Genomic DNA, 230,686 nt, shown 5'->3' on the forward strand with positions numbered 1-230,686 from the left:
ACCAATCCCATATTTAACATTGCCGCTTTTAATGTAAGCATTTACATCATTCTCTTCCCCATCTCTTCTTGCTGAGACCGCCACCCCGGCAACTCCAGCAACAGCCGTAGAAACAATCACCAGGGGTTTGCCTACCCGAAAGAACGACAAGCCAACAGCAGTGACAGCAGCTGTGGCAACACCTACGGCAATGGCAGCAGTATGGCGTGGCATCGAGGTCATTCTCCTATTGACTCAGCCTAGACAAAAGGTGCCACCCTCCCAAGAGTGAAGCCGTTTTTTGGCATCAAGATTAAAAAGGACACCCTCAACCGACGTTCTTAAACCCGAGACTAATTTTCGGGCATCTACGACCTCAGACTGATAAGCAATTTCAAGCCTGGCGAAATCCAAGCTTCAGCAAACAAAGCGACCCCTCCCTCAGGTGCCACCATTGCAGAAACGAACTGCTGCAGAGACGCTCATTCCACTGTTCCTTGTCTCTTCAATACAGGCATTAAAAAACTTTGCTTCCTGCTTAAGCGGATACAACTTGATCGCAATTGCCAAAAGAGCAAATGCCGCTATCCACCTTGCGGCTAAACCTCCAGCCCCAAATGCATACCAAAGGATCCGCCTACTACCGGAGGAGCTCGCACATTTCTTAGACTTCTTGGATTTCTTGCCCTTGCCGTTGTCCTTTGCCATTGAATCAGTGATGATTCAACAAACACTAGGCTGTTCAAGCTCCAAGCAGCTTTAGGTCTTCCAAAAGAGCGCCAGGGTGCTAGAGCAAGACCAAATCAATAGTCCAAGCAGCACTTCATTCACTCCACAACAGCGTTGGATTTATCTTGCTGAAATTGGATTGCTTGGTCCAGACTGATCAGGTGGAAGTGGGCAGCTCACCAATCCCAACGAGAACCCAGGAGGAAGGGCCTGATGCTTTGCAGGAATAAACAAAGATCATGGATCGAGCTCTACCCCCCTTCAGATCACCATGCAATCAAAGACACACCTGCAATCAAGAGTGTTGTAACGACAAAACCAAGGCCAAAGATAATTGCCCCTATTCCTGTATTCCAATAAATAGACATGCTTAGCAACTCATCTCCTTCCTTTAAAGATTGATCTGGCGATGAGCCCAGCTGAAAAGACACATAGTCATTGATCCATACCTGTGTTGCTGATCGATAGGGTGATTCGGTTGTCACAAAATCGACAACCTCTATAACTCTCTCTTTAATTGTCGCTCGTGTCACTTATACAACCGCCCTTGCAATCAAGGTGATAGCAGCAAACAGAACTGCTGAGACAAGGAATCCAACCGCAAAAATACCTGCAACTATGCCTGTATTCAAATAAACGGAGACAGTCGCTAACTCCTGTCCTTTTTTTTCTGCCACTGATTTTTTCTCTGCCACTGGATGAAGCTGAAGGAATCAATATCCTATAGCCCCACCTCTTTAGATTACTTGTGACCTGCTCTGCAGAACCTTCGCTTGAGGACGGCAGGACTGGCAAGGTCTGTTCAGGCTCATCAAGAGCTCATCACCCTCCACCTGTATGTCTGATCCCCTCATATGGCAACAATCGCCCCATGAGCCAATGTTCTGACCCTCCAAAAAGCAAGCAGGCCCACAAAAGAAGAAACGACAATCCACTCGCCAAGTTTTTTTACCTCAATGATCATGACCACCTCATTGGTGACAAGAGAGCTCAACCCGCGTTGAAGGCTGTCTCTTGCACCGCGACAGGTTCTCTCACCCATAAAGATAAAGAGCCTTAGGGTCAAGCCTGCAATAGAGCACCGCGTCGGATGCCCTCAAGTACAGGCCTTATTTTCTGAGTATCTGCGTCATAGGACTCCTAAATCAATCTTGAGCATTCGGAATCAAAGCATCAGCAGATAAAGCCGGTCCCTTTGATTGACATTCAAGCGCTTAGGCAAAGGCCCCCAGCGAGCACTTCATGTCAGACCGCCGATCATCAAGCTGAGGCATTAAATGAAGCAGGCTGCTGTCTTAACTGTCACCAGGCCATCAGCACTAGGCTGAAAGAAGTGGGCAGACCACAACTGCAAACTGCTTTAGCAGCAATCGATGAAGGTGATGAATTGGTAGTCGTGAAGTCGAACCGACTAGAAAGAAACCAAGTGGAAGCGATTGCAAGGCTACAAGATCTTTAGAAGAAAAGCATCCATATCAGAACAGCGGATGATCTGATCAACACAAGAGCAATAGGTAAATTGATGCCAGTCCTTCTTGGATTTTTTCTGGTCTTGCTGAAGTAGAGCCTTCGCTGACCAGTGAAAAAACAATTGAACACATTTAGCACCTCTTGAAAACAGGAGGAAAATTTGGAGGACGATCCAAGAGAAATGCTGCAAAGGAGAGTTTGGCGCTGTGGTTGAGGGATGAAGGTTGCTCTTGTCGATCCATCAGAAAACAAATAGGTCTTGCACTCTCAACAATCCTCAGGATTATTATGAAAAAGGAAGCATTAGCCGCATGAACCTGATCGAAGCACACAAAAGATCTATTGAACGTGAAAAAAAGAAGCTTGGGGTGTCTGACTATGGGTTGCTCTGGATTTCCTTCCTAAGAGGAGCATTTGTCGCCCTGATAATTGAGAGGTTAATCATCCATTAATGAAAACAATCTTACTTGGCCTCATCGTTGCCCTTCTCTGGTCTTCACCTCAAGCAAGAACCACGACAGCCAATGGTCTCAGGATGGCGGCAAACTGGTTGGATCCAAAGGAGGAACCTACGAAGAACCCCAAACACATAAAAATCCCCAACCCTTTATATGTTGAGCAAGAATAAAAATAGAGCTCATTTCTAATTAAGAGATCAACAAGCTTCAAAAAAGGCGGCAGAGCAAAGAACACCCAGAACAGCCTCCTCCTACGCTATTGAAATGGCAGTTGTACTTCAACCATTTCCATATTTGCTCTTATTTCCTGCCCATTGAGTAAATAAGATCATGAGCGATGTTAGCTTAAGTAAAGCTGGTTGATTGCCCTCATATGAAAGACGCTCATGAGCAAGTTTTAAGCGAAGATAGCAAAGAGGTATGGCGAGATCATGTTCTTCAAGAAATAGTTGATTTTCTTGGATCCCGCAAAGACGAAATTTATGAGAACTACGCCAAACAGAGCGAAGGAAGACTCTCTAAAGAAGTCATTGAGGATGAAGGCTTGATGGACTTTGAACTCGCGATTACTTTCCTACGAGACAAGAAAAAATGGTTTGGACTTGGCTCCGGTTTCTTCAAGGCTAATCTCATTCGTTAAGTTCATGGAATCGTGACAACGTTAATTGAGAAGTAGCCCAACTCCCCTTCCGCTCCCCTTCCTCTTTTGCAGAGAACTAAGACGAGAACACGCCAGTTACTGCGACTTGTTTGGAGGACATTGTCGAAGGCGGCACCCAGATTCGAACTGGGGATAAAGGATTTGCAATCCTCTGCCTTACCACTTGGCCATGCCGCCGCCAGGGAGACTCAATTCCCTGCAGCGGATCGTATCAGCCACTCTGCTAGCTCTCTGCTCGTGATTTGCAACGGGCATGGCGAGGATCTGATTGCACTACGGGTGTTGGAGGCACTACATCGCAAATGTCCAAGTCTGCCCATTGAAGTGCTTCCCCTCGTAGGGGTAGGACAAGCTTTTGAACATGCCTTAGCCGCTGGATGGCTTAAGCGCCTGGGCCCTTCAGCGCCCTTGCCAAGTGGTGGCTTCAGCAATCAAAGCTTGCGGGGCCTGATTGCTGATCTTGCTGCCGGACTCACTCTGCTCAGCTGGCGACAGTGGCGATGTGTGCGCCGCTCAGCCAAAGCTGGCAAAGCCATTCTGGCAGTAGGAGACCTGTTGCCCCTGCTCATGGCATGGAGCAGTGGTGGAACCTATGGCTTCATCGGCACACCGAAAAGTGATTACACCTGGCGAAGTGGACCAGGCCGAGCCTTGAGCGACCACTACCACCGCCTCAAAGGCAGTGAATGGGATCCCTGGGAATGGGCCCTAATGCGATCTTCGCGATGCCGAGTGGTTGCCGTTCGTGATCAGCTCACCGCCAGCGGACTACGACGCCACGGGGTAGCCGCAACGGCGCCTGGAAACCCAATGATGGATGGATTCAAGGTCGAAGCAATTCCTGCCGCCCTCAACCGATACCGGCGACTGTTATTGCTCTGTGGAAGTCGAATGCCCGAAGCAGGCACGAATTTCAAGCGACTGCTTGAAGGCCTAGGCCAGCTCGAAAGCGATTTACCGCTAGCACTACTTGTAGCCCTTGGCTCCCAACCCAGCCTCAACCAGATCGAAGCGATTCTCAGAACCGATGGCTATCTACCATCCATCCCCCCCATCGACACCCTGGAAGCCAAGGCCTGCTGGGTCAAAGGTACACAGCTCGTGCTGCTCGGGCCTGGTCAATTCAGCCGCTGGGCGGCCTGGACCGAAGTGGGCCTTGTCACCGCTGGAACCGCCACAGAACAACTTGTAGGTCTAGGCATTCCAGCCTTATCCATGCCTGGGCCAGGACCACAATTCAAACGACAATTCGCCATGCGGCAAAGTCGCCTCTTGGGAGGAGCCGTACTGCCCTGTCAAAGCAAAGAAGAACTGGCAGACAGGCTGCAGAGACTGTTAAAAGACGACTCCCTTCGACAGCGATTAGGCAGGGTTGGCAACAGACGAATGGGAACAGCTGGCGGAAGTGCTGCACTCGCAGCACTGATCTCACAGCTTTTATTAGGACATACGAGAGCACCTAGACAACGCTCTGTTTGACCCGCCATAGCGGATACTGAACGCTTGCAGCACCACTGCCATGGCGGCCATGCAGGACCATGCCTTAGTGAAAATCTGCGCCGAACTGGCCAGCTGCCTCAGCATTAGCCTTGCCTCGGCCCGAAGGAAGGTTGACCTGACAGCAAGTCGAGAGGAGGTTAGGAATCTTGAAGGCCGCAAGGCCATTGCCGAACGTCTACTTGAGGAGGCTCGCTCACGCCCAACAGAGGGAGAAAACACCTCAGGTTCTCAACTCGACCTACTTCTGGAAGCTGTGGCCAGTGAAGAGAACTTCATGGTTGAGGACTAAAGCCCACGACACTGGTCAATGTTCAAAGATCTGGGTAAATCGCAAACGATCCAGTTCCGCGATAACAGGAATGCAGCTGAAACAACGCTGAGCAATCTCCCAGCGCCCCTCACGTCGCAACATCATTTCTAGACGTTGCCTAGCCGGAAGCAGATATCGAGCATCGTTGGCTGCATAGGCCAACTGAACATCGCTGAGTTCCTCAACCCTTCCCCAATCACTGCTCTGGGCCTGCTTATCCAGTTCAACTCCAACCAACTCCATCACCACCTCCTTCAACCCATGGCGAGGGCTATAGGTACGTGCAAGGCGACTGGCCACCTTCGTACAGAAAATGGGCAAAACGGAGATGCCCAATCCGCTAGCAAGTGCGGCCACATCAAAGCGAGCAAAGTGGAACACCTTTTCAACAGAAGTGGCCTCCATGAGCTTCTGCAAGCGAGGGGCAGAGGTCTGACCCAAACCGATCCGCACGCATGCCACATTGTCGGCAGGGTCACAAATCTGCACAAGACAGAGGCGGTCGCGGCCATGAATAAGTCCCATAGCCTCAGTGTCTACCGCAATGGCAGATGCTCTGAGATATCGATTCGCCCAGTCTGAGTCGAGATCCCCATCGAAAACGACAAAACTTGCAGGAGCTTGAGAAAAGTCGGCCATTAAGCAAATGGCGCAGGGCCAGGACAGATCCTCACCACTCTGAAGGGCCACAGCGCCGGCTTGCTCATTTTGCTGATTTGAAAACGGTGGCGAGACTGGGTTGAATCAGGCATTGTCACTCGCTCGCCTTGAGCATCCGAAGCATGCCCTCGCTGAACTGTCTGGCCGATATCAAGCAAGATTTTTTCAACCACCGCAACAGTGTCTCGATCTGGGAGCAACCGACTACAGATTGCTGATCTCCTTGCTCAAAACAGTCAACTATCAAGCAAGCATCTTGCATCAACTAGCTCTGAGGCTGCCACGCCATCGGCTTTCGAAAGGCATGCTGCAAAAAGTCCTGAATTTTCTAAAGAGCTAAGCAAGGCTCATACAACAACACCAACCACCGCTGCCCAAAACCTGATCCGACCGAATCGCATGCTTCAGCTCCTCGCTACAGCAAAGGCTGATGCAAAGCGACTGATAGAGCCCTGCCATGGCATCGTAAAGACCTAGAACAGATGGGTACATCAGCACCCATGCACGAACGCGATGCCGGCGGTCTTCTCCTCGACCCTGCTACTCACAGTGCTACTGGCCATCGGCCTGGTGTTCTTTCTGCGGGCAGCAAGTAAAGACCGAACCACGGTTGTAGATGTTCACTCACCGCGTCCCCCACTAGAGGTCCTCAATGGAATGATCCACTGGCTGGAGGAACGAGGCTGGAAGCAAGATAGTGGCGATGCTGATAGACAAGTCCTTCGCTTCCGTGGAAGCGTTGCCTCCAGCCAATCGCTGGCAATCCTGTTATCCCTATACGCTGCCGTTGGTTCAGGCTGCCTTGGACTGGTTGTCCGCCAGCTTTATCCCCTCCTGGACTGGTGGCCACTTCTGCTTATTGGTCTGGGCCCACTCGCAGGATTGATCTACAGCAATCGCGCCAACCGCATTGAAGCCGTTGAACTTCGCTTGATCAGCTCCAGCGACGACGAAGGCAGCAGCCTGCGGCTGAGGGCCCATCGCGACGAACTGATTGCCATGGAATTGGAACTCTCCCAGCCCCTTGAGCTTGCTAGCGATGGCTCTCTTCTATCCTCTCCAATCTGAGTGATTTCAAATCTCAGCGAGAAAGGCAGGAACCTATTGGTTCTGAGCACAGCTTTCAGCTTGGGGATCAGCTTGCTTTGCCCGGCCACTTCCGCAGAAGCACCATCTGCGCCACCTATTGAATCTCCTTCAAGAACAGCACCGTCTCAATCGCCGATTGCAGAGCTAAACACCGGTCCCCGCACGCGCTTAAGGGGCAATTGGGTAGGTCGCCAACCTGTGTCTCCCTCTTTAAAGATTGTTGTCATGGCAGGACATGCAGACTCACAGGGGATGCATGGCTCAGGAACCCCAGGTGCTGCAGTTGATCAAAGGGGAGAAGCACCGATGGATCCCCGCATGCGGGATGAACTCTTTTGGAACCGGAAAGTACGCGATGCAGTCGTTGCCCTCAGTAAGCAAAAAGGGCTCAATATCATCGGCTACGACCCAGGAGCACTCTCAATTGCTAAAGCGAGCGATCCACGTACCAACTGGTCAGTAGCCCGCCGCCTTTCCAGGCAACGCGACTACATCCTAGAGATTCACTTCGATGCATACAGCCCGCATGGATATGGATCTGGACTGATCCCGGCCCTCAATCGCAACCTCAACCGAGTGGATGAAAGTCTTGCTCAGAGCTTCGGTCGATTTCCCAGATTCTTTCGGGGAGGCCTTGGTGGACCACGACGAGGGATCAGCATCCTTGAGATCGGAATGCTGGAAGGGAGTCTGGAGGCAAATCTCCGCAACCCCAAAACCAGAGAAGCAACCATTCAAGCCATCGCCCTTAAAGTCACCGATGCTTTGATGCTGGGAGTACGTGGGAAGACGTCTTCTAATCCACCGCCTGGTGTGGTCGACAACGCTCCTCCAACGTCGAATCCTCAAACCAATTCTGAGGTCGAGTAAACAAATCAGTGAGCAAAGCCTCCCTTGAATCAGCTGGTGCGACATATCCATACTCCCAACGAGCCAGTGGTGGCAAAGACATCAAGATCGACTCAGTTCGACCATTGGTTTGCAATCCGAAAATCGTGCCCCGATCCCAGACCAGATTGAACTCCGCATATCGCCCACGGCGATACAACTGGAATTGACGTTCTCGATCGCCATAGGCCTGCTCCTGACGTTTCTCCACAATCGGCACATAAGCCGGTAAGAAAGCCTTCCCGCAAGCTTTGGCCAGCTCAAATAACTGTTCCCAGCTCTTCGGATGAGGCCCTAACTCCCGTGAGACCTGTGCAGCGGGCCCCTCAGAGTTTTGACCTTTGTAAAGCACTCCAGATCCATCCTGGTAGTCGTAAAAAATTCCACCCACACCACGTGTCTCACCACGGTGCTTCAGATAGAAATATTCGTCACACCAAGGTTTAAAGACCTTATGGAGCTCAGGTCCAACCGTGTCACAAGCCTGCTTGTGAACGCGATGGAAATGGCGGGCATCTTCCAGGTAGGGATAAAACGGCGTGAGGTCAGCGCCACCACCAAACCACCAAACCGGCCCCGCCTCGAAATAGCGGTAATTAAGGTGGATCGTAGGTACATAGGGATTGCGAGGGTGTAGCACCATCGAAGTGCCGGTAGCAAACCAGGGATGCCCCTTTGCCTCAGGCCGCTGATTCAAAATCGACGGAGGCAACTCCTCGCCGTGCACCTCAGAGAAATTAACGCCGCCCTGTTCGAAAACTCGGCCCTCACGCATCACCTTGGATCGCCCACCACCCCCTTCAGGCCGCTCCCAACTGTCAGTTCTAAAAGATTGGCCACCATCCAGACTCTCCAGTTCATTACAGATCTCATCTTGCAAGCCGAGTACCAATTCACGTGCACGTTTGCGCGAGTGAGGAGGAGGAGGACCTTGGCCAACATTCTCAGAAGCACCCATAAGCTTGCCAATTAAAGTAGGAACAATGCAGACAACAGTAATAGTATTGCGTTGTATTTTGTGCCAGGACAGCTCTGTTTTTGTGTCTTTTCAGATATCGCCCTTGAGAACTGTCACGAGAGTCCACACATAGGATCCTCTCACCTGAAGGAAAGGCATGGCCACGGCCGAGCAAGCACACAATGCGCTTGATCAAGTCAAGGATTCAGGCAGCGGCCGCTCGGCTCTTGAAATGGGCTGGATTGACCACGTCCGTGTCATTCCTCCTCGCGCCGTCATCCGCCTCACCTTGCCTGGATTTGCCCAAAGCCAAAGGGATCGATTGGCACAAGAAGCTCGACAAGTCTTACTAGAGCTCAACGGCATCAGTGAGGTGCAGATTGAAATTGGGGAGACTGCCAGCCAGGGGCCTATAGGCCAGGCTGGCCATGGCCAATCTGCCGAGCCCCAGTCCATCCAAGGGGTTCAGCAGATTGTCGCCGTAAGCAGTGGTAAAGGGGGTGTTGGCAAAAGCACCGTGGCCGTCAATCTGGCCTGCGCACTAGCCCAGGAGGGTCTAAGCGTGGGACTGCTCGATGCCGATATCTATGGACCAAATACTCCAACCATGCTTGGAGTCGCTGATCAAACCCCTGAGGTGAGCGGCAACGGTGCTGAGCAATGCATCATCCCGATCGAAAGTCATGGGATAGCCATGGTGTCGATGGGTCTGCTAATCGAGGAGAACCAACCAGTGATCTGGCGCGGCCCGATGCTGAACGGGATTATCCGCCAATTCCTGTATCAGGCCTACTGGGGGGAGCGAGATGTTTTGGTGGTCGATCTACCTCCAGGCACTGGCGATGCACAGTTGTCACTAGCGCAGGCAGTTCCCATTGCGGGGGTGGTGATTGTCACCACCCCCCAGAAAGTTTCACTGCAGGATGCTCGCCGAGGACTGGCAATGTTCAAGCAAATGGGCATCAACGTGCTGGGCGTGGTCGAAAACATGACCGCCTTCGTACCTCCCGATCAACCAGAGCGTCGTTACGCCCTATTCGGCTCTGGAGGGGGAGAGCAGCTGGCGATGGAAAACAATGTCCCTCTGCTGGCACAAATCCCTATGGAAATGCCTGTGCAAGAGGGGGGTAATGAAGGTAGCCCCATCGTTCATAGCCGACCCGAATCAGTGAGTGCCAAAGCCTTCAAGCAATTAGCCAAACAAGTTCTGGATTGCGCCTCCAAGGCCAGCTGACCATGCTTTCAAGCCAGAGGCGGCGACGCAATGGTGGCAAGTCCTTCCATTCTAAAGGGCATCTACGCAGATGGTGGAAAGAACTGGATCGAGTGCTCTGGGGGGTGCCAGTGGCCATGGTGATCCTTGCGGGCGTCCTGATCGCCAGCACTCAAAGACAGGCTGATTACGCCGACTGGTATCACCACTGGATCACCGCTGGATTGGGATGCTTGGTCGCTCTGTTGCTGGCCCGATTGCCAGTCCAGAGACTGCGGCCGCTATTAATTCCCCTCTACGCACTCACTGTTCTGAGCCTGGTAGCCGTTCGCCTAATCGGCACCTCCGCCCTAGGCGCTCAGCGGTGGATCAGCATCGCTGGGGTGAATGTTCAGCCATCTGAATTCGCCAAACTGACAGCAATACTCCTTTTGGCAGCAGTACTCGACCGCCACCCGATAGAACGCCCCATCGACCTGATGAGGCCTTTGGCCGTGATTTCTGTGCCCTGGACACTGGTCTTCCTGCAACCGGATCTCGGCAGTTCACTCGTGTTCGGAGCCCTGCTAGTGACAATGCTCTATTGGGCTGACATGCCCTGGGAATGGGTCCTGTTGCTCCTATCACCTCTAGCCACAGCACTCCTTGCAGGGCTATGGCCTTGGACTCTCTGCGCATGGCTCCCTCTGATGGGTTTGCTGGCCTATCGCTCACTGCCATGGAAACGCCTGGCCGCTTCGCTCACTTTGGCGCTGCAAGGAGTCGTGGCTGTTACCACCCCTTGGCTTTGGTTGCATGGCCTCAAGGACTATCAAAGAGAAAGGCTGGTGCTGTTTCTCGATCCCACCAAAGACCCCCTAGGTGGTGGCTACCACCTCCTGCAAAGCACTGTGGGCATTGGCTCTGGCGGGCTATTTGGCACAGGGCTGCTGCAAGGTCAACTCACCAAGCTACGTTTCATCCCCGAGCAGCACACCGATTTCATCTTCAGTGCCCTAGGGGAAGAAACTGGCTTCATCGGGACCATCCTTGTCGTAACAGGCTTCGCGCTACTCATGGGACGCCTACTACAAGTTGCCAGAGAAGCCCGCACTGACTTCGAATCACTGGTTGTCATAGGCGTCGCCACGATGGTGATGTTCCAAGTGGTCGTGAACATCTTTATGACCATTGGCCTTGGCCCTGTAACTGGTATCCCCTTACCATTTATGAGCTATGGCCGCTCAGCAATGGTGGTGAACTTCGTAGCACTTGGACTCTGCCTTTCGGTGGCACGCCGAGGCCACACAAGACTCAACAACTGGTGAGAGATTCCATCTCGCTCACCACGATCCAACAACGGCTTGCAGAAGGTGTCACTCCTGGCCGAGTCGATGAAGCCACCGTTCGACGCCTGTGGTGGGCAGCTCTGGACACCTTGCAAGACGACATCCTGCTGCCCATGGATCCTGAAAAGGGGCTTTGGCTGGCAGCACCCCTACCTGCGCTCTATGAGCCAAGACTGCTCGAACGCTTAAAAGGATGGGTCTGGGCACCAGACGAGCTCGAAACACTCCATTCTCCTCAAGGCGGCCTCTTGCCCCCCAGTCGCGTGAGGTCATCAATCCATGAGAGAAGCAATTCAGCTGTCGGGGGCTATCAACGGTTACCACTGCGCCAAAACGATGGTCATGAGCCCCTTCTGCTGATCATTACCCCGGATGTTCAAATTGCCCTGGCCCTGCATGGCAAACCCGCAGAGCGCCATCTGTTAATGCGCAGTGATCCCGAAACCCTCAGTGATCTCTTGAAGATGCTGGACCTGAGACTGAACAGCGAAGACCCTGGCCATGCCATTGAGCTTCGTCAGGCTTTGGCAAACCTAGGACCTTTACAAAGCAACCCTGAACTAGAAAAAATCTTCTGGCCTCGGCTTGCGGAACGGTTGGCCGGCATGGCCCCAAGTCTCACACTGCAACCGACTCCTGAAAGATCACACCCGGCCAAGTCCATAGGAGAAACAAATCAAGAAACGAGTGCTGAACTCATTCTGCTGGAGGCACTCACTCACGAGGTGCGAACCCCACTAGCCACCATACGAACCCTGATCCACTCCCTGCTGCGGCGAAGTGACCTTCCTGGTGTCGTAGTCAAACGTCTCAAACAGATCGATGCTGAGTGCACTGAGCAAATTGATCGATTCGGTCTCATTTTTCATGCCGCAGAACTTCAGCGGCAGCCGCCAGAAGCGTCCATGCTCGCCCATACCGACCTCGGCGCCATGCTGGCCATGCTTCATCCAGCCTGGCGTCAGCAGCTCGAACGCCGCGGGGTAGGACTCCAGATCGATATCACCCCTGATTTGCCAGAAGTTCTTAGTGATCCAAGACGTCTTGAACCGATGCTGGGTGGATTAATTGATCGCACGAGCCGCGGCCTGCCAGCAGGTGGCAGCCTATCGCTCACACTTCGCCCTGCGGGCCCCCGCCTAAAGCTTCAAATCCTCAGCCAAATACCAAATCATGAAGATCAAGGAGCCAGCAGTAGGGATCAAAAGGCTGCTCTAGGCCCAGTGCTGAGCTGGGACCCCAAAACCGGCAGCCTGCAACTCAGCCAAGCTGCAACCCAACGAATGCTGGCTAGCTTGGGTGGGTGGCTAACACAGCGTCGGGACAAAGGGCTCACAGTATTTTTTCCCATCGCTGAGGAAAAACTTTGAACTCCAAAACAAGCCACAATGTTGACGGGTGTGAAGCTTGCAGCCAAGCAGTGCCATAGGGCACAAAACGCAGTGCTACTTTTCACCTGTAACGGTATGCCGATTCTCGAGGTTACTCATGACAGCAACGGCGTTAACAGGTCAGTATCCCAAGTATCTAGGGAGCACCGGGGGCCTTCTAAATTCCGCTGAAACCGAAGAGAAGTACGCCATCACTTGGAGCAGCTCAACAGCTCAGGCGTTCGAACTACCCACTGGCGGCGCAGCTGAAATGAATGAGGGCGAGAACCTCATGTATTTCGCTCGCAAAGAACAATGCCTCGCGTTAGGCACTCAACTGCGTACCTTCAAACCCAAGATTGAAGACTACAAAATTTATCGCGTCTTCCCAGGTGGTGACACCGAATTCCTGCATCCAAAAGACGGCGTATTCCCCGAGAAAGTCAATGAAGGGAGGGTTATGGTGAACGTCAACAATCGCCGGATCGGAGAAAACGCCAATCCAGCGAAATTAAAATTCAGCGGGCGCAACACCTACGACGCCTGAGTCCCTTTCGCCTGAAGGGTACGGGGATCTTCAACCAATCGGCACCTGCTGCGAAGATTCCCTCATGCTCAGCTCTGATCGTGACCATTTCTTTGAGATGGCTGCTAGTGGTGCCAATTTCATTCCTTTGGCCCGCAGTTGGCCAGCGGATCTGGAGACCCCTCTAACAACTTGGTTAAAAGTTGGGGCAGATCATCCCCCTGGGGTCTTACTCGAATCGGTCGAAGGGGGTGAAACTCTTGGGCGCTGGAGTGTGGTGGCCTGCAATCCACTTTGGACAGCCACCTGCCGAGGGAAACACCTCACACGTCGTTGGCGAGAAGGACGAACCGATGAAGCCATCGGCAACCCTTTTGAAGGCCTCAGGCAATGGCTTGCTCCTTATCGCACCGCAACCCTGCCAGGCCTACCCCCCCTTGGCCAGCTCTATGGAATGTGGGGTTTTGAACTGATCAAGTGGGTTGAACCCACAGTGCCCGTTCACTTAAGGGACAACAATGATCCGCCTGATGGTATCTGGATGCTGATGGACAGCATCTTGATCATTGATCAAGTTAAACGCCTCATCACTGCCGTGGCATACGCAGACCTGAGTGTCGAGCAAACGGCTAACGAAGCTTGGGACAAGGCACAAGCACGCATTCAAGACCTAGAAAAGTGCATGGCGGAACCACTTGCGCCGATTCAGCCACTGCAATGGCAACCAAAAAATCAATCTCCACCTTCCACCATCAGTAACTACAGCCAACAAGGCTTTGAGGAGGCAGTTCAAACCGCCAAGCAACACATCGCCGCAGGTGATGTGTTCCAGCTTGTAATCAGTCAACGGCTGGAGACCAGAGTTCCTCAACAGCCACTTGAGCTCTACCGAAGTCTGCGGATGGTGAATCCTTCTCCATATATGGCTTTCTTTGACTTCGGCGACTGGCAGCTGATTGGCTCAAGCCCGGAGGTCATGGTCAAGGCGGAGCCTGTCGCCGATGGCATTAAGGCCAGCCTTCGGCCTATTGCCGGCACGCGTCAGCGTGGCGGCAACGAGCTTGAGGACCACAATCTTGAAGCAGAGTTGATGGCAGATCCCAAGGAACGTGCCGAGCATGTGATGTTGGTTGATCTTGGCCGCAATGACCTTGGACGCGTTTGCAGGCCGGGCAGTGTGATGGTGAAAGAGCTGATGGTGATCGAGAAATATTCCCACGTCATGCACATCGTCAGTGCAGTGGAAGGTGTGCTTGACAAAGGCAAGGATGTTTGGGATCTACTCATGGCCTCATTCCCAGCAGGCACGGTCAGTGGCGCCCCAAAAATCAGAGCCATGCAGCTCATTCATGAGCTCGAACCCGACTCAAGAGGACCTTATTCAGGTGTGTATGGGTCCATCGATCTCAACGGTGCTCTGAATACAGCTATAACCATTCGCACAATGATTGTGCGGCCCCATCCTGAAGGCGGCTGGCAAGTCAAGGTTCAAGCAGGTGCTGGTGTGGTGGCCGATTCCATCCCCACCAAGGAATACGAAGAGACCCTCAACAAGGCAAGGGGAATGCTCACAGCCCTGGCCTGCCTCGAGTCCCACAAGTCATGAATACCCGGCTGCTACTTAAGGGGTTCGAAGTGGAGCTGTTCACAGGACGCTTCAGCGGTGAGCACGTCGGCGTAGCTACTGCCGTAGCAAGCGATCTTGCTGATTTCGTCACAGAACCAGACCACCGAAATCTGGAATACATCACTGAGCCAAATCAACACTACGGCCCATTGAGGGAAGCCCTGCTGACTCCTAGGCGAAGACTGCGCCAATGGTTGGTTCCACGGCAGCTCACATTGATTCCTGGTAGCACCCTCAGCCTGGGCGACAGTCATCACTTTGAACGATCTGATCCGCTCAACCCCTATCACGATTTAATTGAGGCCAACTACGGCACCAGGGTGGTCACCACCAGTGTTCACATCAACCTAGGGCTTGAAGATCTACCGCTGCTGTTTGCTGCGCTGCGCTTGGTGCGTTGTGAAGCAGCCCTCTTTCTTGCCCTGAGTGCAAGCTCCCCCTTCCTCGATGGCCAGCCCACGGGAAGCCACTCTCAGCGATGGCTGCAATTTCCACTCACTCCAGAGCGGGTACCACTCTTCCAAAACCATCCTGACTATGTCGCTTGGGTTGAAGCACAACTGGCCACTGGCACGATGCAAAATGAGCGTCATCTATGGACCTCCGTACGGCCAAACGGACCTCGCCGCCCCTATCAACTCAATCGTCTAGAGCTGCGCATCTGCGACTTAATCACCGATCCCGATGTTCTGCTTGCAGTGACTGCCCTAATCGAACTGCGCGTGCTCAGCCTTCTTCAGAACCCAAGCCAACTGGATCCACTCAAAGTGAGTCGACTAACCACCGATGAACTTGCTGATCTTTGTGATGCAAATGATTCTGCTGTCGCTCAAATGAGCCTGGACGCAACCCTGCACCACTGGCGAGATGGGAGCCCCATCCTGTGCCGCTCCTGGATCGAGACAATGCTCGAGGGAATCATTCCGATCAGTAGAGATCTAGGTCTGGAGCAACAACTTGCACCGCTGCATACAGTCCTAAATAAGGGCAATCAAGCCATGCAATGGCTACAGAGCTATGCCGATGGCAAGTCTGTGGAGGCTGTCATTCAAGACAGCATTGCCGAAATGAACGCCGAAGAGCTCAACGCAAGCAAGGCCGAGGCCATTTTGGGATGATCATGGCCAAACCTGAGTCCACTAGCGCATCGATGCAGCAGTCTTCCGCCCAAAAAACTGATTGCGAACAGCCCAGAGCAATCGGAGAAGGGCAGCAGGCAGGACGCTTACTGCAGAACCGCCTTGAACTGGTGGAAGACCTTTGGCAAACGGTGCTACGCAGCGAATGTCCACCGGAGCAGGCAGAACGACTACTTCGACTGAAGCAACTCAGTGAACCTTTGGCCCTTGAAGGTGCAGATGAGAACAGTGCCAGCAGAGCAATTGTGCTGTTGATCCAAGAGATGGACCTGGCAGAAGCGATCACCGCAGCACGCGCATTCTCCCTCTATTTCCAACTGGTGAATATCCTCGAGCAACGGATCGAGGAAGACAGCTACCTCGCAAGTATGTCCTCTGGCAAAGGAAACAACCGCCAAGACAAACCCTATGACCCCTTTGCTCCACCGCTCGCCACGCAGACAGACCCAGCCACATTCAGGGAGCTGTTCGAACGACTTCGCCGTCTCAACGTGCCACCAGCTCAGCTGGAGACCCTTCTACAGGAGATGGATATCCGCCTAGTTTTCACTGCTCATCCCACTGAAATCGTCCGTCATACCGTTCGCCATAAGCAACGCAAGGTTGCAAGCCTGTTGCAGCAGTTTCAATCAGATCCAACAAAATCGACATCTGAGAAAGAAAGCCTGAGACTGCAGCTTGAGGAGGAAATCAGGCTCTGGTGGCGGACCGATGAGCTTCATCAGTTCAAGCCCTCCGTTCTGGATGAGGTGGATTACGCCCTCCACTATTTCCAACAGGTGCTTTTTGATGCCATGCCCCAGCTACGGCGTCGCCTGATCACTGCAATGGCCGAGAGCTATCCGGACGTACACATTCCACAAGCTGCCTTCTGCACGTTTGGATCTTGGGTTGGATCAGACCGAGACGGCAATCCTTCCGTTACACCAGAAATTACCTGGCGCACCGCCTGTTATCAACGTCAGCTGATGCTGGAGCGCTATGTCAATGCCGTTCAAAAACTCCGTGATCAACTCAGCATCTCCATGCAATGGAGCCAGGTAAGCGCTCCACTGTTGGAGGCACTGGAAATGGACCGGCTTCGATTCCCCGAGGTTTACGAGGAACGCGCAGCCCGCTATCGACTGGAGCCTTATCGCCTCAAACTCAGCTACACCCTGGAGAGGTTGAAACTCACTCAACAACGCAACCAACAATTGGCCGAAGCAGGCTGGCAAACCCCACCAGAAGGCCTAAACCCCAGCCCCAATTTCATTAATGCGGGAGAAGCCCTTCACTACAAATCAGTAGCAGAATTCCGCAGCGACCTAGAACTGATCCGCAACAGCCTGGTCAGCACAGATCTGAGCTGTGAGCCTCTGGATACCCTCTTAAATCAGGTCCACATTTTCGCTTTCTCACTAGCCAGCCTTGACATCCGCCAGGAGAGCAATCGCCATAGCGATGCTCTCGACGAATTAACCCGCTACCTAAACCTCCCTAAGGCCTATGGCGACATGGCCGAAAATGAGCGAGTGCAATGGTTAATGGAGGAACTACAGACTCGCCGCCCCCTGATCCCCTCTGCCGTTATCTGGTCGCCCAGTACAGCAGAAACGGTGGCCGTGTTTCGCATGCTGCACCGACTGCAGGAGGAATTCGGCAGCCGAATCTGCCGCACATATGTGATCTCAATGAGTCACACAGTTTCCGATCTACTCGAGGTGCTGCTGCTAGCCAAAGAAGCCGGCCTCGTGGATCCGGCTGCTGGCCATGCCGAACTGCTTGTGGTGCCCCTCTTCGAAACCGTAGAGGATCTCCAGCGGGCTCCAGCAGTAATGGAGGCACTTTTGAGTTCACCTGTCTACCGCAATTTGCTCCCTCGTGTCAGCGAACAGGTCCAACCTCTGCAGGAGCTGATGCTTGGCTATTCGGACAGCAACAAAGACTCCGGATTTCTATCCAGCAATTGGGAGATCCATCAAGCCCAAATTGCCCTGCAAGATCTAGCTAACCGCCAGGGTGTGGCTCTGCGCCTTTTCCATGGACGCGGTGGATCTGTTGGCAGAGGAGGTGGCCCTGCCTACCAAGCAATCCTTGCCCAACCAAGCGGAACCGTGCGCGGCCGAATCAAGATCACTGAGCAGGGAGAAGTGCTGGCATCGAAATACAGCCTGCCCGAGCTAGCCCTTTACAACCTAGAAACATTCACAACGGCCGTCCTGCAAAACAGTCTGGTAACCAACCAGCTAGATGCCACCCCAAGTTGGAATCAACTGATGACCAGACTGGCTGGCCGTTCACGTGAGCACTATCGGGCCCTCGTCCACAACAACCCTGATCTGGTGGCCTTCTTCCAACAGGTCACGCCGATCGAAGAAATCAGCAAATTGCAAATCTCCAGCCGTCCTGCTCGACGCAAAAGCGGCGCCAAGGACCTCTCTAGTCTGAGAGCGATCCCCTGGGTATTTGGCTGGACGCAAAGTCGATTCCTGCTACCGAGCTGGTTTGGCGTTGGAACAGCCTTAGCCGCTGAAGTCGAATCAGACGCTGACCAGCTTGACCTTCTACGCAGACTGCACCAACGCTGGCCATTCTTCCGAATGCTGATCTCCAAGGTGGAGATGACCCTTTCAAAAGTAGACCTAGACCTGGCTCATCACTACATGACTAGCCTTGGCCGCGAAGATTACCGTGAAGCCTTTAACCGTATCTTCGAGATCATCGAAACGGAGTACAGCCTCACCCGCCGGTTGGTCTTAAACATCACAGGACAACCCAGGTTGCTCGCGGCCGATCCCGCCCTACAGCTATCAGTCGATCTTCGCAATCGCACGATCGTGCCCCTTGGGTTTCTGCAAGTGGCCCTGCTTCGCAAGCTGCGTGATCAGAACCGGCAGCCACCCATGAACGATGCTGGCGATGGTCGCACTTACAGCCGCAGCGAACTGCTAAGAGGCGCACTGCTCACCATTAACGGCATTGCTGCAGGCATGCGCAACACCGGTTGAAACCACCTTGCTTGCCTTTCTTCAACAGCCCGAACTCCCCCCCGGCTTCCGGCTAGACCTTGAACAGCCACCCAATCCTCAAGCACTCAACAAACTTCTTGCTCGTTGCAGAGAAACCACTCACACTTCAGAGCAATGGGCCCTGGCCTTTGAGCGAAGCGTTTGGCATCTAAGCATTATTGAACAAGAAAAAGGAACCCTGGTTGGTTTTGTGCGCGCCACAAGCGACCATGGCCTCAATGTCAACCTCTGGAATCTCGTCGCCCAACCCGGCTCATTACAAGCACAATTGCTTGCAGTTCTCGTACATCAAGCGCTTGACAATTTGCGCCGAATCATGCCTGGTTGCAGCATCTCAATATTGGCACCTGCCATCTCCCTCAAAGCATTGAAGGATCAAGGCTTCATTATTGATCCAGATGGCATAAGAGCGATGAGTTATCGACTCCGCTAAGTCGTCGAGTCAACATCGTTATTGGATCCTTCCTGCAGCGATCTAAACCGCGCTTGTGAGCCAAGTATGGCGAGAGAACTGCAGCACTCTGGCCATCTTTGCTTGACCGACTACAACCTGAATTGAGATCAGCTCCTCAACTGAACGATGCCACTGAAAGCTCTAGAAGAGTATGGGAGCTAAAGCAAATACGAGCATGGAGGGACTCGAACCCCCGACCCTCAGAACCGGAATCTGATGCTCTATCCAACTGAGCTACATGCCCACAAATATCGGCTGGATGCCGCTATATGAGAGCAACTCTCAAGCCCCCTCAATCAAGGTACCTTAACCTCATGCCGCTCCAAGACCGATTCGGCTTCACCAGCTCGAACTGCAGGGGTATCGCAATTACAGCAGGCTTCAGCTGGAGTTGACGGAAAATCGGCTGCTGGTTATTGGCCCCAACGGCATCGGCAAATCCAACCTTCTCGAAGCCGTAGAGCTACTCGGCAGCCTGCGCTCGCATCGCGCAAGCAGCGATCAAGACTTGATCCACTGGGAAGAACAGCGGGCCCTACTTCGCGCCATCGCTGATGACACTGAGAAGCTCGAACTGGAATTGCGGCGACAAGGAGGTCGACAAGCCCGCCGCAACGGCAAAACGCTCACCCGCCAATTGGATCTAATCGGTCCACTGCGTTGCGTGGGGTTTAGCGCTCTCGATCTCAATCTCGTTCGAGGCGAGCCTGCCCTGCGGCGCCAATGGCTTGATCGCGTCGTACAACAACTTGAACCGATCTATTCAGATCTAATTAGTCGCTTCAACAAGCTGCTGCGTCAGCGAAGCCAGCTGTGGCGTCAGTGGCGCCACATCCCGATTCAGGAGCGTGATTCCCTCTTAGATGCCTTCGATGTACAGATGGCTTTAGTCAGCACACGCATTCATCGACGTCGCAGTCGAGCTCTCGCCCGCCTTGAACCACTTGCAGCCCGATGGCAGGAAACCCTCAGCAAACACAAGGAACGGTTGCGACTCGACTATCAGCCAGGCAGCCAACTCGAAGGTGAGGAAGCGGAAGAACCTTGGAGGTTGGCGATCGAAACGCAACTCCTCGGCCAACGCAGTGAGGAGGAACGGTTAGGAAGTTGCCGGATCGGTCCTCACCGCGACGAGGTGAGATTGCTACTCAACGATTCAGAAGCGCGCCGCTTTGGCTCAGCAGGACAACAACGAACCGTGGTGCTGGCGCTCAAGCTTGCCGAACTAGAGCTCGTAGGCGAACTCTGCGGTGAACCCCCTCTGCTGTTATTGGATGACGTTCTTGCGGAACTGGATCCCGGCAGACAGTTGCTGCTGCTCGAGGCTGTAGGAGAGAAACATCAGTGCCTCGTTAGCGCAACCCATTTGGAAGGCTTCCAGGATGAATGGCAACAACAATCACAGATCATCGAAGCAGGATCTTTAAATCGATCGGAAGAGGTCCGCTAAGGTGGCGAGCTGATTTTTATTGCCTTGATGGAGAGAACCCTGTCTTGCTTGCATCCCAATCCAGGATGGGAAGACACCAATTGCCAAGACAACACAAGCTCAATCAATCACAGCGCCACCGACATGGTGGGCAAGCACTGCATCCTAGAGCTTTATGACTGCGATCACGCCAAGCTCAATGACGAAGCCTTTCTGAGAACCACGATCACAACAGCAGCCAAGCGTGCTGGTGCCACTCTTCTCAATCTGATCACCCACCGATTTGAACCTCAGGGGGTCACAGGGCTTGCCCTTCTAGCTGAATCGCATCTCTCCATCCACACATGGCCTGAGAATGGTTATGCCGCGGTGGATGTCTTCACTTGCGGCGATCAAACGATGCCGGAACAAGCTTGTGAGCTCTTACGCCAGGAACTTGGCGCTAAAAGCCATGCATTAAAGAGCTTCCAACGGGAAACACCAGCAGCTCTAGCAACCGCAGTACGCCATCCAAAGGCTTAATCAGCTAGCTACAGCGACCTGCTGAAACCAATACTGAAGCATTTGAGTGATCGCTACAGGCACTTCTAAAAGGCAAGGGGTATCTAAACACCTACTCACATTGCCCCATTCATCCACCTTCCGGTTCGTAGTGGCTTGAGATTCAGAGGCTGGTGACTAGTCAAGCCTCCTGTCATGCTCAAACTTATCCAAATGCTCTTCTTCTAACCTCAACCTTTGCGCTTCCCTTTTGCGATCATCCTCTCTCTTTCTCTCTTCTAAAGGAAGAACTTGCCCCAACCCAATCACCATTCCATTCAGTTCATCAAACCTTTTGTTCATTTACCCTAGCATTCTTTCTAGGTCTTGGATAGCCAATTCTGTTTGACTGAGCTGTTCTTGAGACTCCTTCAGCTGTTCCGATGTAGGCTTCATAGCAAGTATTGAAAAGTATTTGAATACAGAGAAATTTCCTAGCGAAAGAGTGACCACAACGCTCTAAAGATTTGGCTAAGTCGTTCCAACCACTTATCTACAACCACAACTAACACTGGATATTTAGAGGGGGAAAATAAGAGCCTAGTAAATATAAACCCCGGAGCGAGAGAATGATTCAACATGAACACAGGTTCGGCTTACTCTCCATCTTTCAGCCATAAGCAATGTATATGGATGCAGACAAAAGGAGATGAAAGCCAGACCAAAGATGAAGAAGGGTTAGCCATCATCTCTATTGTCTGATTAAAAGCATTGAAAGCTTCGTTTCACCTAAATGTTGTTAGTTCCACCAGCCCTTGCCAAAACAAGCCAAACCTCTTCCTGTCAGGGAACTTCAACAACTAAGCATCAAAAAGCCCCGCCAATAGGTGGGGCTTTTGCTTATTTATTTTCTCCCCCTAGAGCGGTGGCGACTTTTTGTTTTCATCCTTCACCGCTATCCATAGATTCACCCAACCTCTTTAAAAACGCAGTGTCCTGGCTCAATGCCAGCGGTGAGTTTGAGCACAAGCATCTAGAACCTATGCATTGGCTCTGTAAGGAGAGCAAACAACTGACGTAAACAAGGGCACCCGCGTTGGATGCCCTCAAGTCCAGGACAGGTTTTCAGGGTTTCGACGTCCTCGGACTCCTGATCTAGGTCTAAGCAAGCAGGAATCAGTCGTCAGTTAGGCAAAAACTGCTAAATCTCCGACCTAGGTGGCTCCCAAGCGGCCTCTCTAGCAGGTTGAATTTGATGTGCAGAAATGCTCATGGTTGATTCTGCAAAAGTCTGTATTGTTTGCGAGCTGGAAGTGCAGCCGAAGGTTTGCCACCAGCACACCCAAACAGCATTGAGTACTTGGATAAGAACACAGCCATTCGTGAAGCAGAGGTCCTGCGGATTGAGGCATCCCTCGCCGCAAAGCCTCATAGCCAAAAAGCCTTGGCCAACCTCCCAGCTACCAAGAAGACGACTGGTGTTCGCTCTGCTCGCCCTGAATCAAGCTCCAATCGCAACTGAAGCTGTTCTCCGTACTGAAGAAATTCTCCATTTTGCCTGTGTTGTCAAGATCCAGACCGACAAAGGGATAGGGCATCTCAACAGCCTCCCTTATGCGACACCCTTGTGAGCCAGCGTGGCTCAACAATCGGCAGAGATAGCTCTAACGAGCTGATTGCCCCTAAAGCCCCAGACAAGCTGTTGTTGCCCTACTCGCCCAGCTGTAAAAGCAGCGAGAAAGTCCTTCCAGGCTTTGCCCTATCGCATCAGAGAGAGCACCAAGCTCAATCTCCCGCCGATGGCAACGCAGTGGAACAGGAGTCGCGAAAGGAATAAAGCCGTAAGCCATTCCACGCCTTCAATGTTCTTGGCCAGTGCGATTGAGCTTGCCACTGACCAAACCTTCCAGATCAAGGCTGATGGAGGTGAAACCCAGCGCAAGGAAATGCGCGACGACCTGCTCACGATCCAACTCAAGCACCACATCCTCAATCCGATCCGCGGGAACTTCAATACGCGCAGCTAAGCCCTGACTGCGCACTCGCACCTCAGTAAAACCAAGCGTTTTTAACCAGGCTTCAGCCAGACCAACCTGACGCAATCGCTGAGCCGTGATGCTATTGCCATAGGGGAAACGAGAAGCCAGGCAGGGCTGCGCGGGCTTATCCCACCAAGGGAAGCCAAGAGCTCGTGAGATCTGACGTACACCCGCTTTGTCAATCTCCAGTTCAGCCAAAGGAGAACGCACACCTGCCTGACGACCCGCCTCAATGCCAGGTCGATGCTCTCCCAAGTCGTCGTGATTCACGCCATCCACCACCTGAGCTCCACCGGCTGACTGAGCAATCGGGCCCAGATGGCGATGTAATTCACGCTTACAAGCAAAACAACGGTCTATAGGGTTGCTGCTATAGGCCGGATCATCCAATTCCTCAGTCACGCATTCCTGGTGACGAATCTCAAGCCAGGCAGCCTGTTGACGAGCCTCATCGAGAAGATCAGGGGCAAGTGCAGGAGAAACCCCTGTCACCGCAAAGGCTTGAGGTCCAAGTTGTTCTTGTGCGATCGCTGCCACTAGTGCACTATCAACTCCACCGGAATAGGCCACACACACGCGCCTAAAACTGGCAAGACACTTGCGCAACCTCTGCAACTGGGCATACTCACGATCTGGCAGCGGTTCCAACTGCCGAAACACCGCTGCACCAGCCGTCCCAGCAACCACCTTCTCAGCCCATCGATCTCGTTAGGCTTCAACCGTAGAGGACCCGTCAATGGCTTCGCAGACGGCAGCATCCAAGACACCCAGCAATCGCCAAACATCAAGCGGCAGAAGAGGACGTGGGATTGGCATCGCGACCGCAGCCGAAAGCAATGAACGCAGTCATGGCCAACTGCACATCTATGACGGCGAGGGAAAAGGCAAAAGTCAGGCCGCTCTTGGTGTTGTCCTACGCACCATCGGGCTCGGGATCTGCGAGCAACGACGAACCAGGGTGCTGTTGCTTCGATTCCTCAAAGGCCCAGGCCGCGCCTACGACGAAGATGCTGCCATTGAGGCACTGCAACAGGGCTTCCCTCACCTGATCGACCAAGTACGCACTGGTCGAGGTGAATTTTTCATCGCCGAGGACGCTACCCGCTTTGATCGTCAAGAAGCCCAACGCGGCTGGGATATCGCCAAGGGAGCCATCGCCAGCGCCCTCTATTCAGTCGTTGTGCTTGATGAACTCAATCCCGTGCTGGATCTAGGCCTGCTGGCTGTTGAAGATGTAGTCAAAACACTCACCGACCGACCTGACGGCATGGAGATCATCGTCACCGGACGAGCCGCTCCAAGAGCCCTAGTTGAGGTAGCCGATCTGCATTCCGAAATGCGCGCCCATCGTCGTATGGAGCCTCAAGCTGATGGCGTTATTCCCTTCATGACCACCGGTGGCATTGAGATCTACACCGGTGAGGGCAAAGGCAAGTCCACCAGTGCCCTAGGCAAGGCCCTCCAGGCCATTGGCCGCGGCATCAGCCAAGACAAAAGCCATCGCGTGTTGATCTTGCAGTGGCTGAAAGGTGGCAATGGCTACACGGAAGATGCTGCCATTGCAGCCCTAAGAGAAAGCTACCCCCATCTTGTTGATCATCTGCGTTCCGGCCGTGATGCCATCGTGTGGCGAGGTCAACAACAACCGATCGATTATGTGGAAGCAGAGCGCGCATGGGAAATTGCCAGAGCCGCCATCGCCAGTGGGCTCTATAAAACTGTCATCCTCGATGAACTCAATCCCAGCGTGGATCTTGAACTGATTCCTGTGGAGCCGATTGTTCAAACCCTGCTGCGTAAGCCTGCCGAAACCGAAGTGATCATCACCGGCCGCTGCAAAAACCAACCTGCCTACTTCGACCTGGCCGGCGTCCACTCAGAAATGGTATGCCACAAGCACTACGCCGAGCAGGGCGTAGACCTCAAGCGAGGCGTGGATTACTGAATAAACAACTTGTTAATAACACCTTCAACTGATTCCTGTCGCATCAAAGCCAACCTCGAGTCTTAATCATTTAGGAATTAAAACGATTCAAGCTCTTATTTCTGGAAGCCCAGCAGATAAAACAGCTTGATCAAGGCGACTTGCATGACACGGCCACGAGCGGGCAGATAGAAGCAAGCCGCGACAGGGTTGCTCGCGACCCAGCGAGTTAGAGGTGCAATCAATCACCAACTTTCAACTGGAATAGGTTGCCCTGCATGAGCATGGGGGACGAACTAGAGCGCTACAGGATGATCTCAGTAACTCTCAGTAACGCTGCACCGAGGGGTCAACCTCCTGGCTCCAAGCGTCGATTCCACCTGCCACATTGATGCCCTCAATGCCAGCACGCTTGAGAGCAATGAGAGCCTTGGCGCTTCGCCCCCCCAGCTTGCAGTGAACATAAAGTCGCTTCCCCTTAAGCAAATGGCGCAATTGCTCGAGAGCACTCCCGCTCTCAATCTGATCAAGGGGTATCAGCACAGAGCCGGCAATCGTGGCAATTTCTGCTTCCTTGGGAGTGCGCACATCAAGGAGCAAGATGTCATCTGCAGCGCTGTCTAACAGCGCTTTGAACTCGCTGACAGTAATACTCGCCACCGCGCCTGCCTCCGGGGCAATGTCGCCCATTCCACAAAAATCCTGATAGTCAATCAGCCTATCGATGACAGGGCGCTCGGGGCTAGTGCGCAACTTAAGCTCGCGGAAGCCCATCTTGAGAGCATCGAATAACAGAAGCCTGCCGCTGAGGCTGGTCCCGACCCCGATGATGATCTTCACCGTTTCGATGGCCTGAATCAGGCCGATGATCCCAGGCAACACGCCAACGACACCACCTTCTGCGCAGGAAGGAACCATCTCTGCAGGTGGCGGTTCTGGGAACAGATCGCGGTAGTTAGGGCTGTCTCGAGTGAGATTAAAAACAGAAGCCTGCCCTTCAAACCTGAAGACTGCACCGTAGATATTGGGTTTACCCAGTATCACGCAAGCGTCGTTGACCAAATAGCGAGTGGGGAAGTTGTCAGTGCCATCGCAAACGATGTCATAAGGGCGAATGATCTCGAGCGCGTTCTCGCTAGTGAGGGCGATCTCGTAGAGATCCACCTGGCAATGAGGATTGATCTCATGGATGCGAGCCTTTGCCGACTCGATCTTCGGTTTGCCAAGCCAACTTGTGCCGTGAATCACCTGACGCTGCAGGTTGCTGTGATCTACCACATCAAAATCAACGATACCCAGACGCCCTACACCAGCAGCTGCTAGGTAGAGCAACATCGGAGAACCAAGACCACCGACGCCGACACAGAGCACCGAAGCAGCCTTGAGGCGCTTTTGTCCTACTAGGCCCACCTCAGGAAGAGTCAGGTGCCTTGAAAAGCGTGCGATCTCATCGGGTAAGAGCTCAACAGCACTGATATCAAGAGGAAGCATGGCGGCTGGCGCGTTGGACTAAGCGAATCGGGCTTCCTACTCTCCCAAAGCTTCGAAGCAAACCAAAGCCCATTACTGCTGGTTGATGAACTCAACCACAACCTGAATCATCAACTGCCAGCTCTAGAGACAGTTGTGCAAATTTTGCAAGAGAAACCTACCGAAATCGAGCCAATCATCAAAGGCCGATGCAAAACCAACCTAGTTATTTCGATCTCGCCTACGCTCAACTCGAAATGGTTTTCCATAACCACTATGCCAAGCAGGGCGTAGATCTCAAGCGCGGCGTGAACTTCTGATCAGCCACTCAAATGGATCAAGCAATAACTAGTACAACACGAAGGCCCCAAAAGCGACCATGCCAGAAAGAGGTGAGATCGTTTGAAAACTCAATCCAACTCGTCAACCAATCATCCAATCAGTGTATGCGTTGGTATTTCTGTTTTTGACACTCCCCTAATTTGGCTACAGGAAGCCATTGATTCCGTAAGAGCACAAGACTTTCAAGACTGGGAGCTGTTAATTCGCCCAGATGGGCCCGAGGCGATCACAATACAATGCCAAGAATGGCTCAACAAAATTGCCAAAGAAGAACCAAGACTGAGATTACTAGCTAATAATCAACAGCTAGGAATCTATGGCAGCTACCAGCTTCTATTTAGCAAAAGCTCTTCTAACTATTTCGTACAACTGGATGCTGACGATAAACTTGACCCTTTGGCATTGGGTAAGGCTATTGCATTGCTAGACAAGAGTCCAAAAAGCCCATTTCTCTATAGTCAGTGCTGGTTGATGGAGCCAAATGGATCAAAATATGCTCTCGACCAACGTGCTCTTCGACCATGGAGGCAGAACAATGATCTTGTTCAGTTTATTCCTTTCCATATGCGAATGATCAGGCGATCAGCATATTTAAAAGTGGGCGGATATCTAAGCTCTTCATTTGTAGGAGATTACGATTTATGCCTAAAGCTTTCAGAACTCGGACCTCCTATCTATCTCCCAGAACCTCTCTATAGTTATCGAGTTCATCGTAATAGCGCCTCGCAGACAAAGCGTAGACACCAACATAGTCAAACTGTTAACGCCGCAAGAAATGCCATCAAAAGACGAGGAATGGCTCCAACATATAATTTAATCCACTCACCATGTTCAGGCATAATCACCCTGACTAATGTCCATGATGGGCCGTGGGTCATTGCAGGAATGCATCGCAGTGGAACCTCTTTGCTGGCGCGAATGCTTAGCAAGTTGGGCATCATTATGGGGAAGTCTTTAATTCCTAAAGACGCTGAAAATCCTGAGGGATATGAAGAAGATGCAAACTTTGTACAACTGCACCGCGAATGGTTTCATTCAAGTTTAATAGATAGTTCTTATGGATTTGCTGATTGGGGTTGGACACCAGAGAGATGTATTGACGGCTCTGAAAAAGCTTACTGGAGGGAAAAGGCTTCAAAGCTTTTAGCTGAGCGCGAATCGGACGCGAAAAATCAACAATGGGGATGGAAAGATCCACGCACCACATTACTACTCCCATTCTGGCATCAACTAAAACCAAATATGAGAACGATAGGGATCTATCGTTCACCATGGGACCTTAGTGATGCGCTACAGCGCCGCCAAAATTCGTTACTGAGAATGCAACCAGAAATGATACTATCCCTCTGGTCACTTTACAACGAAAGACTTGTCACACACATAGAAAAATTTAGTACTGAATGCATACTTTTAAATGCCCAATCACTAAAGAAGCATACAAATAAACTAGTCGAACTTCTGATTGAACGATGGGATTGGAAGCCAGACCACCAAACCATCCAAGCAGATCTCAACGAACTCGTCGATCCCAATAGGATGCCAAGCATTCCATTAGGTGATCCAATTGAAGATCTTTATCGATTAGCGTTCCCTGAACTGATGAAGATCTGGGACAGACTACAGACCATCGCCGATTTACCAGCATTAAGCGAAAATAACACCAATATTGCTGCAGAAAAAAAGCACAAGCAAACAAATAAAAAGCCAGACATCAGCGTGATCATTCCTACATTCAATCCCTGCCATTTTCTTCTTGAAGCAATCGCCAGCGTTAAGAGATATCAATCCGAAGATAGTGAAGTAGAAGTTATTGTTGTTGACGATGGATCTACGAAGTCGTCTTCACGGCAGATCCTGCAAAGACTTAAACAAAGTGGCTACAGAATACTTAGCATAGAACATTCTGGGCTTGCTGCCGCACGTAACCATGGCATTAATGCTGCAAATTCCGAATTAATTATTCCACTAGATGATGACAACCGTTTGCTATCCCCTTACCTGCAAGATTGCCTATCTATCATCCGACAGAATCCTGACATGGAGATGATCTTTGGAGACAGGCTCGATTTTGGTGCTCGCACTCAACATTTCAAACCAGGCATTCTTAATGCCAAGCAATTAGTAAAAGCCAATCGCATTGATGCTTGCACATTAATGAAACGCTCTTTATGGAAAAAATGTGGCGGTTATGACGAGAACCTCAAAGCCTTAGAAGACTGGGACCTGTGGTTAACAGGTATGCAAATAGGCATGAGAGCGATATATCACCCCAAACCCTGCTTTGAATATCGAGTTAGAGAGAATTCAATGCTGCAATGCCATCTAGCTAATAAAAATGAGCATCACAAAACAATTCACTATTTGCGAACCAAGCATGGCCTACCCATTGAGGCTCTTATCCAATAAATATTATGGCTTATTGGCATAAATCTGTTCATTCATGCAGAACATCATCCCTCCTAGCAAGATCAACTCGGCAATTAAACCATCTAATTCTGCTCTCTCCATCACGGTCAGCGAAGTTGGCGTGGCTAGAGCATCGATAAACCAAACGCTGTTATCACCAACAGCAATCGATAGGGAAGCACCAATGCCGGCTTGATAGGTGTGCCTGCTCCTTGCAGTGCGCCTTGCAAATCCCAGTTGAACTGCACTGCCTGTTTGAAGTTGATCTCGATCACGTCTAGATCTGCTGCACTGCGAAATCATTTACTGTTGCTTCTTCTACAGTAAAAAGCCCCGCCAAGTTGCGGGGCTTTTTACTTATATGTTTTCTTCCCCTGGGGCGGTGACGACTTTTTTGTTCTCATCCTTCACCGCTACCCATAGATTCACTCAACTTCCTGGCAAGCGCATTGAGCTAGCTCAATGCCATCAGTGAGCTTGAGCACGCGCTCATAGAAAAGATGGGTTTGCTCTGTAAGACAAGCAAGCAAAAGGCATGAACAAGGGCACGCCTGTTGGATACCCTCAAATCCACGACGTATTTTCAGGGTTTTGATGACCTCAAACTGATGGAATGCAACAAGGCAATCAACAGCCAAATCAGACGCAGATCTGTTGTTAACGATCACTTGCGGCAACGTCTTGACGCAGGCCTAGCTGTAGCAACTATTTGATGATTAAGGGCAACGTTGCTTCAAGGCCCCAATCAAACGGGGCACAGCATCCTTTTGGCCTTGAATAAAAAACGCTTCCTGCTCCAGGGCCCGGTTTCCATGGTGATAATTGCGTATCAAAATTGCGCTGATTTCCCTTTCTACCACTGGATTCAAGCTCACAGTCCAGCCCAGAGGCGTGAGCATCCCGGAAGGACAGCTCTGGATGGCATGCACCGCTTCATGCAAAAAGGTTGGACGAGAAATCTCTAGAGGAAAGGTGAGTGGTGAGATCCAGAGAGTTTTGCTCTTGCTTTGATACAGCCCATAGCTCGAACGCACTGGTGGAAGGGCAATGCGAATGGTGAAGCCTTTGGCCTGGAGAGCACTCACCAAAGGATGCAGATCCGCCGGCAGGGTGGAAAGCGGTTTAGGTGCCAGCGTTGATGCAACGATCAGACCTAGCAGGAGGCTTGATCGATACTCGTGATTCAGCTTTTGCATTGGCTAAAGCTCCAATCCATTGATCATCTCGCTGAAAAGCTAAAACCATGGCAAAGAACATTCGCAAAGCTGCTGATCAGCGCAGAAGTGCAATGGTCAGTGGCACTGGCCTATCAATGCATACGAAAAGGCAACGTAGAGCCAAAGACCAAAGAACAGATCTTGACACTCACAAGCCATTCCTCTGTTGATGGTGTGGTTGATGCCAGTGTGGCTAGTGCTGTTGATGCCAACTCTGATCACCAGATCTCAATAGCAGATTTGGCAGTATTGGATGCCAATTAGTCAAAACTCTGCTCCAACAGCTAAGCGATGGGGCCAATCACAGGCACCAATAGCACAGAATCAAGCTTTAACAAAGCCAATCAAGTGTGGTGGCAGGAACCTTGGTCATCAGGGCAGAACAGGCAATGTAGCCTTGGCTAAAAGGCGGTGTAAAGATCAAAAGACTTTAGAAGCAGGCAATGAAGTCGGTCAATCAGTTAAATCACCAGGGGCTATTGATGTGATCGGCGCTGATGGCAATAGCGACAGGCGCGATAACGACATTACTGGCGGAAATTCCAAGAATGCTAATCACTAACGAGTTTAACCTCTCTTGGAATGAGTGAAATCCATATACTTCTAATGCTTATACTCGTGCAAATCTTAATAAATACTCCAAGTGATTTTCCAAGACAGTCATAAGAGTATTCAACAAAAAGTCACCTCCCTGCCTATTAGCCACAAGGTGCAAGTCTCTGTAACATAAATACTGCCCATATAAGTCAGGGCCTTAATAAAATGCTTTTACTGGAATAGTGCATGCATTTTGGTGCAGTCGGTATCACCTTGAGCTCAATATTCAAATCAAAGCCAGTAGATTTTACAGATACTATTTATAAGCCTTGGATTCCAATTAACTCGATTCACGTATACAAAAACCAACTCATACCTTGCATTGATGAGTTTTTATGGCAGCATCTATGACTTAGGAGCTTACTAAAGCTAAAAGTTTTAAAGACTTACTGCTCTTATTTTTGCGAGTTAAACCATTTTTAGAAAGCAGAGGGATTATGTCTCACTTGTATTTAAGCCTAAGGGGCCCTCCTTCGCAAAGGGAGCGGTCTGCCATTGAGCCGAAAAGCGATGTGGCAATATGTTTGATTGGAAATTCTTAAAACCATTGCGCTGCAATGCAGATGCCTATCAATAGGGCGTTTGACGCTTGTGCTGATTGCTGAGCGGCTAAGCAAATTTCCTCTGAGAGACTGAAGACAGGTCGCGTATTTAGCTGAACATCATCCAATCACTACAGAGTGCTGCTGAATCGACTCAAGCGAGCACTAGGCAATCGACATGCCGCTTACCTAGTAATATATTACTGTAAAGAAGAGCGCGAGTCTGGTAACTGTCTAGGAGGAGGCAAAAAGCCTATAGAGACAAGTATTTTGAGCAGTAAAAAGCTCTGCGCATCAGCTGGTGAATGGAGTAGGATTGTGAATAGGAAGATCTGTGGGGAAGGGGAATGATTGATTTGAATCAACAACTCAACTCTTCTACTTCCTTGTCTTTGAGGGATCCATGCTCTAGTCAGTGGCTATTCGGCTTGTTCGTCGTAGCAGATGGATCGATCAATTTTCAGCCAAGCTCAGGTTTGACTAATTTCTCTTGGCTTGAAGTTGTTTTCACTAGAGCTTCATTCATGCTGATTGTTCAAGTCCCACAGTTTGGGGGGCTTAGCATATGGCAGTAGACACACTTAATGCTGAAATTACCAATAGAAACTTAGCGGGAAATAGCGATGAGGTAAGCAACAGAGACAGGTTGTCACTGGCATTGGCATTGGCATATAACCCCTCTGACTGGCAAATACTTAATTCAGATACAACATGGGATGACGATCCCAATACTACAAAGGCTGATAATCCCTATATATCAGGCCTTATGCATGGCGTGAAGTGGGCGACAACATCTGATCCAAGCGTTGATAGTGACACACATCAATTCAAATACTATTTCGCACAAGAAGGTGATCAAATTAAATACACTTCTATAAAAGATGGGAGTCCGACAGAAGATACGATACTCGCCTTAAACCCAAATAACGCAGAAAAGAATGCAGCTATCAGTGCAATGAACACCTATGCAAGTATTGGTAATATACATTTTAGCAAAACGCAAAATCTTGAAGAGTCAGATATTAGCTGGATTTTTGTTACCGACGAGGAAGCCACAAAAGTTACTGGTCTAGAAAATACATTGGGATTTGCGTGGATGCCTGGCGGGTTAAATTCTGGTCAAACATCGATCAACAGTGAAATAAATCTAGGCAGCAATGCAGATGCACAACAACCTGGAAGCTATTACTACCTGACATACATACACGAACTAGGCCATACACTTGGCCTAAAGCACCCGCACGAAGAGTTTACTTATAACGAAACCACTTACCCTACCTTCCCAGGAGTTGAACATGACTCTCCAAACCAAGGAGGAGACAATGGCCTAAATGCAACTCCTTGGACAGTAATGACATATAACACGCTTAATGCCAACGATTACTCTCCATCATATAACGTACGATATACATCATCCAATGACGCTGTCTATGACGGCTTCATGACCGGGTTAGGCGCATTTGACATTGCAGCAATCCAATACCTTTACGGGCCAAATGATACGCATTCTCCAGGAGATGACACTTATCCACTCGACCATGAACTCAATGGATTTAAGTCAATTTGGGATTCATCAGGCATCGATACAATTGATGGCTCAGGCTCTTCTAGCTCAGTAACAATTGATTTACGCAATGCAACGCTCGCTAATTCCGACGGAGGCGGTGGCTTTATATCTCAAGTCAACGGAGAATTCAAAGGTTATACGATTGCTTATAACTCGATTCAGGATGATTTAAACGCTGATGTAATCATTGAAAATGCAACAGGGTCTGACCATTCAGATTCGCTCAGAGGTAATAGTAGCAATAACAAGCTTGATGGCCTAGCAGGGTTTGACACGGCACGCTTCAGTGGGCCAAAAGATGAATACCAGCTATCACTTAATAGCAATACAGAAGGTTTTGAAGTTGCTGATAATATTTTATCCCGTGATGGAACAGATCAACTCTTCAATATTGAGAGAATAAATTTCAATGGTGCAACCTATGATTTTCCAACAGATATCTCCATCTCATCGACAAGCTTTGCCGAAAAGTTAGCACCTGGCACTACAATCGCGACCTTTTCAGCAACCGATCCAGATTCAACCAATGGATTTCTTTTCTCTCTAGCACCTGGCGCAGGCAGTGAAGACAATTCATTCTTTGGCATCAACGAAGACCAATTAATTATTAATGATTCAGCTGATTATCAGCAAAAAAACCTTTATTCATTAAGACTTAAAGCGGCTGATAATGATGGCCTCGAGATTGCAAAGTCGTTTGCGCTAAATGTTATCGATATCAAAGAAGCTCCTACAGATATCACACTATCAGCCACAAGCTTTAATGAAAACCTAGCTCCAGGTACAGCAATTGCTGACATCTCAGCAATTGATCCAGATTCTAGTAATGGCCACATTTTTTCTCTAATCCCAGGAGCAGGTAGCGACGATAATTCATTCTTTAGCATCAATGAAAAGCAACTGATTAGCAATTACTCAGCAGATTACGAAAATAAAACCAATTACTCAATCACCCTAGAAGCGGCAGACACAGATGGCATGACATTTGCTAAATCGTTTACGCTGAATGTCAATGATGTTGAAGAGACATACCTCACCAACTCGGTCGAACAAATTGAAGAGGGTAATCTTCTTACCACAACAGCCCATACCAAGCATATTGATACAGGCACCGAACTTTACTGGGCTCTCTATGGTGAAGGAATCAATAAACTAGACTTCCTTAATAACAAGATTACCGGGTCAGGAATAACTGATGCAGAAGGAAAATTTTCGTTCACTTCAGAGATCAGAAATGATCAAACCAAAGAAGGCCCGGAGACTTTAGAGATCAAGCTGTTCTCTGATGATTTACGCAGCGATCAAGTTGGCAATACAGCCTCTGTAGAAATCAAAGACACCTCCAGGTCAAGGGAATACGTTAGCCGTGGAGATTCGGCCTATGTGATTGTTGATGGGCCAACTTGGGAAGAAGCAGAAGCTAATGCTCAAAGTATTGGTGGGCATCTGGCTTCTATAAACTCTGAAGAGGAAAACGACTTAATCACAGCGCTGCTAGGAAACTACAATATTTACAACAGTGCTTTTATAGGTTTTAAAGATGGACAATGGGTTGATGGAAGTGATATCACATTCAACAATTTCCATCCTGCAATAAAAGCTGACCCAACCTCCTATTTCCAACAATATAAATATGCGGAGATTTGGGCGCCAAGTGCAGAAGGAATAGCCGAAGATTGGCAAGTTAACGTAAAGGCAGGAGTATGGAATACAGCACTTGACAAACAAGGTGAAAGAAACCAAAAGGGCATAGCTGAAATATCCCTAACCAGAAGCAATCAGAATATTGCCAATCAATGGGCTCCTAATCCACAAGCCACAGCAGATAGCGACCTTGAACTTGGCTATAGCCTTCACTCAATCAATGGCACTGATACTCAAACTGATCTCAAGCAACTGGCAGTGCTTGGTGATTCGGTTGATTGGCAAGACACCTATCGCCTGGACATCACAGCAAAGAGCCTTGCAGAAGGCTATGACTTAGAAACAGCTGATATCACGATCAACTTTGATCCCTATCTCTTTAATGAGATCAAAGCCTCTGATATCACCATTGGCGGGCAGCTACCCATCGCCAATGCGGTACGCATCGATAATGATGTGGGAACAATCCGGATTGCTGCTGCAAGTCTTGGAGATCTAGATCCAGGAGATCTCTATGGAAACCATATAGCCGATGCCGGATCGCGTATTGGCGCGGATGGTGCTGTTTTGGCATCGATTGACCTGGACTTCAATGAGTTCCGCCTCGATACGCTCACGCAAAATTCAGATGGCAGTATCGATGATCCAAGCACGCCGCTGTTCTTTGGCTTGAGTGCCAATCAAGATGAAACAGTATTTTCTAAGGATCTCACCGATGCTGCAGGGTTAAGCAATCGCGAGATCAAGAGCTTGCGGGATCTCGGTGGTGATTTAGCTGTAGAAGGAACCAAAGTCACCCTGTATGAGGCAACAATCAATCTAGAAGAACAAGGCGATGGCTTGATCTTAAGTAGTGATCTTGATATTGGATCTTATAATTCAAAACAAACAAATTTGGTACGATCAGGTGACACGATTACAGCCACAAGCGAATGGACAAACGTCGGTAATATCAAAGCCACAGATATAGCGATTACGGGAGTTGCCAATGACAATGCAAGTTTAACGAGCTCTGGTTTCTATATCAGTTCACCTGACGACAGTCAAACATCAACAAACCTCGAGAGTGGCAGCTTTGTTGATGGCGCATTTGTACAAGCAGGTCAAGAAACAGCGCAACTGGTTGCCGATATCGAGATCACAGGTGCAGCAGGCAATGTTGTTGATCTCAGCCAAGGCATCCTCAGCCTTAAAGCAACAGGCTCAGACGTCTTTGAAAATCAAAAGGGCTCCAAAAACCTAATCACCTTCCAAGGCGATCTCAATTACGACGGCCGCGTTTCAATGAAAGATCTGGCCTATCTCAATGCTGGTGCTGCAAGACAACAACAAGCCAGTGAGGATCCCGATGCAGTGGATGCCAATAATGATGGCTTTGTTGATGCCAGTGTGGCGCGAGGAGTGGATGCCAACTTTGATGGCCAGATCTCGATGGCAGATTTAGCTGTCTTGGATGCCGATTGGGGCCAAAGCCTGCATCAAGCAGCGAATGGAACAGAATCAAGCTTTACCGGTTCTGATCAAATCTCCTGGGATCAACTCGATAGTCAGGGCCTAACAGGCGAAGCGACCTGGGATAACCAAGCCTTTAAAGATCAAAACGCTGTAGAAGCTGGCAATGACTTTGTTGAATCACTCGAATCACCAGCGGCTGTGGGTGTAATCGGCGCTGATGGCAATGAAACAGCCAATGACGGCGGCATTAACGGCGACTACTTCCAGGACCCTCCGCTCTCAGCCTGAGTAGTACAAATACCCTAAAAGGCAGGCTTTTGATTTGACCAGCAGCCTGGGCACAAGCCTGTCAGGACAAGGGCTCTAGCGACATTAAAATTAGTAAACCTATGGGGATATGGGATCAAACTAGGACTTGCGAGCTATATTAGATATAGATATAAGACTAAGCGGGAGAACTGGTATGCCACATGACGAACCCGGAGAAGCTCCCCAGTACGACCAGAACGGCGTCCTGATTCCGCCTGGCTGGGATGCAACTAGTGGTACTGGGTATGGCAGCCCTACTGGTACTGGGTATGGCAGCCCTAGCATGGGAGATGGATCAGGTGGATATGGCACGGGAAGTGGAGAAGGTGGACATGGCAGCCCTACCATGGGAGATGGATCAGGTGGATATGGCACGGGAAGTGGAGAAGGTGGAGGGAATTCAGGAGCATTTGGCTGGGGCTATCAAGGAGTAAATAACAACTGGGTAGACTTACAGAGTCAGATAGACACATCAAGCTCAGTAACAAAAACCGTTAAAAGTGTTAGCGAATTACATGATATTATACGAGATACAAAATTTGAAGCAGTAGGAAATTTTGCCGATCAGGGCATAACTGAGATTGATGCAAAGGCAAGATGGAGTCTTTACTACAGCCCTCTAGACGCGGACAAAGACCCAACATTTACCGTTTTAAATAACTGGTCATCCGTGGGGGTAAATGGGCGCTGGAATGCAAATGATGGAGATACCTTTACTACGAACGAAGCAGGTGAGTCGGTTGCTGAAATCAATATCTCAAGCAGCAGCCTTGTAAGAAAAATAAGTGATTTCGTGTCAGATAATTCTGACAAGAATTTTCCTTCAAATAGCATCTTATATAACAGCCATTTCTTTGATGGCAATGGGGACTTTGCCCGTGCTGAAGAAGGTGAGATTTGTCTTACTTTATCGCCTACGGAGTTCAGGTACAGAGAATCGAAAAGCTTTGACCCCAATAATCCATACAGTTCTGATGAGATAAGAATCCTCAATAATCCTTCACTCGATCCATATCGTAGCTCCATCAGTTCTGAAGAAGCGAGAACTCTAACCCCAGATATAAAGATTTCATTTGACAGCGCATTTTGGAAAGACCTTAAAGACATTGCCCTTGAGAGCAATCCAGACTCTGGTGGGCAGATCGTGGGCCCAGAGGACCTCTCAGCTAATTGGGCAGATGCATCTCTAGAAGCAACAGGAATTAGCACTGATGATCAGGGGGTCAGAGTAATTGATATAGGAGCCATTCATAATGGCGCTGAAACGCTAAAGGATTTCAGCCAAAGCCTAGAAACTGCACTTGCCTTCGATCTTAATCTTGATAACGTCAGGAGGCGAGGAGACGCAATCTTTACCGCTGATTTTACATCTCAATATGGTGATGATGTAACACTTTCTATTGGAAACCATGAAAAATCATGGACAACGACCCCAGGCTGGCCGACTAGAGAGACTGCCGTTAATTCAATATTGACTGACGGTCAATGGACCGGAACTAGCTTCGAATTTGAACTGAATGACAGTAGTAAAACCTCATGGTTCATAAAAAATGTTGGCGACGCGCATAAAGATCTTCCGACCAGTAACAACACAGGCGAAATACTATGGACTCTAAAAGATATCGAATTCCGAGGAACTGAGTTATGGCCCCGAACAGGCTTGAATGAAGACTACGATAATATGCTTGATACTAGCAGTTTAAATTTTCAGTTTAAAACAAAGCTTGATTCCAGCTTATTTGATAGTGACGAGAGTTTTAATGAAGCATCCGGCATCTCCCAGGCTGAAGGAGTTCTAGATACGAGTGCAGCAAAAGGTATTGACTTCGACTTACTCAAGACTGAAGATTTCCTAGACAAACTCAGTTTAAATATTGACAAAGGCTATGCAGGCAGCAAATTACTCGGTCTCAACAAATCTATCTCTTCGACAATATCTTTCGATGTATATGACGAAGACAACAAGTTAGAAGGTGTTGAATTACGATTAGGGTATGACAGAGAAGATGGCCGATTCGAACTTCAGAGTACTGATTTCAAAAATATCAAGAGAAAAATCTATGAATACAATCCCGAACTCAGATCCAACGACACCTCTATTGAGGATCTTAATGCAAGGGATATCACTCTTAAATTAAAGGAAGATGACGCCGTTTCTATTTATATGAGCCAAGCCACCTATGACCCCAATGGTGTTTTTTCAGAGGTCAGGCTTTCTAGGGATGGAAATGAACTGACAGATGCTAAGGAATACACTAATTATTGGACGGAGGCAGTAACTTCGACGCCAGATTTTGATTACTGGGGATACTCAACTAGTGGTGGGTGGGGATACGATCAGAACTGGAATTGGGTAGAACTAACTGAAACAACTTATGAACAGCGTTCCGAGACATACCTTGATAAAACCAGCACCGGTGAATTTGAAGCTTTCTCCGACAATGGAGGCAGTTGGGCTCCAGAAATATATGACAACATTGGTGAAATTAAACTTACAAATCTTTGGTCAGCTCCCGAAGCTTTGCAAATTTCCTCTATCCAGGCGAAGAGTTCAGCTATCTCTGGAGAAGGTGGAGAATGGTCAGGATCTACAAACGGAGAAGCCGTAAAATTTGGTTACAACGTATTCGCCAAAGATGTATCAACTGATTATGACCCTCAAGCCTATATCGACCCAACTAAAGCTCTGAAGCAAATCGGTGTTCTAGGGCAAGATACAGACTTTCAAAATGATATCTATGGTAAAGAATACACACTACAGATTACAGCTCAAGCATTAGGAGGCTTCGATTTAGAAGGAGCAGATATCACGATCGGCTATGACTCGAGAATATTTAATGATATCCAGGCCAGTGACATCACTATTGGCGCAGAAATGCCAATAGCAAATGCTGTTCTTATTGATAAAGGAACAAATGGAGAGGGAACAATCCGAATAGCAGCAAGTAGTCTGTCGGAAATGCTGACAGGAGGAGATGGCATCCCTTCTACTATTGCTGATGGTGTTCTCGCCACGATTAATCTAAACTTTGACGAAACGCAAATTGAGACCTTAGGGAGAGACAATGCAACAGGTCAGCTGGTAGCTAATCCACTTGAGTTTACGATTAGTGCAAATAGTGACGAAACGATCCTCTCAAAATCTGCTGTAGATTCAAACGGCTTTGTTAATAAGAATATTCAGAGCTTGAGAGATCTTGGTGATGTAGCAGGAAGCAAAGTTGCAGTAAGCGGTGATGCCGTCACACTCTTTGAAGCTGCAGTGAATCTGGGCCAGACTTCTGGGATCGTTATGGGAACTCAGCGAACAATAGGTTCGGATGCAGCATTCACAAACCTCGTTCGTTCAGGCGATACTATTGAAACCGTAAATGAGTGGAAGAATGTAGGCAATATGACCGCCAATAACATAATCATTAGTGGAATTAAGGATTCAGATAATAACCAGACAAATGCATATGCTGAGTTGGTTGAGGATGCAACAAGAAGTTATTTTATCAATGATGATGCAACTAAGCTGAACAACATGGTTGGTGGATCATTCATTGATGGAGAATATATTGCCACTGCTGCTGAAAGTGGCAAAGTTCATGCTGCTATCAAAATTACCGGCGCTGCAGGAAATGTTGTTGATCTCAGTGATGGTATTTATCAGATTAAGGCCGATGGCGGTGCAGCACAATTTAATACTGGCCAAGGTTCTAAAAACCTAATTACTTTTGCAGGCGATCTCAATTACGACGGTCGCGTGTCAATGAAAGATATAGCCTATCTCAATGCTGGCGCAGCGCGTCAAACAAGTGGAACCACTGAGACATTAGTAACAGATAGTGATGGAGTCGCAACAACTGTTTCGACAGTTAATGAAGGCGCACGAGCTCTCGATGTGGACGCCAATTTTGATGGCACAATCAGCATGCTTGATCTGGAGGCCATTGATGCTGATTGGGGTAAATCACTGCATGATGCTTCCGAGTCGTTTACTGGGAAAAGCAGTGATTTCACCTGGGCTGATCTTGATCAACAGTTTTATGATCATGATGGCGATGCCGGAACCGATGGCCTAGCCGCAGGTGAATGGGACAACAAAGCATTCAAGGATGCCAATACTCTTGAATTCGCTGCCGATTCAGATTACGTAGCACCTCTAGATGTAGGAGCAGGCGCCGCAGGCGATGCAGTCGGAGGCAATGGGCCAACAGAGGTTCAAGGTGGTCTAGCAGCAACCTCAACAACAGATGATATTGCAGGTGATTTCTTCCAAGACCCTAGCTCCACCTAGCTGAGTTTATTTTCCCCAGACAAAACCTTAAAAGCCATCAATTCACTCATATTTAACATTAAACCAAATGGAACCTTTGATATGCAAACCTCAAAACAAAACCAAGATTTTTCCATTACTCCTTCTTGGATATTGTCTTTATATAAGCTAGAAATTACTTCTAAGTCTTTCTATCTTTTACCGCTAAATAACAAGTCCGGCTAATGGCTCGATGGATGAACAGCTCGCATCAGTAAACTGGACCGACGATGCAACTAATACGGAGCATGATGCTGTTCAATATTCTTTTTCTGCTCCAGAGATTATTTATGATTCTCCCTCAGATTCACTCAATCAAGAGACTGCTTCAGTTAATCTAGACCTGGATGATCAGAAGGTTTCACCTGCATGGCAAAATGGTGAATCTATTTCCTTGGAGCAGCAGGAACTAGATAGCTCAATCCAGAAATTAGCGGGCGATGTACCTGGTCTTGATGTTGATAACCTCTATGAACCTTCTCCGTGGGATTCTCAATTAGTACTGCATGGATCAGCCTATCCAGCTCCATCTCTTGAGCAGGATTTGCATTCTGCCGATTTGGATCAATCCACTCCAGATCCAACTCTTTTGGGTGCCAATATTGACTTGTATTTTGAGGCTACAAGTTCTGACCAGATTGATACTCCAGAACCAACTCATACAGCTCCGGATTCTCTTTCTGGTCTCTACATAAGCCTTGAGTCAGATTCTTTACCTCTAATTTCAAACAATCTTTCTCCTCTTTTAGGCAATGAATTTGCTAGTGATCCTTTTCTTGTTTATCAGAATACTGATCAACTGGCTGACGTTCTGTTAGAAAAAAATCCAGATTCAGACTTGGATGATCAATTTTTAAAAGAGGCAAAGGCTCTTGCTGTTCCTTCGTTAGAAGGAGAAGAGGTTCCTTTTAACCCTTTGCACGACTATCAAAATGGAGGCATAGAGGAGCAAGGCAAACAATCAGTGCACGTTAATTTGCAGCGCCAAGTCCAAGTCCAGGCACGTGTGGCTGATAGTGAAGACAATAAATTAGAGGCAACACAAATCGAACCAGTCATTGATTTCTACTCAATAGATGGGCAAGCAACGTTCTCTTCAGTTGGAAAGTTCCCAGACGTAAAAGATCATCTTAATCTTGATGCTATTAATTGGCGTCCTCTTGATCAAGATGGAGCTCCACAGCTCAATGAGCAGGACTTGCCACTCAATATTCCCTTCAAGGTTGAAGAGTGGTTTGAAGATCAGACCACGCTCATGCCATTGGGAGAGTATCCACCAATGGCTGAGGCCAACGGCCCATGGAGCCTTCGTGCTTTTTCGTTGCCTGGTGTCTCGCCACCGCCTTTGCCTAATTGGCTAGAGGTGATGCAGATGTCTCCCACCCCAGAACTAGTGGGAGACGGACGTCTTGTGATTAGTCAAACCTTTGAATCTGATCCTCAGGATCCAAAGAAGCTTTGGGTAGAGATTCATGTTCAAGATCGTCGACCCGATGGTCTCGGTCTGATTGGCCTTGAACTGGTTCTCAATTGGAATGCCTCAGCATTGGATTTGATTGTTGATCAAAACCGTTCAAATCAGGTGTTTGAGCGTAATCATTTGCCACTTTTTCAGAAAACAGGCAAGCTCACAACACTTCAGCCAGAAAGCGCTAGTGATCTACCCCGCGAAACACTTGTGGGCATAGGCGCTGCTGCGCTCCCTAATGCAGGACTTGGTGAGGCACTCGGGAATTTAAGTGCGGCAGATCCGCAAACGCTCTTCGCCCGCTTAGCTTTTCAGGTTGAAGATCCTTCTCTGGCTCCTGATCTGCAAATGCAGGTCACCATGTCACCAACGAATGGAGGTATCGCTTTAAATGATCAACAAATTCTTGTTCTTGATGGCCAGAGCCCTAATGCTTGGGTTCTAAAAGCTCAGCCTACGCAAGAGCAAGTTGGCAGTTATGCCTTTACTCTCCAGCAGGGGGAACTAGATAGCGGCCTAACCACTCATTTGGCTGTAGCTGTAAGTGAGGTTAATGATGCACCAATAGCTTTAACAGAAAAAGAGATTCCTTCAGAAAGCTTTACTCCTGAATTACTACAGGGGCAATCACTAAGCCACGATCTTGGCCGTCTATTTAGAGATCAGGATGATTCTAGTCTTCATTACAAACTGGTTTCAGCCCCGAGTTGGCTAGAGGTTGATAGTCAAACGGGCCGACTGATCGGTGTCCCCAATAATTCTGATGTAGGTAGTTATAGTGTTACTGTTGTCGCAGATGATGGTAGAGGAGGCACGGCTAAACAACAGCTTTTAATTGACGTTAAAAACGTTAATGACAGGCCTCAGGTTGATTCATCAGTATCAATTGTTCCTCCGCACCTGATTCAAGGAGAGAGCTTTACTTATAGGTTGCCAAAAGGTGCTTTTGTTGACCCAGATTTGTCTGTAGATAGAGATGAACAACTTCACTATCAACTTGTTGCAGCAGAAGGTGATCAGTCTCCACCGGCATGGATCCAGATTGATCACGCCAATGGAACCCTGACTGGTACAGCAGGAAGCAGGGATGTTGGCATTAATAGGTTTGTTATCAGAGCTGTAGACGCGTCAGGTCTTTTTGTTGATCAATCTATCAGCCTTAACGTTGAAAATGTTAATGATACGCCTCACCGCACTAAATTGCTTTCTGAATTCATATCTGCTCAGCTTCCTATTGCCTCTGGAGAGGCTCCCCTAAGTGAAACTGATCCTAATGCATTATTTACTGGCTTAGAACGCATCATTGATTTAAAGACTTGGTTCAATGATCCTGACCTGAATATCGTGCCTGGCGAGAAATTAGAACTTCATGTTGAACTTGATATCGGAACTGGCAAAGTGATTGATTTAGCAGATCATAATCTGTCGCAAGATCAGCGTCCAGCATGGCTCAGTTGGGATGAGAATTCTGGCCTGCTGAAAATTAATCCAAGTGTTGAAGAGATTGGTCAGCATATCCTGCGAGTGAGCTCTACAGATTCGGCAGGCTTGAGTGCATCAGCAATAGTTCCTCTACTTGTTCGCCATCGCAATAGTTCACCTATTGTCAGCTTTGCTAGTGCAGATGATCTACTTGAATCTTTGAGGACAGAAGGCATCAATAGTGCAACAGTAATCAACTCCTCTGAAAGTAGTAATCAATCGAATAAACTCAGTGGTTTGGAAATAACATTAGCTGAAGAGGACGATGTATTGCTGGAGCTTCCTCGCTCTCTTTTCTCTGATCCAGATTTAATTATGAGTGGCTCTGAACAACTCACTCTTGAGTTGCAAGGCGCAACAAATTTATTTAGGCAATCAAAGGACAATCATCCCCCTCCCTTTGAATTTGATCCTAAGACATTGACGATAAAAGGAAATACTACTGGCCTTGGGCTTGATGCGTATGGCGGATTGAGCCAGTGGCAGGTTAGATTAATTGCTACTGATACTTCTGGTGAATCAGCCAGTTTTGATCTTTCACTTAAACTACAGCGCACTTGCACCACCCCTGAGCTTGTAGCTCTAGATGATGTTCATAAGAAACCAGAAGGGTCCCTCGTTCAACTAAATGATCTCGTTCAATTCACTCTTAGGCCACGAGATGGTGAATTGGTCCACCTCACAATTAAACAGCCGCTAGGAAAACAACAACCATTAAATCTTGTAGAAATAGATGGAGTTGACGTGGTCAATTCAACTTATTCTAGCACTCAACGTCAATGGCAAATCACTGGATCAGCAGAACAAGTTCAAGCTATTATGGATGATTTACAATTCAAAGTTGCTGATGATGAGCACGCAATCGGTGATTTCAAGTTAGATGTTTCCATTCGAAGTGAACTTGGCGATACCGGCCTTGTCTCTGAGACAATCACTCAGGCTGTTACATTCACTCTTGAGCCAACTGCCAATTCGCCCCTTTGGGTAGATAGTATTAGAAGTGAATTGCACAGCAGTGATTCACTAAGGCTTGAAACTCTCGCAAGTCGGCTCATAGCAAATAGTGTCGATCCACGCGAACAACTTAGTTATCGTGTTGAATTACCAGGCAATCGCCCCGATCTCTTGATCACTGATCAAAGCGGTGTAGAGCTCGGAGAGCGTCAAGGTGATTTACTTTTACTGACTACAGATGAGTGGCAATCTGCATATCTTCGCAGCACAGATGCAGCCCATCAAGATACTTCTCTGATTGTTGAAGCGATCAGTACTGAAGCCAGCAATGGCACGCAAGCTTTCTCCACAGCAAAAACTCTCAGCACAAATCCCTGTCCGTTATTAAAACAGGCCCCTGAATTGCTATTGAGACCTCCAGTGAGCATCCAGCGCTCTGGCGAAGAAGCAATGCTTCAACTTGAGCTCGACCTACCTGATGCAGCTAAGAGTCTGCAATTGCAACTCGACTTACCTGCAGATAGCTCGATCAACATCAAGGGAGCTCAAATCAGTTCAAAACTTTTACCAAATCAATTAGGAGAAGCTGTCAATAGGCGCTTCATTATCACTTTCGATAGTGAGCAACAGCCTTTGCCAGATAAACTTGATATGGGGATCACTAGTCCTGCTAGTTTTAAAGGTAGTTTTGAAGGTCGTTTAAGTGTATTGGCGTCCGCACGTTCTGTACTTAGAGAGCATTTAGATCCACTTGAATTGGCAATTGATATCACAAATGGCCTTGCATGTGAAGTTGAGGATCGTCCTTTCGCCTGGGATGTTGCTCAAGTTGCTCTGGCTCCTAAGTTTATAACTGAACCATTTAAAGACGAGCCCTGTCTAAATTTCAACCCTGAGACAGGTGCGCTGACAATCTCTGTACAACGCGGGATTGGTGCATCTGGTAAGCAGAATATAAATGAAGATCTTACTCTGGCTGTAATTAACATTCCAGCTGGCTATGTATTAGCGGAGAAGGTGAACGACACGTTTCAAGCTGTAGGTGCAACAGACGCATTTGGCACGATGACATTATTCACCTTAAATTCTAAAGACAAACAAGAAGCTGCTAGTTCAATTGGGTATACAACGGTTAATGACGGCAATCTGTTCCTTGTTGCTACTGATAAGAATGCGGTCAGCCTTAATGGTGCTTATCTGAATTTAGCACTCACTGCTCGAATTAGTAACCAACCTGGTGGCGATTCCAGATCTGAGATTATTAAGCATAAACTTAATCTTGAGGCCATGAATGGCGGATTTAATTCTGTACAAAGCTTGTCTGCAGCTACACGATTTGTCGATCCTCTGATTCTTGATTTGACCGAAAAGCAAGGCCTCCCACTTACTTCGTTAGCGAGTGATGGTAGTGGTGTGAGCTTTGAAATGCTACCTGAGAGTCCTGAAGTCCCCACGGCCTGGCTTAAGCCGGATGCGAATGCAAATGGACAATTTAATGCCGGTTTTGTTGTGCTCAACGATGTCAGTAATGACTCTGCTAATGCTGACATAAAGATAAGCTCTATTAGCGAACTGCTTTCGGAATATTTTCAGACAGAAAGTCGTCAACGTAGTTTTCTATCTGGTAGTTCGGCTCTAGCCAGCCTGGATGCCAACAATGATGGGCTGCTCAATAGCCTTGACTCATCATGGAGTCAATTGCAACTTTGGTTTGATGATGGCGATGCAATCAGCGAATTTGATGAGCTACAACCCATCAATAATTTTCTAGAATCGATTAATTTAGACACGCTAATAACGCTCGCCGAACAACCTGAGTGGGCTGCGGACAATGCAGTGTTGCGTCGTCTCAGTGGAGCCAGTCTTGGCAAACCCGCAGACATCTACGAACTTTATGACGTCGGCCTTCGGGTCGCACCAGCATTTACAGCACAATTAGACCTTCAGTTAGAAGGGATAGATGTTCAGCAAGTTGGCGAATCTGGAATGATTTCAAATCAAACAGATCATGGAGTGAATAAAGTTTCGGCAATGGGATCAAGTACTGAGCTAGTTACTGATAAATTAGTTACAGGGCTTCAATCACGTTTAAGTCGTCTGCAGTTACAGGAGAATGGTAATCCTGTTCCACTCAAATTGAAGAGTCAGGGCAGTGCTAAGTGGTCAGAGAATGGCTTGGATGACTTCACCTTGGTTCGGATGTCAGGTTTGCCAGCTGAGATTGTTCCTTCTGTAGGTGTTCGTGATTCTCGTGGTGATTGGTTATTTACATGGTCTGAACTGAATGCTAATGACGGCCAAGTCGAACTGATCCCTGGTCAAAACTGGAGTGGAAATGCAAATTTGCAGGTGTTGATCAGTCAGCTACAGCCTGATGGCTCATTACTTAGTTCTGCACTTACAAGTATGGCTTTGGATGTTGTAGCAGTTGCTGATGAGCCTCTGTTGCAATTGAATAACGTAACCATCAATGAAGACCAGTCTCTTGCATTAAATCAAATTCTCAAGCGAGCAGAACTTATTGACGATGATGGTTCAGAAATCATGCATTACGAGTTGAGTGCAATCCCAGATGGAGTTGTGTTGCAACGCTTAGTGACTGGGGATAAGCATGTTGTTTTAGATTCCGAAGAGGGTGTCTATAGGTTTAGTTCTGAAGAGCTCGAAGGAGTGGAATTGCATGCTGCAGAAGACTTCTCTGGCATATTGCAATTTAAATGGCATGCTGTGGCAACAGAAGCTTCCAACGGTAATATCGGCCGCACGAGCCAGGATGCACTCATAACTATTCGGGCGATTGCAGATACACCCTCTGATGTTGTTTATAACGAGTCTCCTCCTGCTCTTTTGGAGGGAGGCTCTGTTTCCCTATCTAGCTTGATCAAGCAACAGACTCCTACGTCGGGTCTTAAAGACACAGATGGTTCCGAGGAATTACGACTTGAGTTCAAGTTACCCCAAGGCCTTTCCTTGAAACATCAAACTGATGCTAATTGGCAACCGATTAGCCATGTCAATTCTGATGGTGAGCAGATTGTAATGATAAGTGCTAAAGATTTATCAGAGGTGAAGCTGGTAGACAAAGGGATAGAGCAAGTTGACAGTTTCAGCGTCTCTGTCTCAAGTGTCAGTCGAGAAATTAGCAATGGCCAGCTTGCTCGGAGTGAGTCTAAAGAGCTGACACTTGGTTTTATCCGCAATGCAAGAGCTGCTAAGATTACTCTTCTAGATGCTCCCACTATATTAGAAGACTCTAATGGAGTAGACATTAGCGATTTCATTCAGGTTGTAGCAGCTAATAAAAAGGATATTCTTAGTTACCGTATTTCTGAAATAACAGAGGGCATCAAACTTATAGATCCTGATGGTCAGATTTGCGTGCCAGACAAGGTCAATAAAACCTTTATTCTGTCGAGCCTAGATGGCTGGCAATTGCAACCAAATGAGCATCAAGCTGGTCAATTTGGCTTCGATATTGAAGTGATTAGTAGGGCACCTGTGGATGGTGGCAAGTCAGCGACAGCATTAAAACATATCAACTTTAGTGTCAAAGCAGTTGCCGATATGCCAACCCTCCTACTTGACCAATCTGAAGCTAAAAAATTACTAATCGAGAGCAATGGATGGTTGAATTTAGATAGCCTCAAACCAATCGTCAGCTCTCCTGATAGTGATCAATCGGAACGCCTTTCAATTGTGATCGGTGCTATTGGTGTTGATGGCAAGCCCGTTAGCCTGCCATCCCATAGCCGCTTTAATGTTCCCGCCACACAATTGACAGATGGTCGCTGGGAAATTCAAGATGATGATTTTGATAATCTTAGTCTCTACCTTGGGGAAATTGCAGATGATCTAACGATTACTTTTACTCCTACATCTCACGATGGTGATGATCAAATTCAAGCAGCAATGACAAAACTTACGGTTGCTGCCAACTCTGTTACCCAGATCCCACTACTTGAGGTGCGCGGAGTCATGGAAGGTCTAGAAGATTTACCGATCCCATTACTTGCTCAATTAGAAGGTGTCATTAATGCTCAGCTAAGAGGAAGAGGAGTCGGCCAAACATTAGAATTGGAAATTAGCGGCTTGCCTGCAGGCTCGAAGTTTGTTCGTCTGATTAATAGCAATAGTGATTCTTCATCTCCCTCATATAGCCAACCAGTCAATACCAATCAAGACAATGAATTAACATCAACTTTAAGGTTGCCTTATGTTCAATGGCAACAGATGCACTGGCTAGGCCCTGCGAACCAGTCTGGTGAATTTAGTTTTGATGTTCAAGCCTTTAGTGTTGGCAAAAATGGAGATGTCTTGAGTACAGATATCTCAACGGTAAGTATTTTCTTGACTCAATTCAATGATAAGCCTGAGATTATCGATGACAGTGACCTAAGCGCTATTCAAGAGGGAGAGAGTGGTCAATGGGATTTGTTATCTCGTTTTAAAGACGTAGATAATAACAGTAGCGAGCTGTCACTTAGCGTCAACACTCTGGACGAGAATGGAAGTATTGGGGCACTACCATCCTGGCTTAGTCTAAGTTCAGAAGGGATCTTGGCTGGAAGTCCAAGCAATGCTGACGTTGGCATGCTCAAATTCTTGATTACCGCTAGCGATCCGTTAGGCCAAGTTACAACGATGAAGCTAAGCTTGGACGTTGGAGATGTAAATGCAGAGCCAACCTTCAACAGGGAAGCCTTGAAAGACTGGGAAGTTATTAGCAATGAAGGCAATGAAATCTTTAGTCGCAATCTTGATCTAAGGCAGCGAATACAAATAGACCTTGAAACTGCATTCAGTGATGAGGATAAAATCAATGGTGATATTCTTACATACACTATCAGTGATGATGATAGCGGATGGAGCTCAAGTCTAGATGGTTTTGCCAGTGTGAAAGATGGTGAATTGGTTGTTCAGGCTATAGGTAAAGAAAATGTTGGCTCGCATGTGTTGCGTCTGCGAGCGACAGATCAAAGGGGAGCGAGTATGACAAAAGAGCTGAATATCAATGTGCTGAATATTAATGACGCTCCAATCGTTGTTCGTGATAATGCCATCCTTGTGCGTGAAGGAGTCTGGGAGGAAAGAGTCCGGGTTAATCAAGATCAAGAGTCTTGGCAGCTCAATCTTGAGGGGCTCTTTAGTGATGCTGATATCACTGATCGCATTGACCAGATTACTCCGTCTTTTCTTCCTGCTTGGCTTCAATACACACCTTCTACATCAAATACAGGAGGAGTGCTGAGTGGAAAACCTGGCAATCTAGATGTTGGCATCACTCCCTTGGAATGGCAGGCTGTGGATGATGTAGGCGAAGTTGCAACTTATCGCCTTAATCTCGAGGTCATCAATGTTAATGAAGCTCCGGAAGCCATTAGCAACCCAGATTTGTCTGAATTAGGTATCTTACGAAACGGAGTTGCCACGATTGATGAAGAAAGTTACTCCCGCCTAGACCTGTCGAAACTATTTACTGATAGCGACAGCATACATGGTGATTCACTTGCTTATGAAATTACAAAGGTTACTAAGGAAGGCAATCAGTTACCGCAGGTTGTTGATTGGTTGGGTATCGAGCATCGCAGCTCGATCACACCTAACGCAAGCGGTAAGCTTTTGATCGAGCCAGTATTCTATCGAGTCACTGAATCTGGCAGCCTAGGAGATGCTGTGCCACCTGATGATATAGATAAGCTGGAAAAGAATACACTGCTCAGAGTATTAGTTGAAGCTACAGATGATCGCAAAACAGATCTTAAAGGTGTAATTGGTGCTGATCTTGATGTGACATGGAGTCCAGCACTTACTCTTGTTAAAGATAGTGCTGCCATTACAGATTCGCTGCCTCTATTTCAATCAATTTACGAAACCACTAATGGTTTACGCATGAAAGCAGGCTCTGCTCCAGACGGGGGTTTGTCAATCGGTAAGGCTATAGGTAGTAAACCAAAAGAAAGTTTGTTGAGTTTCGATTTGCTTCTTAATGATCCAGATCAAAAAGTGCTTGTGAGCTTAAATAGAGGAAAGGGCCTTAACCGCGATGGCCTTAATGGACGACTTGGTGAACAGTTTGACTCAGAGAATAGTGTGGTTCATTCTTTCTCTAGTCAAGCAGGTGCTGATATTGAGATACTTGCACCAGGTAATGCTGATGTCGGCAATTATATCGTTACGATTACAGCAACAGATCAGGATGGCAAAAGTAGCAGCGCAGAGGTGCCATTGCTGATTTCAAATACAAATGATGCTCCAGAAGTAATAAAGAATGCAGAGAATATCCTTGCCAAATGGCTTGCTGAAAAGCCTCATCTAGAACACAATAATGACATGACTCCTTTGGTAAAGTTATTTAAGGACCAGGATCTGATACATGGAGATAAACTAGACATAAGACTTGTTGAAGCATCAGCACAAGATTCGCAGCAGAATTTTTCTGTAAATAGCATTGTAGAACTAGCACCGGGAATCAATGGCAATGTCAGCCTAAATCTGCGCCCTCCTAAAGGCATCACAAGTATTTATGAGCAAATGTTCCGCTTAGAGGCTACAGATTCTGATGGTTCTACAGCTAATACAGACTGGCTTACTGTCGCAATTACACCGTCTGCAGAGGCTACTGTTCTTAACAGAGGCTCTGATAAGAAGATATTAGACACTCAAGCTCTCGGTACTATCACTAAGAAGAATATAAATATTGATCTAGGCCAAGCCTTAAATATAAATGCACCTGAACTCGTTGACCCGACTGGAGACGAAGCCGAGTTGCGATTTCTTGTTAAGTCAGCAGATGCAAAGTTGGTTCTAGAAGGCAAGGATGATCACGATTTCTTTGAGGTTAATATTAATGATCAAGACCAATCAGTCTTTAGCGTCAACCTTAACAAGCTACAACAGATTTCAGGCAACACTTACGGCAACCTAGAGAATCTAAAGCTTATACTTGCTCCCAACCAAATAGAGCTTTTGCCTTCTGCCTTAAGTACAAAACAAGTTAGCGGAATTCCCTTGAAGCTATGGACATCAACTCATGTTAAAGGAGATACTTCTAAACAGTTTGGCGAGATTCAGAGCAATTACTCAGAAATTTGGATACCGGTAGATAATACTGCTCCAACCTTTAATTCAGTTAAGCCAGTAAAAATTAACCAAGATTTCTTTTCCCAGGATTACTTCTCTTCTGAGAAACCACTCTTCTCACTTACGAATCAGTTTACGGATATAGATGCAAGTGATACAGCTAATTGGCAAATCGAGGTCCCACGAGATTTGCAAGGATTACTCAAGCTAGACGAATCCACTGGAGATATAAGTTTTACGCACAAAGTCAATTCCTTAACAGATCTTCCGGTAGGCAACCATCGGATCATTGTTAGACAGATCGATAGCTCAGGAAGACTTGGAGATTCAACTGGTATTAGCAGTGGAACAGTTCGTTTGTTTGTTGCTTCAAGCAACGAGGACGAATCATTAGTTGGCGGCTTAGAGCTGTTAACAAGAGGAGATGGTGGAGAGCTTAAGCAAATATTCAGTAAGCTTTCAGCAGGTGAAGAGCTTCAGCAGCAGGAAGCAGAAGTTATTGATATATTTGAAAGACTTCAGGTAAAGAGTAACAAGAGGCAGGAATTTATTGAAGAGTTAGAGAAAGGTTCTTTAGCAATTCTTGGCAAGCCAGAGGATGGAGAGCCTCTTTTATTGCTCGATGCTTCCTATGATGATAATAGCTTGTTGATTAATTCTGAGCAGAAAGAGGCATCTGCAGAACTTTTGGACAAGGCTGAAGATCTGTTAGATAGCCAAACAATTGCAGAAACACCTATGGGTGAATTAGATTTTTCCATAGATATTCAAGGAGAAAAATCAAGTATCGTTCAGATTCGTCTCGAAAATGGTGGTATGGATATCGATGATCTTGTCAAGACAACATCAAGTGGAACTCCTTATTTATTTAATTCTCGCAAGCTAACCTATGACTCAAGCAAGGATGGAGAGATGTCAGAGTGGCTTTCTGGCCTTGCTTATGATGTCTATTTCTATGGCCACGCAGATGGTTCAAAGGCTAGCTCCTTATCAACTGGCATAAAACTCCGCAAAGAAGATGATTTTTCACAAGCGTTGTTAAGCAAAGGCTTTGGTAACGATTACCTGCCACGAATGGATGGGTCTGGACTACTGATTGATTTGGACGGAGATAGTACTACTGATCTCATTAGCATGCTGCTTATTGATCAGGGATTCTTTGATACTGATCAACGCTTTGGGATTATTGGTGATCCACTGATACCTGTAAAAACCTCTGATATTGCTGCAAAATCAGCAGTCGCGAGTGGTAATAGTAACTCCTTAGCTTTGGGAGGTGGTCAGACCTCTAATAACCATAACCCTCAAGATTCTGAATATCCAGACATACAAGATCCGATCGACACATCTCAAGATGCAACTAGCGATCCACAAAATCAGGATCCTTCCTCATCAGAAATAGATGATTCCTCTATTACTGATGAGGAAGTGATAAATGATGAAGCAAGGTCTTCTAATTCCAATCCTTCTCTACAGTCAGGCTCGCCGCAAGGCTATAAGCCCAATAATAGATCACCTTATAACAGCATTGGTAGTCCATCCATGCAGAGTTCAAATTCCTCAAACTCATTGAGCAGCTTGACCTCAGATAAACTCAACAGTAATAGAAGGCCTGAGTCTCTTACGTCTCAGCAGGAACCAGATGGTTCACTACAAACAAATGATGAATCACTAGCCTCTCAAAATCAATTAACAAAAGCACAACGTACCAATGCATTGTTCAACAATTCATTAGCATCTGTACAAGACTGGATGCAAGCCAGAAAGGAAGATGCTTTAGAGGCTATCAATTCATTGATAGCCTCTATTGAGGATTCCAATCAAGCTTCAATGGCAGGAGCTATCGCACTTCTATTAGCTCCGGTACTAGGGGAAAGACTACTAACAAATACTGCAAAAGCTATGGATACTAATATTACGTTGAAGTTACGACGACGAGGTGAAAACTTTAAAGGTGTTTGGGCTATGCCTACGCGTGATGGCCGATTCATTTCTATCAGTAAGGATTGCTCTGCTCTTGATTTTAAGCCTATAGATATTTCAGAAGCAGATACGAATCAGATGCAAATACTGCCTGGCTTTAATTCAAATGGAAAATCGCTATTAAGCCTTGCCATGCCTCTGATGCGAAGTCCAGGTAGATTTATACATTCAGTACATGCTTTGTCTCAAGAGCTGTTAAGTAATCCAACCCCAGATATTAATTGGGATGATTGGATCAATCGTTCATTTAACCAGCATAATAGGAATGGAGAGCATGCTCGCGAGGCTGTAAAGGCTTTGACTGAACTGCGACGACTTGTTGATCAAGCGATTCAGCAAGACCCTGCTTTGGCAGACGTTATCATGCTAAGCCAACTTCATGACTGCAATTCTCTGCTTGGATTAGCAACTAAACCTCATGCAGCTCCTGCTAGCAAAGCTTATTCCAACATTGCTCCTGATCAAGATGTGGGAACCGCTATTGCCTCATCTAACTCAGCAAAATGAGCTAGGATTGTTATTGGCTAAGTTTGTAAACTTAGCTATGCTCAACAAAGAGGTTCAGGCAGGAAGCTTTGGAGCAAACTCTGATGCAGCAAGTTGCCTTGCATGGACTACTACAATCCCTTATAAGAGCACAGGCTGAATTCGAATTTGTTAACCAGTTTGAATTGGATGATGAAGGGCAGCCAATAGATGATGAGCAAGCAGTCTCTACATTAATAAAAGACTTAAAAATACCCAATCATCAAGCACTTCAGAGCTGGAGAAACAGCCATCTGCTAAATAGTGACGACGATAATTTCATTAGTTATGCCCATAATCGACTTAAACGTAAGCGAGTAATCGACAAGCTAATCACAGGTAATGGTGAGTCTTTATTTCTTCGCTATAAGGATAGGCTAGACCGCGTTCTCTATAGCTTGATTCGAGTTGAATCTGAGGATCTTGCCTATAACCTTTATTATTCTATTGAATCTGGAGAAATAGAGTTCGGTTCTGCTGCTGAGTCCCACAGCTGTGGGCCAGAATCCAAAACTCAGGGGATCATTGGGCCTGTTGATCTGACAACACCTCATCCAGAGGTCGCAGCAAGGCTTCGTACTGCTTCTGCGAGGCAATTATTTTCACCTTTTCAAGCTGATGAATGGACTGTGATTGTTCGACTTGAGTATAGATTTGATAGTTCCTTTGACGAATCCACTAAAGAATTTTTAGGGGGACTTTTATTAGGGAGCAAGTGCAAAGAAATAGCTGAAAAAATTTCAAAAACTTATCTCGACAAGGAGGATTTGGAAGTTGCAGCTGTCTAATAAAAACTATCAAAGCTTGATCACTTCATTAGAGTTAGATCTTGAGTTAGAAGAAGTTGAGCCTGGGGCTCTAATCTATTCGACTAATAATTCTCCGGGAAAGATCGTGTTTATAGAGAAAGGGCAGCTAAGGTTAATAGATGAAAAGCGAACATTTGGTTCTCTCACTTTATTGAAATCAGATGCTCCTTTTGTTCTTGGCCTATCTCAACTCAACTCTCTGCCCATAGCAGAAGAGGCAAGAGCATCTTCTCTCTGTAGCTATGGAGTTATAAGTCTTGAAGACTTGCCTGAGAAATCTGTTTCTATTTTGAATGATCTGCTACGGAATTCGATAGATCCATTTGAATTGCCAACTGTAAAATCTCTTCTTCAGGATTCTAATAAATATTTTAATCCTAACCATGACAATCCTAATCTTTTGATGAATGATTTGAATATTGTTAAATCAGCTGAACAGATTAGAAGCACAGGAATTCTTTTCTATTTGGATCAGGAAAACGATGGTTTTCAATATGGACAATCCTTGACTCCGGAAATATTTCGTACCTATTTTAATTCTCAATCATTGCCGCGAATAGGCATCGTACATACGCAAGAAATATTGCAAACGAATAGGCATTTACCCAAAGCAGTAGAAAAAGTTATTGAACAAGAGCCCAATCAGCCCGAAGCTCCAATCAATGACTCAATGCCTACTACACTTGAACTAGATAATGATGTTCGCAAGCAGGAAGTTTTTGATTTTAATCTGATTAGAGCTAATAATCGCAGAGATGCATTCGTCGCTTGTCTAAGTATGTTGGTCGAGCATTTTGAGCTCCCTACACGTCGCGATACCATAAACAGAGCAGCTAATATATTGGATGAAGATGATATTCGCTGGGGCAGAAAACTTCTGTCAATCTTAGACAACTTTGGACTTGCAGTTCGCAACATTCGTATTCACCCTGATCGCCCTCTGCGCTTACCCGTGCCATGTATTTGGATCGACAGTCAGGGTTTATGTTCCATTATAGTAAACACAACTAATCGTGAAATAATTATACTGAACCCTCTTAAGGGAGTAGAGAAACTTCGAACATCAGAAGCAAGCGAAAGATTATCTGACAACCCAGAAGTCATATCAGTTGCTCTAGGTCTACATACTCCGAAGAAGAGATTTAATGTTTTGTGGTTGCTTCCGTATATGAAGCGTTATCGCCTGCAATTAATAGAAGTATTTGCTGCAAGCTTCTTAAATCAATTATTTGCACTCGCGACACCTTTACTTTTTCAACAAATTATAGATCGGGTTATTAGTAAAGGTGCCTTTGATGCCTTAACTCCACTTGTCGTTTTGATGATGATTTTTGTCATACTTGAAACAATTTTTTCAAGCCTGAGAACTTTTCAATTTGTTGAAGTTTCTAATCGTATTGATATTGGTGTAGGTTCAGCAATAGTTTCAAGGCTTTTACGAATTAATGCGCGTTTCTTCGATCGACGTCCAGTCGGAGAGCTTTCAAGTCGATTGGGAGAGCTAGACAATATACGCCGATTCCTTACTGGTACAGCCTTAACAGCAGTACTCGATGCAATTTTTTCTGTTCTCTATTTTGCGGTCATGTTCTTTTACAGCCCGCTCTTGACGCTAACAGTATTACTGACAATACCTTTCTTATTTATTGTTACTGTAGGGATCACTCCCATCACTCAAAGACTTATTAGGAGAAGAGCTGAGGCCGCCTCCCGTACACATTCTCTTTTAGTAGAGATCTTAAGTGGAATTCAAACTGTAAAATTACAAAATGCAGAGCTAACAGCCCGTCGCCAATGGGAAGACCGTCACCTTGAATCGATTAATCAAGGGTTCAAAGCTGTTTTGGCAAATACGACAAGCTCAAATGCCTTACAGCTCATAAGTAAGGTTAGCAACATTATTATTATCGGCCTTGGAGCTTGGCTGGTGCTTCGCAATGAACTTACCCTTGGTCAACTCATTGCCTTCCGTATTATTAGTGGTTATGTAACCCAACCAATGTTGAGGCTAGCATCAACCTGGCAGAGTTTCCAGGAGATGTCTCTCTCATTAGAAAGAGTTGGGGATGTTGTTAATCAACCACTAGAGATAAGTGAAAATGAAGAAGGTAATATAATTATCCCTCCTATTAAGGGTCGTATAGTTGCTGATGCCGTTGGTTTTGCCTATTCAAGTTCTTCAACTCCTGTCTTGTCTTCTGTAAGTCTCGAGATAGAAGCTGGCACCTTTGTAGGACTTGTTGGTCAAAGTGGCTGTGGTAAAAGCTCATTTTTAAAGATGGTACCTAGGCTATATATACCTACTCAAGGTAGGATACTTATTGATGGCTTTGATATTGCCAAAGTTGATCTTTATAGCCTACGTAAACAGCTTGGGTTTGTTCCACAAGATTGCATGCTTTTTGAAGGTACTGTTTTTTCAAATATTGCATTAGGTGATCCTCAAGCAGAAAGTGAACGGGTTTTAGCAATGTCAAAGATTGCTTGCGCCCATGAATTCATCATGACACTGCCTTATGGTTACAATACACCAATTGGCGAAAAAGGAGCGGGGCTATCTGGAGGACAAAGACAACGAATCTCTTTGGCAAGAATGTTGCTTGAGGATCCTAATATGGTTATTTTAGATGAGGCTACTTCTGCCCTTGATGTAGACACTGAAAAACAGGTTGTAAGCAACCTGCGCGCTCACTTTAAGAATAAAACAATGCTAATGATCACCCATCGGCTTTCGACTCTTGTCGATGCTGATCAAATCATTGTTATGCATGATGGCAGAATAGATTCCATCGGCAACCATAAAGAGTTAATGAAAAAGAAGGGTCGTTATTTTGCCCTTTATCAGTCTCAATTTGGAGAGCCAGAGTGATTCTGAAAAAGATAGCAGGTGTTTTGCGACCACCTAAATCCAAACCCAAAAACAATATCCCACAGGCAGACTTAGGTCTTTTACCTCCAACACCTCTTTGGTCCAGAGTAATGATTTGGACCATTGGTGCAGGTTCTGTCTCTCTAATCATTTGGTCTGTCTTCACAAAAGTAGAAGAAACTGTGATGCTTCAAGGGGAAATCACTACGGCAAAGCCTGCTGTACCAGTAAAAGCTTTAGATCCAGGAGTAATAGAATCCATTCTAATAGAGCCCCATCAACCAATAACAACAGAGCAACCACTTATTATTTATGGTGATGATGAAACAAAGCTCCGCCTGGAAAGTCTCAAAAAACGCCTAGCGCTGATTAAAATTCAAAATGTGAGTGAGGTCAATATGTATGATTTTCGTATAGAACAAAGTAAGCAGCAATTAGCCCTAGACAGGGACATGCTTAGACGTCTTACCTTTCTATTAAAAGAAGGTGCTATTCAAGAGACCCAAGTCATTGAAAAGAAAACACAGATCAGCAAAGCAGCGCTCTCTATAGAAAGTATACGAGAAGAAAAGCAACGTTCAATTCATCAAACAGAGCAAACATCAGAAGAAATTAAAGGCAGTATTCAAGAACTTGAAGCCAAGTCAAATAGATTCACGATCACTTCCCCCGTCAATGGTTTTATCCAAGATGTCAAATACCAGAGTCCAGGCACAAGAATTCAACAGGGCGACATTGTAGCCACAATCATTCCTGACCGAGAGTTAATTGCCAAAGTAAAGATTCCCTCAAAATTGAGTGCTCCTATCGAAGTCAAAAGCCTTGCAAATCTAGATGTCGATGCATTCCCTTCTTCAGAGTTTGGATCTATAGAAGCTGAGGTCATATCCCTGTCGCCCATGACAAGTGCACAGTCAGGAGATTCACCTCAGAAGCTTTATAGCGCTGACCTGAAACTGCTAAAACCAAGCGCACCTAAGTTATTTAGCTTAGACCAACTCAGGCCAGGAATGGCAATTACAGCACGAATCAGACTGCGTGAAAAGCCTGCAATCTCGACAGTCTTTGAATTCCTTTCAAACCTATTTGATCCTCTGACAGAACAGAGGTAAAAACATCTTTTAACAGCCAATATTCTTACTTTAAGCTACTGATTTTAATCATAAATCACACCGCCAAGACCGCCTCATAATGCCGTGGCTTTTCGATTCGAACAAAACCTTAATAGAAGGAGCATCGCACCCTTTAAGCAAACAAGTAATCCAACGTATAACTATCATTTAAAGTCCTATTCAACAGACTCTCCAATCTCAATTCTGCTAGGCAGAATCAACTCAATAGTAGCGACGCTAGCAAGCCAATCTTCATATCAATTGTGAACATCTAGAAACAACCTCTACGCAGTCTTCTTAGCAAACAGTTCCTTAATCCCCTCATCAGGATACTCTCCGAAGGAATATCATCAATGTCATCATTGGCGAACGGATGAATGATTGGGTGACACTGAAGTCAGTCAAATAATTGATCCTTGAGCATTGAGAACTTAGCCACAAAATACGCCCCTTACATTGAAGGGCAAAACATCAACAATCTATAGCGACCTCTCAACATCGTTCTAATTCCCGTGATGAGTGTGATCATCTCAATAGACTGGATTCAACCAATCAATCCCGGAAGGATCCCCATCCCACCGCCTTCGACGCAAGAAGGCACCAAGCCAGCGGGTGGCGGTTCGGACACCAGATCACGATAGTTGGGACTCTCAGCATCAAGGTTAAAATCGGTCGCCTGACCTTCAAAGCGATGAATCGATCAAAAATATACTGAGCTTACTTAAAAGCACACAAGCGTCATTCACCAGGTAACGGCTAGGGAAATTATCATTACAGTCACAAACAATTTCGTACGGCTGAATGATCTCAAAAGCGTTATCTCGCGTCAGCGCTTTCTCGTAGACATCAACTTAAACAATGGGAATTGATTTCAAGGATGCGAGCCCGAGCAGAATGCGTTTTTGCTTGACCCACCCAACTCGTGCCATGGATCACCTGGCGCTGCAAATTAGAGGGCTCAACAACATCTAAATCGACAATCCCGATATGGCCCTGCAGCGGCAGCAGCCAAATCAAGCAGCACCGGCAAACCGAGCCCGCCACTACCCACACACAACACAGAAGCCACTTTGAGTCGTTTCTGACCAGTCATCCCAACCTCTGGCAGGGTGAGATGACGAGAAAAACGCTCTAACTCATCGGGGCTCAGGTCAACATCAACGGTTTCGTGAAGACCCATAGGAGAAAGAGTGCCGATAGCTATTCCCTTACCACTGTCCCAAATGCGCAACCTCATGCTGCTGGCCAGGTTGCACTCCTGTCAGCCACCAAGCGCGCACATTGCCGGAACCTGCCACGATCACAACTAACGACGGCACAGTGGCCCAGCGATGATCCATAACGGAAGGCACAGCCTCACCGCCAGGATGAGAATGGGCACTGCCCAACACCTGCCAATTGCGCTCTCTGGCAAAGCGTTGAGCCTGCAACTGTTCACGAGGATCCAAAGCAAAGCGACACTTGCGTGATGGCAGCAGCTCAGCCCCAAGATTCGGATCATCCGAGTCTTCAGGGAGGCTTGACATTCCCGGCTCCCATACATTGCAGCAAGGCCAAATCAGCCGAACATTCCAGATACTGCCGCCTTGATAACTATTGGAATCATCTTGATAACCCAATAAGAGAGCACATCCCTCAAATGGCGCCACAGCCAATAAACTGCGACGAAGAACCATCAGGTAATTACGATCAAACTCCAACAGCCCTGGCATAACAAAGATCCTTTCGATACGCTCGGCAAAGATTTGCCATCGGTTTCGTGTTCATGAGCGACATCAACACCGTGACAAACGAACAATCCACCACAGAAAAGACCACCACAAGCAGCGTTGATAACGCAGATGAGGAGATTAAATTCTCAGAGCGTTACAGCGAAGCCGTTGGCAAGGTCAACGAAACCCTAAACAAGCTCGATTGGAGCCAGATGGGGCGCATCGGCAAGGTTTTGGGGATCTTCGCAGCTGTGATCGTTGCCCAGATCCTGATCAAGGGAGTGATGGATACAATCAATTTGCTACCAATCGTGCCTGGACTGCTCGAACTGCTTGGTGTGGTGATGGTGGGCCAATGGAGCTGGCAAAACCTCACCACCAGTGAGAAGCGCTCTGCCCTGTCTGAAAGGGTTCAGAATCTCCGCAAGGAATACTTAGGCTGAATACTGCAAATCCAAATGCAATTCAAGTCAGCAACCAACTTGCCAAACGATTCAGAATGGATTGGCTCTGACTTCGATATGAGCCTCCAAAGAGATTGGCATGATTGATGAGGTGATACAGGTTATAAACCTCGACCCTTTTGCTTGCATCAGCTGGGAGTGGCCATACGTTCTCATATCCGATATAGAAATCCTGCGAAAAACCACCGAATAATTGAGTCATCGCCAAATCAACTTCTCTATCGGCCCACCAGGTAGCAGGATCCAGCAGGACTCCCCGCCCATCTGAGAGAACATTGGCATTGCCACTCCAAAGATCCCCATGCACGAGACTTGGACTGGGTTGATGGCGATCCAACCAAGGGATTAACGCCGAGAGGATTGGCTCAACATCAACCAGATCCAAGCCCCATCGAGCCGCCTCTCTTAGCTGAGGACGCAAGCGCAGCGTCACGAATGCGTCGCCCCACTCCTCCCTCCACCCCCCTGGCTGAGAGCCAGCACCGATAAAACCATCCACGGGCCAACCAAAGCGTCCAGGGTTTTCGGCGGCAGATGCCCGATGCAACAGGGCCAGTCCACGACCCAGAGATGCCTGATTACCCGCCCAAAAATCCAACCAAGGCAGCAACAACACGGCTTCACCACAGACCTGATCAAAAGCCAAAGGCTCCGGCACCTCCAACACTCCCGGATCAGCCCATGCCTTAAGAACCTTTAGCCCCTCAGCTTCGACCTTGAGCATTGGCAAAGCATCTGCCCCACCTGTTTTGGCAAACAGTTGCCGACCACCCTTCAACTGCAAACACCAGGCCTGATGAATGCATCCGCCTGCGACGCACTCAACATCCTCAATGACTTCACCACTCAAGGGTCCCTCGGCTGCTACCAGGTCCTGCCTCAGACGCTCGTTCATACCCACACCTCTCTAAACCTTGTCAGCATGACCGGATGGCTGAGGACTCAATCATCGTGATCGGGGGCGGCATTGCCGGCCTAACGGCAACAGCCCTCTTAGCCAAGCAAGGATTACCCGTCACCTTGGTGGAAGCGCACCATCAACCTGGAGGGTGTGCCGGCACCTTCAGACGAGGTCCCTATATCTTCGATGTGGGTGCCACCCAGGTTGCCGGTCTAGAACCCAGTGGCAGCCATGAACGCATCTATAGGCATCTGAACCTGGTCATGCCACAAGCGGAGCTACTCAACCCCGCTTGTGCAGTGGATCTCGCCGACGGATCCCAACCCATTCAGCTCTGGCATGATCCAAAGCGCTGGGAACAAGAATGGCGATATCACTTCCCTGGCAGTGACTCCTTCTGGGCTCTGACTGCCAAGCTCCACCAAAGCAACTGGGGCTTTGCCAGCCATGATCCGGTCGTCACACCCCGCAACGCTTGGGACTTAGGCCAACTGCTTCAGGCTCTGCGTCCAGCAACAATCGCCTCAGGGCTATTGAGCAGCCTGACAGTGGCAGATCTCTTAAAGCTATGCGGCTGTGCGCAGGATCAGCGCCTTCGCAAATTCCTAGACCTCCAGATCAAGCTCTATTCGCAAGAACCGCTCGATCGCACAGCCGCCCTCTATGGAGCCACCGTGTTGCAAATGGCTCAAGCACCTCTTGGGCTCTGGCATCTGCAGGGATCGATGCAAAAACTCAGCGATGACCTAATGCATGCCCTGCAGCGGGATGGCGGCCAGGTATTGCTGCGCCATCGTGTGGTGGGCCTAAAACTAGCTGCGCGGGGCATGGCTTGGACAGTCAGCATCAAAACCCCCAATGGCAAGGCTTTAGAACTGACCACACCAGATGTGGTATGCAGTCTGCCTCCTCAATGCCTGAGATCGCTGATGCCACAAGGAGCAGGCATGCCCAAGGCCTATCGCCAAAGGCTAATGAAATTACCTCAACCCAGTGGAGCTTTGGTGTTCTACGGGGCCATCGATCGCAGCGCCCTGCCTAAGAACTGTCCTGTCCATCTGCAAAGAGCCTCCAAAACACCCGGCTCCCTGTTCGTATCAATCAGCCGTGAGGGAGATGGCCGTGCTCCCGCTGGTCAAGCCACAGTGATTGCAAGTGTGTTCACCGCCACAGCGGAGTGGTGGGGCCTAACTGAATCCACCTATCAAGAACGCAAGCAAACGGCCCTGTTAGCCATCCGCCAAACACTTGAAAGTTGGTTAGATCTCGCACCTGAAGCTTGGCAGCATCAAGAACTAGCCACACCCAGGAGCTTTGCACATTGGACTGGTCGGCCCAATGGAATTGTGGGTGGCCTTGGGCAGCACCCTTCACAATTTGGGCCCTTCGGACTAGCAAGCCGCACTCCCATGCGAGGGCTCTGGCTCTGTGGTGACTCAATTCACCCTGGTGAAGGTACTGCAGGGGTGAGCATCTCGGCACTCATGACCTGTCGCCAGCTCATGGCTCAGCGAGGTCATCAGTTGCGGGTGGCGAATTGAGGTCATTGTTGGCAGCAACAAGAAAGCTGGGTCGCAATGCCTGGGAACGTTCCAATTCAGCCTTTAACTGCGACCAGTGCCCATTCAAAACGGCCTCCTCAAGCTGCTCCAAGCTCCAGCGATAAGCAGCCAAACCACGCAAGATCGCTGCGGTGTTGTTCTCAGCCATAGATGTTCCCAACTGGGGATTACCACCACCCACCCTGGTGGTATCAGCAAAACCACTAGAAGACAGCACTCTGGCGAGTTCGCGAACAGCAGGATCACGCTCCTCACCCACTGTTCGTAGCAAGGCAGCACTCACCAGCACAGGCAGGTGGGAAATCAGCGCCACAGCTTGATCATGGTTAGCTGCATCCGCCGTAAACCATTGACTGCCCAAAGACACCGCAAATCGACGCACCAACTCGAGCGCCTCAAGGTCTGTTTGATTGTCAGGTGTCGCTACCCAAGGACGTTGCTGAAATAAGCCCCGCAGCCCTGCTTCCACTCCTGCTTCAGCGGTGCCTGCCATGGGATGGCTAGCCACAAAGCGGGGGTGTAGGTCGCTCCAGAGCTCTAAAACAGGCATCTTCACTGAACCCACATCAGTTACCACAGCAGCTGCAGGCAAAGCCTTTAGAAGATTCGGATCTGGATTGAGCAGCTGAGCCAAAGGCAGCGCCAGGATCACCAAATCACAATCCGCGAGAATGCCCGGATCGGTACTCACCAAGTGAGCCAAACCCCTAGCGCGAGCCCTATCAGCGGTAGTGGAACGATGCACCAGACCATTGACCTTCCAACCAAGCGCCTGCAGATCCAATCCCAAGGAGCCACCAATCAGCCCAAGCCCTACGACTCCAGCGCAAAGTGATGTGTTTTTGTTCTGCTCCATCCCTACGGTTCTGGCACTGCAGTCCATGTTGATCGACCAATCAACATGGAGCTTGCTCGGGTTTACAGCTTCCTAGGCTCTGGCAATGCTCGAAGCCCGCAGCCATCAGCAGCTCAAGCACCTGCTCCTGCAGAACTCCTCCCCCTGGCCTCATCACCTCACTTTGAGCCGTCTTGTTGCCCGCAGTCTCAGGCGCAAAGATCACACCCTGATCCAGCTCGACCCTCGTAGCAAAGACCTCTGGTGGCTTGGTCTGCTGGTTCCTCTCTGCCTGGAGGCCAAGGATGCTGTGATGATCCTTTCCGATCAGCAGCGACGGCGACTCCTCAAGGTAGAACTGCCACAACTGCTGACGAAAGGCATCAAACTCCCCTGCTGGGAAGGGCACCTTCCGCCCTCAGGGAATCAACTGTGGTTGATGAACCACAGTGAGTTGATTGAGGCACACCACCAGGGGCATCTCAAATCAAGGCAGTTGATCATTCCAGAAGCAGACCAACTAAGCCAGCGACTACGGGACAGCATGGCTTTGTCGATCACACCTCAAGACTGGGAGCGTTTGCGGCGGGCACATCCTTCTGCGGAGGCTTCCCTCATGCAACTGCACGAACGATTAAGCCGCAGCCTGTTTACTCACGCCACCCGAGCCAATGCCCAGGTTCGCCTTGATGGCAGCGAAATTCAGGCTCTCAAAGATCTCATGCGACTTCTAGGCCCCTCACCTTCCCCTTGGCCTGCAGTGCTGAAGGCCGATAGCCGTTTTTGGGCAAGCTGGGCCGAACTCGATCACCGACTACTGCAATGGCAATGGCATCTACAACCGCTCGAACCCCTTCAAAATCTTCCAGGTCTGTTACGAGACCAACCGTCTGTCCTGCTGAGCGGATCACGGGAGCACGAACTCGTCCGCACTGAGTTGGACGCTGCAGCATTTCCTGCCACCGTCATAGCCAGATTGAGTGAACCCAACCTGCAGGAACCAATACCTCTTTTTGCACCGCGCCGCCAACCACTACCGAATACCGAAATCTATGCAGAGCATCTGCTCGATCAATGCCGCCGTCTGATCCTGGGGCGTCCGGGCATCACTGTGGTGTTACTTGACGATCAGCAACTGCGCCGCCAACTCACAAGTGAGTTGGCGGCGGAATTTGGACGCAGAGTCGTTCATGAAACCACCGCTCCGGAATCCAACGGTGTTGTCTGTTGCCGCTGGGCTTGGTGGCTTCATCACCAGGAACAACTCCCTCTCCCAGAACAACTAATCGTGGCCTTGCTTCCCCTGGCGAGCGTAGAGTCACCACTCACAGCAGCAAGAGTAGAATCCCTCAAGAATCAAGGTCGTGACTGGTTCCGAGACCTTCTCTTGCCTGAAGCTCTCAGCCTGCTAACACCAGCGATTGCCCCGCTCCGAAAAAATCACGGACGACTAGCAATCCTGGACGGACGTCTACGAGGACGGAGCTGGGGGAAGCAAGTGCTGAGCACACTCGAACCCTGGACACCCCTGCAACGCCTATTACCGGATTAAGCCAACTACTCTTTAACAACCAAACAGCAACGAGGAAGGCCATGGGAGAAGCCAGACGACGATCCGAACAGGGCCTAGCACCACGCCAGAAACAATCCAAAAAAGATGACTCCCCCAGAATCGTCTCCTGGCTGCCCATTACCCAACGTGATAAAGAGCGTTTTTACGCCATCACAACCCGTGGCGCCTGGATTGGCATCGGCTTCATGGTGGCTTTGTGGGTCGTAGCGCGCTTCATAGGCCCAGCCGCTGGGTGGTGGACCCCCGCCGATGCCAGGTAAAAGAAACTACTGGGGAAAGAAAACATCAATCATCCCAAATCCCTCTCTTCAGTAACAAACCCAAGACCCTCAAAGAGCTCTTGGGTTGTCTCGTTCTTTTAGCCAGTCTTAAGCAGCTTCAGATGCCAAGCTGACGACAGGTTTTTTAGCCGCAGTACGCGCCGCAGCCGCCAACGGACGCATGGAATTAGCGGTCACCTCAGACCCTTCAGTGAGTTTCTGACGCACAAGAACTTCAATCTGCTCCTGGGCTTCAGAATTCTGCTCAAGCCAAGTAATCGTGTTGTCACGTCCCTGACCGATATTGTCGCCCTCATAGCTGTACCAGGCACCCTTACGGATAACAACACCAGTTTCTTCAGCTAGGTCAAGCAAGCAACCCAAGGTACTGATGCCACGACCAAAAAGAATGTCGAACTCAGCAATACGAAACGGAGGGGCTACCTTGTTTTTAGCCACCTTCACCTTGGCACGAATTCCATACTCCTCCGTGCCGCGCTTGAGCGTTTGAATACGACGGATATCGAGACGTACGGAGGCGTAAAACTTGAGAGCATTGCCACCAGTCGTCGTCTCCGGGTTGCCGTAAGTGACGCCTATCTTGAGACGCAACTGGTTGAGAAAAATGACAGTGCAGCCAGATTTGCCGATGTTGCCAGTGATCTTGCGCATCGCCTGACTCATCAGACGGGCCTGGCTACCCACAGCTAAATCGCCCATCTCACCTTCGATCTCAGACCGAGGAGTGAGCGCAGCAACGGAATCCACAACAACGATATCAACGGCGGCAGAGCGCACAAGCTGGTCGACTATCTCCAGAGCCATCTCCCCCGTGTCCGGCTGCGAGACCAGCAGGTTCTCAATATCCACTCCTAAAGAGGCTGCGTAGACCGGATCGAGCGCATGCTCGGCATCCACAAAAGCTGCGACGCCACCACGACGCTGTACCTCGGCGATGGCATGCAGGGTGAGGGTGGTTTTACCGGAACTCTCCGGGCCGTACACCTCCACGACTCGTCCTTTCGGGTACCCACCGCCAAGGGCAAGATCAAGGGTCAGTGCCCCTGTAGGGAAGGTCTCCACCCGCATCCGAGAAGCATCCCCCAAGCGCATGATCGAACCCTTGCCAAAATTGCGTTCAATCTGACCAAGCACCAAATTGAGAGCTTTGTCCCGCTCACCTGGACGGGGTTCAACCTGGAGGGAATCAGACTTAGAGGATTGGGCTGATTTCACGTCAACTGACATAGCAATGGTAAATAAAGGATTAAACGAGTACCGTCGACTGCTGACCTAGGCGAAGCAAAAAACACTGCGGCAAAGCTGACGGACACCGATCAAAGAGTCCAATACCACCACAACCGCGAACCGTCCCAGATAGTACAGACGTACCCTAACGGATCAGGGCCAACTCGCCAAGGGTGCCGCCAAAGCTTCTGGCTCCAACAGGCGAATACCCATGGGCAAGGTCCGAGAGTCTTCCGGCTTGAGGTAGCCCCAACTCGCCAGATAGCAAGGCAGAGAAGAGAGTCCGGGCGTCGCGAGCACCGTCTCGAGGGTGGCACGACGATCCTCCACGAAGCCCCGCAGTGGTCGCTCCGCCGCCAACCGCAGCAGCACCTCAGGCTTACTGCCCGACTGATGGCCGTACAACCCATGAGGAGCAAGTTGAAAGCACTTCAACAGTTCAGCGGTGAACTCGGCCCCCTTGGTGGTGAGCACCACCAAGTCGAAGCCTTCATCGTGGAGGCCACGAAGACGCTCAATCACACCAGGAAAAGGGCGGTGGCGGGCCAGCCAATTCAACCGATCGGCCTCCAGCGCACTCCGCCGCACCTGCTCCAAGGCCTCCTGCAACTGACCTGGCTGCCATCCCCAAGCCTCTAAAGCCTGCTGACATCGCAAGTGATAATCGACCGAAAAGGCCTTAGCTCCATGCCTCAGCAAGGGTCCATCAGAGCGCAGCAGCTCTGCCGCCAAAAGCACCATCTCCCAACCCTGATGGATCCAGGGCCGGAGCAAACGAAAAGCTTCAGGAGCAGCATCGGGCAAAGGGTCTGGACCAAAGTCAAGACCCACTAACTGCAGACAAGCGTGCCGGGCACTCCACCAGTACTCGCCCATCCCATCAACAATGACACCGTCAAAGTCGAAAACCAACAGGGAGCGAGACGTCAACTGAGGATTGAGAAACTGGGCCGCTAGGATTCGAACCTAGGAATGGCGAGACCAAAACCCGCTGCCTTACCACTTGGCGACGGCCCAATGATCCAGATCATTAGCCGCGCAGAGGAGACTTCACTGGAATCCAGATAGTTACCCACATTGAAGCCACCTTCGTCAATGCATGCTGTTCAAGCAGAGCCATTTCAAGGGGGATAAACCCGCAATCGCTGTTGTTCCGCCTGGCCGAAAACATCACTACTGAGGCGATAGCGCGTCACCAAATCAACCTGCATCTGACGAACCTGCTCGCTACGGGGTAAGAGCTCCACCGGTCGTCCATAGGGCAGCACTACCTTTTCCACAGCCAATCTGCACTCTTCAAGTGCAGCCAGGGCATCTTCCTGATCACCATCCTGAGACTCTGAATGTGAGATCTGATCTTGCGGCCCAGCGCGACGTGCTAGCAGCCGCTCCAGCGCACGCTCTACCTGAGGCAATGTGTCGGACTTAATCACAAGGACCGGCACACGTGATTCACGCGCCTGACGTCTCAGAGTTGGCTGATGGCCGAGTCCCTTACGGATGCTGAGCACAACGTCAGCCTCATGGAGGTCATCCACCCAACGAACAGGCCAGCCATGACGACGAATAGCCTCATCCACCAGTTGGGGCGTGATTCCACAACAGAGCACCTGAAGTGCTCTGTGATCTGCACGCTCAGCAGAGATCGCCTCAGCATGATCTTGGGCAGGTGGAGCCGCTCTAGGAGAAGGTGCGTTTGGATCCGGCAGTGGGACCGCTGCCAGAGCAGGACGTGGTGAAGATGATCGACTCGGCTGCGCATCCACGAGCCGCACCGATCCATCAGAGCCCAGCTCCCGCAACTGGGGGCGTGGCAACTGTCCGCGCAGCAACTGATCAACAGTGGCAGCCACGTCGGCATGAATCGACCAACGATTGCGAGTATTGATTTCAACTGCCACAGGGAAAGTGGGCTCAGCAGCCCTCTCAAGCACAGTCTTCTGCGTGCGTCGCCGCCTTGCCTCTTCATCTCCAAGAGTGACAGCCTGAATCCCGCCAACAAGATCACTAAGGGTTGGATTCTTGATCAAATTCGCCAAAGCATTGCCATGGGCCGTAGCCACAAGCTGCACCCCCCGTTCAGCGATCGTGCGCGCAGCCTGGGCCTCTAGCTCCGTACCGATTTCATCAATCACGATGACTTCCGGCATGTGGTTCTCCACCGCCTCAATCATGACCTGATGTTGTTGTTCTGGCAGTGACACTTGCATGCGCCTGGCCCGACCAATAGCTGGATGGGGAATATCCCCGTCACCAGCAATCTCGTTACTGGTGTCAATCACCACAACCCTGCGTTGCAGATCATCAGCAAGAACCCTGGCAATCTCACGCAGCGCGGTGGTCTTACCAACTCCTGGGCGCCCCATCAACAAGAGCGATTGACCACTATCCAGTAAATCTCTCACCATTGCCACGGTGCCAAAAACGGCCCTTCCCACACGGCAGGTGAGGCCCACCACCTCTCGCTGGCGATTACGAATAGCACTGATGCGATGCAGAGTTCGTTCAATACCAGCACGGTTGTCAGCACCAAACTGACCCAATCGATCAACAGTGGTTTGCAGGTCATCGCGCGTGAGGCACTGCTCTCCTAACGCAAGCGCTCGTCCCGGATAGCGTGCTTCAGGCACTCTGCCGAGATCCAAGACCACCTCAAGTAAATCCTCCCGGCTATTGGGTGTCGCCAAAGCCTGCTGAACCGCAAGAGGCAACAAATCCAACAATCGGTCTAGATCATCAGTAATACGCTTTGGCTTCATGGCCCTCAGCCCCAGCCATGCGGAGATGGCTCCAGTAATGGCCTTCTAGCAGGCTTACGACCCAGATTGACGGAACAGCCATGGACGAACAAGCTGCTCTGCCTGCGCAAGAGCAGCTTGCCAACCCTCAGGCCATTCTCTCAGGCTCACATGCCTGGCCTGTGCTTCAAGCAACCAGGGCTGAAGGAGACGACGAGCCATGCCGCCAAAAGCAATGCCTGCCGGCCCATGCTCAGTAGAGAGATAGGTGATCGTGTGGGCATTGGTGCCCCCCGCTAACTGGAGGGGGCCAGGCGGAGCCAATGGCCGCAGCTTCCGCCAGAGCGCTACAGCAACTCGAGCCGTTCCTGACCCGATATCGCCACTCATGGGTCGGCCATCAAGCTGCCAAAGAGGTCTTTGCCCAGAACGCCTTAAACAAACATATCTTTGCCACAACTCACTTGCTAAAGCCTCAACCGTGAGCCCATGCCCCTCAAGGCCACAGCTCACCCCAATCCGCTGCAGAGGCACCTGAGCCGACATCAGCTCTGCAACTGTGGATTCAAAGGCCTCAGCCCGCCCAGGTGCCGTGTGGATCTCGACTGCATCAGGATGCAATTCCGCCAACAGAGGTCCGAAATCTTTCAGTTCAAGTCGCCGGTCATGTTCATCGATCAAACCAAGCGGACAAGTCGGCAGACATCGTCCACAGCCATAACAACGGCTTAACTGAACCCCCCCTTGCTCACCAATAGCCTCAGCAGGACAAGCATGTTGACAAGGCCGCGAACAATCGCTTGGACAGCGAGCAGGATCAAACCAAGCTTTTCGAAAATGGGCATCCTTGCCATCACTGATGCTCACCATCAACCAAGGACGAAAACCACTCCGCGCTTGCACCCAATCAAGCCCCTGACGAGCTGCCCTGACAACGGCAGCATCGGCCGCCACATCCACACAATGAATACCAGCCGCGGCAAAAACCGCACAAAGGTCTGTAATGGCAAGCAAATCCTGATTGCTGGCACCACAGATCAACTTCACCCAAGACCCACTGGCCAGGGCGAGCTCACCGCGAAGAGCACTCTGCTGGAAAGGGTTAGAAGGAATAGTGTTCAGTCCGCGAGCAAAGTGGACATCGGCTGCCAATTCAAACTGCGAGCACCACCCATCTCAACAACGACCCGTAAACGCGACTCACGCTTACAAAGATCACAAAGCGCCAAGAGCTCAGATCTTGACAGCACCTGCCCCTCCAAAAGCCAGAGCACCACAGGAGCGTTGTCGACAAATAATTCAGCCAACTGGGGCATCACCTGCTGAACCTCACCGACAGCCCCATTGCGCCCAACGCTTTGATGCCCGAGATGAGGAGGCCGAATGCCGTGCAGCTCAAACAGAAACACCTCCGGATCGCCAAGCCCCCGAGCTGAGCTGAGCTGGGTGCGGTATCCAGCAGCCCGAAGCCTTCGCAGCAAACGGGTTTCACTGCCACCTTCAAGGGGAACATGCATGGCCAGACAGCCGCAAGCATCCAGGTCACGGCGAAACACCCGACCAGAAAGCAACAGCGGCATGACGACATCACTCAAGTAGCCATGAGTCTGCCAGCAGGTTCGGAAAATATTTAATTGGCGTAAGTAGTGGTGTAAGGTCTTAGTTTGGTTCCTATTTCTGTGCCCGTCCGCTAGCCGGGCCTCCAGAAGACGAATCAGATCCGACGATTGCGCCGGATCCTTAGGCCAGAGCAGAAAAGGGATTTATCCCTATAACTGCCGGGAAACTGATTGACTCAAAAGGTCGACCAAGTCCCAGCCAGCTGATTTGCTCGCTAGCCCTATCCGAAATTGCCTCAGCCGCCGTTTCTTACGGCACAAGGTCTTTCGGCGACGACTGCGCTCCATTGATCAGCACTGAATCACAACCCCCCGACCGGAAAACGGACGGCGGACATCCACGCTGGCGTTTTTACCCTCCATGTCAATCGGCATCCTTGGGAAGAAACTGGGCATGTCTCAGTTCTTCGACGATCAAGGCAGAGCCATCCCGGTCACCCTGATCGAGGCGGGTCCCTGCCGCATCACCCAACTCAAGACTTCTGAAATCGACGGTTATGCCGCCGTTCAGATCGGTTTCGGTGATACCCGCGAAAAATTGATCAACAAGCCTTCCAAAGGGCACCTCACCAAATCTGGCGAGGTTCTCTTGAAGCATCTACGCGAATATCGCGTCGAGGGCCTTGAAGGGCTAGAGCTAGGAGCGGCGATCACCGTCGGCAGCTTTGAAGCTGGCCAGAAGGTAGACGTCAGCGGCGACACGATGGGGCGTGGTTTCGCTGGTTATCAAAAGCGCCACGGCTTCAGCCGTGGTCCGATGAGCCACGGTTCCAAAAACCATCGAGAGCCAGGCTCCACAGGTGCTGGAACGACTCCAGGAAGGATTTATCCAGGCAAACGCATGGCTGGCCGCTACGGCGGCAAAAAGCGCACCACCCGTGGACTCACCATCCTCAAAGTGGACAGCAACCGCAATCTCCTGGTGGTGAAGGGGTCGGTGCCTGGCAAGCCAGGCGCCCTGCTCAACATCAGACCCGCAAAACGCGTAGGCAACAAGCCTGCTCAAGGAGGTAAGTGATGGCTGAATGTGTTGTTCACGACTGGCAGGGCAAGGAAGCCGGCAAGGCAAGCCTTGCACTCAAAGTTTCTAAAGAAACCACGGCTGTTGATCTCATGCACCGTGCAGTGCTCAGGCAGCAGGCCCATAGCCGTCAGGGAACGGCAAGCACCCTCACTCGTGCCGAGGTTCGTGGTGGTGGACGCAAGCCCTATAAGCAAAAGGGCACCGGCCGTGCCCGCCAGGGAACGATCCGCACCCCCTTACGCCCAGGCGGCGGCATCATCTTCGGACCAAAGCCAAGGACCTACAACCTGGCGATGAACCGAAAGGAACGTCGTCTGGCCCTACGCACCGCGCTGATGGCCCGTATTGAGGACGTCATTGTGGTCAAAGACTTTGGCAACAGCCTGAAGGTCCCCAAGACCAGAGAGATCTCAGACGCCCTTATAAGGCTCGGCCTTGCCGCAGATGCAAAGGTTTTGATCATTCTTTCCACACCCTCCGAGATCATCCGACGCTCCGTGCGCAATCTCGAAAAGGTGAAACTGATCGCCGCCGATCAACTCAACGTCTTCGATTTGCTCCACGCCAATTCTCTGGTGCTGAGCGAGGAGGCTCTCGCAAAGATCCAGGAGGTTTACGGAGATGACTGAACGTTTCAACGATCGGCTGGCGGATGTGATCCGCCGTCCACTGATCACAGAAAAGGCGACCAGCGCACTGGAACAAAACCAGTACACCTTTGAGGTTGACCATCGTGCCGCCAAGCCTGATATCAAGGCAGCCGTAGAACAACTCTTCGACGTCCGTGTGGTCGGCATCAGCACCATGAATCCTCCTCGACGCAGCCGTCGAGTGGGTCGTTTCACCGGCAAGCGAGCCCAGGTCAAAAAAGCCATCGTGCGGCTTGCCGAAGGCAACACGATCCAACTCTTCCCTGAGTCCTGAGGGGTCTGAAAACATCATGGCAATCCGTACCTTCCGCCCTTACACCCCAGGAACACGCACCAGGGTGGTCACAGACTTCAATGAGGTCACCGGCCGTAAACCCGAGCGTTCTCTTGTGGTGGCGAAACATCGCCGCAAGGGTCGCAACAACAGAGGTGTTATCACCTGCCGCCATCGCGGTGGCGGGCACAAGCGCCTATACCGCATTGTCGATTTCCGTCGCAATAAGCACGGCATTCCGGCCAAAGTGGCGGCGATCCATTACGACCCCCATCGCAATGCCCACCTAGCACTGCTTTTTTACACCGATGGAGAGAAGCGCTACATCCTTGCTCCAAACGGGATCACCATTGGTCAGCAGCTGATTTCAGGCCCGGAATCACCGATCGAGACAGGCAATGCCTTGCCACTCTCAGCCATCCCTCTTGGCTCCAGCGTCCACAACGTTGAGCTTTATGCCGGCCGTGGTGGCCAGATGGCGCGTACGGCCGGATCAAGTGCACAAGTCATGGCCAAGGAGGGTGATTACGTCGCTCTCAAGTTGCCCTCCACTGAGGTCCGCCTTGTGCGCCATGAGTGCTACGCCACTCTCGGAGAAGTAGGCAATTCGGAAGTGCGTAACACCAGCCTGGGCAAGGCTGGGCGTCGCCGTTGGCTAGGGCGACGCCCCCAAGTTCGCGGCAGTGTGATGAACCCCTGTGACCACCCTCATGGTGGTGGCGAAGGGCGTGCACCGATCGGCCGTTCAGGCCCGGTGACACCCTGGGGCAAACCTGCCCTTGGTCTCAAGACGCGTAAGCGGAACAAGCCCAGCAACCGGTTCGTTCTTCGGAAACGTCGCCGCACCTCCAAACGAAGCCGTGGAGGACGCGATTCCTGATGTCACTCACTGTTCTGCCGTTCGCTTAACCCGCCATGGGACGTTCATTAAAAAAAGGCCCATTCATTGCTGACAGCCTGCTTCGCAAGCTGGAAAAGCAAAATGCTGACGATGACAAGTCGGTGATCAAAACCTGGTCTCGAGCCTCCACCATCCTGCCCATGATGATCGGCCATACCATTGCCGTTCACAACGGCAGGAGCCATGTGCCGGTGTTCATCACCGAGCAGATGGTTGGACACAAGCTGGGTGAATTTGCTCCCACCCGCACCTTCAAAGGCCACATCAAAGACAAAAAAGGAGGCCGCTGAGACCATGACGACCTCATCACCCACTACGACAACTATCGCCAAGGCCCACGGCCGTTTCATCCGCGGCTCCGTATCAAAGGTACGGCGGGTGCTCGATCAAATCCGCGGTCGCACCTATCGCGACGCGCTGATCATGCTCGAGTTCATGCCCTACCGCTCCACTGGCCCGATCACAAAAGTTCTGAGGTCAGCTGTGGCCAATGCAGAGCACAACCTGGGTCTTGATCCAGCATCGCTTGTGATTGCCCAAGCCAGCGCCGACATGGGTCCATCCATGAAGCGCTATCGGCCCCGAGCTCAAGGTCGCGCTTTCGCGATCAAGAAGCAAACCTGCCACATCAGCATTGCTGTGGCAGCCCAGACCGACTCCTGACCCCCGAGGACACCGACCGATGGGAAACAAAATCCATCCAACCGGCTTACGCCTGGGGATCACCCAGGAGCACCGATCTCGTTGGTACGCCACCAGCAAGATGTACCCCATCCTCCTTCAGGAGGACGACAGGATCCGTCGATTCATCCATAAGAAGTACGGCGCAGCAGGCATCAGCGATGTGTTGATTGCCCGCAAGGCCGACCAACTCGAAGTGGAGCTGAAGACTGCACGACCAGGTGTGCTCGTTGGCCGCCAGGGCAGTGGCATCGAAGAGCTACGAACCGGCATCCAAAAAACCATCGGTGATCACAGTCGACAGGTTCGGATCAACGTCGTCGAAGTCGAGCGAGTCGATGCCGATGCCTTCCTGCTGGCCGAGTACATCGCCCAGCAGCTCGAGAAGCGAGTCGCTTTCCGCCGCACCATCCGCATGGCCGTACAACGGGCCCAGCGAGCGGGTGTACTGGGCTTAAAAATCCAGGTTGGTGGTCGGCTCAACGGCGCCGAAATCGCTCGCACCGAATGGACCCGCGAAGGCCGTGTGCCTCTACACACCCTTCGCGCCGAGATCGACTACGCCACAAAAGTAGCTAGCACTACCTACGGAGTACTAGGCATCAAGGTCTGGATCTTCAAAGGCGAAGTACTGGGAGACGAGGCCCAGTCATTGCCTGTGGGTGCAAGCCCACGGCGCAGGGGCAATCGTCGACCCCAACAATTCGAAGATCGCTCAAACGAGGGTTGATGAGGAGGCCTGAACCATGCTGAGTCCAAAACGCGTCAAATTCCGCAAACAACAACGAGGCCGTATGCGCGGCGTCGCAACCAGGGGCAACACCATTGCCTTTGGAGAGTTTGCCTTGCAAGCCCAGGAATGTGGCTGGATTACCTCACGCCAAATCGAGGCCAGCCGCCGAGCCATGACCCGCTACGTCAAACGGGGTGGAAAGATCTGGATCCGGATCTTTCCAGACAAGCCAGTCACTATGCGTCCCGCTGAAACACGCATGGGCTCTGGCAAGGGCAACCCTGAATTTTGGGTTGCCGTCATTAAGCCAGGTCGGATTCTGTTCGAAATGGGCGGTGAAGAGATCACGGAAGACATTGCTAAGGAAGCCATGCGCCTTGCCCAGTACAAACTACCCATCAAGACAAAGTTCATCGGCCTGGACGACCAAGAGAAGGTGACTGGTAGCGACAAGCCTGCCAGTGTGCCTGCCATCACCGCGGAGTCCTAACCCATGGCCCATCCCAAAGCCGCCGAGGTGCGCAAACTCACCGACGCCGACATCACAGAGCAGATCGATGGCATCCGCCGAGAGCTTTTCGATCTCCGCTTTCAGCAAGCCACCCGGCAGCTGAGCAATACGCACCGCTTCAAAGAGTCCCGCATCAAGCTGGCTCAGCTGTTAACGGTGCAGAAGGAGCGCAGCCGCTCCGCCGCCGCCTCCTGATTTTTTCCCTTAGAACCCATGGCACTCAAGGAAAGGCTCGGCACCGTCGTCAGCGACAAGATGGACAAAACAGTAGTGGTAGCGGTGGAAAACCGCTTCCCTCATCCCATCTACCAGAAGACGGTCAGCCGAACCACCCGTTATAAAGCCCACGACGCTGGTAACACCTGCCGCATCGGTGATCGCGTGCGAATCACTGAGACACGTCCTATCAGTCGATCAAAGCGTTGGACGGTTGCTGAAGTCCTCAGCCACAGTCCCAAAGCTCAAGAGGTCTCCACATGATTCAGCAGGAATCCTTCCTCACTGTTGCCGATAACAGTGGCGCCAAGCGAATCCAATGCATCCGTGTGCTGGGCTCAAACCGTCGCTATGCCCATGTAGGCGACATCATCGTGGCAGCTGTAAAAGACGCGATGCCGAATATGAGCGTCAAGAAATCCGAGGTCGTCAAAGCTGTGGTGGTTCGCACAAAAGCAACCCTGCGCCGAGATACTGGCAACTCGATTCGTTTCGACGACAACGCCGCAGTGCTCATTAACGAGGACAAAAACCCTAGAGGCACTCGTGTTTTTGGGCCGGTGGCTCGGGAACTTCGCGAGCGCAACTTCACCAAAATCGTATCCCTCGCTCCGGAGGTGATCTGAAATGCCTATCACAACCCCCAAACAAAAAACCACTCAGCGCATCAAGATGCGCATCCATAAAGGGGACACCGTCCAAGTCATCACAGGCAAGGACAAAGGAAAAACTGGCGAAGTGCTACGCACTCTGCCCATAGAGAACCGCGTGATTGTGCAGGGCGTCAACATTCGCACCCGTCACGTCAAACCCACCCAAGAGGGAGAAAGCGGCAGGATTGTCTCAGAGGAAGCGTCCGTACACGCCTCCAACGTGATGCTCTATTCCAATAACAAAAAGATCGCCAGTCGTGTGGCGCTGGTTGTCGAAAAAGACGGCAGCAAAAAACGCCGCCTCAAAAGGACCGGAGAGTTGATCGACTAATCACAGCTCCAACCACAGAACCTTGGGCCATCTAAATCACAATTTCCAGCCCACCAACGTCCCTTTCTTCCCAATCCCCGATCTTCTGACCACGTCCAGAAGAACCCTTCCACCAAGCCATGTCACTCAAACAGCGCTACCGGGAGACCATTCAGCCCAAACTGCTGAAGGATCTAAGCCTCTCGAATATTCACGAAGTCCCCAAGGTGCTAAAAATCACCGTCAACCGAGGGCTCGGTGAGGCCGCCCAAAACGCAAAGTCCTTGGAGGCCTCCATTACTGAACTGGCTACTATCACTGGCCAGAAAGTTGTCGTGACTAGGGCCAAGAAGGCCATCGCTGGCTTCAAAATCAGGCAGGGAATGCCCATAGGTTGCGCCGTCACACTCCGCGGAGAGCGGATGTATGCCTTCCTGGAGCGCCTGATCAATCTTGCACTGCCCAGAATCAGGGACTTCCGAGGTGTCAGCCCAAAGAGTTTTGACGGCCGTGGAAACTACACCCTTGGAGTGAGGGAGCAACTCATCTTCCCTGAAGTTTCCTTCGACAAGATCGATGCCATCAGGGGTATGGACATCACCATCGTGACCAGCGCCCGTACGGATGAAGAGGGCCAATCCCTCCTCCGAGAGATGGGAATGCCGTTCCGCAGCAACTAAGCCCTCTTCGGAGACGACTGAACTATGGCCAACCACGATCCAATCTCAGACATGCTCACACGCATTCGCAATGCGAGTGAAAAGCGTCACCAAACAACCCGCGTTCCTGCCTCCCGCATGTCACGCAGTATTGCCAAAGTCCTACAGCAAGAGGGCTTCATTTCTGAAATCAGTGAAGAAGGTGAAGGTGTACTTACCCATCTAGTCCTCGAATTGAAGTACAGCGGCAAACACCGCCATCCCACCATCCGCTCAATGCAGCGGGTGAGCAAGCCAGGCCTGCGCATCTACAAGAACACCCGTGCCCTACCCAAGGTCCTTGGTGGCCTTGGGATGGCAATCATCTCCACTTCCAAAGGCGTGATGAGCGACCGCGATGCCCGCAAACAGGGCGTTGGCGGAGAAGTGCTCTGTTACGTGTACTGACCAGGAACCTGAACCATGTCTCGTATCGGTAAAAATCCCATCCCCATCCCCGACAAGGTGGCTGTAACCCTTGATGGTCTTGCAGTCAGCGTCAAGGGCCCCAAGGGAGAACTGAGCCGCACCCTTCCCGAAGGCGTCAGCGTCAGTCAGGTGGAGAACACAATTGTGGTTACACCCACAAGTCAGAAACGTAAGTCGCGTGAGCGTCACGGTCTCTGTCGCTCGCTTGTCGCCAACATGGTTGAAGGGGTGAGCAAGGGCTACACGCGCAAACTAGAACTCATCGGTGTGGGCTCACGTGCACAAGTGAAAGGGAAAAAGCTTGTAGTGAGTGCCGGTTTCAGCCATCCGGTAGAAATGGACCCACCCGAAGGAGTCACATTTGCAGTAGAGAACAACACCAACGTCACCGTCTCAGGTGCAGACAAGGAGCTGGTGGGCAACGAAGCTGCAAAGATCCGAGCCATTCGTCCTCCTGAGCCCTACAAGGGCAAGGGGATCAGATACGAGGGCGAACGGATCCTGCGCAAAGCCGGCAAATCCGGCAAGAAATAGAGGTCAGCCTGACTTCCCTCCGCATTACCCACCATGTCTAACCTCTCCCGAAAGCAGCAGACCCAAAAGCGCCATCGGCGCCTGCGGCGCCATCTCAAGGGCACCGCCCAGCGTCCGCGCCTGGCTGTATTCCGCTCCAACAACCACATTTATGCCCAGGTTATTGATGACGAGGCCCAAAACACCCTTTGCGCCGCCTCGACTCTCGACAAGGACTTACGCACCAGCCTTAAAGCCGATGGCAGCAGCTGTGACGCCTCCAATGCCGTCGGGGACTTAGTCGCAAAACGCGCCCTCGCCAAGGGCATCCAACAGGTGGTCTTCGATCGCGGCGGCAACCTGTACCACGGCCGAGTGAAATCCCTCGCCGATGCCGCCCGTGAGGCGGGCCTTCAGTTCTGATCCCTGCTCTCACCATGACCCAACCCAACACCCAGACCACCCCAAATGACGTCCCCGCAGCTGCGGAAGGCCAACAAGAACAACAACAGCAACGCCGTGGCGGGGGACGAGAGCGCAGAGGTGGCGGACGCCGTGGCGACCGCCGTGGCCAAGAGCGTGATTCCGAATGGCAAGAACGAGTCGTTCAGATTCGCCGCGTCTCCAAGACCGTAAAAGGTGGGAAAAAGATGAGTTTCCGGGCCATTGTGGTTGTCGGCAACGAGCGTGGCCAAGTGGGTGTTGGAGTCGGTAAAGCCGGCGATGTGATCGGTGCTGTTCGCAAGGGTGTTGCTGATGGCAAGAAGCACCTGGTCAAGGTTCCTCTCACTCGTCACAACTCCATCCCCACCCTGTCCAACGGACGCGATGGTGCTGCCAACGTGCTAATCCGCCCCGCTGCCCCAGGAACAGGGGTCATCGCAGGCGGTTCAATTCGCACAGTTCTGGAATTAGCCGGAATCAAAAACGTTCTAGCCAAGCGTCTTGGCAGCAAAACCCCTCTAAACAATGCCCGAGCTGCCATGGTGGCTCTGGCAAGTCTCCGCACCCATAAGGAGACCGCAAAGGAACGGGGGATCTCCCTCGAGCAGATCTACTCCTGATTCCCCTATGACTACTCTTCGACTCAACTCTCTCAAAGCCAACGTAGGTGCAAGGCGCCGCAAAATGCGTAAAGGTCGTGGTATTGCCGCTGGCCAAGGAGCAAGCTGTGGTTTCGGCATGCGTGGCCAAAAGTCCCGATCTGGTCGCCCTACCCGCCCTGGCTTCGAAGGCGGCCAGATGCCTCTCTATAGGCGCGTACCCAAACTCAAACACTTCACCACAGTGAACTCAAAAGAGTTCACTGTGGTGAACGTAGCGGCCCTCAATGAGCTCAAGGCGGGTACCACCATTAATCTCGACAGCCTTGTGAAAAATGGTGTTGTCACTAGTCCCAAATACCCTTTAAAGGTACTTGGCAATGGAGAACTCAAAGTCAAGCTGACCATTCAGGCCGCTGCATTCACAGCTACAGCCCGCAGCAAGATCGAAGCCGCTGGCGGCACATGCGAAACCCTTGACTGAAACGATGCCAAGTCAATACACCTGCATGTCTATGGTCTGAGCAGTCCGACAAGTCTTCAGTCAACGGACTGCTCTATTGCTTCAAACCCTCCCAATCCCTTCTCTCAATGTTCGTCAGTCGGGGTCGCAACCCCAGTGCCGCTGAAGTCATCAGCCAATTGGTGCGCAATCCAGAGCTGCGCGGCAGAGTGCTGACCACCCTGGGATTACTGCTTTTTATTCGCCTCGGCATCTACATCCCAATGCCAGGTATTGATCGGGTGGCCTTTCAGAGCTTCCTGCAACAGGGCGGACAACTGATCGGCTTTCTAGATATTTTCACCGGTGGAGGCATCTCCACCCTGGGGATTTTCGCTCTTGGGATCCTCCCATTCATCAACGCCTCAATCATTCTCCAGTTACTCACCGCAGCCTTACCCCAACTCGAGGACCTGCAAAAAAACGAAGGCGAGGCTGGTCGTCGCAAGATCGCACAGATCACGCGCTATGTAGCTCTTGGCTGGGGTCTAGTTCAAAGTGTGATTTTTGCCCTGATCCTCCGCCAGTACGCCGTTGAAGGGCTCAGTGAGGTCGTCTTTGTCGTGCAGACATCCCTGGCATTAGTAACAGGCTCGATGATCGTGATGTGGATGAGCGAAATCATCACTGACCGAGGGATTGGTCAAGGGGCCTCCCTTGTGATCTTCCTGAACATCGTTGCCACCCTGCCAAAAGCACTTGCTTCAACGATTGAAAAAGCACAAACCGGCGATCGCGGCGATGTGGTCGGCATCATTGTGCTCGTGATGGTTTTCCTAATGACAATCGTTGGGATCATCTTCGTGCAGGAAGGATCACGCCGTCTGCCGATTGTGAGCGCAAAACGACAGATAGGTGGAACCAATTTGCTACCAAACCGCCAGAGCTATCTACCTCTGAAGCTGAATGCTGGTGGTGTGATGCCAATCATCTTTGCTTCTGCACTGATTTTTCTACCAATCACCATTGCAAACTTCACCAAAAACCCTTTACTCATCAGGGCTGCAAGCACTCTTAACCCAAGTGCCGCTAATCCATGGCCCTATGCCTTGGTGTTTTTCGCGCTGATTGTCGGCTTCTCTTACTTTTACGCCTCACTCACCATCAATCCAATAGACATCGCCACAAACCTCAAACGGGGAGGCGTGGCAATCCCAGGAGTGAGGCCAGGCAGTGCTACAGCGAACTACCTATCCGGGGTTCAGAACCGACTGACCCTACTGGGCGGATTGTTCCTCGGTGCAGTTGCGATCATTCCCGCTGCGGTGGAACGCGCTACCAACGTTCAGACCTTTCAAGGCCTCGGAGCTACGTCACTGCTGATCCTTGTAGGTGTTGCCATCGACACCGCAAAACAAGTTCAGACCTATGTGATTTCTCAACGCTACGAAGGCCTTGTACGCCAATGAACGATTCCCCACTTCGTCTGAAAGCCCTTTTTTGCCATCCATGAAGCAACGTCTCCTATTCCTAGGGCCCCCTGGCGCAGGCAAAGGGACCCAGGCTGAACGTCTCTGCGCAGCCCATGAATTAATGCACCTATCTACTGGTGATTTACTGCGTACTGAGGTCGGCGCCAAAACACCCCTTGGTCAGGAGGCTGCTGCTGTTATGAACCGAGGCGAGCTGGTCAGCGATGAGCTGGTGCTCGCCATCGTCGAGAATCAACTCAAGAACCAAAATGGTGGTTGGCTCTTGGATGGTTTTCCACGCACCTTGATCCAAGCCACAGCACTCGAACCCTTACTTGAGGAACTCAAGCAACCAATTGAGGCTGTTGTACTACTGGAACTCAACGATGCAGTGTTAATTGAACGGTTAATTTCCCGAGGCCGCAGTGATGACAACGAAAGCGTGATTCGTAATCGCCTTGAGGTCTACCGTGAGAAAACAGCCCCCCTCATCGACCATTACCGCCAACAAGGACTGCTGCAAACGGTGGAAGCCCACGGCAGTATCGAATCAATCGCTATCAGCATCGAAAAATCCTTATGTTGACCTACGTGGTATGGTTGCCGTTTGGAAATTTGGAGAGCCACACTCCATGAAGGTGCGTGCCTCGGTCAAGAAAATGTGTGACAAATGCCGGGTGATCCGCCGCCACGGCAGGGTCATGGTGATCTGCTCCACCCCTAAGCACAAGCAGCGTCAGGGATAACTCCCTGTTGCTCATTGTTGATTGAACACCCCTGAATTGGGCCTTCAATCATCACCAACCTTTCTCGCCACCATCGGCGACCCCTATCCCCCTCGATTAACTGCTAAGTGGCACGGATTGCTGGCGTAGACATACCCCGTGACAAGCGGGTTGAAGTTGCACTCACCTACATCTATGGAATTGGTCTAACCCGCGCCAAAACCATCCTGACGAAATCTGGCGTCAATCCGGACATCCGAGTCAAGGATCTGGAAGATGGAGATGTGCAGAAGCTGCGTACGGCCTTAGAAGCCTTCACGATTGAAGGAGACCTTCGCCGCCAAGAAGGCATGGCCCTCAAGCGACTGCAAGATATCGGTTGCCTTCGGGGACGTCGACACCGCATGAGCCTCCCAGTTCGCGGTCAACGCACCAGAACAAATGCACGTACCAGGCGCGGCGCACGCAAAACCGTGGCTGGCAAGAAAAAATAAGCAACATCTATTTGAGCTGCTCAGGCAGACCCTCCCAAAACCGTATCTACCAGGCCCCAGCCCATGGCCAAACCCACCAAAAAAACAGGTTCCAAAAAAACCAAGCGCAACGTCCCCAATGGGGTTGCACATATTCAGAGCACCTTCAACAACACGATCGTCTCAATCGCCGATACAGCTGGGGAAGTTATCGCCTGGTCATCTGCTGGAGCCAGTGGCTTCAAGGGTGCTCGTAAGGGCACACCCTTTGCCGCTCAAACTGCAGCTGAAGCTGCAGCTCGTAGGGCACTCGAACAGGGCATGCGTCAGATCGAGGTACTAGTCCGTGGACCCGGCTCCGGCCGTGAAACCGCCATCCGCGCCCTGCAGGTGGCAGGCCTCGAAATCACTCTTATTAGAGACGTCACCCCACTCCCCCATAACGGTTGCCGTCGGCCCAAACGCCGGCGCGTCTGAACCGCGTTTCAATCCCTAGCTCCTGCCCTCTCTCCCCGCTTCAGACCGTGCTGCAATACCAGATCGACCGGATCGAGCATCAAGTTGCCGATGATCGCGCCCAAACAGGCGTCTTCCTCATTGGACCGCTCGAACGCGGGCAAGCCACCACGCTTGGCAATTCCCTCCGCAGGGTGCTGATGGGGGGCCTTGAGGGCAGCGCAATCACAGCTGTGCGCATTGCCGGTGTCAACCACGAGTACGCGACCATCCCAGGAGTCCGAGAAGATGTGCTCGACATCCTGTTGAACTGCAAACAACTGTCGGTAAACAGTCGAACGAGTGAACTAGAGATTGGGCGACTTGTTGTTACCGGCCCTGCCCAGGTCAAAGCTAAAGACCTGCAGTTCTCCTCACAAGTCCAAGTAGTAGATGGAGACCGGCAAATTGCCACTGTGCATGAGGGTCACAGCCTTGAGTTAGAAGTTCATGTTGAGCGGGGTATCGGTTACCGGCCTGTTGATCGCCACCACGAAGACATAAGCGCCATTGATCTACTTCAGATCGATGCTGTGTTCATGCCCGTCCGTCGGGTGAACTTCACCATCGACGAGACTGCCGTCGCAGAAGGAGGATCGACCCGCGAGAGGCTGCGCATAGAAATTGTCACCGATGGTTCAACTACACCAGATGATGCCCTTGCAGAGGCAGCCAACCTACTGATCGAACTCTTTCAGCCCCTTGCCACCGTCACCATGGTGGAAGAACCAGGCCTGGAACCCGAGCCTTCCGCTGAATCACAGATCCCCCTTGAAGAGCTCAACCTCTCTGTAAGGGCTTACAACTGCCTCAAGCGAGCCCAGGTGAACTCAGTTTCTGATCTGATGGGCTTCAGCTACGAAGACCTGCTTGAGATCAAGAACTTCGGCTCAAAGTCTGCAGACGAGGTCATCGAAGCCCTAGAGCGCATCGGCATCTCAATTCCACAAAGCCGCACCAGCGCCTAGCCGTTTTTACATTCCCGCCCCAGCGCACAACCGAGAACCATGCGTCACCAATGTCGAGTCCCAAAGCTTGGGCGCCCAACTGATCAACGCAAAGCCATGCTTCGCGGTCTGACCACTCAACTCATCCGTGAAGGCCGTGTCACAACAACAAAAGCCAGAGCCAAGGCCCTTCGGGACGAAGCTGAACGAATGATCACTCTTGCGAAGAACGGAAGCCTGGCATCAAGACGCCGCGCCATCGGATACATCTACGACAAGCAACTGGTTCATGCGCTTTTCGACAAGGCCCAAGACCGTTATGGCGATCGTCAAGGGGGCTATACACGCATCATCCGTACGGTGCCTCGCCGCGGCGACAATGCTGAGATGGCAATCATAGAGTTGGTCTAAAGCCTGGGAACAGTGACAACATGCTGGACTGATCAGCAATGTTCCCTAACTCCAAAGTCGAACTGCCAAAAAGTACGCCAGTTCGACGTATTGGCCTCAGCTTGCAATATGAAGGCTCAAACTTTTGCGGTTGGCAGCGTCAACCGCAAGCGGTGAGCGTTCAACAAGTACTTGAAGAGGCAATCTCCCAGCTTGATCCTCACAGGCCTATTCAAGCCGTTGCAGCAGGTCGCACAGACGCTGGTGTCCATGCTGCGGGCCAAGTTGTGCACTTCGATTGCTGTGGGCCCATCCCAGCCGAACGCTGGGCACCTGCTCTAAACGGACGACTACCTAGCACGATTCGTGTGCGGGAAGCAGTAGCACGCCCAGCCTCCTGGCATGCATGTCATTCAGCCATATACAGAAGATATCGCTACACGATCTACAACGGTCGGCGACCCAATCTGTTCCTCACCCCCTGGAGCTGGCACCGCTACCACGTTCGTCTTGATGAAACCATGATGCAAATGGCTCTAGAGGGGCTCCTTGGGTTGCAAGACTTCAGCGCTTTTCAACGGACTGGTAGTCGACGAGCCCATGCCCGCACCACAATTCAGGAAGTAAAGATTGAGCGGCAGGGAGATTTAATAATGATTGAGATCCAAGCCAGCGGCTTCCTCTATGGCATGGTGCGGCTGTTGATGGGCCAATTGGTGGCCTTAGGCGAACACCGACTTAATCTTGAGACCTTTGAGCGGCGCTGGAAGGAGAAACGCCGTCAAGAAGTGAAAGAAGCGGCACCAGCTCAGGGTCTTTGCCTCCTGCGTGCAGGATACGAAGAAGACATTTTCTCTAAAGGCGGTTGGCATGACTGCCAACCGCGCTATTCCCTCGGAGCAAATGATCCTCCTTTGGATCCTCCATCTGCACCGGAGTCAAGCTGAACTCCCACTACAACGCCTCACCCCTAAGGCAAGCACAAGGGCTTCGCGAACCATTCCATGAGTGATCTTTTTGGATTTGCTCCCATGAAAGGCTAAAGTTAAAGATCGAGTTTGATCAGGCTCAGACCTAAATGTGCCTGATGCTCCCTGCCCAGCACTATCCCTTGAGATAAGTGCATCTCCGAACCGGCATGCCGGCGTGATGAACAAGACCTCCGTTCCCTCAATTGATTCGATCGAACGCCAGTGGTTTCTGGTGGATGCAGAGAATCAGACACTCGGCAGACTTGCTACTGAGGTGGCCTCCGTGCTGCGCGGCAAGAACAAGCCAAGCTTCACCCCTCACCTGGATACAGGTGACTTTGTTGTGGTGGTCAATGCGGACAAAATCAGAGTCAGCGGCAACAAGTCAAATCAAAAGCTCTACCGCCGTCACTCTGGTCGTCCCGGGGGGATGAAGGTTGAAACCTTCCAAGCGTTGCAGGATCGTCTACCTGAACGCATCGTCGAAAAAGCCATTAAAGGGATGCTTCCACACAACGCTCTTGGCAGACAGTTGTTCCGCAAACTCAAGGTCTACCGCGGCCCGGAACATCCCCATTCCGCACAGAGACCCCAAACCCTTCAGCTCAATCCCGCCGCTTCATCGCAATGAGCAGTTCCAATAACAGCGTTGTCTACTGGGGCACTGGCCGCCGCAAGACCTCAGTTGCCCGCGTTCGTCTTGTCCCTGGCACTGGCACCATCACCATCAATGGACGCCCCGGTGACCACTATCTGAACTTCAATCCCGCTTATCTCGCGGCAGTGAAAGCACCCCTGCAAACCCTTGGTCTAAACGAGCAATACGACGTCCTCGTCAACGTTCACGGTGGTGGACTCACCGGCCAAGCCGACGCCATCAAACAGGGTGCGGCACGAGCCCTGTGTGAGTTATCGGCAGACAACCGTAAACCGCTCAAAACTGAAGGCCATCTCAGCAGAGACCCCCGCGCCAAGGAACGTCGCAAGTACGGCCTCAAGAAAGCTCGCAAAGCTCCTCAGTTCTCCAAGCGCTGATCCTTCACCCCTCCTACTTTTCCCGGACTGCCATCTCCTGATCCTGATATGCCTAAACCTGATATTCATCCCAACTGGTATCCCGACGCAAAGGTGATCTGCAATGGAGAGGTGGTGATGACCACCGGGTCCACCCAACCAGAACTCCACGTTGATGTATGGAGTGGTAATCACCCCTTCTTTACCGGTACCCAGAAAATTCTTGATACTGAAGGACGCGTGGATCGCTTCATGCGCAAGTACGGCATGGGCAGTGCCGATGCTGCTGCGGATGAAAAAAAAACAGACCCCAAAAATAACAACAAGGACAACACCTCTAAAGAAGACTGAGCTGTTGTCCTCAAAGACTTCGCCGGGTGCCAATAACATCCGCTGTTGATGGGTATGGACTCTTCAACCCTCATCACTCGGCTGGAAACAGCCAAGACCAGTTTTCAAAGTCTGGAGCGCCAGCTAGCTGATCCCGATGTGGCAGCTGATCCCAAACTTCTTGAAAGTATTGCGCGAGAAAGAGCACGACTGGAACCCCTCGTACTCGATTTTGAAGCACTCCAGCATGTGGAGCAGGAATGGCAAGAGACCAAGCAGCTACTGCGAGAAAGTAGGGGTGATGACGCCATGGAGTCTTTAGCCCAGGAAGAGTTGCAACAACTAGAGGCACGCAAAACAGTCTTGGTGAGACGCCTCACCCTGGCCCTACTCCCAAGTGATCCTCGTGATCAACGCAGCGTCATGCTGGAGATCCGCGCCGGTGCAGGCGGAAACGAAGCCTGCCTATGGGCAGGTGATTTAGCCCGCATGTATGAGCGCTACGGTCAACGCATTGGCTGGTCAGTCCAACCGTTGAGTGCAACAGAGGCCGATTTGGGGGGATTCCGTGAACTCATCCTCTCAATCAAAGGCGATGCCGTCTTCAGCCAACTGAAATTCGAAGCCGGCGTGCATCGAGTTCAACGAGTTCCTGCTACAGAATCCCAAGGTCGAGTGCACACCTCCACAGCAACAGTGGCTGTGATGCCAGAAGCTGATGCAGTGGAAGTGCAGATCGATCCCAGCGAACTAGAAATCAGCACTGCTCGCTCAGGCGGGGCTGGCGGACAAAATGTCAACAAGGTTGAAACGGCAGTGGACCTGCTCCACAAGCCCACCGGTATCAGGGTGTTCTGCACCCAGCAACGCTCCCAACTGCAGAACCGAGAACGTGCCATGGAAATCCTGAGAGCGAAGTTGCTGGAAAGACAAATTGCAGAAGCCAACGCGCGTGAAAGCTCAACGAGAAGAGCCCAAGTGGGAACTGGCGACCGCAGCGAAAAGATCCGCACCTACAACTACAAAGACAATCGCACCACTGACCACCGATTAGGACGCAATTTCTCCCTCGAGCCAGTGCTGACTGGCCAGCTGGAAGAGCTGATCGGCGCCTGCATTGCCGAAGAGCAACGCCATCAACTGGAAGAACTCAGTCATCAAGAGGAAGACTGACATTGAGGCTGGTATCACCAGAGCCCCAGCCGATTACATACTTTTCCCACTCGCTGTGTCGGCCCGAGTGAATCTGTCGAGTCGCCTCAAAACTGAGACTGCTGAGTGGTCGCCGCGGCAACCGATGCAGAGGCATTTCAGCCTCCTGAGGAGTACGGCAGCCCTTGCGTACATTGCAAATCAAGCAAGCCGTGGTGACGTTTTCCCAGGTATCGCTACCGCCACGGCTGCGAGGGATCACATGATCTATGGAGAGTTTCTCTCCTTGGTAACCGCAGTATTGGCAACAATGACCATCGCGAAAAAACACATTTCGACGCGTCAGGGGCAATTGCCGAAAAGGCACCCGAACAAAATGCCGCAACCGAATCACCGTAGGGAGCATGGTGTCCTCGCGAACCATGCGTGAAGAATCCTGTTCCAGGCTCTCCGCCTTGCCCTTGAACATCATCACCAGGGCGCGTCGCCAGGTGGTGATATTCAGAGGCTCATAGGACGCGTTGAGGACGAGAACCTGGCTCATGCCAGCCCCCTGATTAAGCGCCATGCTACCGACACTCCAAGGGTGAGGTCATTCCCTTGTTTACCCTGCCAGCATGCGAGACCTGATCGCCCCACACGGTGATCTGCCTAGGGGCAAAAACCCTGAGCAGATGGCACAAGCCGATCCACGTCAGCGCGCCTGGGTGGAAGTTAATCCCGCAGCTGTGGAAGCCAATTGCCGCAGCCTTCGGAGACACCTGTGTGAAAGTTGTGCCCTGATGGCCGTGGTGAAAGCTGATGGCTATGGCCATGGCGCTTTAACCGTAGCCCGAGCCGCCTTGCAAGGAGGAGCAAAAAGCCTTGGAGTAGCAACCCTCCAAGAAGGGATTGAGCTTCGTCAAGCCGGCCACAATGCCCCAGTGCTTGTGCTAGGCAATCTCACCCATAGCGAAGACCTGAAAGCTTGCCTTCATTGGCAACTCATGCCCACCCTCAGCAGTATGCGAGAGGCTCTGCTCTGCCAAAACCTTGCAGATGGCAGCGGCCGGCAATTCAGGATTCAGCTCAAAATCGATACTGGGATGACCCGCCTCGGCTGCGAGCTAAAGGAAGCTCCCAGGCTGGTGGAGGCGATAGGCCACCTCAATCAACTGGAATTAAAGGGTATCTATAGCCATTTAGCCCTGGCAGATGGGGATCTCCAAGGGAAAGCCGCAATGGTGACGGATCAGCAGCAGCAACACTTTGAGACGGTGCTAAGAACGCTGCCAGAGCAACACAATGGATTTACGCGGCACCTTGCCAACTCCGCCGGCACCCTTCGCGATCGCGGACTCCACTACGACATGGTGCGCGTTGGTCTTGCTCTGTATGGCCACAGCCCCAACCTCCAACTACAAGGAAAAGTAGACCTTCAGCCAGCTCTCAGCGTCAAAGCAAGGGTGACATTGATAAGGGATGTGCCTGCAGGTGTGGGAGTGAGTTACGGCCATCGCTTCACCACACGACGCCCCAGTCGCCTAGCCGTCGTAGGAATCGGCTATGCCGACGGGGTTAGCCGATCCCTATCAGGCCAAATCTCTGCCATAGCCGATGGTCAGCTTCTCCCACAGGTTGGCGCCATCACCATGGATCAACTCGTGCTTGATGCCACAAATCATCCCGACCTAGAGGTGGGAAGCATCGTGACCCTCCTAGGCAAGGACGGTGACGCCTGTATTACACCACAACAATGGAGTGATCTGAGTGGATCAATTCCATGGGAGGTGCTCTGCAGCTTCAAACATCGACTACCCAGACTGGTGATTTAACACCAAACCCAGACAAGTAAAACAAAGCACTAGAGGTGGGTATTGGTAGGGTATGTAGGCCGCTGGAGAGGTGGCCGAGTGGTTGAAGGCGGCTCCCTGCTAAGGAGTTACAGGAGGCAACTCTTGTCGAGGGTTCGAATCCCTCCCTCTCCGTTGAAAGTCAGTTTCCGAGAGTGCCAGGCACTCCTCAAACGGCTTTAATCGACTGCCCTCAAACAGTTCCTGCGTGTCAAACGGATTTGCGCCGTTTAGACCAGCTGCAAGCTTGTGTTGTCCAAGAAGCTATCCAATAATCGGCAAGAATTTTTCTTCGTGGCATGGCAAATCGCTTTGACTGCAAAGGCATGCAAGGAATTCGTTATCCAATTCTGCGTAACGTTCAACGAAAGGCTCTCCAGCTCGACAAAAGCAGGCAATGAACACATCTAAAAAGCTTATTATTTTTTACTCAACTAACCAAGCTGGGACTGAAAAGCATTAAACATCTAACAAATTCTCTACCCTTTTACCCCTCTAAAGGCGATTTGCTAAACGGGGTATAACAGGAAATTTTGCCTTCTCTACTTAAGCAGAGAGCATCCAAAGCATGCGTTAGACTTTGACTTCAAGCATAATATATGTAGCTTTTCTCCAAACCAATTCTACTTTAACCGACTTAACTGAATCGATCCACTCAAGCCCCGCCAAACGAGAAAGGCGGGAGCACTTTTAAAAAGATAAAAGGATATAAATTTACCAGATCACTTACTATTAAAGGCTTTATCTGTATAGATAAATACTATTTAGGCATGTGCTGTCTGCTTTATACCGCTTTCACTCAAATTCAACTTTTTCTCGTTTGATTTACTTAGAGGTCTCAATTCTTTTAGCCCTATAGCTTGCTGAGTTCGCGAGCTATTGCCGGCAAGAGGGTTGTGTCATTAGCTCGCTCCCTTCCTTGAGTGAAGACCACCAAAAGCATCGGCCTGCCTCCTTGTAAAGACCACCAAGCCGCATCATGACGAGCCTGACTCATCCAGCCAGCCTTACTCCACAAACGGGATCCTACCGGCAAACCTTCTCCAAGAAATCCATCCACCTGATTCTCTGGATCAGCCTTGCGCTGCATGAGATCAATAGACCTTGAAAGAAGTTGACGCAAGCGCTTGCAGGCCAACGGAGACACCAAAGCATCAGTCATCACTGACTCAAGCAGGCGAGCTGTAGCTGCAGTGGTTAACGCATTGCGATTCCCGAGACCTACACCATAAAAATCTCGCTCTCGACCATAAGGTCCATCACCCCAGGTCTTCTGGCAACAGTTCACCTTTTCCAACTCTTCCCAGCCCAACCCTTGCAGCCAGTCATTCACCAGGTGCCGCTGCTGCTGCCAAGTCTGCCAGGATTCTCCCAGCAGCGATGGGCCGCTTGTCGTCCCGGTAAGCAAATCCAACACAAGGCTGGTGGCGTCATTACTCGAATCAGCAATCATGTCTCGCATCGCCCGACGAAGCTCATCGGCCTCTGGCAACAGGTCCCGCTGGAGCCATGCCTCAGCAGCAAGGGCATAGACAAGCTTGACCACACTGGCAGGGAAAAGAATGCGCTGATCCGACCAACCGGCCCCCGAGCCACTGCCGGGAGTTGGATCAGAACAGTCATAACGAACCCAACTGATCGCCACGCTGTTATGAAGGCCAGGACGCCTCTCTGCCGCCAATCGATCTAACAGCCCCTTTAGCTGAGCCTGCATAGCACTATCGGGGCGGTAGAACGCCATTGCTAATCACTTCAGGCAATGCCGACCCTAGGCACCCCAATCACCACTGACCTTCTTGCTCCAGGCAGCTGCTGGCAACTGCAAAAGGGAGTCAACGGTTATGCCGGTGTCGAGGGAGCAGGACTGGCCACCCAGGCGGCCGCAGGCCGAAGCTTTGAAGTGCTCGATGCAGCGAAGCCCAACAAATATCAACAGCCAGTAACACGGCTACGGGTGCGGCTACTGGAAGACGGATACCCCTGCTGGATTGATCTGCGCGAAGTGAACGGCCAGATCATTCAACGGGGACGCTGGCGACCTCAACTGCTTGCCATCAGAGAGATCCGGCAACGACTAGTGGCTGTGATGAACTGGGTGGAGGCAGCAGCCAATCAGCCAAACACTTACCTATGGGGCGGCAGCATCGGGCCAGATTTTGACTGCTCTGGCCTTGTACAGACCGCCTTTGCTAGTCAAGGCATCTGGCTGCCGCGCGACGCCTATCAACAGGAAAGGTTCTGTACGCCAATAACTGTGCAACCTGACAACACCAAACAACTCCGCCCTGGAGATCTGATTTTCTTCGGCAGTCGAAAACACTGCAGCCACGTTGGCGTATATGGAGGCAACGGAAGCTACTGGCATAGCTCCGGTAAAGAGCATGGACGCAACGGCATCGGCTGCGATCGGCTGCCTGCCAACGACACCCATCCAGTGGCCTGCTACTACCGAGCTGAGCTGCGCGGGGCGGGGCGAGTGGAACGCTGCCATGACGGAACCACCCTCCCCTGAAGGGCAGCGCCTAAGTTGCTCTCTACTGCGGAAGGCCTCCGGCATGCCCTCGCCCATGGACCTCTCAGTCGTAGTACCCCTCTTCAACGAAGAGGAAAGCCTGCCAAAGTTGATCGATCAACTCCTTGCAGCCTTACGCCCTACTGGTGAAATCTTCGAGCTGGTGCTGGTGAATGATGGCTCCACCGACGGCACCGCCAAGGTGCTGGAGCAGCTAAGTATTAAAACGCCAGAACTGGTAGGCGTACTTCTACGCAAAAACTATGGCCAAACGGCTGCCATGGCTGCAGGGTTCGACGTATCCCAAGGTGAAGTGATTGTCAGCATCGATGGCGATCTCCAAAACGATCCCGCCGATATCCCGCTACTCCTATCGAAGTTGCGTGAGGGATACGACCTCGTGAGCGGCTGGCGTCATCAACGCCAGGATGCTGCCCTAAAGCGCAAACTGCCCTCAAAAATTGCCAATCGCCTGATCGGCCGAGTTACCGGTGTAAGGCTGCATGACTACGGCTGCTCACTGAAAGCCTATCGGAAAGAAATCCTGACGGATATGCGTCTCTATGGCGAGCTGCACCGCTTCCTGCCGGCTTTGGCCTTTATCGAAGGGGCTCTGATCACAGAAGTGAAAGTCAACCACCGTGCACGCCAATACGGCAATAGCAAGTACGGGATCGATCGCACCTTCCGCGTGTTGATGGACCTATTCACGGTGTGGTTTATGAAGCGCTTTCTGACCAGACCGATGTACGTCTTCGGCTTCGGCGGGTTGCTCGCCATGGGCGGGAGCCTGCTGACGAGTATCTATTTACTGGCGATCAAGCTGATGGGAGAAGACATTGGCAACCGCCCACTACTCACCATGGCTGTGGTACTCGGCCTGACTGGAGTCCAATTGTTCTGCTTTGGTCTACTAGGCGAGTTGGTCATGCGCACCTACCACGAAAGCCAAGGGCGACCGATCTACCGCATACGGGCGACGTTGCGCGGCGGCGGTACATCCTGAATTAGCTCTGCACGCGGTTTACCTCGATAGCCTTCAAGTGCTGCCGCTGCAGCAGCCACAACACGGCCATCGGAGTCGTGCAGCCCCTGCCGCAGCAATGACATAACTGAAACATGACCCCACAGGCCTGCCAGGGTCACAGCCTCTAATCGTTGCTCAGGGCCGGCAGCCATGGCCTCACGTAACTGCCTTTGCAGAGCAATGCGTTCAAGAGATGTAGCCGGCGAATTCCATGTGACCGGACTCTCAAGGGCTAACGAAGTGGAATCCTCAGATCCCTGCGATTGAGGCTTGGCTAGCGTTAGCTGAACACGATTCAAAGCAGCCACGCTGCTGGCGTCGGTACTGCTCAGCAGGAGCTTGCGAGGGCGTCTACCCAAACCCAAGAGCACCAGCGTGAGAGCTAAAACAGCAGCACCAGCAAACAGTTGATTCATTGAAAGATGGCTCGTGGAAACAGCGGTAACCGATGATGAGCCCGATAGTGATGGATTGAACTTTTATGTCGCCAACAGGGCCTGAATAGGCCCTATTCAAAGGCGATCTATACAGTAGCTATGGAACCTTTGGCTGACGCCATGACAAGTGATTTTGCTGCCACCTGGCTGCCTGCGGTGTTTGTACCCCTGATCGTGCTAGTGACACCGGCAATTTTCATTGTCCTAGTGGGTCGCCATATCACAGCTACCGACTGAGCTGTAGACGCTTAACCCCAGCCAACCGACTCCCCTAATGCCGAATGACTGACGAGAACCTGCCCCTAGGCCCCAAGACGCTCAACGAAAAGTACCGTGACCGAGGGCACGTAGAAGAGTGGGCTGTGCAGCCTGCTGCTGACCCCTGCGTCGGAAACCTGGCCACTCCAGTCAATAGTGGCTACTTCGTGAAAGCCTTAGTCAACAATCTTCCCCTCTATCGCGAGGGTATTTCTGCAAACTTCCGCGGCTTGGAAACTGGTGCCGCGATCGGCTACTTCATTTACGGTCCCTTCCTTGTAATGGGTCCGTTAAGAACGACCGATTTTGCTACAACAGCAGCTTTATTGGCAACAGTTGGAGCAGTGCATATCCTTACTGCTCTTTTAGTGCTTTACAACGTCCCCGGCAAGGCACCCACCGTGCCACCCCCGGACGTCACTGTTGCTAACCCTCCTGCCGACCTGTTCACAAGGAAAGGCTGGGCAGACTTCACAAGTGGCTTTTGGCTGGGTGGCTGCGCGGGCGCAGCCTTTGCATGGTTCCTATGCAACACTTTGCACATGCAACCACTGCTGAATGTTCCCATGAATGTCTGGGCTTCTTAAGAATCAAGAAGCTTTCACATCATCAAATCGAAAAGTAAAAAATCTTCTCCTGGGGTGGCTTGATTGCTTCCCCAGGTTTTTTATTGCTTCAAGAATGCCAAGGCATGCTGAAAGGCCAATGCGTAAAGGTGTTTCAAGGTTGGAAATAAGAAACCTGCCTCTAGCCCGCTTAAGCCAATCGCTTTAAGGATTTTCTGCCTCTCCTTCGCGAGGCAGAAAATCCCCACCCGACTTCAAGATCTCAGGCCTTGGGAGGGGAGAAAAAGGCACTAAGAAGACTAAGGCGAGCCTAGAGAGACGCATGAGGGTGATAAACAATTAGAGGCATTGGAGCCTCCTCAAAGCGAGCAAACATACAGAAAAAAGAGCCTGCATTCCCATCTTGGTAGTCGCAAATACAAAGAGAGATGAAATCCTAGTCTAAGCGAAATCTCCTAACAAGATTCCCTGAACCAACTTGTATACACAGAACTGATTAACTCAGAGACAAGATATGCCATAGAAAGCGAATAAAACGAGACCCTCTATCAGGCATGAACAAACTTTTGAAGGCTTTCAATTGGCATCCTTTTTTCAATTAATCCAATCAAAGCCAAACCCTTTGGCTAGACAATTTCAAAGAATTTGACCAACCATTTCCATGGCATTACTTGAGCAATAAGGTGCTTTACAAGCCAATACTCTAAGAAGGAATGCATCCAACAAAGCAAGAAAAAACCCCGTCAAGTAAAACCTGACGGGGAATTATCTTTCTGACGATGAATCGACTAACTAACTAGCGAGAGGGGATGTTATCCAAACTTGCTAGCTGTAGATGCAATCACAAAGGCACCAAAGGTAAAGATGTTCCCCACTGCAAAGTGCGTCACACCAACCAGACGGGCCTGCACGATCGAAAGAGCTACTGGCTTATCACGCCATCCAACCAGGTTGGCAATCGGAGAGCGCTGATGAGCCCAAACGAGAGTCTCGATCAGCTCCTGCCAATAACCCCTCCAAGAGATCAGGAACATGAATCCTGTTGCCCAGACCAAATGGCCTGCTAGGAACATGTATGCCCAAGGGGAGAGATTATTAATCCCGAATGGGTTGTAGCCATTGATGATCTGGGAACTATTGATCCAGAGATAATCCCTGAACCAACCCATTAAGTGGGTACTCGACTCATTGAACTGAGCCATGTTGCCCTGCCAAGCGGCAAGGTGCTTCCAGTGCCAGTAATAAGTTGCCCAAGCAATGGTATTCAGTGCCCAGAAAATAGCCATGTAAGTGGAGTCCCACGCAGAGATGTCGCAGGTGCCGCCACGTCCAGGGCCATCACAAGCAAAGGCATAGCCGAAGTCCTTTTTATCGGGCATCAGCTTGGAACCTCTTGCATCAAGTGCACCCTTGATCAAGATCAATGCAGTGGTGTGAAGACCCAAGGCAATGCCATGGTGAACCAGGAAGTCTCCTGGGCCAATAGGCATGAAGTTGGAAACTTCTGGACTGGCATTAATCAGATCCATCCAGTAGTGATCCCCAGGCATCCCAGCCGCAGCCAAGGATGGGGCACTATTTGCATTCGCAAGCAGCACATCAAGGCCATACATGACCTTGCCACTAGCGGCCTGAATGAACTGAGCAAAGATGGGCTCAACAAGGATCTGCTTTTCGGGGGTTCCGAAAGCAATCACCACATCGTTGTGGAGATACAGCGCCAGGGTATGGAAACCGAGGAGCATGCAAACCCAGCTCAAGTGACTGATCAGTGCTTCTTTGGTTTCTAAGACCCTTGCAAGAACATTGTCCTTGTTGGCCTCAGGGTCATAGTCACGGACAAAGAAGATTGCTCCGTGGGAGAAGGCACCGCACATCAGGAAGATGGCGATGTACTGATGGTGGGTGTAAAGAGCTGCCTGAGTGGTGTAATCCTGCGCAATGAAGGCATACGAGGGCAAGGCGCCCATGTGATGCGCTACAAGACTGGCTGCTGTACCTAGACAGGCAAGAGCAAGACCAAGTTGGAAGTGCAGGGAGTTGTTGATCGTATCGGTGATCCCGTTGTGATTGAGACCGTAGTGACCGATTTTTTCTCGGAAACCATCCTTATGAGGATCATTGGGATGATTGGTGTTGTGACCGTCGGTGATTTCCTTAAAGGTATGGCCGATACCGAAACTATTCCGGTACATATGGCCACCGATGATCATGAAGACACCGATCGCAATGTGGTGGTGGGAGATGTCAGTCAGCCAAAGGGCACCACTCTGTGGATGAACACCACCTAGGAAAGTAAGGATGGCCGTGCCAGCGCCTTCAGAAGTACCAAAGGCATGATTCAAAGAATCAGGATTCTGTGCATAGGCTCCCCAGTTTCCTGTGAAGAATGGGGTCAACCCTTCAGGGTGTGGGAGAACTGTGAGGAAGTTGTCCCAACCGACGTGCTGACCACGTGATTCAGGAATGGCCACGTGAACGAGGTGACCAGTCCAGGCGATGTTGGTGAAACCAAACAACACTGCGAGGTGATGATTCATCATCGCCTCAGCGTTCTTGAACCACGCCAGCGAAGGACGGAACTTTGGCTGTAAATGCAGCCAACCACCGAACAAGAGCCAAGCAACCAGGATGTCAATGAAGATGGCGCCCTGGTAAAGCTCTGTATTGGTGCGCATTCCGATGGTGTACCACCAGTGGTACAAACCGGAATAGCAAATGTTTACTGGACGGGAAGCCCCCGCTTGAGTCAAAGCATCAGTGATGCCTTGACCGAAGTGAGGATCCCAAATTGCGTGGGCAATCGGTTGAACATTTTGTGGGTCGGCGACCCACTGTTCGAAGTTGCCCTGCCAGGCGATATGGAACAGGTTTCCTGCAACCCATAGGCCAATAACAGCCAGATGACCGAAATGGGTAGAGAACAGCTTTTGGTAAAGCCGTTCTTCGGTCATGCCGTCGTGGCTCTCGAAGTCGTGAGCCGTGGCTATGCCGTACCAAATACGGCGGGTTGTAGGGTCCTGTGCCAGACCCTGGCTGAACGAAGGAAATTTCGTTGCCATGTGGGGAAAGGTCAGGAAAGGTCAGCCGAGCCCAAGAAGGCGGGCATGGAAGAAGGCCCAGGTGGTCACAATGCCACCAAACAGGAAGTGGGTTACACCAACTGCGCGGCCCTGCGTAATCGAAAGTGCCCGGGGCTGGATGGTGGGAGCAAGCTTGAGCTTGTTATGAGCCCAGATAATGGATTCAAATAGCTCCTGCCAGTAGCCACGGCCGCTGAACAAGAACATCAAGCTAAAGGCCCACACGAAGTGGCCACCAAGGAATAGCAGGCCATAGCCGCTGAGGCCAGTGCCGTAGCTCGTGAGCACCTGTGAGGACTGAGCCCAGAGGAAGTCACGGAACCAACCATTCACAGTGATGGCGCTTTGAGCAAAGTTGCCAGAAACGAGATGAGTCACACTGCCGTCTGAATTAACAGTGCCCCATACATCGCTTTGCATCTTCCACGAGAAGTAGAAGATCACCATCGAGAGGGAGTTGTACATCCAGAACAGGCCTAGGAACACGTGGTCCCAAGAGGAAACCTGGCAGGTACCACCACGACCTGGGCCATCGCAAGAGAAGCGGAACCCAAGATTTGCCTTGTCAGGAACAAGACGAGAACTGCGCGCAAAAAGCACACCCTTAAGAAGGATGAGGCACGTTACGTGAATGGTGAAGGCATGGATGTGGTGAATCATCAAGTCAGCTGTTCCCAAGGGAATAGCCATCAGAGCCACCTTGCCGCCTACTGCTACAACACTTCCGTTGAACACATCACTAACTGCACCTGGCAGACCTGTTGCCGTGCCAACCACAGATGATGTGCCGATTGAAGACGCCCAAAGGCTTTGGATCCACTGAGCCAAGACAGGCTGCAACTGGATTGCAGAGTCGCTGAACATGTCTTGGGAACGACCCAAAGCACGCATGCTGTCGTTGTGTATATAAAGGCCGAAGCTATGGAAGCCAAGGAACATACACACCCAGTTGAGGTGACTGATAATGGCGTCGCGCGCCTTGAACATGCGGTCAAGCACGTTATCGACGTGAACTGAGACGTCATAGTCACGAATGACTGCGATGCCAGCGTGAGCGGCTGCTCCGCAAATCATCAAGCCACCAATCCACATGTGGTGTGTGAATAGCCCAAGAACCGTTGGGTAATCAGTCGCTAGGTATGGATATGGAGGCAGAGAATACATGTGGTGTGCAACCACGATGCTCCCTGAACCAATACAGGCCAGGTTCACTGCCAACTGAGCATGCCAGCTACTGGAAAGGAACTCAAAGAGGCCTTTATGGCCATTGGGAGCTGGGAATAACAGGGGGTCACCCTTTACGTTCCCCATGATCTCTTTCATGCTGTGGCCGATACCGAATCTTGAGCGGTATACGTGGCCTCCAAACATCAAAAAGACCGCCCATGCCAAATGGTGATGAGCAACATCAGTACTCCATAAAGCACCGGTTACAGGATTCACTCCTCCGTTGTTGGTGAGAAAATCACTAAAAGCCCACCAATTAGCCGAGAAGAAGTTCCCGATGCCTGAAGCAAGACCTGGATAAATCTGGCCAACGAGATCAGCGTTATAGAGCTCGTGTGGCAGAGGGATATCCGCTGCAGAGGCAATGGTCTTGCCATCAAGCACCATTGGAGTGCCTGCATCTATGGCATCCAAAAGGGCGTTGGTGGGGTTGGCCACATGGATCAAGTGACCTGTCCAACCAAGAGAGCCCAAGCCAAACAGACCAATCTGATGGTGCTGAAGCATCGACTCAATCTTCTTAAACCACTCCAGCTTTGGAGCTGCTTTGTGGTAATGGAAGATTCCGCCATGGAGAACCAGGGCAGCCATGATTAGGGCACCAGTTGCAAGAGCCATGAGCTCCGTCTCACTGGTAATTCCCCAACCCCTCCAAATTTGGAAAATGCCGGAGGTGATCTGGATGCCGTTAAAACCGGCACCCACATCAGCATTCATGATTTCTTGACCGACAATTGGCCAAACGACCTGCGCACTGGGTTTCACGTGCGTGGGGTCGGCTAGCCAGCCGGAGTAGTTGGAGAAGCGGGCACCGTGGAAGAAGGCACCGCTTAACCAAATAAACACTATGGCCAAATGGCCGAAGTGCGCCGAAAAGATCTTCCGGCTGGTTTCTTCCAGATCCCCAATGTGGGTATCGAAGTCGTGGGCGTCAGCGTGGAGGTTCCAAATCCAGGTTGTGGAGTTTGGTCCTTTAGCGAGGCTTTTCGAGAAAAATCCGGGTTGTTCGAATTTTTCGAAGTCGGCTGGGACGTGGTCCCGGTCGACTGGTTGATCGTAAATGGGCTTCGCTTTTTCCCCACGCTCTGGTGGGCTGATGGTCATCGAGAGGTTCCTCGAGGGACGGGATCGAGGTGGAGGTCCACCCCTTCGACAGGCCCATGGGCTTGCCGGGGCCCCGGAGACACCACCACCGAAGTGGTGCTGATACCGGGCGCCAGCACAAGTCGAAAGTCGAAACTCAGACTCACACTGGAGCTATGGGCCCCTACAAGGGGACCGCTTCAAGCAGCATAAAGCTGAGCACCACTCACTACGACAGCAAGTAACAAATGTTCTATCCGCTCGCTAATCAGTGGGGGCCTGGCGTCTGCAGAAGGGCCACTGACAGAAGCGGATCATTAATACACGTAAGTTTACAACTCCAAAAGAAGCAAATTTTCAACGCTAATTAACATAAATCAATCAACTAATCCAACACTGCCGCCTTGCAAGGAGTTGCCACGCTTTTACCCACACCGGGTGGCTGCCCAGAATGAGCAAATCTTGCCTCCCTCCAATGCCGCTTTCGAGCCGGCGTCAGCAATTCAATCTGTCGTTATGGCATGGGAAGGCCATGCGCCTATTGCAAGGCCTGGTGTTGGTTGTGCTGCTGAGCATCTCTGGGCTCTCTCCCGCACAAGCCCTGCCAGGCTGGCCCTTTAACAACCAAAACAAGGAACGTTCAACAACGCAATCCTTACGCGTGCCAGCGCCAACTGGAACTCTGCAAGAGATTGCCCCGCCAGGGGCAGTACAACAACTGCGAGAGCAACTCGCCAAGCATCACCCCCAACTGAGCCTGGAAAGCCCAACAGACGGGACAGTGCTTAAGAAGGATGGGAGCTGGGAGCTCTTGCTCAATTTGAAGGACTGGCCACTGACCAACGATCCAGAACTAGGCCTCGGTGCCCATGTTGTGGTGCAACTTGATGAGAATCCACCACTCCGCATTAGCGAAGCAGATGGTGGCCAACTGCGTATTGCGATGGAAGGCCTGCAGCCTGGAAGTCACAGACTCAGCGCCTACGCCGCTTATCCATGGGGCGAAGCTGTAAAGGATCCCAAGGCCAGCCTGCAATGGCGGCTGCATCAGCTTCAACCTCTGCAAAAAACGCAACCGACAGAAGATGAGCCTTGGTTCGTCACCGTTAGCCCCTCAGAACTCAGCAACACTGAACCCCTTCTATTGGACTGGTTGATCTGGAATGCTCCCATTCAGAACCTTAAAGAAGGCGATGGCCGCTGGCGACTCCAAGTGAGTGTGAATGGTGAAAGTTTCCAAATCACTCACCAAGACGCCATTTGGATCAAGGGCCTGCCCTCAGGATCAGGCCCCATTAGCGTTCAAACAGAGATGCTCGACGGCTTTGGTAAGCCAATTAATCCAGTATTCAACAACCAACTGAGGATTGTTCAGACCAGCGAAGCAGTCAAGCCAGTTTGGATGCAGGCAACGCTGACAAATCAGCAAGTAGCAAGGCTCTTAGGGGAACCCCAGCCAGAAGAAGACCAGCCTTTGGCTGATCAAACCCCTCAAGACAAATCAGAAGCCCCGCAAATCTCGACACTTGACAACGCATCAGAACCAAAACCTATCCAAGACGAACTTTCTGATCCGTCTGAAAAACAGGAGTTAGCGCTCTCCAGTGAACCCGAGACAGAGCTCGGGTCTGGAGCCGAACTAAAGCCAGAAGCCGAACCAGAATCTGATCTCAATCCAACCCCTGATCTAGAACCAAACCCTGATCCAGACTCTGCTCTCAAGCCAACTCCTGATCTAGAACCAAACCCTGATCCAGACTCTGCTCTCAAGCCAACTCTTGATCTAGAACCAAACCCTGATCCAGACTCTGCTCTCAAGCCAACTCCTGATCTAGAACCAAACCCTGATCCAGACTCTGCTCTCAAGCCAACTCCTGATCTAGAACCAAACCCTGATCCAGACTCTGCTCTCAAGCCAACTCCTGATCTAGAACCAAACGCCGAACGAGAGCCAAAACTCAAAGCAGACGCTGCCCAAGCCTCCCCAGCACCCAATTACCCAAACCCCTTGGCCAACCCTTGATTGATCCAAAAGCATGCTTTAACGCTCATGCCTAGATCAATTAAAAGGAAACAGCCTCCAACGTTCCCCTTGGCCAACCTGCCCTGACCCATCCCGACGCACCTAGCCCCGCTCTGCGCCTGGCTCTTGGTCTCTCTGTCAGCGCCTGGCCCCTTTTGCAAAGGCTTGCAAGACGCCACCAGGTGGATCAACTGGCCCTTACCCCGCGTGCAGCAAACGCTCTCGAGGAAACACCTCAAAGCCTTGTAGTTGGCCCCGCCAGCGAAGTGCTGAGCAGAAACTGGCAGCCAAACGGGGTCTTGCTCATCGTGGGTGCGATCGGCGCCGTGACCCGCTTAATTGCTCCATTACTGATTGGGAAGGACAAAGATCCCGCCGTGATCGTCCTTGATGCCCATGGCAAACACGTCGTGCCATTGCTGGGCGGTCACCAGGCGGGCGCAGAACAACTTGCCATGGAACTGGCCGCAGAGCTAGGCGCCCATGCTGTACTCACCGGAGACGCCAACAGCCAAAACCGCTTGGCCCTCGATAGTTTTGGCAAAGGCTGGGGCTGGCGACGTAGCGGCAGCCGCGACAACTGGAATCAGTTGATGCTGACCCAATCCCAAGGGGGGAAGCTTTTGCTTCTGCAGCATTCTGGTGCGACGTTTTGGCAAACAACTGCTGCTGCACAAGACGTTTTTGATGCCAATGCCAATGCTGATCAGGCTCGGCCAGCCGAGCTAACCATCGGCCCACAAAGCAGCATGTCTTGCAGCTGGCATCCCGCCAGTCTATGGATTGGAATTGGCTGCGAACGCGACACAAGCCTGAGCCTGCTTGAGCGCGCCGTGGCAGCTGCCCTGGCAGAGGCAGGCCTTGCCCCAGAGGCAGTAGCAGGCCTTGCCAGCATTGACCGAAAGGCCGATGAAACCGCTCTGCTCGCTCTCGCGCAAGCAAAGGACTGGCCTGTGCGCTTCTTCAACGCTGATGCCCTCGCAGAAGTTGACGTACCCACACCTTCTGCTGTGGTAGCAAAAGCTATGGGCACCTCTTCCGTGGCCGAAGCAGCAGCACTACTCGCAGCTAGCAACAAAAGCACTTTGCTGCTAACCAAACAGATTCACCACGCCCAAAACGCTGAACATGGTGCTACCACCATCGCCATCAGCGAAGCCAATCAACCTTTTGCACCCCAAAGAGGCGAATTGCATCTGATCGGAAGCGGTCCTGGAGATTTGGCCTTTCTCACCCACGATGCCCGTGCAGCACTAGCCCGCAGTGCCATATGGGTTGGATACGACCTCTACCTCGATCTACTGGAACCGTTGCGCCGCCCAGATCAAGCCCGTCTGGACGGGCAACTCACTCGCGAACGGGATCGCTGCCTTAAGGCCCTGGAGCTAGCCCAACAGGGAGCTCGAGTCGCCTTGATCTCTTCAGGAGACAGTGGCATCTACGGCATGGCCGGCCTAGCCCTGGAACTATGGCTCAAACAACCCCCTAGTGATCGGCCACAATTTCAGGTGCATCCAGGCCTCTCAGCCCTGCAATTAGCCGCCGCCAAGGTAGGTGCCCCTCTGATGCACGATTTCTGCAGCGTGAGTCTCAGCGATCGCCTCACTCCCTGGTCAAAGATTGAAACCCGCCTGAAAAGTGCAGCCAGCGGAGATTTCGTGGTAGCCCTTTACAACCCACGCTCTCAAGAACGCGACTGGCAGCTGACGCGTGCCATTGAACTCTTGCTGGAGCATCGAGCCCCCAGCACGCCAGTGGTCGTAGCACGTCAACTTGGACGAGCGCAGGAAGACATACAGCTGCACACACTGCAGACGCTGCCAGTCAAAGAGGTCGACATGCTCACGATTGTGCTAATCGGCAATAGCAGCAGTCGTTTGCAAGACAATCATGTGGTAACACCAAGGGGATACCCCGGAGCCGAACTGGCTTGAAAACAAGTCAACTTCAATCAAGCTGAACGTTGTTTCAAGGCATCTCTGAATTGATAGGGCACTTTTTAGCGAGGCGGAAAAAGAAAGCGTGAAAGCAACTTCAGCTCCCGCCCCTGCATACCCATTAGACCCCAGCGAACACTCCAAGGGGCGCTAACAAACATGTTCACCATGGCAGCGACCAATTCACGCAGGCTAAGAGTGTTGGTCAAAAAGCCGTACCATTCTTCGCTCGGCAAAGCAAAGAAACTGACAAAGAAATCACGCAGTTGGGGCTCTTTAAAACGCATCAGCTTCTCAAGGCCAAATTGATAAAGAGCATGCTTACGGCGCAACTCCTTGGGCCAAAGAGTCTCCCAACCTGCAGCCGCGAGCACCGCCGGCCCCGCCCCTGGATCGGCCATGGCTTCAGCCACAGCCTTTGCAACATAAGGTGCGCGGCGCAGCATGCTGCCCACCAAATAGCCCGAAGCAGGGTGCACCATCGCCGCCGAGCCGCCGAAACCAAGCAGCGGTTGCTGCAGGTCAGGCAGAGGCAAATTCATCGGCAGGAAATAACCAAGCTCCTCGTGCTGCAATTCAGTGATTGTTAAGCCTTGATGAGCCAATCGCCGCTCCAAGCGTGAACGCAGGGTTTCTAATGACACCGGAGGCGCGAGCCCTAGCGATGTTTCCTCTAAGAAGAAGCATCCCCCACCAAAGTCCATGGCATAAAGAAACGTGGGTGGCTCAGCTTTCTCCGCAGGGCTCAGATGATCACAGCGGTAGTCCATCAACACAAACTGGCCAGGCTCCACTGGGGGCTTATTGAAACGTCCCACCACGCCAAAGCAGGTCTGAACCGCCACCGGCCCATGATCTAGATGACGCAGAAATACCGGCTTATAGCCAGTTGCATCAACCACCAAACGAGCTTGCAGCTCAACACCTTCGGCGGTGGTCACAGTACTAACGGTGGCATCAACAGCAAAATCAGTTGCAAGACCTTGATGCCAAGTCAAACCAGCAGCTTCGCATTGCTGCAACCAATGCTCCTGGAGCTTGATCTTGTCGAATAGGCCGTAATCCCGATGATGAGGACTTGGCCGATTCTCGTCAGCATTGGGGTCAGAGGCGCCTGGGCCAAAAAAACTCACTGTGTTCGACCAGCGGTGCTCGAGCAGGTGCCCCATATCAAAGGCATCCACCTCGTCACCCCAAATGCCATAGGTATATGGCCATGGCTCGCGAGGATTGCCAACCGTCAGTGCTGAGACCTGTAAACCCTCCTTGCCCAAGGCTGCAGCAATGGCCAGGGCCGCCGGACCAGCACCAAGCACCAAGACATCCACCACTGCCTCTGTCACTGTCTCACCAGAACAATTGGTTGGGCATAAGCCACCAGCAAAGGCATTAGTAGACAGCGATAGACGTTGTTGCTCTCGTCAACCACCACTGCCAGGGATCGTCTCTTAAAAAGAGACTACCGCCCCTGGCGATAGTGATTTAAACGACATAGCTTTCTCGTGACTTTGCAACATCGTTTAAAGAGCAATCCTCTTGATACCGCAGGCGCTCAGCGACAAGGCTTCATAACATTGGTCATTGCGATAGCCATTTGCTCATCCTTTGAGACGTATTCAATAGGAGTGTCAGACACAACAGCTTGAGCAGCACGATCCAGTGGATAGAGCCCCAATAGGCCACCCTTCCTAAAGGCTCCCAACCAATGCACCGACCACTCCACACGACAAGAAACAAGGTAAATCGGCCGACCGTGATCTACAGCCATGCGTGGATTTAGAACAAAAAGAACAGCCGCAAATGCCACTACGGCAAGCAAAATGACTGGCTTCATCACTTCAAATTTCCCTTAAGCCTTCAACCTCCATTCCAAAAGTCAAGCAGCTGACGCAAGTTTTCCTTGGCCTAGGTATTAATAATCCATCAATAGCCTTCCCAGGTTTTACTCATGCATCCCATTGGCAGGCCCTAAGAATGCTCAGAGAACTGATTGATATCAATTGTCGAAGGGATTACCTCGGACTAAAGCAACGATCAATCGGGATGACAGGATTCGAACCTGCGGCCCCTTCGTCCCGAACGAAGTGCGCTACCAAGCTGCGCCACATCCCGATAGGCTCACTGTAGAAGGTGAAGTCGCCTGGAACTGCTGCTGCCAGTGGGTTCCTGAACTGCTCTCATGACTGGAAAAGCCTTACTGAAACCCCACTGGTTGCGCGTCAAGGCTCCACAACAGCAACGCATCGGCGAGGTAGCCGAGCTGCTGAAGGGCCTCAATCTCAAGACGGTGTGTCAAGAAGCCAGCTGCCCGAATATCGGGGAGTGCTTCGCAGGAGGAACTGCCACCTTCTTGATCATGGGGCCGGGCTGCACCCGCGCTTGCCCTTACTGCGACATCGACTTTGACAAAAGCCCACGCTCCCTAGACCCCACTGAGCCAGAGCGCCTAAGCGAAGCGGTGGCTCAGATGAACCTTCGTCATGTTGTCATCACTTCAGTTAACCGTGATGACCTCAGCGACGGGGGAGCCAGTCAATTCGTCGCATGTATCGAGGCCATTCGCCAACGTTCTCCCCTAACCACAATTGAGCTGCTAATTCCTGATTTCAACGGCAATTGGGATGCCCTCGCCAAGGTAATGGGAGCAGCTCCGGAGGTGCTCAACCACAACATTGAGACCGTCCCCCGGCTCTACAAACGGGCTCGTCCACAAGCTGACTACATGCGATCTCTTGAGCTGTTGTATCAAGTGCGGCAAGGCTGGCCGAAGGTCTATAGCAAGTCCGGCCTGATGGTGGGGCTAGGTGAAACAGATGCTGAGGTAATTGAGGTCCTAGAGGATCTACGCCGTCACCGAGTCGACATAGTGACCATCGGCCAATACCTATCGCCAAGCCCAAAGCATCTGCCAGTCGATCGCTTTGTGACACCAGAACAGTTCGAATATTTCCGCTCTATGGGGGAAACTGAGCTGGGGTTCCTGCAAGTGGTTAGTACCCCTCTCACACGCAGCAGCTACCACGCCGGCGAGGTCCAGCGGCTGATGGCCGCCCACCCACGCTGAACTCAAGCCATGAGCTCCCCACACACAGGGATCCACTGCTGCAGATCCCATTTAACTAAACCCTCAACAATCATCGGGTCCTGTTCGACTAAGCGTTTGGCTGCTTCAAAGGAGTCTGCCTGCAGCACCAACAACCCTCCACCTCCTGGTCGTTGTTCAGCATCAACCAAAAAACCACTCGAAACCTTGACACCTTCGGAGCGCAAAACCTTGATCCATTCATGGTGGGCAGCTAAGTAAGTCTGCCGCTGCTCTGGCAAAAGGGTCAAAGTCTGCGCCGTAAACTTCTCGGTTTTGATAAACCAAGGCATTCATCAGGCTGCAACTTTCTCAAGCAAAGTTAAACCAACATTGACCTTTTCACTGGGTGGAACAAGCACCTTAAAAAGTGCTTTCCAACTGATCCAGTTGGCCAAAATCGCCTTGGCTTTTGTACTGCCGGTCTGCGCGAGATGGGCTTCGAGCAGTGTTTTGAGAATGGCTTCCTGCTCAATAGTGGTTAGCAAGCAGATCTCAACAATCTCTTTGTTGACCCGATCGCTCACCATTCCCTGCTCATCCAGCAGGAACGTCACCCCACCGGTCATCCCTGCCCCAACATTGCGGCCAGTTGATCCCAACACCACCACCACCCCACCGGTCATGTATTCACAGCAATGATCCCCCGCACCTTCAACAACAGCCTTCACACCGCTATTGCGCACAGCAAAACGCTCGCCAGCCCTACCTAAAGCAAACAACTCTCCACCGGTCGCGCCATACAGGCAAGTGTTGCCCAAAATCACCTGGCTGCCGCTTTGATCTGCACTCGAAGGTGGTACCAGTGTGATCCGACCACCATTCATGCCTTTACCGACATAATCATTGGCCTCACCCTCCAAGCGCACATTCACCCCCTGCAGCAGAAATGCCGCAAAACTCTGACCGGCAGCCCCCTCAAAGGAGAGATCGAACTGACCTCGAAAACCTTTGTTGCCATGGCGTTCAGCGATCTCACCAGAGATCCGTGCACAAACGCTGCGATCCGTGTTGACGATCGCGAGATTGCGGGCGATATGACCATGGCTATCGATCGCTGCCATCAGCTCGGCATCAGCAAGCAGCTGATCCTCGAGGATCGGTCCATTGTCATGGGCCTTGGCGTCATGAATCAACCAAGCCCGATCAACGGCCCCCGGAATCGGATCCAACAAGCAAGAAAGATCAAGGGTTTGGGTCTTCACCAAGTTGAGGCTGCGAGGCTCAAGCAGCTCTGTGCGACCAATGAGATCCTCAAGCCGAGCCACACCGAGCACACTCATCAGTTGGCGCACCTCCTCAGCTACAAACAGAAAGAAGTTGACAACATGCTCCGGGACACCTGGGAAGCGCTTGCGTAAGCCCTCCTGCTGGGTAGCAACCCCCACAGGACACTTGTTGGTATGACAGACGCGAGCCATGATGCAGCCCTCGGCAATCATCGCGACTGAGCCGAAACCATATTCCTCAGCACCAAGCAAGGCGGCGATCACCACGTCCCAACCAGTCTTAAGACCACCATCAGCGCGCAATAACACACGATCACGCAAGCCATTTTCAAGCAGTGAACGGTGTACCTCGGTGAGACCTAACTCCCAAGGGCTTCCAGCGTGCTTAATCGAACTCAGAGGCGATGCGCCTGTACCACCGTCATGACCAGAGATCTGAATCACATCTGCCTTGGCCTTCGCCACTCCAGCAGCAATCGTGCCAATGCCAATCTCAGCAACCAGCTTCACGCTCACCTTGGCAGCAGGGTGAACCTGATGCAGATCGTGAATCAACTGGGCCAAATCCTCAATTGAATAGATGTCGTGATGGGGAGGTGGCGAGATCAGCGCCACACCAGCCTTGCTATTACGCAACTTGGCGATGTAAGGATCAACTTTTTGACCCGGCAACTGACCTCCCTCACCAGGCTTTGCCCCTTGAGCCACCTTGATCTCAAGTTGCTTACCGCTCCGCAAATATTCCGGCGTCACACCAAAGCGACCAGAGGCGACCTGCTTAATCGCAGAGCAAGCCGTATCGCCATTGCGCAAACCCTTGATGCTGGGCAGGGTTTCTGAACGACTCTCAAGATCGACATCATCAAGGATCTTGAATCGAGCCGGATCTTCTCCTCCTTCGCCACTGTTGCTCTTCCCACCGATACGGTTCATCGCCACGGCAAGCACCTCGTGAGCCTCGCGCGATAGGGCGCCAAGACTCATTCCACCAGTACAAAAACGTGCGCAAATGGATTCAACACTTTCAACCTGATCTAAAGGGAGGGGTGTAGGGGCTAAGCGAAACGTCAGCAGGTCGCGCAGGGCAGTAGCAGGCCGATTCTCCAGCAGGTTCTTGTAGGTAGAGAAGTGGTCGTAGCCCGGCCCAGCCCTCACGGCCGCATGCAGGGCCTTAGACATGTCCGGAGTGTTGAGATGAAATTCACCGCCACTGCGATATTGCACAAAGCCCATGAACTCGAGCTTGGTGCGATCCAATTCAGGGAATGCCTTGGCATGGAAGATGAGGGTCTCGCTAGCCAAGTCATTGAGACTGAGTCCAGCGACTCGACTGGTCGTGCCCTTAAAAGCCAGCTCAATTAAATCGGCACCGATACCAATCGCCTCAAAAATCTGAGCACCGTGGTAACTAGCAAGTAAGGAAATACCGATCTTGGAGAGGATCTTGCGCAGGCCATCTTCCTGCGCCTTACGTACGTTGGCCTGGGCCTGATCAATGGTCAGCGCTGGCAATTTGCCGGTTTCAATCAGTTTCTGAGTACGAGGATGCTGCCACCAATGCCGCGTAGTCTCCCAAGTAAGCCAAGGGCACACAGCACTAGCGCCATAGCCGATTAGACAGGCCAGATGATGGGTACTCCAGCACTGTGCCGTGTCGACCACCAAGGAAGCATTCAGCCGCAAACCCTGTTTCAGCAAGTGGTGATGCACTGCACCAACCGCTAGCAGCGGTGGAATGTAGGTGGTGCTAGCAACAACCCCGCGGTCGGAAAGCACCACGATCTGGCTGCCATCGCGCACAGCATCCGCTGCTTCAACGCAGAGCCGTTTAAGAGAATCCCCCAAACCGCTAGGCCCATCATGAACGGGCAGCAAAGTGGAGAGTGTGGTCGTGGGAAACTCCAGCTGACCAAAAGCTGCAAGTTCCGCCTCATTGAGAATCGGAGTCTCAAGATGAATCAACGAAGCCGCCGCTGCCTCAGGCTTGAGGGGAGAACCACGCTTTCCCAGATGCATCTCGAGACTCATCACCAACTTTTCCCGCAAGGGATCAATCGGCGGGTTCGTGACCTGAGCAAAGCGCTGTTTGAAGTAGTCGTATAGGAGGTGGGGCTTATCTGAGAGCACCGCCAATGGGATGTCATCACCCATGCAAAAAGTGGGTTCTTTGGCCCCAGCCGCCATTGAATCGATGATTAACTCCAAATCCTCAGCAGTGAAACCGAAGGCTGTCTGCTGCTGAAGCAGTTCCAGATCTCCCAGTTGAGAATCCTGCTGCCAAGACTTTTGACCAAGCTTGCAACGATTTTGACTGAGCCATTCGCGATAGGGATATCGGCCAGCAACCTCCTGCTTGACATCCCAATTGCGCAGCAAACGACCCTTTTCAAGATCAACCGCCAACATCTGCCCAGGGCCAAGGCGTCCCTTCTCGATGATGCGGCTTTCTTCAAGCTCAACCACACCAGTTTCTGAACCCATCACCACCAAGCCATCACTGGTGATGCAATAGCGGGCCGGGCGTAAGCCATTGCGATCGAGGCTGGCACCAACACTGCGACCATCTGAGAACACAAGCAAGGCTGGGCCATCCCAGGGCTCTTGCGTGCACGCGGAATACTCATAAAAAGCCTGAATTTCTGGCTTGTCAGCCAGCTCTGGCTGTTCCCGGAAGGCCTCAGGAACCAAGGTCAGCAAGCTGTCAACAATCGGGCGACCACTGCGTACAAGCAGCTCCAGAGTCGCGTCAAGGTTGGCGGAATCACTAAAAGCTGCATTAACAACCGGTTTTAGATCAGCCGCATCAACACCCCAAACGCTATCTAGGTTGACTTCAGTGGCCATAGCCCAATTCAGGTTGCCCAACAACGTATTAATTTCACCGTTATGGCCGAGCAAACGCATCGGCTGGGCGAGTGGCCAACGGGGCAACGTATTGGTGCTGAAGCGGCGGTGATAAACCGCAAAAGAAACCTCAAAGCGAGGGTCGCGGAGATCGGCATAAAACGCCGCAAGCACCTCGGAGCGCACCATGCCTTTGTAAACGACTGTGCGACTACTGAGTGACGCCACGTAGAGATCATTGGCATGCTCTCCCCAGGCCTGCCTAGCACGATCTCCGATACGCCGCCGCAATCGAAATAACAACGCCTCCAACGCATCACCTGGCTGAGATCCCTGCACCAGCCACTGCTCGATAACCGGCGCTGTATCACGGGCGAGGGGACCCAACACCGCCACATCCACAGGGACTTCTCGCCATCCTCTGGACCTGAGACCGAGAGACTCGGCCTCCTGCTCGCAAAAGCAACGTGCTTCTGCGCGACGTGCAGCATCTCGAGGCATAAACAACATGCCCAGGCCACAAGGATGGTTTGCAGATTCCACTGCCGACCAAACGGTCTCAAGATAGCTCCAGGGAATAGCGCAAAGCAGACCTGCTCCATCTCCGGAATCCGCATCACCTCCGCAACCACCACGATGTTCCATGCAGTTCAGGGCCCGAAGTGCCTGCTGCAAAATCCAATTGCTAGCTACCCCATCAATTTGAGCCAAGAAACCAACGCCACATGCATCCTTTTCGCCAACCACGGCCGTAGGCGCGCTGCTGTCGCAATAGGGCCAATTGGAGCGACGGTGATCCTGAGACATAACCTTCAGCCAAACTATTTTCCTGCACCGCAGTGGACTGCGTTCACAGTGAAAAGCTCAATCAGTGATCCTAGGCAGGCGCCCTCCTCTAAGACTTAGCCGAATGAGAGGACTAGCGTCGAAATCATGGTTTCTCCTCCTCCCCCACCTCCCACTGTTGAGGTAAGAGCCGCGAACTTATTTGTTGGAGATCGCCTCAACATCGATGGTCAGTTAATCGAGGCCCCTTGGCGCTGGAGAGGCCATAGGGATGGCACTGCAAACCAGCTCTGGCTTCCCCTGGATCTACTGGTCGGACGTTTTGGCTTCCGCAGGTCCACCCAGCCAAACGGACAGCAATTGCAATGGTATGGAAGCAAAGCCTCTCTGAAATCCCTCCCACAAATCACACTTCAAGATGAAGTGGCATTGAATGTGGCCGAATGGCTCACGACGACAGGAGTCAAGATCAAGCGGAAAAGCAAGACCCTTCACGTTGAACTGCCAACACCACGCCTCAAAGGTCTTCGGCAGGGCAAGGGCAGCAATTCAAATCGTCTGGTGCTTGACCTAAGCGGTCCGGCGCTCGTGCAAAGCCTTGACAACAATCTCCTTCTTAATCTTCAGGCCACCGTCCAGCAGCGTAGGCAGATGAAGGCATTAGGCCTGATGCCCAAGCAGCAGCGCAATGGCCTAATGCTCATCGGTCAGGCAGAAGCCCTAAGCAGCCTCACCCTGGACAAACCCTGGCGCATTGTCTTGGACGGTATTGGCAAGCACAGCAACACAATAAATCTGCGCTCACCACTGCTCAATCCATCCATCCAGGCCCTCATCCAGCGCGGCCTGATCTTCGACACAAAAGTGGTGAACGTTGGGGTCAAACCATTGCAAATCACCAGGGTCGGTACAAATCTGTCAAAGCAAGGCCTGCTCCTCAGGCCTCTGCCGCAAATTAACCATCAACAAGGCCTGCGTTTTCTCAACCAGTTGGCCCAACCTGCAGACGCTCTGATCGCCATCAACGGGGGTTTCTTCAATCGAGTGCGCCAGTTGCCCCTAGGGGCCATACGACTTGATGGCACATGGTTGTCAGGCCCCATCCTCAATCGAGGGGCAATCGGCTGGGGCCCTACAGGACATCTATCCTTCGGCCGCCTGCAACTTCAACAAGAACTTCAAGGTTCTAAAGGGCAGAGATGGAATCTTGAAACCTTGAATAGTGGCTATGTGCAGCGAGGCCTTAGTCGCTACACCAGAGCCTGGGGGCCTATCTACCAAGCCCTCAGCGGAGAAGAAAAAGCAATGATGATCATCAACGGGCGAGTCGTGCAGAGCTTCCAGCAAGTGCAGCTGGCCCGGGGGGTTCCTCTGAGCAAGGATGGGGATCTGGTCGTAGCCAGAGGAGGCTTCCCTTTACCGGCGGCGACTGGTGAAACAGTGAGCATAAGGATGAAAGCATCACATCCTCTGGGCGAACTGCCTCAAGTGATTGGTGGTGGTCCATTGCTGCTGCAAAACGGGCGGGTGGTTCTGTCTGGAAGACAAGAAGGCTTCAGCCCAAGCTTTCTATCCCTTGCTGCTCCCCGCAGTGTGGTGGGCCAAGGTGGTGGCAAGCTCTGGCTACTCACTCTCAAAGGGGCCAGGGGCAGCGATCCAACCCTGCTGGAAACAAGCCTAGCTCTGCAACAACTGGGGATCAGAGACGGCCTGAACTTAGATGGAGGCAGTTCAACGTCCCTATTGGTAGCGAATCAATTGGTTGTAACAGGTCGAGGCACACCCCCCAGAATCCACAATGGCCTTGGCCTCATTTTGCGCCACCACAAAGGCAATCCCCAAAGAAGCTAATAAGCCTCTTAAAAATGCCAGAGGTCAAGATCGAATCGCCAACAAATAATTAAAGAGATCAAACTTGGCTTCTAGCTCAACAAAACCGAAGCACTGCTAGGGCCCATGCCTCCCTTATCACCACATCCTCCATCGCTTTTAAGATTAAATTTCAAATAAGTGTTGGTTGCAGAGCTGCTCTAATCACAATCTATTCCGTCTGATCATCAATCAGGCAAGCCGAAACGGTATGGTGGTTGATTGTGGAATCAGGTCGGATCTCCGACCAAATGCCGACCTTCGATGCCAACCATCCAACAGCTGATCCGAACTGAGCGTCAGCACCTGACTCGCAAGACAAAATCTCCTGCGCTGCGCGCTTGTCCAGAGCGACGTGGTGTCTGCACACGGGTCTACACCTCCACACCTAAAAAGCCCAACTCAGCCCTACGCAAAGTTGCGCGCGTGCGCCTTACCTCAGGCTTTGAGGTCACGGCCTACATCCCAGGCATCGGCCACAACCTCCAGGAACACTCTGTGGTGCTCATCCGCGGCGGCAGAGTCAAAGATCTCCCTGGGGTGAGATATCACATCATCCGCGGAACTCTGGACACTTCAGGTGTCAAGGATCGCAGTCAATCCCGCTCAAAATACGGCGCCAAGGCGTCGAAGCAGGATTAAAGAGCCTCTTCATTAATCTCTCTCCTTATTAGCTCTACCTCCGCCTTCTCCACTCCTAACGGTCTATGTCCCGCCGCAACGCAGCTGAAAAACGCCCAGTCCTGCCGGATCCCCAGTTCAACAACCGACTGGCCACGATGATGATCTCTCGGCTGATGAAGCACGGCAAGAAGTCCACTGCTCAACGCATCCTTTCCCAAGCCTTTGGATTGATTAATGAGCGCACCGGTGGCGACCCGATAGAGCTCTTCGAAACAGCCGTAAAAAACGCCACGCCACTGGTGGAAGTAAGAGCCCGCCGTGTTGGTGGTGCCACATATCAGGTGCCGATGGAAGTACGCCAGGAGCGAGGCACGGCAATGGCCCTGCGCTGGCTGGTGAACTTCTCTCGCGCCCGTAATGGCCGCAGCATGTCCCAAAAACTGGCTGCTGAACTAATGGATGCCGCCAATGAGGCTGGCAGCGCCGTTCGCAAGCGAGAAGAAACCCACAAGATGGCAGAAGCGAACAAAGCTTTCGCCCACTATCGCTACTGAACATGGCCAAGCCCTGACGGCACTGAACCGTTCCAACGGCTGACCTGTAGAGTCGCACCCGCCTTTTAACGCCAAACCCCGGAGAGTTTCCTGTGGCTCGCGCCTTTCCCCTGGAACGCGTCAGAAATATCGGGATTGCCGCCCATATTGACGCCGGCAAAACCACCTGTACGGAACGCATCCTTTTTTATTCCGGTGTCGTTCACAAGATGGGCGAGGTGCATGACGGCGCCGCCGTCACCGACTGGATGGCTCAGGAGCGGGAGCGCGGAATCACGATTACAGCGGCTGCGATCTCGACAACCTGGAACGATCACCGCATCAATATCATTGACACCCCAGGTCACGTTGACTTCACCATTGAAGTGGAGCGCTCGATGCGAGTGCTCGATGGTGTAATCGCCGTGTTTTGTGCGGTAGGTGGCGTGCAACCTCAATCAGAAACCGTCTGGCGGCAAGCCGATCGCTATTCCGTTCCACGGATGGTTTTTGTCAACAAAATGGACCGCACCGGGGCCGACTTCCTCAAGGTTCACGGACAGATCAAGAATCGCCTCAAAGCCAACGCCATCCCAATCCAGCTACCTATTGGTGCAGAGGGAGATCTCAGCGGCATTATCGACCTCGTTAAAAACAAAGCCTTTATTTATAAGGACGATCTCGGCAAGGACATCGAAGAGACAGAGATCCCAGACCATATGAAAGAGCTTGCAGCTGAATGGCGATCCAAGCTGATGGAATGTGTTGCTGAAACCGACGAAGAACTGATTGAAGTTTTTCTAGAGACAGAAGAACTAAGCGAAGCCCAACTTGCATCAGGCATTCGCGAAGGGGTTCTCAATCACGGCCTAGTACCTTTGCTGTGTGGATCTGCCTTCAAGAACAAGGGCGTTCAACTGCTATTGGATGCAGTAGTGGACTACCTACCCGCTCCTGTTGATGTACCCCCGATTCAAGGTTTACTTCCCAATGGCAAGGAGGCAGTAAGGCCATCCGATGACAACGCACCATTTAGTGCTTTGGCCTTCAAGGTGATGTCGGACCCCTACGGCAAGCTCACCTTCGTGCGTATGTATTCAGGGGTGCTCGAGAAAGGCAGTTATGTGCTGAACTCCACGAAGAACGAGAAAGAACGAATTTCCCGACTGATCATTCTCAAGGCCGATGACCGTGAAGAGGTCGATGCACTACGCGCTGGAGATCTCGGTGCTGTTCTAGGCCTGAAGAACACCACGACAGGCGACACCCTTTGCACGACTGACGATCCAATTGTTCTAGAAACCCTCTACATCCCCGAGCCAGTGATATCGGTGGCTGTTGAGCCCAAAACCAAGGGTGATATGGAAAAACTTTCCAAAGCCCTGCTTTCATTAGCGGAAGAGGATCCCACCTTCCGCGTCAGCACAGACCCTGAGACCAGTCAAACCGTGATTGCTGGTATGGGCGAACTCCACCTTGAAATTCTCGTGGATCGCATGCTGCGAGAATTCAAGGTGGAGGCCAACATCGGCGCTCCTCAGGTCTCCTACAGGGAAACCATTCGTGCCAGCTCTAAAGGCGAGGGCAAGTTTGCCCGTCAAACAGGTGGTAAAGGCCAATACGGCCACGTGGTAATCGAAATGGAGCCAGGCGAACCTGGTTCTGGCTTTGAATTCGTCAACAAGATTGTCGGCGGCATCGTTCCCAAGGAATACATCAAGCCTGCCGAATCAGGCATGCGTGAAACATGCGAATCCGGCGTTATCGCTGGCTATCCGCTCATCGATGTGAAAGTCACCATGGTTGACGGGTCTTACCACGATGTGGACTCATCCGAGATGGCTTTCAAAATCGCCGGATCGATGGCTTTCAAAGACGGCGTCAAGAAGTGCAATCCTGTGCTGCTTGAACCGATGATGAAGGTTGAGGTCGAGATCCCCGAGGATTTCCTCGGTGCGATCATCGGCGATCTGTCCTCCCGGCGAGGCCAGGTTGAAGGCCAGTCCATTGACGATGGACTCTCTAAAGTGCAGTCCAAAGTGCCTCTAGCCGAAATGTTCGGTTACGCCACCCAGCTCCGATCTATGACTCAGGGTCGGGGTATCTTCTCGATGGAGTTCAGCCATTACGAGGAAGTTCCTCGCAACGTTGCTGAAGCCATCATCTCCAAGAATCAGGGCAATTCCTGATCTCTATAACACCCACTTTCCACCCCCCGATTCTTTTACACAATGGCTCGCGAGAAGTTTGAGAGGAACAAGCCTCACGTCAACATTGGCACCATCGGCCATGTCGACCACGGCAAAACAACCCTGACCGCAGCCATCACAAGTGTGCTTGCGAAAAAGGGTCAAGCCAAGGTGCAAGATTACGCCGAGATCGACGGCGCGCCTGAAGAGCGTGAGCGCGGTATCACGATCAACACCGCTCACGTGGAATACGAAACCGATGGGCGTCACTATGCACACGTGGACTGCCCCGGCCACGCGGATTATGTCAAGAACATGATTACCGGTGCGGCCCAGATGGACGGCGCAATCCTTGTTTGCGCAGCAACCGATGGTCCCATGGCTCAAACCAAGGAGCACATCCTTCTTGCCAAGCAGGTGGGCGTGCCTGCACTGGTTGTCGCTCTCAACAAATGCGACATGGTCGACGACGAGGAAATTATCGAGCTCGTTGAAATGGAGATCCGTGAACTCCTGAGCAGCTACGACTTCCCTGGTGATGACATCCCCATAGTCCAAGTCTCTGGTCTCAAAGCCATTGAAGGTGAAGCTGAATGGGAAGCAAAGATCGATGAGTTAATGGAGGCAGTTGATGCATCCATTCCAGAGCCCGAGCGAGAAATCGAAAAACCTTTCCTAATGGCCGTAGAGGACGTTTTCTCAATCACTGGTCGTGGCACGGTGGCCACCGGACGAATCGAACGCGGCAAGGTCAAAAAAGGCGAAGAAATTGAAATTGTCGGCATTAGAGACAGCCGCAAAACCACCGTGACCGGTGTGGAAATGTTCCGTAAAGATCTTGACGAAGGCTTGGCTGGAGACAATTGCGGGCTCCTACTTCGCGGCATCGAGAAGGAAGACATCGAGCGCGGCATGGTCCTCGTCAAGCCAGGATCAATTACACCTCACACTAAATTCGAGGGTCAGGTTTACGTCCTCAAAAAAGAAGAAGGTGGACGCCACACCCCCTTCTTCGCCGGATACCGTCCACAGTTCTACATCCGAACCACTGACGTGACGGGCCAAATTACCGCCTTCACAGCCGAAGACGGCTCCAATGTGGAGATGGTGATGCCAGGCGACAACATCAAAATGACTGGTGAATTGATCTGCCCTGTGGCCATCGAACAGGGCATGCGCTTCGCCATTCGCGAAGGAGGCCGCACCATCGGTGCGGGAGTTGTCTCGAAGATCATCGAATGATCAAGAGGGGGATGATTGGGCCTTTGCCTGGTCATCCCTTAAATTCAAAGCTTCAGCCTGCATGAACGATCAACGTTCAATGCATCCCCAAAGAACCTCGACAATCCATCCCTAACCCCAATACAGGGAAAATCTCCTAAACCTTTCATGTCCACGGCTATCGCTCAGCAGAAGATCCGCATCCGCCTTAAGGCTTTTGACCGTCGCATGTTGGATCTTTCCTGCGACAAAATCATTGAAACAGCCGACAACACTGCCGCGACGGCAATCGGCCCAATCCCTCTTCCCACCAAAAGGAAGATTTACTGCGTGCTTTGCTCCCCCCATGTGGACAAAGACTCAAGGGAACACTTCGAAACTCGGACCCATCGGCGCATCATCGATATCTACAACCCGTCAGCAAAGACCATCGATGCCCTGATGAAACTCGACCTCCCAAGTGGTGTTGACATTGAAGTGAAACTCTGAAGGTCTTCCAAGATGTGTGCAGGCTACCTAGGCTTTTAATCTCTCTAGGACATTATCTGTGACCGACCTGTCCGTCAGGGAGTTGCCTCTCTTCCCTCTGCCGGATGTCGTCTTATTCCCCCAAGAAGTGCTTCCACTGCACATTTTTGAGTCTCGTTACCGAATGATGCTCCAGAGTGTGCTTGAAAGTGATCGGCGTTTTGGAGTGCTGCGCTGGGATCCTCAAACAAAAACAATGGCGAATGTGGGATGTTGCGCAGAGATCCTGCAACACCAAACATCCAAAGACGGACGCAGCAATATCGTCACCCTTGGACAGCAGCGCTTCCGAGTGCTCGATGTGATTAGAGACGCCCCTTTCCGCACTGCCATGGTGAGCTGGATCGAGGATGACCAAATGGATAACCACAGCCAGCTAGAGGAGCTATCCATCAGCGTTTCAAAAGCCCTACACGATGTGGTGATGCTTACAGGCAAGCTCACAGATTCAGACATCACCATGCCCGATGACCTGCCTGATCTTCCAAGGGAACTCTCTTTCTGGATCGGCGCCCATCTCGGGGGACCTGTTGCTAAAGAGCAACAGGCACTACTGGAGCTCACAAGTACCAGCCATCGCCTGCAGCGTGAATACGAGATGCTTGACCACACCCGCCGTCAGCTTGCGGCAAGGACTGCACTCAAAGAAAGCCTCACCAACGTCGATCAAGCCAACAATTAATGGACCTTTGGGTGTGGATATTGATCCTGGCAGGGACAACCCTGACTTCTGCTGTAGTGATCTGGACCCAACGGGATCGGCGATACAAATCAAGCGCCAGTGTTGCCTCTGCTTACGATGCCTGGACCAATGACCAGCTGCTCGAGCGGCTCTGGGGTGAACACGTCCACCTCGGCTATTACGGCAAACCTCCTAGCACCAGAGATTTCCGAGCCGCAAAGCAAGACTTCGTACATGAGCTCGTTCAATGGAGTGGACTCGCCCAACTCCCTCGAGGCTCCCGAGTACTTGACGTGGGCTGCGGTATTGGTGGTAGCGCAAGAATCCTGGCCCGGGATTACAACTTTGACGTGCTTGGCATCACCATCAGTCCAGCCCAGGTGAAACGAGCGTCTCAACTCACTCCTGAGGGGATGACCTGCCAATTCGAGGTGATGGATGCCCTCGATTTAAAACTGGCCAACGGTAGCTTCGACGCTGTTTGGAGTGTGGAAGCAGGCCCCCACATGCCAGACAAGCAGCGCTATGCAGATGAACTGCTGCGTGTGCTGAGGCCAAAAGGTGTACTTGCGGTGGCCGATTGGAACCGCCGTGATTACGAGGATGGGGAGATGACCAGCCTTGAGCGATGGGTGATGCGTCAGCTACTCGACCAGTGGGCCCATCCGGAATTCGCCAGCATTAAAGGATTCCGCCGCAATTTGCTTCATAGCCCTTTTGCTTGCGGCACTGTCGAATCTGACGACTGGACAAGATCCATCCTGCCCTCCTGGAATGATTCGATTTTGGAGGGGTTTCGTCGTCCTGGAGCCGTGCTCGGGTTGGGTCCAGCCGCCGTGGTCAAGGGATTCAGAGAAATACCAACGATTTTGTTGATGCGCTGGGCTTTTGCCCACGGTCTGATGCAATTCGGTGTCTTCCGCAGCCGCGACTGATCTCAATCGAGCTCCAAGTCGCTGCTGAGATAAGAGCCGAAATGCACAAGATGTTCACACAAAGGCTGCAAGGCCTCGATGAGTTGCTCAGATGCACCAATACCCCCATCCCTCAATTCCACATCCACAAAGAACACGTATTCACCTAGTTCTCGCTTCGAGGGACGCGACTCAATACGACTCATATTGAACCCCAGTCGAGCCACACAAGTGAGTGCTTCGAGCAGGCTGCCCGGGGCGTTGGCATGCAGAGAGAATGCGAAGCTAGCCACATCCCCACGTTGCAGCGGTGTTCCCTGCCGTAACAACAAGAATCTGGTGCGATTGCCCGCGACATCGTTGATAGGAAAAGCCAGTTCTTTAAGGCCTCTTCCCTGGCCCGTAGACCGAGAAGCGATCGCTGCCCGAAATCGACTATCTATAACCATGCTGGCCGCCTCGGCCGTAGAACTTGTAGGCAACTGCAGGGCATCAGGAAGATGATCAGCCAACCAGCCACTGCACTGAGCCAGAGCTTGGGGATGAGACAGGACTTCAGAGATGTCTTTGAGTCCGCCACTGCTCAGTAGAGCATGACGAATCGGCAAAACCACTGCCCTAAGGATGCATAACTGCGGATGAGACCAAAGCGCATCCAAGCTGGCAGTGACACCGCCCTCCACGGAATTCTCCACCGGAACCACCGCCATTTCAGAGCGTTTAGTGGCCACATGCTCAACGACGGAACGCAGACCTATACATGGCACCAGCTCAAAATTTGCTAATCCCTCAAGCTCCGCCAGAGCTTGGGCCGCTTGCTGACCATAGGTTCCCTCCGGTCCGAGGAAGGCCACGCGTATTGGCATCAGAAGCGCATCGCAAGTGAGGTCGATAGGATCATGACGCGTCAACCGCAAGCCATGCCTCTGGCTTTCCAAGCCTGCCAGAACCTCAATTTGCCGGTAAGGCAAAACACTGAGCGACTGCCTGCTTACCTGCTCGAGCAGGATAGAGTTCTGGCTGCTCTGCTGGAATGGGAAAAACTTACCCCACTAGGTGAGGGTCGCTTCAGCTACGCAGTGACCAGCCTGAACGTGTTTCAGCTGCAGATCAACCCAGTTGTCTCACTCAAAGTAGACATCTGTGACGGCAAACTCAGCATCCGCGCAACCGATAGCGAACTTAAAGGTCTAGATCTAGTGGATGACTTCGACCTCGGCCTGGAGGCCATCATGGAAGCCACCCCAAAGGGTCTTGAAGGAGAAGCTCTGCTATCTGTCAGCGTTACCCCACCAGCACTGCTGAAGCTGATCCCCAAAGGGGTGTTAAAAAGCACCGGTCAATCAATTCTCAGCGGCATCCTGCTTGGCATCAAAACCCGTGTTGGCCAACAACTTGTCAAGGATTTCAGCCAATGGTGCCAAGAGACACCCATACGCTCAAGTGAGACTGCCATTAACAGCAAACAGCTTGGTGAGGAATGAGCGACGATGAAGCGCTGTAGGGCCTAAATCCAACAAGGCACGCCGGTGGATCGCCGTTCCATAGCCAACATGTCGCTCCAAACCGTAGCCATAGAAGCGACTAGCCAACCGCTTGATCAGCCCATCACGAGCCTGCTTGGCCAACACACTGGCTGCAGCGATGGCCGCACATTTGCTATCACCGCGCACCACGGTACGTTGTGGCCCCATCCAGAGGCGCAATGGCAACACGCCATCAACCAAGACAAGCTCCAACGGTGTAGGTAGCCGCTGCAATGCCCTCAGCATGGCAAGTTCCGTCGCTGAGCGAATGCCTAGAGCATCAATTTCGCGAGCCGAGGCCTGTCCAAGAGCCCAAGCCGTCGCGGCATCCTCAATCAGCGGCACTAGGCGAGCCCTGCGGCGAACAGTCAGTGCTTTGCTATCTGTTAACCCCTCAGCTAACAATTCGACTGCCGCAACTTCAGTCAGAACAACCGCTCCTGCAAACACAGGACCAAACCAGCAGCCCCGACCCACCTCATCAACTCCGGCGATGGATTCCGCCGAAGGGTCCATATCAGCCTGCAGCTGAGGAGCGACGGCGGCGGCGGCGCGGATCCTCGGGTTCACTCTCCTGCGGCTCGGAAATTGAAGAAACGGTTTCTACAGAAGCGCTACTCGATGAATGATCAACCTCAAGAGGAGTGATTTGAACACTTAGAGGCTCATTCTTTGCGACAACCTTGGATTGCTGGACAACGACCTCTGTGCCATTGGATGAAGGGGTTTCGACACTGGCTTCGGGAGCGCCACGGCCGGCCCCTCGACCACCACCTCGTCCCCGACGCCGACGCCGATTGGAACTCGCTGAAAGCTGCTCACGGGCCTCCTCAAGGACAGACTCAGCATCTTCCCCAGGCCGAACCACGCGAACCAGAAGGTTGTCATTCTCTGGAGGTGGCTCAATCAAAAGCAAAGGGTTTAATCCAAGCCAAGCAAACACCTCCTCCTGCCCTGAATCCATTGGAACAGCAACCAATTCAGGTTCCTGGCGACGAATAACACCCTCAGACGAGGCCGAAGGCTCTTGTCTCTCAGGTTCAACAGTCGTGGTTGACTCAACTCCATTCGCCACATCAGAAGGAGGCGTATGTGCAGCCAGCTCAACCGCACCGGTACGAATGCGCCCACCACGCCTACGGCGACCATTCCCGCCATCCGCTGGCACCTGCGCTTCAGCTCGAGCAGCGGCGGCTGATCTCACCAATCCAGTCGCCATAGCAAGTGGCTGTAGCAGATCTTTGCCAGGTAGTACCGCCACATGGCCAAGGCCACCACAGGCAGGACAAGCCCTGCCAAACAACTCATAGATGTTCTGCCCCTGACGCTTACGAGTGAGTTCCACCAGCCCCAATTCAGTCAACTGGGCAATCTGAGGACGAGCAGCGTCATCGCGAACTGCTGCTGTGAAATGCTCCAGCAACTGCAACTGATCACGGCGCGACTCCATGTCGATGAAGTCGATGATGATCACACCGCCAATATTGCGAAGCTTCAGCTGGCGGGCAATCTCAATAGCTGCCTCACAATTGGTCCAGAGCACCGTCTGACGAGCATTGGCCGAACGAGTGAACGAGCCTGAATTGACATCAATAACAGTGAGTGCCTCCGTCGGCTCAATGATCACGTAGCCACCGGATGGCAGATCTACCCTGGGCTTGAGAGCATCGCGGATGGCCGCATTAACTCGGTAATGCTCAAGAAGTTCGGTGGATTCGTTATGGGCCTCAACTAATACATTTGGTCCTTCCTGGCCAAGGAAACTGCTCACACGCTCAATGGCAGCGGCATCATTCACCACTACTCTCACAAGATCTGGACCGACGTGATCTCTTAAAACGCGATGAATGAAATCTTCATCGCGATTGAGAAGTACCGGTGGCAGAGCATTGTCTGCCGCCTGCTGGATAGCTTCCCATTGCCTGAGTAAAACCTCCAGATCATCGATCAGCAGATCTTCACTAATGCCATCGGCCTCGGTGCGAATCAACAGGCCAGCACCCGGCGGCTTCACTAGTACGCCAAGTGCTCGCAAGCGATTGCGTTCCCCTTCGGAATTAATCCGGCGAGAGATGTTCACCCCCTGGCCATGGGGCTGCAGCACCAAGTAGCGACCAGGCAGCGCCAGGTTGCCAGTAAGCCTTGGCCCCTTAGACCCTGTTGGCTCCTTCATCACCTGAACCAACACCTGCTGACGGGGCTCCAGCAGCTCGGTGATCCCTGCCGCACCCTTCTTCAAACGCAGAGGGCCCAGATCAGTGACATGGATAAAACCATTTTTCTCACTTTCCCCAATATTCACAAAAGCGGCATCAATTCCCGGAAGAACGTTCTCGACCGTGCCGAGGTAGACATCTCCGATCTGGTATCGACCCTGAGCGACGATCAACTCATCGACTCGCTCATCTGAGAGCAAGGCTGCGATGCGCAGCTGCTCAGAGATGACAATTTGCTGGGGCATAGAAAATAAATAGGGAGCCCTGCTGGACTCAGAACCGATCAATGGCCTGCCGGCTCAATGCATCGGGTGGAAAACGAATTAACAGCCAAAGGCCGTTGAAGAAGCAGACGGAGTCCAAAACTCCTATGGGTTATGTGTCTCACTGCTCCCGAACAGAGGGAACGGAATGAACGAGCAGCAAATAGCCTCGCTTTGCTCAGAATTGGAGTGAAGAAGGCCGGGACGGACCAGTGGCAAAAATTGCCCCTGCATTCGCGTCATATTTTCATTCTAACACTGCAGCAACTTGAGTTCCTGCCTTTGCACACCGCTCATGCACAAGGGCTCACCAATCTGCTCTGCAAGCCAATGCTGCACCTGAACAGGTTTAAGGCTACGGCCCATCGAATCAATACTTGCCTCCAGACGCAGTTGAACGGCGTCTAAGCAAAGAGACTCACCTCCCTCTTCGCATCTGTTGCACAGTTGAAGTTCACGCAATGCTGGCCGGCAGTCTCGTTGACGCGGCCGTCCCTTCTTATCAATGTCATGCCACAGCAGTTCATGAGCTTCCTTCAAGGACTCGACAGCCACTTGCCACTGATGCCACGTCGATGGCTTCTCAGACTCAATGGCCAAATCAAAGCGCCATGAGGCTGCAACCAGCAACTGAGAGAGGCTGCTACCGCCTACAGGCACAGATTCCGCACTAAGCAAAGAGAGTCCCTTCGGTAAGGTGACCTGAAGCTGCTGACGCATGGTCTCGGCCTCCACTGGCTCCACAAACTCGAGATCCATCCATTCCCCAAAGGCCTCTACCCCCAAAGGCAAAGCCAGAGCTATTTGCAAACGCGGCAGGGAATGAAACCCACCGCTGTAACTCACTGGCAAACCACTGCGCCGCAGTGCTCTTTCAAGCAGACGCATGACATCCAGATGACTAAGAAGGGCCATCGAACCAGTTTTTGCAAATCGCAGACGGATGCGACAGGCTCGCTTCGTTAAAAGAGTTTTCTGAAGCTGCCGATCTGGCACAGGCGGCGGTGGCACCACCTCGTTGTGACCCATTTCAGAACCACAGACGCCACAACTACTACAGCCTTCGAAAGAACAGTCAGGCACCACCGTTGCCGTTAAAGCACGCTGCAGATCCTCTGCCAGCCAGCTCTTATCAATGCCCGTATCAATGTGATCCCACGGCAGAGACTGAGCGCAGAAGCTGCTCAGATCATCGCGATTGAGGGCTGAGGTCGCTCCCCAGCTCCCTAACTCCAGATCCCTATATCGGCCCTCCAGCCCTGCAGCTGCAATAGCCCAGACCCAGGCCTGATAAGTGCGATCAAGGGCCTCGAACCAAGCATCCATGCCTCCCCCCGCCCGCCAGGCTGCCTCGATCACCGACGAGAGACGACGATCACCGCGACCGACAAAGTCCTCCATGGCGGAGAGGCGCACATCAGTGAAATTGACCTTTACGCCTCTGAGCGCCCGAAATGCCTGTTGCAGCTTTTGCTGACGTCGTTGCAGTTCTTGCGTAGATACGCTGTGCCACTGAAAAGGCGTATGTGGCTTTGGAGTGAAGTTACTAACCGTGATCTTCAGGTTCAACCGCCCAAGATCCCTGCACTGCTCCTGCAACATCTGACAGGTATCGGCAATGCCAAGCACATCCTCATCCGTTTCGCTCGGCAATCCGATCATGAAGTAGAGCTTGACCTTGCGAAAGCCGTTCTGCATCGCCGTGCGGATCCCCTGCAGCAGGTCGGCGTTCGTAAGACCTTTATTCACAACGTTCCGCAAGCGCTGACTGCCAGCCTCCGGCGCGAAGGTGAGAGCGGCCTGACGAGCACCGCCAACGATGTGAGCGATATCATCATCAAAGCGATCGACCCGTTGGCTGGGCAGCTGAAGGGTCACATTCTGATCAGCCAAACGATTTCTCAACTCCACACCAACCGCTGGCAGAGCCAAGTAATCGCTGCAACTGAGCGACAACAACGAAAAATCGCTATATCCCGTTCGCTTCATACCATTGTGCACTGCTTCAATCACCGCCTCCGGATCAACATCCCGAGCTGGACGTGTGAGCATGCCGGGCTGGCAAAAGCGACAACCACGAGTACAACCGCGACGAATCTCCACCTTGAGTCGATCATGCACCGTTTCGATATGTGGAACCAAACCCATGGCGTAGTGAGGCATCGGCTTGGCCACCCGTCGCAGAATCTTGGCCGGCGCAGCAGGCTCCAAAGGAACGATGGAGGTGCCATCAGGGCCTTGACCGTAAAGCGACGGCACGTAAACGCCAGGCACCTGAGCTAAGTCCTGCAAAAGGCTTGAGCGACTCAGTCCATTGGCCTTAGCGTCAGCCACTACCAAACCAATCTCAGGCAGCAGCTCTTCACCATCGCCAAGGGCTACAAAATCAAAAAAAGCGGCATAGGGCTCAGGGTTACTGGTAGCCGTTGGTCCGCCAGCAAAGATCAATGGTGGTGCTGCTAGATCATTCAGGGGCTGATCACCACGATCGCTTGCCAACAAAGGAATCTCTGCCAGATCAAGCATCTCAAGGATGTTTGTGGCTCCAAGCTCATAACAGAGACTGAAGCCAAGGATGTCGAAGGCCTGGAGAGGACGGCGACTCTCCACCGCGAACAGAGGCTGCCGAAGAGCCCGCAAGCGCTGGGCCAGGTCCTGAGCGGGAAGATAGGCCCTGTCACAAAGCTGACCTGGAACTGCGTTGAGAATCGAATAAAGAATGATGTGGCCCTGATTGCTCGCGCCCACCTCGTAGATCTCCGGGTAGGAGAGAGCCCAGCGCACCCGAGAGGCCTGCCAATCACGAGGCTCCACCCCCAACTCATGGCCCATGTAACGGGCAGGGCGATTGATCCCGGCATTGACCAGGCTGTCGAAATCCACCGGCTCCAGACGGGGTGAGGCGACGGTCATGGCCAACAGGGCACTAATCCCATCGTATGGACAACACTGGCCACCCCCCCGACACAGCGCAAGGCCCCGTGACGTAGCAAGATGCCTGCCAAGACAGCCAGCTCATCAGTGGTTCAGGTCAACAGCAACTACCTCAAACTCAAGGCGGGATATCTATTCCCCGAAATCGCCAGGCGGATCAAAAGCTTCAGTGAAGCCAACCCGAATGCTGCGCCCATCCGCCTCGGCATCGGCGATGTAACCGAACCTCTGCCACTGGCATGCAGAAACGCGATGAAGGTAGCCATCGACGAGATGGGGACCAACACTGGCTTCCATGGCTATGGCCCTGAGCAGGGCTACGACTGGCTGCGCGAAGCGATCGCCAAGCATGATTTCCAGACCAAAGGCTGTCAGATCAATGCCGAAGAGATCTTTGTCTCCGACGGATCGAAGTGCGACAGCAGCAACATCCTCGACATCCTTGGGAGCAGCAATCGCATCGCCGTTACAGATCCGGTTTATCCGGTCTATGTCGACAGCAACGTGATGGCGGGTCGCACCGGCGACGCCAATCAAAGCGGCCGCTACGCAGGCCTGAGCTACCTGCCAATCAACGCCGAAAATGGGTTTGCAGCCAAGATTCCCTCCGAACCAGTCGATCTGATCTATCTGTGTTTCCCCAACAACCCCACCGGAGCGGTAGCCACAAGATCCCAGCTCCAGGAGTGGGTGAACTATGCCCGCACCAACAGTGCCTTGATTTTGTTTGACGCTGCCTATGAGGCGTTCATCCAGAACCCCGACCTGCCGCATTCGATCTATGAGATCGAGGGCGCTCGCGAGTGTGCCATCGAATTCCGATCGTTCTCCAAGAATGCTGGATTCACCGGCACCCGTTGCGCCTTCACGGTGGTACCGAAAGGCTTGAAGGGCAAAAGCGACGATGGATCAGATGTGGAACTCTGGAATCTATGGAACAGGCGCCAAAGCACCAAGTTCAACGGAGTCAGCTACATCATTCAGCGTGGCGCCGAAGCGGTTTACTCCGCCCAAGGCCAGGGGGAGATCAATGCGCTAGTGAGCTTCTACATGAGAAACGCCGCCATCATCCGCAGGGAACTTACGGCCGCCGGGATCGAAGTGCATGGTGGTGAGCATGCGCCCTATGTGTGGCTGAAGACACCGGACGACATGGATTCCTGGGGCTTCTTCGATCATCTGCTCCAAAACGCCCACGTGGTAGGCACCCCAGGCAGCGGTTTCGGTGCTGCAGGCGAAGGCTACTTCCGTCTCTCCGCCTTCAACAGTCGCGTCAATGTAGACGAAGCCATGCGTCGGATCCGTGCCCTCTGAAACCACAGAATCAATCCCCCGCCATTGAAGCTGGGATTGCTCACCATCTGCACCATGGGTGAGAGGCCCACGTACATTGGAGCCGTCCCGATCGTCCTGGCCATGGCGGTGAATGCCCCCAGCCCCACTCCCGGTGGTGCCGCCGTCCTCGAGAAGCAAACCGAGCGGATCCGCAAGCAATCGCCTCATTACAAGGTGCTTCTTCACAACGATCCGGTGAACTCCATGGAATACGTGGTGGTCACCCTCCAGCAGGTCGTACCCCAGCTAAGCGAGCAGGACGCCATGGCCGTGATGCTGGAAGCCCATAACACCGGCGTTGGGCTGGTGATCGTCTGCGACCTCGAACCAGCCGAGTTCTACTGCGAAACACTGAAAGCCAAGGGGCTGACCAGCACACTGGAACAGGAAAGCTGAATAGGTCTGGCCTACATCCGCTCTGGTCAGCATGGTTAAACCAACGTTGGCGCTGGTTGCCGACAGTGACCCTGATCCCCCTGCTCTACGGGTTGGGCTGGCTGATCATGCAACCAACTGTCCTTTTCCTGCCAGGGCTGCCGCTCCAATGGCGCGGCCTGCTGGGAACCCTCTGCAGTGCACTGCTGTTTCTAGTGCTACTGCCTGGCTGGGTTAGGGCCCGCTGGATCAGCCAACATCCATGGCGCAGCTTGGGCATCACTGGTGCAGACGTTGGCAACACCCTTGTGAAACCCCTGCTCCTCGGATTAGCCGGGGCAGGGGCCCTGCTGCTGCTCATCAGCGTGATCACGATCAGCGGCCATTGGGGCTACTGGCTAGGGGACCTCAACGCCGAGAAACAGCTCAATGCCATTCTGCTCTGCCTCGTCGTGGGCTTGCTGGAAGAGCTGCTATTCCGCGGATGGCTCTGGGGAGAGCTCAAGCTACTGATCGGAGCACGGCTGGCACTGCCCATTCAAGCCCTAATTTTCAGCCTGGTGCACACACGCTTCAACATTGGAATCTGGCCAATGCTCGGCCTGCTGAGCGGGCTGTTCCTACTGGGCCTGGTGCTGGCCATTCGCAGGCGCCTCGACCATGGCTCCCTCTGGGGATGTGTAGGACTACACGGAGGTTTGGTGGGTGGCTGGTTTGCCCTCCAATCCGGCCTCATCCAATTTTCCCCTCAGTCGCCGCTTTGGCTCACCGGGCCAGCTGACAACCCCCTCGGTGGAGTGGTCGGCATCCTGGCGATGGCTTCCTTACTCGTCTATCAGCTCACGGCATTAGCCAAGGCCGCCCGCCCCATCACTGGAGCCCGTAGAGCCTCCTCCAAAGGCGCCACCCCGTAATCCCGCTCAAGCAACGCCATCACGGTACGTCCGAAATTGCCAGGCTCAGTTTCAAAAGCCTCGAGACAGATTCTTCCGAAAATACTTCCCATCGGTTCAGGGTTCCAGAGCAGCTTCCTAGCCGTCCAGGGCATCATGCTCATGGGGTTGTAGCCGGGCTGAATCAAAGCCTGTTCAAAGCCGTACTGCTCCAAATGGGTGTGAGGTTGGAGGCCAATGAAGAAGATGGCAGGCTCCACCTTGTCGGGCCCGAAAATCCGTTCCAGCTCGCGGTGATAGGCGATGGATTGACGAATCGTTTCCGGTCTTTCGTCAATCACGTTGAAGGAGTAGTTCACCGACACGTGTTGACGGAAGCCAGCGCGGACTAACAGCCGACAGTTCTCAAGCACAGTTCGCAGGTTGTACCCCATGCGCATCTTGCGCACGAGCTCCTGAGACCCTGAGGTAATGCCAATCTCGAAGTAACTCATGCCGGTTGCAACCATCAACTCCGCAAGCTCGGCATCAAGGTTGTCGGCACGGATGTAGGCGGCCCAACGAATTCCATTGAGCCCTTCGGCCTGGATCGCCGTCAGAAGATTTTTGGCATCCTCAATGTATCGGCGGGCGGGGATGAACTGTGCATCAGTGAACCAAAAGCCACGTACGCCACGGTCATAAAGCTGGCGCATCTCCGCCACCACCTCTTTGACAGGATTGAGCCGTACCTGTTTCCCCTCCACAACGGTGTAAACGCAATAGCAACAATTGTGGGGACAGCCCCGCTTGGTCTGTACACCGACGTAGAAGTCACCACCCTCTAGGTACCAATTCAACTGAGGCCATATCGATGAGATGTAGTCGTAATCGCAGGCGGTTTTAGGACGACTTTCAGGCTGCTCATGAATCAGACCAGCTCGTACTGGCTCACCCACCACAAAACAGCGTTGATCACTCAGTGAAACGCCGCGCAGCAAATTCTCCAACAGGAGCTCCCCTTCCCCCACCGACACGATGGTGCCCTTCGGCAAAGAGCGACCAAGTTGCTCATAGAACACACTCACTGCACCACCACCCAAAACAGCCCGGGCATGGCTGACATAGCGACGAGCAGCTCGCAGCCCATGTCGCAAAAGTCGCTGATTGCGCCAGAGCTCTCCGTAATGGCTTTTCATCAACAACAATCCACCGAAGGCGCCCCGGAGGCGTCGCAAAGGATTGCTTGCATAAAACACCTCAAAAGAGTGCTGCAGTGGATTGCCAGTGCGGCCATCTACCGGTGCATAGATCTGGATATCTCTCCAAGAAAAAACCAGCAGGGTGGGGCGAAACTGATCAATCGTGGCCAACAACACCCGTTCAACATCCAGCACAGGCAAAGCAGCCAAATCCAAAATCCGTTGAGGAAGATCCGGGAAACACTTGTGCAGGTGATCGGCCAGGTAAATCGGCCCAATTGGAAAGATGGGATTGCAGGGCAACCTCACCAGCAGCACACGCTCCTCGACCTGCGAGGAAAATCCTCTAGAAACCTCAAAGGATGAAGCGGAACCCATTGGTCAAGAGCGCAGGATCTCAGCGATTGCTCAAGCTGAAAGCGACGCTAACAATGACTGCGCTTCTCCCAAGCGCTAATCAGTCAAGCCGTTGTCTCTGAAACTCCCGGCATCAATTGAAGATGAGCAAAGCAAGCTCCCCGCTGCGCAGCGACTAATTACTCTCTAATAAGAATGAGTTCTTGATGGGCAGCAGCTTTGGGGATCTATTCCGAATCAGCACCTTCGGTGAATCTCATGGAGGGGGCGTAGGAGTCATCGTGGAAGGCTGCCCACCAAGGCTTGAGCTTGACCTACAGAAGATTCAGGCCGAGCTAGATCGACGCAAACCTGGCCAAAGCAAGATCAGTACACCCCGCAAGGAAGAAGATCAAGTCGAAATCCTCAGCGGTCTGCTCAACAACACAACCCTTGGGACACCAATCGCCATGGTGGTGCGCAACAAGGATCACAAGCCTGGCGACTACAAGGAGATGAATGTTGCATTTCGGCCTTCCCATGCCGATGCCACCTATCAGGCGAAGTACGGCATCCAAGCTCGAAGCGGTGGAGGGCGAGCCTCCGCAAGAGAGACGATTGCGCGGGTAGCCGCTGGAGCGATTGCCAAGCAATTACTGACCAAAGCCCATAACACCGAAGTACTGGCATGGGTCAAACGCATTCACACCCTGGAAGCCGAAATCAATGCCCAAGACGTCAGCATTGATGACGTCGAAGCAAACATCGTGCGTTGCCCGAACCAAGTCATGGCAGCGCAAATGGTGGAGCGTATTGAAGCCATCAGCCGTGAAGGCGACTCATGCGGTGGTGTGATCGAGTGTGTTGTCCGCAATGCCCCAATGGGTCTGGGGATGCCTGTGTTCGACAAGCTTGAGGCAGACCTCGCCAAGGCCGTGATGTCACTACCTGCCAGCAAGGGCTTTGAGATCGGCTCGGGTTTTGGCGGCACCCTGCTAAAAGGCAGCGAGCACAACGACGCTTTCCTCCCCAGCAATGATGGTCGCCTACGAACAGCCACCAACAACTCTGGCGGCATCCAGGGAGGGATCACTAACGGTGAATCGATCGTGATCCGAGTGGCGTTCAAGCCAACAGCCACCATCCGTAAAGATCAACAAACAATTGACGCTGATGGCAACACCACGACACTGTCTGCCAAAGGTCGTCATGATCCCTGCGTGCTACCTAGGGCCGTACCGATAGTTGAAGCCATGGTGTCCCTTGTACTCGCTGATCACCTCTTACGCCAACAAGGACAGTGCAGTCTCTGGTAAAGCAAATCTGCGCCTACCTAAACCAAGCAATGATTCCCCCTTCACAAGGTCCTACGACTTAATCATCATCGACAAATAGTTAAAGCATGCGCTGCCAATGGCGCTCCTCCCTCGTGATGCTGCTGATTCACGAGCCATGGAGCCATGATCGCCACAGCAGAATTGCCTTAATCACCAGCGGGATCGCCACTGCCAAACCACTGGCTCGACAATTAAAAAGGCCTCTTAGTACGACTGGCAAAACCGTTGGTTTTTACCCATTCGCCCGAGGCCTTATAAGACGAAACGGAGGCACTGGATCAGCCAGTCACCTCCAAGCATCAAGTGCTCATTTGAGCGCCAATGGAACGCTACCGTTGGCGCCAACCGCCGAGCTAACGACAGAGGTTCCGAGACGACCCGCGGCCTTCGCCATGCGTTTTGCTACCGACGTGGAGGCAACAAGACTTTTGCTCCCACTAGCTTTGCGTGCACGGCGAGCTGGTCGCGACGTGCCAACTGATGCGCTGGAAGACTTCTTCGCGGAGGCCTTGACAGCAGGGGTTTTCTTCGCGGGGGCTTTGGCGGCAGAGGCTTTCTTTGCAGGAGCTTTAGCAGCAGAGGCCTTCCTTGCGGGGGCTTTAGCAGCAGAGGCTTTCTTTGCAGGGGCTTTAGCAGCAGAGGCTTTCTTTGCAGGGGCTTTAGCAGCAGAGGCTTTCTTTGCAGGGGCTTTAGCAGCAGAGGCCTTCCTTGCGGGGGCTTTAGCAGCAGAGGCTTTCTTTGCAGGGGCTTTAGCAGCAGAGGCTTTCTTTGCAGGAGTCTTACTCGTTGATTTACCTGGACCACGACTGCGATGAGTCAGCACCATGGCCCACTCATCAGCAGTGAGATTTGAAGGCTTGCTGCCATGGGTATTGGCGAGCTTGGCAGCCTTTTCGATGTCCTTGATCAAATTGGTCCAGGAAGTCGCAAAGCGCTTGTCCGACTGAGACTTGGCACCGCTTTCAACCAAAGTTTCCACGACTCCAGCTGCGCTGACCTTCTTACGGCGACGGTTAAAAATCTCCTTCTGGAGCTGTGCGATCAGAGCATCGGCTTTAACGCTGAGCTTGATGGTTAGCTGAGACATTCAAGAATAAATAGCTATCTTATATGTAGCATCTCAATCGAATGTCAACAAATAGTCGAAGTTAGCCTGTCGTTGCCGGAGGCTTCAAACAAGTCTGCAATGCAGGATCAAGCTGCCCCTGTTGAAACAAATCACGCCCAAGAGCAACAGCGTCATACCCCGCATTAAGCCAGGGGACGAAGTCTTGAACCGTAAGCCCACCAGCGGCAATAACAAAGGGCAAAGAGTCCATCGGTCCAGCCAACTGACGCCAGTAGTCAAGCCCCAAAACTGATGCAGGGAACAACTTAACGAGCCGGCATCCAGAACGGTAAGCCTGCTGGATTTCAGTGGGAGTGAAAACCCCAGGGACAAGGACCTGATGCATTTCCCGCGCCTTCTGATGAAGGTCGGCATCCCAATATGCAGTCATGGCATAAGCAAGGCCTAGCTCTGCCACAGACTGCAAGGCTTCTGGACAGCTAATAGATGCTGCTCCCAGGCAGAGCCCTGCAAAGCAGTCCTGCACCTCCCTCATCAAAGACATCCAACCAGGATGAGGAGACCAGGCCAGCTCCACATGCCGAACTCCGAGAAGATGCAGCTGCTCGAAAACCGCAAACAAAGAAGCTCTAGAGCTAGATCCCTCAAGATGGTCGTACTCGCTACGCAATACCACAACCAAAGGCTGGGCTCGTAGTGAGGCTATCAAGACCTCTTGCCTATCAAGCCAGAGGCAATCACAGGAGCGCTCAGATGTATTCGGCAACCCTGACATCGCGTCGGATCAGCAAGTCCTGCAAATCCTGAGCATCAACAGTTTCCTTCTCGACAAGCAAATCAGCCAACTCATCAAGAACTGAACGATTTTCGATCAGTACTTTAGTGGCACGCTTGTAAGCCACATCAACCAGATCAGAGACCTCTGCATCGATAAGCGCTGCAGTGTCTTCAGAGAAATCACGTTCAGAGGCGATGTCACGACCAAGAAACATCCCTCCCTGAGACCGCCCCAAAGCGACCGGACCAAGCTTGTCGCTCATCCCGAACCTCGTCACCATCTGCCTGGCGACCTGAGCGACCTGTTGAAGGTCATTTGATGCCCCAGTGGTCACTTCGTCTTCGCCGTAGACGATTTCTTCTGCAACTCGACCACCCAGAGCAACAGCCATCTGATTCTGCAAATAAGACCTGGAATAGAGACCCGACTCCATCCGCTCCTCACTCGGGGTGAAGAATGTGAGACCACCAGCCTGACCACGAGGAATGATGGAAATCTTCTGCACTGAGTCGTAATCAGGCATAAGCGCTCCTACCAGGGCATGACCAGACTCGTGATAAGCAACCAGTTGCTTACGCCGTTCACTCATGACACGATCCTTCTTCTCAGGACCAGCCATGACCCGCTCAATGGCGTCGCTAATCTCGTCATTGCTCACTTCTGTGAGCTCCCGACGAGCTGCGAGGATTGCTGCTTCATTGAGCAAGTTGGCAAGATCAGCCCCTGTGAAGCCTGGTGTGCGCCGCGCCACTTTGTCGAGATCAACATCCTGGGATAGGGTCTTATCGCGGGCATGCACATTGAGGATCTGCAGGCGACCGGTGTAATCAGGGCGCTCCACCACAACCTGTCGGTCAAAGCGACCAGGGCGCATCAACGCCGAATCGAGCACATCAGGCCGATTGGTGGCCGCCACGATGATGATGCCGGTATTGCCCTCGAAACCATCCATTTCAGTAAGCAGCTGGTTAAGAGTCTGCTCACGCTCATCGTTGCCACCGCCAAGGCCAGCGCCCCGCTGCCGACCCACCGCATCAATTTCATCAATGAAAACAATGCAAGGAGCGTTCTTCTTGGCCTGCTCAAATAGGTCACGGACTCGACTGGCACCAACCCCAACAAACATCTCGACGAACTCCGAGCCTGAAATCGAGAAGAACGGCACCGCCGCTTCACCAGCCACTGCTTTGGCAAGCAGTGTTTTGCCAGTTCCGGGAGGGCCTACAAGCAGAACACCTTTGGGGATTTTTGCGCCAACAGCAGTAAATCGATCAGGGTTTTTGAGAAAGTCAACGACTTCGTTAAGTTCAAGCTTTGCCCCTTCGATCCCAGCAACATCACTAAAGGTGACCTGAGTGGAAGGCTCCATCTGAACTCTGGCCTTGCTCTTGCCAAAATTCATGGCAGGGTTGCCCCCGCCGCCCCCACTCTGAGAACGTCGGAAGAGAAAGAAAAGTCCACCCAATAACAACAAGGGGAAAATCAAACTTCCGGCGGCCTGTTGCCAAGCACCTGCCTGACGGGTTGGTTGAACAGCAATATCAACGTTGTGATCCGTTAACAACTTCAAAAGGTCCTTGTCAGGGGCAAGGTTGACATCCGCGCGTCGACCATCGCTTTCAACAACCTGAGCGGTGGCCTGGTCGGGGGAGATCAGCACACGACTCACTTGGTTGTCCTGAACTGCTTCAACAAATTCGCTGTAGCGGAGAGTCTCCCGCTCAGTCGTGCCAGGTTTGCCGAGGAAGGCCGTGCCGACCACGACCACCACGACCACCAGAAGAACGTAAAGGCCTACGTTGCGCCAGCGTTTATCCAAGATTCTCCTGCCTGTAATGAAAGAATGTTATTCGGGCTCAGGGAATCACGTGGCTCTCAGCACCTCAACCACGCTACGGAAGGCAAACCACTCAGGGATCTCCTCGCCACTTCTCAACATCTTGCGAAACTGCGTACCGCTCAGCTTCTTGACATGTAATCCTCGAGCCTCGGCATGCTCGGCAGTGACGTAGCCCTCCTCTTCAGTGAAAACAAGATTCAACGAGGGGACCGTTTCCATTGCCAGCTCTACTGCACATTCCTGTGCAAAGTTCTGCGCGTCGTAAGGACCATAGAAGTCATCGCCGCTAAGGGAGGACTTACATCCGGCCATGTCACGACCGATAATGAAATGGGTACAGCCATAATTGCGGCGAATAATCATGTGTTGCAGGGCTTCGCGCGGACCTGCCATATGCATGGCATAGGGAAGATAGGCCCAACGAATGCGGGGATTATCTACCTCAGCAGCCAACCGCTCATAGGTCTGAAAACGTACACCGCCAGGGATATCATCCTGCTGAGTTGGTCCACAGGTGGGATGAACTAGCACAACAGCGTTCTCGCTCACATTGCTGGCATGCAAGGCTCGCGTAAACAACTCGTAGTGAGCACGATGAATGGGATTGCGACACTGAAAGGCAACAACGTCCTCCCCGGCAGGAAGTTCCGCCCGAACCTGTGCAGGGCTCTTGCAAGGGAAAATGCGCTTGGGCAACTCCAAACCCTGCAAAGTGCCCCCGAGATAAAAGCGCTTGCGTTCAGTGGCAATCATGCGCACAGCAGGATGTTCTAGAGAGGTGGTGCCATAGCAACCTTTGGCTTCCACAACCTTGTCGGGCTCCCATTTGTCCTCGACTTGAAGAACTGCCAAATCCTGACCCTTGTAACTCAGCAACACCCGATCACCGATCGCTACATCCTCTCGATCGGTATCCATCACGATTGGCAAGCCGAAAAGATAGCCGGAAAGAGTGCGATGGCCTGCAACAACAGCGTCGTAATCACCCTGGTGCATAAAGCCCCGCTCAGGCGAAAAGCCTCCACCGACAAGCAACTCCAGATCGCAAGCATTGCGATCTGAACACTCCAACACATGGTTGGCACTTGCCTTGACAGCTTCCTGCTGATCAGGAGCAACCATCAAATCCACCAGTTTCCCCCCATAGGGGGCGATCACGCCTGGAGACTGGGCAGATGCAGAGGGACTGGCAATCATGACAAGCCTGGGGATGCCGGGAGATTCTCCCAGACGACTGGTTTTGATCAGCTAAGACCAGACGCAACCAAAGCATGGTCAAAAAAAAGGGGCCCATAGGCCCCCTTGAAAAATCTTCAGTTAATTGGGATTAGGAACGATGAGAAGTCTTCTAATCAGCCCTTACGGCCATAGAGGACTCCAGAGATCTTGAGATCACGAGCTTCCTTAGAACCCATGTCTGTATCAGCAGTCTGTAATGCGACGAAGGTGCCAGCAAATTCATTAGAACCAGCGTCAACACTATCGACAGAGAGGGTGATTTGACCCTTGCCATCGATATAGCGCTTCACGTTTTCAGTCTGGAGCTCCTTGTCATCACCCCCCAATGCTACGAGGCCTTGGGCATAGTCAACACCTGTAGTCAAAGCGCGACTCTTGGGATCAAGGAAGTTGCTGGTGCGATAGCTAGGTGTCCTTGTTGTGCCTTTGAACTCAGTACCAACAGAGATTGAAGAACTGTTGGAATCCACCTGCATGTCTTTAGCTGAGAAGACAAAAGGCACTTCCTCTCCGTTAGGAGCGAGGACGGTAATTAATTGAAAGTCAATACCACCCTTTTCAGCGAAGGCGCCAGAACCAGAAATGTCTCCGAAAACCTGCTCAATGGTGGTGTTATTGGATGGGCTGATGATCTTTGTTTTAGCGAAATCAGCTTTTTTGCGCTTTGTAGGAGCAACCTTCACAAGCACCTCAGTCGGTTGCAAGCAAATGTCGCTGAGAGTATCGCCAGAACCAATGCTGATGGATCCACTTGAACCCGCGGCGATGGTTGGGCAATCGTTTGCTCTACCGGTATTAACGATGTTGCCAAAACGTGCATTAGAGCGTTCATTGCCAACAACGAAATCGCTATCGCCCGCGCCATCTGTGATTGCGGCGGACACACTGCTTGGGGCAGCTACAAAGGTGAGACAGAAAGCCAGCACCAGGGCCAGCAAAGGACGAAACAGCATGGGAAGAAGCCGAAAGGCCAGATAACTGCGGGATGAACCGCCCAAAATGATCGTTTGGATCCTACAGGGCACAAATAGGCGTTACGGCTAGCCTTTTGCACCTCTCAACAACCCGTCGCTTACCGAGCTCAGTGACCACCCACAACGACCACGCCATAAAAGGCCGTATAGCCCCACTGATAGCTGAACTACGAGAGGTGAGCGATGAGCTCAAACAGGCAGAGACCCTGCTCCCATTACTGCGAGAGATTGCAACGATCCATCGCGATTCCAGGAAGGTCCCTTTCGCCAAAGATTGCCGGAAGACTGTCAAGACCTTTAACCCTTGCTTCAGACCATGGAGAAAAGCGGAGGCTGGCCATATATCTCAAGGCTGCAACTGCGCACTTTCATCGATCTACCGGGTCAAGATGGCGTCGAAATCACGACCTGAACCTCCAAAATGGCATCAAGCAACTGATGCGCCAATGCCAGCTTGGACGTAACAGGTAAAGAACGAACGCTGCCACCGGCAGAAAGCAACCAACCACCATTGAAATCCTCCTCAAAACCCTGACCAGGGCGATCAATCGGATTCGCCATCAGCAGATCACAGCCTTTGCGAAGACGTTTTTCCTCCCCAAGCTGCTGAATCTGAGCTTCATTACCAGTTAGCGCAGCAAAACCAAGCAGAACCTGACCAACTGGTCGCCTTAAAACGAGCTCAGCGAGAAGGTCAGGGACTTGCTCCCAGCCCTGAGAAAAAGACTGAAGCAAGCAATCCTTCGAAAGCTTCTCAGTCTGAGCAGGATTAACCCGACGAACATCCGCAACCGCCGCCGCCATTGCCACTGCATCTGCTTTGGACTGCAGCTGCGCCAGCATGTCCTGCATCTCATCTGCGCTTGTCACTGGATAGGCCGCCAACCCCTCCAACCAAGCAACAGGTAATTTCAAAGGACCATGCACCAAATCCACCTGGGCACCACGTAGCCGCGCTGCCTGCGCCAGCAACACCCCCATACGGCCGCTGCTGCGATTGATCAACAACCTGGCTGGATCCAAAACCTCCACTGTCGATCCAGCGGTCACCAACAACCTTCGCCCTTGCCAATCGCGTTGCAGCCTGCCTGTCTCATCAGCCTGCAAAAGCCCACTCACGACAGCCAGCTCAATCAACTTCGGATCGGCCATGCGGCCATCCCCGATCCGATCACAGGCCAGCAGCCCAGATTCAGGTACCAATGGCAGCACGCGTGGATCAGTCTGCAACTCTTGCCAGTTCCTCCTCACGGCAGGGTTGGACCACATGGCAGTGTTCATTGCTGCCGCTGCAAGCACCGGCCGTTCACAAGCCAGCAACAAACTTGCCAGCAGCCCCTCTGCAAGCCCCTGAGTCCAGCGGGCAAGACTCGTAGCACTTAAAGGAGCGACAATGACAAGCTCAGCCCATTCAGCCAGGGCCACATGTAAAGGACGAGGTTCACTCGAATTCCATTGATCCTCATCCTGGTAGCAGCGATGCCTACTAAGACTGGCCAGAGCAACAGGGCTGACTAGACGAGCAGCACTAGGGGTCACAAGACAACGCACCTCAGCGCCGGCCTTGATCAGAGCACTCACCAGCAATGGTGTTTTAACAGCCGCGATACTGCCAGTGACTGCTACAAGCAGACGACGACCCATAAGAGGGCGTGCCGCCTCAATCTTCATCGAAGGGTTCCTGATCGATCAAATGCACGTATGGAGCTGTCAGCTCAGGGCGATGAATCGCCAAAGCCCTCAATAAATGCCAATCGCCCAACCCGGCAAAGGGCGTGGGGTAATCGTCATCTTCAAGACGCCTAGCAAGTACCGCAGTTGCCTCATCATCAAAGGCCTCAAGACGTTCTGGAGTAATCGCACCAGCAAGATCCATGGAAAGCACCTTGGAGTTCCGCATGGAGTTTGCTCAAACAAGGAGCAGCTCCATTCTGCCTGGACGCTAGGTTCCTGCCGCTGGGGAATTAGCTCAGTTGGTAGAGCGCTGTGATCGCACCGCAGAGGTCAGGGGTTCGAATCCCCTATTCTCCATTCAGGTCTCAATGAGATCGATTGCTATAGAGAGGCTTGTCAGATGCAAATCCGCTTAGACAAGTCTTAAGGCCATGGAGTTTCCTCTTCGAAGTATCCGTAAGCACAAACATCAGATCCTGATTGGGCTGGGAGGTCTTGTCACGATGACGGTGATCACACGTCCTTCAGCCCTACTCACATTTGCCTTAATTGTCCTTGCAGGAAATCTGACATGCGGACACCAGCACTCTTTGACAGTCCATGCGTTAAAAGAGAGTGAAGAAGGATCTGGTCCTCAATGTCGCAATCAAAACGTGAACAGGTGGTGAGTCATCTTCGCTACATCCGCCAAGAGCTACGAGAAATGCATCAAGGAGTCATGGAAGATGGGCTTCTCCCCGAAGCAGGCGAGGTGCGTGGAGTGATGGCACAAATGGAAGCTCTGCTTGAGCTACTCGAAGGCAAGTCATCGCGTAAAGCCAAAGCCGAAGCTAGTTAATTGCCCAGATCACTTGCCAAACCCTGCCTAGCAAGCTTTTTATTCAAATCCACAAACTATTGGAGAGAATGAAGACACATACGCTCCAAGTGTTGCAAAAGGGTCTGGCCAGATTCCAGGCTGGGTGATGGGGGGGCAACTCAATCCCACCATGACAGTTTTTACTTATGCCCCAAAAGCTTCAGTTCACTCGCTTTCAACGCAGTGTTGGTCAAGCAGGGGAGCGCCTGGAATTTTGGGCTGTGAACCCATGGCGGAGAAGCTCATTGTTTGTGATCGTTTTATTAATCACCTTTCTGTTAGGCAGCTCGGTTGGAACGATCAGTGGCGCGTTAGACCTCATGGACCCCATCGGAGCCCTTCTCACTGTCGTGATTTGGGAAGTGATGGTGCGATTACGGCGGCAGTGGCCTGCTCCCAAACGGGCCGTTCTGGCCCGTCAATTATTAGATATGGCAAGGATTGGTCTGCTTTACGGCCTGCTCCTAGAAGGCTTCAAGTTGTTGTGACCTAAGTGAGAAGCATGACCTCAAATGAAATTGCCAACATGCTCCATATCCGTCAAGCAATCCCATCATCAGAGGGAGCATGGGCAAAGAGCACTTCTTCCTCGAATTCGAGCCACCTGAAGAACGCCTACGCCGTGCACCCCATGTTGTGATTATTGGTGGTGGGTTTGCAGGAGTGCGTGCTTGCAAAGCTCTCGCCAATACAGAGGTGCGCGTCACTCTGATCGACAAAAGAAATTCAACCTCTTCCAACCCCTCCTCTACCAAGTCGCTACAGGCCTTGTCTCCAAAGGAGATGTGGCCACCCCCCTACGACAGTTGGTTGGCAGGCAATTCAATGTGCAAGTTCTGCTCGGTGAAGTCACCCAGCTCAATCCGCAAGACAAACAGATCATTTTCAATAACAAAAGCTTGAGTTACGACTACCTCGTGCTCGCTACCGGCTCTGGCAGCACCTACTTCGGGCATTAGGAATGGCGCAGCTTTGCTCCACCGATGAAAATCCTTGAGCCCGCCGAAGAAATCCGGCGTCGACTGCTGATGGCAATGGAACAGGCCGAACAAACAGCCGACACCAACGCCCGTCAATTCCTACAGCGCGTCGTGATTGTGGGTGCAGGGCCCACTGGCTGCAAGATGGCAGGAGCCGTATCTGAGTTAATGCACAATGCCATGCGCCGTGAATTCAAACAACTCAAGCCTGACCAAACCAAGATCTACTTGGTTGATCCTGGCGAAAGGGTGCTGCGCGCCATGCCTGAAATGTTGTCGAAATCAGCCCGCACGACTCTCGAATCACTAGGTGTAGAAATGGTTTTCAAAGGCAGGGTGCAGTCCATGCAACCAGGCGAGGTGATGATTAGCACCCCGAATGGTGATCAGTGTCTTCAGGCCGCAACCGTGATCTGGACCGCTGGCGTGCGTCCTTCACACCTGGGCCGCAATTTGGCCGACTCGATCGGTTGTGAACTCGACAAGGGGGGGGCGAGTCGTTGTGGAACCAGACTTCTCCGTTGCCGGCCATCCCGAAATCCGAGTCGTTGGAGACCTCTGCTCCTATCGGCACACAACCAATCAGAACCCCCTCCCTGGCATGGCCGGCCCAGCTACGCAAGCAGGCGGATTTGTGGGCAAAGACATCACTGCAGTACTGAGTGGGTCATCCCGGCCAACATTCAACTGGTTTGATTTCGGCAGCATGGCGGTCCTTGATCGTGTAGCAGCGGTGGCAGATCTGCGTGGCTTCAAATTCTCAGGAGGGATTGGCTGGATGTGCTGGGCTCTTGCCCACTTGGCCTTCATGCCCAACCCGGAGAACCGCATCACGCTGCTTTTTAAGTGGTTAGTCGCCGTGGTGTCTCAACAACGCTCATCGATGCTGCTCACGGGAATGCCCAGCCAGCACATCGACATTGATGCCCCAGATGCTCATTTCCCAATGCAGCCTGGTTTAGGCCCCTCAATCGCAGCACCGGACGCAGCACTACAAGCCGCCATGAAGTACTACAGCACTCAGATCGCAGGCATAGCTCCTCAGCCGATGGCTGCTAAGGAAGGATCTGGGGAAGACTCAACAGCTGCCATCAAATAAAGCAAGGCCATGCGGATAGGAATGCCATTGCGCACCTGCTCTTCGACAAGACTGATGGAGTGATCATCCAGTAATGATCCACCCAACTCAACCCCTCTGTTCACAGGCCCAGGATGGAGCAGAGGGACAGACTTCCCGCATAACTTGAGGCGCTCGTGGGTGAGCCCATAATCACGATGAAAGCGGTTGAGATCAGTAAGCAAATACTGATGCATCCTTTCCTTCTGCAACCTCAAAGTCATGACCGCATCCGCACCAGGCAACGCCTGCTCCAGAGTTCGCACTACCTCCACACAACCACGATGTTGAACCGGGTCATGAGCCTGACCAGGAGGTGGCGCCTCGACAAAAGCGACAAAATCTTGAGGCACAAGGCTCGGCGGACCACACAACACAACATCAGCACCGCAGGCAGTGAGTGCCCAAAGATTGGATCGCGCAACACGTGAATGGAGAACGTCTCCAACGATCACAATCCGCTTGCCCTGAAGGGCTTCAGGCAGAGGGTGATCCGGATCAAAATGATGAGCGAGGGTGTAGAGATCAAGCAATCCCTGGCTGGGATGGCTATGCAGCCCATCGCCACCATTGAGCACGGCCGTGCGTTCGCCTGAACGATCTAAAGCACAAGCAAGTTGTTCGGGAACACTGGTAGAGCTATGACGCACCACCAGAACATCAGCCCCCATCGCCACATAGGTGCGAGCTGTATCAAGCACAGTCTCTCCTTTGCTGAGTGAACTGCTAGCTGGAGTGAAACTCTGCACATCAGCCGAAAGACGACGGGCCGCCAACTCAAAGCTGCTACGGGTGCGCGTACTGGGCTCAAAAAACAACGTTGCCACCAAACGCCCCTGCAACGCCGGCAACTTGCGCGCACCCGTGACAGGCATGGAACGGAAGCGATGCGCTAGCTCCAGAACAGAGGTGTAATCCTCACGAGAGAAGCTGGCCAGATCAAGGATGTGACGATGGGACCAGCCGCTCATGGACAATCACTTACGGAAGGAGCCCAGGCTTGTTGCAAAGGCGGCGTGCGATCTCCCTTGGCACGGCGACTAATACTGCGACAGTTCTTCAGATACCAACGCCAAGAAATGTCTTGTCCTTGAGAGATACCGATCCTGGTTGTGCTCACAATCGTTGGCGTACCGAAAGCAACCGGCCTAGGTGCCAGCCACACTTCATTCTCTCCTGTGACGGCTGCTCTGTCATGGGAGCGATCCAAACCAAAACGACGCGCCAATAAAGCTGGCCCCGCCGCGACGCGTTCCGGTTCGTCCGGCAGTGCAATCGCCCTCAACAAAACACCATTGGCCCATTCAGGTCGATCCGTCACCACATTCACGCAGTGGTGGATGCCATAGCTCACATACACATAAAACCGCCCAGGCTCTCCAAACAGCGTTTCGTTTTGCGGTGAGCGGCGCCGATAGCCGTGGCAGGCGGGCTCATCCTGCGAATACGCCTCCGTCTCCACAATCACGCCCCAGAGCACACGTCCATCCGCTTGGCGTTTCACCAGCCTGCAGCCCACCAAGTCAGGTCCGACAACTTCTGCTGGGCGGCAGAAGAACTCAAGGAGCAGAGCTGGGAAAGCCTGGGTGATGGGCTGGGTGGCTATGGGAGTGGCTGGAGCGACAGTCTTTTTAGCCCAAGTCTGACAACGCCGCTTACAGAAGAGACTATTGAGTTATCAAATCCCTTCTCCTGATGTCAGAAGAACAACTCAAAGCCTATCTCGCCAAAGCAAAAGACGAAACCAACCTGCAGGGATTTATTGAGCCTAAAATCAAACGCAAAGGGAAGCTGTTGTCGAACTGGTGAAACACGTTTTCTCTTGCTTCTATTTCTTCTAGAAGAATTAAAACTCTGTGCCAAGTTTAAAGTTAAATGTATTGTTAATATCAGGTGATTGAAGAGCACTATAAATTAGCCGAGCCACTAAAGACATGTAAAATTTAGAGTTTTTGGCAGGGAAAAACTTTAGCGAACCACTCAAATCATTTCCTGCCGCCATACCATTGACAAATGATCCTGTCAATTTATCTTTAATTGACAGGCGAAATTGCTCATTCACATCCCATTCTATGCCAGCCCCGATTGTTCCAGATGGAATGATCTCACCGCAGTATTTTTCCAATGCAATTCCATCTGAAACGTAATCGCCTGTGCTGCAACCAGAGCCACCATCAAACCAGATCAGAGAAGGGCCCAAAGAGACTCTTAAAGATAATTTCTTATGATCTAAAACCTTATAGCCAACACCAACTGAAAAGACATTCGTGTTAACGCCAACATCATTGAGTGCATTATAAGTGTAATCCGTGGAGGCATATGTACTCCATTTGGAAGAAGCTAAAATTCTGTCATAGCGAATAGAGAATGCGCCTTGATTTGTATCAATCGCTGAAACACTTTCAGCATCTACACTCTTATCAAAGTCAAAGCTCGCCGAAGCATTCAACTCATGATCCGTTCCCTTGAAACGAGTGGAAGCTGAAACAGCATAGCCAAATGACAAATCATCTCCCGTATTTGATCCATCAATGCCTAAGTCAACCGAGCTGAGCCATCGCGCTGGAGTGGGCTCTGGTTGAATCAAAGAGGCATCAATCTCTATACGACCAAAATAAGGACTAAGAAGGACTTTCACCTTATTGCTGCTTTCCTCTGGCAAGTACTCGCCACTGACCACATCTCCATTAATCAGTTTCAATGTAAGATTTTCAGCTCGTGCATATTGAGGGACAATCATTGCACCAATGGCAACAAAAGCATAAACACTCTTGGCCAGCAAGGATGACAGATAGGCCAAAGGCAGGAGAAGAGCAAAATCAATATTATAAACGAAAATACCTCTAATGTAAGCCTTCTAAGCTCAGAGACTAGCCCTTATACAGCTAGTTCATATGTTCACTATCAGCCCAAAATCTGATCTCACTCCTGCAGCAATCTGAATTAGATTCAAAAGAATTGTCCTTAAATATTCAACTAAAACCATAAGCAACAGGCCCCAGCACGGCAAATAAATCTGGAACAAACCATTCCAATCAAGAACTCATGCATCACCATTGCAAGAGAAAAGCCATTACAAAAGAGAGCCGATTAGGGCAAACGCTCTTGAGCCATCAACTACCGAAAGAATCCATGGCTTCACAATCTGCGGTGAGAGCTCTGATTCCCTCTCTTACCGTTGATTAATATCGCCAACACCTTCATCCAAAGCTTGAATCTCTGATCGATCCGCTTCCTTGAACAACTGAGCCAAGGTTTTTACGCCCTACAGGCAGCTTGAAAAGCATCAGCAACTAAAGCGTCCTCTTATTGAGCTACACATTTTTTGCGTGGCCGCCATGCTGTTGTTCAGAACCGAAGTTCTGCAACAACAAGACCATTGGTTCAACAGCAGCACCCAATAAGCCCTCGTCAAAGCATCCCTCCCCATCATGTCTTCCACCCTGCCCGGCGCCGTCAGCAGCGTCGACCCCATTCGCCTAGCCCTGCGTAGCTGGCCAGAAGTGGACGACTATCTGAACCATTGCAAAGGCGTGATCCTGCCACTTGGCTCCACCGAACAACATGGACCCACTGGCGCAATTGGCACCGATGCACTCACCGCTGAAGCAGTAGCTCTTGAAGTCGGCCGTCGCACAGGGGTGCTTGTCACACCGACCCAAGCCTTCGGGATGGCTGAACACCATCTCGGTTTCGCCGGAACGATGAGCTTAAAACCCGCCACTTTGCTCGCATTGATCCACGATCTCGTGATATCTCTTGCCAACCATGGCTTCGAGCGGATCTTTGTGATCAACGGGCATGGCGGCAATATCGCCACCACTAAAGCCGCCTTTGCCCAGGCCTACAGCAGCGCCATCAGCAACGACCTACCCGTGGCATCCAAACTGCGATGCAAACTGGCCAACTGGTTTATGGCGGGCTCTGTCTTTCGCGCAGCCAGAGAGTTATATGGCGATCAAGAAGGCCAGCATGCCACTCCCAGCGAAATTGCTCTCACCTTGCACATAGATCCAAGCCTGCTCAGCAAACAGCGGCCTCTACCGGAGCCAGCCCCTGCAGGACCGATCCACGGCCCGGAAGATTTCCGCCGACGGCATCCGGATGGCCGCATGGGCTCAAACCCCTATCTCGCTAAGCCAGAGCATGGTGCCTCATTGCTAGAGACAGCGGCTACCGCGTTGAGCGAAGATCTAACAAGCTTCCTTAGCGCAGCATGAGCAAGATCACCGCCAAAGACGTACGCAAAGTGGCCCACCTAGCTCGCCTAGACCTGCCAGATGATCAGATCGCAACCTATACAGAGCAGCTAGAGAAAATCCTTGCTTACGTGGCCCAGCTTGAAGAAATTGATACCACGAACGTAAAACCCACAACGCGAGCAGTAGAAGTGGTGAATGTAACGCGTACTGACGAGGTCTTTGAGACACCAGTACGCGAAGAACTTCTAAATCTTGCCCCTCAACGCGAAGGCGACTTCTTCAGAGTGCCAAAAATTTTGGCCGAATAGTCAACGTTTCTTGGCTTCTGGCAAGACAGCAGTGCGATGCAACAAACCAATCCAACGACGCCGCCAGCGGCGGCTGGGAATCAATTTGGCTAGTGGACGCATCTTGCTACGACGTGTTGTATGGCTACGGACACCCAAAACGATGTCATAGAGAAAATTAAATCCATCGGATCTACTTTCAAAAAATCCGAGTCGCTGAGGTGATCCTCTGGCATCCAATAGAGGTTTTGTTGCTTCGTAGGCCGGCTTATACTCAAACCAGGGAATAGAAGGCCATAAATGATGAACAAGATGATAATTCTGACCCATAATCAACCAATTCATCATCCTGCTTGGATACACTCTGGCGTTATGCCAACGGTCCCTTGCAGTAAAGGGACGATGGGGCAAATAGTCAAAGAAAAGGCCCAGGGTGACCCCAACCATTAAGGCAGGGCCAAACCAACAATTATAAACAAAATTCATGAAGTCAAAATGAAGACCAGCGATCACAATGGAAACAAACAAACCACGCTCAAGCCCCCACTGCATCAGCTCAAAGCGACGCCATAAGCGTCGTTGAAAGAAGAAATATTCATGATAGAAAAACCGCGGCGCAATCAACCAAAGCGGGCCAAACGTGCTGACAATGTGATCCGGATCATTGTTGGGGTCATTCACATGTGAGTGATGCTGAAGGTGCACTCTTGTGAACACAGGAAAACTAAAGCCCAGCAAAATTGCTGAACCATGACCCATGAACTGATTAATCCAAGGATTCGGATGAGCCGCCTTATGACAAGCGTCATGGATCACAGTGCCTTCCATATGCAAGGCGAAAAACGCCAATGCCACCAGAACTTGTAAAGGCCAATCACCAAAACACCACTGCCAAATCGTTAGAGCCGCCAAGCCATAACCGCCCAGAAACAATCCCACCGTGGGATTCCAAGGGGAAGGCGGATCGAGGTACTCCTTCGGCACCGTTAGCTGTTGAGAGGCCAACTTGGAGCTGGCTTCAGCCTCAACAGGATCCGGGTTGGAGAGTACCTGAGTCATCAAATGGAAACATACCCCCTGATCAAACCAGGGGCTTTAAAAAGGATGCCCACCGGGGGACTTGAACCCCCACGACCTAAGCCACTGGTACCTAAAACCAGCGCGTCTACCAATTCCGCCAGATGGGCACGTACTGAACTCTAAACACCACTCCAGAATGGACCTACACCGTTGTGCCAAAGATGCTGGCCACCCTCCTCGGAGAGTTCTCCCTCCTGCTCGGCCTGGCAGTACTCCTGCTTCCGCTGCTTGCCACTGAACTCAGTCGCCCCCGTGACGGGCTGTGGGGAGCTGTGGTGCTCATGCTGGGGCTGGGGCTGATCACCAGCAGCGACCGCTTGCAGGGGCCCCCAATGCTGGCAGTGATCTGTGGCACACTACTCGTGAGCAGGCTCGGGGTGGAAGTCGCCCAAAACCGCTGGCAACAACTCAGTTCGGATGATCAGCAAGGGCTAATTTCTCGGGAGCGATGGACCACCAGCCTCAAGCAACTAGGCGCCTCTATCGCAAACCTGGGCAGCACCCTCAAGGGATTGATGGAACGGCTGCGGTCAAAACCCAACTCAGACCAAGACTCAGCTTTAGCCAACGAGATCACATCAGCGGAGGGATCTGAACCCAGCCCTGAATCAGGAGAAAGCCCTGAGCCTCTCACCACTGAGAGCTTCAAAGAACTGTTGACCTCACTGGCAAGCATCGGTGACAGACTCAACGGGTTGATCGAACGGGTGCGGCCAAAAGCAAACGAAACCAAGAAAAAATGGGTGCGTCCTGAACCAACCGCCGACCAAGACGTAGCACCAGCTGTTGAGCAACAGCCATCTAGAAGCCAACCTTCATCAGCAAATCAACAAGCCATCAACATTCCCCCAGCGGTGTCAACCGAGGCGGCAGCAGCCGATCAAGCAAAAACCAACTCTGAACCTAAAGAAAGTTCTTCGGCTTCAGCCAATACCAGCCTCAAAACATCGGTAGCCCCCAAGCAGACCACTGAGCAACGATCTGAAGATCAGCAACCCGCTAAGAGCAAACAAACTATTGACGTTGGCAAAACTGACTCCCCTAAAAACTCAACACACCCTGAAGCAAAGGTTCAAGAACGCCCAGAGCCGAAAGCAAGCCAGCAGCAGACTTCAACGCCACAGCAAACGTTTGACCAACAGCCAACTGAGACTCAACAGCCATCTCAAGCCCAACAGCCCAAAGACATCCTCCAGGTGGCTCCCGCCAAGGCCCCAACAGATAGCGAGCCAGACACAACTTCAGACACTGAAGACATTCAAGAGACAACAGCGGTAAAAACTGAATCGACACAGCCTTCCATTGATAATCTCTCCTGCTGCAGTGACACCGTGACCCAGGGAAAACAACCGGATGGTGTTGCACGAACCTCTTACAAGGACACTCTCAACCTTTTGCAAACCAGCTTTGGCATGCGCGCCAATGCAAGCCAACGAGAACCAGAGTTACAAGAGTTCTGGAAGCAACAAGGCATTGATTTAGAGCTTGGCCTGAACAATCAGGGCCAAAACTTCACCCTTCATGACGGGCCGCCCTACGCCAATGGAGCCCTGCATATGGGCCATGCCCTCAACAAGGTGCTGAAAGACATCATCAACAAGCATCAAATCTTGCGTGGCCGTCAAGTGCGTTTCGTGCCCGGGTGGGACTGCCACGGCCTTCCGATCGAACTGAAGGTGTTGCAGAACCTCAATCAAGAGCAGCGCGAAGCACTCACACCACTGAAATTGCGCAAGAAAGCTGCAGCCTTTGCACGCAAGCAAGTGGACAGCCAAATGGCAGGCTTCCGCCGCTGGGGCATCTGGGCCGACTGGGAGCATCCCTACCTAACGCTCCAGAAGGAATACGAAGTCGCCCAAATCCAAGTGTTCGGCACGATGTTTCAAAAGGGATACATCTATCGGGGACTCAAGCCGGTGCACTGGAGTCCCAGCTCCCGTACAGCCCTTGCTGAAGCGGAGTTGGAATATCCAGACGGTCACACCAGCCCAAGTGTCTACGTTGCTTTTCCAGCAGCCAAGCTGCCCGAGCACTTGCGCACATCTCTTGGCAATCAGGGCCTGGAGCTGCCGAATAACGGCCTCGAACTCGGCCAGGCTCTGCAAATTGCAATCTGGACCACCACCCCCTGGACTCTGCCCGCCAACCTTGCGGTTTCGGTCAACGAGAAACTCGACTACTCCTTTGCAGTTGACAACCAAGGTCGACTACTACTAGTGGCCGCTGAATTGTTGCCATCGTTACGCGACACCCTCGCGCTGGAACTCACAGCTCGCGCCACGGTCAAGGGAGCCCTTCTTGCAGGTCTCATCTACAAACACCCACTACTGGATCGAGACAGTCCGATCGTGATCGGCGGTGAATACATCACCACCGAATCGGGAACTGGTCTTGTGCACACAGCCCCAGGCCATGGTGTCGACGACTTCAACACAGGCCAAAAGCACGACCTGGGCATGCTCTGCCCAGTAGACGAAAGCGGAACAATGACAAGCGAGGCGGGTCAATTCGCTGGTCTCAACGTGCTCAAAGACGCCAACCCCACCATCATTGCGGCACTTGAGGAAAGAGGTGCTCTGCTGAAGCACGAACCCTATCCCCACCGCTACCCCTATGACTGGCGAACAAAGAAACCCACCATTTTTCGCGCCACAGAACAATGGTTTGCCTCTGTCGAAGGCTTCCGCAATGAAGCATTGACAGCTATCAACAGCGTGGAGTGGCTACCAGCCTCGGGCCGCAATCGCATGGAAGCGATGGTGCGAGAACGGGGCGACTGGTGTATTTCCAGACAACGCACTTGGGGCGTGCCGATTCCAGTGTTCTACGAGCGAGAAGGCAATGAGGTGCTGTTGAACGACGAGACACTTGCTCATGTCAAGGCCCTGATCACAGAACATGGTGCCGACGTGTGGTGGGAACGCAATGAAGTCGAGTTGTTGCCACCGGCCTATGCCGCAGAAGCTAAACGATGGCGTAAAGGAACCGACACGATGGACGTATGGTTTGACTCGGGCTCGAGTTGGGCGGCTGTTGCTAGTCAACAAGATGGCCTCGCCTACCCTGCCGAGCTGTACCTAGAAGGCTCTGACCAACACAGGGGCTGGTTTCAGTCTTCTTTGCTGACCTCCGTAGCCATCAACAGCCAAGCTCCCTATCGGCAGGTGCTCACCCATGGCTTCGCCCTCGATGAGAAGGGCCGAAAAATGAGCAAATCGCTAGGGAATGTCGTCGATCCAGCGGTGATTATCGACGGTGGCAAAAACCAGAAACAAGAACCTCCCTACGGCGCCGACGTTCTGCGCCTATGGGTGAGCTCTGTGGATTACTCCGCCGATGTTCCGATCGGAGCCAGCATTCTGCGACAGATCGCAGATGTGTATCGCAAGGTGCGTAACACGTCCCGCTATCTGCTGGGAAACCTGCACGACTTCGATCCCGAGCGCGACGCGATTCCCGTGCAAGATCTACCCCTACTCGATCGCTGGATGCTGCAACGCACAGCTGAGGTCATGGATGAGATCTCAACGGCCTTTGATCGCTACGAGTTCTATCGCTTCTTCCAGTTACTCCAGAGCTACTGCGTGGTCGACCTATCGAACTTCTACCTCGATATTGCCAAGGACCGGCTCTATGTGAGCTCACCATCCGAACGTCGCCGACGCAGCTGTCAAACAGTGATGGCTCTCATCATTGAGCGTCTAGCTGGGGCCATTTCCCCAGTGCTATGTCATATGGCCGAAGACATCTGGCAGAACCTGCCCTACTCCGTAGCGGAAGACTCTGTCTTTCGTAGGGGATGGCCCACGGTCCCAGAGACCTGGCGAGACCCCTCAATGATGGCGCCAATGCACCAGCTACGTGAACTGCGCAGCGCCGTGAACCGCGTTCTAGAAGACTGCCGAAGCCAAGGAGAGCTGGGTGCAGCACTTGAAGCAGCTGTCCGCTTGGAAGCACACAGCGAAGCGCTCCAGGAAGCACTCGACTGGCTCAGACAACAAGGAGATCCCGATGTGGATGGATTGCGCGACTGGTTGCTGGTATCTCACTTACAAGTAGGTGGTGAACCATGGGCAGAACTACTGGCAAGTCAGGACAACACCTTGGCGACGATCGAGGTTGCCAGGGCTCGCGGTAGCAAATGCGAACGTTGTTGGCACTACGAAACGGATGTCGGCCAGCACACGACACATCCCACCCTTTGCGGTCGCTGCGTGGGCGTGCTCGAACATCAATAAAAAGGGGGGGGGCTCCACGACATCCCCCCATCCATCACAACCATGGCACCACCAATGTCATCAGCACTGAGCCTTTGCGTCACTAGCGATATCCAGAGGCTTATCCAAGTCAATGCGGTGATGACATCAGCTCACAAGCAGCACAGTCGCATCCAGAACGGCAGTCATTGAACATTCTGCTTGAAAAAGCAAAACTCAAAGCATCGAAAGAGTGCCAAAAAATCATTCAATCGCGCAGTGGATTCAATGATCAATCCTCCATCAAAAAGCTCCAGTAGCAGAATCCGGCAATGGCAGAGGGTCAACTTCAGGCAAACCAGATAGAAAAGATGTCTCTTCTTTGCTGGCCTGCTCTGAAAGGCCTGCATTCGAATTTGTATTAGCTTCTGCGGAAGGTGATCCACAGATAACCGCAGCAATACAAATTGCAGCAATCAGCGTAAAGAACTTATCGGTAATCAGCTCGGCTTTGTCGAATGTCATTGTCCTGATTTGGTTGTGAGGACAACCTGTCCTCGATGCACATAGCTTCTCCGCAAGTTCTCTGTGTTGTGTTGACGCGCCGCAAGACCTGAGGTGATTGTGCTCACAGCTCCTCTATCGCATCAAAGGCAATAGGGTCAGAATTCACCAGCAACCCGACCCTGACGGGGAAGTCGCACCAGAAGCCACTGCAGCAAGCCCACGATATAAGCCACCAAGGCCACATAACCAATAAATGCGGCGACCGCTTCGGTCCACTGTCCACCGAAAACGAAATCGAACAGTCGCTCCGCAACCCGATGCAACCCCTGCGGAGCCTCAAACCAGACGCGACAATTAGCCCCTGCAACGTCCTTCATGCAAGCAAGACTGGTTGACGCCATAGCCGCCGCCATTAGACCGAATCCGCTCAGAGCCCAGCGCCAAATACGCACCGTTAATGGCAGAGGCCGCCAGGGGGGTAAATCGGCAAGCTCCTCATTAAGGTCTACCCAAAACCAAACTGAAGCCACCATCAACAAGGGGGCCAAGAAGGTCGTCAGATAACCAATAGGCCTTTGATCGGTCAGCAACAGCACGCTGATGGCTAGCAAACTGGCAATCTTCCAATAGATAGTCAGTAAACGCACCATCGAAGCCTCCCGACGCACCGAAGCCCAGATCAACAAAACAAATGGCAGGCCCAGTGCAAACATTGCCGCAAGGCGGTAGGTCAGCCAGACGAGAGTGCGATAGGGGAGTTCAGGCACTTAGGAGGTTCGTGAAGGCGTCATTATCAATGCTGGCCTGAGTTCCGTCAGTGTTGTTAGGGTCCAATTCATGGAGCCCTTCTCTCCGCTCAATTGGTTCAGACGCAGCTCATCCCAGGCCAGCTGCCGAACGGCATTGTCCAGCCAACCTTCCCTTGAGGCTGCGGTCAACGAGGTGGCGGCAGCCCTGGCGGGGGGCAGCTCAGCCGATCTAGCACTCGTCTTTGCCTCCACCCACTACGCCAGCGATCTACCTCGATTGCTGCCTTTATTGCAGCGTCGACTGAAAGCAACCCACTGGTTGGGATGTGCCGGTGGAGGCGTGATTGGCACCACAGCCAAAGGGAATGCTTCAGAGCTCGAAAAAGAACCTGCTCTCAGCATCACCATGCTGCAGCTGCCAGGAGCCATTCTCAAGCCCTTCTGCCTTGAAACCCAGTCATTACCAGACCTAGATGGACCAGCTCAGCACTGGCAAGAATGGGTTGGCGCTGATCCTTTCAATGCCCGCAGCATGTTGCTGCTTGTGGATCCCAGCTCACCCTCCATCAATGATCTCATTAGCGGCCTGGATTACGCCTACCCAACCACGACCAAACTCGGTGGCATTGCCGGCCCTCATAATGCCCCTCATGGCTCCCTGTTCTTTGACGACCGCGTCGTCATGGGCGCCGTTGGCTGCAGCTTTGGCGGCGACTGGAATCTGGAAGTCGTGGTCGCACAGGGTTGCAAACCGATTGGTCCTGTGTTCGCCATTGAACAGGTACAAAAAAATATTCTTTTGGAGCTCAGTCACGAAAACCAGCGGGACAGTCCGATGGCCTGCCTACAACGCGTGTTAGATGATCTCTCAGAAGAAGAACGAGAGATGGTCCGGCATTCACTTTTTTTAGGAATAGAACGACGCGATCTGGTGTTAGCAGGAACCGGAGCACCTCAGCCTCAAGGAGCTTTTTTGGTGAGAAACCTGATCGGAGTAGATCCCAAGAATGGTGCCGTTGCCGTCGCCGAGCAAATAAGAGCTGGCCAAAACGTGCAATTTCAGCTGCGGGAAGCTAAGGCCTCACGGCAAGAATCTGAGCAACTGCTCGGTGCCGCAAGAGAGCGCAATACCAGCCCCCCTCTCTTCGGCCTATTAATGGCTTGCCTCGGGCGAGGCCATGGCCTCTACGGCGTACCCAATGGTGATGTACACATCGCACGCAAACTGATAGCAGAACTACCTATCGCTGGAGTGTTCTGCAACGGTGAAATCGGCCCTGCCGGAGGCGTTGGCGCTACCCACATTCACGGTTACACGGCCTGCTGGGGTTTGCTTAGGCATGACCCCTCTGCCTCGGAACCAGCCAAATCGGTCTAAGTGTGCGCCAGCACGTCAATCCCCTCAGCCGTTTCTTCCAACTTCCAAGGCCACTGCCAAGCCCGGAAGAAATGTTTGCGCAATCCAGCCGCCCTCTCCATCTCGACATCGGTTGTGCTCGAGGTGGCTTCCTGTTAAGCCTGGCTCCACTTCAACCAGAGTGGAATCATGTGGGTGTTGAGATTCGCCACCCGCTTGTGCTTTCAGCGGAAAGGGATCGCCAAGAACTCGAACTCGACAACCTCCGCTTCTTGTTCTGCAACGTCAATGTGAGCCTTGAGGAATGGCTTGATGCCCTGCCTAGAGATCAGCTGCAATGGGTGTCCATCCAGTTCCCAGACCCCTGGTTTAAACGTCGTCATCAGAAGCGCAGGGTGCTGCAACCCTCCCTGTTAATCGCCTTAGCAAAAGCCCTGCAACCAGGCCGTGAACTCTTTATCCAGAGTGATGTGCTGTCTGTTATCGAGCCGATGGTGATGCTGATTGAACAAAGCAACTGTTTCGAGCGTCCTAAAAATGATTCCCATGCCTGGCAAAAGGCCAACCCACTGCCCGTGCCGACGGAGCGAGAACGTTATGTGCTCGATCAGGGTCTACAGGTTTACCGCAGGCTCTACCAACGCAACGACCAACAAGCTCCTGAACTGTCCAACCTCGAAGCATTATGGCAACAGGTCGATAATCCCAGTGAAGAAGAACATAGCGACTGCTGATGCCTAAGACTGCGGCCCCACAGCCCCTTCTACTGCGCTGGCAGGGACGCATTCCCTCCTCTGAGGCGATGCAAATGCGCCTGCAATGGATTGCGGGGTTGCTGTTGATGATGCTCCTAGCAACCCTGCCCATGCTGAATCGAACCGGGCTTGGACTAACAATCCTCGCGGCCGGAGCGTTATCGATCATCTGGGGCTGTGTGAAACCAGCTGGCCGAATTGGAAGCATCAGTAGCTGGTTACTTGTGTTTTTCGCTATTGCATGTCTCGCCACAGGGTTCTCACCCGTTCCATTGGCAGCTGCCAAAGGATTGATCAAACTCATCAGCTACCTGGGGGTGTACGCACTGATGCGACAGCTACTAGCCACCAGTAGCGACTGGTGGAATCGCCTGGTGGCTGCCCTCCTAACCGGCGAACTGATCTCTTCTGTGATCGCAATCAGGCAGCTCTATGCCCCTGCTGAGGAAATGGCCCACTGGGCAGATCCCAATTCAGTGGCTGTAGGGACAGTGCGAATTTATGGTCCGCTTGGTAACCCCAACCTGCTAGCTGGCTATCTCATACCCATCCTGCCGCTGGCCTTAGTAGCCCTACTGAGATGGCAAGGCTTGGGAGCAAAGCTTTACGCGATGGTCGCTCTAGGGCTTGGTATCACAGCAACCCTATTCAGCTTCAGCCGCGGTGGATGGCTAGGCATGCTTTCGGCTCTAGCTGTGATTTTGGTGCTGCTGCTGTTGCGCAGTACCAGCCACTGGCCTCTCGTCTGGCGTCGTCTGCTGCCCCTAATCGTGATTGTTTTAGGCACAGCCATGCTGGTGATAGCCGCAACCCAGATTGAGCCCATCCGCACCCGAATCACAAGCTTGATCGCAGGGCGAAGTGACAGCTCTAACAACTTCCGCATCAACGTTTGGCTATCAAGCCTTGAAATGATTCAGGCACGCCCGTGGCTGGGTATTGGCCCTGGCAACGCTGCCTTCAACAGGATCTATCCGCTCTTTCAACAGCCCAAATTCAACGCCCTAAGTGCCTACTCTGTTCCCCTGGAAATCCTTGTAGAAACCGGACTGGCTGGCCTCATGGCAAGTCTCGCTCTAGTAATTACCAGCATGCGCAAGGGCCTCGCTGGCCTCTACTCAAATCATCCGCTGGCCCTCCCCGCTCTAGCAAGCCTGGCCGCCATGGCTGGGCTGGCGGTTCATGGCATAACAGATACCATTTTTTTTCGACCTGAGGTTCAACTCGTGGGCTGGTTCTGCCTGGCCACACTGGCCCAAACACAGCCAGAACAAAAGCAACTCCAACAGACAGAGTGAACGGCCTTTTCCTTGCAGGCTTTGATGCAGGCCAAACACAAACCCGATGCCGCCTAAGCCGCTGGCATCAAAATCAATGGTTGCCGATTGCAGAGGGCCTCGGCAGCGGCGTCATTCACCTGCACGCCTCTGACGGTGAAGAACGCTTTGAGAAAGCACTGCGAAGCAGCTTCAGCAAGGCTATCGGCAATGCTGGATTGAGATCTGAAAAAGCTCTGATCTCTGCAGCGGCCGTCGGAGCAAGCGGAATAGAACATGACACCCCACTGCAAGAGCAAGCGCAGCACTTGCTCGCGCGTTGTCTAAACATCCCATCAAACCAATGCCTAGCAACTGGGGATGAACGCACAGCTCTGCATGGGGCCTTCCCCCAAGACGCAGGCATTGTGTTGATCAGTGGCACCGGCATGATCTGCATCGGGCGAAACGATCAAGGAAAAGAACAACGCTGTGGTGGCTGGGGTTGGCTACTTGATGAGGGTGGCTCAGCTCAAAACCTCGGACAAAAGGGGCTACAGCTCAGCCTGCGCATGGCCGATGGCCGTATCCCCGATCGACCTCTACGCGAGAAACTCTGGCGCGCTCTCAATTGCTCATCGGCAGCAGCTATCAAAGCCCTTGTTGTGCAGCCCAGTTTCGGTGCTGCCGGATTTGCTCAACTCGCGCCACTCGTCGTTGCAGAAGCTCAGGTAGGCGATAAGGATGCCATCGCAATCCTTGAACAATCAGCCCACTCGATCGCCGAAGCGATCGCAGGAGTTGCCCAAAGCCTTGAGTTATCGGCTCCCAAGATCTGTGGCAACGGCGGAGCCTTTGAACATCTACAACCCTTTCGCGAGCTGATCGAGCAAGCCATTGCCAAGCGACTGCCTACTGCAAGCTGGATCAAAGGCCAGGGGGATGCCCTGGATGGTGCTCTGCAGCTTGCACTCCGCCAACTCAAACGCAACCCCGATTGAGGTGTTGCTCGGCAAGGTCGGCCAACTGTGCTGTCCAGAAGTCCACGGCAGCAGAATCCGCCGCTTCAATCATCACCCTTAACAACGGCTCCGTTCCACTCGCCCTTACCAAGACTCGGCCGTCTTCACCCATGGCTGCTTCTGCCGCCAAGACCGCCTCCTGCAGAGGCTCACATTGCTGCCAACCCATACGTCGTTCCAAATCAGGAACGCGCACATTGACCAACTTTTGTGGGAACGCCTGGAAACTCTGATCCAACCACTCACCAAGACTCAGACCCCTGCCATGACAGAGAGTGGCAAGCTGCAAAGCAGTGAGCACACCATCACCACAAAGGCCATGAGCTGCTGAAAGGATATGGCCAGACTGTTCACCACCTAAAGCCGCATTGCTCTCCACCATGGCGGCATAGACATGCTGATCACCTACCGGTGTGCGTTCAAGAACCCCACCTCTTTGCTGCCAAGCCCTCTCAAATCCGAGATTCGACATCACAGTGGCCACAAGCCTTTGTTGAGGTAAAGCCTGCCGATCCTGAAGGTCTGATCCCCAGAGGTAGAGCACATGGTCACCATCGACGACGCGACCGTGTCCATCCAAAGCCAGCATCCGATCAGCATCCCCATCAAAGGCAAAGCCCATGATCGCGCCGCGCTCAATCACAGCTCGACGCAACGGCTCGAGCTGGGTAGAACCACAACCGACATTGATGCGCCTGCCATCCGGTTCACCATGCAACACAGTGAGATCAGCCCCAAGGGCCGCAAACACCTCAGCACCACAGGCTGTTGCCGCTCCCCAGCAGAGATCAAGCACAATGGGCACGCCATCCAGGCGTTGATGCAGCACTGAGGCAAGAAGGGCATCGCGATAGTGGCTAAGAAGCTCGTTGCGCTGATAAGCAGGGCCGCAACTCGTGATCGTTGGTCGACCTTTGTCACCAATGGCCTCGCCGCGAAGCCCCGCTTCGATGAGACCCTGCTTTGCTGGGCTTAGTTTGGCACCATCGGCCCCAAACACCTTGATGCCATTGTCTTCAGGTGGGTTATGACTTGCTGAAACCATCAAACCGCCTGCAGCACCAAGCTTGCGAATTAATCCAGGCACAGCTGGGGTGGGACATAAGCCCAAGGTCCACACTTCCCGACCTGCAGCGGTTAAACCAGCCGTTAATGCCGAGGCCACCATGGCCCCACTGCTACGGGAATCCATCCCGATCAACACCGGGCCTTGATCAGGCAACACCTGACCACACCAGTAGCCCACCTGCAAAATAAACGCAGGCGTCAGCAACGTTCCGACCCGACCGCGAATGCCATCTGTGCCGAAGCTGGCCTGGGCCGTCCCGAGGGGAACACCTAAGGGGTCAAGAGCAGCAAAGACCATCAGGTCTCAAAAGTGGACTGAAGGTTAAAGGGCATGCGCCTGAGACTCAAGCGAGAGGGGACACGATCGAAGACAGTCTCAACGCCAAAAGCATGGGAGCCCAGAGCAAAGTGACGGGTTCAGGCACGCTTCAAACCACAACCAAAGCCTCAATCCATCAAGGCCGCAACGGCATGGGCCAAAGCCAGCACAATCCCTCAACGAATCATGCCGCTTCCGCAACGGGTGCACACTCAGAGCGGTGAGCCTGAGCAAGCGGCATCAATCCTTGCGAAGACTGCATCACACAACTGGACTTCATCACCACAGAATGCCAACAGTTTCTGCTCTGGCGTGATCGCGAGCCCCTGTCGCGGATTCCCTCTACTCGGAGGTACAGCCCTACTCAGCTTGGCGGTAAGCCTCGCTGGGCAAGCCCTTTTAAAACCACAGCTCAAGCGACTTACGCCAAGGATGTCGCAAACAGAGCTCTGGCAGGCCTATCGCTGGTCAATCGATCCCCAGCAACGCCGAGATGCCTCATTGCTGCTCGTGAGCAAGACAAAAGGATCAACCCTTAGGCATCAGAGGCTGTTGGCCGGCCAAGGCTGGGGGAACAGCCCCTTAGCAGCCGTTGCCCTCAAGCTGCAAGCCCAAACAGCCGAGCGTCTTGGGGAAAAATCAAAGGCCAATCATCTTTGGCAAAGCCTGCTGAAACGTTTTCCAAACACGACGACGGCGGCTGATGCGTATTACAGCCTCGGGCGCCATAACCCTGAACTGCGTCAGCAACTCCTTCAGCAACATCCTGCTCATCCAGCGGCACTAGCCAGCGCAATTGAACTGGATACCAGCAACAGTCGCCATCAAAGAGCCATTCATCTCACGCGTTGGGGGGTCTTCTGGCCAGGTGCCGCAGAAGTCCTACGCAGCGCCTGCAGCGCTCCGGCAAGGAATGGACATTCAAACCAAGAGCGACAAGAACTAGCCCTTGGTCTTGCACAACTAGGCGACGGCAGAACAGCCCTGAGCTGCCTACAAGAACAACCCCCTGATCCTGCAGCAGCCCTAGCCATTGGCCAGACACTGCTCCGAGGCAATAAGGAGGAACAACTCCAGGGCGAATCTCTGCTCTTGAAGCTGGCTCAAGACAATCCAGAGGCTGCTGAAAGCCTTGAAGCGGTGAGCCTCCTCAGTGAACCTCTTCATCCGAAGGCGACTCTGCTGAAGTCCTTGCCGCCTGCCCTTGCTGATCGTTCCCCCAGCGTGGCGGCAGCCCGCGTACGCCTCGAAAATGGGATCCAAGCAGACGAGGTGTTTCAACGCTGGCCTGATAGTCCTGCTAGCTGGCAACTGCAATGGGATCTGAGCCGAGACGCTCTGCTGAAAGAGCAATGGAACAAGGCCCAATCGATTCTCGAAAGCATCCCAACCCAAAAATTGCCGGAGCCCCTCGCCGCTAGGCAACAGTTCTGGATCGGATTCACTGCCTCCAAACAGGGTCGCAATCGAGAGGCCACCCAGATCTGGGAAAAGCTGCTCCGATCCCATCCCAATGGGTACTACACCTGGCGCGCCCAAGCACGCCTTGGTCGAGCTGATCTTCCTGCACTGCAAGGGCAACCCGTATCAATTTCGAACCCTGAGCTCCCATCCTGGACCCCACTAGGCAGTGGAGAAAAGCTTGTAGACGAACTCTGGCGACTTGGTCTCGCAATGGAGGCCTGGGAAACGTGGCGGACTCTGAGGGTTGAAGTCGATCGCGCACAACATGATCCCAACACCAGGATGGTGGAAGGGCGGCTCAGGATGGCCGTCGGCGATAACTGGACGGGGCTAAGTCAGCTCTGGCGAACAAGCCTGCGACTCGTAGGAGAGGACTGCCACACACGCCAACTGCTCCATCACAGCCAACATCCATATCGCTTTTGGCCTGAGATCAAAAAAGCGAGTCACCGCAGTGACGTCCGAGCTGAACTATTGCTGGCCATAGCAAAGCAAGAATCACGCTTCTCGCCAGGCGTGGAGTCTCCAGTAGGCGCAATAGGGCTGATGCAACTGATGCCGGAAACAGCGGCAGAACTCAGCAATAGCCCTCTGAACAAGCAAGTGCTGTCCACTCCTGAAACCAATATTGAACTTGGGGCCCGTTACCTAGCAATGCTGCTGAAGCAATGGCAAGGCAATCCATGGCTAGCAGTGGGCAGTTACAACGCAGGGCCTGCTGCAGTAGCCGACTGGCGAACCCCAGAACTGGCTGCGGACCCTGAGCTCTGGGTAGAACGAATCCCTTACCCAGAGACACGCCTGTATACAAAAAAGGTTCTCGGCAACCTCTGGAGCTATTTAGGCCTATCCAGCAAAAAGCTTTGCGAGACTGAGATGTAAAGGCATAGAGATCTGCTGGCCAATCCATATCCCGCCAAGCAAAATCAACCCCAGAGCAATCGCCATCACAACCGGTGGTGGAACCACACGAATGCGAGTGAGATCCAAGCGCGCAAGCAATATCGCAGAAGCAAGGATGAGAACATCCGCAAGCAGGCTCAGGTGCAGTAGGTACAGGCCAGCGGTGATCACCAACAACAAAACCACCAGCAAACTGATTGCACGACTGGCAGCCATCAGCAAGGAAACCTGACGCAAGATCAGATCCGGCATCGTGCAAATCACGACCAACACGACCGCCTGAAGGAGCTCAACAATCCAAAAGAGCTCAACATCAATACCGAGGCTGTCTATCTGCTCAGACTGAAGCAACGACCAATGGTTGCCCATAACGACCGCCACCCCAAAGAGCAACAGCAACGAGGGGGCACGAAATGGCACAACGAGGAGACGCAGCATCAGCCTCAGCCTCAACGAATGGTGAAAAGACGCTTCACTTCTGAACAGTTAGCCCATTGAAGCGAGCAACAACAACAAAACAGACCTGCCAAAGTGCATCGAGAATCTTGCCCATCATGACCGGAAGTTCCCCGTCTTCCACTCTCGGCCAAGGCCAAAGGTTGATCCTGCTATTCACAGCATTGGGATTAGCAGTCGTTCTTTTCCTGCTGCGGGGCGGCCTCAATGCTGAGGCACCGCTCGAGCAACTGGCACGGCGCTCCCTCGACCCAGATGTCGCACTCACCAATGGTCGACCGACCGTGATCGAATTTTATGCTGATTGGTGTCAAGCCTGTCGTGAAATGGCCCCAGCCATGCTCACAACGGAACGTGAAAGGGAAAACCAGCTCGACGTTGTGCTGGTGAACGTCGACAACCCCCGCTGGCAAGACCTTGTCGATCGCTACGACGTCAACGGCATTCCCCAGCTGAACTTCTTCGATAACAAAGGCAAACTGCAGGGTCTCTCACTGGGTGCACGCACTCAAGAACAACTACAGCAATTAACTGACGCTCTGATTCAAAACCAACCACTACCCAAGTTCGCCGGTGTAGGCGCTATCAGCAACCTGAATCCATCACAAGAACGAACAGACAAGCAAAACAATTTAGAGGCTATTGGGCCAATGAGCCATGGCTAATCTAAAAGCAGTCAATAAGCAATAAGCAATTAGCAATTAGCAATTAGCAATTAGCAATTAGCAATTAGCAATTAGCAATTAGCAATTAGCAATTAGCAATTAGCAATTAGCAATTAGCAATTAGCAATTAGCAATTAGCAATTAGCAATTAGCAATTAGCAATTATGATGAGCCATTACACAAGCAACTATTTAATATGATTTTTAGCTCAAGTAGATTAAGCAAAATATCTACACGGCCCAAGCACCACTCCTATCAACCCTGCCTGTGGCGACAATCGAGCCAAAAAGTTATCAAAATCTCCTTGCTAAGCTCTAGTATTATTGCTGCTTGCCCTTAGCTTTCTCGCTCACCATTTGAGCGATTAACCACTCCAATCGGACCCCTTTTTACCAAGAGCCTCTATTGTGTTCTAAGGCCAGGCAAAAGCAAAATCCCTATTGCAAGATGAATAAATACTCCTGGCCACAAAAGAACTCCAGTTACATCTTGGCTCACACCAATAGACGCTAACAAAAGGCCAACAGCAATATTGTAATAACAAAGAGATCTTCTCGGATTTTGCATCGGCGCATGGCTTGAAACTTCCCAGCACGCGCAGCCAAGAGCAATGATTGCCAATGCAAATAATCTTGCAATACCTACCAGTTCAGTGACTAGCGTATAACCAAAAAGTAGTGAACAAAATTTAACAGGCAGAACAAGAGCAAAAATCCCACCAAGGATTTCAAAGCCAGCAGAAAACCTGAACAGCAAAGAAGTCCGTCTCATGGAATTAAGTTTCAAAAAATCTCATCTTTAACCTTGAAGCAGGCTAATACTGAACGCCAAAACCCCTACACAAGCAGCGAGAACGACAGCACTCACCCAAAAGACAAAAGAGTTGCCAAACTGTCCCCATCCACCAAGATAATCACCTGAGGTATTAACTTCCACCTCAGGAGGTGCGGATTTTGGCTGCTTGTCTGACATACGTGGGGGATGAGATCAGTAGCTTCACTCTATCAATGTCTACAAAATCAAAAAGATCTGTTGAGAGCAGACATGCATTCAACAGATCTTTTTCGTTCAAATCCTGGCGAGAGTGACGCGTTCTGGCTGATGTTGATATTTACCCTGGCGATCGCTGTAGGTGGTATCGCAGGGATCACCCTCGAAGAAAAGAAGCTGACAAATGCCTTCATTGGCATAGATACGGCAATCAGCTCCAGAACTATTGCTGAATTCAAGCGTGAGATGCCCTTCCCAACTGGCTTCGGCGGGAGTCGTATTAACAATGATACCAAGGCGAGCATAGGTACTCTTACCTAGGCAAATGACAGTGATATTTGATGGCACCTTCATCTTCTCCAGCGCCACACCGAGACCATAAGAATGAGCCGGCAGGATGAAATACTCGCCATCCTCGTCCTGATGCAAAGGGGTGGATTCGAGATTTGCAGGATTAAATCGCTTCGGATTCATCACCGTGCCTGGTACATGGCGAAAGATCAAAAACTCCTTCGCAGAGAGCCTTAGGTCATAACCAAAGGAAGAACAGCCAAAGCTCAGCACAGGCCGTTGATGCTGCTCAGGATCAAGATGTCGAATCAATCCGGCTTGAAAGGGTTCAAGCATCCCTGCTGCGGCCTGTTCGGTGATCCAACGATCGTTTTTAAGCATTAGAAACCACGACGCAACTCAGTGACCTGATCAGCCATTGCCATCAGGATCGATGGCATGACTGAGCCAGTCAAGATGACATCCATCGACCCGGGGCGCTGTTCCAGAGTTGATAACACATCAGCTTCATCGAGATAACCAAGAGCAATCGCCAGACCAACCTCATCCAACACCATTTGATCCAAATCACTCGCCATGATGCGATCCCGACATTCATGCCAAATGGCCTCCACGGCCTCAGGTGCGCTGGAGTCAACGGCAAGCGTTGAAGCAGGCTCAGATAGACAGCCAGGAACCGCCGGGCGCAGCCACTCAAGTCGCCCACATAGGCGCACACGCCCATCTGGGCCTTGGTCTACTCCTCCCTTGAGGAACTGAGCCACCAACACACGACTTCCCAGCCCAGCCGCTCTTAACGCCTGACTCAAGACAACAGAAAAACTGCCTCGATAGGGGGCTGTATAAACCTGAAGCTGCCCTTCAGGAGCTACCAGATGCAGCAAACGCCTATCAGCAACTACTGCCAAAGACCGGCTCCCATCACTCTCCTGCGAGCGATGGTCCGTCATGCACGGATCCACGGAGCGATGACTAGGGCTCAGGCTGGCAGTCATAAAAGTCTCAATCGCCCCGACAAAACCAGCAGAAGTCAAATGTAGCGGTGGGAAGCTGCTTAACAAGGCTCTTGACACTATCCATGGTGTAAAAGCACCTGTTTCTGCCAGGCTCAGTTCATCTCAACCACCAACAGCACGATGCTCACATCCCCCCAGCCACGTGCTGACGGCCGCCTTGCTGACGTGATGCGGCCCCTTCAGATCACATGGGATCCAATGGGCTTTGCCCTCAGTTCGTTAATCATCCGCACTGGTCGCACCGCAGTGCTCTGCAGTGTTTGCATTGAAGAAGGTGTACCCCGCTGGCGCAAAGGCCAAGGCAAAGGCTGGCTCAGCGCCGAGTACCGCCTTCTGCCTGGGTCTACACCGCAAAGACAGAACCGTGAACTGCTCAAGCTTTCCGGACGCACTCAAGAAATTCAACGCCTCATTGGCCGCAGCCTGCGCGCCGTGATCGACATGGCCGCTCTTGGGGAAACCACCCTGCGAATTGATTGTGACGTCATTCAGGCCGATGCCGGCACACGTACAGCCTCCATCACCGGCGCTTGGATTGCCTTAAAACGAGGCTGCGATCGCTTGCTGGAACAAGGGCTTCTCACACATCAACCCGTCATCGAGCAAGTTGCTGCAGTATCCGTTGGTTTAGTGGAGAGTTATCCCCTTCTCGACCTCGACTACAGCGAAGACTCCAGGGCTGATGTGGATCTAAACGTGGTAATGGGTTCCAATGGGCACCTATTGGAGCTGCAGGGCACCGCTGAAGGGGCTCCATTCAGCCGGAATCAACTCAACGACTTGCTGAATCTGGCAGAACCCGGCCTGCAACATCTACAAGCCTTCCAGCGTTCGGCATTAATGCAAGAAGACTAAAAACCGTCACCATTGCTACATGGTGGTGGAGGTCCACTCCCTAACTTCATATTTCTGCAGTTTGCTGCGCAGCCATGGCCGGCGTCATCCGCGGCTTCAGCCGTTACGCCCAGCAACCCTATGTTCAAGGGTCAGGAAGTATGGCCAACTCGCCTGCTCCACCCCAGAAAACCCTGCTGGAAGTCATCCGTGAACTGGATGGCGCCAGCAACGAAATGGTGGAGCGTTCCAAAACCATCTTCTTTCCTGGCGATCCTGCCGAAAAGGTTTATCTCATTCGACGCGGCGCGGTTCGGCTATCTCGGGTCTATGAATCTGGTGAAGAGATCACCGTGGCATTGCTGCGTGAAAACAGCCTATTTGGAGTGCTCTCTCTACTCACAGGCCATCGCTCGGACCGTTTTTATCACTCCGTAGCCTTCACCCGAGTCGAAATGATCACAGCGCCAGCCACCTCAGTTCGCCAAGCGATCGAAAACGACACCAGCGTGGGGTTACTTCTGCTGCAGGGTCTCTCAAGTCGGATCTTGCAAACCGAGACCATGATCGAGACCCTCACTCACCGCGACATGTCATCAAGGCTTGTGAGTTTCCTGCTAGTCCTCTGCCGGGATTTCGGGGTTCCAGGGGAACAAGGAATCACCATTGACCTACGCCTCTCACATCAGTCCATCGCTGAAGCAATCGGCTCGACTCGCGTCACCATTACTCGCCTGTTGGGAGACCTGCGCAATTCAGGTCTAGTGCAAATCGATCGCAAGAAAATCACCGTTCTTGATCCGATTGCCCTTGCTAAAAAATTCAACTGATCCCCGTCCCAGTCCAGGATGGTGAAACGGGTTGACACTATTCCTGATCCCACCCGCCCATTGTCGTGACCGGCTGGCTGCTGATCCTCTCCCTACTCGTCCTCGGTGGTGTGCTCTCCACCCTTGGCGATCGACTTGGCAGCCGTGTAGGCAAAGCAAGGCTGAGCCTGTTCAATCTCAGACCGCGAAGGACAGCCGTCTTCATCACCGTTCTCACTGGCAGCCTGATTAGCGCCCTGTCCCTAGGACTGATGCTGCTGGTCAGTCGACAACTGCGAGTAGGACTTTTTGAACTGGATGACCTTCAGGCCAAACTCCAACAAAGCCGTGATGCCCTCAATTCAAGTCGGTCGGCCCAGTTGAATGCCGAGCTTGATCTCAAGCAGGCCAGGTCGGACAGCAATCAGGTTCAGAATGAACTGAAGGAAGCCAAAAAGCGAGCTACCGCTCTTCGCAACGAACTCGCACCACTACAAAAACAAAGACAACAGCTCGAGGCGGAACGAGCTCGTCTCAGTCGCGACATTTCCAAAAAAGATGCCGACATCCGCCGAACGGAAGTTGAACTAGCCAATGTTCGCAGCAGGATTAGCGCGGCTGAAAAAGAACTGAAGCAGCTCGAGACCAACCTCATTGCCTTACGTCGAGGGAATGTTGTGCTGAGCAGTGGGCAGCAACTTGCCGCAGCCACCCTGCGGCTCGATAACCCCAGCCAGGCGAAAGCCGTCATCGACCGCCTACTTCAGGAAGCAAACCTGGAGGCTTTTCGACGCGTACGTCCCGGTGAAGAAGCCAATCGACAGATCCTGCTCGTGCCACGCACCGATATCAACCGCATCGAACAGATCATCCGAAAGCCAGGCACCTGGGTGGTCTATGTGCGCTCTGCCGCAAACGTGTTGCGTGGTGAGAACGTGGTGTATGCCTTCCCGGATGCTCGCCCAAATATCAACATCGTCCGACAAGGCGAAGTTCTCGCACGAACGACTCTTGACCAAAACGAGAAGAGCAGCGAAACCGTGCGCAACCGACTTAGCCTCCTGCTTGCATCAACTCTGGCAGAGGTAAAAAGACGCGGATCCCTCAGTTCAGGACTGCAGTTCGATGGCAGTGAGATGAACCGGCTCGGCAAGGCATTACTGAACCGTTCTCAAGAGCGGATTGAGCTAGAAGCCGTTGCACTCCGCAACAGCGATACAGCCGATCCAGTAGCAGTTGTCCTGCAGCCCGTGGGTGGTCCTTGGACAAAGATTCCCGAAGACAAACCATGACAAAGCTTGTGGCCGTAGATCCTGGTCGCAATAAATGTGGATTAGTTCTTGCCGATACAGCAACAAGTGCTGTGCTTGAGGGGAAAGTGGTGGCCGCAACCGCTGTGCTCGACCTCATCATGCATTGGCAAAACCAAGCACCCTTAGAAGGCATCTTGATCGGCAACGGCACCAGCAGTGAATACTGGCAAAACCTTCTACTGCACATTGCCCCCTTGCATGTGGTCGAAGAACGTGGGAGCACACTGCGCGCCCGCCATCGCTATTGGGAGCTATGGCCCCCAAGCAACTGGCGCCGCTGGCTACCCCGAGGAATGATCCTGCCTCCCCATCATCTGGACGCCATAGCCGCAATGGTGTTGCTTGAAGACCACCTCGGGCAACAACTCCTTTGGCCCGGACCACCCAACTTCAGAATCGGGCCCTAACAGTGAACATATAATCCCCACCAGGCTCAAGGTGGTAGTCAGCCTTAACGAGGAAGCGCAGTAAAGCATCCTCAATCAGTGCTCGCCCAAGAGAGGGTTCCACTTTCAGTTCACCCCGATCGAAAGCCCAGCTGAACTGCCACTGAAACCCCCCAGCGGAGACCTCCCCATCCAAGCGTTGGTCGGCAAAGCTTTGGCGGTGTACACAGAGGCGAGCCGTGGTGACAGGCAAATGACTCATCAGCAGGCAGAACAACCCTCCGGTTGAAAAGCATTGAGACGATTACCTGCCCGTTCCAACCCAAGGCACTGAATCAGATCCAAACCCATCAGCACCTCATCAAGCACTTGATCGACTAGGAGGCTCTCCTGCCGACTAAACACCCCGAGCACATGCGAGACGGTTCGAGCTCTTCGTTCCTCAGAGGTACAACCTGGAGAACCGATCCCGATCCGCAGACGACAAAAATCCTGAGTCCCCAGATGTTGAATCGCGCTGCGCAAACCATTGTGACCTCCTGCACTTCCCTGGGCGCGAAGCCGCAGTCGACCCAAAGACAAATCCATGTCATCTACAAGCACCAGCAACTGATCAACCTCCAAGCCAAACCAATCGATGGCTGTACGAATCGCCCGACCGCTTTCATTCATATAAGTTTGAGGCATCAGCAATCGAACCCTCTCTGAGCCAACCGCCACTTCCGCCATCAGTCCATGGAACTTTGTTTGCGGCCTGAAACTTACTGACTTCTGCGCAGCCAATTTATCGAGGGCCATGAAGCCGATGTTGTGACGGGTACCGACATACTTTGAGCCTGGATTACCTAGGCCTACCAATAGACGTAAACGACCCGGCCTCATACCACTCTCAGCTAGCGGGAGGGTTTTTAGCCTCCTGAGGGGTTTCACTTATTGCATTGGTGTCTTGCTGCATGGACCCTTCCGTCGCAGCCTGTTCGATGGACTCAGGTTCTGTCATCGTTTTATGAATCTCACGCTCGAATTCCTTTGAGGCTGCCTGAAAACCTTTCAAGGTTTTACCAAGCGTGCGACCAAACTCTGGAAGTCGTTTAGGTCCAAAGACAAGCAGGGCTATGGCGCCGATAACCGCCATCTCGGGGAGACCGATGCCGAACACATTCATAGGCGAGCCTCAGCCCAGCAGAGCCGAGGACAATCTATTCAAAGCTGATGCTTTGGAGAAGAAGCGACTGGTTGTAGATCTGCAAGATGGTCACCAGGAAAATCAGCAACATGAAGCCGATCCCTGCCATCACTGGGGTAGTGCCCCAACCTGGCACTACCTTGCCAGGGGCGTAGCCGGGTAGAGATTTGATCAGATTTCCCAGACGGGTGCTTTGAGCCATAACGGAGCTTCGGTCTCGGATGGTGATTAAGCATGCCTACTGTAATGGTCATAGTCCGCATACGGACTAATCCTGTCGAGAGATGTGATGGAAAACTCCTCCTCCGAGACCTACTCCCTGCTCATTGCCATGGTCACCATCACCTTCGGGCTGACCGGATACGGGCTCTACACAGCTTTTGGTCCTCCCTCAAAAGAACTTGAAGACCCCTTTGAAGAACACGAAGACTGACGATCACATCAATCGACACGCTCAAGCAATAGTTCAGTCAACTCTCCAGGCTTCAGCTCTACCGCTTCGCCGAGACAGGACTCGTGAGCGCTACCAACCCGCCAAGTCTTCCCTACGGCCCAAGACTGGCGTGTTGCACCGGCATTAAGCACGCTGAGCTTCAGCTGCCTTACTTCGGCATACGTCACAGCCAATGGAACCAGCTTTGAAGGCAGCGACGGCAATCCTGACCATGACACCTTGAGATCAGAAGGCCCCAACCAGCCCGGCTCTCGAAAAGCCAACGCTGCCTGAGGCACAGCCTCCCGACTCCAACCATCGGGAACAGGCATCAGTGCTAATCGCTGACGATGCCAACCCCGATCAGCCGAGGGATCTGGCCAGGTAGCCCCTCTAAGCAGAGAAACACCAAGCCTGTCTGGGCACACCTGAACCCCCTGAGGTCCATCCAATAACACCGCAAGGCCACCACCCGGCGCCGCCGACTCGCTCGCCAACCAGGAGATCACAGGAACCTCCCAACGTGCTTTTTCCCTAGCCGTCATAGCTTCAGCAGGACGTTCAATGACTCCACCGCTGGTATCCGCCGCCCATCTCACCGCTGAGCAAGCCAGGGGAACCTCCAAACGCAGTAGCTCATGACTTTGACGCCAATCCACGCCTAGACGCAGCTCGAGCCAGGGGCAATCAGCTCTCAGCTGCACATCAAGGCGCAGAGCACTGCTCCCAGCCCAACCTCGCAAGACCAAGCGCGCTACAAGAGGTCCGCGCTCCACCAGCTCCATCGAACCATTCCAGTTCAGAGCCAATGGATGCTGGCGATAATCTGCCGCCAGATCCCAGGCGTCCCAAAATTCGCCACGATCGCGAAAAAGCCCCCAAATCAGAGGTCCTGCCAACTGAGGTGTCCCGTTCCGATCCCAAAGTTGCTGCAAGCCTTCGGCACCAAAATCAGCTTGCAAAAGGCCATTACTAATCCGCCAACCGCCTTGATCAAGGGGCTGAATCTGCACAGCCCCACGAACAGGTAAGCCATCAAGAACATCTAAGGCCTTACTGACACAACGCTGAAGCGGAACTGCTATCACCCCTTGCTGCACAGGCAACTGCACCCAGGTTCCGCCTCCCTTGGCCTCTTGGCATGGAAGCTGCCTACCGGCGCTGCCCCATTGATCTCGTGGCAATCTCAGCACAGGCGACCAACGCTGTAGTGGCTGTAGACCCATCCAGACCCAGCACCCAGCAGGAGACTCTGGATCGAATCGATCGGAGCAGGACACCCCACTGCGAAAAAGCTGCTGCAGATGCTGATCGCGGCTCCGCCTTGATTCACGACATGACGATCGCCAGACCGGCTCAGCCTGCTCAAACACTTCAGGAATCGATGTGCCTGGAAGGATGTCGTGAAATTGCTGAAAGAGCAAAGGCCGCCAATCTGGCAATGAAGATGCAGAGGTTCCAGGAACGTCAGCCCTATCGCCAAGCTGGCAAGCCAGCAAAGCTATAGCCAGGTCGACTTCCCTCAAAAGCCTTTCAAGGTGTCGGTTTTGACGCTTCTGATCGGGACGGGTCGTCGCACAACCACGATGAAGCTCCAAATAGAGCTCATCACGCCACACCGGCAAAGTCTCAGCATGAGCTTCAAGCGTCGCAAGGTAAGCCCTTACTGTGCCCGGCCTCTGGGGCAAAGCCTGAGGATGATCCTCCCAAAGCTGCAGCTGCTCTAGCATTTCTGCAGTGGGGCCACCTCCATGGTCGCCAACACCCGGAACCCACAAAGCCTCTTCAACAGCGGTAGACGCCTGCCAAGACCGCTGCTCGCGAAGCATGGCCATCGGATTCCCATCAGTGCCAATTGGCGGAAGCATCAGCGCTAGCACCTCAGCCTGGCCACGACTGCACCAACGAAACAGTCGATGCGGGAAGGGATTACTGGCATTCCAAGACAGTTTATGGGTGCAGAACCAACGGATTCCTGTCTGGGTAGCTACCGCTGGCAAACCAGCGGCAAAGCCAAAGCTGTCTGGAAGCCAGGCCAACTGATGGGGCCACTCCGGAAATGCTGATCGGCTGTACTGCTGTCCAAGCGTGAACTGTCGCCAAAGCGAAGCAGTGCTCACCAGCACACAATCAGTCTCGACCCAAGGGCCATTGATCGGCTCCCAACGACCTGCCCGACTTGCATCCTGAAGCGCAGCAAAAAGAGTTGGACGGTGATGTTCAACCCACTGATAGAGAGCTGGCGAGGAGTGGCTGAAATGGAAATCAGGAAATCGCTGCATCAGGTGCAGCACAGAGCGGAACGTGCGCTCTGCCGCCTGCCAAGTGTCAGCCACTGACCACAACCAGGCCAAATCAAGATGGGCATGGCCGATCCAATGGATCAGCCCCGGCGGCTGCGCTGCATTGCGTAGTTGCTGGTCGACAGCCACGGTTGCCTCCTGACTGTGGGGATCCAGCTCAAGCCAATCCTCCGGCAACACCTCTCCCACCTCTAAATAGAGCGCCAGCGCTTCAGGCAGCAGAACCTGATCTAGATCCACTGCACCGGCCCTGGGTTCCAGCACCAACTCACTGTTGATCAACGCGCCATCGTCATGGATAGGACTCCTCAACTCCAGCAAGAGTGTTAGAGGTCGCTCCCAAGGGATCGATTCAGGAAGGCTCCACCGACAAGTGGTATCGAACAGATCCCCCTCATGCACCAACACACCATCCACCCACAGCCTCATCTGATCAGCCCACCAACCCAAGACCAGCCGCAAACAACTTGCTTGAGCTTGTCTCCAAGCCTCCGGACAAAGGATCTCCTGCTGCAATTGCAGCCATACTCCGCCTCGAGGCCAGACCAATAAACCCCTGGCAACCCAGTCGGGTCGATGGATTTGAGCCCAATCATCTTGAAGCAGAGACCGCCGATCACGATCCCCTACGCGATACCAACCTGGCTTGAGATCCCACCGAGAGCGACTTCGAAAAGTTTCAATCCACGCCAATCGTCGGGCTTGAAGCTGCTCCTCCATCCCTAAGTGTCCTCTATGCGCCATAAGATGTCATCGATGTACTAGAAGCTGAACGGTCTCTCCATGCTCGCCCTCAAGCTCTCCGTTTACTCGGTCGTCTTCTTCTTTATTGCGGTTTTCGTCTTCGGCTTCTTGGCCAGCGATCCTGCGAGGACACCAGCCCGTAAGGATCTCGAAGACTAAAAGCCTTTGCAAGCGAAACTTCTCGGGTCACGCAACACACTGGACTGAGGCCTGCTCAGATCTTCCATCAATTATGGGAAGATCAGCTGCCCCAGCTGAAGCCTATTGGCGGCGAACAGTCCCCCAACCCTTCTTGTTGGGCTCTTACTTGCTACAGGGTTAATCCCTGCTGAGGCAAATTCTCAGTCAAGCAACTCATACAAAGAAGGCACCTCCTCGCCCACCCAAGCGGCTCCCATCGCAAGATCAGGGGGGCAGTTGAGGCAATCAACAGGCCTTCAACGCCAGCCCAGCCTTCCAGAACAATCTCCCGAACCTCCCCTAGAGCTCAAACTTCGGGCTAACAGCCAACGCTATGACGCCCGACAAGAGCGTTTTATCGCTGAAGGTAACGTCAAGGCCGTTCTCAATGGAGGCCTCCTTCATGCAGACCGCATTGAGTTCGACAGCAACTTCAACACCCTTTATGCCAGGGGTAGCGTTAATTACCGCAAGGGATCTCAGTACTTCCAAGCCAGTTCCCTCCGCTACAGCCTGATTCAAAAAGAAGGGGAGCTTAAGGACGTCTATGGCGTTCTAGATCTCGACAGCGCAGCAATCGACCTTGGCCCCAATTCACTCGATGCAGCTCAGATCCCACAAAGCCCCTCAAACCCACGACGGCACCTAGCAATACAAGAAAGTGAAAGCCTCGGGTTCCCCACAGCTTTAGACGTTGAATTAAACAGCACCACCGCTGGAGCCATCAGCAGCCAGACCGCTTCAACAACGATCTGGGATCAAAGTCTTGCCCAAAGCAATCAATGGGTCCAGCTAGATCAGCCACCGCAATCGTCCGAGACATCTCGAAAAGACGCAAACAATCAACCAGGCATGGCCTGTCCACCTGTGCTGCCGCCGATACCAGATTGGCATCCCCATCCCTGGGCCGTAACGGCTTGGGGTGGCCAGATGATTGATTCAAATTTTGGAGACACCTTTCTGTTCAATGGCCGAATGAGGGAGGAATATCTCCTGGGCCTGGGTCTGCAGAAAAGAATCGCTCGTGCAGGCCCCTTCGCTCTTGAACTGGAAGCAGACCTCTTTGCTCACCATGCCAACCAACAAGCTGGTGGAGCATTCAATCAATCGGTACCATTTGCAGACACACCTGCCCAGAGCTTTGGTGAAGGTGTACTGGGTATCGGAGCACGGCTATGGGTACAACCGTGGTTGAGTTTTGGCGTGATCGAGGGAATCAGCTTCAATACGGCCTATAGCAACTATGAGAAGACCTACCGAGAGGACTATGCAAAATTGCTCAACTATCTGAGCTTTGAGCTTGAAGCCGCAGTATCACAACAACTCTCTCTTGTGGGACGCATTCACCATCGCTCAGGAGCCTTCGGCACCTATAGCGGTGTCAAGGAAGGAAGTAATGCTTACCTTGTTGGCTTGAGATACCGCTGGGGCCAAGACAAAACAGCACCGCAGCAAGTTGACGTTCCGCCACCATTGGGTTGTCCTGACCCCGATCGTGCTAATCGAACAACTCGCCAAGGGCTCCAACAGACCCTTGAGTCGATCACCCTTGGAGAGGGTGACCCTAAAGCCCAAGCAGAAGCTCTCCCTCTTGGCACCAGACCTCCCCAAGCTGTTGCCACGCGACAAAGACTCGCCCAGACGAATTCATCGACGCTCTCTCCAGCAGAGCAAGAAGCATTGCGCGCCAAGGCAATTGCCAAGATCGATCAACGTATTAGCAGCATCCAGTTCCAACAAGCCCTTACCATTGGATTGCAAAGAGGAAATCTGGCCTCAGCAAGGGAAGTAAGAGAAACAAATGCATATGGTGGAATCAAAGTTTCTCAATTAAACAGAGTATCGAACACTAAATTAATCACAGGATCAATCAGCCGCTGGAGGATTCAAGCCGCCAAGGTCACGATCAGCCCAGAGGGATGGAGAGCAGATCGCATGGGCTTCTCCAATGATCCCTATACACCTTCTCAAACGCGTATTGACGCCGAAGATGTTATCGCCACTGAAGAACCCAGTGGCGATATTGTGATCCAAAGCAGCCGGAATCGACTCATTATAGAGGAGCGTTTTCCTATCCCAGTCTCCAGAAACCAAACCATCAAAAAGCAGGAAGAGGTTGAGAACCGTTGGGTATTTGGCATCGACAATGAAGATCGAGATGGTTTCTTTGTTGGTCGTGATCTAAAACCTATCGAGCTAACAAAAAACTACACCCTCTCCCTCCAGCCTCAATTCCTTTTACAGCGAGCCATCGACGGAGAGACCAACAGCTACGTTGCTCCTGGCACCTCAATTGACAGCAGCAAAAGAACTCAGTCCATTACAGCTGCTGACTTATTCGGCCTAGAAGCAGAGATAACTGGGAAGACTTGGGGGTGGGACATTGATATTAATGCTGACATAAGTACCTTTAATCCTCTAAACATTGCTGACGGAAGCCGTTATTGGGTAGACCTCAAAAATGAGTTTGATATTCCTATTGTTGGCAATATTGATGCACATATCTTTGGGGCTTATCGCTACAAAGCTTGGAACGGATCACTGGGAGAAACAGATATCTACTCTGCTTATGGAACTTTAGTTGAGAAGCAAGGCAAGTGGCGCTGGGGTAAACTAAGAAACAACTTCCTCATTAGGGCTGGCGCAGGTAACTATCAAGCGGAATCATTTACTAGTGAAAATCTTTCAGATCTATGGCGTGTCAACTTCTATGGATCTTGGAATAGTAGATACCCAATTTGGCGCGGCAAACCTACTGCACTCACACCAGAAGCAGCCTACCGATATTCCCCTTTAGCAATCGTACCTGGACTCGACTTCAGAACTAATCTAAGAGCCTCATTAAGCGCATACAGCAGTGAAGTTAATTCAAGTCAAAACACCTTCACTTTTAGCGCTGGGCCAACCCTTACACTAGGAACATTCAGCAAACCTTTCCTAGACTACACACAACTTTCGCTAAGCGGTGGAATAACTCTAAAACAAGGCGAAAGCCCATTTGAATTTGACCAAGCCGTTGACTTAGGGACATTTGGGATAGGCATCAACCAACAAATTGCAGGCCCTTTAGTACTTAGTGCAGGCATAGGAATGAATGTAGACCCCGACTCCATTTACTACGGTGACATCATTAACTCAAACATCGAACTGCGCTGGCAACGTCGTTCCTATGACTTCGGTTTCTACTTCAACCCCTACAAAGGCATCGGCGGCTTTCGTTTCCGTCTTAATGATTTCAACTTCACCGGCACCGGCGTACCTTTTGTTCCATATACACCCATCAATCAATTCGATCAATTTGAAGAGCACCTCTTCTAATTCAGTTGATCAAGGAGCACCACCATAAATCAAATGACTACCGGTTAAATCAGCACCGGCAAACTGCATTCCTTCCGTACGCACATCTGGCGAGTAAGCATTGATCACCACAGCCTCACGTAAGTCTGCACGCCGCAAGTCTGTCCCACTCAACTCAGTATTCGTAAGCACCGCCCCATTGAGCTGAGCATCATCCAAGCGAGCACCACTTAGATCAGCACCCTCAAGATTCGCTCCCTCAAGACGAGCACCCCGCAGATCAGCATCGCGAAGGTCTACACCAATCAAATGAGCATCACGGAGGTCTGCCCCGCGCAAATCACAACTCCTACACGCTCCGCATTGGTGCAACTGCTCCATCTGTGTTGTAAAAGGCTCAACATTGAGCGACACCACTGACGCTGCAAATGCTGGAGGAGCTAACAGAACGAGCACCACAGTCCAGATGTAACGGAGAGAAACCATGACCAGCTCGCTTTCTCTTTTCATAGACACGCTGCAAATGATCTGCCGCAGCAAATCACTAAAAATTCAATCTTCCGTGTCCTCAACAAACAACATTCAATGCAGAGACGCCACAAAATCATTGAGGTATGGGAGGTCTGCCATCGTGCGCTTTAGGGCTGCGTCCTGAGCCACCAACTGCGATGTGGCATCCCAACGTCCGCTAAGCAGCATCTCGCGATGGCCAGACTCAATCTGTAAATCCCATGAACCCGCAGCACTCGTCAACTGCTGAGCCTGAAGATTGAAGACCCAGCTCTGCGACGGTTCCGCTGCTACCGCCTGCTGCAAGGCATCAATCTGAGCAAAGGCGGCAGTTGCACATGGAATTCCCAGCGCTAGACAGTTGCCATAGAAGATTTCTGCAAAGCTCTGTCCAATCAGCGCACGGATACCCCAGCGCATCAAAGCTTGAGGTGCATGTTCACGACTAGAACCACAGCCGAAATTATCATTAACAACCAAGATCGAAGCACCCTGATGAACCTTCAGGTCGAAGGGATGTGAACCACCCAGTTCCAAGCGATCATCCTCAAAAACCTGATCTCCCAGCGCCTCGAAACTCACACATTTAAGAAACCGGGCTGGGATGATCCGATCCGTGTCAATGTCGTCACCACGCAACATCACGGCCCGGCCCCGAACCTGGTCTATAGGGCCATGAGGGAAAGGTATAGCCTCAATCGTCATTGGTGGAAGCTTTGAGAAGGAACAGTGTTGCTGATTAGCTTGCGCACATCAGTGACCTGGCCGGTAATGGCAGCAGCAGCCACCATTGCGGGACTCATCAACAAGGTGCGGCCTCGGGACGAACCCTGCCGCCCCTTGAAATTCCTGTTACTGGAACTTGCACTGATCTGCCGCCCCTCAAGACGATCAGGATTCATTGCCAGACACATGGAACAGCCTGGTTCACGCCATTCAAATCCAGCCTTCCGAAAAACACCATCAAGCCCCTCTGCTTCCGCAGCCCTGGCAACTTGTTCCGACCCTGGCACCACAAAGGCCTTGATCCCTTTTGCTACATGGCGGCCCTTGGCAATAGCGGCAGCAGCCTTTAAATCACTAAGACGACCATTGGTGCAACTGCCAATAAAACAAACATCAACTGGAACCCCTTCAATCGCCATTCCCGGCTCCAAATCCATATAGCGACAAGCTTCCTCGGCGATTGGACGTTCACTTGGCTCAAGCGAATCAGCAGTCGGTACCGATTCGTCTACAGCAATGCCCTGACCGGGAGTGATGCCCCAGGTCACCATGGGCGCAACACTGGCCGCATCAAACGTCACCTCATCATCAAAAACAGCATTGGGATCACTGGCCAAGCTCCTCCACCAGGCCACTGCCCGATGCCAAGCCTCCCCAGTAGGCGCATAAAGCCGTCCTTGCAAATAGTCAAAAGTGACCCCATCAGGATTGACATATCCGCAGCGGGCGCCTCCCTCAATCGCCATATTGCAGAGGGTCATGCGTTCTTCCATGGAGAGCACATCAATGGCTGGTCCGGCGAACTCATAGGCATAGCCCACGCCAGCTTTAACCCCAAGGCTTCGGATCAGATGAAGGATCAAATCCTTGGCATGAACCCCGCAACCAAGCTGACCGTCGACCCAGATCCGGCGTACCTTGAGCTTGTTCATGGCAAGACTCTGACTAGCAAGCACATCCCGCACCTGGCTGGTACCGATGCCGAACGCAATGGCGCCAAACGCCCCATGGGTAGACGTGTGTGAGTCACCACAAGCCACAGTCATGCCCGGCTGGGTCAGCCCCAACTCAGGAGCTATCACATGCACGATGCCCTGGCGACCACTGCCAAGGCCGCAAAGAACAATCCCGTAGTTGGCACAGTTTCGTTCCAAGGTGCTGAGCATCTCCTCAGCCAAAGGGTCAACAAACGGACGCTTCTGACTGATCGTCGGCACGATGTGATCAACAGTCGCCACGGTGCGCTCAGGGCACCGCACCGGCAAACCCTTGTCCTGCAAAGCAGCGAAAGCCTGCGGGCTGGTGACCTCATGGATCAAATGCAAACCCACAAATAACTGAGTGGATCCACCAGGCAGTGCAGCCACCCGATGGAGATCCCACACCTTGTCGTAGAGGGTGCCGGAGCTCAAGGTTCAGAGGCAGTAGCCGAAAACCTTAGCTCCCATCCAGCAGGAACCTGCGCAGCCGATCGAGACTGCGAACCACACTCAGCTCCTGAATTGCCAACCTTCCACGACGAACACCGAACTGCACAGGGCTTGCATCACAGCCATGCGGTCCAGCTACTGCGATATGCACTAACCCCACAGGCTTGGCCTGCGTACCACCGCCAGGGCCTGCCACACCGCTCACCGCAATGGACCAATCTGCCCCCAGCCGTTGACGCGCGCCTTCAGCCATAGCCCGCACCACAGGATCCGAAACTGCACCGTGCTGATGCAAAAGGTCTGTGGATATCCCCAGTAGGGCTTGCTTAATGGCATTGCTATAAGCAATAAACCCGCCAAGAAAAACCTCAGAAGCTCTCGGAACAGCAGCCAAAGCGGCACCAACTCCGCCACCTGTACAAGACTCTGCCACTACAACGGTCTCACCTCGTTGACGCAACAAATCCAGCACAACCGAAGCCAAGCTCTCATCATCCGAGCCATAACAGAACAAGCCGGTGCGATGACGGAGCTCTGCATCCACTGGATCCAATAGCTGCCTCGCTTGCTCCACCGTTGCCCCTCGGGCCGTGATCCGTAGTTTCACCTCTCCCAGGCCGGCATAAGGGGCCACTGTTGGATTGCCCTGCTCAAGCAAATCAGCCACCTCTTCAGCCAGCGTGGATTCAGCAATGCCTGTAAACCGCAATAGCCGACTCACAAAGATGTCAGCCACTCCTCCGTGCTGACGCAGCCATGGCACGGCTTTCTGGGACCACATCTGCTTCATTTCAGAAGGCACACCCGGAAAGGTGAGCACAGTGAACCCCGGCCGAGGACACCAGATCATCCCCGGCGCAGTGCCGGAAGGATTTGGAAGGATTTCAGCTCCACGAGGGAACAACGCCTGCTTGCGATTACTGATTGCAGAAATGCTGCCGCCAGCAGTGAGCTTGGCCTGAATCTCGAACCAAAGTTCTGGACGTTCCTCAAGCGGCGTATCAAAAGCAGCCGCCAAAGTTTCAGTAGTCAGATCATCAGGCGTTGGTCCTAGGCCACCAGTGGTGATGAGAATCCGACTGCGATCAACAGCCTCCAAAACTGATTCTTTGAGACGTTCAACGTTGTCTCCTACAACAGTTTGGCGGTAATGAGGGAGCCCCAGAGCAGCCAGCTCCTCAGCTAACCAACGAGCATTGCTATTAAGGATGTTGCCAAGCAACAGCTCCGTGCCAATGCAAAGGATCTCAACGCCATGCCTAGCCGAAGCCTCAGCCATGTCCATCGCGATAGACACGTGGATCACTAGGAGCTGCAAGGGGGCCAGAAGGGTCTACGAAGACACCTTCAGCACTACGTTGACGACGGCTGATCACGACTGTCGCCACGAGAATGGCTGTCGCTAAAGCCAGCCACAAAAAACGCATTTCAGCATTGGCCACCACGAGGGCCAATGCTGCTAGCCATTGTGTAAACACGTAGATCAACAACACCGTTCGGCGATGACTGAAGCCGGCGCGCAGCAGACGGTGATGAAGATGGCGACGATCAGGGTAAAAGGGAGAACGGCCTTCCCGCAAACGCCCCATAATCACTGCCGACATATCAGCCAAAGGCAGAGACAAAATCAACAGTGGCAGCAACAGACTGACGGTAGTGAGTCCCTTGGCTGGTCCCACGATGCTGATTGCTGCCAAGGTAAAGCCAAGGAAATAGGAGCCGCCATCACCCATAAAAATGCGGGCTGGATTGAAGTTATGGCGCAGAAAACCAAGACAACAGCCCGCCAAAGCAGCTGCCAGAAAACCTGCAGCCACTTGATGAAGTGAAAAACTGACCGACACAAGACCAACAGCGGCAATACCAGCCACTCCTGCCGCAAGACCATCAAGACCATCTAGCCAATTGATGGCATTGGTAATACCCACAAGCCACACCAGCGTGGCAGCAAGGCTAAGCAAATCCGGCAAGGCAATTAAAGAAGAAGAGCCTTCCCCCAACCAGGGGAACTCAATCGTTCCAATGCGTACCCCCTGAGTCCACATCGCAAACGCAACGGCCACCTGTCCTGCCAAACGAGGCCAAGGAGACAAAACGAACAAATCATCTGCCAGGCCAATCACAAAAAAGCAAAGAGCCCCCGCCAGAGTGGACCAGATCAGCTGATCCTTCGCAGGCGCAAGTAAACCAAACCCCCCCAGCCCCCATGTCACTGCCAGAGCCAAACCAAATCCCAGCACCATGGCGATGCCACCAAGACGCACCATCGGAGTGCTGTGCTGCTTGCGGGAATCAGGCTGATCAGTGAGACCAAGGTGAAGGCCAAGCGCCCGCACGAGTGGGACAACCAAAGTGGTAAGCACAGCAGCTATCACAAAGCTCGCCGTAGCAAAAGCAAAGGGGCTGCTCGCGAGAGTCAAGTTCGCTCCTGTAGCAAGCGACCTAAAGAAGGGCCGATGGAATGAATCCTAGGCAGAGCAAACCTGTGATTCCAGAGCGAAGGGCCAGTCAAGCAAGCGCCGGCTGGAGGGCACCCCTGTAGAGAGGGAAATGGCCACAAAGTTGTCTCACCCGTTCCAAGCACTGCGCCTTGATCGATTCATCTTGCGGTTTAAGCAAACGATCTGCAATCACATCAGCAACCTCACGGAATGCCTCCTCATCAAAGCCACGAGTTGTGAGCGCCGCCGTGCCCAAGCGCAGACCACTGGTCACAAAAGGCGACTCAGGATCAAAGGGCACTGTGTTCTTATTGGCGGTGATGTTCACGTCACTGACAAGCAAATCAGCAACCTTCCCGGTCATCCCAATGCTGCGCAGATCCAGCAAGACAAGATGATTATCTGTTCCTCCACTCACCACCGCAATCCCGCGCTCCTGAATGCGACCAGCAAGAACCTGGGCATTCGCCACCACCTGGCAGCTATAAGCCTGGAACTCTGGCTGAAGAGCTTCTCCTAAGGCCACAGCCTTGGCTGCGATCACATGTTCCAAAGGGCCGCCCTGACTGCCAGGAAACACTGCCTTGTCAAACTTACGGCCAAAGTCCGCATCACGACAAAGGATTAAGCCGCCTCTGGGGCCACGCAATGTCTTGTGGGTGGTCGTCGTCACCACATCACAGTGGGCGATAGGACTCGGATGGACCCCAGCCGCAACAAGGCCGGCAATGTGTGCCATGTCCGCCAACAAGTAAGCGCCCACCTCATCAGCGATGCTGCGAAAAGCAGCAAAATCGATCGTGCGGGGATAGGCCGAGTAGCCGCAGATGATCAGTTGAGGACGCTCTTTCAGGGCCAGCTGACGAACAGCCTCCATGTCGAGCTGCTGACTATCACGCTCCACGCCGTAATGAACGACATTGAACCACTTGCCGCTGACATTGACAGGAGAACCATGAGTGAGATGCCCCCCATGAGATAGATCCATCCCCATGATGGTGTCACCGGGCTGCAACAGCGCCAGGAAGACGGCGAAGTTGGCCTGCGCGCCACTATGAGGTTGCACGTTGGCCCAAGCCGCACCAAAGAGCCGCCGAGCACGCTCGATCGCCAACTCCTCAATCGCATCGACATGCTCACAACCGCCGTAATAGCGCTTATGGGGAAGACCTTCGGCGTACTTGTTGGTGAGCACAGAACCCTGAGCCTGCATCACAGCTTGCGAAGTGAAGTTCTCACTGGCTATCAGCTCTAGATGGGTCTCCTGACGTTGCCTCTCCTGATCGATCAAGCCTGCAATCGCCGGGTCGGAATCCGTCAGGGCAGCATTAATAGAAGCCAAGAAGCGATCCGTCATTTACAGAACCCAACAGTTTTCGGATCGTAGGCAATGGTTCTTCACGTCTTAAGCACAGCCCTAAGACCGCCGCCGGACCCAAGTGCAAAAAAAAACTGCCCGAAGGGCAGTTAATCAGCGCGCCTGGAGAGATTCGAACTCCCGACCCTCTGATCCGTAGTCAGATGCTCTAATCCGCTGAGCTACAGGCGCTTAGAAGGAAACATCAGACTTCATCATGGGGGCCTTCGTCAACCGAGTCTCATCCAAGCGCCACAATCGAGAGATCTACAAGGACACTGCTCATGCCAATTCGCTGGTACGGCAACGCCGACACAACCGACCCGACCTATCAACATTTCGCTCGAATCGTCAACTTCACCCTGCATGCCATGGCCTTTGCAGCTTTCAACAGTGGCCTTTGGTTCATTCAACAAATGCGCCACCCATGGCCACACTTGGATTGGTTCAGCGAAATCTGGCTTGCTGGACTCTTCATCCACCTTGCATTTGTAGTCGTCAAAAGACCCAAGGCCAAGACCACCGAAGAGCAAGCCTGATCCCAACATCAAGCCAGCATCCACCTAGCAAGACCATCACTTATGACAATCGATCCAGCAGATTTAAAAGAGCTACAACTATCCCTTGCCGATCGCATCTACCTTCAGATCGCCAGCTGGCACCTTTATCTGGGCGATGCAGGGCTTGCAGAAAACCTTGCCATCGAATGCAGCGTCAGGCTCAATGAAGGCGCCAATGTGGCAGCCCGCCAAGCCCTGGAATCAGTGCAAGTGCCCCTAGGTGGAGGGAGCACCCGCCTACCACTGGCGCGCCTAATCCCAGCCTCTCAACTTCGTGACCTTGAGGAGATCCTGGAGCCCTACTGCCGATAAGGTTGCTGCCATCCATGGAGGGCCAGTGCTGATCATCGAGGTCACCAACGCCCGTGAAGTGATGCGTCAACGCATCGGACCACTAGGGGAGCGACTCATCGGCAAAGTTGTCGATGCTGAGGACCAGGTGGAGAAAGCTCTGATTCAAGAGCTCGAAAACGCCTTCCAGGAATTCGGGATCGAAGCACGCATCGTTTCGGTACAGGGACCCCAGCTAGTGGGCCGAGACCATCTGGAGCTACCAATTCAAGTCCGTGAGGATCGCGAAGTTCGCCTCAGCGAGGAATAACTCTGTAACGCAGCTCCCGCGCTAGCTCACGCACCTCAGCGACACCAAGAGAGATGCTGATTAGAGCGAATACAGCAAGGCCGGTGATCACTGACAGACACACCTCAATCAAAAGTCCCAGCAGGTCCTGAGGCCATTGCATCAAGGTCGCCAGAGCCCAAGCCGCAAACCCTGCCGCCAGGCCAGCCCAAAGCACCTTGACGCCATCAAAAGCCCACCGTTGCAAAGGCAAGCCCCCTAGCCGCGAATGCAAGCCCACCAAGAGAGCTGCGCAGGTCAGCAGATTGATTGCAACCGTCGCCAGCACCAAACCGGTAGCCCCGAAATTGAATGGCAACTGAAGGCCCCAAGGGGTTGGGCCACCAACCAACAACCAATCAAACACCACATTCAAGCCAATCCCTGCCGTAGAAAGTCGGAAGGGGGTAGTGCCATCACCTAGGGCATAAAACACACGCACCAGCAGATCACGAGCTAGATAGGCAGGCATGCCCACGCCATAGGCCATCAGCAATCCACTCACCAAGCTGGCCGCCTGGGCATCAAAGGCCCCTCGCTCGTACACCAAAGCAACGATTGGGGTTCCAAGAGCCACGAACATGGCCCCCAGAGGAACCATGCTGGCCGTAGACAACATCAACCCCTGACGGATGCGAGTGACTAGTGCAGGCCGATCTTCCTGGGCAGTGAGCCTGGCAAACGTTGGCAGTAGTGGCACCAGCAATGCATTGGAGATCAGCCCCAAAGGCGTCTGTACCAAAAGATTGGCGTAGCCCAGACCAGCTGCCGCACCCAAAATGCCGGAAGCAAAAAGCAGATCTGTAAAGACATTGATCTGCAACATGCCTGAAGAAAGGGTGGCCGGGCCCATGACCTGCCATACCTCCCGCACACCTGGATGATGCCAATCCCAAACCAACTTCATCTTTGTCAAGCCTTGCCTGATCAACGCCGGCAGTTGAATCAGCCACTGCAACAGGGCTCCCACCAAGGTGGCTAGTGCCAAAACAATGCCACCCCTAAGGGCGAACTGCATGGAGCCGATGTTCGTGCCGACCTGCCACCACAAAACTCCGACACCGACCACCAAAGCAAGACTGGACATGATTGGCGAAACCGCCGGAATCCAGAACTCATCAGCAGCATTAAGGGAGCCGAAGCCCAGGCCGATCAAACCTGCCAACAAAGCCATTGGTGCCATCACCTGAAGCTGAACCACAGCAATCCGATGCAGCTCAGGACTCAGACCTGGGCCCACCAAAGTGATCAACGGATTGGCTGCCAGCACTAATAGAGCCGTCAAGAACAACAAAGCAGCACTAACCATGGTGTTGAGCGCCGCCAACACATGAGCGCTCTCCTGCCGCGGCCGTCTGCTGAGGACACTGACCATGGCGCTGTGGAAAGGACCGTTGATCCCACCCAGGAGAATCAACAGAAACCCCGGCAAGACGTAGGCGTAGTTGTAAGCGTCATAAGCCGCTCCCACCCCGAAAGCAGCCGCAATCACAAGCTGACGAACCAGCCCTCCCACCTTGCTAAGCAAGGTGCCGACTGTGACAACCAGAGCAATACGCTTTAAGGATCTCCCCATCCTTGGGCCTCAGACCATCTGATCATTTAGCAGCATTCTCAAGCCCTGCAAGCATCCCCATGACCGAGGCCATCCCGGAAGGATTGTTAGGGAGTCCACTGCTCACATTCCCACCACTCGAGGAAGGAATATTGGTGAAGCGCTACAAGCGCTTCCTTGCCGATGTGGAGCTAGTCAGCGGCGAAATCGTGACAGCCCACTGCGCCAACACAGGCCCCATGACTGGTGTTCTTCATCCTGGAGGCAGAGTGCGACTCCGCCATGCGCCTTCTCCCAAGCGCAAGTTGGCCTGGACATGGGAGCAAGCGGAGGCACCCAGCGCCCAGGACGGCCTCTGCTGGGTGGGTATCAACACAGCCTTGGCCAATAGCCTGATCAGAGCCGCGATTGAAGCCGGACACCTCAAGCAAGTCCTCGGTCCGATCGCAGCAATCCGTGCGGAAGTGACTTATGGAAGCAACCGACGCAGCCGCATTGACCTGTTTTTAACCCCTGATGCCAATTGCTCGGACACCAGACCCATTTACTTAGAAGTCAAGAACACCACCTGGATCGAACACTCCTTAGCCCTCTTTCCCGACACGGTGACAGAACGAGGGCAAAAACATCTCAAAGAGCTAATCGGTGTCCTACCAGAGTCCAGAGCAGTCTTGGTGCCCTGCCTCAGCCGCCACGATGTCCAAGCGTTCGCCCCAGGGGATAGCGCAGACCCTCGCTATGGCGAACTCTTTCGTCTGGCTCTTACAGCTGGCGTGGAAGTCATTCCATGTTGCTTCGGATTTCACCGCGACAAGATCACCTGGGAGGGCCTTAGGCCTACCAAGACAACACAGAGTTGACACAGCAAAAAGAGCTCCAGATGTAACAAAATGAACTTTCACCCCCGCAAATAGACCTAAAAGCGTCCATCAATCCCATATTTCGTATCAACATGAACATAAAAAAATCCCAAGTTGAGCAAGTTTCTCCTTTGAGCTATCACAAAGGCTTCCAGCTCGTTTTGCAGATCTGCTTCTTCCAATGACAACTGCTCCGCTTCCGCCCTCCAGGCGGCGCACGGTTCGCCTTCAGGAGGCCAGTCTCCTGGAGGGGCCAATGCTCCTCCTGCGCAGCATCCGTGGCTTCAGCTCCAATCGCTCAATCACATGGCTGACCTGTGTGCCCTTCGCCCTTTTCGGCCTAGGCGTTTTCAACCTTTCAGCACATGCCGCCGACCTCCCTGAACTCACGCCAGGATTCCTAGCTAACAACCTCTGGTTGCTGATCGCAGCTGTGCTGGTGATCTTCATGAACGCCGGCTTCGCCATGGTGGAGGCAGGGATGTGCCGTCAGAAAAACGCCGTCAACATCCTCGCCAAAAACCTGTTTGTCTTCGCCCTTGCGGTGACGGCCTACTGGTTCATCGGCTTCCAGATCATGTACAAAGCAGAGTGGCTGATCCCTGGTTTTTTGAAGTTCGGCGGGCTGTTCTTTGACCCCGCAGTAACGCCTGACATGGTCACCAATGGAGACTTGGTCCCAAGCGTTGACTTCCTCTTCCAGGCTGCCTTTGCAGGCACAGCAGCAACGATTGTCTCTGGCCTGGTAGCTGAGCGAATCAAATTTGGCGAGTTTGTTGTTTTCTCGCTAATCCTTACGGCATTCATCTACCCAATCGCGGGTTCCTGGCAATGGAACGGCGATGGATGGCTTGCAGAAGCAGGCTTTATCGATTTCGCCGGCTCAACGTTGGTGCACTCCGTGGGTGCCTGGGCTGGGCTGGTAGGGGCCATCGCTCTTGGCCCTCGCATCGGCAAGTTTGTCGGTGGCAAGGCCCAAGCTCTACCTGGTCACAACATGGCCATAGCCACTCTCGGATGCTTGATCCTCTGGATCGGTTGGTATGGATTCAATGCTGGCTCCCAGCTGGCAATGGATGCAGCGGTGCCTTACATCGCAGTCACCACAACCCTTGCTGCAGCCGGTGGCGCCATCGGTGCAACGATCATTTCAACCCTCTATTCCGGCAAGCCTGATCTAACGATGATCATCAATGGCATTCTTGCCGGCTTGGTAAGCATTACCGCCGGTTGCGACGGTGTCGCCATGTGGGCGGCTTGGCTGATCGGCCTCATTGGCGGTGTGATCGTGGTCTTCTCTGTGGCCTTCATCGACGGCCTGCAAATTGACGACCCCGTTGGGGCTTTCTCTGTGCACGGCACATGCGGCATCTGGGGCACTCTGGCAGTGGGCCTGTTCAACACCGATGCAGGTCTATTGACTGGCCATGGGTTCAGCCAACTTGGCGTCCAAGCGCTCGGCTGCATCTCATACGCAGTATTCATTGTTGTGACCTGTTGGATTGCCTGGTCTGTCATCGGAGCACTGTTTGGCGGTATCCGCGTAACAGAGGCTGAGGAAATCGAAGGTCTTGATATCGGTGAGCACGGTATGGAGGCTTATCCCGACTTCGCCTCAGCCGGCAACTAAAGCCTGATCAACAACCTGAATCCCATTAAGCCCGACCCTGTGCCGGGCTTTTTTGTGCTTCAAAAGTGTTGAGCTGCCCATAGAGTCAGGAGATTGCTGCTGCCACGATGGATACACAAGCTTTCAAACGCTCGCTCCATCACTCTGAGCGTTACAACCGTAGGGGCTTCGGGCGAGCCAACGAAGTCGCCAGCAACCTTGAGAAGGCCTACCAAAGCAGCCTAATTGGCTCGATTCGAGACAACGGGTATGTGCTTCAACATGGCCGGCTTCAGGTGAAATTAGCTGAGGCCTTTGGTTTCTGCTGGGGAGTAGAGAGAGCAGTTGCGATGGCCTATGAAACCCGTAGGCACTACCCAAGCGAGCGCATTTGGATTACTAACGAAATTATTCACAACCCTTCAGTGAATGAACACTTACGCGAAATGGACGTGCTGTTCATCCACGCTGAAGGAGGTGTCAAAGATTTTTCCTGCGTCAGTGATGGCGATGTAGTGATCCTGCCCGCCTTCGGTGCCACTGTTCAGGAGATGGAGCTGCTTCATGAGCGTGGCTGTCACATCATCGACACCACTTGTCCATGGGTTTCCAAGGTGTGGCACACCGTGGAGAAACATAAGAAGCAAGAATTCACCTCAATTATTCATGGCAAGGTGAAGCATGAAGAAACCTTGGCCACCAGCTCCTTTGCAGGGACCTATCTAGTTGTTTTAGACCTTGATGAAGCCCAACTAGTCGCCGATTACATCCTGGGCCAAGGAGATCGTGCAGCGTTCATGAAACGCTTTGCTAAGGCATGCTCTGCAAACTTTGACCCAGATCAAGATCTCCAACGCCTTGGGGTAGCCAATCAGACCACCATGCTGAAAAGTGAAACCGAGGAAATCGGTCGTTTATTCGAGCGCACCATGCTCAGAAAATATGGCCCAATAGAGCTCAACAAACATTTCCTTTCCTTCAACACCATCTGTGACGCCACAGAGGAACGGCAACAAGCAATGTTCTCGCTAGTTGATGAACCTCTAGATCTACTGGTGGTGATTGGTGGTTTCAACTCATCCAACACCACTCACCTACAGGAAATCGCCATCAGCCGAGGGATCCGATCCTTCCACATCGATACCCCAGAACGTATTGGTGATAACAACAGCATCCAACACAAGCCACTGGGAGAAGATCTGTTCATCGAAAGTAATTTTCTACCTGCTGGAAGCGTGAGCGTCGGCATCACCTCCGGAGCCTCAACACCCGATCGAGTGGTTGAACATGTGATTCAGAAGCTGATCCACCTAACCTCGGACTGAACAACACCCTGGCTTTACATTTGTTAATATCCCAGACCAACCCAGTCAGGGATCACCATCCGTGCCGCCCTTGTCGATACCTGCCGACCAATACCTGCGCCTCAGCGACAAATCCCAAGTCCGCTGCTATCGAAGTCATTTTTCCGATCGCATGGAGATGCTTGCGCCGCCAAAAAACGTGGCGGCATATCTTGACCACCATCAAGGCTGGTTTCAACGCTGTGCTGCACCCATGGAGGTCAAGGCCATCGATGATCAGTCCTATCTCCTCACCCTTGGTCGATTCGGAAATTTTGGCTTTGAAGTCGAGCCTTGCATCGGCCTAAAGCTGCTTCCTCAGCAGCAAGGGCTCTACCAAATCATCAATGTGGACCTAACGCATCAAGATCTGCCCCTTTGTGATCACTACGATGTGGACTTCAAGGCTGGGCTGAAACTTGAGCCATCAGAAACAGAAGCCAGCAATACTGTCCAACAAACCACCATCGTGAACTGGGATTTGGATCTTTCGGTGTGGATCCAACTACCGAAAGTGATCACCCTGCTACCGGATGGTCTTGTACAGACAAGTGGTGACCAGCTGCTGAGGCAAATCGTGAGACAAATCTCGCGACGACTCACCTGGAAGGTTCAAGAAGACTTCCATGCCACCCATGGACTGACCTGCCCACCACGTCGCCATGCAGCTTTCTGAGCGAGTCAACCCTGTTATCGCCTTGATCTGCGAACCGATTCTCTAAAGTGCTCACCTGCAATCCATGGTGATGATGGCCGGCTCCGAAACCCCTAAAGCAAAGGGATCTGACTCTGACCTAGGACCTCAAGCCAGTTCATCGTCAGAATCGATTAACTACTTCTCCGAATTTGGAATTCTCATACTCCGGCTCGGGGTCAGCATTTTGATGGTCCACAACGGATTAGAGAAGCTCCAAAATCCAGAAGGCTTCTCGGAATTTGTCATCAGCCAACACCTTAACTTCTTACCAGGCGACCCTCTGCTGTGGACCTATGCAGCAGCTTTAACAGAAATCATTTGTCCAATTGGAATCGCTTTCGGACTTGCTACTAGGCTCTGTGCGCTTGGCCTTCTATCGACAATGGCTTTTGCCATTACATACCACTTATTTGATACTGGCCTGCAAGGCTTCCCCTTCGCCGTGGTCGAAAACCATAGCTATGCCTTTGAATTATCTGGTGTTTATGCAACTACTTTCTTTTACTTGCTTTGTGCAGGGCCAGGGCGCATTTCACTGGCAGCAAGGAACAAAGCCAAAGCAAATTCAGTCAGAATGAAACTCATCAAGGAAATCAACAAAGTCAAAATATAGGCAAACAAATTGGCTCGATATTAGCTTTGATTATTACTAACTTAATGCAAGAAGTGGCGCTTTCCCGTCAACACCATTGCCAGACCAAAATCATCGCAAACAGCGATTGAATCTGCATCACGCTTGCTCCCACCAGGCTGGATTACGGCACAGATGCCATGGTTAGCCGCCAAACGCAACGTGTCGTCAAAGGGGAAGAAGCCATCACTAGCCAAAACAGCTCCCCTGGCTTGATCGCCAGCTGCCTCAAGGGCTAGTCGCGCCGAGCCGACTCGGTTCATCTGGCCCGCTCCAACTCCGAGACTCTGGCCAGCACGAGCCACCACGATGGCGTTAGAGCGCACATGTCTCACCAGGCGCCATGCAAAGGTGAGATCCTCGTTTTCTTCAGCATTAGGCGAGCGTTTGCTGGCCACAGTCCAACTGGTGGGATCAATCGATTGATCGTCTTGGTCCTGCACCAACACCCCGCCGAGGATGGTGCGAATGTGATCACGACCAGCCGCATCAATGGCACCTGGTGCCAGTTCCAACAAACGTAAGTTGGCCTTGCTGGCAAGGATTTCCCGAGCTTCTGGTTCAAAGCCTGGTGCCACAACACACTCCAAGAACAAACTGGTGAGCTCCCGAGCAGTCGTGGCATCCACCAATCCATTCAGAGCCACGATCCCTCCAAATGCACTCACCCGATCCGCATCCAAGGCACGGCTTAAGGCCGACGCCACGCCAGTGCCAATCGCGACGCCACAAGGGTTGGTGTGCTTAACCACCACGGCAGCATCTTGAACAGCTTGTTGAGCGCCTTCCGTGCCATATCCAAACTCCCGAACAGTGGCCAGGGCAGCTTCCAAATCAAGCAAATTGTTGGTACTGAGCTCCTTGCCCTGCAACTGAATGGCACCGCCCCAACCCTGCTTCGGAGCGCTGTACCAAGCCGCATGCTGATGGGGATTCTCGCCATAGCGCAGCCTCTGCCTAAGGGGAATAGCCTCAAGCCATTGGGAAGCTTGCTCAGTCAGCCGCTCGCCCATCCAATGGCTGATGGCCACGTCATAGGCAGCGGTGTGCTCAAAGGCTTCAAGGGCAAGCTCACGACGGAGCTGGTCATCCACACCATCACTTAAAGCCACTAGGAATCTGTCGTACTGATCCGGCCTCGTGAGCACGGCCACATGCGCATGGTTCTTTGCCGCCGCTCGCACCATGGCGGGGCCACCGATATCAATATTCTCAATTGCAGTTTCCCAACTCACCTGCGGATTGGCCACTGTTTCCCGAAACGGGTAAAGGTTCACCACCACCACATCAATGGGAGGGATCTGATGCTGCTCCAGATCGACCTCATGCTCAGGGTCGCCCCGCATCGCCAAGATGCCTCCATGGACACGAGGATGCAGAGTCTTCACCCGTCCTCCAAGAATTTCCGCAGCACCTGTGTGCTCAGCAACCCGCGTCACGGGCAGACCGGCATCCTCGAGCACTTTGGCTGTGCCACCACTGGAAAGCAGCTGAAACCCATGCATGCGATGCAAGGATTCCGCTAGAGGCACAATCCCATGTTTGTTTGAAACGCTCAACAAGGCGATGGGAGCCATGGCAGCAGAGACGAAAGCATTCCGTGGGCCAACCTACGCAGCAGCGATACAACACCTGCCGTGAGCGACAACCTTCTCCGCGACATTCCCAAAGGTGCTTACTACAGGCTTGTGCTGCTGCATGGCTGGGGTGCAGATGCAGACGATCTGATCCCCCTTGGCCGAGAGCTCTGCCAAGTCATCAAGCCTCCCGTAGAACTAGTGGCTCTACGAGCACAACAGCGTCATCCTCAAGGCCTGGGCCGGCAATGGTATGGACTCTTTCCAAGCGACTGGGCAGCCGTTCCTGATGCGATCTCTCAACTTCAGGCTCGCTTGAAAGCCCTGGAAACCCCAGAAATTCCTCTACAAAGAACGGCTCTGCTGGGTTTCTCTCAAGGGGGAGCAATGGCCCTGGCGAGTGGTTGTGATCTACCTCTAGCAGGCCTAATCGGCTGCAGTGCATACCCACATCCAAATTGGGTAGCGCCAAGCATTCGCCCCGCTGTGCTTCTCCTGCATGGGCGACAAGACGATGTAGTTCCCTACGCCGCCTCTGAACAACTCCTCAAAAGCCTAAAAACAAGCGGATTGGAGACGGCATTAGTGAGCTTCGAAGGGGGCCACTGCATTCCGGGAGAACTAATCCCCCGGATGCAACAAGCCTTGCACTCTTGGTTCAACTAAGGAATCGCTTTCTCGTCAAACGAAGGCGTACTCATACTCCTCGATCTCCTCCCAGTCGTCGGAAGTCAGTTCAAGGCCTTCAAACATGACCTCTTCCCCAACGGAGTCAACGATCAAGCGCAAAGAGGGGAAGAGAAAATGGTTCTCTTCAGCGTACTGAGCACTAAACAATCCTTTCTCGCCCCAGAAAAAGCGATCAGTGGTGTGTTCGTTACGACGAACATTAAGGATCGCTGGTGAGACCAAACCAGATTCGGCGATGTAACGACGAGCTGCCGTCACAGGCTTGTATTCACCGGTTTCGAGATGGAAAGTAGGCACATGAGCCAACACCCGTTGACCAGCCAATCGTCTGCGGCTGATCCGCTTGCGCTTCTTAGACATAAACGGGAAACTCCTGTATAGGAGTGCGATGGAGAGAGGAACGGGGCGGCTTAGGACCGTCCTGCAAATAGCGCTCAAGCACGATGCAAGAGCATGAAGATGCCCAAATGTCAGCAAGCCTTAGTCAGGGAATCGCAGCAGAGCTACAACACCCTGAGGGATCACTTTCAACATGATCGGCCGAGGCCGAGGATCCAACAGAGGACGCATCTACCTCTGCTGTAGCTTTGGCGACACGATTTGTGCAACCTCTGCTGTGGCTTTGGTGACACAATTTGTGCAACCTCTGCCTTGTCCGACTTTGAGCTACAGCCTCTGGGCGAGGCTTTCAAGCCAATCGACGCTCAAAATTTTAATACTTTTTTCAGAATTTACAAGGTGTCATTCGTATCAGCCTCTTGGTGTCGGTGTCCAGAGGCACATCGCTCGCCATGAAGTTGTCAAACCGCTTCCTCAATCTGGTGAAGCAACAACTCAGCAGCTTCGAAGCGGAGGCTCCACTAGAGAAGCTTGTCGTCTATATCGCTCAAGCAAGAGACGGGCGCGCCCCCAGCCTGGAAGCCGTAAGTCAGTGGCCCGCCAATGGGAACAAATCCCTGCCACCTGTAGAGGCAGACCCTGAGCTTCGTGCACCCTCACCTGATCGACGCTGGTACCCGCTTCAAGAAGGAACGATCTTGCTTGGAGTACTCAGAGCCGAAAAACCCCTCTCTTCGCCATCCTGGCCCACCCGCCTAGACCGACGGCTGCTTGCTACTGCGAGTGCCATCACCGATTGCCTCAGTCTTGAGCTTGAGCGCGCCAGGCTGCTTGATGAGTTGGCCGAGCAACGGGAACAAATCAGCCTGATGGTGCATCAACTGCGCAATCCGCTAGCCGCGCTTCGAACCTATGCCCAACTCTTGATGAAGCGCCTAGAGCCCGATAGTCGTCACCGCACCTTGATCAAGGGTCTGCTGAGCGAGCAAGCACAACTAGATCGCTATATCTCCAGCCTCGACCAGATCGGCCAGGACAATCTGCCCATCCAACCAAGCATCAAGGCCCCATTGCTGCTGCCTCCATTACTGCCACAAGCCACTGATCTCACTATCAAATCCTTACTAACACCACTAATCGAACGCGCCATAGCCACATCAGCCTTGCAAAAACGCCCTTGGCATGGACCCAGCCTATGGCCTGCCTGGACTGAAGAGCTACGTCCTTCAGGAGATGGAGTGGTCGCTGAAATCGTGGCCAACCTGCTGGAGAATGCTTTCCGCTATAGCCCTGCAGGCCGCCCTATCGGCCTTTGCCTGCAACAAAACGGAGTATGCGTCTGGGATGGAGGTGAACCCATCAACAAGCAAGAGCGTGAGCGCATCTTCAGCAGAGGCATTCGAGGCCAGAGCAGTGGCGATCGCCCCGGCAGCGGCCTTGGCCTCGCCCTGGGACGCCAACTGGCTGAAGATTTGGGAGGTTCGCTGCAACTGATCACCTCTCCAGCGAACCTTGATCCAGCCCTTCCCAGCGAAGGGAATGCCTTTCTGCTCAGCCTGCCGGCAGTAACACCGCCAGCAACAGAAGCGTGATTGTTTCCACCAGCACGACTGAAGCGCCATAAGAATCCCCGCTATGCCCACCAAGACGACGTCCAAGCAGTTCAGGCACTAAAAACGCCGGCAAGACACCCACACCAATTCCTGCCATCAAAACCATCTGACTGGGCCACCCCACGATCATGAGTGAAGGGACAACCGTTAATGCCAAAAGCAGCACTAAGCATGCTGGTAATGCTTCCTGCCATCCCTTGCGATAACGACGATGAAAGGATGCGGTGCCAGCCTGCCCCTCACGCAAGTAAAAGAAGCGCGCCATGGCCCAAAGCGGCGCACAACGCCCCCAAAAGGCAGCAATCAGCAAAGCCAAAGGGGCTAGAGAACCAAGCCGAAGTAGGGCTGCAATCTGAAGTAACACCACCACAAGCAGAGCCTGGACTCCACTAGCTCCAACACAACTGTCGTCCATAGCCTGCAGACAGCGCTCACGACCAGCCGCCAGACCATCGGCCGTGTCCATCAACCCATCAAGGTGAAGACCACCCGACAGCCAGGCACCCAGCCCGATGACCAAAAGTGCCACTGCCGAGGTCGGCCAATCGGCACGGATCAAGACAAGCCAAAGGGAAGACTGCAGTCCTCCCAGCACCAATCCGATCCAAGGAGCAAAGCGAGCAATCCGTTCAAAACGTGGCTTCAGCCCTGGCCAAGCAGGCAATACGGAGTAGAAGATCCATGCTCCAGCCAAATCCCGGAGCCAAAGGGGAGCGCGCAAGATCTCCAACCTCCAGCCAAAGGCAAAGCCCAACGTAGGGTCATGATCGGCCTGGTGCCTTGTGGCGCTGAAGTATCGCCGTAGCACTAGCCGTGTTTGATTTTCAGATCAACGCCCGCTGTTCACACACACGTGCTCGCGTTGGCTGCTTCCGCACTCCTCATGGTTCTGTCAACACACCTCGTTTCATGCCTGTGGGCACGCTGGCAACCGTGAAAGGCATCACAGCCACTCAACTGGCCAACACCGGAGCTCAGATGGTGTTAGCCAACACCTATCACCTCCATCTTCAGCCAGGCGAGGGGATCGTGGCCGATGCCGGTGGCCTGCATCGCTTCATGGGCTGGGACCGCCCACTGCTTACCGACTCAGGTGGCTTTCAGATTTTCAGCCTGGCAGACCTGAATCGTATTGATGATCACGGGGTCGTTTTTCGCAACCCTCGTAATGGCAGCCAGATTGAACTCACGCCAGAACGAGCCATCGAAATTCAAATGGCCCTTGGCGCTGATGTCGCTATGGCCTTCGACCAATGCCCCCCATACCCAGCCAGCGAAAGCGATGTGGAGGCTGCCTGTAAGCGCACCCATGCATGGCTGGAACGCTGCTCGAACACCCATCAACACACAAATCAAGCCCTATTCGGCATTGTTCAGGGAGGGTGTTTTCCCCACCTCAGAGAGCAAAGTGCTCAAATCGTGGCCAGCTTTGATTTGCCTGGCATCGCCATCGGTGGCGTCAGCGTGGGTGAACCGGTTGAAGACATTCATCGCATCGTGCGCCAGGTTTCTCCTCTGCTTCCCCAGGATCGCCCCCGCTATCTAATGGGGATTGGCACCCTGCGAGAAATAGCGATTGCAGTTGCCAGCGGTATCGATCTATTCGACTGTGTGCTGCCTACCCGCCTGGGAAGACATGGCACAGCACTTGTCGCTGGCGAGCGCTGGAATTTACGCAATGCCCGCTTTCGTGAAGATCACACACCCCTAGATCAAAGCTGTACCTGTACAGCCTGCCGCCATCACAGCCGGGCTTATCTGCATCACTTAATTCGCAACGAGGAGCTCCTAGGGCTCACGCTTCTAAGCCTGCACAACCTCACCCAGCTGATCAGATTCACCTCAGCTATTAGCCAGGCAATTCAAGATGACTGTTTTTCAGAGGATTTCGCTCCTTGGCAACCGGACTCAGCAGCACATCACACGTGGTAACGTCCATGAAACGCAGCTGAGCAACTAGGGATGGCAGCCTTCACTCTCGATCTGATGGCCCAACTGCCAGAGGCCTATCAGGCCTACGCTCCAGCAGTGGATGTTCTTCCACTCATCCCCATTTTCTTCTTCCTGCTTGTCTTTGTTTGGCAAGCATCTGTGGGCTTCCGCTGAAGCATTCATTTCAATCAACGCTTTTTTCCTCGACGCCATACCTCCCAGACGAAGGTAGGCAGACAAAGAATGCGATTCCATCGGCTGGGCTCTTGGCCCAACCGATATAGCCATTCGAGCCCTAACTGGCACATCCATTGGGGGGCCCGCTTTTTCATGCCAGCCCATACATCGAAACTTCCCCCAACACCCATCCAGAGGCCTGGACATGCCCGCCTTACGCGCGCTATCCATGTTTCTTGACGGGGAACCCCTAGAGCCACAAGCACAAGATCAGGATCCAAAACTCTCAACTTGGCTTCCAGGCCAGGCCAAGCATCTTGGGGTTGATAACCATGCGAAGACATCACAAGTCGCAAAGCAGGCAGGTCTTGCTTCAGGAGTTGCCTCAAACGATCCATGACCTGCGGGGTTGCTCCCACTAGGGCCACCTTCCAATCATGAGCCTCTGCATAGGCAAGTAACGAACGGGCCAGTTCAATGCCAGGACTGCGCGGCACCACAACTCCCTGACGCCTCAGCGCCCAAACCACGCCAATCCCATCTGGGATGACTAGATCTGCCGCGGCAATAGCATCACCTAGCCTGGGATTCTCTCTAGCCGCCATCGTCATCTCCGCATTAAGCGTGACGATCTGGCCACCACCACGAGCATGCAAACCAATCGCCGCAGCCTGAACATCGCGGCATGCATCCACTGGCACACCTAGAACACTTCGACGGTATTGATCGCTCGGTGCGGTGCTTGTTGATTCCATCAGCGAGACAACTGAGGTTGAAAATTTAGTGCTCTAAACCTTGAACGCAATCGATGGAGTCCAAAGCCCAATCGCCACAAGCAAGCGAATGGAGCAACAGCCGATTTGCAAAGAAGCGCCTGAGAAAGTAGCGCTGTGCGAGCCGAGAGGGTTGAACTGATGTTTTGCTAACGACTCAGATGGGCTCCTCCAAGGAAAGTCCCATGCCGGGGTGTTCGACGGCATGTTCAATCAGGTCAGCCAAACGCAGCGCGCGCGAAGCCTGCTCCCCATCCACAGCTGGTGTCTCACGACCTCGCAAACACTGAAGAAAATGCTCCAACTCTGCATAGAGAGGCTCAATAGAAGTCGTGCTGACCTCTTCGATAAAACCGTCATTGCGATACAACAACTCACCGTGATCGGCTGAATACCACTCATGAGCACGACGATGTATTTGCAGGGTGTGATTAAGGAAATCAGTCTCAACAAGACTGCCCCGACAATGAGCACTGAGACTGCGAATTTTGCGGTGGCTCATCTTGCTAGCCGTGAGGCTAGCCACCACACCATTGCTGAAGCCAAGCGTGGCATTGACGTAATCGATCGGACCCTCAGCAGTGCGCCCTCCTGCAGCAGCCAGACCTACCACCGGAGCACCCGCCAGCTCAAGAACCAAGTCGAGGTCATGAATCATCAGATCAAGCACCACCGACACATCGTTGGCTCGGTCACCATGGGGGCTATGACGACGAGCCTCAAGAACCACAACCTCCTCATTTTCCACCACCTTGATCAACTCTCGAAAGGCAGGGTTAAAGCGTTCAATATGGCCAACCTGCAAGAGCCGTCCAGCCTTATTCGCCGCCACAATCAATGCGGATGCCTCCTCCTGACTCGCCGCAATCGGTTTTTCGATTAACACATGCAGGCCTGCCTCCAAGCAGGCCTGCCCGACCTTGTGATGGAGCAATGTCGGCACAGCAATGCAGACGGCTTCGACCTCGCCTAGCAAGCTGTGGTAGTCAGGGAACCAATCGCATCCAAACTGTTCAGTTGCCAGCTGACCACGCTCAGGATCGGGATCAGCGACTGCCACCAGCTGCGCATCCTTAAGCAGACTGAGCACACGGGCATGATGCCAACCCATATTGCCAATCCCGATCACACCGACCTTCACCGGAACCATGGGATCGGTCATCGGCAGGCCATGGCGCATCGTGGAAATTATCAACGATCATTCCTCAGTGTGATCGTGACTGGGAAGAATCAGTCGCACACGCTCGATACGAGGACCCTTCATCGTGACGATCTCGAATTGCAAACCATCGCAGCGCAAGGCCTCTCCAGCAGAAGGGATGTGTTGCAACTTTTCAAGCAGAAAGCCAGCCAAGGTGTGATGTCCATCAGCTTCAGGCAAGTCCAGATTGAGCTGTCGATTGAGCTCAATGATCTCAAGATCTCCTGCAACCATCCATGTATCTGACTGACCCTCAATCAGCTCAAGATCAGGCTCATCGTCGTCTGCATGGGGCTCATCGCCCACGATCTCACCAGTGAGATCGGCAGCTGTAACCAATCCTTCGGTACCGCCATGCTCATCAACGACAAGCAGTAGGGGCTGTCCACTTCGGATCATCGGCAACAATTCAGCCAAAGTGCTGGTCTCAAGAACCCTTACAGCTGGTTCTAAAAAAGGTTCAAGCGGAGATTCTGCCTGCAAAGCACCCCGGGAGATGGGTTCCGCCAAGCGACGTAAATCAAGCACACCCCTGACATCATCGAGGGACTGACCGATCACTGGAAAGCGCGCATGACGGGTGCTATGCACCACTCTCATCAGTTCAGCGAAGCAGACCCCAACAGGCAAAGTGACCATGCCAGAACGTGGCACCATCACCTCTCTCACTTGAGTGTCGCGCAAGGCAAAAACACCTTCAAGGATGTTGCGCTCATCAGGACGAAGACCTGTTACACCACCAATTTCGATCAGAGACTCCAGCTCACCAGCAGAGAGAGCAGGCACGAGAGAATCCCAATGTGCATTCAAACCAACCAGCCGTAACATCATCGAAGCGACAGCTTCCAGAAGAGCCAAAAGGGGAGCAAGCACACGCATCACCATCTCCAACAATGGAGCGAGGTTTAGAGCTGAAGCCTCCGGACGGTTCAGCACCCAGGCCTTAGGAAGAAAACCAGCCAACAAGGTGGCCAACACCACAAGCAGCAGAAAAAGGCCCCCGTCCAACCAGCGACTAGCAGGATCAGCCAGAGGCCACCAGCGATGTCCAACACCACGGCCAACCCAGCCCAGGGCTACCAACGCCAGCATTCCACCCAGTTGAGACACCATCAACGCCCTCCTCAAACGGCGCTGAAGACGATGGACGGCGGAAGCTCCGGGGTGTTGCTCTTCCACTAAAACCTGTACTCGACTAGGCCGCAGCCGCAACAAGGCAACCTCTCCAGCCGCGAAAAAAGCCGGTAGAACCAGCAATACAGCCAGGAAAAGCAACCTCATTGAATGAAGAAAATATGGGGGTCGCGAGGATCGAACTCGCCTTAGGCGAATTATGAGTTCGCTGCATTCACCAGATTGCTAGACCCCCTCAATCACGGATCTACCACATGCCACGGATAGGAGTGAAGGCCTCAGGCGCCACATTCATCTCAGGACCATCCTCCAACATGACAACTTCTGAAAGATCACCCCCCGCAAGGCTGCTATCAAAACCGCTAGAGATATCTACAGTTCTTAAAGGCAAAATAGTGCTCTGCTCTTCTAGAAGCAACTGGTAGGTGTTCTGTAAAGCAGTACCATCCCAGTTGATCGTCTGATCAGGGAAACCAAATCCCATCAAACGATTCCCATCCTTACCAGCCACAACAATACCAAGCATATCTGTGAGCTGATGCCACACATCAACCCCCCTTGTATAAGGAGCAGTCCAACTGTAAAAGCGATTCTCCACCAAGTCAGCAGTAGTGGCTTTCAACGGTCCACAGTGGATCACCTCAACGGGCCCCATTGACGACTCGGACAATCCACGGTTCGTGAATATAGGCATCTCGGAAGGATCAGGCGCTTCAAGGGTCGTGGTGCAAACCACAGGCATCCCCCAGGCCAAACCGCCACCCCATCCAGTGACTGCCAATGGTGTCACCAGGGCTAAACCAAGCATCCTTAGTTTATGGAAGGACACCCAAGCCATAACTGCAAAAAACACGACTGCGCGCAAACTAGGCAATGAATCCTTAACGCACCAGCCCAATGAGCCCTCTTCCCCCATCGGCGGAGGCCTGCCGCGATGAGCTGCTCAACCGGCTAGCGCGAGAGGCCTACCGCCATGGAGACTTCACCCTGGCCTCTGGTCGCCAAAGCAACCACTACGTGAACTGCAAGCCAGTCAGCCTCAGTGGATCTGGCCTGGCGTTGCTAGGCCTGGCGTTACTCAAATATGTAGAGCCCGATGCTGTTTCTGTAGCTGGCCTCACCCTCGGCGCCGATCCCTTGGTGAGTGCAGTAGCGATGGCAGCAGCACAAGCGGAACGCACTCTCAATGCGCTAATCGTGAGAAAGCAAGCCAAAGGCCATGGCACCGCTGCTTGGCTTGAAGGTCCACTACCTCCCAGCGGTGCACGCATCACCATTTTGGAAGACGTTGTCACCACTGGCGGATCGTCACTCAAAGCCGTGCAACAGCTGCGTGAGACGGGCTATCTGGTGACACGCGTCGTCACGATCGTCGATCGACAAGAAGGTGGTAGAGAGGCCTTGAATGCTGCTGAGTTAGAGCTTGTCAGTTTGTACCAGCTCAATCAGGTCGCTGAGCGGGCCAGACAGCTGGAGACGGAGACATGAGCAGCTCGAGCAAGCAACGCTGGGACGCCCTTAAACCCCTATTGAGGCTAGAGGGTTCTGGTAGTCGAGACTTTCTTCACGGCCAGACCAGTGCCGATCTGCTGGCTGCCGAAACAGGCGCCCTACTGCGCTGCTGCTGGCTCACCGCCACAGGAAGGGTGCGGGCGCTGTTGGAGATTCGTCTGGATGAGAGAGGTGCAGATGTGCTGGTTCTCGCCGGCGATCACAACGCCGTAGCGACGGGATTTGAACAGGTGATCTTCCCTGCAGACAAGGTTCGACTGAAGCCGAGCGACCCAATTCGACGCCTACAGATAATGACCCAACTCAAACAGGAGCAAACTCCTGAGGTGATCTGGCTGCTGCCAGACGAACCACTGCCAAAGCAATGGGCTGCTATGGAGCAGGCCAATGCAGATCAAATTGAACGCTGGCGAATCAAGCAAGGCCTGCCCCTTGAACCTGGTGAAATCAATGGCGATACCAACCCGTTTGAACTGGGACTAGCCGCATGGGTGAGTCTCAGCAAAGGTTGTTACTTGGGGCAGGAAACCTTGGCCAAGCTGGCCAACAGTGGTGGTATCAAACAACAACTGCGCTACTGGCAAGCCAACCGCCCAATTGCCGTAGGCCAAAAACTAATCAAGCTTGAGCCAGAGGCAGGTGTCAACAATCGAGCAGGGGTCATTACTTCAGCGATGCAAGACCAAGACTCAAAAGGCAGCTATGGCTTGGCCTTGGTGCGCCGCAAGGCTCTAACAGAGACTGAACTATGCCTGGCGGAAGACTCAACAAGGGTGCGCCTCACCATTCCTACGGGATTTGTGACTCCACCCATGAGTGACTGAACATGGCTTGACGATGCCCAGCTACTCGTCTTGCTTTAACAGCTCGTCTTGCTTTAACAGCCATGCCGCCACGGCCCAAGTGGCGAGACAATCATCGTGGTTGTAATCAAAGATCCAACGCAGGGAATAGGAACTGCCGCGATCTTGAAGACCTGAACCACGCCACTGGCGCCACCAAAGCAGAGCTCGAGCTCCATCGACCCCCACCTGACGCCAACAAAATCCCAGCCAACTAGCCACGCACTTCAACCCATAGCTGTTTAAAGGCAATCGCCAATAACGCCGCACCCGATCGTGCACATCAATCATGCGCTTGCTCAGTGCACTCAACTCAGCCGCGTCAACTCCCTGCCGTTGAGCCATACGGCGAAGAGCCAGAGACTCCGTTTCGCCGTAATGCATCACTGGCCAGTCGGGATAACTCTTCAGCATGCGTTGCAACCGCTGCCAGCAACGTGCCTCGCCGTGCTCATAAAGCACCAAAAAGGGGTGATACTGCGCACCCTCTAAATCCCAACTGCCATCTGGCCTGCGGCCCAGCAGGACAAAACCATGCAGAAAATCATCGCGAGCATCTGGATCAGATTCGATGTCGTACAACAACACGCCAGGGGCAGTGGCCAATTCCGGCAAAGCTGATGCGAAATCCAAGCGCTCACAACGACCATCCCGCTGAGCGCGGGCCTGAGCGACAAGCTCACAAGCCACTTCCCCGTGCTGCTCACCGAAATGTTGCAAACGACTTCCGAGTTCATTCGGATCGGCTGCCGCTAACTCCTGCAAACCAAGGATCCCCAGTTCCTGAAGCATCTGCCGTCGACGAGTCCCGATACCGCTCACCTCACTGAGGTGTCCCTCTGCAGAAGCCACGGCATTGCAAACACCTCGCCAGGAACACAACTTGCACTTGCGCCGATCGGCAACCAAAGGCGGAGGCTCGCTCAGCTTGAGGTCTACGGCCAACTTGACCAGCACATCATCAAGCTGCCGCTGCAGCCCCCCCAGCAATGAAACTCGTTCCATGTGAAAACTGCGACCAGCTCCGGCCAAAGCCAATCCTTCAGGCACGGGAGCCGACTGCAGCGGTGCCAATAAACGACCAGCAAGGGCCAAAGCCAAGCGATGCTCTCTGGTCAATCGTCGACCCTGACGTGCAAGCACCGGTCGGTAAGCAAATGCCCCCCAACGACTTTGCCCCTCGACCCTCTGCAGCAATGGCGGATGGGCCTCCAATAACTGCCCCGCAGGACCAAACCCCTTAAGCCTCAGCCCCACCACCCCTGGGCATCCTTGACTGCAACCTTCTAGACCCCTGCATGGTTTGCGCGGCAACAAAGCAACAAAGTTGCGCTGCTGATCATCAAGTTGCAGAGTGCGGTGAGCAGTCCAGAGCCGTTGCTCTCCATCGCCATAACGGTCTAACCAAGCCCTACGACGACAGCGCAGCCAACTACGCAGCAAGCGATCAGTCAGAACGTTGGCAGCGAGAGGGGTGGCACCCATCAGTCGACGTTACGGCGCCTACCTGCTAGATCGAATCCATTAGTTGATCATTTATGGCATCGGCCCCCCTGCCGCTGGCCGCGGCCCCCATCCACTTCGGTACCGACGGTTGGCGCGGGGTCATCGGCGTGGATATCACAGTCGAAAGGTTGTTAACCGTTGCTGCTGCTGCTGCACAGGAGCTGGCCTATCGCGCACCCACAGAACTCAAAAGCCGCTCAGTGATCATCGGCTACGACCGCCGCTTTCTAGCTCCGGAAATGGCAGAGGCCATTGCTGCCGCCGTGCGCGGCTGTGAGCTGGAGCCCTTACTCACCGAAACGCCTGTGCCGACACCTGCCTGCAGCTGGGCAGTCGTTCAACATCAGGCCATTGGCGCCTTAGTGGTGACAGCCAGTCACAATCCGCCGGAATGGTTAGGGCTAAAAATCAAGGGGGCCTTTGGCGGCTCAGTGGAAGACACTTTCACCGCAGCGGTGGAACAGCGACTTGCTGCCGGAGGGATCTCAGTACCCATCAATGGGATTACCAAGCGATTTGATGGGCGTGGGCAGCATCTCAAAGGATTGCGAGAGAAGCTCGATTTAACGTCCCTGATCAAGGGCCTGCAGAAGATGGGGCTCAAGGTCATCATCGATCCGATGCACGGTTCAGCAGCGGGTTGCATTGCCGAGCTACTGGACCCGCACAACCAGGGCTTGGTTCAAGAAATTCGCGCCCAGCGCGACCCGTTGTTCGGCGGCAACCCGCCCGAACCCCTCGCCCCATATCTGAGCCAGCTGATCGCAGCTGTGCAGGCCTCCAGCGCTACCGGACAACCCGCCGTGGGTCTTGTGTTCGATGGCGATGGCGACCGCATTGCAGCCATAGATGAAGCTGGCAACTTCTGCAGCACCCAGCTGCTGATGCCCCTCCTGATTGACCACCTCGCCCGAGCCAAACAACTGCCAGGCAAGGTTGTAAAAACCGTGAGTGGCTCTGACCTGATGCGTCTAGTTGCTGAGGATCTAGGCCGGGAGGTGCTGGAACTACCGGTTGGTTTCAAATACATCGCCGCTGAAATGCTCAGCGGCGATGTGCTGGTGGGAGGTGAGGAATCAGGAGGGGTGGGCTTCGGAATGCACCTACCTGAAAGGGATGCCCTCTTTGCAGCCCTGCTTGTACTGGAAGCACTTGTGGAGGGAGGGCAGCCCCTCGGCGCACGCATGAAAGCCCTGCAAGAGCGTTGTAGGGGGAGCAGTTTTTACGAACGCTTTGATCTACGCCTTGCTGACATGGACTCGCGACAACGACTAGAAACGCTGCTTGAGCAAACCCCTCCAGCCACAGTTGCTGATCAACCCGTTCAGACCGTTATCCGTACAGATGGCGTGAAATTTCGACTTGGACCTAGCCACTGGTTGATGCTGCGTTTCTCCGGCACCGAACCCCTGCTCAGGATCTACTGCGAAGCTCCCAGCGAGACAGACGTCAAAGCAGCTCTGAACTGGGCAAAGCAGCTCGCAGAACGAACATGAGCAGCAATGAATTGACAGAGCGGGTGCTGGTGATCGCCAGCGGCAATGCTGGCAAAATCCGCGAGTTCCGTCAGTTGCTGGCTCACCTGCCGCTCAGCGTGCAAGCCCAACCCAAAGATCTTGCCGTGGAAGAAACAGGCCAGACCTTTGCAGAAAATGCACGCATCAAGGCCTTGACAGTTGCTCAAGCCACGGGGCAATGGGCCCTCGCAGACGACTCCGGACTCAGCGTAGAGGCACTGGCAGGCGCCCCTGGGGTGTATTCAGCCCGCTATGCCGCGAGTGATGCCCTAAGGATTGAGCGCCTACTACAAGAACTCAAAGGGATCGATGATCGCCGCGCTCACTTCAGCGCTGCTCTTTGCATCGCATCTGAAACGAGTGAAATTTTACTGGAGGTCGAAGGCCGCTGCGAAGGTTTGATCACCCACGCAGCTCGAGGAGAAAAGGGCTTCGGCTATGACCCGATCTTCGAAGTCGAGGCAACCGGCACAACCTTTGCAGAGATGACTATTGAGCAAAAACGCCAATGGAGCCACAGAGGTTGCGCCTTTGCCCTGTTAGATCCAGCCCTGCAAGAACTGCTCCACAAACAAAACAAGCCCTAATCGCGAGACCACCGAATCGCTAAACAATCAATCTGCTCTCAACTAAGGAATTGAGCAGATCGCTTGATGGTGTTGATCTGAAGCAAGGCAGCCAAAATGATCCCCAACAAAGCAAGGCTGCCGTAGGTCAACACCACCAGAGTTGTATTGCCGGGGGTCGATACCTGCAGCAATACCCCAGAGAGCATGATCATCAACGCTCCCATCAACGTGCCTGCTGTATTCACAAAAGCGACAACAAGAGCCGTTTGAGCTGGAGGAGCTGCAGCTTCTGCAAGAGGAAAAGCCAAAACACTCGTGCCAAGGCCCAGACCAAGAATGGCTCCAGCCAAAATCAAAACGATGACGGATTGAGGGTTGGTCGCCACCAAGACCAGCAGAGCGGAGGCGGCGCTGCAGCTGCCCGCCAACAAGATGGGAGCACGCCTGGACTGATGACTGCCAAGCCAACCTGCCCCAAGCATTCCTACGGATGTAAAGAGGGAAAGAACCATGCCGACGCCCACCTTGAGAGAACCGCTCCACCCCTCAACATCGGACAGCAAGCCATATTGACAAAAGCCAAAAAGAGTTCCAGCACCCCAGGCATAAATCAAGGCCGCATGAACAACCTTCTTGATGGCATCGGCACTCCAGCGCCCTGAATTATCAGCAACTTGGCGTTCGCGGATCGATTGGCTTGGCTTTGCACGACTCTGCTGCGAGCTGGCAACAACCACGACAACTAACGGTGTTGCCACCAGCAAAGCCAGCACCATGATCTGCAACGTCACCTGCTGCCGCCAGGAGCCCAAATGGATCAACACAGGCATCAAGGCAGCCAAGGCGGCGCCAAAACCAAGCAGGCTGTCGGTAGCACCCATCGCCAAGGCAAAACGCTGCGACGGCAGGGTTCGCCTCGCAAGCAGCCCTGAGGCCGGGAAGGCAACAGCACAAGCAAGACCCATGCCAGCGCGGCTGATGATCAAGCCATCAAGGGTTTCAGCTCGAGCGAAGGCCAGTGTCAGTGCAGTAGCCGTGATGGCACCGAGTAACAGCCAACGTTCGGCACGGCCACGATCCAACACCCAACCGACAGGAATCTGAACGAGGCCATAGGGCAGCAGGAAGGCTCCCCCCACAACGGCAACATCAGCAGAGGAGAGAGCAAGCTCATCAGCGAGCGATTGATCGAAATATTGAAAGCTCGTTTCAGACCAAACCATCCAGGCCACGAAGAGCAGGCTGAGGATCCAAAGCAAGCGATCGCGCATCAAGTCATTGAAGACATCCAGGAGAATGTATTGGCTGCGAATCTGTTTGTCTTCAAGACAAGCAGTAATCGAGATTCAGCGTGAGCGACTGGCGCGGCTGCGGTGCTTCGTCGGGATTGAAGCGTGAGCTTGCTGCTTTTGAAAAACTGAGCCGACGTATCGAGCCATCACCGCGCTGATCAATGCGCAGCAATCGCACCTGCTTGAAGCCAAGTGCATCAGAGGTAGTTTCAGCCTGATGCTTGCCCTGCTGTAGAGCCCTACGCAACAACTGATTCTTCAATTGCTGTTCGCTAGCAAGATCAGCACGTGAAGACATGCCTTGCAAATCAACACCAGGCAACCTGCCTGCGATCTGAATCAACGCGTCGTAATTGGATCGGCCCACCTCCCCACTGACGCTGGTAAAAGCACGCTGCAAGCGTGGTTTGCCGCTGTTGCCATCAATGGCATAACTGCGCGGAGCAGGAATCTTGAGATCGCCCAGGCTGAGTGACCGCACGCGACTACGAACTGTGGCTAAGCGCTGATTGAGCTGATCCATTGCTGCCGATGAAGTTTTCCCCTCGGCTTCAACTTGCAAGGAGAAACGAAAGCGATCTGATCGCAGCTCGCCACTTTCACGAACAATAAGCTGCAGCAAAGTGCCATCACATCGAAGCTCACCAGCATGAGCAGGCGAGCTTGCTAAGCCCATCAATCCACTCGTGCTAACAAGCAAGCCAAACATCAAGGGAGAGCACAACAATCGCATCGAAGCTGAAAACATTAGACAGTGAGCTCTCTAACTTAGGTCTAGCGCCCTTGAGCCATCAAAGTGTGAATGAATTACATAGCAAAAACGTCAATTCACAACTAAACATGACTGGAGAGCAATGGATTCCCTTTTACTTTCTCCAACAAAATTGACCAATTAAATAGCAATGATCCCAAGTCAACACAAAATCGCAAAGCTTTGCAGCGCCTATAAAATATTGGGCTATCATCAATAAATACAGACTTTACAGTGATGGGCAATCAGATCTCTCCAAATCCAAATCCAGTAGGCACTATATATGCTGTAGGAGATGGTGATTAGAACGAGGAATTTTATCAAAATCTTGGCACGCCGGACAGCGATGGCTTCACGCTGAACAACAACCACATACTGCATAACTTCGGCCGTGGCAAGCCAAGCAACAACTACTATTTGAACAACAACAGCAACACCTCCCTAAATAACTACTCCCTGCTGAATAATAATGCCGATTGCGAGCTAATCGACTATGGCTGGCTAAGAAATTACAACGGCACGCTGAACAGCAGCGGATGGCTGTGCACCTACAACAGCGGCAGGCTGAAGAACGAGGGCGGTGCAACGCCAATCAACGACGGGACTATTGACAATTCAAACAATTATTTGGGCGCAAAAAGTTTTATTAATCGGGGATACTATTCAGGAAATAGCAAAATTATAGGCAGCTGGATTGATCACGGCCAAGTCAAACCAGGCAGCTCGACTGGCGGAATGTTGGTTGATGGCAGCTACTACAAGAAAGGTGGCTCTACAGAAATAGAACTAGGAGGTACACTCGGTGGATGGTGGAAATTTACAGAATTCGATCGGATTGAGATTACTGGCGATCTAGAACTTGCCGGGGATTTACGTGTCTTAGCGATCAATGATTTACAGCTTTCTGCTGGTGATTCATTTGTAATGACTAGAGTTGATGGAGGTCTCGATGGTCAATATGATGGTCTCAATGAGGGAGATTCAGTCGGGAGTTTTGAAAGTGATAACAGCGGCATCCTTGAGCTCTTCGTGACTTATAAAGGAGGCGATGGCAATGATATTGAGCTGTATACGGAATCAGTCTCTGGTGTTCTTCCTGAGAGCTTGCGTGAACCAAAAATCATTGGTTCTGATGCTGATGATTCCTTAACTGGAACCTCTGCAGATGAAGTGATCTTTGGTGGTAGTGGTGATGATATTTTACTAGGAGGCGGTGGAGATAATCAAGTTACTGGAGGGAATGGCGATGATCGGCTATATGGTGGTTTCGGTGATGACATTCTCAAAGGTGATCGAGGCGCTGATCCCTACAAGCTGAGTCGTGGTAATGATGTGATCATCGCCTTTTCATTCGCTGAAAACGATCGCATCTCTGTAGCAGATGGAGTGAACCTTTCCTTTAAGCAAGTTGGTGATGATCTATTGATCACAGCAGATGGCATTCACACCACCTTGAAGGATGTTGATAAGGGTGAGTTTCTCGCCGCTGATGTGATTGACTTTATCTAGTCAACCAACCAAACCCTTAAGTTCAGAGCGAACAAATTCCAAATAAGCTTGGAATTTGTTCGCCAATCAACACCCTAAACTCAATCAATAAATCAATCAGCAGTAACCCAACTGCCATGTAATCCGTATGGAATGGTTATAGGCATCTCAAGCACTGCCTGCTCGCTTAAATCGTTTGCATTCAAAATCAACAACTGACTGGCACGACGCTCTCCATTCCATACAAAAACCAACAGCCAACCATCATCCTCAGCTTCACTGCCAGGGCGTGGCACCATCAATGGCTCACTGACAAATCCACGCGGCGCTGCACTCCATAAGCATTGATCACCATTGCTCAAATCCAGTTTTTTGATCGCCTGTAGGGGGGCATAGCCGGTTTCACGCTCTGCCACAGCCATCCATGCATAACGAGCCGACAACCCTTCTCGGCGTGGATTGACCATCGCAAATTCACAACAACGCTCACTAAAGCGCTTGGTTTCAATTCCTTTACCCAAAAGATTGATGCGGCACTGCTCTAATCGACCCTCAGGGAAAAAGTCAAAGTCCATCGAGAGGAAGTCCTCGCCGGGATCAATCGAGGGGTAATCGCTGTAGTAAATGCTCTCCAACACCAACTCATCCCCCTCCTCCCAAGCATTGAGATGGTGAAAAACAAAACCATCGGGAGCATCAAAGATGCGCGGCGGCTGCCCAGCAAAAGTGCCGCAATCCCGAGGAATCAACCAAAACTTTGCCTGGCCTCCAGGCTTAGACGTTAAACATTGCGCCGCACCCTTCTGACCCAGAACAAACGGCAACGGATTGAAGTTGATCGCATTCTGCAAAAAGAGCGTCCAGTTGGGAGTAATCGCGAAGTCATGCAGAAAAGCAAAACCCTTAAAACTGTCTGTGCGATCACTGATGAGGCGTCCCGCATCTGGCCCCTGAGTGGCAAACTCCATCAGCCTGATCTTGCTAGTCGGCCCTGTGTTCACACCAAAGGTGACCATGCGAGGTTCGCCATGGTGGCCAGGATCGAAGCGGGGATGAGCGCTAAAAGCCTCTCCAGGCTTCAGCACCCCATTGAGACTCGAAAGCCCATGGGTTTCCAGGCTGACAGGGTCAAGCGCATGCGGACCAGCCGCCTCCCAAAGAGCCAGTAACTGATCACCAAGTTGAACCACTTGGGTATTGGCAATGTTCTTGAAACGCACGTCAAAAGCATTCGCCTTCGCCCCACCACGCTTCTGCGTGCCAAACACCCCCCGATAAAGGAAGCGACCGGCCTTTTCCTCTTCCTGCCAGTATTTCGTTCGCACAAAGCGATTACTCAGCGTGGCCTTGCTATCGCTGAATCGCACAGCAGTGATCATGCCGTCACCATCAAAAGGGTGATGCACCCATTGCCCATCGCGTTCAAACCTGCCTGGACCATTGCGATAGTGGCTGCCTTGCAGTTCAGCTGGAATCTGTCCCCTCAGGGGACTTAAAGACACAGCATTGAGCTCTTGCTCAACATTGCAATAACCACTTGCCCAGTCATCCCGATCAAACCCGCCGGGTACATCTATTGAGGTCGCGGACACTGTTGAAGGGCTATCGCTCACTGTGCTCACTGCAAGGCTGATCAAGATTGACCAATCCTTACGCAAAAGGGCTTACAGCCGCGAGCGAGGAAATCCCCACTCCCCAAGCATTCAGCTCTTCTGCCCGCCAGCCTGCTCCAGCACACCCTTGCTGCTAGGTACTGCACCGGCCCTTCGCGGGTCGATTTCAATTGCCATGCGCAGAGCTCTGGCAAAGGCCTTGAAACAGGCTTCAACGATGTGGTGGGAATTGGTGCCTGCCAACTGGCGAATATGCAGGGTGAGGCCGCTGTTGTTCACAACTGCCACGAAAAACTCCTTCACCAACTCGCTGTCGTAGCTACCAATGCGCTGAGAGGGAATTTGCAGGCCATAACTGAGATGAGGTCTACCGGAGCAATCCAGAACGACCTGAACCAACGCCTCATCGAGTGGTGCCACAAAATGACCGAAGCGGTGGATGCCACGTCGATCTCCAAGCGCCTGAGATAGGGCCTGACCAACAGCAATACCCACATCCTCATTGGTGTGATGGTCATCGATGTGGGTGTCACCAGTCGCGGTGATCTCTAAATCCAGCAGGCCATGGCTGGAAAGCTGGTGAAGCATGTGATCGAGGAAGGCGACCCCCGTAGAAACGTTGCACTCACCACAGCCATCAAGCCCAACACGAACAAGCACGTCGGTTTCAGCGGTGACGCGATGAACATCCCCCTGCCTTAGCGACGTCATGATGCCCATCCAAATGAAGTCATGCTGCCAGTCAAATCACATTCCGTTAATGCAGTAACCAGCATCCACATAAAGCGTCTGACCGGAGATACCACTGGAAAGATCGCTCAGCAAGAACGCGGCTGTATTGCCAACTTCGATCTGGGTCACAGTGCGACGCAAGGGAGCCTTTTCTTCAACGTTATGAATCATCTCGAGGATGCCGCCGATCGCAGAACTAGCCAAGGTGCGAATTGGGCCAGCACTGATCGCGTTCACACGCACCTGCTTATCAGGGCCAAGTTCTGCAGAGAGATAACGCACTGAAGCCTCCAGAGCAGCCTTGGCAACACCCATCACGTTGTAATTCGGAATGGCACGATCTGCACCGAGATAGGTCAACGTCACAACCCCTGCACCATCACTAAACAAAGGCTTGGCGTGATGACAAAGCGGGGCCAGCGAGTAGGCACTGATCTCCAAGGCGCGTGCGAATCCCTCGGCCGAGGTGGCGCTGTAATCACCCACCAATTCTTCCTTGCCTGCAAAGGCAAGACAATGGACCAAACCATCCAACTGGCCCCACTGCTGGGCAATCACAGCAAACACCTCCTCGATCTGATTGCTGTCCTGCACATTCAAAGGCAAAAACAAACTGGGTTCTAGAGGAGCAGTGAGATCGCGCACCTTGCCTTCCGAACGGCCCCTTTCATCCGCCAAATAGGTGATTCCCAGCTCAGCGCCGGCGGCTTTCAACTGTTGAGCGATGCCCCAGGCAATGGAACGGTTGTTGGCGATACCTGTGACGAGGATCTTCTTACCGCTTAGATCGAGAAGCATCAGAGCGAACGCACTAGGGAACATTGGCAGCGATTCTCTCCCATGCCACGCCGAGTTTCACTGGATGCCCCGAATAAGGTCGCCAAGAGTTCTATTCGATCAGCTTCCAGACCAGTTGCCGTTTAACAACTCCTCCTGAAGCTTCCTCTCTTCTTCTGGATCCCTGAGCAGGTCTTCTTCCTCCAACGCAGGCAATCTCAAAGGCTTCACCTGATCAGCAGCGCGGGGCGGCTCCTGCCAACGCCATCTCGCCCTAGGTGCCCGATCAACACAAAGAGCCTTCAGCTCACGCTTCAAGACACGGCGGACATCCCCGCGGGCCACTACCACGAAAAATTCCTTGCGAGACGCAAGCCCTGAGCTGAATGGGGCATTGCCATTGCCATTGAAAAGCCTTGCAGGGTCTGGCAACCAACGGGGCGTACAGATCCCTGGATCACTGGTGTCCGTTTCGAGAAAGAGATGTACGCCATAGCCATCAGGCTCACTCACCACCGCCAGGCCGTCATGAGCTTGATGCCGCTGCAAGGGATAAATAGCCCAGCTGGGCTTGGAAGACGACGTCATACAGCCGTTAAGCACTACGGCCAAAGCCACTAACAGGAAGGTCTTTCCTTTTGCATTGACTTGCTTCACGGCATTGATGCAGCCATGCAAAGTCATCCTGAACCAGCATTGAAGGGCTGCTTTCCCAACATGGCCCTCACTCCCTCGACGATGCTGCCTCTCAGGACCCCCTTACCGGCGTTTGAATTGAAGGTGGTACCCGGCACCAATCTTGAGATCGATGGCGGGCTTGGCGCCCTGAACACAATCAACACAAGCAACCTGCCAACCAAGCCCCTCCTGCTGATGGCGCTCTGCGCCCACTGCCCTTTCGTGAAACACATTGAAAAAGAACTGACCCATCTTGATCAGGACTACGGAGATTCCGTGCAGCTACTGGCTATCGCCAGCAACAGTCTGATCACTCATCCCCAAGACGGTCCTGAGCAGCTCGCAGCTCAGGCCAAGCAACAAGGCTGGCGTTTCCCTTATCTACTGGATACTGACCAAAGCCTCGCCAAGGCCCTACAAGCCGCCTGCACACCAGACTTCTTCCTCTTTGCTCCCTCTCCACAAGGACAGCAGCGACTCTGCTACCGCGGCCAACTGGATAACAGCCGCCCTGGGAACGATGCACCTGTGACTGGATCGGACCTACGTGCTGCCTTAGATGCCGTTTTGAACGGGCAGGATGCCTCTCCCCACCAGCAGGCCTCAATCGGCTGCAACATCAAGTGGCACCCAGGACAAGAGCCCCCCTGGTTCGGCTGATCTGCCACTTCAAAAGCTGCTAAACCGTCTTCGGCTCGGCTTAAGGTGCTTCTCATGCAGGTGCCCCCTTTTAGCCTTACTCAACAGCTAGCCGAACTGGGGCCTGACCTTGATGAGGCGGTCTTGCGCGTGCTGCGCAGTGGCCAATACATCGGCGGCACCGAAATTGAATCTTTTGAACAAGCCTTTGCTAACTCCCTTGGCGTGCCTTATGTCGTTGGTTGTAACAGCGGCACCGATGCTTTGGTCCTGGCCCTGAGGGCACTGGATATCGGAGCAGGAGATGAGGTGATCAGCTGTTCTTTCAGCTTTTTTGCCACTGCCGAGGCAATCAGTTCGGTCGGCGCCACACCTGTCTTCGTGGACGTCGAAGCGGACACCTATCTCATCAACCTGGAACAAATCGAAGCAGCAATAACCCCAGCCACCCGTGCTCTTTTACCAGTTCATCTTTTCGGCCGCCCCGTCAACATGGAGCAGCTGATGGCCATCGCCAACAAACATGGGCTGAAAGTGATCGAAGATTGTGCCCAAGCCAGTGGTGCAGCGTGGAACGGACGGTCTGTAGGCAGTTGGGGCGATGTGGGCTGCTTCAGCTTCTTTCCCACCAAAAACCTTGGCGGCGCTGGCGATGGTGGAGCCGTCAGCACACATGACGCAAAGCTTGCTCAGCGAATGCGAGAACTCGCTGTTCACGGAATGCCGCGTCGATATTTGCATACAGAACTTGGCTACAACAGCCGACTGGATGCACTGCAAGCCGCAGTTTTAAACGTGAAACTACCAAGGCTTTCTTGCTGGGTTGAAAAGCGACAAGCCATCGCGACCCGTTATCAAACGTTGCTCACAAACCTTCCTTGCCTCGAGCTTCCAGATCAAACAAAAGCAAGCCATCTGCAACATGCATGGAACCAATTCGTGGTGCGGGTAACGAGCTGCCCAATGAACCAAAGCAACTCTGAGAGCCTTGGCAAACCGTCAAAAAACAATGGCAGCAATACCCTGCCGGATAGCAGTTGCCGTGATTGGCTCAAACAAAGTCTTTTAGAACATGGCATTAACACCATCATTTACTACCCAATCCCGATCCATCTCCAACCGGCCTATGAAGGCCTAAGCCAAGGCCCAGGCAGCCTGCCGGTCACTGAACAGCTTTGCAGTCAAGTGCTGAGCTTGCCGATCTTCCCAGAATTGAGCGAAGAGCAGCAGCAACAGGTTGTCTCTATGTTGCACAAGCTGCTGAGTCCAGCAACCACAACTCACATGAGCAAGGTTGCTTAAAAAGCCTTATTTAATACCTGCTATTGCTTGTTATTAGGCACAACCTCCATAGATAAATACTGCTTCGCAGTAATACCAGAACAACCAGCGGGATAGTGATCTTTAGAGACCCAACAACTGACGCGCCCGATACCAAGCGGTAATGCTCTTGCCATCCAGAGCTTCATCACCACTAGCTAAGCAAGCATCGAATTCAGCTGGGGTCATATGCAGCACCTCAAGATCCTCGTCTTCATCACCAGCAGGAGATTCGCTCAGGGCTTTAAGGTCTCGGGCCAGAAAAAGGTGTATGACTTCATCGGAGTAGCCAGGACAAGGCAGCATCTGCCCCAAAGAATCCCAGCGAGCTGCGCTGTAGCCAGCCTCCTCTGCCAGTTCCCGCTCCATCGAAGCCTGGGGATCTTCACCATCCTCAAGCGTGCCAGCAGGAAATTCCAGGATGCGGCGGGCTACCGCAAAGCGGTACTGACGAAGCACCACAACCCTGCCATCGGCAGTGATTGGCACCGCTAAGGAAGCACCAGGATGGCGAATCAGACCAAAGAGACCCTGTACCCCAATCGGCAGCTCAAAACGGTTGATCTCAAAACGAATCTTTCTTGCCTCTAGCGCTGCTGTGGTTTCCAACAGCAAAGATGGCTCAGGGGGCGGAAGAGGCACCATGTTGACCACAAACAAAGAACTCCCAGCATGGTGGCTGATGACCAGACAAGGACTTGAATTGCGCCACCCCTATTCAAGCCAGTCCAAATCAGGGGGAATACGGCGCGGCACCTGAGCCACTCCCGTTAGGGCCGCTGCAAGTGGCACCACGACAAAACTTCGTTCAATCAGACGGGGGTGAGGAAGGATTAGGGCCTCGTGCTGAACCTGTAGTGCGCCCCAGGCAAGCAAATCAAGATCCAGTGAACGCGATTCCCAGCGCATCAACTCTGCCTGGCGATCTCGTCCGAAGCGCTTCTCCAGGGCCAGCAGTCTGGCTAACAAGGACAGCGCAGCCGCTTCACAAGGCTGCAACAAAGCAAGCCGCGGCCCATCCACCACAACTACCGCATTGATGTAGACAGGCTGCTCCGGTGGACCGCCAACGGGGTCGGTCTCAAATAATGGCGACCAACGGCAACGCAAACCTGCAGGATTCACCCTTTCGCCCGATGCCTCTCCAAGCGATGTTGAGAGCCACTCATGGATGGTCTGCTCTAACTCAGGTCGCACTGCCCTCAAGGTGGCAGGTGGAGGTCCAAAAGCACTAGCCAAATTGGCTCCTAGTGCCACAGCTAACGTGCTTGGAGCAGAATAAGCAGTAGAAACTCCGAGTTGATCAGCGAGACTGGCGCACACGTCATCGAGCCGGGGGGACTCCATGGTTGCAAGCGGATCGGCCGCAACTGCCAACACAAGGTCCAGAGATCGAGCAGGCCAGGACATGGCCACTCGTGCTTTTCCTCTTGCCGCAATTACAGGCCATGGAACGCTCAAGCTTTCACTGCTCCTAGCAGCGGTTGATCCAGAACTGGGTGGGGTGGTGATCGCCGGCGGCCGCGGCACTGGCAAATCGGTCTTGGCACGGGGACTGCATGCACTGCTACCGCCAATCGATGTGCTCGATCTGGAAGCCCTTAGCAAAGATCAGCAGACTTCACAAATTCATCGCCCCATTGGTCTCAACCTGGATCCAAAGCTCCCTGAGGAATGGGACGAAGCCAGCCAACGCCTGATCACGAAACAGGGCGCCACCGATGAGGAGAACTCAAAGGAGCCACTGCCGAGCCGTGTGATCCCAGCACCCTTTGTGCAAGTTCCAATTGGCATCACTGAAGACAGACTTGTTGGCGCTGTAGACGTCACGGCCTCCCTAACCAGTGGAACCCCTGTCTTCCAACCTGGACTACTAGCAGAAGCCCATCGGGGAGTGCTCTATCTCGATGAGCTCAATCTGTTGGATGACGGCATCGTCAACCTCATGCTGGCGGCAGTGGGAGCCGGCGAAAACCGAGTAGAGCGAGAAGGACTCAGCCTCAGCCATCCCTGCCGTCCACTACTGATTGCTACTTACAACCCTGAAGAAGGGGCAATGCGCGACCACCTATTGGACCGTTTCGCCATCGCTCTCTCCGCCGACCAGCTGATCAGCAACGAGCAACGTGTTGAGATCACCGAGGCAGTACTCGCCCATGGCCAATGCAGTGTCAGCTTCGCTGCAAAGTGGTCCCAGGAGACCGAAGCACTAGCAACTCAACTGCTACTGGCTCGTCAATGGCTGCCCGATGTACAAATCAGCCACGCACAGATCAAATATCTGGTCAATGAAGCCATTCGTGGAGGCGTGGAAGGGCATCGCTCTGAGCTTTATGCAGTACGCGTGGCACGGGCCCACGCGGCTCTCAGCGGCCGAGACCAGGTTGAAGCAGACGACCTCCAAGTCGCCGTGCGGCTGGTGATTGCACCGCGTGCATTGCAATTGCCGCCTCAAGAGGAGCAAATGGAGCCCCCCCCGCCAGAGCAACAGCAAGCACCGCCACCACCAGATCAATCGCAAGAAGACACTTCTGAAGAGGATGAAGAGGATGACGAAGACACCCCTGAAGAGCAGACATCACCACCGGTTCCAGAAGAGTTCATGCTTGATCCAGAAGCAATTGCAATCGATCCAGACCTTTTGCTGTTTTCTGCAGCCAAGTCGAAAAGTGGAAACAGTGGGAACCGTTCGGCAGTCCTCAGTGACAGCCGTGGCCGCTACGTCAGGCCCATCATCCCTCGTGGCCCTGTTCGACGTATCGCCGTCGACGCGACATTAAGAGCTGCGGCCCCATATCAAAAAGCTCGGCGATCCAGACAGCCGGATCGCACAGTGATTGTCGAAGAAGGAGATCTGAGAGCCAAGTTGCTGCAACGCAAGGCTGGTTCACTCGTCATTTTCCTTGTTGATGCAAGCGGTTCGATGGCTCTAAATCGCATGCAGGGCGCCAAGGGAGCAGTCATTCGCTTACTCACCGAGGCCTATGAGAACCGAGATGAGGTTTCACTCATCCCATTCAGAGGAGAACAAGCGGAGGTTTTACTGCCTCCAACCAAATCGATTACTGCAGCAAAAAGAAGGCTAGAAGTGATGCCCTGCGGCGGCGGTTCTCCTCTTGCCCATGGTCTTACCCAGGCTGCTCGTGTGGGTGCTAACGCATTGTCTAAAGGAGATCTCGCCCAAGTTGTCGTTGTTGCCATCACGGATGGACGCGGCAATGTGCCTTTAGCGACCTCACTAGGTCAGCCACAACTTGAAGGAGAAGAGCCACCGGATCTAAAGCAGGAATTACTGGATGTAGCGAGCCGCTACCGCAGTCTGGGGATCAAATTGCTAGTCATCGACACCGAGCGTAAGTTCATCGGCAGTGGCATGGGCAAGGACCTAGCAGAAGCCGCCGCCGGCAAATACGTCCAACTGCCAAAGGCAACTGATCAAGCGATTGCCGCCATCGCAATGGAAGCAATAGGCCAGGTCAAATAAGACTTAAGCCTATGCATTGATCACGTATATAAGCTCTAAAGAGCTTATTACTTCAAGGTCTATTACCACCAGCTTGGGCCGGGTAAAGCTCATTAAAAAACTCACCAAGGCCAATCGTAACGCTACGCAAAGCATTCATGAATTGCGGATCATTCGTAAGCTTTTCCACATCTCCACCCACTGCATCAAACTTTTTAGTAAGCGAGCGAGCGTAACTCACAGTCTGCTTGAGATCATTAACTGTTTTCGGGTTATCGAATGCTTCAACCACATTGTTGATATGGCCGGTTGCCAGATTGAGATTGGTAATCATCGGTTCAGCTCGAGCCACCTCATCCTTGAGCTGACTCATTAATTTGGAGACATCTTCGGCGGTGGTCTCAATCTGCTTGGTGGAATCAACCAAATACGTGACCAACTTCTGCTTATCTACCTCTTGCAGAATGCGCTCAAGTGTCTCTGTCACTGAAGAGATACTCACCGGAGGCTTACCCACAATCGTTGCCCCGTTACACAACACCTTGCTGCCAGAACAATCCATTGATCGAGGCAGGGGAGCATTAGCAGACAACGGCTGACCAAGACTCACCAACGCCACCTGAGAATCACCCCCAAGCAATGAACTAGAGGCCACCTTGGCGACAACCGGCTTGGAAAGGCGCAGATCACCCTTATTGATTTCGAGGGTGGCCCGCACAGCTTGGGAAGTCACATCGATTTTGACGACAGTGCCCACCAAGATGCCGCGATAAGTCACGGGGGAACGTTCAGCAAGACCTGTTGCATCGGGGAAGTTCACCTTGATACTCCAAACCTTGGCGCCAAGACGCACACCCCTTAACCAGAGCAAGGTTCCTGCAAAGGCAACCACTGCTCCAACGATGGAGAATCCGACAATCGCATCACGAACGCTGCGTCGCATAGACATCAATGCTCTTCAGGTTGCATTGGCCCGCGAAGACTACCGGTACGGAACTGTTCAACATAAGGATTATCCGTCTTACCGAAGTCTTCTATAGAGCCAGCCCAGTGAAACTTGCCTCCATAAAGCATAACCACCCTTTCTGCAGAACGTTCAATCGTGCTGCGTACATGGCTCACCACTACCGAACAACCTCTAGCCACTGTGGTGGTCTTAACAATTAAATCTTCAATTCGTGTGCACGCCACAGGATCAAGGCCAGCAGTTGGCTCGTCATAAAGCAATAGCGGCATCGCTCCGCTCTCCCGATCAGGATCATCAATCAGGGCCCTAGCAAAACTTACTCGTTTCTGCATGCCACCACTGAGCTGGCCTGGAAGTAGATCAGCCACATCGTAAAGCCCTACAGCTTCTAGACAAGCCATGGCTCGCTCACGAATCTCCTTCTGCTTAATGCGCCCCCCCCGCATCAACAAAAACCCCACGTTCTCCTCAACCGTGAGGGAGGCCAGCAACGCTGGGTTTTGAAAAACAAGGCGCACATCAGGGGGTTGCTCCTGATCAAGACGCAAATAAGCCTGCTGCTCACCAAAGAGACGAAGCTCTCCGCTGGTAGGCAACTCCAAACCTGCCAGCAACCGCAACACCGTGGACTTACCAGCACCAGAGGGCCCCACGACCGCCAAGCGTTCCCCAGGCTGCATGACCAAGTTGACCTGATCAAGCACTGGCCATTGTCCCCACTGCATGGTGAGATCACACATCTCGACCACGGGGGTGGCGTTTGACACAAATACCCTGTGCTGGGAACCGAGTCATTGTGCCCGGGATGTCGAAGAAGGAAAGCTTTCGTACAGTTGCGTTAAAGACCTATGGCCGGTTTGTCCCCGCGCATGTGACCTCGCCCAAACACCGCTTTACTCAGCGCCGCTCTCATCAGCGCCGCGCCAGTATCAAAGGGATAAAGGCTGCTAGCGAAAGGGGTCTAATGATCCGTTCTCGCAGAGCAGTGAGTTGGCTCCTACCTGGACTGGTCGTCAAGCGCTGGCTGCTCACTTCGGGCCTGGGCCTTCTTATGGCACTTCTAGGAGCAGCCATCTGGGCAGACCTCAAGCCCATCTACTGGATCATCGAGACCCTCGTCTGGCTACTGGGAACAATCACAACTGTGCTGCCACGCAGCATTACAGGTCCTTTAGTGGTCTTAATCGGAGCCGCCCTAGTGCTATGGGGACAAAGCCGCAGCTTTGGTTCGATCCAACAAGCACTAGCGCCCGACAAGGACACCGTGCTCGTTGACGCCCTTCGTGCCAAAAGCAAACTCAACCGCGGCCCTAACATCGTCGCCATCGGAGGAGGAACAGGCCTCTCCACTCTGCTGAGTGGCCTGAAGCGCTACAGCAGCAACATCACAGCGATCGTCACAGTGGCTGACGATGGCGGCAGTAGCGGAGTCTTGCGTCGCGAACTTGGTGTTCAGCCCCCAGGCGACATTCGCAACTGCCTGGCTGCACTCTCAACAGAAGAACCCCTGCTCACACGACTGTTTCAATATCGTTTCTCAGCAGGTAGTGGCCTAGAGGGCCACAGCTTCGGCAATCTCTTTCTCTCTGCACTATCAGCCATCACGGGCAATCTAGAGACAGCCATCACAGCGTCTAGTCGAGTCCTCGCAGTTCAGGGTCAGGTCGTTCCCGCTACCAATGCAGATGTACAGCTCTGGGCGGAACTGGAAAACGGCCAGCGCATTGAAGGGGAATCAGCGATCGGCAAGGCCCCAAGTCCAATCGTGAGGCTTGGCTGCTTGCCCGCACAACCGCCAGCCCTGCCCCGCGCGCTAGAGGCAATCTCTAATGCAGACCTGATTCTTCTAGGACCTGGCAGCCTCTATACATCACTATTACCCAATTTGCTTGTACCGGCCTTAGTTCGAACCATCCAGCAGAGCCGAGCACCGAAGCTTTACATCTGCAACTTAATGACTCAACCCGGGGAAACAGATGGCCTGGATGTTGTTGGTCACCTAAGAGCAATCGAAGCCCAACTCGCCAGCCTGGGCATCAGCCAGAAACTATTCAATGCCGTATTGGCCCAGGATGACATAGGAGAATCCCCATTGGTGAAGCACTATCAAGCACGAGGCGCTGAACCGGTCAACTGTGATGCTCAAGCACTCATCGCCAAGGGCTATGAGTTGATGCAAGCTCCATTGCAAGGGAAAAGGCCTCGCGCAACACTGCGCCATGACCCACGTAGCCTTGCCCTAGCGGTGATGCGCTTCTATCGAAAGTATAAAAAGAATGCTCAATAAGCATCCTGCATCTCATAAAAGTCTGGCTGCACATAATCTTTCCGCAGTGGCCAGCCCTTCCAGTCTTCAGGCATTAGCAACCTTTTCGGATGGGGATGTCCCTCAAAGTTGATGCCGAACATGTCAAAGGTTTCCCGCTCCTGCCAGTCAGCTCCGCGAAACAAGCCGTAAATCGATGGGAGCGAAGGTGTGTCTTCACGGGATAAAAACACCTTGAGGCGTACCTCACGGACCTTGGCCGCTGTCGACGACGAATCTCCCTCCCCCATCTTTGCAACCATTTCAGCCATGGCGACGAGATGGTAGAAGCAGACCAGCTGCTGGCCAGGGCCTTCGTCATAGCCACCCTGGCATTGAAGATAATCAAAACCATCAGCCTTGAGAGCTGAAACGATCACCTGCAGGAACATCGACTCCACACCAATCACCTCCACACCAAGATGATCAGGATCAAGCAACTGATGCTCAAAACCCTGCTGGTTGAGCCAGCGGCTTACAGGCCCCGGTTCCGGACACGCCGGCACCGGGGGGGTGGAAGGGGTCTCGCTCATGACTCGTAGGTTGATGAAGACTGAGAAGCTGGGCTGGCATCAATTTCAGAGGTGTTCAACTCCGCAGCCATTGGTAGCCCAGCACCAGGCGTCAAGGCAGCTTTCTGGGTATCAGCACTCAAGTAGGCCCCGGTGACAATTGGCTCAACTCGCTTCATTTGATGGGGCACTGTGAAGTAGCGATGGGTCTGGGCAATCTTGATCCGCTCAGCAACCGATTCATCACCCACTTTTTTACGTAACTTGATCACCGCATCAAAAATTGCTTCAGGGCGAGGTGGGCACCCTGGGAGATACAGGTCTACGGGGATGAGCTTGTCTACTCCACGCACAGCGGTAGTGGAGTCAGCACTGAACATGCCACCAGTGATCGTGCATGCACCCATAGCAATCACGTATTTAGGCTCAGGCATCTGCTCATAAAGCCTGACCAGGGCTGGAGCCATCTTCATGGTCACCGTGCCCGCAACGATCAGGAGGTCAGCCTGTCGAGGAGAGCTTCGGGGCACCAAGCCAAAACGGTCAAAATCAAACCGTGATCCAATCAGAGCAGCAAACTCGATAAAGCAACACGCGGTGCCATACAGCAACGGCCAGAGACTGCTAAGCCGAGCCCAATTGTGTAGATCGTCCAGGCTTGTGAGAATGATGTTCTCACTCAAGTCACTAGTCACACTGGGAGCGCCAACAGGGCCACAACTCGCTGCACGCAAGTCACGTACGGCATCGATGGAGGGGGTCACTGACATGAAATCAACTCCACTCGAGGGCACCCTTGCGCCAGGCATAAGCCAGTGCAACAAGAAGGATGGCAATAAAAATAAGGGCTTCGATGAAAGCCAATAGACCTAAGCGATGAAATGCCACAGCCCAGGGATAAAGGAAAACGGTTTCCACATCAAAGATGACGAAAACTAAAGCGAACATGTAGTAGCGAATGTTGAACTGAATCCAGGCACCACCAATGGGCTCCATCCCTGATTCATAGGTCAGCTCCCGCTCGCCGGTACGACTGCGAGGCGCCAAGAGCTTGTTGGTGACAAGCGCCAAGATCGGGACTGCTGCTGAGATCAGCAGAAAGCCGAGAAAAGCGTCATAACCCGGCAGCGCAAACATGGACAAGTACGACTTGCTTCTCAGTCTGGCATTCACTGCCATGGGCTAACGCCGATAGAGTTATCCCACCTGACAGTGCAGCTGTGAGCGACAAAACCACACCTGCCGAAGACTCGACAGAAGCCGAATCAGTTGCTCAAACTGACGTTGATGGTATGGCCACAGACACCATCGCCTCAGCAGAGTCCGACACCGATCAGCTCACCCATCGCTTTGAGTGCCGCAGTTGCGGTTACGTCTATGACCCAGAAGAAGGAGTCAAGAAGCTTGGCATCAGTTCCGGAACAGCTTTCAAGGATCTCGATCCAACCAACTTTCGTTGCCCCGTATGCCGTGCCCGCATCGACGCCTTCAAAAACATCGGTCCTCGCAGTGCACCTAGCGGCTTTGACCAAAACCTCAACTACGGCATTGGCGTCAACCGCTTAACACCAGGGCAAAAGAATGTCCTGATCTTTGGAGGCCTGGCACTGGCCTTCGCCTTCTTCCTCTCCCTCTACTCACTGCGTTAACGCATCCCTGCCATGAGCCGCCTGTTCTCGAAAATTTTCAACCTTCTGCTGATTGCGGCCATCGGGTTCGGCCTCAGTGGGTGCGTCACCAGCCGGCTTCCGGTCGCCAGCACCAGCCCATGGCAACCCTTGGAGTTGAACACTGAGTCAAATCCACTGGACATCAGTTTCTCTGACGCCAACCACGGCTTCGTTGTTGGTACCAACCGCTTAATCATGGAATCCAATGATGGTGGTGTCAGCTGGAAGAAGCGCAGCTTGGATCTTGAAGAGGATGAAAACTTCCGGCTCATCAGTATCGATTTCAACGGCAATGAGGGTTGGATCGCTGGGCAGCCAGGGCTGGTGATGCACAGCACTGACGCCGGCAAGAACTGGTCACGCCTGAAGCTTGAAAACAAACTCCCAGGCGATCCATATCTGATTACCAACCTAGGTCCAAATAATGCTGAGCTTGCCACCAACGCAGGTGCCATCTATCGCACAAGCGATGCTGGCACCACCTGGAAAGCAACTGTGAGTGAAGCGGCAGGTGCAGTGCGCGACCTCAGGCGCAGTGCAGCTGGCAATTACGTGAGCGTAAGCAGTCTCGGCAATTTCTTCTCCACCTTGGATGTAGGCCAGGATGTTTGGCAAAACCATGAGAGGGTCAGCAGCAAGCGGGTGCAGAGCCTGGGTTATCAACCCAACGGTGAACTATGGATGGTGGCCAGGGGGGCCGAGATCCGCCTGAACGATCAACCCGGAAACGTCGACAGCTGGGGGAAAGCGATGATTCCAATTACCAATGGCTACAACTACCTAGATCTGTCCTGGGATCCCAACGGGGGCATCTGGGCAGCGGGCGGCAACGGAACTCTTATTAAGACTCTGGATGACGGAAAAAGCTGGCAGATCGATCCCATGGGTGACACACAGCCCTCGAACTTGATCAGGATCCTGTTCGACACCAGCTCTGAAAGCCAAGCCAAAGGGTTTGTTCTTGGGGAACGAGGCCACCTTCTGCGCTGGGTGGGCTAAGGCTTGACCTAGAGCCAAATGAGCAACGCTCTGTAACCATGCCGTTCACCAGACGCAGTGTTGAGGCTCAGCCTTATAGGATCTAAAAGCTGATACGCCTGAGGCCATGGCTGCTGGCTCCACCGGGGAACGCCCTTTTTTCGAGATCGTCACTAGCATCCGCTACTGGGTGATCCACGCCGTTACCCTGCCGTCGATCTTCCTCGCCGGCTACCTGTTTGTGTCCACGGGCCTTGCCTATGACACATTCGGCACACCTCGCCCTGATGCCTATTTCCAGGCAAGCGAAAGCAAGGCTCCTGTCGTTAGCCAACGCTACGAAGCCAAATCCCAACTCGACCTGCGCCTGCAATAAACCATGGCTCAATCTTCTTCTGCACCTCTTCAAGCGCTTAACGTCCGTGTCTATCCGATTTTCACGGTGCGTTGGCTCGCTGTACACGTCCTGGGTGTACCCACAGTGTTTTTTCTTGGCGCCATAACCGCCATGCAGCTCATCCGTCGCTGATCCCACTCCCAAACCATGGAGCAAAACCCAAACCCGAACAACCTGCCGGCAGAACTGAACCGCACCAGCCTTTACCTAGGGCTTTTGCTGGTTTTTGTGACAGCCGTTCTGTTTACCAGCTACTTCTTCAACTAAGGGATCTGAAGCATGAGTACGAAACTTAAAGGCCCTGACGGACGCATACCTGACCGTCTTCCAGACGGCAGTCCAGCCGTTTCATGGGAACGCCGTTGGACAGAAGGGTCCCTACCCCTATGGTTAGTTGCCACAGTTGGCGGCATGGCGGTCCTCTCAGTCCTAGGCCTCTTCTTCTTCGGCTCCTTCACTGGAGTCGGTTCCGCTTAATTTAGAGTCAAGATTCTGTGTGTAAACCCCTACCTAGCAGGGTGGGGATTTACATGCAGAGTTAGATCTTCTAAAAAAACAAAAACTGACCATCAACTACCGCCAAACTCGCCCCAATAAGGTCTTGTAAAGAGGTCAAGTTTGCGGCGGGTTTTGTCAGTTACATGTTTTTTGGCGGTTAGCAAAGCATCTTCCAAAGCATTGTGAGCTGTGCTGACGGGACGAATATCTGCAACCATTTTGGCTGTTGCCCGAACGATCTTTGTGGCCAACTGTGCATTGGCCCTCAGATTTGCAAGCACCATCTCTACAGTCACGCTGTCATGGTGACCATGCCAACAATCGTAATCAGTAACCATTGATAAAGAGGCATAGGCAATCTCTGCTTCCCGAGCCAGGCGAGCCTCAGTGTGATTGGTCATTCCGATCACCATGCAGCCCCAACTCCTATACAGCTTCGATTCAGCTCGAGTGGAAAAGGCCGGACCTTCCATCGCCAGATAGGTACCACTACGATGCAATTGGCGTCCATCCGGCATCAGACTTTCGCCAACATCAGCTAACAAGCGAGAAAGCGTGAGGCAAAAAGGATCAGCCATTGCCACATGAGCCACCGCCCCATCTCCAAAAAAAGTCAGTGGTCGCTGATGAGTCCGATCAATGAATTGATCAGGTACCACCATGTCTAAGGGGCGCACCTGTTCCTGCAATGAACCAACTGCTGAAGGCGAAAGGATCCAACGCACACCAAGCGAACGCATCGCCCAAATATTTGCTCGATAGGGAACTTCCGTAGGCAAAAAAGTGTGATTACGCCCATGGCGAGCAAGAAATACCACCTCCATACCGTCAAGGGTGCCGAGTCGAAAAGCGTCCGAAGGCTTTCCAAAGGGAGTATCAATCTCCAATTCTTGAATGTTCTCAAGGCCTTCGATGGCATAGAGACCACTGCCTCCCAAAACTCCCAAACGAGCGCCTTCGAGAGGAGAAGTTGTGAGGCGATTCAATTAACGTCTTTCAGCTTTAAATAGCATAGCCCGTCAATAACTCGATCAATACTTATAGCCTTCAAGGGCTTCATACATACAACTGATAGTCGAAGTATCACATCAAGCCATGAGTTTAATTAGCAAACATTTATTCAACCTTCAAAAAATTAACTAGCCAAGGTCTCCAGCAGAAAGAATCCATCAATCCCTGAGATAACTTACAAAGTGTTGACGATCAAGATGCATGCACACACACGTGAAATAACAATTAGATGATTCAAGCGGACAATCATCTAAAGAGCCGCCTTGGTCCACTGCATTGGGTTGAACAAGAGTAAATCCAAACTGGCTTAAAAAGCATTTTAAAAGCTGAAGGCGAGGTTTATCTTGATAAGGTTAATTTAAAAAAGAGTTAACTCATAAACACTAGAGGCACTAACCCAGGCAAAGGTTAGACCAGGCCTAATGCTTTCATTCAGCCCAAAAGGTTACTGGGCCTAGCAATAATCAACAAGCCACACTTGAGCTAATCTTCAACCATGACTTCAATGCCGAAGCCTTGCTCGCAGCAAGGCTCAATGTATTAGTAGCCAAATATCACAATGGGCGATTGCACCAGGATGAATGAACCATGCAACCTAACCGCTTTAGAAATTAGGATCTGCCCAGGCATAACATCGACTCGATCAACACTGCCCAGGATCATCTAAATGGTGAAAGGTCATGAACATTGATGGCACAGCCTGGCGCACCATCTGGCTTGAAAAAGATGGGCATTCAGTCGGCGTGATCGATCAAACCCAACTGCCACACAAGTTCAGCACCCTCAAGCTCAGCAACTGCCAAGAGGCCGCAACCGCAATTCGCACCATGGTGGTGCGTGGGGCTCCATTGATCGGAGTCACCGGGGCCTATGGATTAATGCTGGCCCTACAAGAAGACCCCAGCGATGACGCCCTAGAGGCGGCCTTTAAGCAACTCAATGCCACCCGGCCAACAGCAGTCAATCTGCGCTGGGCCCTCAAACGAATCCGAGACAAAGTAAAACCGCTTCAACCAGCTAAGCGGGCAGAGGCCGCCAGAGCCGAGTCTGCCCTCATTGCCGA

The 230,686-nt window shown here is 52.5% G+C and carries 218 protein-coding genes, 9 tRNA genes and 3 pseudogenes (2 of these 230 running past the window's edge); 137 read left to right on the plus strand and 93 right to left on the minus strand.

Going from position 1 to position 230,686, the window contains the following annotated elements; genetic code table 11:
* The 4 genes from SIB41_RS08275 to SIB41_RS08290 form a co-directional block, all read right to left on the minus strand.
* Positions 1-222: the beginning of a tetratricopeptide repeat protein gene (locus tag SIB41_RS08275; RefSeq protein WP_413358145.1), read on the minus strand. The gene continues 396 nt to the left of window position 1, outside the view; only the first 222 of its 618 coding nucleotides appear in the window; its start codon is at positions 220-222; the stop codon falls past the left edge of the window.
* A 198-nt stretch (positions 223-420) separates the two neighbouring features.
* Positions 421-687 carry a hypothetical protein gene (locus SIB41_RS08280; protein WP_063397582.1) on the minus strand — a complete coding sequence of 89 codons (267 nt, stop codon included), beginning with the start codon at positions 685-687 and terminating at the stop codon, positions 421-423.
* A gap of 287 nt (positions 688-974) precedes the next feature.
* Positions 975-1,193, minus strand: coding sequence for a hypothetical protein (locus SIB41_RS08285; RefSeq protein WP_169189829.1), 219 nt, complete (start codon positions 1,191-1,193; stop codon positions 975-977).
* Between the two features lie 48 nt (positions 1,194-1,241).
* On the minus strand, positions 1,242-1,403 hold the full coding sequence (locus tag SIB41_RS08290) for a hypothetical protein (RefSeq protein WP_155724717.1): 162 nt from the start codon (positions 1,401-1,403) through the stop codon (positions 1,242-1,244).
* Positions 1,404-1,903: 500 nt separating this feature from the next.
* Between SIB41_RS08290 and SIB41_RS08295 the strand changes: the two genes are divergently transcribed.
* Together SIB41_RS08295 and SIB41_RS08300 are read left to right on the plus strand one after the other, a co-directional pair.
* Positions 1,904-2,167 (plus strand): recombinase family protein, encoded by a 264-nt coding sequence (locus SIB41_RS08295; protein WP_413358147.1) that lies wholly within the window; start codon positions 1,904-1,906, stop codon positions 2,165-2,167.
* Between the two features lie 842 nt (positions 2,168-3,009).
* Entirely contained in the window at positions 3,010-3,276 is a 267-nt protein-coding gene (locus tag SIB41_RS08300; protein ID WP_413358149.1) for a hypothetical protein, read from the plus strand.
* Positions 3,277-3,403: 127 nt separating this feature from the next.
* Here the strand turns inward: SIB41_RS08300 and SIB41_RS08305 are convergent.
* A tRNA-Cys gene (locus SIB41_RS08305) sits at positions 3,404-3,474 on the minus strand.
* A gap of 54 nt (positions 3,475-3,528) precedes the next feature.
* On the opposite strand from SIB41_RS08305, the gene SIB41_RS08310 reads away from it, so the two are divergent.
* Positions 3,529-4,776 (plus strand): lipid-A-disaccharide synthase-related protein, encoded by a 1,248-nt coding sequence (locus SIB41_RS08310; protein WP_413361475.1) that lies wholly within the window; start codon positions 3,529-3,531, stop codon positions 4,774-4,776.
* Positions 4,777-4,816: 40 nt separating this feature from the next.
* The gene (locus SIB41_RS08315; protein ID WP_413358151.1) at positions 4,817-5,086 is read left to right on the plus strand and encodes a hypothetical protein; all 270 of its coding nucleotides are present in this window, start codon (positions 4,817-4,819) and stop codon (positions 5,084-5,086) included.
* 15 nt (positions 5,087-5,101) lie between these two features.
* On the opposite strand, the gene SIB41_RS08320 is transcribed toward SIB41_RS08315, so the two are convergent.
* On the minus strand, positions 5,102-5,746 hold the full coding sequence (locus tag SIB41_RS08320) for a ribonuclease D (protein WP_413358153.1): 645 nt from the start codon (positions 5,744-5,746) through the stop codon (positions 5,102-5,104).
* Between the two features lie 201 nt (positions 5,747-5,947).
* Between SIB41_RS08320 and SIB41_RS08325 the strand changes: the two genes are divergently transcribed.
* From SIB41_RS08325 to SIB41_RS08335, 3 genes are read left to right on the plus strand one after another with little or no spacing between them, the layout of a single operon-like run.
* On the plus strand, positions 5,948-6,244 hold the full coding sequence (locus SIB41_RS08325; RefSeq protein WP_413358155.1) for a hypothetical protein: 297 nt from the start codon (positions 5,948-5,950) through the stop codon (positions 6,242-6,244).
* A gap of 36 nt (positions 6,245-6,280) precedes the next feature.
* Positions 6,281-6,835 (plus strand): cofactor assembly of complex C subunit B, encoded by a 555-nt coding sequence (locus tag SIB41_RS08330; RefSeq protein ID WP_413358157.1) that lies wholly within the window; start codon positions 6,281-6,283, stop codon positions 6,833-6,835.
* 60 nt (positions 6,836-6,895) lie between these two features.
* Positions 6,896-7,726 carry an N-acetylmuramoyl-L-alanine amidase gene (locus tag SIB41_RS08335; protein WP_413358159.1) on the plus strand — a complete coding sequence of 277 codons (831 nt, stop codon included), beginning with the start codon at positions 6,896-6,898 and terminating at the stop codon, positions 7,724-7,726.
* On the opposite strand, the gene hemF is transcribed toward SIB41_RS08335, so the two are convergent.
* Positions 7,653-8,729: an oxygen-dependent coproporphyrinogen oxidase gene (gene hemF / locus SIB41_RS08340; protein ID WP_063400783.1), complete on the minus strand. Its 1,077-nt coding sequence runs from the start codon at positions 8,727-8,729 to the stop codon at positions 7,653-7,655. The two genes, SIB41_RS08335 and hemF, sit on opposite strands and share 74 nt — an antisense overlap.
* A 130-nt stretch (positions 8,730-8,859) precedes the next feature.
* On the opposite strand from hemF, the gene SIB41_RS08345 reads away from it, so the two are divergent.
* The 8 genes from SIB41_RS08345 (at position 8,860) to SIB41_RS08380 (ending at position 19,349) form a co-directional block, all read left to right on the plus strand.
* Complete coding sequence (locus SIB41_RS08345) at positions 8,860-9,936, plus strand: Mrp/NBP35 family ATP-binding protein (RefSeq protein ID WP_413358161.1); 1,077 nt, start codon at positions 8,860-8,862, stop codon at positions 9,934-9,936.
* A 2-nt stretch (positions 9,937-9,938) separates the two neighbouring features.
* Positions 9,939-11,222 (plus strand): rod shape-determining protein RodA, encoded by a 1,284-nt coding sequence (gene rodA, locus SIB41_RS08350; RefSeq protein WP_413358163.1) that lies wholly within the window; start codon positions 9,939-9,941, stop codon positions 11,220-11,222.
* The gene (locus SIB41_RS08355; protein ID WP_413358165.1) at positions 11,219-12,613 is read left to right on the plus strand and encodes a sensor histidine kinase; all 1,395 of its coding nucleotides are present in this window, start codon (positions 11,219-11,221) and stop codon (positions 12,611-12,613) included. The genes rodA and SIB41_RS08355 overlap by 4 nt, the downstream gene beginning before the upstream one ends.
* Before the next feature lie 118 nt (positions 12,614-12,731).
* The gene (locus SIB41_RS08360) at positions 12,732-13,160 is read left to right on the plus strand and encodes a photosystem I reaction center subunit II PsaD (RefSeq protein WP_011826874.1); all 429 of its coding nucleotides are present in this window, start codon (positions 12,732-12,734) and stop codon (positions 13,158-13,160) included.
* Between the two features lie 64 nt (positions 13,161-13,224).
* Complete coding sequence (locus SIB41_RS08365) at positions 13,225-14,745, plus strand: anthranilate synthase component I family protein (protein WP_413358167.1); 1,521 nt, start codon at positions 13,225-13,227, stop codon at positions 14,743-14,745.
* A complete protein-coding gene (gshA, locus tag SIB41_RS08370; protein ID WP_413358169.1) occupies positions 14,742-15,884 on the plus strand; it encodes a glutamate--cysteine ligase in 1,143 nt (380 codons plus the stop codon). Before SIB41_RS08365 ends, gshA begins: the two co-directional genes overlap by 4 nt.
* Positions 15,881-18,895: a phosphoenolpyruvate carboxylase gene (gene ppc / locus SIB41_RS08375; protein ID WP_413358171.1), complete on the plus strand. Its 3,015-nt coding sequence runs from the start codon at positions 15,881-15,883 to the stop codon at positions 18,893-18,895. The genes gshA and ppc overlap by 4 nt, the downstream gene beginning before the upstream one ends.
* On the plus strand, positions 18,867-19,349 hold the full coding sequence (locus tag SIB41_RS08380; protein ID WP_413358173.1) for an N-acetyltransferase: 483 nt from the start codon (positions 18,867-18,869) through the stop codon (positions 19,347-19,349). Before ppc ends, SIB41_RS08380 begins: the two co-directional genes overlap by 29 nt.
* Before the next feature lie 191 nt (positions 19,350-19,540).
* Here the strand turns inward: SIB41_RS08380 and SIB41_RS08385 are convergent.
* Positions 19,541-19,614: transfer RNA gene (locus tag SIB41_RS08385), tRNA-Arg, on the minus strand.
* Positions 19,615-19,722: 108 nt separating this feature from the next.
* Between SIB41_RS08385 and recF the strand changes: the two genes are divergently transcribed.
* The 3 genes from recF to SIB41_RS08400 all read left to right on the plus strand — a co-directional run bounded on the left by recF (position 19,723) and on the right by SIB41_RS08400 (position 22,801).
* Positions 19,723-20,820 carry a DNA replication/repair protein RecF gene (recF, locus tag SIB41_RS08390; protein WP_413361477.1) on the plus strand — a complete coding sequence of 366 codons (1,098 nt, stop codon included), beginning with the start codon at positions 19,723-19,725 and terminating at the stop codon, positions 20,818-20,820.
* Positions 20,821-20,847: 27 nt separating this feature from the next.
* On the plus strand, positions 20,848-21,321 hold the full coding sequence (speD, locus tag SIB41_RS08395; RefSeq protein WP_413358175.1) for an adenosylmethionine decarboxylase: 474 nt from the start codon (positions 20,848-20,850) through the stop codon (positions 21,319-21,321).
* Between the two features lie 1,258 nt (positions 21,322-22,579).
* The gene (locus tag SIB41_RS08400) at positions 22,580-22,801 is read left to right on the plus strand and encodes a hypothetical protein (protein ID WP_063419275.1); all 222 of its coding nucleotides are present in this window, start codon (positions 22,580-22,582) and stop codon (positions 22,799-22,801) included.
* A 160-nt stretch (positions 22,802-22,961) separates the two neighbouring features.
* On the opposite strand, the gene SIB41_RS08405 is transcribed toward SIB41_RS08400, so the two are convergent.
* Complete coding sequence (locus SIB41_RS08405; protein ID WP_169189837.1) at positions 22,962-23,129, minus strand: hypothetical protein; 168 nt, start codon at positions 23,127-23,129, stop codon at positions 22,962-22,964.
* A gap of 9 nt (positions 23,130-23,138) precedes the next feature.
* The gene (gene larE / locus SIB41_RS08410; protein ID WP_413358177.1) at positions 23,139-24,005 is read right to left on the minus strand and encodes an ATP-dependent sacrificial sulfur transferase LarE; all 867 of its coding nucleotides are present in this window, start codon (positions 24,003-24,005) and stop codon (positions 23,139-23,141) included.
* A 49-nt stretch (positions 24,006-24,054) separates the two neighbouring features.
* Between larE and SIB41_RS08415 the strand changes: the two genes are divergently transcribed.
* A complete protein-coding gene (locus SIB41_RS08415; protein WP_205909621.1) occupies positions 24,055-25,263 on the plus strand; it encodes a cob(I)yrinic acid a,c-diamide adenosyltransferase in 1,209 nt (402 codons plus the stop codon).
* A 306-nt stretch (positions 25,264-25,569) separates the two neighbouring features.
* Here SIB41_RS08415 and moeB read toward each other — a convergent pair whose 3' ends face one another.
* Positions 25,570-26,733: a molybdopterin-synthase adenylyltransferase MoeB gene (moeB, locus tag SIB41_RS08420; RefSeq protein ID WP_413358179.1), complete on the minus strand. Its 1,164-nt coding sequence runs from the start codon at positions 26,731-26,733 to the stop codon at positions 25,570-25,572.
* A 381-nt stretch (positions 26,734-27,114) separates the two neighbouring features.
* Between moeB and SIB41_RS08425 the strand changes: the two genes are divergently transcribed.
* Entirely contained in the window at positions 27,115-29,460 is a 2,346-nt protein-coding gene (locus tag SIB41_RS08425; RefSeq protein WP_413358181.1) for a glycosyltransferase, read from the plus strand.
* Positions 29,461-29,545: 85 nt separating this feature from the next.
* Here the strand turns inward: SIB41_RS08425 and SIB41_RS08430 are convergent.
* A pseudogene (locus SIB41_RS08430) lies at positions 29,546-29,753 on the minus strand (carbamoyl-phosphate synthase); the annotation flags it as partial.
* Between the two features lie 261 nt (positions 29,754-30,014).
* On the opposite strand from SIB41_RS08430, the gene SIB41_RS08435 reads away from it, so the two are divergent.
* Entirely contained in the window at positions 30,015-30,173 is a 159-nt protein-coding gene (locus SIB41_RS08435; RefSeq protein ID WP_413358183.1) for a hypothetical protein, read from the plus strand.
* Between the two features lie 3 nt (positions 30,174-30,176).
* Here the strand turns inward: SIB41_RS08435 and SIB41_RS08440 are convergent, their stop codons facing one another.
* A complete protein-coding gene (locus tag SIB41_RS08440; protein WP_413358185.1) occupies positions 30,177-30,656 on the minus strand; it encodes a hypothetical protein in 480 nt (159 codons plus the stop codon).
* On the opposite strand from SIB41_RS08440, the gene SIB41_RS08445 reads away from it, so the two are divergent.
* From SIB41_RS08445 to SIB41_RS08485, 9 genes are all read left to right on the plus strand, one after another.
* A complete protein-coding gene (locus SIB41_RS08445) occupies positions 30,639-30,941 on the plus strand; it encodes a hypothetical protein (protein ID WP_413358187.1) in 303 nt (100 codons plus the stop codon). The two genes, SIB41_RS08440 and SIB41_RS08445, sit on opposite strands and share 18 nt — an antisense overlap.
* A gap of 133 nt (positions 30,942-31,074) precedes the next feature.
* Entirely contained in the window at positions 31,075-31,239 is a 165-nt protein-coding gene (locus SIB41_RS08450; RefSeq protein WP_413358189.1) for a hypothetical protein, read from the plus strand.
* A gap of 1,142 nt (positions 31,240-32,381) precedes the next feature.
* Positions 32,382-36,770, plus strand: coding sequence for a matrixin family metalloprotease (locus tag SIB41_RS08455; protein WP_413358191.1), 4,389 nt, complete (start codon positions 32,382-32,384; stop codon positions 36,768-36,770).
* Between the two features lie 245 nt (positions 36,771-37,015).
* Entirely contained in the window at positions 37,016-37,225 is a 210-nt protein-coding gene (locus tag SIB41_RS08460) for a hypothetical protein (protein WP_413358193.1), read from the plus strand.
* Positions 37,138-41,073 (plus strand): hypothetical protein, encoded by a 3,936-nt coding sequence (locus SIB41_RS08465; protein ID WP_413358195.1) that lies wholly within the window; start codon positions 37,138-37,140, stop codon positions 41,071-41,073. Before SIB41_RS08460 ends, SIB41_RS08465 begins: the two co-directional genes overlap by 88 nt.
* A gap of 211 nt (positions 41,074-41,284) precedes the next feature.
* Positions 41,285-54,565 (plus strand): putative Ig domain-containing protein, encoded by a 13,281-nt coding sequence (locus tag SIB41_RS08470; protein ID WP_413358197.1) that lies wholly within the window; start codon positions 41,285-41,287, stop codon positions 54,563-54,565.
* Positions 54,566-54,648: 83 nt separating this feature from the next.
* Positions 54,649-55,371, plus strand: coding sequence for a peptidylprolyl isomerase (locus tag SIB41_RS08475; RefSeq protein WP_169246934.1), 723 nt, complete (start codon positions 54,649-54,651; stop codon positions 55,369-55,371).
* On the plus strand, positions 55,358-58,261 hold the full coding sequence (locus SIB41_RS08480; RefSeq protein ID WP_413358199.1) for a peptidase domain-containing ABC transporter: 2,904 nt from the start codon (positions 55,358-55,360) through the stop codon (positions 58,259-58,261). The genes SIB41_RS08475 and SIB41_RS08480 overlap by 14 nt, the downstream gene beginning before the upstream one ends.
* A complete protein-coding gene (locus tag SIB41_RS08485; RefSeq protein WP_413358201.1) occupies positions 58,258-59,373 on the plus strand; it encodes an HlyD family secretion protein in 1,116 nt (371 codons plus the stop codon). Before SIB41_RS08480 ends, SIB41_RS08485 begins: the two co-directional genes overlap by 4 nt.
* A gap of 466 nt (positions 59,374-59,839) precedes the next feature.
* Here SIB41_RS08485 and SIB41_RS08490 read toward each other — a convergent pair.
* A pseudogene (locus SIB41_RS08490) lies at positions 59,840-60,553 on the minus strand (ThiF family adenylyltransferase); the annotation flags it as partial.
* A 28-nt stretch (positions 60,554-60,581) separates the two neighbouring features.
* Entirely contained in the window at positions 60,582-61,073 is a 492-nt protein-coding gene (locus SIB41_RS08495; RefSeq protein WP_413358203.1) for a M67 family metallopeptidase, read from the minus strand.
* A 65-nt stretch (positions 61,074-61,138) separates the two neighbouring features.
* Here SIB41_RS08495 and SIB41_RS08500 point away from each other — a divergent pair, with 65 nt between their 5' ends.
* Positions 61,139-61,528, plus strand: coding sequence for a CAAD domain-containing protein (locus SIB41_RS08500; RefSeq protein WP_063420384.1), 390 nt, complete (start codon positions 61,139-61,141; stop codon positions 61,526-61,528).
* Between the two features lie 22 nt (positions 61,529-61,550).
* On the opposite strand, the gene SIB41_RS08505 is transcribed toward SIB41_RS08500, so the two are convergent.
* On the minus strand, positions 61,551-62,444 hold the full coding sequence (locus tag SIB41_RS08505) for a fructosamine kinase family protein (protein ID WP_413358205.1): 894 nt from the start codon (positions 62,442-62,444) through the stop codon (positions 61,551-61,553).
* Positions 62,445-62,479: 35 nt separating this feature from the next.
* On the opposite strand from SIB41_RS08505, the gene crtD reads away from it, so the two are divergent.
* Positions 62,480-63,991 carry a C-3',4' desaturase CrtD gene (crtD, locus tag SIB41_RS08510; RefSeq protein ID WP_413358207.1) on the plus strand — a complete coding sequence of 504 codons (1,512 nt, stop codon included), beginning with the start codon at positions 62,480-62,482 and terminating at the stop codon, positions 63,989-63,991.
* Here the strand turns inward: crtD and SIB41_RS08515 are convergent.
* Entirely contained in the window at positions 63,951-64,895 is a 945-nt protein-coding gene (locus SIB41_RS08515; protein WP_413358209.1) for a prephenate/arogenate dehydrogenase, read from the minus strand. The genes crtD and SIB41_RS08515 overlap by 41 nt on opposite strands.
* Positions 64,896-64,953: 58 nt before the next feature.
* On the opposite strand from SIB41_RS08515, the gene SIB41_RS08520 reads away from it, so the two are divergent.
* Both SIB41_RS08520 and SIB41_RS08525 read left to right on the plus strand, forming a co-directional pair.
* A complete protein-coding gene (locus SIB41_RS08520) occupies positions 64,954-66,399 on the plus strand; it encodes a helicase (RefSeq protein WP_413358211.1) in 1,446 nt (481 codons plus the stop codon).
* A 41-nt stretch (positions 66,400-66,440) separates the two neighbouring features.
* Positions 66,441-66,680, plus strand: a complete 240-nt coding sequence (locus SIB41_RS08525; protein WP_011131093.1) for a DUF2839 domain-containing protein — start codon at positions 66,441-66,443, stop codon at positions 66,678-66,680.
* Positions 66,681-66,788: 108 nt separating this feature from the next.
* Here SIB41_RS08525 and recA read toward each other — a convergent pair whose 3' ends face one another.
* The 6 genes from recA to SIB41_RS08555 form a co-directional block, all read right to left on the minus strand.
* Positions 66,789-67,928, minus strand: coding sequence for a recombinase RecA (recA, locus tag SIB41_RS08530; RefSeq protein ID WP_063405128.1), 1,140 nt, complete (start codon positions 67,926-67,928; stop codon positions 66,789-66,791).
* A gap of 153 nt (positions 67,929-68,081) precedes the next feature.
* Positions 68,082-68,858: an HAD family hydrolase gene (locus tag SIB41_RS08535; RefSeq protein ID WP_413358213.1), complete on the minus strand. Its 777-nt coding sequence runs from the start codon at positions 68,856-68,858 to the stop codon at positions 68,082-68,084.
* Positions 68,859-68,873: 15 nt separating this feature from the next.
* Positions 68,874-68,945: transfer RNA gene (locus SIB41_RS08540), tRNA-Gln, on the minus strand.
* 104 nt (positions 68,946-69,049) lie between these two features.
* Entirely contained in the window at positions 69,050-70,687 is a 1,638-nt protein-coding gene (locus tag SIB41_RS08545) for an AAA family ATPase (RefSeq protein ID WP_413358215.1), read from the minus strand.
* 54 nt (positions 70,688-70,741) lie between these two features.
* Positions 70,742-71,713 (minus strand): LdpA C-terminal domain-containing domain, encoded by a 972-nt coding sequence (locus SIB41_RS08550; protein ID WP_063416938.1) that lies wholly within the window; start codon positions 71,711-71,713, stop codon positions 70,742-70,744.
* A gap of 71 nt (positions 71,714-71,784) precedes the next feature.
* A complete protein-coding gene (locus SIB41_RS08555; RefSeq protein WP_413361479.1) occupies positions 71,785-72,246 on the minus strand; it encodes an NAD(P)H-quinone oxidoreductase subunit N in 462 nt (153 codons plus the stop codon).
* Positions 72,247-72,646: 400 nt separating this feature from the next.
* Between SIB41_RS08555 and rplC the strand changes: the two genes are divergently transcribed.
* The 30 genes from rplC to prfA all read left to right on the plus strand — a co-directional run bounded on the left by rplC (position 72,647) and on the right by prfA (position 89,353).
* A complete protein-coding gene (gene rplC / locus SIB41_RS08560; RefSeq protein WP_011131099.1) occupies positions 72,647-73,303 on the plus strand; it encodes a 50S ribosomal protein L3 in 657 nt (218 codons plus the stop codon).
* Positions 73,303-73,938, plus strand: coding sequence for a 50S ribosomal protein L4 (gene rplD, locus SIB41_RS08565; RefSeq protein ID WP_413358217.1), 636 nt, complete (start codon positions 73,303-73,305; stop codon positions 73,936-73,938). Before rplC ends, rplD begins: the two co-directional genes overlap by 1 nt.
* Positions 73,931-74,233 (plus strand): 50S ribosomal protein L23, encoded by a 303-nt coding sequence (locus tag SIB41_RS08570; RefSeq protein WP_011131101.1) that lies wholly within the window; start codon positions 73,931-73,933, stop codon positions 74,231-74,233. The genes rplD and SIB41_RS08570 overlap by 8 nt, the downstream gene beginning before the upstream one ends.
* A 16-nt stretch (positions 74,234-74,249) precedes the next feature.
* The gene (gene rplB / locus SIB41_RS08575) at positions 74,250-75,113 is read left to right on the plus strand and encodes a 50S ribosomal protein L2 (protein WP_063420396.1); all 864 of its coding nucleotides are present in this window, start codon (positions 74,250-74,252) and stop codon (positions 75,111-75,113) included.
* A gap of 35 nt (positions 75,114-75,148) precedes the next feature.
* Positions 75,149-75,424: a 30S ribosomal protein S19 gene (gene rpsS / locus SIB41_RS08580; protein ID WP_011131103.1), complete on the plus strand. Its 276-nt coding sequence runs from the start codon at positions 75,149-75,151 to the stop codon at positions 75,422-75,424.
* Between the two features lie 4 nt (positions 75,425-75,428).
* Positions 75,429-75,797 (plus strand): 50S ribosomal protein L22, encoded by a 369-nt coding sequence (gene rplV / locus SIB41_RS08585; protein ID WP_011131104.1) that lies wholly within the window; start codon positions 75,429-75,431, stop codon positions 75,795-75,797.
* A 19-nt stretch (positions 75,798-75,816) separates the two neighbouring features.
* Positions 75,817-76,545, plus strand: a complete 729-nt coding sequence (gene rpsC / locus SIB41_RS08590; RefSeq protein WP_413358219.1) for a 30S ribosomal protein S3 — start codon at positions 75,817-75,819, stop codon at positions 76,543-76,545.
* 16 nt (positions 76,546-76,561) lie between these two features.
* A complete protein-coding gene (gene rplP, locus SIB41_RS08595; protein ID WP_413358221.1) occupies positions 76,562-77,038 on the plus strand; it encodes a 50S ribosomal protein L16 in 477 nt (158 codons plus the stop codon).
* 3 nt (positions 77,039-77,041) lie between these two features.
* Complete coding sequence (gene rpmC, locus SIB41_RS08600) at positions 77,042-77,254, plus strand: 50S ribosomal protein L29 (protein WP_413358223.1); 213 nt, start codon at positions 77,042-77,044, stop codon at positions 77,252-77,254.
* An 18-nt stretch (positions 77,255-77,272) separates the two neighbouring features.
* On the plus strand, positions 77,273-77,539 hold the full coding sequence (gene rpsQ, locus SIB41_RS08605) for a 30S ribosomal protein S17 (RefSeq protein ID WP_011826912.1): 267 nt from the start codon (positions 77,273-77,275) through the stop codon (positions 77,537-77,539).
* Positions 77,536-77,901, plus strand: a complete 366-nt coding sequence (gene rplN / locus SIB41_RS08610) for a 50S ribosomal protein L14 (RefSeq protein WP_063420399.1) — start codon at positions 77,536-77,538, stop codon at positions 77,899-77,901. The genes rpsQ and rplN overlap by 4 nt, the downstream gene beginning before the upstream one ends.
* A 1-nt stretch (position 77,902) precedes the next feature.
* A complete protein-coding gene (rplX, locus tag SIB41_RS08615) occupies positions 77,903-78,259 on the plus strand; it encodes a 50S ribosomal protein L24 (protein ID WP_063420400.1) in 357 nt (118 codons plus the stop codon).
* 119 nt (positions 78,260-78,378) lie between these two features.
* Complete coding sequence (rplE, locus tag SIB41_RS08620; RefSeq protein WP_011826916.1) at positions 78,379-78,918, plus strand: 50S ribosomal protein L5; 540 nt, start codon at positions 78,379-78,381, stop codon at positions 78,916-78,918.
* 24 nt (positions 78,919-78,942) lie between these two features.
* A complete protein-coding gene (gene rpsH / locus SIB41_RS08625) occupies positions 78,943-79,344 on the plus strand; it encodes a 30S ribosomal protein S8 (RefSeq protein ID WP_011826917.1) in 402 nt (133 codons plus the stop codon).
* A 15-nt stretch (positions 79,345-79,359) separates the two neighbouring features.
* On the plus strand, positions 79,360-79,899 hold the full coding sequence (gene rplF, locus SIB41_RS08630) for a 50S ribosomal protein L6 (RefSeq protein WP_011131113.1): 540 nt from the start codon (positions 79,360-79,362) through the stop codon (positions 79,897-79,899).
* Between the two features lie 33 nt (positions 79,900-79,932).
* Positions 79,933-80,301 (plus strand): 50S ribosomal protein L18, encoded by a 369-nt coding sequence (gene rplR / locus SIB41_RS08635; RefSeq protein ID WP_011131114.1) that lies wholly within the window; start codon positions 79,933-79,935, stop codon positions 80,299-80,301.
* A 14-nt stretch (positions 80,302-80,315) separates the two neighbouring features.
* Positions 80,316-80,942 (plus strand): 30S ribosomal protein S5, encoded by a 627-nt coding sequence (gene rpsE / locus SIB41_RS08640; protein ID WP_063420402.1) that lies wholly within the window; start codon positions 80,316-80,318, stop codon positions 80,940-80,942.
* A 7-nt stretch (positions 80,943-80,949) separates the two neighbouring features.
* Positions 80,950-81,405 (plus strand): 50S ribosomal protein L15, encoded by a 456-nt coding sequence (gene rplO / locus SIB41_RS08645; protein ID WP_413358225.1) that lies wholly within the window; start codon positions 80,950-80,952, stop codon positions 81,403-81,405.
* A 107-nt stretch (positions 81,406-81,512) separates the two neighbouring features.
* A complete protein-coding gene (gene secY, locus SIB41_RS08650; RefSeq protein ID WP_413358227.1) occupies positions 81,513-82,832 on the plus strand; it encodes a preprotein translocase subunit SecY in 1,320 nt (439 codons plus the stop codon).
* A 40-nt stretch (positions 82,833-82,872) separates the two neighbouring features.
* Positions 82,873-83,421, plus strand: coding sequence for an adenylate kinase (locus SIB41_RS08655; RefSeq protein WP_063416812.1), 549 nt, complete (start codon positions 82,873-82,875; stop codon positions 83,419-83,421).
* Between the two features lie 46 nt (positions 83,422-83,467).
* A complete protein-coding gene (rpmJ, locus tag SIB41_RS08660; RefSeq protein WP_011131119.1) occupies positions 83,468-83,581 on the plus strand; it encodes a 50S ribosomal protein L36 in 114 nt (37 codons plus the stop codon).
* Between the two features lie 107 nt (positions 83,582-83,688).
* A complete protein-coding gene (rpsM, locus tag SIB41_RS08665; protein ID WP_011826925.1) occupies positions 83,689-84,054 on the plus strand; it encodes a 30S ribosomal protein S13 in 366 nt (121 codons plus the stop codon).
* Positions 84,055-84,117: 63 nt separating this feature from the next.
* Positions 84,118-84,510 carry a 30S ribosomal protein S11 gene (gene rpsK, locus SIB41_RS08670; RefSeq protein ID WP_011131121.1) on the plus strand — a complete coding sequence of 131 codons (393 nt, stop codon included), beginning with the start codon at positions 84,118-84,120 and terminating at the stop codon, positions 84,508-84,510.
* Between the two features lie 47 nt (positions 84,511-84,557).
* Positions 84,558-85,496, plus strand: coding sequence for a DNA-directed RNA polymerase subunit alpha (locus SIB41_RS08675; RefSeq protein WP_413361481.1), 939 nt, complete (start codon positions 84,558-84,560; stop codon positions 85,494-85,496).
* Between the two features lie 39 nt (positions 85,497-85,535).
* The gene (gene rplQ / locus SIB41_RS08680) at positions 85,536-85,886 is read left to right on the plus strand and encodes a 50S ribosomal protein L17 (protein ID WP_011131123.1); all 351 of its coding nucleotides are present in this window, start codon (positions 85,536-85,538) and stop codon (positions 85,884-85,886) included.
* A 38-nt stretch (positions 85,887-85,924) separates the two neighbouring features.
* Positions 85,925-86,812: a tRNA pseudouridine(38-40) synthase TruA gene (truA, locus tag SIB41_RS08685; protein ID WP_413358230.1), complete on the plus strand. Its 888-nt coding sequence runs from the start codon at positions 85,925-85,927 to the stop codon at positions 86,810-86,812.
* Positions 86,813-87,014: 202 nt separating this feature from the next.
* Positions 87,015-87,467, plus strand: coding sequence for a 50S ribosomal protein L13 (rplM, locus tag SIB41_RS08690; RefSeq protein WP_063420408.1), 453 nt, complete (start codon positions 87,015-87,017; stop codon positions 87,465-87,467).
* Complete coding sequence (gene rpsI / locus SIB41_RS08695) at positions 87,464-87,871, plus strand: 30S ribosomal protein S9 (protein ID WP_011826929.1); 408 nt, start codon at positions 87,464-87,466, stop codon at positions 87,869-87,871. The genes rplM and rpsI overlap by 4 nt, the downstream gene beginning before the upstream one ends.
* 48 nt (positions 87,872-87,919) lie before the next feature.
* Complete coding sequence (gene rpmE, locus SIB41_RS08700) at positions 87,920-88,201, plus strand: 50S ribosomal protein L31 (protein ID WP_413358232.1); 282 nt, start codon at positions 87,920-87,922, stop codon at positions 88,199-88,201.
* Between the two features lie 54 nt (positions 88,202-88,255).
* On the plus strand, positions 88,256-89,353 hold the full coding sequence (gene prfA / locus SIB41_RS08705; protein WP_011131128.1) for a peptide chain release factor 1: 1,098 nt from the start codon (positions 88,256-88,258) through the stop codon (positions 89,351-89,353).
* Here prfA and SIB41_RS08710 read toward each other — a convergent pair.
* The gene (locus tag SIB41_RS08710) at positions 89,331-89,876 is read right to left on the minus strand and encodes an HNH endonuclease (RefSeq protein WP_413358234.1); all 546 of its coding nucleotides are present in this window, start codon (positions 89,874-89,876) and stop codon (positions 89,331-89,333) included. The genes prfA and SIB41_RS08710 overlap by 23 nt on opposite strands.
* Positions 89,877-89,949: 73 nt before the next feature.
* Between SIB41_RS08710 and alr the strand changes: the two genes are divergently transcribed.
* Together alr and SIB41_RS08720 are read left to right on the plus strand one after the other, a co-directional pair.
* Positions 89,950-91,146, plus strand: coding sequence for an alanine racemase (gene alr, locus SIB41_RS08715; RefSeq protein ID WP_413358236.1), 1,197 nt, complete (start codon positions 89,950-89,952; stop codon positions 91,144-91,146).
* A 64-nt stretch (positions 91,147-91,210) separates the two neighbouring features.
* Positions 91,211-91,299 (plus strand) — tRNA-Ser (locus SIB41_RS08720).
* A gap of 718 nt (positions 91,300-92,017) precedes the next feature.
* On the opposite strand, the gene SIB41_RS08725 is transcribed toward SIB41_RS08720, so the two are convergent.
* On the minus strand, positions 92,018-92,905 hold the full coding sequence (locus SIB41_RS08725) for a serine hydrolase (protein ID WP_011131131.1): 888 nt from the start codon (positions 92,903-92,905) through the stop codon (positions 92,018-92,020).
* An 18-nt stretch (positions 92,906-92,923) separates the two neighbouring features.
* Between SIB41_RS08725 and SIB41_RS08730 the strand changes: the two genes are divergently transcribed.
* Positions 92,924-93,676, plus strand: coding sequence for an NlpC/P60 family protein (locus SIB41_RS08730; protein ID WP_413358238.1), 753 nt, complete (start codon positions 92,924-92,926; stop codon positions 93,674-93,676).
* Positions 93,677-93,719: 43 nt separating this feature from the next.
* Positions 93,720-94,682, plus strand: a complete 963-nt coding sequence (locus tag SIB41_RS08735) for a glycosyltransferase family 2 protein (protein WP_011131133.1) — start codon at positions 93,720-93,722, stop codon at positions 94,680-94,682.
* Here the strand turns inward: SIB41_RS08735 and SIB41_RS08740 are convergent.
* Positions 94,640-95,119, minus strand: a complete 480-nt coding sequence (locus SIB41_RS08740) for a HEAT repeat domain-containing protein (RefSeq protein WP_413358240.1) — start codon at positions 95,117-95,119, stop codon at positions 94,640-94,642. The two genes, SIB41_RS08735 and SIB41_RS08740, sit on opposite strands and share 43 nt — an antisense overlap.
* Positions 95,120-95,260: 141 nt before the next feature.
* Here SIB41_RS08740 and SIB41_RS08745 point away from each other — a divergent pair, with 141 nt between their 5' ends.
* Both SIB41_RS08745 and SIB41_RS08750 read left to right on the plus strand, forming a co-directional pair.
* Positions 95,261-95,377, plus strand: a complete 117-nt coding sequence (locus SIB41_RS08745; RefSeq protein ID WP_011131134.1) for a photosystem I reaction center subunit VIII — start codon at positions 95,261-95,263, stop codon at positions 95,375-95,377.
* Positions 95,378-95,421: 44 nt separating this feature from the next.
* Complete coding sequence (locus SIB41_RS08750) at positions 95,422-95,985, plus strand: photosystem I reaction center protein subunit XI (protein WP_011131135.1); 564 nt, start codon at positions 95,422-95,424, stop codon at positions 95,983-95,985.
* Positions 95,986-96,776: 791 nt separating this feature from the next.
* Here SIB41_RS08750 and psaB read toward each other — a convergent pair.
* Positions 96,777-99,026, minus strand: a complete 2,250-nt coding sequence (gene psaB / locus SIB41_RS08755) for a photosystem I core protein PsaB (protein WP_011131136.1) — start codon at positions 99,024-99,026, stop codon at positions 96,777-96,779.
* Between the two features lie 21 nt (positions 99,027-99,047).
* Positions 99,048-101,378: a photosystem I core protein PsaA gene (psaA, locus tag SIB41_RS08760; protein ID WP_063400828.1), complete on the minus strand. Its 2,331-nt coding sequence runs from the start codon at positions 101,376-101,378 to the stop codon at positions 99,048-99,050.
* Between the two features lie 454 nt (positions 101,379-101,832).
* Between psaA and SIB41_RS08765 the strand changes: the two genes are divergently transcribed.
* Together SIB41_RS08765 and cobJ are read left to right on the plus strand one after the other, a co-directional pair.
* Positions 101,833-103,380: a hypothetical protein gene (locus SIB41_RS08765; protein WP_413358243.1), complete on the plus strand. Its 1,548-nt coding sequence runs from the start codon at positions 101,833-101,835 to the stop codon at positions 103,378-103,380.
* 155 nt (positions 103,381-103,535) lie between these two features.
* On the plus strand, positions 103,536-105,314 hold the full coding sequence (gene cobJ / locus SIB41_RS08770; protein ID WP_413358245.1) for a precorrin-3B C(17)-methyltransferase: 1,779 nt from the start codon (positions 103,536-103,538) through the stop codon (positions 105,312-105,314).
* 65 nt (positions 105,315-105,379) lie between these two features.
* Here cobJ and crtL read toward each other — a convergent pair whose 3' ends face one another.
* The 3 genes from crtL to SIB41_RS08785 form a co-directional block, all read right to left on the minus strand.
* Positions 105,380-106,660: a lycopene beta cyclase gene (crtL, locus tag SIB41_RS08775; protein WP_413358247.1), complete on the minus strand. Its 1,281-nt coding sequence runs from the start codon at positions 106,658-106,660 to the stop codon at positions 105,380-105,382.
* A 209-nt stretch (positions 106,661-106,869) separates the two neighbouring features.
* Positions 106,870-107,151 (minus strand): hypothetical protein, encoded by a 282-nt coding sequence (locus SIB41_RS08780; protein WP_041384664.1) that lies wholly within the window; start codon positions 107,149-107,151, stop codon positions 106,870-106,872.
* A 204-nt stretch (positions 107,152-107,355) separates the two neighbouring features.
* A tRNA-Pro gene (locus SIB41_RS08785) sits at positions 107,356-107,429 on the minus strand.
* 67 nt (positions 107,430-107,496) lie between these two features.
* Between SIB41_RS08785 and lipA the strand changes: the two genes are divergently transcribed.
* Positions 107,497-108,381 carry a lipoyl synthase gene (gene lipA, locus SIB41_RS08790; protein WP_011131142.1) on the plus strand — a complete coding sequence of 295 codons (885 nt, stop codon included), beginning with the start codon at positions 107,497-107,499 and terminating at the stop codon, positions 108,379-108,381.
* 2 nt (positions 108,382-108,383) lie between these two features.
* Here lipA and SIB41_RS08795 read toward each other — a convergent pair whose 3' ends face one another.
* Both SIB41_RS08795 and gltB read right to left on the minus strand, forming a co-directional pair.
* Complete coding sequence (locus SIB41_RS08795; RefSeq protein ID WP_063398931.1) at positions 108,384-108,692, minus strand: YciI family protein; 309 nt, start codon at positions 108,690-108,692, stop codon at positions 108,384-108,386.
* 3 nt (positions 108,693-108,695) lie between these two features.
* Positions 108,696-113,279, minus strand: a complete 4,584-nt coding sequence (gene gltB, locus SIB41_RS08800; protein ID WP_413358250.1) for a glutamate synthase large subunit — start codon at positions 113,277-113,279, stop codon at positions 108,696-108,698.
* A gap of 126 nt (positions 113,280-113,405) precedes the next feature.
* Here gltB and SIB41_RS08805 point away from each other — a divergent pair, with 126 nt between their 5' ends.
* From SIB41_RS08805 to SIB41_RS08840, 8 genes are all read left to right on the plus strand, one after another.
* On the plus strand, positions 113,406-115,109 hold the full coding sequence (locus SIB41_RS08805) for a phosphodiester glycosidase family protein (RefSeq protein WP_413358252.1): 1,704 nt from the start codon (positions 113,406-113,408) through the stop codon (positions 115,107-115,109).
* Between the two features lie 282 nt (positions 115,110-115,391).
* Positions 115,392-115,769 (plus strand): 30S ribosomal protein S12, encoded by a 378-nt coding sequence (rpsL, locus tag SIB41_RS08810; protein ID WP_413358254.1) that lies wholly within the window; start codon positions 115,392-115,394, stop codon positions 115,767-115,769.
* 65 nt (positions 115,770-115,834) lie between these two features.
* On the plus strand, positions 115,835-116,305 hold the full coding sequence (gene rpsG / locus SIB41_RS08815) for a 30S ribosomal protein S7 (protein WP_413358256.1): 471 nt from the start codon (positions 115,835-115,837) through the stop codon (positions 116,303-116,305).
* 92 nt (positions 116,306-116,397) lie between these two features.
* Positions 116,398-118,473, plus strand: a complete 2,076-nt coding sequence (fusA, locus tag SIB41_RS08820) for an elongation factor G (protein ID WP_063405080.1) — start codon at positions 116,398-116,400, stop codon at positions 118,471-118,473.
* Positions 118,474-118,515: 42 nt separating this feature from the next.
* On the plus strand, positions 118,516-119,715 hold the full coding sequence (tuf, locus tag SIB41_RS08825; RefSeq protein WP_011131149.1) for an elongation factor Tu: 1,200 nt from the start codon (positions 118,516-118,518) through the stop codon (positions 119,713-119,715).
* 147 nt (positions 119,716-119,862) lie between these two features.
* Positions 119,863-120,183, plus strand: coding sequence for a 30S ribosomal protein S10 (gene rpsJ, locus SIB41_RS08830; RefSeq protein WP_011131150.1), 321 nt, complete (start codon positions 119,863-119,865; stop codon positions 120,181-120,183).
* Between the two features lie 58 nt (positions 120,184-120,241).
* The gene (locus SIB41_RS08835; protein ID WP_413358258.1) at positions 120,242-120,904 is read left to right on the plus strand and encodes an LON peptidase substrate-binding domain-containing protein; all 663 of its coding nucleotides are present in this window, start codon (positions 120,242-120,244) and stop codon (positions 120,902-120,904) included.
* The gene (locus tag SIB41_RS08840; RefSeq protein ID WP_413358260.1) at positions 120,904-121,839 is read left to right on the plus strand and encodes a methyltransferase domain-containing protein; all 936 of its coding nucleotides are present in this window, start codon (positions 120,904-120,906) and stop codon (positions 121,837-121,839) included. The genes SIB41_RS08835 and SIB41_RS08840 overlap by 1 nt, the downstream gene beginning before the upstream one ends.
* 2 nt (positions 121,840-121,841) lie before the next feature.
* Here the strand turns inward: SIB41_RS08840 and pheA are convergent, their stop codons facing one another.
* Positions 121,842-122,684 (minus strand): prephenate dehydratase, encoded by an 843-nt coding sequence (gene pheA, locus SIB41_RS08845; protein WP_413361483.1) that lies wholly within the window; start codon positions 122,682-122,684, stop codon positions 121,842-121,844.
* Positions 122,685-122,717: 33 nt separating this feature from the next.
* Between pheA and SIB41_RS08850 the strand changes: the two genes are divergently transcribed.
* Complete coding sequence (locus SIB41_RS08850; RefSeq protein ID WP_413358262.1) at positions 122,718-123,302, plus strand: DUF1997 domain-containing protein; 585 nt, start codon at positions 122,718-122,720, stop codon at positions 123,300-123,302.
* Here SIB41_RS08850 and SIB41_RS08855 read toward each other — a convergent pair.
* The 3 genes from SIB41_RS08855 to SIB41_RS08865 form a co-directional block, all read right to left on the minus strand.
* Positions 123,258-123,860, minus strand: coding sequence for a ribonuclease HII (locus SIB41_RS08855; protein WP_063400842.1), 603 nt, complete (start codon positions 123,858-123,860; stop codon positions 123,258-123,260). The genes SIB41_RS08850 and SIB41_RS08855 overlap by 45 nt on opposite strands.
* 1 nt (position 123,861) lies before the next feature.
* Complete coding sequence (locus SIB41_RS08860; protein WP_413358264.1) at positions 123,862-125,805, minus strand: Rne/Rng family ribonuclease; 1,944 nt, start codon at positions 125,803-125,805, stop codon at positions 123,862-123,864.
* A 270-nt stretch (positions 125,806-126,075) separates the two neighbouring features.
* Positions 126,076-128,736 (minus strand): TIGR03960 family B12-binding radical SAM protein, encoded by a 2,661-nt coding sequence (locus SIB41_RS08865; RefSeq protein WP_413358266.1) that lies wholly within the window; start codon positions 128,734-128,736, stop codon positions 126,076-126,078.
* 108 nt (positions 128,737-128,844) lie between these two features.
* Between SIB41_RS08865 and SIB41_RS08870 the strand changes: the two genes are divergently transcribed.
* The 3 genes from SIB41_RS08870 (at position 128,845) to SIB41_RS08880 (ending at position 131,381) form a co-directional block, all read left to right on the plus strand.
* Entirely contained in the window at positions 128,845-130,071 is a 1,227-nt protein-coding gene (locus tag SIB41_RS08870; protein WP_413358268.1) for an LL-diaminopimelate aminotransferase, read from the plus strand.
* A gap of 102 nt (positions 130,072-130,173) precedes the next feature.
* Entirely contained in the window at positions 130,174-130,488 is a 315-nt protein-coding gene (gene clpS / locus SIB41_RS08875) for an ATP-dependent Clp protease adapter ClpS (protein WP_041385209.1), read from the plus strand.
* A 107-nt stretch (positions 130,489-130,595) separates the two neighbouring features.
* Positions 130,596-131,381 (plus strand): type II CAAX prenyl endopeptidase Rce1 family protein, encoded by a 786-nt coding sequence (locus tag SIB41_RS08880; RefSeq protein WP_052646241.1) that lies wholly within the window; start codon positions 130,596-130,598, stop codon positions 131,379-131,381.
* Here the strand turns inward: SIB41_RS08880 and SIB41_RS08885 are convergent.
* On the minus strand, positions 131,303-132,919 hold the full coding sequence (locus SIB41_RS08885) for a photosystem II high light acclimation radical SAM protein (RefSeq protein ID WP_413358270.1): 1,617 nt from the start codon (positions 132,917-132,919) through the stop codon (positions 131,303-131,305). The two genes, SIB41_RS08880 and SIB41_RS08885, sit on opposite strands and share 79 nt — an antisense overlap.
* Before the next feature lie 185 nt (positions 132,920-133,104).
* On the opposite strand from SIB41_RS08885, the gene aroC reads away from it, so the two are divergent.
* The 3 genes from aroC to SIB41_RS08900 all read left to right on the plus strand — a co-directional run bounded on the left by aroC (position 133,105) and on the right by SIB41_RS08900 (position 135,292).
* Positions 133,105-134,193 carry a chorismate synthase gene (gene aroC, locus SIB41_RS08890; protein WP_011131162.1) on the plus strand — a complete coding sequence of 363 codons (1,089 nt, stop codon included), beginning with the start codon at positions 133,105-133,107 and terminating at the stop codon, positions 134,191-134,193.
* Between the two features lie 86 nt (positions 134,194-134,279).
* Positions 134,280-135,029 (plus strand): hypothetical protein, encoded by a 750-nt coding sequence (locus tag SIB41_RS08895; RefSeq protein ID WP_413358272.1) that lies wholly within the window; start codon positions 134,280-134,282, stop codon positions 135,027-135,029.
* Between the two features lie 50 nt (positions 135,030-135,079).
* On the plus strand, positions 135,080-135,292 hold the full coding sequence (locus SIB41_RS08900; protein WP_413358274.1) for a hypothetical protein: 213 nt from the start codon (positions 135,080-135,082) through the stop codon (positions 135,290-135,292).
* A gap of 70 nt (positions 135,293-135,362) precedes the next feature.
* Here the strand turns inward: SIB41_RS08900 and SIB41_RS08905 are convergent, their stop codons facing one another.
* The 6 genes from SIB41_RS08905 to SIB41_RS08930 all read right to left on the minus strand — a co-directional run bounded on the left by SIB41_RS08905 (position 135,363) and on the right by SIB41_RS08930 (position 142,014).
* Complete coding sequence (locus SIB41_RS08905; RefSeq protein WP_413358276.1) at positions 135,363-136,058, minus strand: bifunctional 4-hydroxy-2-oxoglutarate aldolase/2-dehydro-3-deoxy-phosphogluconate aldolase; 696 nt, start codon at positions 136,056-136,058, stop codon at positions 135,363-135,365.
* Entirely contained in the window at positions 136,033-137,880 is a 1,848-nt protein-coding gene (gene ftsH3 / locus SIB41_RS08910; protein WP_413358278.1) for an ATP-dependent zinc metalloprotease FtsH3, read from the minus strand. Before ftsH3 ends, SIB41_RS08905 begins: the two co-directional genes overlap by 26 nt.
* Before the next feature lie 45 nt (positions 137,881-137,925).
* Positions 137,926-139,098, minus strand: coding sequence for a sulfate adenylyltransferase (gene sat, locus SIB41_RS08915; protein WP_413358280.1), 1,173 nt, complete (start codon positions 139,096-139,098; stop codon positions 137,926-137,928).
* A 155-nt stretch (positions 139,099-139,253) separates the two neighbouring features.
* Complete coding sequence (locus tag SIB41_RS08920; protein ID WP_063405421.1) at positions 139,254-140,093, minus strand: photosystem II manganese-stabilizing polypeptide; 840 nt, start codon at positions 140,091-140,093, stop codon at positions 139,254-139,256.
* Between the two features lie 405 nt (positions 140,094-140,498).
* On the minus strand, positions 140,499-141,785 hold the full coding sequence (gene coaBC / locus SIB41_RS08925; RefSeq protein ID WP_413358282.1) for a bifunctional phosphopantothenoylcysteine decarboxylase/phosphopantothenate--cysteine ligase CoaBC: 1,287 nt from the start codon (positions 141,783-141,785) through the stop codon (positions 140,499-140,501).
* Positions 141,775-142,014, minus strand: coding sequence for a DUF2555 domain-containing protein (locus tag SIB41_RS08930; RefSeq protein WP_063405053.1), 240 nt, complete (start codon positions 142,012-142,014; stop codon positions 141,775-141,777). Before SIB41_RS08930 ends, coaBC begins: the two co-directional genes overlap by 11 nt.
* A 58-nt stretch (positions 142,015-142,072) precedes the next feature.
* Here SIB41_RS08930 and SIB41_RS08935 point away from each other — a divergent pair.
* The 4 genes and pseudogenes from SIB41_RS08935 (at position 142,073) to SIB41_RS08950 (ending at position 144,726) form a co-directional block, all read left to right on the plus strand.
* A tRNA-Ala gene (locus SIB41_RS08935) sits at positions 142,073-142,145 on the plus strand.
* Between the two features lie 280 nt (positions 142,146-142,425).
* Positions 142,426-142,626, plus strand: coding sequence for a hypothetical protein (locus SIB41_RS08940; protein ID WP_011131171.1), 201 nt, complete (start codon positions 142,426-142,428; stop codon positions 142,624-142,626).
* A gap of 167 nt (positions 142,627-142,793) precedes the next feature.
* Positions 142,794-143,135, plus strand: a complete 342-nt coding sequence (locus SIB41_RS08945) for a DUF565 domain-containing protein (protein WP_063398914.1) — start codon at positions 142,794-142,796, stop codon at positions 143,133-143,135.
* A gap of 79 nt (positions 143,136-143,214) precedes the next feature.
* Positions 143,215-144,726: pseudogene (locus tag SIB41_RS08950) on the plus strand (NAD(P)/FAD-dependent oxidoreductase).
* Here SIB41_RS08950 and SIB41_RS08955 read toward each other — a convergent pair.
* Positions 144,669-145,715, minus strand: coding sequence for an aspartate carbamoyltransferase catalytic subunit (locus SIB41_RS08955; RefSeq protein WP_413358284.1), 1,047 nt, complete (start codon positions 145,713-145,715; stop codon positions 144,669-144,671). The pseudogene SIB41_RS08950 and the gene SIB41_RS08955 sit on opposite strands and share 58 nt — an antisense overlap.
* On the minus strand, positions 145,712-146,335 hold the full coding sequence (locus SIB41_RS08960) for a DNA-3-methyladenine glycosylase (protein ID WP_413361486.1): 624 nt from the start codon (positions 146,333-146,335) through the stop codon (positions 145,712-145,714). The genes SIB41_RS08955 and SIB41_RS08960 overlap by 4 nt, the downstream gene beginning before the upstream one ends.
* Here SIB41_RS08960 and SIB41_RS08965 point away from each other — a divergent pair.
* Positions 146,237-146,440, plus strand: a complete 204-nt coding sequence (locus tag SIB41_RS08965; protein ID WP_413358286.1) for a hypothetical protein — start codon at positions 146,237-146,239, stop codon at positions 146,438-146,440. The two genes, SIB41_RS08960 and SIB41_RS08965, sit on opposite strands and share 99 nt — an antisense overlap.
* Positions 146,441-146,590: 150 nt before the next feature.
* On the opposite strand, the gene SIB41_RS08970 is transcribed toward SIB41_RS08965, so the two are convergent.
* Complete coding sequence (locus SIB41_RS08970) at positions 146,591-147,544, minus strand: DUF481 domain-containing protein (protein ID WP_413358288.1); 954 nt, start codon at positions 147,542-147,544, stop codon at positions 146,591-146,593.
* A 631-nt stretch (positions 147,545-148,175) separates the two neighbouring features.
* On the opposite strand from SIB41_RS08970, the gene SIB41_RS08975 reads away from it, so the two are divergent.
* Positions 148,176-148,964, plus strand: coding sequence for a creatininase family protein (locus tag SIB41_RS08975; protein ID WP_413358290.1), 789 nt, complete (start codon positions 148,176-148,178; stop codon positions 148,962-148,964).
* On the plus strand, positions 148,961-149,254 hold the full coding sequence (gene gatC / locus SIB41_RS08980) for an Asp-tRNA(Asn)/Glu-tRNA(Gln) amidotransferase subunit GatC (protein ID WP_413358292.1): 294 nt from the start codon (positions 148,961-148,963) through the stop codon (positions 149,252-149,254). Before SIB41_RS08975 ends, gatC begins: the two co-directional genes overlap by 4 nt.
* Here gatC and crtR read toward each other — a convergent pair whose 3' ends face one another.
* Both crtR and SIB41_RS08990 read right to left on the minus strand, forming a co-directional pair.
* Positions 149,255-150,292 (minus strand): beta-carotene hydroxylase, encoded by a 1,038-nt coding sequence (gene crtR, locus SIB41_RS08985; protein WP_413358294.1) that lies wholly within the window; start codon positions 150,290-150,292, stop codon positions 149,255-149,257.
* Positions 150,293-150,338: 46 nt separating this feature from the next.
* A tRNA-Leu gene (locus tag SIB41_RS08990) sits at positions 150,339-150,420 on the minus strand.
* A gap of 1,224 nt (positions 150,421-151,644) precedes the next feature.
* Here SIB41_RS08990 and ileS point away from each other — a divergent pair.
* The gene (ileS, locus tag SIB41_RS08995; RefSeq protein ID WP_413361487.1) at positions 151,645-154,551 is read left to right on the plus strand and encodes an isoleucine--tRNA ligase; all 2,907 of its coding nucleotides are present in this window, start codon (positions 151,645-151,647) and stop codon (positions 154,549-154,551) included.
* A gap of 261 nt (positions 154,552-154,812) precedes the next feature.
* Here ileS and SIB41_RS09000 read toward each other — a convergent pair whose 3' ends face one another.
* Both SIB41_RS09000 and SIB41_RS09005 read right to left on the minus strand, forming a co-directional pair.
* Complete coding sequence (locus tag SIB41_RS09000; RefSeq protein WP_413358296.1) at positions 154,813-155,034, minus strand: hypothetical protein; 222 nt, start codon at positions 155,032-155,034, stop codon at positions 154,813-154,815.
* A gap of 137 nt (positions 155,035-155,171) precedes the next feature.
* Positions 155,172-155,783: a DUF3177 family protein gene (locus SIB41_RS09005; protein WP_413358298.1), complete on the minus strand. Its 612-nt coding sequence runs from the start codon at positions 155,781-155,783 to the stop codon at positions 155,172-155,174.
* Between the two features lie 70 nt (positions 155,784-155,853).
* On the opposite strand from SIB41_RS09005, the gene SIB41_RS09010 reads away from it, so the two are divergent.
* The 4 genes from SIB41_RS09010 to SIB41_RS09025 are packed head-to-tail and all read left to right on the plus strand — an operon-like array spanning position 155,854 to position 160,134.
* On the plus strand, positions 155,854-157,143 hold the full coding sequence (locus SIB41_RS09010; protein WP_413358300.1) for an FIST N-terminal domain-containing protein: 1,290 nt from the start codon (positions 155,854-155,856) through the stop codon (positions 157,141-157,143).
* Positions 157,144-157,145: 2 nt separating this feature from the next.
* On the plus strand, positions 157,146-157,856 hold the full coding sequence (gene trmB, locus SIB41_RS09015; protein WP_413358302.1) for a tRNA (guanosine(46)-N7)-methyltransferase TrmB: 711 nt from the start codon (positions 157,146-157,148) through the stop codon (positions 157,854-157,856).
* Positions 157,856-159,175 (plus strand): IctB family putative bicarbonate transporter, encoded by a 1,320-nt coding sequence (locus tag SIB41_RS09020; RefSeq protein WP_413358304.1) that lies wholly within the window; start codon positions 157,856-157,858, stop codon positions 159,173-159,175. The genes trmB and SIB41_RS09020 overlap by 1 nt, the downstream gene beginning before the upstream one ends.
* Positions 159,172-160,134 carry an N-acetylglucosamine kinase gene (locus tag SIB41_RS09025; RefSeq protein WP_413358306.1) on the plus strand — a complete coding sequence of 321 codons (963 nt, stop codon included), beginning with the start codon at positions 159,172-159,174 and terminating at the stop codon, positions 160,132-160,134. The genes SIB41_RS09020 and SIB41_RS09025 overlap by 4 nt, the downstream gene beginning before the upstream one ends.
* Here the strand turns inward: SIB41_RS09025 and glmM are convergent.
* A complete protein-coding gene (glmM, locus tag SIB41_RS09030) occupies positions 160,115-161,521 on the minus strand; it encodes a phosphoglucosamine mutase (RefSeq protein ID WP_413358308.1) in 1,407 nt (468 codons plus the stop codon). The two genes, SIB41_RS09025 and glmM, sit on opposite strands and share 20 nt — an antisense overlap.
* A 333-nt stretch (positions 161,522-161,854) precedes the next feature.
* Here glmM and SIB41_RS09035 point away from each other — a divergent pair, with 333 nt between their 5' ends.
* A complete protein-coding gene (locus SIB41_RS09035; RefSeq protein WP_413361489.1) occupies positions 161,855-163,888 on the plus strand; it encodes a transglycosylase SLT domain-containing protein in 2,034 nt (677 codons plus the stop codon).
* On the opposite strand, the gene SIB41_RS09040 is transcribed toward SIB41_RS09035, so the two are convergent.
* Positions 163,853-164,347, minus strand: a complete 495-nt coding sequence (locus SIB41_RS09040; protein ID WP_413358310.1) for a hypothetical protein — start codon at positions 164,345-164,347, stop codon at positions 163,853-163,855. The genes SIB41_RS09035 and SIB41_RS09040 overlap by 36 nt on opposite strands.
* 116 nt (positions 164,348-164,463) lie before the next feature.
* On the opposite strand from SIB41_RS09040, the gene SIB41_RS09045 reads away from it, so the two are divergent.
* A complete protein-coding gene (locus SIB41_RS09045) occupies positions 164,464-165,030 on the plus strand; it encodes a thioredoxin family protein (protein WP_413358312.1) in 567 nt (188 codons plus the stop codon).
* 402 nt (positions 165,031-165,432) lie between these two features.
* Here SIB41_RS09045 and SIB41_RS09050 read toward each other — a convergent pair whose 3' ends face one another.
* From SIB41_RS09050 to SIB41_RS09065, 4 genes are all read right to left on the minus strand, one after another.
* Complete coding sequence (locus SIB41_RS09050) at positions 165,433-165,801, minus strand: hypothetical protein (RefSeq protein ID WP_413358314.1); 369 nt, start codon at positions 165,799-165,801, stop codon at positions 165,433-165,435.
* A 27-nt stretch (positions 165,802-165,828) separates the two neighbouring features.
* On the minus strand, positions 165,829-166,002 hold the full coding sequence (locus SIB41_RS09055; protein WP_155724711.1) for a hypothetical protein: 174 nt from the start codon (positions 166,000-166,002) through the stop codon (positions 165,829-165,831).
* Positions 166,003-166,098: 96 nt separating this feature from the next.
* Positions 166,099-166,692, minus strand: a complete 594-nt coding sequence (dcd, locus tag SIB41_RS09060) for a dCTP deaminase (protein ID WP_011131195.1) — start codon at positions 166,690-166,692, stop codon at positions 166,099-166,101.
* Positions 166,692-167,306, minus strand: coding sequence for a cob(I)yrinic acid a,c-diamide adenosyltransferase (locus tag SIB41_RS09065; protein WP_413358316.1), 615 nt, complete (start codon positions 167,304-167,306; stop codon positions 166,692-166,694). The genes dcd and SIB41_RS09065 overlap by 1 nt, the downstream gene beginning before the upstream one ends.
* Positions 167,307-167,447: 141 nt before the next feature.
* On the opposite strand from SIB41_RS09065, the gene rph reads away from it, so the two are divergent.
* The 4 genes from rph to SIB41_RS09085 all read left to right on the plus strand — a co-directional run bounded on the left by rph (position 167,448) and on the right by SIB41_RS09085 (position 170,690).
* On the plus strand, positions 167,448-168,182 hold the full coding sequence (gene rph / locus SIB41_RS09070) for a ribonuclease PH (protein WP_413358318.1): 735 nt from the start codon (positions 167,448-167,450) through the stop codon (positions 168,180-168,182).
* 74 nt (positions 168,183-168,256) lie between these two features.
* Positions 168,257-168,991 carry a global nitrogen regulator NtcA gene (gene ntcA, locus SIB41_RS09075; protein ID WP_041384680.1) on the plus strand — a complete coding sequence of 245 codons (735 nt, stop codon included), beginning with the start codon at positions 168,257-168,259 and terminating at the stop codon, positions 168,989-168,991.
* A 65-nt stretch (positions 168,992-169,056) separates the two neighbouring features.
* Entirely contained in the window at positions 169,057-170,262 is a 1,206-nt protein-coding gene (locus SIB41_RS09080) for a DUF3084 domain-containing protein (protein ID WP_413358320.1), read from the plus strand.
* A complete protein-coding gene (locus SIB41_RS09085) occupies positions 170,259-170,690 on the plus strand; it encodes a resolvase (protein ID WP_413358323.1) in 432 nt (143 codons plus the stop codon). Before SIB41_RS09080 ends, SIB41_RS09085 begins: the two co-directional genes overlap by 4 nt.
* Here the strand turns inward: SIB41_RS09085 and SIB41_RS09090 are convergent.
* Genes SIB41_RS09090 through psbH form a run of 4 tightly spaced genes read right to left on the minus strand, consistent with a single transcriptional unit; the run spans position 170,674 to position 172,057 of the window.
* The gene (locus SIB41_RS09090) at positions 170,674-170,931 is read right to left on the minus strand and encodes a DUF3146 family protein (protein ID WP_011131201.1); all 258 of its coding nucleotides are present in this window, start codon (positions 170,929-170,931) and stop codon (positions 170,674-170,676) included. The two genes, SIB41_RS09085 and SIB41_RS09090, sit on opposite strands and share 17 nt — an antisense overlap.
* Positions 170,931-171,551 (minus strand): aminoacyl-tRNA hydrolase, encoded by a 621-nt coding sequence (pth, locus tag SIB41_RS09095; RefSeq protein ID WP_413358326.1) that lies wholly within the window; start codon positions 171,549-171,551, stop codon positions 170,931-170,933. Before pth ends, SIB41_RS09090 begins: the two co-directional genes overlap by 1 nt.
* Before the next feature lie 7 nt (positions 171,552-171,558).
* Positions 171,559-171,834, minus strand: coding sequence for a TatA/E family twin arginine-targeting protein translocase (locus SIB41_RS09100; protein WP_413358328.1), 276 nt, complete (start codon positions 171,832-171,834; stop codon positions 171,559-171,561).
* A 34-nt stretch (positions 171,835-171,868) separates the two neighbouring features.
* On the minus strand, positions 171,869-172,057 hold the full coding sequence (psbH, locus tag SIB41_RS09105; RefSeq protein ID WP_011131204.1) for a photosystem II reaction center phosphoprotein PsbH: 189 nt from the start codon (positions 172,055-172,057) through the stop codon (positions 171,869-171,871).
* 87 nt (positions 172,058-172,144) lie between these two features.
* Between psbH and psbN the strand changes: the two genes are divergently transcribed.
* Positions 172,145-172,288 carry a photosystem II reaction center protein PsbN gene (psbN, locus tag SIB41_RS09110; protein WP_011827045.1) on the plus strand — a complete coding sequence of 48 codons (144 nt, stop codon included), beginning with the start codon at positions 172,145-172,147 and terminating at the stop codon, positions 172,286-172,288.
* 8 nt (positions 172,289-172,296) lie between these two features.
* Here the strand turns inward: psbN and SIB41_RS09115 are convergent, their stop codons facing one another.
* Entirely contained in the window at positions 172,297-175,335 is a 3,039-nt protein-coding gene (locus tag SIB41_RS09115; protein WP_413358330.1) for an alpha-mannosidase, read from the minus strand.
* Positions 175,336-175,374: 39 nt separating this feature from the next.
* Here SIB41_RS09115 and SIB41_RS09120 point away from each other — a divergent pair, with 39 nt between their 5' ends.
* Together SIB41_RS09120 and SIB41_RS09125 are read left to right on the plus strand one after the other, a co-directional pair.
* Positions 175,375-175,494, plus strand: a complete 120-nt coding sequence (locus tag SIB41_RS09120; protein WP_011827047.1) for a photosystem II reaction center protein I — start codon at positions 175,375-175,377, stop codon at positions 175,492-175,494.
* Between the two features lie 105 nt (positions 175,495-175,599).
* The gene (locus SIB41_RS09125) at positions 175,600-178,833 is read left to right on the plus strand and encodes a DUF3769 domain-containing protein (RefSeq protein ID WP_413358333.1); all 3,234 of its coding nucleotides are present in this window, start codon (positions 175,600-175,602) and stop codon (positions 178,831-178,833) included.
* A gap of 9 nt (positions 178,834-178,842) precedes the next feature.
* Here SIB41_RS09125 and SIB41_RS09130 read toward each other — a convergent pair whose 3' ends face one another.
* The 7 genes from SIB41_RS09130 to SIB41_RS09160 form a co-directional block, all read right to left on the minus strand.
* Positions 178,843-179,298 (minus strand): pentapeptide repeat-containing protein, encoded by a 456-nt coding sequence (locus SIB41_RS09130; RefSeq protein ID WP_413358336.1) that lies wholly within the window; start codon positions 179,296-179,298, stop codon positions 178,843-178,845.
* A 96-nt stretch (positions 179,299-179,394) separates the two neighbouring features.
* Positions 179,395-180,027, minus strand: coding sequence for a 3-isopropylmalate dehydratase small subunit (locus SIB41_RS09135; protein ID WP_413358338.1), 633 nt, complete (start codon positions 180,025-180,027; stop codon positions 179,395-179,397).
* Positions 180,024-181,460, minus strand: a complete 1,437-nt coding sequence (leuC, locus tag SIB41_RS09140; RefSeq protein WP_413358340.1) for a 3-isopropylmalate dehydratase large subunit — start codon at positions 181,458-181,460, stop codon at positions 180,024-180,026. The genes SIB41_RS09135 and leuC overlap by 4 nt, the downstream gene beginning before the upstream one ends.
* 25 nt (positions 181,461-181,485) lie before the next feature.
* The gene (locus SIB41_RS09145) at positions 181,486-182,757 is read right to left on the minus strand and encodes a competence/damage-inducible protein A (protein ID WP_413361491.1); all 1,272 of its coding nucleotides are present in this window, start codon (positions 182,755-182,757) and stop codon (positions 181,486-181,488) included.
* Positions 182,750-183,898, minus strand: a complete 1,149-nt coding sequence (locus SIB41_RS09150) for an MraY family glycosyltransferase (protein ID WP_063420464.1) — start codon at positions 183,896-183,898, stop codon at positions 182,750-182,752. Before SIB41_RS09150 ends, SIB41_RS09145 begins: the two co-directional genes overlap by 8 nt.
* Positions 183,899-183,986: 88 nt before the next feature.
* Entirely contained in the window at positions 183,987-185,276 is a 1,290-nt protein-coding gene (gene glyA / locus SIB41_RS09155; protein ID WP_413358342.1) for a serine hydroxymethyltransferase, read from the minus strand.
* 118 nt (positions 185,277-185,394) lie between these two features.
* A tRNA-Arg gene (locus tag SIB41_RS09160) sits at positions 185,395-185,468 on the minus strand.
* Between the two features lie 92 nt (positions 185,469-185,560).
* Here SIB41_RS09160 and SIB41_RS09165 point away from each other — a divergent pair.
* From SIB41_RS09165 to SIB41_RS09175, 3 genes are read left to right on the plus strand one after another with little or no spacing between them, the layout of a single operon-like run.
* Positions 185,561-185,815, plus strand: coding sequence for a 2TM domain-containing protein (locus tag SIB41_RS09165; RefSeq protein WP_011131215.1), 255 nt, complete (start codon positions 185,561-185,563; stop codon positions 185,813-185,815).
* A gap of 42 nt (positions 185,816-185,857) precedes the next feature.
* Complete coding sequence (locus SIB41_RS09170; protein WP_011131216.1) at positions 185,858-186,148, plus strand: DUF3181 family protein; 291 nt, start codon at positions 185,858-185,860, stop codon at positions 186,146-186,148.
* Between the two features lie 25 nt (positions 186,149-186,173).
* Positions 186,174-186,437 (plus strand): hypothetical protein, encoded by a 264-nt coding sequence (locus SIB41_RS09175; protein WP_011131217.1) that lies wholly within the window; start codon positions 186,174-186,176, stop codon positions 186,435-186,437.
* Here SIB41_RS09175 and murJ read toward each other — a convergent pair.
* Complete coding sequence (gene murJ, locus SIB41_RS09180; protein ID WP_413358344.1) at positions 186,424-188,031, minus strand: murein biosynthesis integral membrane protein MurJ; 1,608 nt, start codon at positions 188,029-188,031, stop codon at positions 186,424-186,426. The genes SIB41_RS09175 and murJ overlap by 14 nt on opposite strands.
* A gap of 59 nt (positions 188,032-188,090) precedes the next feature.
* On the opposite strand from murJ, the gene sfsA reads away from it, so the two are divergent.
* The 5 genes from sfsA (at position 188,091) to SIB41_RS09205 (ending at position 193,132) form a co-directional block, all read left to right on the plus strand.
* The gene (gene sfsA / locus SIB41_RS09185; RefSeq protein WP_413358346.1) at positions 188,091-188,870 is read left to right on the plus strand and encodes a DNA/RNA nuclease SfsA; all 780 of its coding nucleotides are present in this window, start codon (positions 188,091-188,093) and stop codon (positions 188,868-188,870) included.
* Between the two features lie 181 nt (positions 188,871-189,051).
* Entirely contained in the window at positions 189,052-190,500 is a 1,449-nt protein-coding gene (locus SIB41_RS09190; RefSeq protein WP_413358348.1) for an ammonium transporter, read from the plus strand.
* Positions 190,501-190,607: 107 nt separating this feature from the next.
* Positions 190,608-191,804: a 4-hydroxy-3-methylbut-2-enyl diphosphate reductase gene (locus SIB41_RS09195; protein ID WP_413358350.1), complete on the plus strand. Its 1,197-nt coding sequence runs from the start codon at positions 190,608-190,610 to the stop codon at positions 191,802-191,804.
* A 61-nt stretch (positions 191,805-191,865) separates the two neighbouring features.
* Entirely contained in the window at positions 191,866-192,498 is a 633-nt protein-coding gene (locus tag SIB41_RS09200; protein ID WP_413358352.1) for a DUF1997 domain-containing protein, read from the plus strand.
* Between the two features lie 70 nt (positions 192,499-192,568).
* Positions 192,569-193,132, plus strand: a complete 564-nt coding sequence (locus SIB41_RS09205; protein ID WP_236070370.1) for a DoxX family protein — start codon at positions 192,569-192,571, stop codon at positions 193,130-193,132.
* Positions 193,133-193,173: 41 nt separating this feature from the next.
* Here the strand turns inward: SIB41_RS09205 and purH are convergent, their stop codons facing one another.
* The gene (gene purH / locus SIB41_RS09210) at positions 193,174-194,727 is read right to left on the minus strand and encodes a bifunctional phosphoribosylaminoimidazolecarboxamide formyltransferase/IMP cyclohydrolase (protein ID WP_413358354.1); all 1,554 of its coding nucleotides are present in this window, start codon (positions 194,725-194,727) and stop codon (positions 193,174-193,176) included.
* A gap of 60 nt (positions 194,728-194,787) precedes the next feature.
* Between purH and SIB41_RS09215 the strand changes: the two genes are divergently transcribed.
* Positions 194,788-195,393 (plus strand): alpha/beta hydrolase, encoded by a 606-nt coding sequence (locus SIB41_RS09215; RefSeq protein ID WP_413358356.1) that lies wholly within the window; start codon positions 194,788-194,790, stop codon positions 195,391-195,393.
* Positions 195,394-195,408: 15 nt separating this feature from the next.
* Here SIB41_RS09215 and SIB41_RS09220 read toward each other — a convergent pair whose 3' ends face one another.
* Complete coding sequence (locus SIB41_RS09220) at positions 195,409-195,777, minus strand: DUF3155 domain-containing protein (protein WP_011131226.1); 369 nt, start codon at positions 195,775-195,777, stop codon at positions 195,409-195,411.
* A 431-nt stretch (positions 195,778-196,208) separates the two neighbouring features.
* On the opposite strand from SIB41_RS09220, the gene SIB41_RS09225 reads away from it, so the two are divergent.
* Positions 196,209-197,348, plus strand: a complete 1,140-nt coding sequence (locus SIB41_RS09225) for a sensor histidine kinase (protein WP_413358358.1) — start codon at positions 196,209-196,211, stop codon at positions 197,346-197,348.
* On the opposite strand, the gene cobS is transcribed toward SIB41_RS09225, so the two are convergent.
* Positions 197,308-198,090: an adenosylcobinamide-GDP ribazoletransferase gene (gene cobS / locus SIB41_RS09230; RefSeq protein ID WP_413358360.1), complete on the minus strand. Its 783-nt coding sequence runs from the start codon at positions 198,088-198,090 to the stop codon at positions 197,308-197,310. The genes SIB41_RS09225 and cobS overlap by 41 nt on opposite strands.
* A gap of 92 nt (positions 198,091-198,182) precedes the next feature.
* Between cobS and tgt the strand changes: the two genes are divergently transcribed.
* Together tgt and SIB41_RS09240 are read left to right on the plus strand one after the other, a co-directional pair.
* Positions 198,183-199,301 carry a tRNA guanosine(34) transglycosylase Tgt gene (gene tgt, locus SIB41_RS09235; RefSeq protein WP_413358362.1) on the plus strand — a complete coding sequence of 373 codons (1,119 nt, stop codon included), beginning with the start codon at positions 198,183-198,185 and terminating at the stop codon, positions 199,299-199,301.
* A gap of 30 nt (positions 199,302-199,331) precedes the next feature.
* Positions 199,332-199,475 (plus strand): photosystem II reaction center protein K, encoded by a 144-nt coding sequence (locus SIB41_RS09240; RefSeq protein WP_011131230.1) that lies wholly within the window; start codon positions 199,332-199,334, stop codon positions 199,473-199,475.
* 14 nt (positions 199,476-199,489) lie between these two features.
* On the opposite strand, the gene SIB41_RS09245 is transcribed toward SIB41_RS09240, so the two are convergent.
* The 5 genes from SIB41_RS09245 to SIB41_RS09265 form a co-directional block, all read right to left on the minus strand.
* Positions 199,490-200,233 (minus strand): WecB/TagA/CpsF family glycosyltransferase, encoded by a 744-nt coding sequence (locus tag SIB41_RS09245; RefSeq protein ID WP_413358364.1) that lies wholly within the window; start codon positions 200,231-200,233, stop codon positions 199,490-199,492.
* Positions 200,234-200,408: 175 nt separating this feature from the next.
* Complete coding sequence (locus SIB41_RS09250; RefSeq protein WP_413358366.1) at positions 200,409-201,413, minus strand: Gfo/Idh/MocA family oxidoreductase; 1,005 nt, start codon at positions 201,411-201,413, stop codon at positions 200,409-200,411.
* A gap of 36 nt (positions 201,414-201,449) precedes the next feature.
* A complete protein-coding gene (locus SIB41_RS09255; RefSeq protein ID WP_413358368.1) occupies positions 201,450-202,733 on the minus strand; it encodes a hemolysin family protein in 1,284 nt (427 codons plus the stop codon).
* A gap of 15 nt (positions 202,734-202,748) precedes the next feature.
* A tRNA-Ile gene (locus tag SIB41_RS09260) sits at positions 202,749-202,821 on the minus strand.
* Positions 202,822-202,833: 12 nt separating this feature from the next.
* Positions 202,834-203,484 carry an occludin/ELL family protein gene (locus SIB41_RS09265; RefSeq protein ID WP_413361493.1) on the minus strand — a complete coding sequence of 217 codons (651 nt, stop codon included), beginning with the start codon at positions 203,482-203,484 and terminating at the stop codon, positions 202,834-202,836.
* Here SIB41_RS09265 and pyrE point away from each other — a divergent pair.
* Both pyrE and SIB41_RS09275 read left to right on the plus strand, forming a co-directional pair.
* Positions 203,484-204,074 carry an orotate phosphoribosyltransferase gene (gene pyrE, locus SIB41_RS09270; RefSeq protein ID WP_063420476.1) on the plus strand — a complete coding sequence of 197 codons (591 nt, stop codon included), beginning with the start codon at positions 203,484-203,486 and terminating at the stop codon, positions 204,072-204,074. The two genes, SIB41_RS09265 and pyrE, sit on opposite strands and share 1 nt — an antisense overlap.
* Positions 204,071-204,922, plus strand: coding sequence for a YgfZ/GcvT domain-containing protein (locus tag SIB41_RS09275; protein ID WP_413358370.1), 852 nt, complete (start codon positions 204,071-204,073; stop codon positions 204,920-204,922). The genes pyrE and SIB41_RS09275 overlap by 4 nt, the downstream gene beginning before the upstream one ends.
* A 21-nt stretch (positions 204,923-204,943) precedes the next feature.
* On the opposite strand, the gene SIB41_RS09280 is transcribed toward SIB41_RS09275, so the two are convergent.
* Entirely contained in the window at positions 204,944-206,425 is a 1,482-nt protein-coding gene (locus tag SIB41_RS09280) for a TM0106 family RecB-like putative nuclease (protein WP_413358373.1), read from the minus strand.
* Between the two features lie 53 nt (positions 206,426-206,478).
* Here SIB41_RS09280 and SIB41_RS09285 point away from each other — a divergent pair, with 53 nt between their 5' ends.
* Both SIB41_RS09285 and rdgB read left to right on the plus strand, forming a co-directional pair.
* Positions 206,479-207,942 carry a phosphoglucomutase/phosphomannomutase family protein gene (locus SIB41_RS09285; RefSeq protein ID WP_011131238.1) on the plus strand — a complete coding sequence of 488 codons (1,464 nt, stop codon included), beginning with the start codon at positions 206,479-206,481 and terminating at the stop codon, positions 207,940-207,942.
* Positions 207,939-208,550, plus strand: a complete 612-nt coding sequence (rdgB, locus tag SIB41_RS09290) for an RdgB/HAM1 family non-canonical purine NTP pyrophosphatase (protein ID WP_413358375.1) — start codon at positions 207,939-207,941, stop codon at positions 208,548-208,550. Before SIB41_RS09285 ends, rdgB begins: the two co-directional genes overlap by 4 nt.
* 38 nt (positions 208,551-208,588) lie before the next feature.
* On the opposite strand, the gene SIB41_RS09295 is transcribed toward rdgB, so the two are convergent.
* On the minus strand, positions 208,589-209,803 hold the full coding sequence (locus SIB41_RS09295; RefSeq protein WP_413358377.1) for an MFS transporter: 1,215 nt from the start codon (positions 209,801-209,803) through the stop codon (positions 208,589-208,591).
* 52 nt (positions 209,804-209,855) lie between these two features.
* Positions 209,856-210,572: an SIMPL domain-containing protein gene (locus tag SIB41_RS09300; RefSeq protein WP_413358379.1), complete on the minus strand. Its 717-nt coding sequence runs from the start codon at positions 210,570-210,572 to the stop codon at positions 209,856-209,858.
* Positions 210,573-210,992: 420 nt separating this feature from the next.
* Here SIB41_RS09300 and SIB41_RS09305 point away from each other — a divergent pair, with 420 nt between their 5' ends.
* The gene (locus tag SIB41_RS09305; protein WP_413358381.1) at positions 210,993-212,084 is read left to right on the plus strand and encodes a calcium-binding protein; all 1,092 of its coding nucleotides are present in this window, start codon (positions 210,993-210,995) and stop codon (positions 212,082-212,084) included.
* A 92-nt stretch (positions 212,085-212,176) separates the two neighbouring features.
* On the opposite strand, the gene SIB41_RS09310 is transcribed toward SIB41_RS09305, so the two are convergent.
* The 4 genes from SIB41_RS09310 to SIB41_RS09325 all read right to left on the minus strand — a co-directional run bounded on the left by SIB41_RS09310 (position 212,177) and on the right by SIB41_RS09325 (position 215,869).
* The gene (locus SIB41_RS09310) at positions 212,177-213,676 is read right to left on the minus strand and encodes a carotenoid oxygenase family protein (RefSeq protein ID WP_413361495.1); all 1,500 of its coding nucleotides are present in this window, start codon (positions 213,674-213,676) and stop codon (positions 212,177-212,179) included.
* Positions 213,677-213,766: 90 nt separating this feature from the next.
* Positions 213,767-214,396 (minus strand): imidazoleglycerol-phosphate dehydratase HisB, encoded by a 630-nt coding sequence (gene hisB, locus SIB41_RS09315; protein ID WP_413358383.1) that lies wholly within the window; start codon positions 214,394-214,396, stop codon positions 213,767-213,769.
* Positions 214,397-214,423: 27 nt separating this feature from the next.
* The gene (gene fabI / locus SIB41_RS09320; protein WP_011131247.1) at positions 214,424-215,206 is read right to left on the minus strand and encodes an enoyl-ACP reductase FabI; all 783 of its coding nucleotides are present in this window, start codon (positions 215,204-215,206) and stop codon (positions 214,424-214,426) included.
* Positions 215,207-215,305: 99 nt separating this feature from the next.
* Positions 215,306-215,869 carry a hypothetical protein gene (locus SIB41_RS09325; protein WP_413358385.1) on the minus strand — a complete coding sequence of 188 codons (564 nt, stop codon included), beginning with the start codon at positions 215,867-215,869 and terminating at the stop codon, positions 215,306-215,308.
* A 33-nt stretch (positions 215,870-215,902) separates the two neighbouring features.
* On the opposite strand from SIB41_RS09325, the gene SIB41_RS09330 reads away from it, so the two are divergent.
* The gene (locus SIB41_RS09330) at positions 215,903-216,523 is read left to right on the plus strand and encodes a thioredoxin family protein (protein WP_413358387.1); all 621 of its coding nucleotides are present in this window, start codon (positions 215,903-215,905) and stop codon (positions 216,521-216,523) included.
* Positions 216,524-216,577: 54 nt separating this feature from the next.
* Positions 216,578-217,804: a DegT/DnrJ/EryC1/StrS family aminotransferase gene (locus SIB41_RS09335; RefSeq protein ID WP_413358389.1), complete on the plus strand. Its 1,227-nt coding sequence runs from the start codon at positions 216,578-216,580 to the stop codon at positions 217,802-217,804.
* 102 nt (positions 217,805-217,906) lie between these two features.
* Here SIB41_RS09335 and SIB41_RS09340 read toward each other — a convergent pair whose 3' ends face one another.
* Together SIB41_RS09340 and folK are read right to left on the minus strand one after the other, a co-directional pair.
* The gene (locus tag SIB41_RS09340) at positions 217,907-218,467 is read right to left on the minus strand and encodes an NUDIX hydrolase (RefSeq protein ID WP_041375232.1); all 561 of its coding nucleotides are present in this window, start codon (positions 218,465-218,467) and stop codon (positions 217,907-217,909) included.
* Between the two features lie 69 nt (positions 218,468-218,536).
* Positions 218,537-219,169: a 2-amino-4-hydroxy-6-hydroxymethyldihydropteridine diphosphokinase gene (gene folK / locus SIB41_RS09345; protein ID WP_413358391.1), complete on the minus strand. Its 633-nt coding sequence runs from the start codon at positions 219,167-219,169 to the stop codon at positions 218,537-218,539.
* On the opposite strand from folK, the gene SIB41_RS09350 reads away from it, so the two are divergent.
* Complete coding sequence (locus tag SIB41_RS09350) at positions 219,168-221,306, plus strand: putative cobaltochelatase (RefSeq protein WP_413358394.1); 2,139 nt, start codon at positions 219,168-219,170, stop codon at positions 221,304-221,306. The two genes, folK and SIB41_RS09350, sit on opposite strands and share 2 nt — an antisense overlap.
* A gap of 52 nt (positions 221,307-221,358) precedes the next feature.
* Here SIB41_RS09350 and SIB41_RS09355 read toward each other — a convergent pair whose 3' ends face one another.
* On the minus strand, positions 221,359-222,234 hold the full coding sequence (locus SIB41_RS09355; protein WP_413361497.1) for an MlaD family protein: 876 nt from the start codon (positions 222,232-222,234) through the stop codon (positions 221,359-221,361).
* Complete coding sequence (locus SIB41_RS09360; protein ID WP_063416927.1) at positions 222,234-222,977, minus strand: ABC transporter ATP-binding protein; 744 nt, start codon at positions 222,975-222,977, stop codon at positions 222,234-222,236. Before SIB41_RS09360 ends, SIB41_RS09355 begins: the two co-directional genes overlap by 1 nt.
* Positions 222,978-223,216: 239 nt before the next feature.
* Between SIB41_RS09360 and SIB41_RS09365 the strand changes: the two genes are divergently transcribed.
* Positions 223,217-224,539 (plus strand): gluconeogenesis factor YvcK family protein, encoded by a 1,323-nt coding sequence (locus tag SIB41_RS09365; protein ID WP_413361499.1) that lies wholly within the window; start codon positions 223,217-223,219, stop codon positions 224,537-224,539.
* Here the strand turns inward: SIB41_RS09365 and SIB41_RS09370 are convergent.
* Genes SIB41_RS09370 through SIB41_RS09380 form a run of 3 tightly spaced genes read right to left on the minus strand, consistent with a single transcriptional unit; the run spans position 224,533 to position 226,206 of the window.
* A complete protein-coding gene (locus tag SIB41_RS09370; protein ID WP_413358397.1) occupies positions 224,533-225,090 on the minus strand; it encodes an NAD(P)H-quinone oxidoreductase subunit J in 558 nt (185 codons plus the stop codon). The two genes, SIB41_RS09365 and SIB41_RS09370, sit on opposite strands and share 7 nt — an antisense overlap.
* Entirely contained in the window at positions 225,087-225,839 is a 753-nt protein-coding gene (locus tag SIB41_RS09375; protein WP_063407331.1) for an NADH dehydrogenase subunit K, read from the minus strand. Before SIB41_RS09375 ends, SIB41_RS09370 begins: the two co-directional genes overlap by 4 nt.
* A gap of 4 nt (positions 225,840-225,843) precedes the next feature.
* Positions 225,844-226,206 (minus strand): NAD(P)H-quinone oxidoreductase subunit 3, encoded by a 363-nt coding sequence (locus SIB41_RS09380; protein WP_011131259.1) that lies wholly within the window; start codon positions 226,204-226,206, stop codon positions 225,844-225,846.
* A gap of 83 nt (positions 226,207-226,289) precedes the next feature.
* Here SIB41_RS09380 and SIB41_RS09385 point away from each other — a divergent pair, with 83 nt between their 5' ends.
* The 6 genes from SIB41_RS09385 (at position 226,290) to SIB41_RS09410 (ending at position 228,591) form a co-directional block, all read left to right on the plus strand.
* Positions 226,290-226,718 (plus strand): rubredoxin, encoded by a 429-nt coding sequence (locus SIB41_RS09385; protein ID WP_413358399.1) that lies wholly within the window; start codon positions 226,290-226,292, stop codon positions 226,716-226,718.
* 12 nt (positions 226,719-226,730) lie between these two features.
* Positions 226,731-227,738, plus strand: a complete 1,008-nt coding sequence (locus SIB41_RS09390; protein WP_413358402.1) for a photosynthesis system II assembly factor Ycf48 — start codon at positions 226,731-226,733, stop codon at positions 227,736-227,738.
* Between the two features lie 106 nt (positions 227,739-227,844).
* Positions 227,845-228,093 carry a cytochrome b559 subunit alpha gene (gene psbE / locus SIB41_RS09395; protein ID WP_011131262.1) on the plus strand — a complete coding sequence of 83 codons (249 nt, stop codon included), beginning with the start codon at positions 227,845-227,847 and terminating at the stop codon, positions 228,091-228,093.
* A 3-nt stretch (positions 228,094-228,096) separates the two neighbouring features.
* Positions 228,097-228,246 carry a cytochrome b559 subunit beta gene (gene psbF, locus SIB41_RS09400; protein ID WP_011131263.1) on the plus strand — a complete coding sequence of 50 codons (150 nt, stop codon included), beginning with the start codon at positions 228,097-228,099 and terminating at the stop codon, positions 228,244-228,246.
* Positions 228,247-228,261: 15 nt separating this feature from the next.
* Entirely contained in the window at positions 228,262-228,381 is a 120-nt protein-coding gene (locus tag SIB41_RS09405) for a photosystem II reaction center protein L (protein WP_011131264.1), read from the plus strand.
* A gap of 12 nt (positions 228,382-228,393) precedes the next feature.
* Positions 228,394-228,591: a photosystem II reaction center protein J gene (locus tag SIB41_RS09410; protein WP_011131265.1), complete on the plus strand. Its 198-nt coding sequence runs from the start codon at positions 228,394-228,396 to the stop codon at positions 228,589-228,591.
* Positions 228,592-228,683: 92 nt separating this feature from the next.
* Here the strand turns inward: SIB41_RS09410 and mtnP are convergent, their stop codons facing one another.
* The gene (gene mtnP / locus SIB41_RS09415) at positions 228,684-229,598 is read right to left on the minus strand and encodes an S-methyl-5'-thioadenosine phosphorylase (RefSeq protein ID WP_063404926.1); all 915 of its coding nucleotides are present in this window, start codon (positions 229,596-229,598) and stop codon (positions 228,684-228,686) included.
* Positions 229,599-230,303: 705 nt separating this feature from the next.
* Here mtnP and mtnA point away from each other — a divergent pair.
* A protein-coding gene (gene mtnA, locus SIB41_RS09420) for an S-methyl-5-thioribose-1-phosphate isomerase (protein ID WP_413358404.1) crosses the window boundary here: on the plus strand, positions 230,304-230,686 show its 5' portion. It continues 730 nt past the right edge of the window; the window shows 383 of its 1,113 coding nt (coding positions 1-383); its start codon is at positions 230,304-230,306; the stop codon falls past the right edge of the window.

It is taken from the genome of Prochlorococcus sp. MIT 1201, assembly GCF_047303415.1.
Taxonomy (GTDB): domain Bacteria; phylum Cyanobacteriota; class Cyanobacteriia; order PCC-6307; family Cyanobiaceae; genus Prochlorococcus; species Prochlorococcus marinus_D.

Bases quoted from the DNA above. Each gene is read 5' to 3' on its own strand.
- SIB41_RS08280 (WP_063397582.1), bottom strand. From the start codon at position 687: ATGGCAAAGGACAACGGCAAGGGCAAGAAATCCAAGAAGTCTAAGAAA.
- SIB41_RS08300 (WP_413358149.1), top strand. From the start codon at position 3,010: ATGAAAGACGCTCATGAGCAAGTTTTAAGCGAAGATAGCAAAGAGGTA.
- SIB41_RS08315 (WP_413358151.1), top strand. From the start codon at position 4,817: ATGGCGGCCATGCAGGACCATGCCTTAGTGAAAATCTGCGCCGAACTG.
- SIB41_RS08320 (WP_413358153.1), bottom strand. From the start codon at position 5,746: ATGGCCGACTTTTCTCAAGCTCCTGCAAGTTTTGTCGTTTTCGATGGG.
- SIB41_RS08330 (WP_413358157.1), top strand. From the start codon at position 6,281: ATGCCGGCGGTCTTCTCCTCGACCCTGCTACTCACAGTGCTACTGGCC.
- SIB41_RS08345 (WP_413358161.1), top strand. From the start codon at position 8,860: ATGGCCACGGCCGAGCAAGCACACAATGCGCTTGATCAAGTCAAGGAT.
- rodA (WP_413358163.1), top strand. From the start codon at position 9,939: ATGCTTTCAAGCCAGAGGCGGCGACGCAATGGTGGCAAGTCCTTCCAT.
- SIB41_RS08360 (WP_011826874.1), top strand. From the start codon at position 12,732: ATGACAGCAACGGCGTTAACAGGTCAGTATCCCAAGTATCTAGGGAGC.
- SIB41_RS08365 (WP_413358167.1), top strand. From the start codon at position 13,225: ATGCTCAGCTCTGATCGTGACCATTTCTTTGAGATGGCTGCTAGTGGT.
- gshA (WP_413358169.1), top strand. From the start codon at position 14,742: ATGAATACCCGGCTGCTACTTAAGGGGTTCGAAGTGGAGCTGTTCACA.
- ppc (WP_413358171.1), top strand. From the start codon at position 15,881: ATGATCATGGCCAAACCTGAGTCCACTAGCGCATCGATGCAGCAGTCT.
- speD (WP_413358175.1), top strand. From the start codon at position 20,848: ATGGAGAGAACCCTGTCTTGCTTGCATCCCAATCCAGGATGGGAAGAC.
- SIB41_RS08405 (WP_169189837.1), bottom strand. From the start codon at position 23,129: ATGGCTTACGGCTTTATTCCTTTCGCGACTCCTGTTCCACTGCGTTGC.
- SIB41_RS08415 (WP_205909621.1), top strand. From the start codon at position 24,055: ATGGCTTCGCAGACGGCAGCATCCAAGACACCCAGCAATCGCCAAACA.
- moeB (WP_413358179.1), bottom strand. From the start codon at position 26,733: ATGCTTCCTCTTGATATCAGTGCTGTTGAGCTCTTACCCGATGAGATC.
- SIB41_RS08440 (WP_413358185.1), bottom strand. From the start codon at position 30,656: ATGCAAAAGCTGAATCACGAGTATCGATCAAGCCTCCTGCTAGGTCTG.
- SIB41_RS08455 (WP_413358191.1), top strand. From the start codon at position 32,382: ATGGCAGTAGACACACTTAATGCTGAAATTACCAATAGAAACTTAGCG.
- SIB41_RS08460 (WP_413358193.1), top strand. From the start codon at position 37,016: ATGCAACTAGTGGTACTGGGTATGGCAGCCCTACTGGTACTGGGTATG.
- SIB41_RS08465 (WP_413358195.1), top strand. From the start codon at position 37,138: ATGGGAGATGGATCAGGTGGATATGGCACGGGAAGTGGAGAAGGTGGA.
- SIB41_RS08470 (WP_413358197.1), top strand. From the start codon at position 41,285: ATGGATGAACAGCTCGCATCAGTAAACTGGACCGACGATGCAACTAAT.
- SIB41_RS08475 (WP_169246934.1), top strand. From the start codon at position 54,649: ATGCAGCAAGTTGCCTTGCATGGACTACTACAATCCCTTATAAGAGCA.
- SIB41_RS08500 (WP_063420384.1), top strand. From the start codon at position 61,139: ATGAGCGACATCAACACCGTGACAAACGAACAATCCACCACAGAAAAG.
- SIB41_RS08505 (WP_413358205.1), bottom strand. From the start codon at position 62,444: ATGAACGAGCGTCTGAGGCAGGACCTGGTAGCAGCCGAGGGACCCTTG.
- crtD (WP_413358207.1), top strand. From the start codon at position 62,480: ATGGCTGAGGACTCAATCATCGTGATCGGGGGCGGCATTGCCGGCCTA.
- SIB41_RS08515 (WP_413358209.1), bottom strand. From the start codon at position 64,895: ATGGACTGCAGTGCCAGAACCGTAGGGATGGAGCAGAACAAAAACACA.
- SIB41_RS08520 (WP_413358211.1), top strand. From the start codon at position 64,954: ATGCTCGAAGCCCGCAGCCATCAGCAGCTCAAGCACCTGCTCCTGCAG.
- SIB41_RS08525 (WP_011131093.1), top strand. From the start codon at position 66,441: ATGGGAGAAGCCAGACGACGATCCGAACAGGGCCTAGCACCACGCCAG.
- recA (WP_063405128.1), bottom strand. From the start codon at position 67,928: ATGTCAGTTGACGTGAAATCAGCCCAATCCTCTAAGTCTGATTCCCTC.
- SIB41_RS08545 (WP_413358215.1), bottom strand. From the start codon at position 70,687: ATGAAGCCAAAGCGTATTACTGATGATCTAGACCGATTGTTGGATTTG.
- SIB41_RS08555 (WP_413361479.1), bottom strand. From the start codon at position 72,246: ATGCCGCTGTTGCTTTCTGGTCGGGTGTTTCGCCGTGACCTGGATGCT.
- rplC (WP_011131099.1), top strand. From the start codon at position 72,647: ATGTCAATCGGCATCCTTGGGAAGAAACTGGGCATGTCTCAGTTCTTC.
- rplD (WP_413358217.1), top strand. From the start codon at position 73,303: ATGGCTGAATGTGTTGTTCACGACTGGCAGGGCAAGGAAGCCGGCAAG.
- SIB41_RS08570 (WP_011131101.1), top strand. From the start codon at position 73,931: ATGACTGAACGTTTCAACGATCGGCTGGCGGATGTGATCCGCCGTCCA.
- rplB (WP_063420396.1), top strand. From the start codon at position 74,250: ATGGCAATCCGTACCTTCCGCCCTTACACCCCAGGAACACGCACCAGG.
- rpsS (WP_011131103.1), top strand. From the start codon at position 75,149: ATGGGACGTTCATTAAAAAAAGGCCCATTCATTGCTGACAGCCTGCTT.
- rplV (WP_011131104.1), top strand. From the start codon at position 75,429: ATGACGACCTCATCACCCACTACGACAACTATCGCCAAGGCCCACGGC.
- rpsC (WP_413358219.1), top strand. From the start codon at position 75,817: ATGGGAAACAAAATCCATCCAACCGGCTTACGCCTGGGGATCACCCAG.
- rplP (WP_413358221.1), top strand. From the start codon at position 76,562: ATGCTGAGTCCAAAACGCGTCAAATTCCGCAAACAACAACGAGGCCGT.
- rpmC (WP_413358223.1), top strand. From the start codon at position 77,042: ATGGCCCATCCCAAAGCCGCCGAGGTGCGCAAACTCACCGACGCCGAC.
- rpsQ (WP_011826912.1), top strand. From the start codon at position 77,273: ATGGCACTCAAGGAAAGGCTCGGCACCGTCGTCAGCGACAAGATGGAC.
- rplN (WP_063420399.1), top strand. From the start codon at position 77,536: ATGATTCAGCAGGAATCCTTCCTCACTGTTGCCGATAACAGTGGCGCC.
- rplX (WP_063420400.1), top strand. From the start codon at position 77,903: ATGCCTATCACAACCCCCAAACAAAAAACCACTCAGCGCATCAAGATG.
- rplE (WP_011826916.1), top strand. From the start codon at position 78,379: ATGTCACTCAAACAGCGCTACCGGGAGACCATTCAGCCCAAACTGCTG.
- rpsH (WP_011826917.1), top strand. From the start codon at position 78,943: ATGGCCAACCACGATCCAATCTCAGACATGCTCACACGCATTCGCAAT.
- rplF (WP_011131113.1), top strand. From the start codon at position 79,360: ATGTCTCGTATCGGTAAAAATCCCATCCCCATCCCCGACAAGGTGGCT.
- rplR (WP_011131114.1), top strand. From the start codon at position 79,933: ATGTCTAACCTCTCCCGAAAGCAGCAGACCCAAAAGCGCCATCGGCGC.
- rpsE (WP_063420402.1), top strand. From the start codon at position 80,316: ATGACCCAACCCAACACCCAGACCACCCCAAATGACGTCCCCGCAGCT.
- rplO (WP_413358225.1), top strand. From the start codon at position 80,950: ATGACTACTCTTCGACTCAACTCTCTCAAAGCCAACGTAGGTGCAAGG.
- secY (WP_413358227.1), top strand. From the start codon at position 81,513: ATGTTCGTCAGTCGGGGTCGCAACCCCAGTGCCGCTGAAGTCATCAGC.
- SIB41_RS08655 (WP_063416812.1), top strand. From the start codon at position 82,873: ATGAAGCAACGTCTCCTATTCCTAGGGCCCCCTGGCGCAGGCAAAGGG.
- rpmJ (WP_011131119.1), top strand. From the start codon at position 83,468: ATGAAGGTGCGTGCCTCGGTCAAGAAAATGTGTGACAAATGCCGGGTG.
- rpsK (WP_011131121.1), top strand. From the start codon at position 84,118: ATGGCCAAACCCACCAAAAAAACAGGTTCCAAAAAAACCAAGCGCAAC.
- rplQ (WP_011131123.1), top strand. From the start codon at position 85,536: ATGCGTCACCAATGTCGAGTCCCAAAGCTTGGGCGCCCAACTGATCAA.
- truA (WP_413358230.1), top strand. From the start codon at position 85,925: ATGTTCCCTAACTCCAAAGTCGAACTGCCAAAAAGTACGCCAGTTCGA.
- rplM (WP_063420408.1), top strand. From the start codon at position 87,015: ATGAACAAGACCTCCGTTCCCTCAATTGATTCGATCGAACGCCAGTGG.
- rpsI (WP_011826929.1), top strand. From the start codon at position 87,464: ATGAGCAGTTCCAATAACAGCGTTGTCTACTGGGGCACTGGCCGCCGC.
- rpmE (WP_413358232.1), top strand. From the start codon at position 87,920: ATGCCTAAACCTGATATTCATCCCAACTGGTATCCCGACGCAAAGGTG.
- prfA (WP_011131128.1), top strand. From the start codon at position 88,256: ATGGACTCTTCAACCCTCATCACTCGGCTGGAAACAGCCAAGACCAGT.
- SIB41_RS08710 (WP_413358234.1), bottom strand. From the start codon at position 89,876: ATGAGCCAGGTTCTCGTCCTCAACGCGTCCTATGAGCCTCTGAATATC.
- alr (WP_413358236.1), top strand. From the start codon at position 89,950: ATGCGAGACCTGATCGCCCCACACGGTGATCTGCCTAGGGGCAAAAAC.
- SIB41_RS08725 (WP_011131131.1), bottom strand. From the start codon at position 92,905: ATGGCGTTCTACCGCCCCGATAGTGCTATGCAGGCTCAGCTAAAGGGG.
- SIB41_RS08730 (WP_413358238.1), top strand. From the start codon at position 92,924: ATGCCGACCCTAGGCACCCCAATCACCACTGACCTTCTTGCTCCAGGC.
- SIB41_RS08735 (WP_011131133.1), top strand. From the start codon at position 93,720: ATGCCCTCGCCCATGGACCTCTCAGTCGTAGTACCCCTCTTCAACGAA.
- SIB41_RS08740 (WP_413358240.1), bottom strand. From the start codon at position 95,119: ATGAATCAACTGTTTGCTGGTGCTGCTGTTTTAGCTCTCACGCTGGTG.
- SIB41_RS08745 (WP_011131134.1), top strand. From the start codon at position 95,261: ATGACAAGTGATTTTGCTGCCACCTGGCTGCCTGCGGTGTTTGTACCC.
- SIB41_RS08750 (WP_011131135.1), top strand. From the start codon at position 95,422: ATGACTGACGAGAACCTGCCCCTAGGCCCCAAGACGCTCAACGAAAAG.
- psaB (WP_011131136.1), bottom strand. From the start codon at position 99,026: ATGGCAACGAAATTTCCTTCGTTCAGCCAGGGTCTGGCACAGGACCCT.
- psaA (WP_063400828.1), bottom strand. From the start codon at position 101,378: ATGACCATCAGCCCACCAGAGCGTGGGGAAAAAGCGAAGCCCATTTAC.
- SIB41_RS08765 (WP_413358243.1), top strand. From the start codon at position 101,833: ATGCCGCTTTCGAGCCGGCGTCAGCAATTCAATCTGTCGTTATGGCAT.
- SIB41_RS08780 (WP_041384664.1), bottom strand. From the start codon at position 107,151: ATGAAGCCAGTCATTTTGCTTGCCGTAGTGGCATTTGCGGCTGTTCTT.
- lipA (WP_011131142.1), top strand. From the start codon at position 107,497: ATGACTGGAAAAGCCTTACTGAAACCCCACTGGTTGCGCGTCAAGGCT.
- SIB41_RS08795 (WP_063398931.1), bottom strand. From the start codon at position 108,692: ATGCCTTGGTTTATCAAAACCGAGAAGTTTACGGCGCAGACTTTGACC.
- gltB (WP_413358250.1), bottom strand. From the start codon at position 113,279: ATGTCTCAGGATCACCGTCGCTCCAATTGGCCCTATTGCGACAGCAGC.
- SIB41_RS08805 (WP_413358252.1), top strand. From the start codon at position 113,406: ATGGTTTCTCCTCCTCCCCCACCTCCCACTGTTGAGGTAAGAGCCGCG.
- rpsL (WP_413358254.1), top strand. From the start codon at position 115,392: ATGCCAACCATCCAACAGCTGATCCGAACTGAGCGTCAGCACCTGACT.
- rpsG (WP_413358256.1), top strand. From the start codon at position 115,835: ATGTCCCGCCGCAACGCAGCTGAAAAACGCCCAGTCCTGCCGGATCCC.
- tuf (WP_011131149.1), top strand. From the start codon at position 118,516: ATGGCTCGCGAGAAGTTTGAGAGGAACAAGCCTCACGTCAACATTGGC.
- rpsJ (WP_011131150.1), top strand. From the start codon at position 119,863: ATGTCCACGGCTATCGCTCAGCAGAAGATCCGCATCCGCCTTAAGGCT.
- SIB41_RS08840 (WP_413358260.1), top strand. From the start codon at position 120,904: ATGGACCTTTGGGTGTGGATATTGATCCTGGCAGGGACAACCCTGACT.
- pheA (WP_413361483.1), bottom strand. From the start codon at position 122,684: ATGCCAATACGCGTGGCCTTCCTCGGACCGGAGGGAACCTATGGTCAG.
- SIB41_RS08850 (WP_413358262.1), top strand. From the start codon at position 122,718: ATGACGCGTCAACCGCAAGCCATGCCTCTGGCTTTCCAAGCCTGCCAG.
- SIB41_RS08855 (WP_063400842.1), bottom strand. From the start codon at position 123,860: ATGGACCCTTCGGCGGAATCCATCGCCGGAGTTGATGAGGTGGGTCGG.
- SIB41_RS08860 (WP_413358264.1), bottom strand. From the start codon at position 125,805: ATGCCCCAGCAAATTGTCATCTCTGAGCAGCTGCGCATCGCAGCCTTG.
- SIB41_RS08865 (WP_413358266.1), bottom strand. From the start codon at position 128,736: ATGACCGTCGCCTCACCCCGTCTGGAGCCGGTGGATTTCGACAGCCTG.
- clpS (WP_041385209.1), top strand. From the start codon at position 130,174: ATGGCGGTGAATGCCCCCAGCCCCACTCCCGGTGGTGCCGCCGTCCTC.
- SIB41_RS08880 (WP_052646241.1), top strand. From the start codon at position 130,596: ATGCAACCAACTGTCCTTTTCCTGCCAGGGCTGCCGCTCCAATGGCGC.
- SIB41_RS08885 (WP_413358270.1), bottom strand. From the start codon at position 132,919: ATGGGTTCCGCTTCATCCTTTGAGGTTTCTAGAGGATTTTCCTCGCAG.
- aroC (WP_011131162.1), top strand. From the start codon at position 133,105: ATGGGCAGCAGCTTTGGGGATCTATTCCGAATCAGCACCTTCGGTGAA.
- SIB41_RS08895 (WP_413358272.1), top strand. From the start codon at position 134,280: ATGCGCTGCCAATGGCGCTCCTCCCTCGTGATGCTGCTGATTCACGAG.
- SIB41_RS08900 (WP_413358274.1), top strand. From the start codon at position 135,080: ATGGGTATTGGCGAGCTTGGCAGCCTTTTCGATGTCCTTGATCAAATT.
- SIB41_RS08905 (WP_413358276.1), bottom strand. From the start codon at position 136,058: ATGTCAGGGTTGCCGAATACATCTGAGCGCTCCTGTGATTGCCTCTGG.
- sat (WP_413358280.1), bottom strand. From the start codon at position 139,098: ATGATTGCCAGTCCCTCTGCATCTGCCCAGTCTCCAGGCGTGATCGCC.
- SIB41_RS08920 (WP_063405421.1), bottom strand. From the start codon at position 140,093: ATGCTGTTTCGTCCTTTGCTGGCCCTGGTGCTGGCTTTCTGTCTCACC.
- coaBC (WP_413358282.1), bottom strand. From the start codon at position 141,785: ATGAAGATTGAGGCGGCACGCCCTCTTATGGGTCGTCGTCTGCTTGTA.
- SIB41_RS08930 (WP_063405053.1), bottom strand. From the start codon at position 142,014: ATGCGGAACTCCAAGGTGCTTTCCATGGATCTTGCTGGTGCGATTACT.
- SIB41_RS08940 (WP_011131171.1), top strand. From the start codon at position 142,426: ATGTCGCAATCAAAACGTGAACAGGTGGTGAGTCATCTTCGCTACATC.
- SIB41_RS08945 (WP_063398914.1), top strand. From the start codon at position 142,794: ATGCCCCAAAAGCTTCAGTTCACTCGCTTTCAACGCAGTGTTGGTCAA.
- SIB41_RS08955 (WP_413358284.1), bottom strand. From the start codon at position 145,715: ATGAGCGGCTGGTCCCATCGTCACATCCTTGATCTGGCCAGCTTCTCT.
- SIB41_RS08975 (WP_413358290.1), top strand. From the start codon at position 148,176: ATGTCTTCCACCCTGCCCGGCGCCGTCAGCAGCGTCGACCCCATTCGC.
- gatC (WP_413358292.1), top strand. From the start codon at position 148,961: ATGAGCAAGATCACCGCCAAAGACGTACGCAAAGTGGCCCACCTAGCT.
- crtR (WP_413358294.1), bottom strand. From the start codon at position 150,292: ATGACTCAGGTACTCTCCAACCCGGATCCTGTTGAGGCTGAAGCCAGC.
- SIB41_RS09000 (WP_413358296.1), bottom strand. From the start codon at position 155,034: ATGACATTCGACAAAGCCGAGCTGATTACCGATAAGTTCTTTACGCTG.
- SIB41_RS09010 (WP_413358300.1), top strand. From the start codon at position 155,854: ATGGAGCCCTTCTCTCCGCTCAATTGGTTCAGACGCAGCTCATCCCAG.
- SIB41_RS09020 (WP_413358304.1), top strand. From the start codon at position 157,856: ATGCCTAAGACTGCGGCCCCACAGCCCCTTCTACTGCGCTGGCAGGGA.
- glmM (WP_413358308.1), bottom strand. From the start codon at position 161,521: ATGGTCTTTGCTGCTCTTGACCCCTTAGGTGTTCCCCTCGGGACGGCC.
- SIB41_RS09040 (WP_413358310.1), bottom strand. From the start codon at position 164,347: ATGCTGCGTCTCCTCGTTGTGCCATTTCGTGCCCCCTCGTTGCTGTTG.
- SIB41_RS09045 (WP_413358312.1), top strand. From the start codon at position 164,464: ATGACCGGAAGTTCCCCGTCTTCCACTCTCGGCCAAGGCCAAAGGTTG.
- SIB41_RS09050 (WP_413358314.1), bottom strand. From the start codon at position 165,801: ATGAGACGGACTTCTTTGCTGTTCAGGTTTTCTGCTGGCTTTGAAATC.
- SIB41_RS09055 (WP_155724711.1), bottom strand. From the start codon at position 166,002: ATGTCAGACAAGCAGCCAAAATCCGCACCTCCTGAGGTGGAAGTTAAT.
- dcd (WP_011131195.1), bottom strand. From the start codon at position 166,692: ATGCTTAAAAACGATCGTTGGATCACCGAACAGGCCGCAGCAGGGATG.
- SIB41_RS09065 (WP_413358316.1), bottom strand. From the start codon at position 167,306: ATGACTGCCAGCCTGAGCCCTAGTCATCGCTCCGTGGATCCGTGCATG.
- rph (WP_413358318.1), top strand. From the start codon at position 167,448: ATGCTCACATCCCCCCAGCCACGTGCTGACGGCCGCCTTGCTGACGTG.
- ntcA (WP_041384680.1), top strand. From the start codon at position 168,257: ATGGCCGGCGTCATCCGCGGCTTCAGCCGTTACGCCCAGCAACCCTAT.
- SIB41_RS09085 (WP_413358323.1), top strand. From the start codon at position 170,259: ATGACAAAGCTTGTGGCCGTAGATCCTGGTCGCAATAAATGTGGATTA.
- SIB41_RS09090 (WP_011131201.1), bottom strand. From the start codon at position 170,931: ATGAGTCATTTGCCTGTCACCACGGCTCGCCTCTGTGTACACCGCCAA.
- pth (WP_413358326.1), bottom strand. From the start codon at position 171,551: ATGAGGCCGGGTCGTTTACGTCTATTGGTAGGCCTAGGTAATCCAGGC.
- SIB41_RS09100 (WP_413358328.1), bottom strand. From the start codon at position 171,834: ATGAATGTGTTCGGCATCGGTCTCCCCGAGATGGCGGTTATCGGCGCC.
- psbH (WP_011131204.1), bottom strand. From the start codon at position 172,057: ATGGCTCAAAGCACCCGTCTGGGAAATCTGATCAAATCTCTACCCGGC.
- psbN (WP_011827045.1), top strand. From the start codon at position 172,145: ATGGAAAACTCCTCCTCCGAGACCTACTCCCTGCTCATTGCCATGGTC.
- SIB41_RS09115 (WP_413358330.1), bottom strand. From the start codon at position 175,335: ATGGCGCATAGAGGACACTTAGGGATGGAGGAGCAGCTTCAAGCCCGA.
- SIB41_RS09120 (WP_011827047.1), top strand. From the start codon at position 175,375: ATGCTCGCCCTCAAGCTCTCCGTTTACTCGGTCGTCTTCTTCTTTATT.
- SIB41_RS09130 (WP_413358336.1), bottom strand. From the start codon at position 179,298: ATGGTTTCTCTCCGTTACATCTGGACTGTGGTGCTCGTTCTGTTAGCT.
- SIB41_RS09135 (WP_413358338.1), bottom strand. From the start codon at position 180,027: ATGACGATTGAGGCTATACCTTTCCCTCATGGCCCTATAGACCAGGTT.
- SIB41_RS09145 (WP_413361491.1), bottom strand. From the start codon at position 182,757: ATGGCTGAGGCTTCGGCTAGGCATGGCGTTGAGATCCTTTGCATTGGC.
- glyA (WP_413358342.1), bottom strand. From the start codon at position 185,276: ATGACGGATCGCTTCTTGGCTTCTATTAATGCTGCCCTGACGGATTCC.
- SIB41_RS09165 (WP_011131215.1), top strand. From the start codon at position 185,561: ATGCCAATTCGCTGGTACGGCAACGCCGACACAACCGACCCGACCTAT.
- SIB41_RS09170 (WP_011131216.1), top strand. From the start codon at position 185,858: ATGACAATCGATCCAGCAGATTTAAAAGAGCTACAACTATCCCTTGCC.
- murJ (WP_413358344.1), bottom strand. From the start codon at position 188,031: ATGGGGAGATCCTTAAAGCGTATTGCTCTGGTTGTCACAGTCGGCACC.
- sfsA (WP_413358346.1), top strand. From the start codon at position 188,091: ATGACCGAGGCCATCCCGGAAGGATTGTTAGGGAGTCCACTGCTCACA.
- SIB41_RS09190 (WP_413358348.1), top strand. From the start codon at position 189,052: ATGACAACTGCTCCGCTTCCGCCCTCCAGGCGGCGCACGGTTCGCCTT.
- SIB41_RS09195 (WP_413358350.1), top strand. From the start codon at position 190,608: ATGGATACACAAGCTTTCAAACGCTCGCTCCATCACTCTGAGCGTTAC.
- SIB41_RS09205 (WP_236070370.1), top strand. From the start codon at position 192,569: ATGATGGCCGGCTCCGAAACCCCTAAAGCAAAGGGATCTGACTCTGAC.
- purH (WP_413358354.1), bottom strand. From the start codon at position 194,727: ATGGCTCCCATCGCCTTGTTGAGCGTTTCAAACAAACATGGGATTGTG.
- SIB41_RS09220 (WP_011131226.1), bottom strand. From the start codon at position 195,777: ATGTCTAAGAAGCGCAAGCGGATCAGCCGCAGACGATTGGCTGGTCAA.
- SIB41_RS09225 (WP_413358358.1), top strand. From the start codon at position 196,209: ATGAAGTTGTCAAACCGCTTCCTCAATCTGGTGAAGCAACAACTCAGC.
- SIB41_RS09240 (WP_011131230.1), top strand. From the start codon at position 199,332: ATGGCAGCCTTCACTCTCGATCTGATGGCCCAACTGCCAGAGGCCTAT.
- SIB41_RS09245 (WP_413358364.1), bottom strand. From the start codon at position 200,233: ATGGAATCAACAAGCACCGCACCGAGCGATCAATACCGTCGAAGTGTT.
- SIB41_RS09250 (WP_413358366.1), bottom strand. From the start codon at position 201,413: ATGACCGATCCCATGGTTCCGGTGAAGGTCGGTGTGATCGGGATTGGC.
- SIB41_RS09255 (WP_413358368.1), bottom strand. From the start codon at position 202,733: ATGAGGTTGCTTTTCCTGGCTGTATTGCTGGTTCTACCGGCTTTTTTC.
- pyrE (WP_063420476.1), top strand. From the start codon at position 203,484: ATGAGCCCTCTTCCCCCATCGGCGGAGGCCTGCCGCGATGAGCTGCTC.
- SIB41_RS09275 (WP_413358370.1), top strand. From the start codon at position 204,071: ATGAGCAGCTCGAGCAAGCAACGCTGGGACGCCCTTAAACCCCTATTG.
- SIB41_RS09280 (WP_413358373.1), bottom strand. From the start codon at position 206,425: ATGGGTGCCACCCCTCTCGCTGCCAACGTTCTGACTGATCGCTTGCTG.
- SIB41_RS09285 (WP_011131238.1), top strand. From the start codon at position 206,479: ATGGCATCGGCCCCCCTGCCGCTGGCCGCGGCCCCCATCCACTTCGGT.
- rdgB (WP_413358375.1), top strand. From the start codon at position 207,939: ATGAGCAGCAATGAATTGACAGAGCGGGTGCTGGTGATCGCCAGCGGC.
- SIB41_RS09295 (WP_413358377.1), bottom strand. From the start codon at position 209,803: ATGCGCGATCGCTTGCTTTGGATCCTCAGCCTGCTCTTCGTGGCCTGG.
- SIB41_RS09300 (WP_413358379.1), bottom strand. From the start codon at position 210,572: ATGTTTTCAGCTTCGATGCGATTGTTGTGCTCTCCCTTGATGTTTGGC.
- hisB (WP_413358383.1), bottom strand. From the start codon at position 214,396: ATGGGCATCATGACGTCGCTAAGGCAGGGGGATGTTCATCGCGTCACC.
- fabI (WP_011131247.1), bottom strand. From the start codon at position 215,206: ATGCTTCTCGATCTAAGCGGTAAGAAGATCCTCGTCACAGGTATCGCC.
- SIB41_RS09325 (WP_413358385.1), bottom strand. From the start codon at position 215,869: ATGACTTTGCATGGCTGCATCAATGCCGTGAAGCAAGTCAATGCAAAA.
- SIB41_RS09330 (WP_413358387.1), top strand. From the start codon at position 215,903: ATGGCCCTCACTCCCTCGACGATGCTGCCTCTCAGGACCCCCTTACCG.
- SIB41_RS09335 (WP_413358389.1), top strand. From the start codon at position 216,578: ATGCAGGTGCCCCCTTTTAGCCTTACTCAACAGCTAGCCGAACTGGGG.
- SIB41_RS09340 (WP_041375232.1), bottom strand. From the start codon at position 218,467: ATGGTGCCTCTTCCGCCCCCTGAGCCATCTTTGCTGTTGGAAACCACA.
- SIB41_RS09350 (WP_413358394.1), top strand. From the start codon at position 219,168: ATGGTTGCAAGCGGATCGGCCGCAACTGCCAACACAAGGTCCAGAGAT.
- folK (WP_413358391.1), bottom strand. From the start codon at position 219,169: ATGGAGTCCCCCCGGCTCGATGACGTGTGCGCCAGTCTCGCTGATCAA.
- SIB41_RS09355 (WP_413361497.1), bottom strand. From the start codon at position 222,234: ATGTCTATGCGACGCAGCGTTCGTGATGCGATTGTCGGATTCTCCATC.
- SIB41_RS09360 (WP_063416927.1), bottom strand. From the start codon at position 222,977: ATGCAGTGGGGACAATGGCCAGTGCTTGATCAGGTCAACTTGGTCATG.
- SIB41_RS09365 (WP_413361499.1), top strand. From the start codon at position 223,217: ATGATCCGTTCTCGCAGAGCAGTGAGTTGGCTCCTACCTGGACTGGTC.
- SIB41_RS09370 (WP_413358397.1), bottom strand. From the start codon at position 225,090: ATGAGCGAGACCCCTTCCACCCCCCCGGTGCCGGCGTGTCCGGAACCG.
- SIB41_RS09375 (WP_063407331.1), bottom strand. From the start codon at position 225,839: ATGTCAGTGACCCCCTCCATCGATGCCGTACGTGACTTGCGTGCAGCG.
- SIB41_RS09380 (WP_011131259.1), bottom strand. From the start codon at position 226,206: ATGTTTGCGCTGCCGGGTTATGACGCTTTTCTCGGCTTTCTGCTGATC.
- SIB41_RS09390 (WP_413358402.1), top strand. From the start codon at position 226,731: ATGAGCCGCCTGTTCTCGAAAATTTTCAACCTTCTGCTGATTGCGGCC.
- psbE (WP_011131262.1), top strand. From the start codon at position 227,845: ATGGCTGCTGGCTCCACCGGGGAACGCCCTTTTTTCGAGATCGTCACT.
- psbF (WP_011131263.1), top strand. From the start codon at position 228,097: ATGGCTCAATCTTCTTCTGCACCTCTTCAAGCGCTTAACGTCCGTGTC.
- SIB41_RS09405 (WP_011131264.1), top strand. From the start codon at position 228,262: ATGGAGCAAAACCCAAACCCGAACAACCTGCCGGCAGAACTGAACCGC.
- SIB41_RS09410 (WP_011131265.1), top strand. From the start codon at position 228,394: ATGAGTACGAAACTTAAAGGCCCTGACGGACGCATACCTGACCGTCTT.